Here is a 230,686-nt window from a genome sequence, read left to right as displayed (position 1 = left end):
ATTTCAGCGGCGCACATGAATCAGTTATTACTCACAGCACGCAATCTTCCCGTTGCTGAGACTTTCTATAACAGCCTGCCTCTCGCTGGGGTAGATGGGACGATGAAAAATCGTCTCATGATGCAGTTGCGTAAATTTTTATACCTCAAGAAAAAGCCGGAAGCGCATATTAAAACCGGATCACTTGCTGATGTTAGGGCAATCTCAGGTTATGTCACGAGTAAGTCTGGAAAGATGTACCTTGTTACATCATTCATTAATCATCCTAATGCCTGGAAAGGCATAGAGGCACATGATCAATTACTGACGTGGCTCATGGAAGATGGACCCGAACCAAAACAGGCACGTTGAAGTCGATCACGAACACCATCCCAATCTTGACCAGCAGGTGGCTCAGGAAACAAAATGAGGTCCCATCCCTGGGCATCTAAATCACGTAATGTTCGATAGAGTTTGCTTGCAAAGGCTGCACTATCGCTTGGCACCAAAATTTCTTCAAAATTCACCGAAGGATGACCATCCTCACTTAGCGAAGATTCAGAATCCCAAACAGCTACAGCCACTCTTGATTTGGTGTCGGTAAATTCGCTCAAAGCATCGAGCACCCGCCCCGGGCCATACATGCGTAAGGGTGTACTTGGTGCATAGTGGGCTCGCAAGCTGCCTGATACTCTTGGCAATGCATTATCTTGGACCGTCTCATCTTCTTTAACCAGCTCGCCAGGTTTATAAACCCGAATACCTGTCTTTTCAAAGATAGCTTGTGGAGTAATGACACCTGGTCTGAGCAAAACAGGATGTTCACCCGAAGAAAGATCAATGATGGTGGACTCAATGCCAACATCACAGTCGCCACCATCCAAAATCATCAGATCTACCATGCCCTCGAACTCACTACGAACATCTGCAGCGCTGGTGGGCGATACTTTTCCAAATCGATTGGCTGAGGGAGCAACCACCCCACCCTTAAATTGACGTAATAGCGCTTGCGCTACAGGATGGGCAGGAGCCCTAATCGCCACCGTGTCCTGGCCGCCCGTTAATTCATATAAAACACGTTTATCTTTTTTGAAGACCAGTGTTAATGGTCCGGGCCAATAAGTACTAATTAATTGCAGCGCCTCTTCAGATAAATCGCGTACCCATGGACTCACTAGCGCAGCCCAATCTACTTGCGCCACGTCGAACTTTTCCGGAGCAGCTAAATGAACAATTAAAGGATGGTTAGAAGGTCTTCCTTTGGCGGCAAATATCCTCTTAATCGCTTCTGGATTGTGCGCATCTGCACCTAAGCCGTAAACTGTTTCCGTAGGAAAAGCGACTAGTCCACCATGGCGCAAGGTTTGCACCGCTTCATCAATGACTGCTGCTGTTTGTGGTGCCGTGGGCATTTAATTAGAGCTCAATTCCTAATTCGCCAGCAACTGCGGCACAGCTCTGGCGGGCCTGATTAAGCGACTCACCCAAGCAATTGATGTGGCCCATTTTTCTTCCCATACGTGGCTCGGATTTGCCATAGAGATGCAACTTGGCATCTGGATGGGCAAGGACTTTATTCCACGCCGGTTCAATAGGCCTATCCTCACTACCTTCAAACCAGAGATCGCCCAATAGATTGAGCATCGAAACGGATGACAATAAACGCGTATCACCTAGAGGTAAACGAGCCATTGCTCGAACTTGTTGCTCAAACTGACTAGTGACACAAGCATTCATGGTGTAGTGGCCAGAGTTATGCGGACGCGGGGCAATTTCATTAGCCACGATATCGCCACCTTTTAAAACAAAGAACTCAACGCACAACACGCCGACGTAATCAATCTTGCGAATCAATGCCTTAGCAGCATCAATGATTTTTTTCTCTTGCTGTGGCTTAAGTGAGGGTGCTGGTACTGTTGAAGTATGCAAAATGCCATCGCGATGAATATTCTGAGAAACAGGGTAGGCCACCACTGCATCGTCATAGCCACGCACTACTAAGGCGGATACTTCAAAATCCAATTCCATGCGCTTTTCAAGAACGCAAGGCACTCGACCCAATTCATTCCAAGCCAAGGTTAACTCTTGAGCTGCATGTACTGTGACTTGGCCTTTACCGTCATACCCCATACGGGCAGTCTTCAGAATGGCAGGGAAAAGATCTGCTGGCGCATTGGCAATATCAGCATCATGCTCAATCACAAAATATGGCACTGGGCCAATATTCGTTTCAGCTTTCCAGGTGGCCAAGAATTTCTTTTCAGCGACCCGGTTTTGTGCCAAGGATACGCAGCTGCTGCGCGGTGCTACAAATACACCCAGAGCTTCAAGTTCATCGAGCGCTTGTGCGGGAACATTTTCAAATTCGGTGCTGACGGATTGGCAAATAGATGCCATCTCTTGAAGAGCAGCCTTATCTGTATAGTTTGCTTGAATATATTTTTCAGCAATTGATCCGGCAGGACTATCCGCACCTGGATCTAATACGCAGACTTTGTAGCCCATTGCTTGAGCAGCTTGGGTGAACATCCGACCCAACTGACCGCCACCTAAAATTCCTAAATACGAACCCGGCAAAATGGGTTCCATACGATCTGACATCTATTTAATATCCCGGCAAATTCATGGAGCGTGAAGCATCTGACTGCTTGGCACGGAAATCCTCTAAGCGCTTTGCTAAATCAGCATCATGCAAAGCCAAGTTAGCAACGACATGCAAGGCAGCATTGGCAGCGCCGGCCTCACCAATGGCAAAGGTAGCCACTGGAATGCCTTTGGGCATTTGCACGATGGAGAGTAAGGAGTCTTCACCGCGTAAATACTTACTAGCCACTGGTACTCCGTAAACCGGCACGGTGGTTTTGGCTGCCAACATACCAGGCAAATGAGCTGCACCGCCTGCTCCAGCAATAATGGCTTGTAGGCCATTACTTTGGGCTTGCTCTGCATACTGGAACATATCATCAGGCATGCGGTGTGCAGACACCACTTTGGCCTCATGAGCCACGCCAAACTGCTCTAGCATTTGGGCTGCGTGTTGCATGGTGTCCCAATCTGAATTGGAACCCATGACTATTCCTACTAATGGCTTCTTGCTCATGCGCCTCTCCAAAAACCCTTAATTCCTCAATAAGCCCCTATTATCCCAGCCTTTTGAGTACTCCAGGAATTAGGACTTGGTTAGCCTTGTTAAGGCTTCGCGATACTTCTCTGCCGTCTTTTCGATCACTTCGCTAGGTAATTCTGGGGCGGGGGCTGTTTTAGGCCACAATTTGCCACCTACCATAGCTGTTTCAAGCCAATCGCGCACAAATTGCTTATCGTAAGAAGGTGGGTTTGAACCTACGTAATAGGTCTCCGCAGGCCAAAAACGTGAAGAATCCGCCGTCAGGATCTCATCCATCAAGACCAACTGACCCTGATCATCCAAGCCAAATTCAAACTTCGTATCAGCAATAATGATGCCGCGGGTAGCGGCGTACTCAGAAGCCTCTTTGTATAAACGAATACTCACTTCACGAATTTGATTGGCTAATTTTTCACCAATGAGCTCAATCACTTTCTCAAAAGAGATATTTTCATCATGCTCACCCACATCTGCTTTGGCAGCTGGAGTAAAAATAGGCTCTGGTAATTTTTGTGCATTCTCCAAACCATCGGGCAATGCAATGCCGCAGACCTTGCCAGTCTCTTTGTAATCTTTCCAACCGCTACCAGCCAAGTATCCGCGCACAACCGCCTCAACTAGAATGGGCTTAAGACGTTTCGCAACAACCGCGCGACCCTGCACCTGAGGAACTTCATCAGCAGTAACGACGCTAGCAGGATCAATACCAGTGAGGTGATTCGGAATGACAGAGGCCAATTTATCAAACCAAAAATTGGCCATTTGATTGAGCACTACACCCTTCTCTGGAATAGGCTGGCCCATCACAACATCAAAAGCGGATAGACGATCAGTAGTAATCATCAATAATTTGTCATCACCTAGGGCGTAAACATCACGCACCTTCCCTTTGGATAGCAAAGGCAGTGACTGAATACTCGTAGCATACAAAGCGGGCATTTTTAACTCACTTCACAATCTGAGCTAATTTACCGCTCTTATATAGTTCAGCCATTTTCTCTAAAGAAATTGGTTTAATTTTGGATGCTTGACCAGCAGAACCAAATGCAACAAAGCGGGCGATGCAGACTTGCTTGGCTGCTTCACGAGCTGGCTTCAAATAATCACGTGGATCAAACTTGCTGGGGTTCTCAAAAAGATATCGACGAATTGCGCCAGTCATTGCCAAACGAATATCGGTATCAATATTAATTTTACGAACGCCGTTCTTGATGCCTTCTTGAATTTCTTCAACAGGCACACCGTAGGTCTCTTTCATGTCGCCGCCAAATTCACGAATTTCAGCAAGCAATTCTTGTGGCACGCTCGATGAACCATGCATCACCAAATGGGTATTTGGAATACGTGCGTGGATTTCTTTAATACGATCAATTGCCAAAATATCGCCTGTTGGCTTTTTGGTGAACTTATATGCGCCATGGCTAGTACCAATTGCAATGGCTAAGGCGTCACATTGAGTCGCTTTAACAAAATCTGCAGCTTGCTCAACGTCAGTGAGCAATTGTTCCCGTGTCATCTTGCCGTCGGCACCATGACCATCCTCTTTATCGCCTTGCATTGTTTCCAAAGAGCCCAGCACACCCAACTCTGCCTCAACAGTAACTCCAATAGAGTGGGAAAACTTGACTACCTCTTTGGATACATCGACGTTGTATTCATAACTAGCAACCGATTTCCCATCGGCTTCTAATGAGCCATCCATCATCACACTAGTAAAGCCACTCTTAATAGCAGCCATACAAACAGCTGGGCTTTGACCATGGTCTTGGTGCATGACTACTGGAATATGAGGATAGGCCTCTACCGCAGCAGAAATCAAATGACGTAAAAATGCTTCGCCGGCGTACTTACGTGCACCCGCTGAGGCTTGCATAATCACCGGGGAATCAACCTCATTGGCAGCTTCCATAATTGCAGTAACTTGCTCCAAGTTATTGACGTTAAAAGCGGGTAAGCCGTAACCGTTTTCTGCGGCGTGATCTAAAAGCTGTCTTAGGGAAACTAATGCCATGTTGTTCTCTTAATTCTAGGTTAATAAATAAAAGTTGAAATGGAAATAAAACTTACTTCACATGAATAATTTTGAGTGTATTGGTGCCACCAGGCTCACCCATTGGTTCGCCGCTCGTTAAAACCACTACATCACCCGATTTCACTGCCCCCATAGCCTTCAAACAATATTCCACTTCTTGCAGGGCAGCATCTCGTTCTTTGGTGTAATTCAGGCCAATTGGAAAAACATTGCGGTACGTACTCAGAGCACGCTGGGTAGAGATCTTCGAAGTTAAAGCAAAGATTGGTAAATGAATATTGTGGCGACTCATCCAAATAGGAGTTGAACCAGAATCTGTGAGTGCTGCAATGGCAGTGGCATTTAAGTGATGTGCAGTAAATAAAGCACCCAAAGCAATGGTTTGATCAATACGAGTAAAGGTTTGATCCAAGAAATCAGTATCTAGTTGAACACGATCTGATTGTTCAGCCGCAACACAAATTTCTGCCATCGCTTTAATGGTTTGCACTGGATACATACCTGCAGCAGACTCGGCAGATAGCATCACAGCATCTGTACCATCCAATACTGCATTGGCTACATCGCTCACCTCTGCGCGCGTTGGCACTGGCGCATTGATCATCGACTCCATCATTTGGGTGGCAGTGATCGTAAATTTATCGGCTTCGAGCGCTAAGGCAATCATCCTTTTTTGCAATGCCGGTACAGCCGCATTACCAACCTCAATTGCTAAATCTCCACGAGCCACCATAATGCCATCGCTCTCGGCAATGATGCTCTCTAAAGCTGCAGGCACAATTGCTTCCGCACGCTCCACCTTAGCGATAGTTCGTACCTTACCGACACCATACTTAGAACTCGCCGCATCAGCCAGCTTGCGGGCATAAGCCATATCCGCACCATCTTTTGGAAAACTAATGGCCAAGAAATCAATACCCATCGCAATCGCAGCATCGAGATCAGCAATATCTTTTTCCGTTAATGCAGGCGCAGTTAAACCACCACCAGCACGATTAATACCTTTGTTATTGGAAAGCGGGCCACCTTGTTCAACCCGGGTAAAGATTTCTCCACCCAGCACCTTCTCTACAGTCAAAACCACTAAGCCATCATTTAACAAGAGGCGGTCGCCTGGATGAACATCGCCTGGCAACTCTTTGTAATCAAGTCCCACGCGAGATTGGTCACCAAGCTGACAGTGCACATCCAAGATGAATGATTCACCCTCTTTGAGAACAATTTTGTTATCAGCGAATTTACCTACGCGGATTTTGGGTCCCTGCAGGTCAGCCATAATGCCGACCTCTTTGCCTACTTCAGCCGAAATAGCCCGCACCAAATCATGGCGTGCTTGATGGTCAGCTACCGTACCGTGTGAGAAATTCATACGTACCACATCTACTCCCGCACGAATCATCTCGCGCAGTACTTCAGGCTTTTCAGAAGCAGGCCCTAAGGTAGCAATGATTTTGGTAGCTCTTAGCATGTTTAGTCTTTTGCTCTTTCAGCAAGTACCGCAAAAGCGGGTAAGGTTTTACCTTCCAAAAATTCCAAGAAAGCGCCACCACCAGTGGAGATGTAATCTACTTGATTGGCAATACCATATTTTGCAATGGCTGCCAGGGTATCGCCACCACCAGCGATTGAAAATGCGGGGGAATGGGCAATTGCAGCCGCAAGCATCTTTGTGCCGCCACCAAATTGGTCAATTTCAAATACCCCCAGAGGTCCATTCCACACAATCGTGCCAGCATGGGCCAACATGATGGACAAACGCGCTGCGGTCTTTGGGCCAATATCCAAAATCATGTCATCGTCGGCAACTTGATCTGCAGCAACGCGATTAGCACGGGCCAGTGGGGATAGTTCATTAGCTACTACAACATCTTCCGGAATAGGCACATGCGCACCGCGCTTTTCCATGATGTCCATAATTTCTTTAGCCTCATTCACTAAATCAGGCTCTGCCAATGACTTGCCGATTGGCAAGCCCTTCGCCAACATAAAGGTATTAGCAATACCACCACCCACAATCAACTCATCGACTTTGTCAGCCAAGGCCTTGAGGATAGTTAGCTTAGAAGATACTTTTGATCCCGCCACAATCGCCACCAAGGGACGTTTGGGGCTAGCTAGTGCTCGACTCAAAGCATCCAACTCAGCTGCCATCAAGGGTCCTGCACAAGCGATTGGAGCATATTTAGCGACGCCATTGGTGGTTGCTTCAGCACGGTGAGCGGTTCCAAAAGCGTCATTCACGTAGACATCACATAAGGCGGCTATTTTTTTAGAGAGCTCATCCGAGTTTTTCTTCTCGCCTACATTTAAGCGGCAATTCTCCAGCAGCACTAGGTCACCAGGATTGAGCTCGAAATCACCTTCTACCCAGTCACTAATTAATGGAACCTTACGGTTTAGTAGAGTAGCTATTCGGTCGGCAACTGGCGCCAAACTATCTTCGGGTTTGAATTCACCCTCGGTTGGACGACCCAGATGCGAAGTAACCATAACAGCTGCGCCGGCGTCCAAACACATCTGTACCGCAGGCATGGAGGCCCGAATGCGGGTATCTTCAGTGATATTACCCAAATCATCCTGCGGGACATTCAGATCGGCGCGAATGAAGACCCGTTTTCCCTTTAAAAGGCCTGATTGGGCTAATTCGCTTAAGCGTTTTACTTTATATAAGGATTCCGGCATGAAAATAGATATATGGGGTGGGTTACAGGGAATACTCCATTCTAAATCGTCCCGGGCTAACAAGCTCCAAAGGACTTACCCTGCCTGTTCTACAATAAAGACTGAGACGCATCTGGAGCCTAGGGGCTAAACCCCGCCCCTTAAGCGCGCCCCAATTAACCCGATTTATCAGATACAGAAGGTATAAGAAAATGTCGATGTCTGACCGCGATGGCTTTATTTGGTCCGATGGGAAACTGATTCCCTGGCGTGAGGCCACTATTCATGTGCTAACCCACAGTCTCCACTACGGAATGGGCGTATTTGAGGGCATTCGGGCCTATAAAACCCCCCAAGGAACCGCCATTTTCCGCCTGCCAGAGCATGTCAAGCGCTTATTTAACGGTACAAAGATTTTCCAAATGCAGATGCCCTTCTCCAAAGAAGAGGTGACCAAGGGCATTATTGATGTTGTTAATAGCAATAATCTGGAATCTTGCTATATCCGCCCCATTATCTTTATTGGCTCCCAAAAATTAGGTATTTCCCCCAAAGGCAATAGTATCCATACTTCGATTGCCGCTTGGGAATGGGGCGCTTACCTTGGTGAAGATGGCCTGAATAAAGGTATTCGCGTTAAAACCTCGTCTTTTACTCGTCACTTTGTTAACTCATCACTAGTACGCGCTAAGGCATCTGGCTATTACATTAACTCCATTTTGGCCAACCAAGAAGTGACCGCCAATGGCTACGATGAAGCGTTATTGCTCGATACCGAAGGTTATGTATCCGAAGGTTCTGGTGAAAATATTTTCATGGTGCGTGATGGCATTGTCTATACCCCTGACCTAGCCTCTTGCTTGGATGGCATTACCCGTGACTCGATTATTCAAATCGTGAGAGATCTTGGCTTTGAGCTGCGTGAGAAGCGCCTCACACGCGATGAGATTTATTCCGCTGATGAAGCTTTCTTTACCGGTACCGCTGCCGAGGTAACACCCATTCGTGAGCTCGATGATCGCACTATTGGAGACGGCAAAAAGGGTCCTATTACTGCAAAAATTCAGGAAACTTATTTTTCAGCAGTCTATGGCAAGAATGACAAATATAAGTCATGGCTTACCTACGTCAAGTAATACATAAAACGTTCTTTTAAGTATTAAGGAAGCAGAAAATGAGCGAAGCACAAGTAATAATGATTGATGGCAAGGACTTGCCTTTGCACTGTCCTACCAATAAAACACCGGCCTGGAATTCACATCCAAGGGTGTTTTTAGATATCACTGAAACAGGCGAGGCTAAGTGCCCCTATTGTGGCGCTCATTACAAACTCATCCCTGGCACTGAGCCGCACGGACATTAAACCGTGTTAAGCACCCACGCAGATGTGGGTGCTGCATCGGGATACCTCACATGAACCGTATTCTGATCATCGCCCCTAATTGGATTGGTGATGCAGTCATGTCCCAACCATTGCTGGCCAAGCTCAAAGCGCAATACCCCCACTCTCAAATTGATGTTTTAGCTAGCACTTGGGTTGCCCCCATTTACCGCGCGTGCGCACAAGTGAATCAAGTCATTGAAGCACAGCTGGAGCACAAACAACTGCAATGGTCGATGCGCAAAAAATTGGCTAGAGAACTGCAGGCTCAAAATTATTCGGCTTGTTTTGTATTACCCAACAGCCTTAAATCTGCGCTGATTCCTTGGCTTGCTAATATTCCATTTCGCTTTGGCTATCGAGGCGAGATGCGTTTTGGTCTCATTAACTTCGCCCTAGAAAACCCCAGCAAAGTAAATCGTCCACCCATGGTGGAGCACTATTGCGCCCTGGCATCTTTACTGGAATTAGATCAAGCTCCAGTAACTGCAGCCCCAAATCCTATCCTCACCATCTCTCATGATGCCAAGGGTGCAGTACAAGCTAAATTGACAGCAGCCAATATCAATAACGAGTCTCTCTATGTTTTTTGTCCGGGGGCCGAGTATGGGCCGAGCAAACGCTGGCCAACAGGGCGCTTTGCAAAACTAGCGCAGGCTGTCATTGCTCAAAATTCAAATGCCCAGATAGTCTTATTAGGCAGCAAAGCGGATTACAGCCTTGGGGAGAAAATTATTCAGGGTGCTAATGGACATCCACAGATACATAACTGGTGCGGCAGCACTTCTCTTGATGAAGCGATTGCTTTAATCGGCTTATGCCAGACACTCGTTAGCAATGATTCTGGCCTGATGCATATTGGCGCTGCACTACACATCCCACAAGTAGCCATTTTTGGCTCGAGCGATCCGCAACATACGCCCCCTCTTTCAGATAGGGCAAAAATCATGTGGCTTAATCTACCATGCAGTCCATGCCATAAACGAGAGTGTCCATTAGGGCATCTCAAATGTTTAGACGACATCACCCCCGAAAATGTCCTTCACACTATTTCTTTGCTTCGCTAACCCTTAAATCCAAAGATTACGCCATGTCAAAACTAGCTAGACTCTTTCATAATGCAGATGAAGTTGTAGAAGCTTGGCGGGATGCCCTAAAGCGTCAAGATATTACAGGTGCATTAGCTATCTGGCTTGATGATGACTCGATTACTTGCGTATTACCAGAAGGCCATCGTCTCAGTGGTCATGCTGAGATTAGGGAGGGTCTTGAAAGGCTACTTGCTAAACAAGCGCTTTTTTTAGAACCCATTGCCTGCATCAGTCACTCTGTTTTAGGTGCTGCTGTTTACGATACAACTGAAGCAGTGCACTTGCGTGTTGATCAAATTGAAGCTGCTTTTTTTCTGAACATCACTTTAGTTTTATTGCAAGATAGTCAAGGCTGGCGCATCGCCCATCTACACGCAAGCCGCTCTACCGAAGAAACCTTCAACGCACCCTCCACACCTCACGGCCTGCATTAATCCACAATCATGGATGAACAGGTACTACGTTCTCTTGTTAAGTGGCCTAATGTACCGCAGTGCTTTGGCTGGCTAGCACTAGACCGCCGAGGACAGTGGCGTATGCGCGATGAATATGCGCAGCACCATAGATTGCCAGGATCTCCAATAGTGCATTCAGCTTTAAATGAATTCATTGCCAGGAACTATGCGCGTGATTCTATGGGGCAGTACTTTTTTCAAAATGGTCCTCAACGTGTGTACATCACACTAGATGCCACCCCATGGATAGCTCGCCTCATTCCGCATAAAGATGCCTTTATTCTGCAAACGCAATGTCACAGCAGCATCAAAGCAGAAGGTGCGCTTTGCGATGAATTCGGCAATGTATATATCACTGGCTTAATTAGTCAAAATTGTTGTGATGATTCGAACAGCAATCACTTTACCCATTTAGATCGTTTGAGCGTGGCACTTCTGCATGATCATGATTTAGACTTATTTTCTGGCTTTGCCAAAGTTCATCAAGATGCTTGTAGCTTCAAAGGTTCTTGGGCTTGGAATGGCGCAACACTCCCTTTGGATCCCATTGGCTTTGAAGAGCTCAGTTCACGCTTTGAGTTTATTAAAAATCCCAAAAAGTCTTAAAGCGGTACCGGCTTTTTCTTGCCCAAGTCTTTCATTTCTTCTTGATATCGTCTTTGCATATCACGCAACCTAGCATCAATCGTGGATGCCTGGTAAAAATCAGAGCCGCCGCTGCTTCGTGCAATCTTCAGCTGTTCAATTGCAGAGGGCCATGCGCCCTCAAGGGCATATTTTTCCCCTAAAGCATAGTGACGCATCGGCACATTTTGCGCTTGGTCATAGGCCTTGGATAGCAAGCCCCACCAAAGGATCTCATTAGGCTGTGTCTTAGTGCGCGCTTTTAACCATGCAATAGCATCGTTAGTGCGCCCAAGCTTTAGTTCTGCATTAATCATTGCCACACTAGCAGCATAGGATTGTGGGTAGGCACGCATGGTTGCCTGGGCAATCTGCAAAGCATCTTCATACTTGCCTTTGGCAAGAGCTAGCTCTGATGCCGTTACATCCAAAGAGAGGCTTTGCCTCTGAATAGGCGAACCCGGCGCGCTCGATGCATGTGCTACGTTGCGCGCCTGCTGCAAATAGGATTCTGCTTGATCGATGCGTCCTTGACGCTGCGCTACTAAAGCAAGGCCATAAAAGCCCTCCATTTGCTTTCCGGGCGCAGATTGTTTACTCAAACTCTCAAAGGTATTCTTAAGATCGTACATTCCGCTAGTGGTTCCAGACTGCTCAAAACGAGCACGCGCTTTAATAAAATAGAACTCAATGGCCGTTGGTACTGTTGCTTGTTTAATCATTCGGGCTCGGTCTTGCATATCAGCAATCCGCTCCGTAGTTAAAGGGTGAGTACGAACATAGGCTGGTACCCCGTTATCCATGATCCCCGTCGCTCTTTGTAGACGCTGGAAAAAATCGGGTGCCCCATTGACGTCATAACCACTTGCGGACAATATCTGAAAACCTACTCGATCAGCTTCACGTTCAGCATCTCTTGAATAAGAAAGCTGATTATTAACAGCCAAGGCTTGCCCACCCTGCATAATTCCTACACCTGCATTAGGATTACGTGAAGCAGCTAAAGCTCCTAATGCCATACCTGCCAAGGCAATCATCATATTGGTGGTTTGCTTATCCAACTCGCGCGCTAAATGACGTTGTAAAACGTGTCCGGTTTCATGCCCCATCACCGAAGCCACCTCTGAATCGGTTTCTGCGCTCACTATCAATCCAGTATGAAAACCAATAAAGCCGCCCGGCAAAGCAAACGCATTAATGCTGCTATCTTTAACCACAAAAATTTCAAAGTTATAGGCACCACTACCCTGCTCATTGGCTCCACCTAACTGCAAGCGCTTGGCAGTCTGTATCAGGCGTCGCTCCATCTGATTTAAAAAATCATAGATCGGCAAATCATTAGAATAATCAGGGTCTGGCCTGATTTCTCGCATAATCATTTCACCGTATTTGCGCTCATCCACTCGATTTAAAGCGTCTCCACCAGGATCACCCATATCCGGTAAAACAATGTTGGACTGCGAGTTAATACTTCGCACTGGCAAGTTCGATGACTGGGCATCTGGAGATTGCATAGCCCTGCCAATATTCGCAATTGCAGCTGAATTACCTTCAACTGAAACATCCCCCCAAACATCCGCAGGAGGAGGTGGGGTTCCGCTAGCAGCATATGCTGGGCAAACACCCCCCAAAGCAAGCGCTAGAATCAACTGGCATGCCAGAATTCTCTGGGGCATAGAGTGCGACAATTTATCTTGAGAAGAAGTCTTTATTGATTGCATGCCTATATGGTAAAACTATCCCATGAATAAATTAACGCATTTTGATGATAGTGGCCAAGCTCATATGGTGAACGTGGGTGATAAAGCCAATACCCACCGCATTGCCTTGGCTAGCGGGTTAATTACTATGCTACCCCAAACATTTGACATGGTGATGGCTGGTAATCATAAAAAAGGTGATGTTCTAGGAATTGCCCGAATTGCAGCCATACAAGCATCCAAAAAAACTTCTGAGCTAATCCCTTTATGCCACCCATTGGTACTAACTCACGTTAGCGTGGAGTTTCAACCCAATCAAGAGACTAGTAGCATTAGTTGTCATGTCAGAGCCGAAACTACAGGACCGACTGGCGTTGAAATGGAAGCGCTTACCGCAGTTCAAGTTGCCCTCCTCACAATCTACGATATGTGCAAAGCAGTCGATAGAGGGATGATTATGGGTGACATCAAACTACTTGAGAAGAGTGGTGGCAAGAGTGGAGATTGGAAGGTGGTCGATCAATAAAAAACCACCCGCAGGTGGTTTATCTTGCTTTTTATCTCCCAACCCTACACTCAGATGGCAATAATTGAGAAATAAGATTGGTCTCGGTAGAGCGACATGACCACCCACCTGACCAGGTTGAGCCTTCTGGCTTAGAAAGATCAAGCGGCTTGGGAACATTTGCATCTGGCTCATTCGTTGGAATCAAGTGCAAGGTATTTTTGCCCTCAGGGGCAACGCTAATTTGATAATCAATTGCAATGGCTCCTGATGGCGTGACCTCTATCAACTTCACACTTCTAGTGGGCGTAAAAGTGAACGAGCCATGAGTAGCCTCATCCATAGCTACCGTTCCACGACTTGCAAAAGCTTCCGTTACTGCCATTTTGGCGCTAGAGGATAAATTCATACCCTCAACAATTCGACTGCGCGCAATATAGTCTTGATATTGGGGCACAGCAACAGCCACCAGAATACCGATGATGGCAACTACGACCATCACCTCAATTAATGTAAATCCAGCTTCTGAAGCATTACTTTGCTGATGATCTTGTAGCGTACTTTTTTGCATCACTTTATCTCCTGGTGTTAAACCCTGATGATCCATCTTATAGCTCTAACAACCAACACACATCGCCATCAGAAAGCTCTGATTTAAGAGTCCGTCTTTTTCGAATCCTTTTTCTTCAAGTAAGTGCCGGCAAGAATCACAATAGCCACACCAACTACTTCGAATAAGGTGCGTGCATTTTCCAACCCATCTTGCTGAATTAACCCTTTAATAATTGGGTCTCCAGCCAACATATCCCCAGCCAATAAGCCAAGCAACCCAGCCCCTAAAGTAATAATGATAGGGAAGCGATTCATGGCCTTAAGTAATATGGTGCTGCCGAAAATAATCAAAGGAATAGAAAGACCCAGTCCGATGATTAAGAGCAGTAAGCGAGTCTCTTCCGGCCCCTTTTGGGCCGCAGCGGCAACTGCAATTACGTTATCCAAACTCATCACTAAATCAGCCAACAAAATTGTCCGAATTGCACCCCATACACTGGGGTGGGCTTGAGTCTCAGCCTCCCCATCACCATCTGCTAATAACTGCACCCCAATCCAAATTAAAGCAATTGCACCAATGATTTTTAGGTAGGGCAGATTCAATAATTGAACAGCAGCAATCGTTAAAACGATGCGCAAAATGATGGCAGCAGCGCTACCCCAAAAAATTGCCCTGCCTTGCTGCCCTTTTGGCAAATTACGGGAGGCTAAGGCAATCACTACTGCGTTATCTCCCGACAGCAAAATATTAGCTACAACGATTGAAAGTAGCGCAGTCAAAAAGACTGGATTTAATAATGTCGAAATATCCAAACTGCCCATTCAATATCTTTCAAATAAAACAGCTCCCTAAGGAGCTGTAGTCTCATGATGCATCCGATAAATTGTTTACAGCATAGCCTTTAATAAAGCAGCCATTTCGGATGGGTTGCGTGTTACTTTAAAACCGCACTCCTCCATCACTTCCAATTTGGCGTCTGCAGTATCCGCACCACCAGAAATCAATGCACCAGCATGGCCCATACGTTTTCCAGGAGGCGCAGTTACGCCAGCAATAAATCCTACTACTGGCTTTTTCATATTCTCTTTGCACCAGCGAGCCGCTTCCGCCTCATCTGGACCACCGATTTCACCAATCATGATGACTGCATCAGTTTCAGGATCATCGTTGAACATTCTCATGATATCGATATGCTTGAGACCATTGATTGGATCGCCACCAATACCTACGGCAGTAGATTGACCAAGGCCAATGGCAGTCAATTGCCCAACAGCTTCATAGGTCAAAGTACCGGAACGGCTCACCACACCAATGCGACCCTTCTTATGAATATGGCCCGGCATAATGCCGATTTTGATCTCATCTGGAGTAATGATGCCAGGGCAGTTAGGGCCAAGCAACAAGGTCTTCTTGCCACCAGCAGCTTCCTTTGCCTTCATCTTATTGCGCACTTCCAACATGTCGCGCACAGGTATACCTTCGGTAATACAAATCACAAAATCAAGATCTGCCTCTACTGCTTCCCAAATCGCTGCTGCTGCGCCTGGAGGCGGAACGTAGATCACAGAAGTAGTGGCGCCTGTTTGTTGAGCAGCCTCTTTAACCGTTCCGTAAATTGGAATATTAAAAATAGATTCGCCCGCTTTTTTTGGATTGACGCCTGCTACAAAACAGTTTTTACCGTTTGCATACTCTTGACACTTTTCAGTGTGGAACTGACCGGTCTTACCAGTGATACCTTGTGTAATGACTTTGGTGTTTTTATTAATCAAAATAGACATATTGAAATTCCTTGATTATTTGTTTTTGGCAACAGCAGCAACTACCTTAGTAGCGGCTTCAGCCATTGAATCGGCACTAATAATAGGCAAACCAGAGTCAGCAAGAATTTTCTTGCCCAACTCTTCGTTGGTACCCTTCATGCGCACAACCAAAGGCACAGTCAAGTTGACTGCTTTACAGGCTGTAACCACACCATCAGCAATCACATCACAACGCATAATGCCGCCGAAGATGTTGACCAAAATCGCTTCCACACTCTTATTTTTGAGCATGATCTTGAAAGCTTCGGTTACTTTTTCTGCTGTAGCGCCACCACCTACGTCCAAGAAGTTTGCTGGCTCGCCACCAAATAACTTGATCGTATCCATCGTAGCCATCGCCAATCCGGCGCCATTTACTAAGCAACCAATATTGCCATCTAGAGAGATGTAGGCCAAATCAAATTTGGAGGCCTCAATCTCAGCAGCATCCTCTTCGTCGATATCACGGTAAGCAACGATTTCTGGATGACGGTACAAAGCATTGGGATCAAAGTTGAATTTGGCATCCAGTGCCTTGATCTTGCCATTCCCCTCAAGGATTAATGGATTAATCTCAACCAAAGAGGCATCAGTTTCCCAATAGGTTTTGTAGAGGTTTTTAAATACTTCACTAGCCATTGGAATGGAGGCATCTGGAACACCAATTCCTTTAGCAATCACGGTGCAATCAGCATCTGTCAGACCAATCAATGGATCAACAAATACCTTAATAATTTTTTCGGGATGTGACTCAGCCACTTCCTCAATATCCATACCGCCTTCGCTAGAAGCCATAATCACGTTCTTTTGTGATGCACGGTCAGTCACTACGCTGAAGTAGTACTCTTTTTTTGATATCAGCACCATCTTCAATCAAAAGGCGATTTACCTTTTGACCTTCCGGTCCCGTTTGATGTGTTTTGAGCTGCATGCCTAAGATTTCAGAAGCATATTTCTTTACTTCATCCATACTTCTGGCTAATTTGACACCACCGCCTTTACCACGACCACCCGCATGAATTTGCGCCTTGACAACCCATATTGGGCCGCCTAATTTCTCGGCAGCTGATACAGCCTCATCAACACTAAAAGCAGGAATGCCGTTTGGAACAGGCACATTAAATTGGCGCAGAAGTTCTTTGCCTTGGTACTCGTGAATTTTCATAATTACTCCCGAAACAGTATCTTTTTTAGCAAGCGACGAGGATTAGCAAACCCAATTACTTTTGTTGAAATTCAATAAATGTGAATGGTTTTACCGACTCTATGAGTCTATCATGCTGCAACGCGGCATTTTGACCGGCCTACTCCGTACTTGCCCTAGTCTGAACGGCCGCCAATAATCTTTGCAACGATCGCCGAGCTGAATCCTTTTGAGGCCAGAAAGCGGTATTGACGGGCCCGCTCTTTTGGCTCTTGTGCCATCGAACCAAACTTCCTGAGCCAGAGCTCTTTTGCGCGCTCAAATTCAGAATCTCTCAGGCTCTGAAGTAAATCAAGCGTTTTATTACTATCCACGCCAGCGCGTTGTAGCTCTTCTTGGATTTTGCGAGTTCCGTAGCGCTCACTACGACGGCGAGCCAAGGATTCTGCAAAGCGCTCATCTGAGAGCCAACCGCGCGCCTCAAAATCATCCAGTACCTCTTCAATTTGCAGCGCTATCGGTTTGCCGGAAACCTCAGGTTCCTTGTTATTCAGGGATGCACGCTGCAAGCGTCTAGCCTCAGACTCTTCCAGCTTGCTTGCCAAACCTTTGCGACTGTATTCACGCAAGGATAAAAGGCGCAAAGCCCGAGCTTTTAGACTCGGGCCTTGTTTCACTTTGTCACCTAAGTCTGACATCGATTACTTAGACTTCTTCTTCCTCACTAAGCACATCGCTCACCACGGCAGAACCCGCCTTTACGCCCAGCTTCTGGCGAATTTTGGCTTCAATATCCTTAGCGATGGCAGGATTCTCTTTTAAGAATTCACGCACATTGTCTTTGCCCTGGCCAATACGGTCGCCGTTATAGCTATACCAAGAGCCTGATTTCTCAACGAGATCAGCCTCGACACCCATATCAATAATTTCACCCTCACGTGAAATACCAGCGCCGTACATGATGTCAAAAATAGCTTCACGGAATGGAGGGGATACTTTGTTTTTGACAACCTTCACACGAGTTTCATTACCGACAACCTCATCGCCTTTTTTAATACTACCAATGCGGCGAATATCCAAACGCATCGAGGCATAAAACTTCAAAGCGTTACCGCCAGTAGTCGTTTCAGGTGAGCCAAACATCACACCAATCTTCATACGAATTTGGTTAATAAAGATCACCGTTGTATTCGTGCGCTTAATAGCGCCAGTCAACTTACGCAGGGCTTGGCTCATCAATCGCGCCTGCAGACCGGGTAATGAATCACCCATGTCCCCTTCAATTTCAGCCCTTGGCACTAAAGCGGCCACCGAGTCGATCACGATCAAATCAATCGAGCCAGAACGCACTAGAGCGTCTGCAATTTCTAAAGCTTGCTCACCAGTATCTGGTTGAGAAATCAATAAATTATTTACGTCAACACCAAGACGTGAGGCATATTGCACATCTAACGCATGCTCTGCATCAATAAAGGCGCAGGTTCCACCTAACTTTTGCATTTCCGCAATAGCATGCAAAGTGAGGGTAGTTTTTCCAGAAGATTCTGGACCGTAAATTTCGATGACACGACCGCGTGCTAAGCCGCCAACTCCTAAAGCAATATCCAGCCCAAGTGAACCGCTCGATACCACGGAGATATCTTCGTTAATTTCTGCGTCGCCCAAACGCATGATTGAACCTTTACCAAATTGCTTCTCAATTTGAGCCAGGGCCGCCGTTAGTGCTTTTTGCTTGTCTCCACTCATTCCATCAAATTCTGATGAGGCTGATTTTTTCTTATCATCGAAGGCCATTTTGAATTCCTTTTCGCTATGTATTGGGCTAGTTCCCGAAGTTTTATATGCTGCTGAACAACTTAGAGGCTACTGTATATAAAAACAGTACTCATTGCAAGCACCTTTTTTCAAGTCATTACGTATTTTGAGCCAGAAATTTCCTATTTGCAGACTCTTCCCAGCTCAAAAATAGGGGAATGGCTAAGCCCCAAATCAGGCCCACAGCAACAAATTGCCAAGTTTGATTACCACTACCCCAGGTTCCAGCACCCATCTGAATGCCAGCGCCATAGGAAACTGGGCCGCAAATGGCCCCCAATACCCCGCCTAGAAGGGGCTTGCCCTTGAGCCAGGCCAAAGACCCATTGATAGTGCTACCTACCAGCGCCCAGAGTGTCCACATCCATAATGGCGACAGATAAATACTGGGCCAAGTGTCGTAAAAACGCACTACCCCCAAATGAAGTAGCAGCGTGTCAGCGCCCAGGCCATATAAAAACACCTTGAGCACAAGACTAAGCTGGTTTTTAGGGGATGGGGAGCGCCAAATATGAATACCGAGATAAGCCAAAGTCACAAGCACTGGCCAAAATACCCTTTGATTGGCTGCTCCAATGATGCAGGCAAACCAACCGGCCTGAAAAAGAACAAAGTTCCAAAATTTAGCCATCAGACAAACCCAATTAAGCCTAAGAAAAAGGCCACTGCCGACTGGCAATGGCCTTTTGTATGGTGGCGAATCAGGGATTTGAACCCCGGACCTGCGGATTATGATTCCGTCGCTCTAACCAGCTGAGCTAATTCGCCGAACTGGTTATTATAAATGATAGACAAGCATCTGTCTAAATGCGCCCAAACCACAAGCGATTGGGAGCTTAAACGCGCTTTCCTGCGCAGCTTTAGTTAATCAACTAAATAGCCTGCCTCTGTAGGATCTGCCCTAAGGTATTTTGTGAGGCCATCCCTAAGAGAAAGTGGGGTATCTGGGTCTATCGAGCTTGCACTCACTGCACCGATCAGCATCCCAAGTAAAAGACTTACAAGAATGTAATTTACTTTCATATCCATTCCTTAGCAATAAAAATGATTGCTAAGAGAAAGATAGCAGCCTAAAAATACCAGCACATGACAGAAATCAAGATTCCAGGGTATTAAGTTAGTACTTTGGTTTTAGGCTGAAACTAAAGTACTAACTAAATGCTACTTAATTTGGAAAACACTGATGCCTGGCTCTCGATTATAAAAAACGCTCACTTCCACCCTTTTAGCTAAAAAGAGTTTCTTGAGCACTTCGTCTTTGTTTTCAAAGGTAATGGCAGTTTGCTCGGGATAATGCGAAAAGGGATCGCTCATCACCTCCACTGGCACGCCATCAATCTTAATTTGCGTAATAGTGCGCTTATACAGTCGATCTTTTTGAATAAAAATCAGGCGCTTTTGATATTTATCTAAAACCAATTTTTGGCCCTGATCATTCATCTTAAAGTAATACACCAGCTCTTGGCGACGATCTGTAGTGATATCGCGCTCTTCTTCCCATTTCGCAAAACTGCCCTGACTGAGCAGCCCACACACAAGAACAGTAAGCACTTTGATATAGAAAGACATTGACTTCCCTGGAATGGATTTATGATCTAAATTATGCGCCTGCTATCTATTTCCTCCGGCAAAGTGACTCCACTCTTTGGATCACATCATCCAAATTACAAGGTAGTTGCCTCGGGAATTAATAAAACTTCCATTAGTAATTTAGAAAATCCTGTCCCAGTCGAAATTGGCAGGCTTGGTATTAAAGGAGATGAACAGGCAGATTTGAGTGTTCATGGCGGTATTGAAAAAGCAATTTATGTTTACCCTGCAGAACATTACGCCTTTTGGAATGAACTACTCACCCGCGAAACTAAACAGATAGTTGAATTAAACCCCGGCGCTGTTGGAGAAAATTTCACGATTGAAGGTCTGCTAGAGCATGAAGTATTTGTTGGCGATAGACTCACTATTGGTGAGCTTGAGTTTTCAGTTGTCAAACTGAGAGAGCCTTGTTTTAAATTCAATGCCAAAATGGGCTATAAGGGGGCAGCTAAGGCGATGCTCCAGTCTAGCTTTTGCGGCTGGTACTTGCGCGTCATTCAAACAGGAGCGCTGCAAGCAGGTGAACCCATTGCTATTTTTCCTGGTCCCCGAGATACATCGATCGCCGATCAAAATCGCGCCCTTCTCAATCGCAATCAACAGCGCAACTTGTGGGATTAGGAAGGCGCCGAGGACTAAAGGATTTGCTACAGGGATGTTTTCATCATTGAGCAATTGGCTAAGCAATCTATTAACGCGTTTGCGTAATAAATAGTTTGGGCACCCTCAGATCCCAATGGATTGCGGCCACACGTATGCCAAAAATAATTGCAATACAAATCACTGAAGCTTGTACTGTGTACTGAGGAAAGAATTGCAGCACAAGGCCATACAGACAGCAACCCAAGGTGACTGGTATGGCATAAAGCTCATGCGACATCAGGAGTGTTTTTCTGCCAGCCAATACATCTCGCAATAAACCACCACCAATTGCAGTCACTACACCCAAAATAACAGGGGCGACTGGCAAGCCAAAGTTCAGATTCCAGGCCTTATCAAGCCCAGCAATACCAAACAATGCGGCCCCAAAACCATCGATATAAAGCATTGTCCGGTGAATTTGAGGTTGTGTAAAAAAAGATTCAGCAACAAAAGTGGCAATGCTGGCAGCTAGAGCGAGCCAAACATACATTTGCGTTTCAGACCAAAAACTAGGAACACCCAAAATGATGTCTCTGATCGTGCCCCCACCAATTGCCGTAATGACGCCAAGCACCATCACGCCAAAAATATCAACGCCGCGGTCAGCAATTGCCAACACCCCAGTGACTGCAAAGGCAATCGTTGCAACGACACTGATCCAAAAATTAATTTCATGCATAAGGAAAGTCTAAATCAGTTTGAAGAATTTCCTAAAAAAAAGAAGTAGGTAGTAATTAAAAGCCTTTATTCCACATCAGGATCAATGAAAGCGTCAGTAAAGATCCTAAGGTGGTTAACAACACAACTCGAGAGATATTGCCACTGTTAGCATCGTAATACTGAGCCAACATAAAGGGCCCAGTTCCCGTAGGTAATGCACTCAGTATGACAACCGCATTGAGCCATGGCTCGGATAAATCCAAAATAGGTCCTGCAATCACCCAGGCAAGACATGGCTGAAGAATTAACTTGGCAATGCTAATGAACCATGCTTCAGAGGAATTGAATTCACTTTTTTGCAAAAGAAATAAGCCGATTGAAACCAGTGCACAGGGGCTAGCAGCTGCAGCCAAAAAAGAAATCACTTGCTCAAGCGGCGCATACAAGGCAATACCACTTAAAGACCATCCCAGACCAGCAACCGGGGCTACTAATAAAGGGTTTGTGCAGAGAGACTTGAGGACACTCCATCCAATTTCATGGGGCTTTTTATGGGAGAGCATCCCAATCTCAATAAAGACTGTGGCTAAAGCAAATAGTGCAAAAACAATAAAAGTAGAAATGACTGCCGGCGCCAGACCATCCTGACCCAGCGCCAAGATACACAAGGGAATACCCATGTATCCGGTATTCGAGTAAGAGGCACTTAAGCCAGAAAAACTCGCGAGCGCTAAATCACGCTTGCGCCACCAGGAGATCCCAAAAATCAAGCAGTACACCAAAAGGCCGGCTCCACCAAAGGCCTCTATAAATTCGGGTTGCCAAAGTGATTGCCAGGTACTGTTCGCCGCAAAATGAAATAGTTGAGCTGGCAAGGCTAGCCAGATGACAAAGCGATTGAGTTCGGTTGAGGCGTTTTTTCCTAATTTACCAGTTCGACCTGAAACATAACCAAGCAGTATGAGTGCAAAAACAGGCAGGACTACATTAATAACGTAGAACACGGTTAAAGCCTCTACTTAAGCAATTTTTTTAAGCGTCTGCTGATATCGCTGGGCATTTTTAACGTAACGCTCGGATATGTCGTGAATACCAGCAATTTGCTCGGCTGTTAATGTTTTAACCACCTTTGCCGGTGTTCCCAAAATCATGGAACCATCAGGAAATTCTTTCCCTTCAGTGACCAGCGCGCCCGCGCCAACCAAACAATTCTTACCAATCTTCGCCCCATTCAAAATAACGGCACCAATTCCAATCAAACTCCCATCACCGATCTGACAGCCATGAAGCATCACTTGATGACCTACCGTCACATTTTTTCCAATGATTAATGGAAAAGTGGGATCCGTATGCAAAATGGAAGCATCTTGCACATTGCTTGCTTGGCCAATATGAATCAGATCGTTATCTCCGCGTATAACCACCTTGGGCCACACACTCGCGTCTTTATCTAGCCGCACCTGACCAATTACTTCGGCGCTTTCGGCGACCCAAGCACCATCTGCTAAGAGAGGTGCATTTCCGTCTAGTTCGTATATAGCCATGAGCCCATTATAGGTAAAAATACTAAGCTCACTAACCCTCCAAAATAGGTCGGAACATGATTTACAGAGAAAAATAAGGTTTATGATCTAGCCACATACACCTCAAGGAGAACCCATGAAAAAAGTACTAGTTGTTTTAGCCATTCTTGGCGCATTTTCTGGCCTGGCGCAGGCACAGCAAAAAATTCAGGTGCTGAGCACGCAAGAGCTGGTGAATGAATGTAAATTGCCGGCCAGCCCTGAGTCACGTAGCTTCTGCATTGGTTACACCACTGCAATCTATGACACCTATTTAGCCACTCGTCACCCACAACGTGCCAAGCCATTCATTTGCGTAAAACAACCCGCCCCAAAACGGGATGATGTGATTGCGGATTTCGTGAAGTTTGCTGGCGCCAACCCAGAGCTAGCAGACAAACCAGCTGCAGGAACGGTCCTAGGCTTTTTGGCAATGCGCTTCCCTTGCGGCCGTAAATAATTCAACCAATATAAGGAACCGTTGATATGAAAAAAATAATCGCTATCGCAGCTACTGCAGTTGCTATTGCTGGCTGCTCCAACATGAGTAATACAGAACAACGCACCTTATCGGGTGCTGGTATCGGTGCAGCTGCAGGTGCAGTTGGCACAGCCATCTTCCATGGCAACCCTATTTGGGGCGCAGTAGGCGGAGCGGCTGTTGGCGCTGCATCTGGCTATGTTTATGATGCCTACAAAAAGAATCAGGCCGCTGAATATAACTCTGGCTATAACGCCGGAAAAAATAATGCGCCTAATAATGCCCCCAATTAAATTGGCATGAAGTAAGCGCAGTACCCTTTAGCAGTTAATCAATAAAAACCCAGCTTGTATTAATTTACTAGCTGGGTTTTTATTTGGATCTCTCCAGTTAAGACTTTGTGTATAGGGCATTTGTTAGCGATATCCATTAAACGCTCTTTCTGTTCGGCATCTAAATTACCGACAAGTTCAATATCCCGCGTCATTTTTTCCACATCATCCACCCGCTCAGCATGAACAGTCACTATCGCATTTTGTAGATCCCACCCCTTGCGACCCGAGTACATCTTCAAAGTCATCGTGGTACAAGCAGCCAATGCGACCGCCAAATACTCATGCGGTGAAGGGCCCGTTCCAGAGCCCCCATTAATAACTTCAGCATCAGATAAAAAGTGCAAATCACCCACGGACATTTTTTGTTGGAGTGCGCCCACACCAAATTGCGCCGCTACTTTTCTCATGATGAATTTATCCTTTTGCTTTTTCAGCTTTGGCTGCAGTTGGTAGTTCTGCTTTCTTCCAGGCAGAGAACCCACCCTCAAGATGGCAAATATGAGGTACCCCCATCTCCTGGAGTGTTGCAGTTGCTAGCGCAGATCTCCATGCGGAAGCGCAATACAACACCAAGCGCTTGCCTTCACCAAAAATGGGTTTGTAGTATGGGCTATCTGGATCAACCCAAAATTCGAGCATGCCACGCGGTGCATGCAAAGCGTTTGGAATCATGCCCTCACGTTCAAGCTCTCGCACATCGCGAATATCTACAAAAACCGTGTTTTCATCATTCAAAAGTTCCTGCGCCTGCGAGAGCGGTACCGTTTCAATATTTGCCATTGCACGCGCAATCAAATCTTGATAGCCTACTTTTAATTTCACTTTTGTCTCCATTGCTGATAGCTTCATTAATGTTTGATAAATCATAAGGTTATTTACCTAAACCTTGCTCCTGATACTATGCCTTTATGAACTTTACCCCGACTGAACTTGGCGCCAGTATTATTTTTGCTATTGCCGTCATACACACCTTCTGTACTGGTTATTTTGAAACCCTGGCCAGCAAATCACCCAGACATGCCGGCTTATGGCACTTGCTGGGTGAAGTCGAAATCGTTTTTGGATTCTGGGCAGCTGTTCTTGCCATATACATCTGCTTTGTTGATGATTTATCGACTGCGAAGCACTATTTAAACACCCGCAATTACACAGAACCCCTCTTTGTATTTGCGATCATGATTGTGGCTGGCAGCAAACCCATACTACAAGCAGCTACACAAATCTTATATGGCTTCTCAAGAGTCATTCAATTAGTTTTGCGTACCAAAAAAGCGCCTACGCTCTATTTTCTAACCCTATTTATTACCCCGCTGCTTGGCTCCCTCATTACAGAACCTGCCGCCATGACTTTGGCAGCGTTCCTATTACGTGACCTGGTATATCGCCATCAATGCTCAAAGGCTTTACTGTTTGGCACATTGGGTGTTTTATTTGTAAACATCTCTATTGGCGGCACGCTCACTAATTTTGCCGCGCCTCCTGTACTCATGGTTGCCACAGCCTGGGAATGGAGTTCGGCATTCATGTTTGCTCATTTTGGCCTAGAGTCAATCATTGCTATTTTTATTAATGCATTTGCAATTACCCTCCTGTTTCATAAGCAACTGATTGCACCAGAAACAGGGGATCACACTGCGCAGATACCTCTAACGGTGATTTTGATTCACCTATTATTTTTATTTGGCGTGGTTTACTTTGCCCATGATCCAGTGATTTTTATGTGGCTCCTACTCTTTTTTATCGGCTACACCACTGCCTATCCAAAATTTCAGAGTCGCCTGATTTTGAAAGAGGCTCTCTTGGTTGGATTCTTCCTTGCAGGCCTAGTAGTGTTAGGCGCGCTCCAAAGTTGGTGGCTGCAACCCATCCTAGAAAACATGAGCCCAACTGCTGTGTTTTATGGCAGTATGGCTTTAACGGCCATTACAGATAATGCTGCGCTGACTTATTTAGGCTCTCTGGTTACTGGTACTTCTGCTGAATTTAAGCTTGCCTTAGTCGGAGGGGCAGTTGCAGGCGGCGGACTCACAGTGATCGCCAATGCCCCAAATCCTGCAGGAATTGCCATTTTGCGCAACTACTTTCCTAACGCTGCGGTTTCAGCAAGCCTGCTCTTGCTAGCCGCTTTGCCCCCTACTATCGTGACGATTTTGGTTTACCGCCTCATGTAAGAGTGCTTATCACGTAAAATCTGAGCTTGGCCCCCAGCTATAAACCTGAGAACGGCATATGAAAAAGCTCTATATCAAAACCTTCGGCTGTCAAATGAACGAGTACGACTCGGGAAAAATGGCCGACCTCCTCCATGCTGATTCTGGTATGGAAACAACCGACACCCCCGAGGATGCAGATATTGTTCTACTTAATACCTGCTCAATTCGCGAAAAAGCAGAAGACAAAGTATTTTCAGATCTGGGGCGCTTGCGTGAACTGAAAAAAACAAAGCCTCATTTACTGATTGGCGTTGGTGGCTGCGTAGCCAGTCAAGAGGGTCAGCAAATTATTAGCCGAGCACCCTATGTTGACGTCGTTTTTGGTCCCCAAACATTGCATCGCCTCGCCGATTTAATTGCCGATCGTCAAAAGACCGGCGTACCTCAAATAGATATTTCTTTTCCTGAAATTGAAAAGTTTGATCACCTGCCCGCTTCTCGCCAAACTAAGGGGTCGGCTTATGTATCGATCATGGAAGGTTGCTCTAAATATTGCAGTTACTGCGTGGTTCCATACACTCGTGGGGAAGAAGTCTCACGCCCATTCGATGATGTACTCACTGAAGTAGCAGGACTAGCAGCGCAAGGCGTTAAAGAAATTGTGCTGCTTGGTCAAAACGTCAATGCATATTTGGGTAAGATGGGTGGCACAGAAGAGATCGCTGACTTTGCCTTGCTAATTGAATACATTGCAGAGATTCCTGGGGTAGAGCGCATTCGGTTTACTACCAGCCACCCAAAAGAATTTACGCAACGCTTAATTGATGTGTATGCCAAAGTGCCGAAGTTAGTCAGCCACCTCCACTTACCTGTGCAACATGGGTCGGACACCATTCTTTCAGCAATGAAGCGTGGATATACGGCATTGGAATATAAAAGCATCATCCGCAAAATGCGTGCAGTCCGACCAGACCTTACTCTATCGAGTGATTTCATTGTGGGCTTTCCTGGCGAGACAGAGGCCGATTTCGAAAAATTATTAAAGATGGTGCAAGAGCTTCAGTTCGACAATAGCTTTTGCTTTATCTTTAGCCCGCGCCCTGGCACACCCGCCGCAAACTTAGCTGATGACACTCCTTATGAAGTGAAGCTAAAGCGTCTACAAACTTTGCTGGCTTTAGTCGAATCGCAAGCGACTGCCATCAGCAAAGGGATGCTCGGTAATGCAGAAAAAATCTTAATTGAAGGTCTCGCAAAAGATGGTGTAAATCTGCAAGGTCGCTCAGCCAACAATCGCGTCATTCATATTGCTGCTCCTACAAACAATATCGACTCATGGATTGGCCAAATGATCGACGTTAACATTACCGAGGTTCTCAATTACACCCTGCGCGGTGAGCCAGCTCTTGCCTATGAAAACTGAAGCCAAACTTGCTATTGAAATTCAATATGGTAGCCCCGCACTTGAGAAAAAATTAACCCAAGTTATCTCCACTACGCTGATGAAAAAGTGGGTACAGCAGGCTTGCAAACTTTCTGGATTGATCACCTTGCGCTTTGTCAATGCGGCAGAAGGCAAAAAACTCAATAGTGCATTTCGGAATAAAGATAAAGCAACGAATGTTTTGACCTTTCCATACGAGCTTTCCAAAAAAGAGTTGCTAGCTGACATTGTTCTTTGCCTACCCGTCATTCAGAAAGAAGCTCGAGAGCAACAAAAAACCCTCAAAGCGCATCTCGCCCACTTGGTGATTCATGGCTGTCTCCATGCTCAAGGCCATGACCATGAGCATGATCGCGAAGCTTTGAAGATGGAAAAGCTGGAAATCAAGATTCTGCGAGATTTGGGTTTTACAAACCCCTATTTACCCCTTGCCATCTAAGAAGCCATCGCCTTTCATCAAGTTAACCTATTTCTAAGCTATTCTTCCAAGATGCCTGACCCCGCTAAATCCCTACTAGAACGACTGACTGAGTTTCTAACGCCTCAACCCACCAGCGCAGCAGAGCGTCGCCAAGAGCTCATTCACACTCTCAGAGAGGCCCAAACGGAAGGGCTGATTGATGTTGATGCACTCTCGATGATTGAGGGTGTGTTTCAAGTGGGGCAATTATGTGCTCGTGATATTTTGGTGCCACGCGCCCAAATTGATTGGATCGATATCAATCTACCCCTTAGCGAAATCATTAAAAATGTGATTGCAGCAGCGCACTCGCGCTTTCCAGTATTCGACGGCAGCCGAGACAATGTGATTGGAACCTTACTGGCAAAAGACTTATTGCGCCATTCGAGCGAGGAAGATTTTCAAGTACGCGACTGGTTGCGACCTGCAGTATTTATTCCCGAATCAAAGCGTCTGAGCGTGCTCTTGCGTGACTTTAAAGACAATCGCAATCACCTAGCAATTGTGGTTGATGAATATAGCGGCGTTGCAGGAATTATTACGATTGAAGATGTTCTAGAGCAAATCGTGGGCGACATAGAAGACGAGCATGACATTGATGAAGAGGCCGATAACCTGATTGCCTTAGACAATGGTGATATCCGTGTAAAAGGCATCACGGAGCTTGAGCAATTTAATGAGATGCTGGGAACCAACTTCCAAGATGATGGCATTGAAACTGTGGCTGGCTTAGTCATTCAGCATCTTGGTCGTGTACCAAAGATGGGTGAACTCATTGAGATGGATGGGATTGCATTTGAAGTGCAGCGAGCTGATCCGCGCCAAATTCACATCTTGTTGGCTCGGCAGATTCCTAAAAAAGTTAACCCAGATTGAGCTCGCTAGATGGGCAGTTCATGAAGCACAAACTCACCACAACATTGATCACCCTGTTTATCTCAGGTGCAATCTTGGCGGGGGCTGCCGAGTTGCCTCTTGGTGGCTGGCTACAAATTCCTATTTTGGGTTTTATTTTTTGGCAATTAGCTAAGTTACCAGCAATCTCACTTAAAACTCACCTTACGGCATCGGCCTCCTTTGCGCTCGGGTATTTCGTGTGCGGACTGTGGTGGATCTATATCAGCCTGCATGATGTTGGAGGGATGAACCCCATCCTTTCCGCTGCTGCAGTGTTCTTACTCTCCTCTTACACAACATTATTTTTTGTACTCGCCTGCTTGCCTATTTTCTATTACAGAAAATCACCCATCTTAGGTTTAATTCTTGGGGCTAGCTGGGTACTGGCTGAGTATGTGCGCAACGTTTTATTTACTGGATTTCCCTGGCTCGGACTTGCCGAAACACAGGTACATGGACCCTTTGCATCCATCGCTCCATATTTAGGGGGCTTGGGTTGTACCTTCTTTGTCGTGTTGAGCTCCTGGCAACTATTGCAATTACGAAAAAATGTACGTGGACTCCTGGTTTTTGCTCTCAGCCTTACAGTACTTTCACAGCTCCCAGGTTTGTGGGCTTTTACCAAGCCAACCGGCGAACCCCTCAGCATTGAACTGATTCAAGGAAACTTTGCCCAACACCTTGTCTTTAGTCGTGAAGGTATGTTTAGGCAAATACAGTTTTATGAAAATGCAATGATCCATTCACAGGCCCAGCTGGTTGTCTCGCCAGAGACTTCGCTTCCCTGGCCTGAAATGAGCCTGCCCATAGGCACCTTAGATCGTTTACAAGACTTAGCCAATGAAAACCACAGTACCCTTCTATTTGGGGCGATTGGTTACCATGAAAATCCGCCTGATGGCCGAGAGTTTTCAAATCGCGCACTTGGACTGAGTGATCACAACCCACCTTATCGCTATGACAAATCCCACCTTGTGCCCTTTGGAGAATTCATCCCACCGGGCTTTCGCTGGTTCGTGAATGCATTTAGCGTGCCCTTAAGTGATTTCGCACGCGGCCCCACCAATCAACCCCTATTCCGTATCGCCAGACAGAATGAAGAACCGCTTTATGCAGCCATTACGATTTGCTATGAGGATGTATTTGGCGGTGAGTTGGCAACTCGCCTGCGCAATTCAGATCAAGAAGCCAACCTATTAATTAATATGACCAATTTAGCCTGGTTTGGAGCTTCTCAGGCCCCTACCCAGCAATTACGCCTTTCCCAGTTGCGCTCTCTTGAGACTGGTTTACCGGCACTCAGAGCCACTAATACCGGGGTGACAGCAGTTTTAGGTCCTGATGGTCGGGTTTTAGCGGAACTACCGCAATTTACCCAAGCGACCTTAAGCGCAAAATTACAGGCCTACAGCGGCAAAACGCCTTATGTCCGCTGGGGTAATGCCCCTATTTTGAGTTTGGCTTGCCTTCTGCTTGTTTTAGGCTTTATTCGGCAAAAACGCTTTTAAAGCTTTGCTGTCTTAGCCATGTAAAATCAATGGCTTAGCTAGGTTAATCATGCTCACATTTCAGCAAATCATTCTCAAACTTCAAGACTACTGGGACCAACAAGGTTGCGCCCTTTTGCAACCTATCGATCTCGAGGTCGGTGCCGGTACATCTCATACAGCCACCTTCTTACGCGCTATCGGCCCAGAGCCTTGGAAAGCAGCCTATGTCCAGCCATCGCGTCGACCCAAAGATGGGCGCTATGGCGAGAACCCAAATCGCTTGCAGCACTACTACCAATATCAGGTTGTGCTTAAGCCAGCACCCGAAAATATTCTTGAACTGTACCTAGGTTCATTGGCCGCCTTGGGCTTAGATCTCAAAGAAAACGATGTGCGTTTTGTTGAGGACGACTGGGAGAACCCTACTTTAGGCGCCTGGGGACTGGGCTGGGAAGTTTGGCTGAACGGCATGGAAGTAACCCAATTTACCTACTTCCAGCAAGTAGGTGGTTTAGATTGCAAGCCGGTACTGGGCGAAATTACTTACGGTATTGAGCGCTTGGCCATGTATATCCAAAACTGCTCTAACGTCTACGATCTTGTGTGGGCCGATGGCATTACCTATGGTGATGTGTATCACCAGAACGAAGTAGAGCAGTCTTGCTACAACTTCGAACATTCCAATACTGATTTGTTATTTGCAAACTTCTCAAACTATGAGAGCGAAGCTAAGCGCCTCATGGAAGTACCTTTGGCATTACCAGCTTATGAAATGGTTTTAAAAGCAGCGCATACCTTCAATTTGCTTGATGCACGCGGCGCAATCTCCGTTACCGAACGTGCAGCCTATATTGGCCGTATTCGGAATCTCTCCCGCGCAGTTGCACAAGCTTACTTTGAATCTCGAGAAAAGCTGGGATTCCCAATGTGCCAACCCAAAGCTATCGCTTAAGCACCGCCATCTAAATATGAGTACACCCAATACGCTTTCCCCATCAGCCAATTTGTTGATTGAAGTATTTACTGAGGAACTGCCTCCAAAATCATTGCGCCGCTTAGGTGATGCATTTAGCGAAGGTATTTACAGCCACCTAAAGCATGCTGGTTTAGCAGGTGACGATTCCATCGTGACCAGTTATGCAACACCACGTCGCTTGGCAGTGCATATTAGCCATGTCCTGAGTCAAGCCCCAGATTACCCTGTAAGAGAAAAATTATTGCCCACCAGTATTGCCTTTGATGCTGATGGCAAACCAACTGCCCCTTTACTCAAAAAATTAAGCGCACTTGGCTATGCGGATATTGATATCGCCACCCTAGAAAAATCAGGTGAAGGTAAGAACGAAGCGCTCTACCTCAATATCACCGCCAAAGGTGCCTCCCTGCAAGATTTGGCCCAAACTGCACTGATTCAAACTTTGAATAAGCTACCGATTGCCAAGATGATGCACTACCAAGTGCTCCAAAAAAATGGTGCACTTGCTGATGTTCAATTTGCGCGTCCTGCTCATCGCATCATTGCCTTACATGGCAATCACTCTTTGAATATCAGCGCATTAGGAATTAATGCAAGCAATCAAACTGAAGGTCACCGCTTCTTAGCCCCTGGCGTCATCACCATTGCATCAGCAGATCAATATGAATCTGCTTTGCAAGCGGATGCCAAAATATTGCCTAGCTTTAACAAGCGTCGTCAATTTATTGAAACTGCTCTATTAAAAGCGGCTGGCGATGATTTGGTATTGATGCCTGATAGCCTACTAGATGAAGTAACAGCCCTGGTAGAGTGGCCAGCTATTTACGAGTGCCATTTCGATAATGAATTCTTAGAAGTACCTCAGGAATGCCTGATCCTTACTATGCAAACCAATCAAAAGTATTTTGCATTGACGGATAAACAAGGCAAGCTACGCAATCGTTTTTTAATTGTTTCTAATATTCAAACCGATAAACCTGCAGCGATTATTTCTGGTAATGAGCGCGTTGTGCGCCCCCGCCTTTCAGATGCGCGCTTTTTCTTTCAGCAAGATCAAAAGCGTACGCTCGCAGCGCGGGTAGCGGACCTGGGTAAAGTGGTCTATCACAATCAACTCGGCAATCAATTAGATCGCACCCTGCGCGTGCAAGCCATTGCTAGCGGAATCGCAACACAATTGGGTGTGGATGACAAATTAGCTAATCGTGCAGCGGAAATTGCTAAGACTGATTTGCTGACCGATATGGTGGGTGAGTTCCCAGAATTACAAGGCATCATGGGGCGCTACTACGCCACCCACGATGGCGAGGATACAGAAGTAGCCAGCGCATGCAGTGAGCACTATATGCCCCGCTTTGCAGGAGATGCATTGCCGACAACCCAAACAGGCTCGATCTTGGCCATTGCCGATAAGTTGGAAACATTGGTTGGCATTTGGGGAGTAGGCTTAGCGCCAACCGGTGATAAAGATCCGTACGCCCTACGTCGTCATGCGCTAGGTATTTGCCGCCTCTTGCTAGAAAAAAATCTTGCTCTCCATCTACCTAAACTCATTGAGCTTGCAAAAGCGCAGTTTCCCCAAAAAGACGTACAAGAAAAAGCCAAGGCTGAGGACATCTATGTCTTTATTCTGGATCGCTTGCGTGCTTACCTGAAAGATCAATCTGTTGGGGGCAAGCCATTTACTAGCGCTGAAATTGATGCCGTACTTTCTCAATCTCCTACCCAGTTAAATGACCTCATTGATCGCTTAATTGCCTTGCGTGAATTCAATGCTCTGACTGAAGCAAGCCAATTAGCAGCAGCTAATAAGCGCATCAGCAACATCTTAAAGAAAACAACGACTGCAATACCTGCCATGTGCTCCAAAGCCCTTTTGCACAATCCGGCAGAGATCGCGCTCTATCAGGCCCTAGAAAATATCAGCCCAGCCCTCTCATTAGCCTATGAACAGCGCCAATTTGTAGAGCTCTTAAAAGCACTAGTGGCGCTGAGCCAACCTATTGACCAATTCTTCGCTGATGTCATGGTAATGGACCCCAATCCAGAGCTGCGCGATAACCGCTTAGCACTCCTGCAACAACTGCACCAAAAAATGAATCTGATTGCCGACCTCGGCAAATTAGCATGAGTAGTAACACCAATAAATTAATCATTCTCGATCGCGACGGGGTGATTAATGAGGATCGGGATGACTACGTTAAATCCAGTGATGAGTGGATTCCGCTTCTAGGCAGCTTAGAAGCAATTGCCCTACTCAATCATGCGGGCTATCAAATCGCTATTGCCACCAATCAATCCGGTATAGCAAGGGGTTTCTTTGGTATGAATGATCTGGATGCTATGCATAACAAAATGGAAAAATTACTGCAGCCTTTAGGTGGTCAGATAGATAGTATTTTCTTCTGTCCCCATACCGATGCCCAGCAATGTGATTGCCGAAAGCCCTTACCAGGACTCATGAAACAAATAGCGCTACATTACAAAAAAAATGACAGTGACAGCCCACTCTCAGGCGTACCAATCGTTGGAGATTCATTGCGAGATTTACAGGCAGGGGTAGCATTGGGTGCCTCACCCCATTTAGTGCTCACTGGCAAAGGCCAGAAAACCCTGTCAAAAGGGGGTCTACCAGAGGGCACTGAAATTCATCAAGATCTACTGGCCTTTACGAATACACTCTTAGGAACGAAGTCTTAAAACACAAATGATTTATTTACGCTCCATCCTATTCGCTATTTTTTTGGTGATCTTCACCCCCATTTGGTCGGTGCTGTGTTTTATTGCTTTTCCATTTCTGAACCCAGAAAATCGCTATCGCTTTATCGGCCTCTGGAATAAGGTGGTTATTTGGCTGCTATGGCACCTTTGCCATATTCGTTATGAGATCCGCGGCATGCAGCATATGAACGCAATGCTTGACCAGCCAGTAGTAGTTTTAAGCAAACATCAGTCAGCCTACGAAACCATTGCCTACATTGCCCTGCTACCGAAACAACTTTGTTTTGTTTTTAAGCGTGAATTGCTTTGGATTCCTTTTTTTGGCTGGGCCTTAGCTTTACTAAAGATGATTCACATCAATCGCTCGAGTAAAGAAACTGCAGCCATCTCGGTTGCCAATCAAGGTCGCAAGCGTTTGGCCGAAGGCAAATGGATCATGTTATTTCCTGAAGGCACTAGAACAGCCACAGGTACTCATAAACCTTATAGCAAAGGTGGCGCCAGACTGGCTAGTGCAACCGAAGCCTTTGTCATCCCAATTGCGCATAATGCAGGTAGATGCTGGCCGAAGAATCGTTTTCTAAAAAAACCTGGCACTGTGATTTTCTCAATCGGCCCCGCTATTTCATCGGCTGGTAAAACTGGCGGTCAACTCCATCAAGAAGTTGAAAGCTGGATTGAGAATGAAATGCGGGTGATTGATCCGAGCGCCTACTCAGACAGCTAAGATTTTTGCCCACTCAATATATCGATCTACCGATATATCTTGTGCCCTAGCTTTTAACTCAAGCTCAGTGAGAGCCAGTTTTTCAGAATAAGTTTGCAAGTTAGTGCGCAGCATTTTTCTTCTTTGCGAGAACGCTGCTGCAACCACCTTCTCCAAAGCGCTCCACTGTGTCGCACTTAAATTAAAGTCGGCCCTTGGAATCATTCGTACTACAGCAGAATTGACCTTAGGCTGCGGATCAAAGGCCTCGGGTGGCACTTCTAACACCTGCTCCATGTGATAGCGTGCCTGTAACATGACCGATAGACGACTGAAATCTGAGCTTCCTGCGTCTGCTACCATGCGCTCAACTACCTCTGCCTGCAACATAAAAACTTGCTCATCAATCACATTAGCAGCAGACACTAAATGAAATAACAATGGGGAAGAAATGTTATATGGCAGATTACCCACTACTTTACAGAGCCCACTTCCAGTAGGACGATCTGTCGCCCACCCCAAGAAATCAAATGTGAGGGCATCTCCTTCAATGACCTTCAGTCCACTTAAATTTTGCTGATTCCAGAAGGCTACTAAATCTCGGTCAATCTCCAATAAATCGAGTTGCTCCACATTACTGAGCAAGGGCCTTGTTAACGCACCTAGACCCGGACCAATTTCAATGAGATGCGTATCGGACTGAGGGTTAATTAAAGATACGATTGAATAAATGACGCCTGCATCTTGTAAGAAATTTTGTCCAAAACGTTTGCGAGCCTGATGCATCATTTATGAATTTTTCTTTTGATTAAGGGCCAATTGATAAGCTAAACGTAAAGCCTCCAACATACTTCTGGAATCTGCCATACCTTTGCCTGCAATATCTAAGGCAGTGCCATGATCCACTGAGGTACGAATAATAGGCAGGCCTAAAGTGACATTGACACCACCACCAAATGTCACAAATTTAAATGGCGCCAAGCCTTGATCGTGATACATCGCAATAAAAGCATCCACTGTATTTAATGCAGCAGTATCGAACATGGTGTCCCCCGGATAAGGGCCAGTTACAGCAATACCAGCAGCCTGTGCAGCCTTTATCGCTGGGGTAATGCATTCAATTTCTTCTCGCCCTAAATAGCCAGATTCACCAGCGTGAGGATTTAAACCGGCCACACGGATGACGGGCTGAGCAATCCCAAAACGCTGATGCAAGTCACGTGCAACTACTTGAATGGTCTCCAAAACTAGATCAAGTGTGAGTGCACTAGGCACTGCTTTTAAAGGCAAATGGGTTGTCACTAAAGCAACCCGCAAATCTCTTGGGGTTAGCAAACCTAAAAATCCAATTGGTAGGGGTGCAGATAACATCATTACTACATGCCCCACTCGACTGCGCTCAGCCAGGTACTCGGTATGGCCACTAAATGGCGTTCCCGCAAGATTGATCACACTCTTTTGTAATGGAGCAGTTACCATGCCATCAAAACGTCCCTCAAGGCAGGCATCAATAGCAGTATCGAGCATCTTCAATACATAGGCTGCATTCTTGCTATTGAGCTTGCCTGGAACTACCGCCTCAATGAGTTCAATTGGCTCGATCTGAAGGCGCGCAGCAAGACTTAAGGGAAGCGCTTCTGAGATCTTTAATAGACTTGGATCACCTAATATTGTCAGATTGACATTTGGCCGCTCATCAAGAAAATGTAAAGCAGCAGCCAAAGATACCTCTGGACCAACTCCGGCTGGCTCGCCGGAACTAATCACTAAATTAACGGCTGCTTTTTGCTGCATCGTCTAAGTTAAGGATTTTGACAGTAGCCGTATCGCGCAATTCATTCACCCAATCTTCGTAAGCCTGATCCATTTTTTTCGAACGAATAGCTGCTTTAGCAAATTCACGCTGCTTATCCACAGTCAATTCCGTTTCGCGTCGCTCTAATACCTGAATGAGATGCCAACCAAATTGGGTTTTGACAGGGTTACTCACTTCGCCAATTTGTAAACGATTCATGGTTTGCTCAAACTCCGGAACCAGCTCACCAGGCCCCATCCAACCAAGCTCTCCACCATTTTGAGCGGATCCATCTTCGGAATATTTTTTTGCTAACTCACCAAAGTCAGCTGTTTTAGCACGCACTTGGTCACGATAGCCAGCTAAACGTCTTTCAGCATCCTGATCGCTGAGGCCAGCACGTTGACGCAACAAAATATGACGCGCCAAGGTCTGGGTGATCATAATATTTTTTGGTGTGGTGGTGACTGCTGGTGCAGCAACCGCCTGGGGGGATTGCGCAGCAACTGCCGCACGACGATCCAACACTTTGAGTACATGATAACCAGCGGGGCTTTTTACAACTGCACTAGGCAGTTGGCCACTAGGAACGTTTTTGATGGCGTCATTAAATAATTGAGGGATGTGATCAGGAGTGCGATACCCCATTTCCTGAAATTTAATTTTTGGATTTTCCTTTGCTGCAGTTGCACCCAACTGCAGGAAGTCCGCCTTGCTTCGACCTTCACGCAATAAAGCATCGGCCTGCTTCTTCGCATCAGCCTGAGCCTTTGGGCCATCTGCAGGATCAACTGGCACAAAAATTTGAGCGACATCAATTTCTTCCAACTCACCTTTTGCAGCAGGTCTGGAGGGTTGAGGTGCGGGCTGAGCCATCGCACGATTACGCTCAGCAATAAAGTTATCAATCTCAGCTTCTGAAATCGTAATTTTTGCATCCACCTCATGCTCACGATAGCGAGAAACCAGTATGTTTTCGCGCAGCATTTTCCTGTACTTAGAAAAACTACCGGCAGTTGCGCCTGCCTTCTCTTTAAATTCCGCCAAAGTGAGTTTATTTTTTACGGCCATGTCCGCAATAATCTTATCCAACTCTTTATCTGAAACAGTAACTCCAAGCTCCTCAGCATTTTGGAGTTGAATTTTTTCAATAATGAGGCGATCTAAGATGGCTTTTCTTAAGTTCACTCCCTCAGGCAGTTTTACTCCCTGCTTCTGAAGTTCTGCAATTCGATCGTCAATATCCTTACGCGTGATGAAGCCGGTATTTACGACAGCCGCTACCCCGTTAATATTGCGAGTCTTGTTGTCCGTTGATGGCGCAACGGCTTTCGAAGCATCCTGAGCAAAGCTCGTGTTACCCAACAGAAATAGCCCCATAAATACAGTAAGGGCAAACATCGCTTGAAATCGCATTCTGCAAAACATCATTGATAGTTCTCGTATGTTGATGGTGGTATTGGCTTAGAAGTAGGTAAATATCCAGGTACGTTAAGCTTCATAATATCAACTGGATTGCTGCCGACGCTACCAAAGCCCCTAAATTCGACTTGAAACAGAATTTGCGTCGTCAAAGGAGTGACTAGGGTGGGGTTAGTGATCTGAGAATAGGCAGCCCTGAATGTCCAACAATCCCTAGTCCACTCCATAGCAGCCAATGTATTAAGGGTTTTTGAAGTTAAGGCATCATATCCCCACCGACCCACGACGGAGATCTCACGCGTTATAGGCCACTGCCCAGAAATGTTGTACTGATTCACCGTGGTGGCCGCAGGTGCTGCGAGTACGTTATTTTGCGGGGATGCTACCGTCGGCGGGGTCCAGAGCGTTTGATAGCCAATATTGAGACTTCTGCCTGGGGTTGGTCGCCAACTGGCACCATAGGTTGTTTGCGCAAACTGATTCAATTGCGCGTTATAGTCCGCAAATACGTCCGCACTAAAGTTACCCAGCAAACGCACCGATGCCGCACCTAATGTATCAGAATAGGTGCTCGGATCAACTACAGTGCCATAGAGCCCGACTTTTTGCCCAGTAAACTCTTGGCGCTGAGCCAAAGTAAAGACTGCGCGCTCGGCACCAGAGCTAGCCTCTAACATGCGACTGGTCAGACCCATCGTTAATTTATTATTATCGGCAACTCGGTCGCCGCCAATGAAATTATTTTCAGCAAATATTTGACTCAAACCATAACCACCATCAGCGGTATCAAATAAAGGGGTGTTAGATTGATTTTGATAGGGCGTATAAACATAGAAAGCACGTGGCTCCATCGTCAGCACCATATCACGCCCAAAGAAGCTATGTAATTCAGCTGCATCACGCTCAAATGCTAAGCCAGAATCCACGCTAAACGTTGGCAAAACAAATCCTTGCGCTGGGGCGGCGCCTGGGTTGAGAGCAGTTGCATTGTAATTATTTGCCTGGAAACTAATCTTAGGCGTAATGTAGTAACCAGGGGTGATCTCAGGGTAGGCCATGGCACCACGCAGAATAGTTCTATCTGCTTGACTATATGCGCCTGGCGCAGTTGCCGCTAGATTACCTTGAATGTTGTACTGAAAGCGTGAGAAATCCACTGAAAAGGTATTGGTCGGTCCAGATGGCAGGGCTACATACTTGCTTGTAGGATCGGCTACAGTAGGCGTTAAACGATTGTTATAGGATGCCGTGATATTAGGCAGCAAGTTGTATGGTGCTTGCACAATATTGATCGGATCGGGCTGAAGAGTCTGAAAGGTAGTGGCTTTTGCTGAAACTATCCAATTGCTTAAATCTCCTGTGAGACCTTTCGATGTCCCCAGCTCTTGGCGAAACTGACTGGTAACCACTCCTGCAATACTTTGCGAGAAATCGGTAGGATATGCGCTATCAGAAACGCGGGCTATATTGGCGTAACCTGTCCAGCTACCTGGCATAGGTACGCCTCCAGGCCCCATCGCTCCACTAAACAATTGACGCTGTTGCCAATCGTAGCGCCAGCGATCAGTGCCTGTTTTGATGTCATGCATGTAATCACCTGCCAAAGTGCCAACATACGAAGGATCCAAGAAACGGTACTGACCGCCTAATTGCAATCCTCGGTCAGACATATAGCGAGGCAAAACTAGTAAATCTCGATTGGGGGCAATGTCAACATAATAGGGCTGCGTTATATCAAAACCATTATTGGAGTTATAACCAGCCACTGGAGACAGAATGCCTGAGCGCCGTTGATTGGCAGTGGGCGCTGTTATATAAGGGACATAGGCAACGGGTACATCAAATACATGCAAGACACCGCCAGTGCCTACCATTTCTTTTTGCTCGTTATCAATCTCCATTCGATCAACTGAAAAATACCAGTCTAAATTCTGAGGAGTGCAGGTCGAATAAGTTGCATTATCAAAGACAAAAATATCCGAGCTTTGAATGGTTAATTTATCAGCAGTACCAGTAGCACGGTTATCCCGCAACTCGTAACTTGGTGTTTTCATTTCACCTTCACGAGCATCAACCTTAAATTGTGCAGTCGGACCCTTGAAGGTGACATTCCCTTTTGACATTTCAGCATTGCCAACTAAGTCTGCAATATCCGTATCGGGGTCATAGTGAACTTCATCTGCTTTTAATACCGCACCATTGCGCCGAATCTGTGCGCGCCCCCGCAAGACCATCTCACGATCCACCACACCATCTATCGAATCACTTGAAGTAAAAGTGAGCGCCTTACCATCCTCAATTGGCTTACCCAGACGCAGTTGATCGTCCAGCTTGAGCACTGTCACCTCCCCACGATCCGGGATCAAAATGGTGTTGCCAGCATTTGCCAAAGATTGAGCCGTTGGAGGTAAAGGCGCAGGAGCCTGGGCATTTGCCGGAAGGGCAAAATGCAGCATTACAACCCCCATCATGACGCGCGGGGCTAAAGCTAAAAAAAGAGGGGCGCAAAAACCGGCGCGACGGCGATAATGATTCATAGATGCAGACCGAGCTTATTATACGAATCGACCATGACTAATACTCGTATTGACACCCTTCGTGGCTGGCTAAAGGGCCTTGAACCTAGCTGGCAATTAGATCTAGCCACATTGGCACCCGCCTCAGCTGACGCCAGCTTTAGGCGGTATTTTCGGATTGAGTCAAAAAACCCCACTTATCCGACCCTGATCGTGATGGATGCCCCACCCCAACATGAGCCTTTGGATGCCTTTATTGAGATCGATTTATTGCTATTTGAGGCAGGATTACATGTCCCTCAAATACTAGAACAAAATATTGAGGATGGCTTTCTTTTGTTAAGTGACCTTGGTCATAAAACGTATTTAGAAGCCCTTAATAATGAAAGTGCAAATGCCCTCTACCGAGATGCAAGCCACGCCTTAGTTCAAATGCAGTTAGCCAGCAAACCAAATGTGTTACCCAACTATGATCAAGCCCTACTCCAACGAGAGCTCGATCTTTTCCCAGAGTGGTATTTAAAGCAGCATCTTCAATTGGAGCTTAGTGCAATACAAACGGCACAAATGCGGCAGGCTTTTGCACTGATTATTGAAAATAATCTAGCCCAAGAAAAAGTATTTGTGCATCGGGACTTTCATTCGCGCAATTTAATGGTAACCGCCCAAAATAATCCGGGCATCTTAGATTTTCAAGATGCGGTGTATGGCCCGATTACTTATGATGCCGCCTCGTTATGGCGTGATGCCTATATTGCCTGGCCCGAAGAAATGGTGATTGACTGGGTCATTCAATTTTGGGAAGAGGGGCGCAAGTCTGGATTACCAATGCCAAGTGATTTTGGACAGTTCTATCGTGATTTTGAGTGGATGGGTTTACAGCGCCACCTCAAAGTTCTGGGTATTTTTGCAAGATTATTCCATCGTGACGGTAAGGATGGTTATCTCAAAGATATTCCCTTGGTTCTCGATTACGCCATTGCTACAGCCAATCGCTATATTGAATTAAAGCCCTTAGCGCGCATCTTAGAAGCCACTCGCCTAAACCAGAATGACTAGGCCCACTTCTTTACCTTGCTTATTGCTTGCTGCCGGTCGAGGTGAGCGCATGCGTCCCTTAACGGATGATCTACCTAAGCCTTTATTAAAAATAAAAGGCAAAGCTTTGCTGAGCTGGCACCTAGAAGCACTCTCAAAAGCCGGTATTACAAACGTGGTCATCAATCATGCCTGGCTGGGAGAGAAGATTGAAAATGCGCTGGGAAATGGCTCACAGTTTGGGCTACAAATCACCTACTCTCCTGAAATGATTGCCTTAGAGACTGCTGGTGGTATTTGCCAAGCACTCCCCTTATTAGACCCCCATGACTACTTCTTAGTAATCAATGGAGATGTCTTTTGCCCGAACTTTCCGATGGATCATTTGCTCGATGAGTTCACTCGCCTTGAAAGGCTGGCAGATCCACACAAACCGCTCGCCTACTTGATCTTGGTGCCCAACCCCGTGCAGCATCCAGAAGGCGACTTTTATTTGTATCACTCGCAAGTCTCAGATAGCGCGTTGCCTGATGCCGAAAAACTCACCTTTTCTGGTATTGGCCTTTACCATCGAGACTTATTTAAGGATTTGGTAAGAGGTGAGCCTACAAAATTAGCTCCCTTATTAAGAGCAGCAATGAGGGAAAATAGAGTCACCGCTGAAAAATATACTGGTCCATGGCACGATGTAGGGACTCCACAACGCTTAAACGAACTCAACGCAGCGCATGAATAATCTCAAAATCTATCAAAAACGTCGGGATGAATTAGCCAGGCAAATACATGCGCAAACAGGTAGCGGCATTGCCATCATCAACACTGCCCCCGAACTTGCTCGCAATCGCGATAGTGAATTTCCCTATCGTCATGACAGTGATTTCTTTTATCTCACCGGCTTTGAAGAGCCAGGGGCGACCCTTGTCATCATCGTTCAGAGGAATGGCGCTTCTTATAGCCAAGAGTCTCATCTGTTTTGCCGCCCAAAAGATGCCGAACGAGAAATTTGGGATGGCATCCGCCTAGGGCCTCAGGCTGCTCCTGAGATACTGGGGGTGCAATACGCACACAGCAACCAGACTTTAGATGTAAAGCTGGGAGAGCTATTAGCTGATCAAAATGCTGTCTATATTCGCCTAGCTCAAAGCGCTGAGGATGATCGCAGACTTCGCCATTGGATGAAGCAAGTTCGCCAACAGGGACGTTCCGGAATCAATCCCCCCTCACAGTTTCATGATGTAGATGCCCTGCTCCACGAAATGCGTCTCTTTAAAGATCCTCATGAGCTGGACATCATGCGTAAAGCAGCTGCTATTTCTGCGCGCGCTCACATACGTGCCATGCAAATCTGCAAACCAGGTATGCGTGAATACCACCTCGAAGCCGAATTACTGCACGAGTTCCGTAACAGTGGCGCACAAAGTGTTGCCTACAACAGTATTGTGGCAGGTGGTGCTAACTCGTGCATTCTTCATTACCGCGCAGGCTCTACAGAATTGGTGAGTGGCGACTTATGTTTAATCGATGCAGGTTGCGAGTTAGATGGTTATGCATCTGATATTACACGCACCTTCCCGGTAAATGGCGCGTTTACCGGTCCGCAGCGCGCGCTTTATGAGATTACACTCGCCGCCCAAGAGGCAGCCATTGCGGTTACTTGTCCCGGCAATACTTTTATACAGCCACATGAGGCTGCTCTAAGAGTCTTAACCCAAGGCTTACTAGATGAAAAGTTATTAAAGCGTGCTGAGTTAGGCTCACTAGATAATGCTATTGAGCTTGGGGCCTATCGTCGTTTTTATATGCACCGCACCTCACATTGGTTGGGAATGGATGTCCATGATGTTGGCTCATATCGCGAAGCTAGCACATCAGCATCGGCAAGTGAAAAACCATGGCGCAAACTCCAGGCTGGCATGGTGCTGACTATTGAACCAGGGCTTTATGTCAGACCAGCCGATGATATTGATCCAATGTTTTGGAATATTGGTATCCGTATTGAAGACGATGCCGTTGTCACAAACTCGGCTTGTGAATTAATTTCCCGTGGTGTGCCAGTTGACCCCGATGAAATTCAAGCATTAATGCAGCATTAAACCAGTCAGCGCATGAGCAACGATCATTTCGATATCTTGATTCAAGGCGGCGGTCCTGTTGGTCTAGCTTGCGCAGCATGGTGTCTGCAAAAATTTCCAGAGGCAAAACTCGTGTTGCAAGATCGCAATCCAGCCGATGATGCGGATCTTGTGGCAGCTGATAGTCGCGGTATTGCTCTTTCACACGGCAGTAAGCTGCTACTAGATACGATCAAGGCATGGCCCAAGGAAGCGGCTGATATTCATCGGGTACATGTTTCCCAATCAGGTCGTTTTGGTCGCGCCTTGATGACACGTGAAGAGCTTCATCAGGATGCTCTGGGCCACATCATTCGCTATCGCGATATTCACCTGACCTTACGCAAATCCCTAAGGGCAATTCAGAAAACATCCCCCAATTTTGCTTGGGAGCACATCGCACCCAATCAAGAAAGTCCTACAACAGACGCCAAATGCATTGTGCATGCCGAAGGTGGCTTATTTAAAACACAAGATTGGGTTGAATCTGGCCGTGACTATGGTCAGTCAGCTTTGGTTGGCTTGGTTGAAGTAGAAAGCGCTATCCCCTATCAAGCATGGGAGCGTTTTACTGCAGAAGGTCCCCTAGCGATCCTGCCCAGCCACTATGACGCCAATACCCTTAATGTAGTCTGGTGCAGCTCACCTGCGGTAGCAAAAATGCGCCTAGATCTCAATGATGTCGATTTTCTGACTGAACTTCAAAAAGAGTTTGGCACTCGGCTGGGGAAATTCTTAAAAGTGCGCGATCGGCGACTGTATGAACTGGGCTTGAACTATCGCAAAGAAATTACCCAAGGCAATGAGGTTTGGATTGGTAATGCCGCCCAGACCTTACATCCCGTTGCCGGCCAAGGTCTTAATCTAGGCCTACGTGACGCCTATCTTTTGGCTGAAAAACTCTCAGCGCTGTATTCGGGAACAGAAGAATCATCATCCGAATCTCTGCCTCATACCCTCAAAGACTATGCAACTAGCCGCAAAGCGGACCGAACGGCCACCATTGGTTTAACAGACATCATGGCGCGGGTATTTACGTCCAATCTTCTTCCCGTTGTACTGGCTCGCGGACTGGCTTTATCGAGTCTGCAGTGGCTTCCTCCAGTGAAAATAGCCTTAGCCCGCCAAATGATGTTTGGTCGCCGTTAGGCCTGTTTAACTCAGATCTGCAGGTTTACCATTTTTAGACTGGATTTGCCTATTTTTTAGGCAATTTACCCCCTTCCTGTGCTAAAGTGTCATGCTTTCCAACCCGCCACAGCGACATTTCACAGCCCCGACTTTTTTAATGAAGATTGGTCCTCACCTTCTCGCAAATCGACTCTTTGTTGCCCCCATGGCGGGAGTAACGGACCGTCCATTTAGACAACTGTGTAAAAAGTTGGGTGCAGGTTATGCAGTTTCCGAGATGATTGCTTCAAATGCACTCCTTTGGAAGAGCGAAAAGACCCAGCGTCGCGCCAACCACCAGGGCGAATTCAAGCCGATTGCTGTACAAATTGCAGGTGCTGATCCGGCAATGATGGCAGCCGCGGCCAAACTCAACGTTGATCATGGCGCCCAAATTATTGATATCAATATGGGTTGTCCAGCGAAAAAAGTATGTAATGTTGCCGCGGGCTCGGCCCTCTTGCGTGATGAACCATTGGTAGAAAAAATTCTGGAAGCGGTAGTACAAGCAGTTGGTGTTGGGCCGGACGCCGTTCCAGTGACATTGAAAATTCGAACTGGCTGGGATCGCGAGCATAAGAATGCGATCGCAATTGCTCAGTTGGCAGAAAAAGTTGGTATCTCCATGCTAACTGTCCACGGTCGCACAAAGGCAGATTTGTATCACGGCGAAGCTGAGTACGAAACGATTGCTGCTGTTAAAAATAGTGTTGGTATTCCAGTGGTGGCCAATGGTGATATCAATACCCCCGAAAAGGCTCAGTTTGTTTTACAGACTACGGGTGCAGATGCCATCATGATTGGTCGTGCAGCCCAGGGTCGCCCTTGGATCTTTCGAGAAATTAATCATTTTTTGGAAACGGGTGGGAAATTACCAACCCCACAAATCGAAGAAATTCAAAGCATCATGAATGCCCACTTGCTAGATCACTATGAGTTTTATGGTGAATACATTGGCTTGCGTACGGCCCGAAAACATATTGGCTGGTATTGCAAAGGTTTGCGCGACTCTCATGCCTTTAGGCAGCGCATGAACACTGCTGATGATTGCAAAACCCAGTTGCAAATGGTGAATGATTTTTTTGATGAGATGAAATCCCATTCCGATCAATTACTTTTTTTAGAGGCCGCTTAACAAGCCCGCCCTCTTTTGACGATGACCAATAAACACCCCATCACCGAATGTATTGAAACCCAATTACAACGCTATCTTGATGATCTGAAGGGAACTCCTCCAAACGATATTTATCAAATGGTATTGGGGGTAGTCGAAAAACCCATGCTTGAGTTAGTAATGCAACATGCCAAACAAAATCAATCTTTGGCTGCGCAATTTCTTGGGATCAATCGCAATACGCTGCATAAAAAATTACTAGAGCACAAACTCATCAAGTAAATCAATTTATCTATCAAACTTTAACTACTCTTTATCTCCAATATGATCCGCACAGCTCTTCTTTCCGTCTCCGATAAAAATGGCATTGTGCCTTTTGCTAAAGCATTACATGAGCAGGGCATCAAGCTCATCTCTACAGGCGGTACGGCAAAACTCTTGGCAGAAAATAAACTGCCCGTAGTTGAAGTATCTTCACTCACCAAATTCCCAGAAATGCTCGATGGCCGGGTTAAAACTCTTCATCCTATGGTGCATGGTGGCTTGCTAGCGCGCCGGGACTTCCCTGAGCATATGGCTGCATTAAAAGAACATGGAATTGATACCATTGATATGCTGGTGATCAATCTTTACCCTTTTAATGAAACAGTTTCGCGTGAAAACTGCTCTTTTGAAGATGCAGTAGAGAATATTGATATTGGTGGACCAGCCATGCTGCGCGCTGCTGCTAAGAACCATCAAGATGTCACTGTATTGATTTCACCAGCAGATTACGAGCCTGTATTGGCAGAAATGAAAGCCAATCAAAATGTCGTGTCATACAAAACGAATTTGAGTCTTGCGAAGAAAGTATTTGCGCATACCGCTCAATACGACGGTGCCATTGCAAACTACCTTTCTTCATTAGATGATGCACTAGATCACAAAGCACGCTCTGCCTATCCCGATACACTGCATCTTGCTTTTGAAAAAGTTCAAGAGATGCGTTACGGCGAGAATCCACATCAGTCCGCTGCTTTCTACAAAGATATTCAACCAGTAGCAGGTGCTTTAGCTAATTACAAGCAGCTCCAAGGTAAAGAGCTGTCTTATAACAATATTGCAGATGCAGATTCTGCCTGGGAGTGCGTAAAGAGCTTTGCAAATAACGCCGGTGGCGCTGCTGCTTGCGTCATCATTAAGCATGCCAACCCTTGTGGTGTAGCAGTGGGCGTCAATGCGCTTGAGGCTTACCAAAAGGCATTTAAAACCGATCCAAGCTCCGCCTTTGGTGGAATCATCGCCTTTAATGTGCCATGTGATGGCGCTGCTGCTCAAGAAATCTCTAAGCAATTTGTGGAAGTGTTGATTGCCCCCAGCTTTAGCGATGAAGCTAAAGCAATTTTTGCTGCCAAACAAAATGTTCGCCTATTAGAAATCCCATTGGGTGACGGCTTTAATACATTTGACTTCAAACGCGTTGGTGGCGGTTTGCTAGTGCAATCACCAGATGCTAAAAATGTTCTTGAAAGTGAAATGCGCGTAGTTAGCAAACGTTTGCCAACTCCCAGCGAGATGAATGACATGTTATTTGCTTGGCGTGTTGCCAAATTTGTGAAATCGAATGCGATTGTCTATTGCGCCAATGGGATGACTCTCGGTATTGGCGCCGGCCAAATGAGTCGAGTAGATTCTGCACGGATGGCCAGTATCAAGGCTGAAAATGCTGGCCTAAGCCTGAAAGGATCTGCGGTCGCTAGCGACGCTTTCTTCCCTTTCCGCGATGGCCTTGATGTGGTAGTCAATGGTGGCGCCAGTTGCGCTATTCAGCCAGGGGGCAGTATGCGTGATGATGAAATCATTGCGGCAGCAAATGAGCATGGCATTGCCATGATCTTTACTGGTACTCGTCATTTCCGTCATTAAGAAGCCATGCGCTGGATAGGAATCGACCCAGGACTACGTATTACTGGCTTTGGCGTGATTGATGTCGAAGGCCAAAAGTTGACGTATGTAGCCTCTGGGACGATTGAAAGTGGCGATCCAGCCAAAGGCTTACCTGAACGCCTTGGCGCTTTATATGCTGGGATCAAAGAGGTCATCGATACCTATCAACCCCAGGCGGCTGCCATTGAAGAGGTCTTCTTAAACGTCAATCCACGCTCGACCTTAATGCTAGGCCAAGCCAGGGGTGCCGTGATCGCAGCCTTGGTTGCCGCCAAACTACCCGTAGATGAATTTAGTGCCTTACGTGTCAAGCAATCGATTGTTGGTACGGGTCGAGCCGCTAAGCCCCAAGTGCAAGAGATGGTTAAGCGACTACTGCGTTTAAGCCGTGCGCCTGGTGCAGATGCCTCCGATGCATTAGGAGTAGCCATTTGCGCAGCACACCATGCTCATATTCCAAAAGCAATCAGCAGTGCACTGGCGACCAAGAAGCGCAGCAAGTAAACGCTCAATGAATTAATGGAAACAAGGTAAGATCCTGACATGATTGGTCGTATACAAGGAACCTTAATTTCGGTTCACCCTCCCCGCCTATTGGTTGATTGCCAAGGGGTTGGCTATGAAATTGACGTGCCTATGAGCACGCTGTATCAGCTACCGGAGGTCAATCAAAAGATTACTCTCCTGACCCACTTTCAGGTACGCGAAGATGCGCAGCAACTCTTTGGCTTTGCTACTGAAACTGAGCGTGAGGCTTTTAGGGCTTTAATCAAAATTAGCGGCGTGGGCTCCCGCACCGCATTAGCCGTGCTCTCAGGCATGAGTGTGAATGAACTAGCCCAAGCAATTGCCATGCAAGAAGCAGGTCGCTTAACTCAGGTTCCGGGTATTGGCAAAAAGACGGCCGAACGCCTCTGCTTGGAACTAAAAGGCAAACTAGCTCCTGATCTTGGTATTGGTACAGGCAAGCCTCATATTATCGAGGCGAGTAGTGAGGTACTACAGGCTCTGCTTGCGTTGGGCTACTCAGAAAAAGAAGCGCTTTTGGCGCTCAAACAAATTCCGGTGGACAGCTCCGTATCCGATGGCATCCGTCTGGGTCTGAAGTACCTATCTAAAGGCTAAACCCACTACACTTGAGGTATGGCGATACACACTGACGATCTAAGCACTCTTCCCGACGATTTACCAGAAAACGGTGATCGCATTGTGAGTGGCTCAGCAGGTAATGCAGAAGCTATTTTTGAAAAAGCACTGCGCCCTAAACAACTCGATGAATATGTTGGTCAAACCAAAGCGCGCGCTCAATTAGAGATATTCATTAGCGCCACTAGAGCCCGTCAAGAAGCACTTGATCATGTATTGCTATTTGGCCCTCCAGGTCTTGGTAAAACAACCCTGGCGCATATCATTGCCCGTGAGCTCGGTGTGAATCTTCGCCAAACCAGTGGTCCGGTCTTAGATAGGCCAGGTGATCTAGCAGCCCTGCTAACCAATCTAGAAACAAACGACGTCTTGTTTATTGACGAGATTCATCGCTTGTCTCCTGTAGTTGAGGAGATTCTTTACCCTGCACTCGAGGATTACAGTCTAGACATCATGATTGGCGAAGGGCCCGCTGCTCGGAGCGTCAAAATCGATCTCAAGCCATTTACTCTGATTGGTGCAACCACCCGCGCTGGGATGCTCACCAACCCATTGCGTGATCGTTTTGGGATTGTGGCGCGTCTAGAGTTTTACACCACTGAAGAGCTCACGAAAATTATTGATCGCTCAGCCAGTCTACTCAAAGCGAAGATTGACCCGGAAGGCTCAGTAGAAATTGCCAAGCGCGCTCGTGGCACTCCACGTATTGCAAACCGCCTGCTGCGCCGGGTGCGTGACTATGCTGAAGTCAAAGGTACTGGCACCATTACTAAAGCCATGGCTGACGCGGCTTTGAAGATGCTCGACGTAGATCCTAGCGGCTTTGATGTGATGGATCGCAAATTGCTCGAAGCCATCTTGCATAAATTTGATGGTGGGCCGGTCGGAATAGATAACTTGGCTGCAGCCATTGGCGAAGAGCGCGATACGATTGAAGATGTCCTAGAGCCCTACCTGATTCAGCAGGGCTATTTGCAACGCACCTCACGTGGTCGCATAGCAACCCGGCAAGCCTATGAGCACTTTGGCTTAACGCCTCCGAATAATAATCTGCTCGATTGAAAGAGCAAACTCAAGTCCTATTAAAAACCACCCGAGGGTGGTTTTTTAATTAACTGAGTGCGACCTTAGCAAACCGACGTTTACCTACCTGCACCACATAGGTCCCAGCTTCAACCTTGAGTTGCTTATCGGTGATGGTGGCGCCATCAATCTTCACACCGTTTTGCTCGATATTGCGATTAGCTTCTGAGGTAGATGGAGCAAGCCCTGCAGCCTTGAGAAAATTGGCGACTCCCATTGGAGCACCTGTGAGGGTCACCTCTGGAATGTCATCCGGTATGCCACCTTTAGCGCGGTGATTAAAGTCATCTAGAGCCTTTTCTGCCGCCGCTTGCGTATGAAAACGTGCCACAATTTCTTGAGCGAGCATCACTTTGCAATCACGTGGATTTCTACCGGCCGCTACTTCTTGCTTCATTAAATCAATTTCTGCCATGGGACGGAATGAGAGCAAGGTGAAGTAATCCCACATCAAGTCATCGGAGATACTCATTAGCTTGCCAAACATCTCGCCAGCAGGTTCGCTGATGCCAATGTAATTACCCTTGGACTTACTCATCTTCTCAACACCATCTAGACCAACCAAAAGTGGCATAGTCAAAATGCATTGCGGCTCTTGGCCATACTCACGCTGAAGTTCGCGCCCAACGAGAAGATTGAATTTTTGATCAGTACCACCTAGCTCCAGATCACTCTTAAGCGCTACTGAGTCATAACCTTGCATCAATGGATACAAGAACTCATGCACGGAGATCGGTACACCATTACGATAGCGCTTAGTAAAGTCATCGCGCTCTAGCATTTGTGCAACAGTGTATTTAGCAGCCAACTGAATCATGCCGCGTGCGCCCAATGGATCACACCACTCACTGTTGTAACGCACTTCCGTTTTTGCAGGGTCTAAAACCATGCTCGCCTGGCGATAGTAGGTTTCTGCATTAATCGCAATAGCTTCAGGAGTTAATGGGGGGCGAGTAGCATTACGTCCAGATGGATCGCCGATCATGCTGGTAAAGTCGCCAATCAAAAAGATCACTGTATGACCCAAGTCTTGTAATTGACGCAATTTGTTCAAAACTACCGTATGCCCTAGATGAATATCTGGCGCAGTAGGATCTAAACCCAATTTAATCCTCAGCGGGGTATTCGTGGCTTGACTACGCGCCAACTTCTGCACCCAATCTGCCTCGACCAATAGCTCATCACAGCCACGCTTCGTGACTTCAAGAGCGGCAAAAACTTCAGGGGTTAATGGGTATTTTTGTTCTGGTTTAGCTGTCATGCTGATACAGTGATTTAGTATTTAAGTTGCTAAAGCATAATTGTCGCATTCCTGAGAACGAGATGAATAAACCGCACTCCTACTACATTGGCCTTATGTCTGGCACCAGCCTAGATGGGATTGATGCCGTTCTCGCCCAAATCGATGCAAATGGTAAATCCAGCGTTTTAGAGGCCGTCAGCACTGTTTTTGATGATCCCTTACGCAAAATCCTCTCCGACCTTCAAAGCCCAGGTCATAATGAAATTCATCGGGAAAACCAAGCTGCCAATTTACTGTCTTTAGCTTATGCAACATGCGTTCAGCAATTGCTACAAAAGGCAGAGCTATCTCCTGCCCAAATCAGTGCCATTGGCGCACATGGCCAAACCATTCGTCATCAACCTGGTTTCGGCGACTTAGCCTATACCCATCAAACCCTGAATCCAGCACTTTTGGCCGAGGAAACGGGTATTGATGTCATTGCCGACTTCCGCAGCCGAGATATGGCAGCCGGTGGCCACGGGGCACCTTTGGTGCCAGCCTTTCATGATCAGCAGTTTGGCGCAAGCAATGAAGATCGCGCTGCACTTAATCTTGGCGGCATTGCCAACCTCACCTTATTACCAATGCAGGGCGAAGTAAGGGGCTTTGATTGTGGGCCCGGAAATATGCTGATGGATGCTTGGATTGCAGAGCAACAAGGGCATGCCTATGATGCCAATGGCAACTGGGCCTTACAAGGTAGCGTTCATACAAAATTACTAGAACGTATGTTGGCTGATTCATTCTTTGCCAAGCAGCCACCGAAGAGTACCGGCCGGGATGATTTTCATCTTGAGTGGCTTCGCAACAATATTAGCGATGAAAATATTGAGCCTGAAGATGTACAAGCTACGCTTTTGCACTTGACTGCTATCTCAGCACTACAAGCGCTTGCTAGTTATGCGCCAAAAACTAAACAACTGATTGTCTGTGGGGGTGGCGCGCAAAATACGGCACTCATGCATCTGCTAGAGACTAAATCATTGGAGCTATTCGAGCACCCACTGATTGTTGTAACTAGCAATCAATTTGGCATTGACCCACAACTCGTTGAAGGACTTGCCTTTGCTTGGCTAGCGTGGGCTCACAAAGAAAAACGGCCGGCAAATTTGCCAGCCGTTACTGGAGCGAAGGGCCCTAGAATTTTGGGCGCTTGTTATCCAGCTTAAATTACTTAGTGTTATGTTTATGCAGAGAAAGAGGAACCACAACCACAAGTGGTAGTCGCATTGGGATTCTTAATCACAAATTGCGAACCGTTGATATCTTCTTTGTAATCAATCTCAGCGCCAACTAAATATTGGAAACTCATTGAATCAACCAGCAAAGTCACACCGTTCTTTTCAAACAAAGTGTCATCTTCATTTACGGCATCATCAAAAGTAAATCCGTACTGAAATCCAGAACAACCGCCGCCCTGAACAAAGACGCGTAATTTCAATTCTGGATTACCTTCTTCGGCAATCAAATCAGCAACCTTAGCCGCAGCGCTATCCGTAAACACCAATGGCGTTGGTGGTTCGGCGAGATCGACTGCTGGTGCTACTGATTCTTGGGTGGCTGCTTGTGTCATGATTTACTCCTAATTCGAAAGGCAATGTCCTATTTTAGGCTTTTAATATCCTGCTTGCACGCGGGGTCTTAATAGAGCCAATAATAGGCCTCAAACCCCTAGCATTCAAGGGGATACAGCGATTTGAGTCAAGCCCATGGTCTCTGGCAAGCCAAACATCAAGTTCATACACTGAACCCCCTGGCCAGAAGCACCTTTAACCAAATTGTCCTCGACCACCAAAATCACCAAGGTATCACCGCCACCTGGACGATGAATTGCAATACGTAAGCCATTGCTACCTCTCACGGAACGGGTTTCTGGATGACTGCCCGCTGGCATCACATCCACAAAAGGCTCATTCTTATAAAAGTCTTCATAGAGCTTTTGGTAGTCCACGCTTTCACCCACCTCAGTCAAGCGTACATAAATTGTGGAATGAATGCCCCGAATCATTGGAGTGAGGTGTGGCACAAATGTCAGACCGATTTCTTCATGGCCTGCAATTGCCTTCAAACCTTGGACGATTTCAGGAAGGTGACGATGGCCTTTAACACCATAAGCCTTAAAGTTATCACTCGACTCAGAAAGCAAAGTCCCAATTTCAGCTTTACGGCCGGCACCAGAAGTACCCGACTTCGAGTCGGAAATAATATGTGTACCATCGATCAAGCGCTTACCACCAGTTGATTTTGGTGAGAGTAGCGGCGCCAAACCCAACTGCACCGAAGTCGGATAGCAACCAGCTAATCCCACAACACGCGCCTTCTTAATCGCCTCACGATTAATTTCAGCCAAGCCATACACCGCTTCAGCCAAAATATCTGGGCAGCTATGCTCCATCCCATACCATTTAGCAAATTCTTTTACATCCTTTAAACGAAAGTCTGCGGCCAAGTCCAGAATCTTCACATTGTTAGCAAGTAGTTCTTTTGCCTGCGCCATTGCAACACCATGCGGAGTTGCAAAGAAGACGACATCGCACTCATTTAGCTTTGCTTCATCAGGAGTAGTGAACTGAAGATCAATACGACCACGCAAAGAAGGAAACATCTCCGCTACTGGCATACCAGCTTCCGTTCGAGATGTAATGGCCTGAAGCTTCACTTCAGGATGTTGGGCGAGTAAGCGCAATAACTCAACGCCTGTATAACCAGTTCCACCAACAATGCCAACCTTAATCATGTGTTTCTCCAAAATACTGATTGCGCAACTTATTAATTAAAAAGAATGGATAAAGCTTACTGCACGATTCTTACAATTCTATTGATTGTAGAAACAAAAAGGGCCGCTTGCGCGACCCTTTCTGATAAAACATAAGCGACTGAAAGAATTAGCGCTTGCTGAACTGCTTGCGACGACGCGCGCCGTGCAGACCAACTTTTTTACGCTCAACTTCACGAGCATCGCGAGTCACCAAGCCTGCTTTAGACAGGGCTGGCTTCAATGCGTTGTCGTAGTCGATCAATGCGCGCGTCACACCGTGACGAACTGCACCAGCTTGGCCAGTTTCACCGCCACCACTCACGTTTACCTTGATATCAAAGGTAGTGAGGTGGGCTGTGAGAGCCAAAGGCTGACGAGCGATCATGCGTGATGTTTCGCGAGCAAAGTATGCATCGATAGGTTTACCGTTAACAGTAATCTCACCTTTGCCTGATTTGATGAATACACGTGCAACAGAGCTCTTGCGACGACCTGTGCCGTAATTCCAATTTCCGTAATTAATAGCCATTTGGTTTCCTTAAATCTCTAACGCTTTTGGCTGTTGAGCCGCATGCGGATGATTGGCGTCGCCGTAGACTTTTAATTTCTTGATCATGGCATAGCCTAGTGGGCCTTTTGGCAACATACCCTTCACAGCCTTCTCTAAAGCGCGACCTGGGAAACGGTCTTGCATTTTGTCGAAGTTAGTCGAGCTAATACCACCTGGGTATCCGCTGTGACGGTAATAAATCTTGTTCAAGCCTTTGGTGCCTGTAACACGCAGCTTAGAAGAATTGATGACAACAATAAAGTCGCCAGTATCAACGTGTGGTGTGTATTCGGGTTTGTGCTTGCCGCGTAGACGGTGTGCCACTTCACTGGCGACACGACCGAGGACTTTGTCCGTAGCGTCAATCACGAACCATTCATGCACTACCTCATGGGATTTTGCAGAAAAAGTTTTCATGATTTATCAAATTGTTATAGTCAAAATAAAAATTACTCCAATCAAACTACGTCCACCTTGGCCCTGCTTATGTTTGCAAGCTCGCAGATTCTGTAATTTCACTGGTAAAACAATTACCGCTGACTAGGACGGCAATTCAGTAAAGCCTTGAATTGTAACCCAAAAAAAACCCAGGAACGAGTCCTGGGTTGGAATCCACCTATGTTTAAGTGGAGGAGACACTGGGAGGTACATCAATCTCTTACATAAGACTGACTACCAATATGGTTATTTTACACAAAATTCATTGTGCGGTGCAAAAAAATTGACCGCGGTCAATTATTTAATGCTTTTATTCCAACACTGTTTTATGTATAAATTGGTAAACTATTGATAATATTGATTAATTTACTAAGTTAGGGATCACTAATATGGAATGCAAAGTAGCCTGGTTAGGAACTGATGGCATGGCTTTTTCAGCAGAAACCGGTAGTGGTCACCTCATTAATATGGATGGCGCCCCGGAAGCAGGCGGTAAAAATCTAGCTCCCCGACCGATGGAAATGCTCCTAGCAGGAGCAGGAGGATGCTCTGCATTTGATGTGGTTTTAATCCTACAACGCTCCCGTCAGGCCATTAGTGCCTGCAATGTCACCCTCAAAGCTGAACGGGCCACTGAGGATCCCAAAGTCTTTACCAAGATCAACCTGCATTTTCAGATCAAGGGGAAAGATCTAGATCCTGCCAAAGTGGATCGAGCCGTCAAACTATCGCATGACAAATATTGCTCAGCCACAGCTATGTTGGCCAAAACGGCTGAGCTAAGCTACAGCATTGAGCTTGTTGCTGAATAAGTGCAGAGTCAATCGATAAGCCGGATTCTGTCGCCTAGATTTGCATCTAGGGGCAATCATTCCTCTAGGCCGGCAGTTACCTGACGGCTCAAGCTCCCTACCCGTAGACTCAGCGGGACGCCTCATCGCCTACTTACTTGGGATTGCTCCAGGTGGAGGTTACCGCGTTTCACCGTAACTAAATACGCTCGTCTCTGTGGCCCTATTCCTCACGTCACCGTGGATGGTCGTTAACCATCACCCTACCCTATGGAGTCCGGACTTTCCTCCCCCTCAATAAAGAGGCGGCGATTGCCTAATTGACTCTGCGCCTGCAGTCTAACGCAGTCGGAGAAAAGTGGCTTAATTTAATTGATTTAAATAGCTGCCAAGGACCAGGCAATACTCTCACCAGCACGCAAAGGCACAATGGTTTGCTCACCCAATGGCAACTCTGCTGGAATGGCTTGCGCCTGCTTAATGAGGGTAATCTTTCCAGTATTACGCGGTAATGAATAGAAATCAGGGCCATAGAAACTAGCAAAGCCCTCTAATTTATCGAGCTTGCCAACACTCTCAAATGCCTCAGCATATAAGCCCAAAGCATTAAAAGCACTATAGCAACCAGCACAACCACAGGCAGCCTCTTTGGCACCCTTCGCATGCGGAGCACTATCTGTTCCCAAGAAGAATCGCGGACTACCGCTAGTAGCCACCTCCAACAAAGCAAGGCGATGCTCCTCACGTTTAAGAACTGGCAAGCAGTAATTGTGTGGGCGAATGCCACCAGCAAAAATCGCATTGCGATTCATGAGCAAATGTTGTGGGGTAATGGTTGCAGCAATAGTATTTTGCTCACTCATAGCATCACGCACATAGTGTGCCGCCTGGAGTGTGGTGATGTGTTCAAACACAATCTTGAGTGCCGGAAAGTTTTTACGCAGAGGAATTAATACTTGATCAATGAAAACAGCTTCACGATCAAAGATATCAATGTCAGAGTGAGTAACCTCACCATGCACTAGAAGAGGCATACCCACTTCCTGCATTGCCTCAAGCGCTTTAGTGCAATGCTTCAAATCACTCACACCCGCATCACTATTAGTTGTAGCACCCGCAGGATATAACTTAATCCCTGTAATACCTGACGCTTTTGCTTTACGTACTTCATCGGCTGAAGTGTTATCAGTCAAGTACAAGGTCATTAATGGCGTAAAGCTTGTAATGCCTAACACTTGGAGCTGACTCTCAATCCGAGCCCGATAGGCATCCGCCAAATCTACGGTAGTGACTGGGGGCTTGAGGTTAGGCATGATGATCGCACGTGCAAATTGCCGCGCTGTATCAACCAATACATCTCTCATCACTTCACCATCACGAATATGCAAATGCCAATCATCAGGCTGGGTGATTTGAATTTGAGTTAAGTGATTCGACATAAGAATTGGCTTTAGTTAATCAATCAAAATAATACGGAAGTCATTTACATTGGTCAGCGTTGGGCCAGTTTCAACCAAAGCAGATAAATCAGCAAAGAATCCAAAGCAATCATGGGCTGCTAAAAAATGACTTGGACGAATATCTCTTGCATGAGCAGTACGGCGCGTTTCAGGAGTAAACCAAGCACCCGCATTCTTTTCGCTACCATCAATACCATCGGTATCTGCAGCCAATCCAGCAATATTGGACATATCAGGTGTCGCTGCCAGTAAAGCCAATAAGAATTCACTGCAGCGGCCACCACGACCCACGATACCCGGAGGTAAAGTCACCGTACATTCTCCACCAGAAATCAGTGCCACTGGCGGCTTGGCCCAAGATTGGTAACCGGAGAGTTCTCGGGCAATTGCAGCATGCACTAACGCCACATCTCTTGCTTCACCAGTAATGGTGTCACCCAAGATAATGGGTTGATAGCCAACACTTTTAATATAAGTGGCGGCAGCTTCAAGACTGTTGTGGGCTGTGGCAATCACATGATTGACTACGTGTGCGCTATTTAAATCAGTCTCTTTTAAAGTTTCAGGAATCTGGCCAGCCACACCCTTCTGTAAATGACTGAGAACAGAGGTAGGCACTTGCTCTGTATTGAGATGGTATTTAGCCAAAATATCTAAGGCATCTTGATAGCTAGAGTAATCTGCTGCACAAGGCCCACTAGCAATATCAGCGGGTGAGTCGCCGGTCACATCTGAAATTAATAAAGCCTCGACCCGGGCACCACGATCAATTGCAACTCTAGCTAAGTTGCCCCCCAGAATCGCCGACAAATGCTTGCGCACGATATTCATTTCTTCAATAGGGGCACCACTACGCAGAAGTGCTTGGGTCGTGATGCGCATGTCATCAATGCTGATACCATCCTGTGGGAGTGTGAGTAAGCTAGAGCCTCCACCCGATACCAGAGCAATTAAAACATCGCCTTGCTGTAGTTGATTGGCCAATGCAAAAATTGCTTTTGCACCATCCATACCGGCTTGATCGGGCACGGGGTGACCAGCCTCAATAATCTTAATGTGAGATGTGGGTGAGCCATGGCCATATCGCGTTAGCACCACACCCTCTAATTGGGCTTCAGGCCAATGCACTTTTGCATGGCGCTCAAGGGCGCTGGCCATTGAGGCGCTGGCTTTGCCGGCACCAACTACTACACATCGGCCGCTCAGTCCATTTGGAAAGATTTTTCCCAAATGCTCGGGAACGATCTTTTGGGGGTCAGCAACCGCCAATGCAGCTGCAAAAGCATTTTTAAGAATGGTTTCTTGGGTCATTACTCTATTCTAATCAAGCGCCACTCGCTCTTGCATTTGCCACATTTCTGTATAACGGCCATTGGCCATGAGGAGCTCAGAATGGGTGCCACGCTCAACAATTTGACCTTGATCCATGACAAGAATCTGATCGGCATGAATGATGGTTGAAAGTCGATGGGCAATAATCAGGGTTGTGCGATTTTTAGCTAAATTGAGCAATTCCTCCTGAAAAGCACGCTCTGTTTTCGAGTCCAAAGCTGAGGTTGCCTCGTCAAAAATGAGCATGGCTGGCTTTTTCAACAAAGTACGGGCAATGGCAACCCGCTGCTTTTCACCGCCGGATAACTTGAGGCCGCGCTCCCCAACCTGGGTGTGATAGCCATCGGGAAGGTGCTTAATAAAGCCATCAATTTGTGCCGCTCGCGCAGCCTCGTGTACTGCCTCGGTGGAGGCGCTTGGATCACCGTAGGCAATGTTGTAGCCAATGGTATCGTTAAAAAGTACCGTATCCTGAGGAACAATTCCAATTGCCTTACGTAAACTAGCTTGCGTGACATCTTGAATATTTTGACCATCGATCAAAATAGATCCAGATTGAATGTCATAGAAGCGAAATAACAGGCGTGCTAGGGTGCTTTTACCCGCCCCGCTTTGCCCAACTACAGCAGCAATGGTTCCAGCAGGGATATGAAAGCTGACATCTTTTAGGATTTCACGTTTGGCATCGTAATGAAAAGAAACGTGCTCAAAACGCACATCTGGTCCCAATGAATGCGTTTGAATGTGCAATGGGGATGCGCCTGGAGCATCTGCAATTTCCTTTTCGGTATTGAGCAAAGAAAACATTCGATCCATATCCGTTAACGCTTGCTTAATCTCGCGGTAAATCACGCCCAAGAAATTAAGTGGGACGTACAACTGAATCATCAAGGTATTAACTAATACTAAGTCGCCCAAGGTCATACTGCCATTGACGACACCCAGCGTAGCCCGCCATAAAATCAATACCAAACCTGTTGCAATAATAGTTTGCTGACCTAAATTCAATAGCGCTAAAGACTTTTGCGATTTAATTGCAGCAGCTTGATATCGAATCAAATTATCGTCGTAGCGCTTTGCTTCAAAAGCTTCATTGCCAAAATATTTCACGGTCTCAAAATTCAGCAAAGAATCAATGGCTTTTTGATTTGCCTTTGAATCCATTTCATTCATGGTTCTTCTAAAGTGAGTGCGCCACTCAGTAACCAAGACCGTGAAACCAATATACAAAACCAAGGCAGTTAAGGTGATGCCCGCAAACCAAAAGTCATAGGAGTATGCAAAGTAACCCAGCACCAAACAAAACTCAATTAAGGTCGGTAGGATGCTATAGAGTGAATAGGAAATTAAGGACTGGATGCCACGCGTCCCACGCTCGATATCACGACTAACACCTCCAGTTTGACGCGCTAGGTGAAAACTCAAGGCCAAAGCATGTAAATGCTCAAAAACTTGCAATGCCACTTTGCGTACTGCGTTTTGAGTCACGCGCGCAAAAATCCCTTCACGCAATTCATTAAAGAGGGATGCCGAGATGCGTAATGCGCCATAGGCAATAATGAGAGCAACCGGCACTATCACCAAAGCTTGAGGGGCATCCGCCTTGATGTTGAGAGCATCAATCAAGCGCTTCATCAAAATTGGAATACCTAAATTCGCAAGTTTTGCCGCAATCAAACACGCTAGAGCAAGCGCTACCCTAAATTTATATTCCAATAAGTAAGGCAATAAATCGCGTATCACACGCCAATCATTGTCTTTAGAAGAATTTGCAGAAGGATCTGCGTGGTGTCGACCAGATGAATGTCTCATGACACTATCTTAGTGAGTTATCACTAGCTATGCTGAAAAGAGATGCAAGATCGCTTCGCCATTGCTACGAGAAAAACATTGCTTAGCAGCTTGTTCAAAGGGTAGCCACTGGTAAGCCACATGCTCTCTAGGCGCAAGTGTAACGCTCGTATTGTCTGGAACCTCCAATGAAAACCAATGTTCCGTATTTTGAGTGATGCCAGGAGGATAACGATAACGCCACTGCGGATAAATCTCATACTCAATTTGGTGGTGCATATTTTGCAATGCGCCTTCTGGCAAGGAGGTAATATCAATACCAGTTTCCTCCAGCACCTCTCTTGCAGCTGCTGTTGCTAGATCTTCATCGGGTGCATCAAGACTGCCTGTGACTGACTGCCAAAAGCCGCTCCGATCTGCTCGCTCAATTAATAAAACATCCCCAGTCGATTTGTAAATAACAACTAAAACCGAAATGGGGATTTTCAAGATAAGCGCGCTAGCGTTCTGATATGCAATTACGCAGCAGGGGCTGCTTGACGCAAACGAATATGCAATTCGCGCAATTGACGCTCATCAACCGGACTGGGAGCCTGGGTTAATAAGCACTGAGCACGTTGTGTTTTCGGGAAAGCAATCACATCACGAATCGACTCTGCACCAGTCATCATGGTCACGATACGATCCAAACCAAAGGCGATACCGCCGTGAGGAGGGGCGCCATACTGAAGCGCATCGAGTAAGAACCCAAACTTGGCTTGTGCCTCTTCAGCACCAATCTTCAAGGCACGGAATACCTGGCTCTGTACAGCCTCTTGGTGAATACGAACCGATCCACCACCAATCTCGCTACCATTGAGGACCATATCGTAAGCCTTCGCCAAACACTTGCCCGGATCAGACTCCAGATATTGCATATGCTCATCTTTGGGACTAGTAAACGGATGATGACAAGCAACCCAGCGCGCCTCGCCATCGTCGTAATCGAACATTGGGAAGTCAACCACCCACAATGGTCTCCAACCCTCAGTAAAGAGTCCATGCTCTTTACCCCAAGCAGAATGGCCAATACGTAAACGCAAATTACCCATGGCATCGTTCACTACTTTTTCTTTATCTGCTCCAAAGAAAATAATATCGCCGTCTTTTGCACCAGTACGTTTGAGAATGCCTTCTACCGCTGCATCATGTAAATTTTTCACAATGGGTGATTGCAAGCCATTACGGCCTTCTGCAATTGAGTTCACCTTAATCCAAGCTAGGCCCTTAGCGCCATAGATAGAAACAAACTGAGTGTAGTCATCGATTTCACTTCGACTGATCTCTGCGCCACCAGGTACGCACAAACCAACTACGCGACCACCTGCTTGATTTGCAGCTCCAGAAAACACCTTGAAATCAACATCTTTCATCAAATCAGTTAATTCAGTGAACTCAAAATTCACACGCAAATCTGGCTTATCAGATCCGAAACGCGCCATACCTTCTGAGTAAGGCATGGTTGGGAATGGATTAGGCAATTCAACGTTCATGGTTTTCTTGAAAATATGACGAATCATGTTTTCAAATAAATCACGAATCTCTAACTCACTTAAGAAAGCAGTTTCACAATCGATCTGTGTAAATTCTGGCTGACGATCAGCACGCAAATCCTCATCCCGGAAACACTTCGTGATTTGGTAATAACGATCAAACCCAGCAACCATCAACAATTGTTTAAACAACTGGGGAGATTGCGGCAAAGCAAAGAACTGGCCATCATGCACACGGGAAGGCACTAGATAATCACGCGCACCTTCTGGCGTGCTTTTGGTAAGCATTGGCGTTTCGATATCAATGAATCCGGCTTCATCTAAATAGCGACGGCATTCCATGGCTACGTTGTAACGCAAACGCAAATTCTTTTGCATCTGTGGACGACGTAAATCTAAAACGCGATGGGTTAAGCGGGTTGTTTCGGAGAGATTCTCATCATCCAATTGGAATGGTGGTGTAACCGAAGCATTCAAGATCACCAAGCTGTGGCACAAGATTTCTACTTTGCCGCTAACTAAGTCAGCATTCTCAGTACCAGCTGGGCGGGCACGTACCAAGCCTTTGATCTGAATACAGAATTCATTACGCACCTGCTCGGCAAGCGCAAACATTTCTGGGCGATCCGGATCACAAACAACTTGCACAAAACCTTGGTGGTCGCGCAAGTCAATAAAGATTACACCCCCATGATCACGGCGGCGGTTGACCCATCCAGAGAGGGTGACCTCTTGACCAATCAGTGAATCGGTTACCTGACCGCAGGTATGGCTTCGCATCGACATAACAATTTCCTATAAATCAAAAATGACTTGGTGACTGACTTGAAGTCAGGCCAGTTGAACTCGTGGGTGGCACAGAACCCATTGAAACAATATGCTTCAACGCTTCCTCGACACTCATATCTAGTTGAATTGTTTCTGCGCGAGGAACAATCATAAAAAAACCGGAGGTGGGGTTTGGGGTGGTTGGCAGGAAAACATTGACGTAATCCTCGCCCAACTTACTGCTGACTTCTTTTGCAGGGATTCCAGTTTGAAACGCAATAGCCCAAGAATTCGGATGCGGGTAACGAATTAACAGTGCCTTACTGAATGCTTGGCCACTACCAGAGAATAGGGTGGAAGAAACTTGTTGGACACTTGAATAGATGGAACGCACTACCGGAATACGGTTTACAAACTTATCCCAGACTTTTAACCACCACTGCCCAGCAAAATTAATTGCGATTAAGCCAGTAAACATGACTACAGCGACCACAATCAAAATACCCACTGCAGGTAGCTCACGGAAACGCTGAAGTTCTGCAGCAGACTCACGAGGAAGTACTGCCATAATGGCCTGCACTACTGAGCCAAAAACACCATCAAGCAAGCCCAAGCCCCAGGTAATCACCCAAATAGTGACTGCCATAGGAGCCCAAACGAGAATGCCAGCGATAAAGTATTTTTTCATATTCCTTGCCTAACCCAGCATTTTAGCGGGTTAAAGTGGCAACGGGGCGGGACTAGTAAATACCGGAGCTAATTATCAAAATTCCAGCCAAAAACCCACCAGCAAAGAGTAAGGCCCCTACTAAAAGCCGATGAGTGCGTCTTTCTTGGAGCAAAAGTGCTTTCAAAACCTCTAATTCTGGGTTTTTCTCATTCTTTTGCCGATGACCCTGATCCAAGCTTTGGGCAATCAGGCGCGGCAAAGTAGGGAGAATTTTTGCCCAAGAGGGTGCCTCTTCCTTCAGGCCATCGATCAAACCACGCCATCCTAATTGCTGACTAATCCATTTTTCCAGGATTGGCTTAGCGGTTTTCCAAAGATCCAGATCCGGATCTAGTTGGCGGGCAAGGCCTTCTACGTTTAACAAGGTTTTTTGGAGCAAGGTCAATTGCGGCTGAATTTCTACCTTAAAGCGTCTTGAGGTTTGGAATAGGCGCATTAAGACAAGTCCTAAAGATATCTCTTTGAGCGGGCGATCAAAATAAGGCTCACATACGGAGCGCACCGCCCCCTCTAACTCTTCTACTCTTGTGTTTGCAGGAACCCAACCAGATTCAATATGCAGTTCAGCGACGCGACGGTAATCGCGATTAAAAAATGCCAAGAAATTAAGGGCTAAATAATTTTTGTCGGACTCACTCAGTGCGCCAACGATTCCAAAGTCTAAGGAAATAAATCTTCCGAATGTTTCTGGCTCTAAGCTAATGAGGATATTTCCAGGATGCATATCTGCATGGAAAAAACCATACTCAAACACTTGAGTAAAAAATATTTCAACGCCATCAGCAGCCAACTTTTTAAAATCGACACCCGCCTCTTGCAAGACCTTCGTACGACCGATGGAGACCCCATTCATCCTTTCCATCACAATGACATTGGTATGACAGAAATCCCAATACATTTCAGGGATCATCAATTTTTTGGAGTCCACAAAGTACCGACGCAACTGGCTCGCGTTCGCTGCTTCGCGCATTAAGTCCAATTCGTCATGTAAGTAGGTATCAAATTCAGCCACGTTCTCGCGTGGCTTGAGGCAACGACCGTCTTCGGAGCTACGTTCAACAATTTTTGCTAAATCATATAAAAGTGCAATGTCGCCCTCAATGACTGGCAGAATGCCGGGGCGCAGTACTTTAATGGCAACTGCTCGTCCATGCCACTCGGGATGCTTCTCAGTGCCTCGCAATACCCCAAAGTGCACCTGCGCTACAGAAGCACTCGCTACCGGTGTTGCATCAAACTCTAAAAAGATCTCTTCAATGGATTGACCTAGATCTACTTCAATTAAGCGGCGCGACTCTTCATTTGAAAATGGTGGAACTTGATCTTGTAGTTTGGCCAATTCATTCGCAATATCCTCTGGCAGAAGATCACGACGTGTTGATAAAACTTGACCAAATTTCACAAAGATCGGTCCAAGAGCTTCTAGCGTCAAGCGAATGCGTACGCCTCGCGGCATCTTTGAATTGGGAGAAAGCCAACACAGCATGGTTAAGAAGCCCTTACGAATGCCAGGTCTTAAGAGGTCACGTAATAGAGGCAATAAGCCATAGCGCCATGCTGTAAAAAAGATATAGAAAAGACGAGCTAGTCGACGCACGATTTATAAAGCCTTTTTTTCTAGTAATTGAATGCGTTTTTCGATGCGGTCTACCGCATCTCGTAAATCATTTAATTCTGCCTTGCGGTTAGCAAAATCACGCTTATTTAGTAATACTTTTTTTTCTTCGCTAACGTACTCAACCACGTTATCAAGCAAATCACCAGCAGCCAACTTGCTTGCAGAGAGCCATTTTTTCCCTTGCTTAACTGTAAAGTGTGCAGGCGCATCACCTAGCAAACGAGATAAATCCTCCTCATACTCCCAGCGAACCTGACCAATTAATCGACCTAATAATTGCGCCAAATCTGCATCACCTGCAATCTTCACCGCTTTAAATGCCTGTTCCCGCAAATTGCCTGGGCTGCCAAGGATTTCAGTTAATGCTTTTGCTGAAATGCTCAAGATTAGGGATGGCTGCTCTATTTCGGAAGCCGCCTTAAGCAGGCCTTCTGAACTTAATTCAAAACCAAGATTGCCAAGCGGCATTTCTATCAAGATGGTTTTATAGGCATGTCGACTTAATTCAGTCATCGCCCAGTGCTCAGCAGAGAGCACATGATTAATCCCGCGGCAGGCTGTGGCAGCTGCAATGGTGTGTGTGGTTGAAGAAGTGCTATTCATGAGTGTAAAAAACCCGCAAGTACGCGGGTTTTCCAATGGAAAGTGCCCTAAGCTTAAACCAACTGCCTAATACCCGCCAGTACCCAGCCTCCAGGACCCTCTAAAGGCTTAGTTAGATTCCAGATTTCAGAGAAATGATTAGCAGGTGCATCTATTTGCTCGCGAATTAAGCCTGAAAACTGGACGCTACAGAAATAACTCGCATCCGCAGTCTCAATTCCCAATAATTTGGCATCTATGGTCAAGACATCGGTTTGATTAGCGCTATCACTACGGCCGGATAAATCTTGTGAGATGGTTGCAAACATTTCAGGCGTTGTGTATTCGCGCAATGCCCCCAAGTCACCGCTATCCCAAGCCTTTTGCAAACTAATGAAGTACTGCTTTGCATTGGCTAAAAAAGCATACTCATCAAAACCAGGGGGCAAAGTTGAGTGGAAAGGCTGAGCCTCTAAGCCAACACCAGCAAATGCATTTGCGGCAGGGGTAAATGCCGGCTCTTGTCGTAAGCCAGATTCACTTGTACGCTGCATCCCTTGCCTCAGGTGATTGGATTGCGTCATGACCGAGCTTGCGGGAAGTAATTTGCGAATGACAAACATGATCGCAAATCCAGCTAAAGCAGCAAGAAGCAAACCAGTAATTAAAGAGGAAGCGCCTTCCCCCAAGCCAAAATGAGATAAAAGATAACCAATGCCTAATCCAGCAGCCAAGCCTCCCAACATCCCACCCATTCCACCAAAACGACTTGGCGTAGGTGCTTGAGGAGTAGGTGCAGCAGGAGCTGCTTGGGTCTGCTGCGCTGGCTTTTGGAGCGGCGTAGCTTGCCTTTGAATGGGGGCGCTAGGTGCGCGACCAAAACTTTTGCCACCGCCCAAACGTGCAGCGTTTACTGGTCCAACAAAAGCGAGCAACAAACTCAGGCTAATTAGTAATGCTTTGAAGAAACGCTGATTCATTTGGTATTCCATATAAAACCTCTTTGCTTAATATTTAAAACCAATATGCAAAGCAACAATACCACCTGTCATACGATGAGTCTCTACCTCATCAAATCCAACGCCGAGCATGATTTCTTTTAAGGCATCCGCATCTGGATGCATCCGGATAGATTCAGCCAGATAGCGATAGCTTTCTGAATCCTGAGCAATCTTCTCACCCAACCAAGGTAGCACCTTGAATGAATAAGCGTCATACACAGACTGCAAAAAGGCATCAGGTTTTGAAAACTCCAAGACAAGCACGCGACCACCTGGTTTGATCACGCGACGCATTTCGGCTAAAGCCACGTCTTTATGGGTCATATTGCGCAAACCAAATGCCACAGTCACCACATCAAAATGATTTTCTGGAAATGGAATCTTCTCAGCATCGAATTGAACACATGGCAAAGCTAAGCCCTGATCAAGCAAACGGTCGCGACCAACACCTAGCATCGAAGCATTAATATCACTTAACCATACCTGCGCCTCGGTGTTTTGACCCCAGCCAGCTGCGCGAGCAAAGGCGGCAGCCAAATCTCCAGTACCGCCTGCAATATCCAAGACCTTCTGGCCAGGACGAACTTGCGCACGCGCAATAGTGATTTTTTTCCAAACACGGTGTAATCCAAATGACATCAAATCATTCATCACATCGTATTTCGCAGCCACAGAATGAAATACCTCGGCAACCTTGCCAGCTTTTTCTGCTTCATCTACGCTTTGATAACCGAAGTGCGTTTTACTCATGAATGGCGCTCTCTATCTGAATAATTACTTTTAGTGACTGCCGCAAGAATGACCTTGCTTAGTCATTGGGGCATCTCGATCTAGCCCAGCGGCAGCCAGCTTTTCTAGATGAGTTAACCAGAGTTGTTCTTGATTCTCACATAGCTTATATAAATAATCCCAAGTAAATAAACCAGAGTCATGCCCATCTGAAAATGTAGGCTTAAGGGCGTAATGTCCCACTGGTTCAAGACTGGTAATCAATACATCTCTTTTGCCAGTTTGCAAGGTTTCTTGCCCTGGGCCATGTCCTTGTACTTCAGCAGAGGGTGAGAGTACGCGCAATAATTCAAACGGCAAACAATACGTACTCCCATTCTCATAGGTCAACTCTAATACCTTGGATTGCTGATGCACCACGAGGTTAGTTGGAATCATTAAACCAATACCCTTTCGATACCACCTTGATTGGCCTTAACTACATACTCTTGCATCCAGTTCTTACCTAATAATTTTTGAGCCATTTCAACCACGATATAGTCGGCAGTGGTATCACTATCGGAATCAAAACGGGTTAGGCCTTGCAAGCAAGAAGGGCAACTAGTCAAGACTTTGACATCGCCAGTAAAGTCATCTTTACGCAATTCATTAGCGCCCTTTTCCATTTCAATTTGTTTGCGGAAACGCACTTGAGTAGAAATATCTGGGCGCGTGACAGCCAATGTACCTGACTCACCACAGCAACGGTCATTCTTCTGAATGGCTTTGCCATCTTCAAGCTGAATAAGTTCATTTACCGTTTTTAAAGGATCTTGCAATTTCATTGGGGAGTGACACGGATCGTGATACATGTACTTCACGCCCGTCACATTCTCCAGCTTGACGCCCTTCTCGAGGAGATACTCATGAATATCAATAATGCGACAGCCGGGGAAAATTTGCTCGAACTGATAGCCTGCTAATTGGTCGTAGCAAGTTCCGCAAGAAACTACCACTGTCTTAATGTCCAAATAATTGAGGGTGTTAGCAACCCGATGGAATAGAACCCGATTATCGGTAATCATCTTTTCCGCTTTATCAAAGTCACCATTGCCGCGCTGCGGATAGCCGCAACATAAATAACCTGGTGGCAATACAGTTTGTACACCGACATTCCACAGCATTGCTTGAGTCGCTAAGCCTACTTGTGAGAATAAGCGCTCAGAGCCGCAACCTGGGAAATAAAACACCGCTTCGGTTTCTGAAGAAGTGGTTTTAGGATCTCGAATAATTGGCACGTAATTGGCATCTTCAATATCAAGCAGTGCACGCGCTGTTTTCTTCGGTAAATTGCCCGGCATCTTCTTATTAACAAAGAAGATAACTTGCTCCTTCACACTTGGCTTACCAACCGTCGCTGGTGGATGGGTAGTCTGTTTGCGCGCGAATTTACGCAGCACATCATTGCCTAATCGTTGCAACTTATATCCCCAGCCAATCATAGCCGTACGCGCTAGATTAATTGTTTCTGGGCTGGTTGCATTTAAGAAGAACATGGATGCAGCCGTACCAGGGTTAAAACGTTGCTGGCCCATCTTGCGTAATAAATTACGCATGTTCATAGTCACATCACCGAAGTCAATTTTGACCGGACATGGTGTTAAGCATTTATGACAAACTGTGCAATGCGCAGCAACGTCATCAAACATTTCCCAATGACGAATGGATACACCGCGACGCGTTTGCTCTTCATATAAAAATGCCTCGATCAACAATGAAGTTGCCAAGATTTTGTCGCGTGGACTGTAAAGCAAGTTTGCGCGTGGTACATGCGTAGAGCACACTGGCTTGCACTTACCGCAACGCAAGCAATCTTTCACGCTATCAGCAATTGCGCCAATATCGCTCTGCTGCATGATGATCGATTCATGACCCATCAAACCAAAGCTCGGCGTATAAGCCATGCTGAGATCGGCGTTGGGCATTAACTTACCTTTGTTGAAACGACCTTCAGGATCCACACGATTTTTATAGCTACGGAAGTCCTTTAACTCTGCTTCAGTGAGGTATTCAAGCTTGGTAATACCAATACCATGTTCACCCGAAATCACGCCATCTAAAGAGCGGGCTAATTTCATAATGCGATCAACTGCATGATGCGCATCTTGCAACATCTCATAGTCATCAGAATTGACTGGAATATTGGTATGTACGTTACCGTCACCTGCATGCATATGCAAGGCGACAAACACCCGCTTACGCAATATACGCTTATGCGTTGCTTCGAGCTCAGCCAAAATCGGTTCGAATGCTAAACCGCCAAAAATAATCCTTAGCTCAGCGCGTACCTCCTCCTTCCAGGATGCACGCAAACTGAAATTCTGGAGCTGTGAGAAATAGTTATCCATTCCAACCAACCAGTCAGACCAACGGGTGCGCACCTTCGCAATTAATTCCAAGGCCTGCTGCACCCGATCGCCCAAAATCTCGGCAGTCGGAATTTCATAGTCATCATCGCCCTTACCTAATGGCAAAGCGCTCTTTCTCAAGAAAGACTCGAGACCATCCAATACTTGCAATTTATTTTTCAGGGACAACTCAATGTTGATGCGATCGATCCCATCGGTGTACTCACCCATCCGCGGCAATGGAATCACTACATCTTCATTGATTTTGAAGGCATTGGTGTGCCGCGCAATGGCTGCAGTACGGGCCCGGTCTAACCAGAACTTTTTGCGCGCTTCCGCACTCACAGCAACAAAGCCCTCGCCGACACGCAAATTAGCCATACGCACAACTTCACTGGTTGCCGCTGCCACCGCTGCTTCGTCATCACCTGCGATATCACCAATCAAAACCATTTTTGGCAAGCTATTACGCTTGGATTTAGTGGAATAGCCAACCGCCCTGAGGTATCGATCATCTAAGTGTTCTAAGCCAGCCAATATTGGGCCACCTTGTTTACTCAAGCCATCTAAATAGGCCTTGATTTCGACAATGCTTGGAATGGCTTCTCGTGCTTGACCAAAAAACTCTAAGCAAACAGTACGCATGTATTTAGGCATGCGATGCAAGACCCAAGTGGCACTCGTGATTAAACCGTCGCAACCTTCTTTTTGAACTCCTGGTAGTCCAGATAAAAACTTATCTGTAACATCCTTACCCAAACCTTCTTTACGAAAGCGCTTGCCTTCTACTTGGAGAGTTTCTTTTTTCAGAATACGCTCGCCTGGCTCACTCAAACCATCCGACCAAGTTAACTCAAAGCGCACTTGATCAACTTCATGAATCTTGCCTAAATTATGATCAAGACGCTCGATATCTAACCAGTTACCCTCTGGATCAACCATTCTCCAGCTAGCCAAGTTATCTAGTGCAGTACCCCAAAGAACGGCTTTCTTACCACCAGCATTCATCGCGATATTGCCACCAATGCAACTGGCATCAGCTGAGGTTGGATCGACAGCAAATACAAGCCCAGCATGCTCTGCGGCGTCGGAAACACGTCGCGTTACAACGCCTGCACCAGTAAAGATGGTAGACACTTCATGAGTAACCCCTGGCAAACGTTTGAGTTTGACGCCGCCAATATCTTGCAACTTCTCAGTATTGATCACGGCTGACATTGCATACAAAGGAATTGCACCGCCGGTGTAGCCAGTGCCACCTCCACGTGGAATGATGGTCAGGCCCAATTCAATACAGGCTTTTACGAGCCCAGGAATTTCAGATTCATAATCAGGCTTGAGAACCACCAAGGGAAACTCCACCCGCCAGTCAGTAGCATCAGTCACATGCGCTGCACGCGACACGCCGTCAAAACAAATATTGTCAGTAGCGGTATGACGACCCAATATCTTGAGGGCGCGCTTACGTAACTGCTCTACTTCTTTAAACCCAGTCTCAAAATTGTCGACTGCGCGATGTGCAGCATTCAATAAGATCTGCACCTGATCTGCAGAATCGCCGCTAGAGCGTTTTTTCACTTCACCCAGACGATGCCAGAGGGCATCGATCAAGAGCTTGCGGCGATTGGCGTTATCCAGCAAATCATCTTGCAAGAATGGATTGCGCTGTACGACCCAAATATCACCTAAGACCTCAAACAACATCCGCGCAGAACGGCCAGTACGACGTACACCGCGCAAGTCATTTAAAACGCGCCAAGACTCCTCGCCCAAGAGGCGAATCACGATTTCTCGATCGGAAAAAGAGGTGTAGTTGTAGGGAATTTCGCGTAAACGGGGGGTGCCCGCCTCGGCGTCCAACAACTGATTTAAAGCCAATGGAGCGTTCATAGCGTCATATTTGATAAATAAGCATTTTAATAGAGCGAAGCTGATATTGGCAGGAATCCGACAAAGTTGCTGCTGGCGGGAATAAACCCTTTCAAATCTAAGGGCTTAGGGCCATCCGTGGTACGCTCATCAGATGGCAACGAACTATTTAAAGAAAATTTTATCGGCCCGAGTCTACGATGTAGCCAGGGAAACTGAATTACAGCTCGCTCCTGCACTCAGCAAGCGCTTAGGCAACCAAGTTTTACTCAAAAGAGAAGATAACCAACCGGTTTTTTCCTTCAAATTACGTGGCGCTTACAACAAGATGGCCCATTTACCCCCGGAAGCCTTAAAACGCGGGGTCATCGCAGCCTCGGCAGGCAATCACGCTCAAGGGGTGGCCCTAGCGGCCTCCAAAATGAAATGTAAGGCCGTCATTGTGATGCCAACCACCACTCCCAGCGTCAAAATTGAGGCTGTAAAAGCTCGAGGCGGCTCCTGGGTAGAGGTCATTCTGCATGGCGAGTCCTATAGCGACGCATTTGAATATTCAGAACTTCTTGAGAAAAAACGTGGCTTAACCTTTGTTCACCCCTTTGATGACCCGGATGTCATTGCTGGACAGGGCACGATTGCCATGGAAATTTTCGAGCAACATCAAGCGCCTATCGAAGCCATCTTTGTAGCCATCGGTGGTGGTGGCCTCATCTCTGGAATTGGCGAGTACACCAAAGCCATTAGCCCAAAGACCAAAATTATTGGCGTACAGGCATCCGATTCAGATGCGATGCGTCGTTCTCTCAAAGCCAATAAACGCATCGAGATGAAGGATGTAGGCCTCTTCTCAGATGGCACGGCAGTCAAGCTGGTGGGCAAAGAAACCTTCCGTATTTGCAAAAAGGTAGTTGACGACATCATCACTGTCGATACAGATGAGATCTGTGCGGCAATTAATGATGTCTTTACCGATACTCGAAGCATTCTGGAGCCTGCTGGCGCCTTGGCTATTGCCGGCATGAAGAAGTATGTGGAGACCCATCGCACCAAGAAAAAAACCTTGGTAGCAGTTGCTTGTGGTGCAAATATGAATTTCAGTCGTTTGCGTTTTGTTGCGGAACGCGCGGACGTTGGTGAATTCCGTGAGGCAGTATTTGCCGTCACCATCCCCGAAGAACGCGGCTCATTTAAACGCTTCTGCGAATTACTGGGCAAGCGCAACATCACTGAATTTAATTACCGTATCACCGATCAAAATCAAGCCCATATCTTTGTTGGCATTGGCACGCAAAAAGCGACTGATAGTGCTGCTATTGCGAATCACTTTACCAAGGCTAAATTTGCAACGATTGACTTAACCCATGATGAGTTAGCCAAATCGCATCTGCGTCACATGGTTGGCGGACACTCAGCACTCGCGAACGACGAATTGCTCTATCGCTTTGAATTCCCAGAGCGCCCTGGAGCCTTGATGAAATTCTTGACCAGCATGGCGCCTAACTGGAATATTAGCCTGTTCCATTATCGCAATCATGGCGCTGACTATGGTCGTATCTTGGTGGGTATTCAAGTTCCCAAAAATGAGCAGAAGAAATTCCAAAATTTCTTGGCCTCTCTTGGCTATCCACATTGGGATGAGACCAATAATCCAGCTTATCGACTGTTTCTAAAATAAGACTCTATTTAAAAAATGTCCTACACACTCACTGGAAAACTGGTTGTTGCGATTTCATCGCGCGCCCTGTTTGATTTTGAAGAAGAAAATCGTATCTTCGAATCAACCGATGACAGCGCATATATGAAACTACAGCTTGATCGACTAGGTGAGGCAGCACAAACTGGCGTGGCATTTCCCCTCATTAAAAAACTACTTGCCTTTAATGAGGAGGGTCAGCAAAGAGTCGAGGTTGTCATTCTGTCGCGCAATGATCCAGTCAGCGGCTTGCGTGTATTTCGCTCAGCCAAACATCATGGCTTACATTTAGAACGTGGGGTATTTACCAGAGGGCGCCCTCCTTATAGTTATCTGCGTTCATTGCATGCCAATCTATTTCTTTCGGCTAATGAAGATGACGTGCGCGCAACTATTGAAGCCGGGTTTCCTGCGGCACGCGTTTATCCTGAATCCACAAAAACTGCGGAATCACACCCTAATGAAATTCGCATCGCATTTGACGGAGACGCCGTGTTGTTCTCAGACGAAGCAGAACAAGTTTTTCAAGATAAAGGCCTAGAGGCATTTGTCGCCCATGAGAGCAAGAAAGCTGACATTCCATTGCCCCCGGGTCCCTTTAAACCGCTTCTAGAGGCACTGCATCGCTTGCAACGCACCACCAGCGAAAAAGGCATGCGTATTCGCACGGCCCTAGTCACTGCTCGCTCAGCTCCAGCACATGAGCGCGCAATTCGCACCTTGATGGCTTGGGGCATTGATGTAGATGAAGCGATGTTCTTAGGGGGGCTCTCAAAGAGCGAATTCCTACGCGAATTCGAGCCTGATTTTTTCTTTGATGATCAGACTGGCCATTGCCAATCAGCAGCATCGGTTGCACCAACCGGTCACGTAGTCTCTGGCGTATCGAATAAGCCTAAAACAAATTAAGTAAATCAAGAACTTCATTATGGCAACATTACCGCTCGGCCAAGCATCGCAATATCCCGATCAATACGATCCGAGTTTGCTTTTTCCAATTCCCCGCTCTGAAAATCGCGCAAAGTTAGGCATTGAGGCTAATCAAGTCCTGCCGTTTGTCGGTGTGGATATCTGGAATGCGTATGAATTAAGCTGGCTCAATCAAAGGGGTAAACCACAAATTGCCTTAGCTGAGTTTCAAGTGCCCGCCGATTCTCCCAACATGATTGAATCGAAGTCATTCAAGCTCTATCTCAATAGCCTCAATAGCGCCCGCTTTGAAAATGAAGATGCGGTACGCGAAAGAATCATCACTGATTTATCTGCGGTGGCTGGCAGCAAAGTATCGACTCGCATCTACCCAACTGATGTGGTTGCCAAAAAAGGGATGCAAGAAATGACCGGCGTTCTCATCGATCGACTCGATATTGAGGTTGACCCCAATCTTTCCGCTGATCCAGGATTACTTGGAGTGAACGATTCCTTTGGTCCAATAGAGCAATGCTTGGTCTCGCATCTACTTAAATCCAATTGTCCAGTAACAGGACAGCCTGATTGGGCCAGCGTCCAAATTCGCTATCAAGGACGCCCGATATTAGAAGAAGGGTTATTGCGTTACCTCATTGGCTTTAGACAACTTGGCGAATTTCATGAGCATTGTGTCGAGACCATTTTTTCTGATATCAAGCGCCAGTGCAAGCCAGAAAAATTATCTGTTTATGCGCGCTATACAAGACGGGGCGGGCTGGATATCAATCCATTTCGCACAGATCATAATGCGCCTTGGCCTGATAACACGCGTCACGCAAGGCAATAGCACGCCAGCAAACTCATCGGCTCTCCGCTACTTTGCGGGAGCTGATGAGGGGTCATAAATCTTTTCTAAATAGGAAGCAATGCTGGGTGCCTGACCAAAGCAACTCCTTACTATTTCAGGATTAGAGTACCAGGTCTCGGTAGCTTTTGCTTCATCTATAAATGATTTCATCACAATCGCAATATCGACATTATCTAGACCCGCAACTTTTAACTTATCAAAACCTGAAGAGCAGGCTCGCGCTAAATCAGAGCCATCAGAACGCCCAATTTTTTGCAGCAGACTGGGTGATGAGTTATTCAAAATCTGCATAAAGTTCTGAGTAGACTCCGGCGCCAAGTGATTTAAAACATGCTGCGAGGATAGATTCTCCCGATTGACTAAATCATCGATATCTACCATGGTGGGATAAAACAAGGTTCTTGAGAATTGAAAACTAAGCTTCACGGTAAACAGTAATTGCTTATCCGCCTTTGGATCCTTTTGTAATTTTTCAATCTCTTTATCGGTAATCTTATTAATATCTTGATCGGTTTTATACACAGGGATCTCTACAGATTGAATACCTTGACGTAGCTCAGGCCAACTAAATGAGATTGGAACCTTTGCATCAATCATGCCCTGCAGCAAAGTATTTGCCTTGGTTTGGGTATCAGAAACCACCGAACTGCCCACAGCAGTTGATACACCCCCAATAGCTGCAGCAGAGCCACCAGTAGCCACGATAGCTGCCGCCCCTAATAAGAATTTAGCCGAACCAACATAGTCTTGATTGGAATCATTAGAACTCTTCACATTGAGCACCAAAGAAAGCTTGCCTGGACTCAATATGGAATAAGAAGCCATATTGGTCATCGGCACGACTTGTAATGGGGTTGTACTCAAAGATGCACACTGAGAGCCATTCTCACGCCCGTCAAATGTCGCAATCGGAACTTCTAGTTTGTCTAATTTATTTTTGAAGCCATAGCTCGTAATGGATAAAACCAATTGTGTTTTGTCAGATCCCCAAAAGCGATGGCTAGACATTTGCGTGCAAGCACTCGTTGGGATCACTTCAGATGTAATCGTGACATAACCATCATTTCCTCTACCATCATGCAACCAATCTGGCGGATCGCTCTTACCAAAAGAAGGATTCACATCTGGGAAGAAAAATGGTGCTGCAACAGAAGGGGCTGGCGCAAGTAATATGGCCATAATCCCCAAAAGGCTGAGGACTGAATTCGTGAACCTATTTATTTGCATGTCTTATTTTAAGAGTATTGCTACTTTTTGTTAAAAAGCAATGCAAAAGAATGAAGTCAAGAACAAACCCCTGTAAGCACAAGGCTAAGAGGGGTTTATTTGATTAGTTGTTAACTAATACCTTTAGGTGTCCCTTAGAACGGAATGTCGTCATCCATTGCGCCTAGCGATGCTGCGCTTGAAGATGCGGCTGGAGCGGACTGCTCTACAGAACGTGGGCGACTATAACCTTCACCACCACCTTCACTACCGCCTACTGGCTTACCGCCAAGCATTTGCATTGTTTCTGCAACGATCTCAGTGGAATATTTTTCTTGACCGCTTGCATCAGTCCATTTGCGCGTACGCAAACGACCTTCAACATAAACCTGTGAACCTTTTTTGAGGTATTGCCCAGCAATCTCAGCAAGCTTGCCAAAGAATGCAACGCGGTGCCATTCTGTGGTTTCTTTCATCTCACCTGACTGTTTGTCTTTGTAGCGATCTGAAGTTGCTACTGAGATGTTTGTAACGGCGTCGCCGCTTGGCATATAACGTGTCTCTGGGTCGCGCCCTACGTTACCTACGATGATGACCTTATTTACCGAAGCCATGTTGTCTCCCGAAGAAAATGATGATGTGAATAAATCGATTAAAAAAATATAAAGCAGCTACGGATGGGTCTATGCTTTTGCAGCGCTTGCATCTACCACTTTTGCTGGCAAATCCTGCATAGACCAGGCAATTATAAGCCAGCACAAAAGCAGTACTGCGCCCATGACAAAGACGGATAACTGGCCATGGCTATCCATTAACCAACCCCCAATCACAGCCCCTGAAAAGAGGCCAATCGATTGCGTGGTGTTGTAAACCCCCAAAGCGGTACCCTTAGACTCTTTGGCAAAACGAGATACCAATGAAGGCTGCAAAGCTTCCAGCAAGTTAAATCCGACAAAGTAAATTAACAAGCCAACCGCGATAGCCATTACAGAGCCAGCCTGGGTAAACGCGCATTCTGCAATGAAAAGTAAAATAATCGCAATCAAGAGCACATTGCGCAGTTTTTGTTTCTTCTCACCCATGATCAATACGGGTGCCATCAAGCAGAATGAGAGTAGTACTACTGGCAAATAAATCTCCCAATGGGAACTTAAAGGTAAGCCTGCTTGTACCAATAAACGAGGTACCACTAAAAACATAGCCACTTGGGTGGCATGCAAAACAAAGACGCCGGCATTCAGACGCATTAATTCCGGGCGTAAAAAGACTTCTTTTAAAGATGCTTGCGCCGCTTTGAGCTCGGGTTTGTTATTGGGTAGAACAAAATAGGTCACCCCCATCGCCAAGACTCCAAGAATCGCCAAAATGATGAAAATTCCACCCATCCCAATCATGCGATAGATTGGCGCAGCAATCACCAAGGAAAGAGCAAAGGAGAGGGCAATACTACCGCCCACCAAAGCCATGGCTCGGGTGCGCACTTGCTCACGGGTTAAGTCTGCGACCCAGGCCGATATAGCCGCAGAAATAGCACCTGCACCCATCACACCCCGCCCAATCGCAATCCAGATGAGATCATCACGGGCTGCGCATATCAGGGCACCAGCCACAAAGAGAGAAAGACCCCAGAAAACTACAGGTTTTCGTCCTATGCGGTCAGAAAGCCTCCCCAAGGGGATATACAAACAAGCCTGAACAATATTGAATATGCCCAGAGTGAGCCCCACCCAAAGGGCGTGCTCCCCGCCCGGTAAGCCGCGCGCATAGACGCTAAAGACCGGTAAAAGCAAGAAAAGACCTAGCATGCGAAGGCCAAAGATGCCCGCTAAGGCGAGAGTTGAGCGAAGTTCAGAAGGATTCATAGGAAAGAGCTATATTAACAAGTTACGCTAAAAAATCATGAATAACGAAATTAAAATCCGCGGTGCACGTACGCACAACCTCAAAAATATCAATCTAGATATCCCTAGAGAGAAATTGGTCGTCTTGACCGGCTTATCTGGCTCAGGAAAAAGCTCCCTTGCTTTCGATACTTTGTATGCAGAAGGTCAAAGACGCTATGTTGAGTCCCTCTCTGCTTATGCCCGTCAATTTCTCCAGCTCATGGAAAAACCAGATGTGGATGTGATTGAAGGATTGTCGCCTGCCATTTCGATTGAGCAAAAAGCCACAAGTCACAACCCCCGATCGACTGTGGGTACTGTGACTGAAATTCATGATTACTTGCGCTTATTATTCGCACGTGCTGGCACACCTCATTGCCCCGAACACAATCTGCCTTTAGAGGCGCAAAGCGTCTCACAAATGGTCGACACTGTCTTGGCCATGCCAGAAGAAACGAAGTTGATGATCTTGGCCCCCGTAGTGAGCGAGCGTAAGGGTGAATTCGTTGACCTTTTCCAAGATCTGCAGGCACAAGGCTTTGTTCGTTTCCGTGTTCGCTCTGGTGGCGGCACAACGAATACTGCCAAAGCGGAAATCTTTGAAGTTGACAAACTACCTAGCCTGAAGAAAAACGACAAGCACTCCATTGAAGTAGTGGTTGATCGTATTAAAGTGCGTCCCGATATTCAACAACGTGTTGCGGAATCATTTGAAACTGCCTTACGCCTTGCTGAAGGCAAAGCAATGGTGGTCAATATGGACACTGGTGAAGAGATCATTTTCTCGAGTAAATTTGCTTGCCCAGTTTGCTCTTATTCACTACAAGAATTAGAGCCTCGCCTCTTCTCCTTCAACAACCCTATGGGCGCTTGCCCTTCATGCGATGGCCTAGGTCATCAATCGTTCTTTGATCCAAAGCGGATCGTGGCACATCCTGATTTATCACTCGCATCGGGTGCGATCAAAGGCTGGGATCGCCGTAATCAGTTTTACTTCAAGCTATTGCAGACATTAGCAAAACACGGTGGGTTTGATGTTGAAAAGCCATTTGAGACCCTCAGCAAAAAACAGCAAGATCTGATTTTGCTGGGCTCGGGTGATATCGAGATTCCCTTTGAATACATCAACGAACGCGGCAAAATGAGCGTTCGCCAGCATCCTTTTGAAGGCATTGTTGCGAACTTTGAGCGACGCTATCGCGAGACTGATTCAGTGACCGTACGCGAAGAATTAGCGCGCTATCAAAATATGCAGGTGTGTCGTGATTGTGGCGGCAGTCGCCTGCGCAAAGAGGCGCGCTTTGTGAAGGTGGGTGATGGCAAGCAATCGCGCGCCATTTATGAAATCAGCGCCCTACCACTCAAAGAAGCCAAAGAGTATTTTGAGGCACTGCAGCTCAAAGGCGCCAAGCGTGAAATCGCTGACAAAATCGTTAAAGAAATTGGCGCACGCTTGCGCTTCTTAAATGATGTAGGTCTGGACTATCTCTCACTAGAGCGCAGTGCCGATACCCTCTCAGGCGGTGAAGCGCAGCGTATTCGTTTGGCTTCTCAAATTGGCTCTGGCTTGACCGGGGTAATGTATGTGCTAGATGAACCCTCTATTGGACTACACCAACGCGATAATGATCGCCTCATTGGCACCCTCAAGCACCTGCGTGATTTAGGTAACAGCGTACTGGTAGTAGAACATGATGAAGACATGATTCGTGCTTCAGACTATGTCATCGACATTGGCCCTGGAGCGGGTGTCCATGGTGGCGAAGTAGTGGCGCAAGGAACTCCAGCAGAGGTAGAAGCGAACCCTAAATCTCTGACCGGCGCATATTTATCCGGGCGTGAATGTATTGCGGTTCCTGAAAAACGCATTCCAGTAAATGATCGCTTTCTAGAAATCATTGGCGCTCGCGGCAATAACTTGCAATCCGTCCACGCCAAAATTCCAGTTGGGCTATTAACCTGCGTGACTGGTGTATCAGGCTCAGGAAAATCTACTTTAATTAACGATACTTTGCATCATGCTGTTGCTCAGCATATTTATGGATCGGTTGCCGAACCAGCCGCGCATGATGCCATCAAAGGATTAGAGCATTTCGATAAAGTCATTAGTGTCGATCAATCACCTATCGGCAGAACCCCGCGTTCTAACCCCGCTACCTATACCGGCTTGTTTACGCCCATCCGTGAATTATTTGCCGGCGTTCCTGCATCGCGTGAGCGTGGCTATGAAGCGGGTCGCTTCTCTTTCAACGTCAAGGGCGGTCGTTGTGATGCCTGCGAAGGGGATGGCGTACTCAAAGTAGAAATGCATTTCCTGCCAGACGTTTATGTACCTTGTGATGTCTGTCATGGCAAACGCTATAACCGTGAGACTTTAGACATTCGCTACAAAGGTAAAAATATTCATGAAGTGCTAGCAATGACCATCGAGCAAGCCCATGAGTTTTTTGAAGCAGTGCCAATTGTTAAGCGTAAGCTCAAAACCCTGCTCGATGTTGGCTTGGGTTATGTCAAGCTCGGACAAAGCGCTACCACCCTGTCTGGCGGTGAAGCCCAGCGAGTCAAACTCTCGCTTGAATTATCTAAACGTGATACCGGTAGAACTTTGTACATTTTGGACGAACCGACTACTGGTCTGCACTTTCATGATATTCAATTGCTACTCACTGTTCTGCAGACACTTAAAAAACAAGGCAATACCATTGTGATCATTGAACACAATTTGGATGTGATCAAAACTGCAGATTGGATTATTGATCTAGGGCCTAAAGGGGGTGCTGGTGGTGGGCAAATTATCGCTACCGGGACGCCTGAGGATGTCGCTAAAAATGAAGCCAGCTTTACCGGCCACTATTTAGCCCCGCTACTTACCCGTAGAACAGCAGAAAGTAAGAAAAAGGCTAAGTAAACCGACGTTCTCAGAGCAATTTAGATTGCGCTAATTCAGTCGCTTCTGGATTGCCTGAGAGTACCAAGATATCGTTTGCTTGTAATCGCAAGTGGGGTGTGAGTTCGAGCTTAATGTAATCTCCGCCGCCCACTTTGCGCCTGACTGCTTGGATACTCACGCCATCGTTTTCCAAAGCAAGTTCTTCAAGAGTTTTGCCAATACTAATTGATTCAGGCAAGAGCGTTACCGAATGCAAACGCCAGGATTCATTAGAATCAAAGTCTTCTACTTCCGAGCCGCGGAAGTAGCCGCGCAATAAGCTGTAGCGTGCCTCGCGTGCATTAGAGACAATACGCACCACTTTGCGCATCGGCACGCCCATCATCAATAAGACATGCGAGGCCATCATTAAACTACCTTCAATCAATTCCGGCACAACCTCAGTGGCCCCCGCCGCCTGTAACTTTGCTAAATCGGCATCATCTTTGGTGCGCACCAAAACAGTCATGCCAGGACGTAAGCGTTCGACTTGATGCAAGACCTTAAAACTTGCAGGTGTATCAGCATAGGTAATCACAACCGCTTTTGCGCGTGATAAACCTGCAGCAATCAAATAATTCTCACGACTAGCATCCCCATACACCACGTTATCGCCAGCAGCAGCCGCTGTTTTTACACGATCCGGATCCATATCCAAGGCGATATAGGGTATTTTTTCTTGATCAAGCATGCGAGCCAAACTTTGCCCCGAGCGACCAAAACCGCAAATGACAACATGGTTTTCCGTGCGCACGCTCTTGGCTGCAACACGCGTTAATGCCAGTGATTGCAAGAGCCACTCATTACTAGAAAAGCGCATCGCAATCCGATCGCTATATTGGATTAAGAAAGGTGCGCCAAACATCGATAGCAACATGGCAGCCAATACCGCTTGACTTAAAGCTGGATCAATCAAATCTAAACCGTCGATTTGGTTGAGCAGCACAAATCCAAATTCGCCAGCTTGCGCTAAACAAAGTCCAGTGCGAATAGAGATGCCAGGAGTAGAGCCAAAAGCACGTGAAAGTAATGCAATAAGGCCAAATTTAAACAGCAAAGGTCCGATTAAAAGCAGTAGAACCAATATCCATTGCTGGGCAATCACATGAAAATCGAGCAACATCCCGATCGTAATAAAAAATAGGCCAAGCAGCACATCGCGAAATGGCTTTATATCTTCCTCAACTTGATGGCGATAGGGTGTCTCCGAGATGAGCATGCCCGCTAAAAAAGCACCCAAGGCCAAAGACAAACCAAAATGCTCTGTCAGTCCAGCCATGCCTAAAACGATTAATAACAAATTGAGCATGAATAGCTCTTGGGAGCGCAGCTTGGTCACTAAGCGGAACCAGCGACTCATGAGCGTTTGCCCAAGAACAAAAATCAACACCAGAGCGACCGAGATTTTGATTGCTGCAGCACTTAATGCAATGAATAAATCACCCGGGTTTTTGCCCAATGAAGGCAACAAGATCAATAGGAAAACAACCGCCAGATCTTGAAACAGCAAAATACCAATAATGTTGCGGCCATGGTCGGTTTCCAGCTCAGAACGATCGGCAATCAGTTTGGTCACAATGGCGGTGGAAGACATCGCTAAAGCGCCACCCAAGGCTATCGCAGCCTCCCAAGAAATCGGGTAAATCCAGTTCATGAGCAAGCTAGCTGGAACCGCTAGCAGCATAGTCAAAAGGACCTGACTGCCTCCCAGGCCAAATACGATAGAACGCATCGCTCTTAGCTTGTGCAGGTTAAATTCAAGTCCAATGGAAAACATCAAGAAAACGACCCCAAACTCCCCCAAATACTTCACAGTAGCCGAATCGTTAGCCAAACCCAGGGCGTTGGGGCCAATCAGCACCCCTATAGCCAAATAGCCCAAAATGGGGGGTAAACCAAAATAGCGGAAAATAACGACTCCAGCCACTCCGGAGGCTAACAAGATGAGAGTTAATTGAAGGGCTGACGGCATATACTTACTCGATGATAGCTAAGACTCGTGAACGAACCCTAAAGCTTGCACGCGATACCCTCACTATTGAGGCTAGCGCCCTGCAAACCATGCGCGATCGACTGGAAGGGCCCAATGCGGATGCCCTGGTTCTAGCCGTGGAACTGCTTCACGCCTGTAAAGGTCGCATCGTAGTTTCTGGAATCGGTAAATCTGGACATATTGCCCGTAAGATCGCTGCGACCTTTGCCTCCACTGGATCACCAGCCTTTTTTGTGCACCCGGCTGAAGCCAGCCATGGTGACTTAGGCATGGTCACTCGAGATGATGTATTTGTCGCCCTATCCAATTCCGGTGAGACCGATGAGCTCCTGACCATCGTACCTATCGTCAAACGCACGGGGGCTAAATTCATTGCGCTTACTGGCGCACCAAGATCTTCACTAGCCCAGCTAGCTGATGCCCATCTTGATACTAGCGTTGAAAAAGAGGCATGCCCCTTAAATTTGGCGCCCACCTCTAGCACTACGGCTGCCCTCGCTATGGGTGACGCTTTGGCGGTAGCCCTATTAGATGCTAGGGGCTTTCAAGCAGAAGATTTTCAGCGCTCCCATCCAGGTGGTCGCTTAGGACGCAAACAATTGATGCACGTGCGAAGTGTCATGCGCAGTTTTGAAGAAACGCCTAAGATCAATCTAGATACTACTTTGCAGGCGGCATTGTTGGAGATGACGGCTAAACGCATGGGCATGGTGGTTGCGCTAGATCCAAATAATCATGTTGCAGGTATTTTTACTGATGGTGATTTGCGTCGCCTACTAGAAAAAACGACCAATCTTGAGGGGCTCACCCTAAAAGCAGCCATAGCTTCTGCCCCCCACACCATTCCACCCGAACTCCTTGCAGAAGAAGCCATCGAAATGATGGAAAAACACCGTATCAACCATTTGGTGGTGACAGATGCAGCCGGAACCTTACTCGGCGCCCTCAATCTGCATGATTTATTTGCCGCCAAAGTAATTTAATTCGGCTTTCACATTCGAAATACAAACCATGCCTAGTGCTTTTCATACACACCAAACCAATCCATTGAGCAATTTCCCGCAAGCATGGGAGCGGGCAGGTCAAGTCAAACTCTTGGTGCTCGATGTGGATGGTGTCCTGACTAACGGACAAGTATTTTTAGATGGTGAGGGTAAAGAGGCTTTCAAAGCATTTGATATCCAAGATGGTTTAGGCATCAAACTCTTAGAGCAATGTGGCATTCCTACCGCCATCATTACGGGTCGCCAATCAAAAGCAGTGCTTGCCCGCTGCCAAGAATTAGGTATACAGCATGTTCATGTGGGGGTTGAAAATAAAGCAATTGCTCTAGACAAACTGCTCAGCGATTTATCCCTCAAGCGTTCAGACTGTGCTGTGATGGGAGATGACTGGCCTGACCTCAAAATGATGCAGCGAGCTGGTTTCATTATTTGCCCCGCCCAAGCTCACGAGGCAGTCAAAGCAGTTGCCCATCTAGTGACTACCCGAGCTGGCGGCAATAGTGCCGTTCGCGAAGTATGCGATCTGATACTTAAAGCGCAAAACCGCTACGAGAATTTGCTCAATCAGGCTCGTGCTTAAGGATGTATTGATGCCGACCAAGCAGGAAGCGTTCAAATCGAGCATGTTGCGTGGGCTATTGCGGCTACTGCCGCTGCTCATCATGGGAATCTTGACACTCCTGACTTTCTGGCTGGTTCAAAAAAGCACCCCACCAGAAAAATCGACCATTGAGCAGGTACGCTTACATGAGCCTGACTACACCATTACCAATGGGGCTTTATCTACTCTCAATGAGCTCGGCAATACAAAATACCGCATCTTAGGAAGCAAGGTGATTCACTATGATGATGATGCCACCATTGACATCACAACACCTCGCATGCGTTTATTTCAGGTAGAAAAACCGCCCGTTACTGTCAAAGCAGATAAAGGTCATTTGGATGGTGATCTGACTATTCTGGATCTATATGATCATGCGGAGATTTTGCGACCTCCCCAGGCGGCGACGGCGACACAACCAGCTCTGTTACGCTTGCTTGCGCAGTCCTCTTATTTCAAAGTATTGATTAACGATGACATCATCCAAACGGATAAGCCTATTACCTTAGAACAAGGGATGTCAGTGATCAATTCCACTGATGGCGGTACATTTAATAATGTTGAACAAAGTATGGTTCTCATTGGGCAAGTAAAAGGTCGTATCGAGCGTCTTCCACGAGGCACACCTTAATGAAGCTCAAACTAGCACTTCTACTTGCTATTGGATGGCATATCTGCATGCCTCATTACGCATTTGCTGAAAAAGCGGATCAAGATAAGCCCATTATTTTGGAAGCCGACCAAGTATCAGTCGATGACGTGAAGCAAATTTATGATCTAGATGGACAGATCCTGCTCATCAAAGGCAGCATTGTAGTCACCGGCGAACATGGCAATATTAAAGTAGATCCCGAAGGCTATGAGTTCATTGATGTGAAAGGTACCCCCGAAGCAATTGCCACCTTTAGGCAGCGCAAAGAAGGAATTGCCAATGAATTTATGCAGGGCCATGGTAATCAAGTGATTTATGACGCTAAAACAGAAATGCTCATCATCACTGGCAATGCCACCTTAAAGCGCTTGCTCAATATGCAAATGCTCGATCAATTAAAGGGTTGGAAAATTGAGTACGATGATGTGAAGCAGTACTATCACGTGATACCCCCTGCGGATGCCAAACCGGATGACTTGCCTTTAGCAAGAGCCATTCTTTCACCTAGACGAAAAGCCACATTAGAGAAATGACAGCGGATTTAGCAAGTAACCATCAACCTGCCACCCTGAACGCCCATCATCTTCAAAAGCGTTACGGCTCCAGAACGGTCGTACGCGATGTTTCAGTAGAAGTAAAGTGCGGCGAAGTTGTTGGCTTACTAGGTCCTAACGGTGCCGGTAAAACTACCTCGTTTTATATGATTGTGGGTCTTGTCCCTCTGGATGGTGGCAACATCATTCTTGATGGCGTCGATATCACCCACCTACCCATTCATGAGCGTGCCAGAATGGGTCTTTCATACTTACCTCAAGAAGCTTCCGTCTTTCGTAAGCTCAATGTCGCTGAAAATATTCAAGCAGTATTAGAGCTTCAAGTTCAAGGTGGTAAGCGCCTCACTAAGGCAGAAATGAATCATCGCTTAGATGAGCTTTTGGGTGAACTGCAAATTACGCACTTACGTAACAATCCAGCCCTCTCTCTTTCAGGCGGTGAGCGGCGCCGTGTTGAAATTGCTAGGGCACTCGCATCTCAACCTAAATTTATCCTGCTGGATGAACCCTTTGCTGGTGTCGACCCCATTGCAGTAGGTGAGATTCAGAGAATCGTACGCTTTCTACGTGATCGCCAAATTGGCGTTCTCATTACCGATCACAATGTACGAGAAACCCTCGGTATTTGCGACCATGCCTACATCATTAGCGAGGGTAGCGTTCTAGCTGAGGGCAAGCCCGATGAAATTATTGAAAATGATGCTGTGCGTAGAGTGTATTTAGGCGAAAACTTCAGGATGTAGCCCCAAGGCTCTTTTTCTGCCTTAAAAATAAATCAGCAACCCCTCTTGGATTTCAGTCAAATCGCTGATACGCTGGAGGTTCGTAAGATAAAAGTACAAAAATTGTTCATTTAAATTACAGGGGTATGTTGCGCGCCCCAGTAGTACTTTGCGCACTGATCTATCAAAGGAGCTGCTGATGAATTTAAAAATTAATAGCCGACATGTAGAAGTTACACCCGCTATGCGCACTCATTTGGAGGCTGGATTATCCAAAATTCGTAAGCACTTTGACCATGTTATAGATGCCTCCGCCATTTTGATCGTCGATAACGCCAAAGAAAAAGATTTACGGCAAGGCGCTGAAATTACCCTTCACCTTAAAGGTAAAGAACTTTTCGCCGAAGCCCATCATGCAGACCTCTATCACGCGATGGATGCCGTAGTAGATAAACTCGAGCGTCAAGTTGCAAAACATAAAGAAAAAATCCAAGATCACCATCACGAAAAGCATTTCGAGTAAGTGAAGGGTCAGGACACCTATAATCAATTCACATGAATGCCCTGACAGATCTTTTTACCCTGGACCGCATTGCATTAGATAACCCTGCAAAAAGCAGGGCTGATGCATTCGCGGCAGCCGGGAACCTTTTTGCCAAAGAAGGCAGTATTGATGCTGCTGCTGTAGTTGGCTTTTTAAACGCGCGCGAGGATTTGGGCTCTACTGCCCTTGGTGCTGGTGTTGCAATTCCCCATGGGCGCGTCAAAGGCTTAAAGCATCCCGTTGCCGCCTTTATCAAACTAGCGCAAGCAATTGAATTTGCTGCACCGGATGGCGAGCCAGTTTCAGTGTTGATTTTCCTCTTGGTTCCAGAAAAGGCGACTCAGCAACACCTAGAGATTCTCTCTTCCATTGCGCAATTACTATCAGACCCGGGTGCGCGTAACACGCTGGCTTCCGAAAAAGAACGTACTAAGGTCTATGAACTTCTGCAGCAATGGAGCCCAAGTAAATGACCCAGCTGCTGCTTCTTGAGAGTGTGAATGCGCAACAGATCTTTGACGATAATGTCGCAGAATTAAAACTTTCATGGATTAGTGGTTTAGAAGGTGCAGATCGTACCTTTCCACCGGAGGCAGTTAAAGCAGCCGCAGCCAGCTCAGACTTGGTTGGACATTTAAACCTAATTCACCCCAGCCGTATTCAGATTTTCGGCGAACAAGAGGTTGACTACCATGCGGCACTTGATCCCAAACAAAAACAAGAGCAAATTTCCAGCTTAATTTCCAAGACACCGCCTTGCGTCATCGTGGCCGATGGCAGAGCAGCAGATCCAGATTTGCAGTTATTTTGCCAACGCTCTTCAACACCCTTGTTTATGACGACAGTTTCAGCAGCAACTGTCATTGACCACCTTCGCATCTATCTCACCAAAATTGGCGCACCCCAAACAACCATGCATGGTGTGTTTATGGATATCCTAGGTTTAGGCGTCTTAATTATGGGCGAGTCTGGTTTAGGTAAAAGTGAGTTGGGCCTCGAATTGATTTCCCGTGGTCATGGCTTGGTTGCAGATGATGCAGTCGATTTTGCAAGACTGGGTCCCGATTATCTAGAAGGGCGCTGTCCAGTGATTCTGCGCAATTTATTGGAAGTGCGTGGCTTAGGCTTATTAGACATTCGCACCATCTTTGGTGAAACTGCTGTACGCCGCAAATTGAAGTTACGCCTCATCGTTCAGTTAGTTCGTAGAAACGATGGTGAATTTGAAAGACTGCCATTAGAAGCTCAGCATATCGATATTCTGGGCGTCCCCATTCGTACTGTGAAAATTCAAGTGGCAGCGGGTCGAAACTTAGCGGTACTGGTTGAGGCTGCCGTTAGAAATACCATTTTGCAATTACGCGGCATTGATACGCTTAAAGAATTTATGGAGCGTCAGCGACAGCAGATGAATGCGGATGCCTATTCCAATAAAACCCAAGGTCGCCTGCTCTAATATGCAAATTAATCTGATTACCGGTATCTCGGGCTCAGGTAAATCAGTGGCACTCAGGGCTTTTGAGGATGCTGGCTATGATTGTGTAGACAACCTTCCTGTTCCCTTGCTTGAAAATCTCATTAGCACGCTTGAAAAAGAAAAGTGTGATCGGGTTGCTGTAGCAATTGATGCCAGGCGAGGTGAATCGATCGCAGACCTTCCTCTCATACTGGAACAATTGCGCCGTTCACACGAGATTCGCATTGTCTTCTTAAATGCAGACACCAATACCCTGGTTCAACGCTTTTCAGAAACTCGGCGACGTCACCCACTTTCCGGAACAAGTGAGCAGTCTGGGGCTGCCACCTTAATTGAGGCTATAGATAAAGAACGTAGTTTGTTAGAGCCTTTACGTGCGCAAGCACACAGCATTGATACCAGCAATTTGCCAGCCCATGCACTGCGCTCTTGGATACAAGACCTCTTAAAAGATAAACCGCTTGGACTAACGGTTGTTTTTGAATCCTTCGGATTTAAAAAAGGAGTGCCAAGCGATGCCGACTTGGTGTTTGATGTTCGATGCTTACCGAACCCTCACTATGACAAAGCGCTCCGCCCCTTGACTGGTAATGATGCCCCAGTACAAGCTTTCTTAGAAAAAATACCGGAAGTACAAAGTATGGAAGTGGACATCATTCACTTTGTTGAAAAGTGGTTGCCCCACTATATTGCTGATGGTCGCAGCTACCTCACCGTTGCAATCGGATGCACTGGCGGCCAACATCGCTCAGTTTACTTAGTTGGCCAGCTCAATAAATATTTTAGTGTGCAAAAAAACTTGGCGACCAGTCAGATTAATTTCCTTACACGCCATCGCGAATTAGACTCAATCCCTGCAGTAGCACTTTAATTGGCTGGGGTAAGCCATATTGACCTAACTGACGCAGTGAAACCCACTGCAAATCAGCATCACCCCATTCAATTGGCTTTGCCACCGACAGCTCCCAAATTTGCATCCACAGACGTCTGTGCGTGAAGACATGCTTTATTTGAGGACCGCGTTTTAGAGGTTCCGTTGTTTTCAAAGACTGAGGTGCAAGGGAATCAGGCAAGGTCAGCGCAAATAATTCTTGAGACTGCAGATCATTCGTTCTTGCACCAGCTCTAGCACTCCAACTTGATTCTGGCAGAGACCATAAACCACCCCAAATGGCTTTGCTAGGACGTTTTTGCAATAACACCCAATTGCCAGATCTCATTAAAAGCATGTCGCAATTGAATTCCGGGGATTTTGCTTTGATACGTTTACGGGGCAATATGAGAACTTGATCGCTTAAATTAGCCTGGCAGTCTTTAGAAAAAGGGCATTGATGGTTATTGCTCAAACAAACAGGCCCACGAGAAGTGCACCAAGTTGCGCCAAAATCCATCAAGGCTTGCGTATAGGTTGGCATGTCCTTTGCCTGGCTGGGTAACAATTCACCAGCCAAGTTCCATAAGCGATCATTGACAGCTTTTTCTTCAATCGGGTCTTCGATTGCAAATATTCTTGCTAGAACACGCTTTACATTCGCATCCAAAATAGGGGCGCGCACATGAAATGCAAAAGCGGCAATGGCGCCAGCGGTAGATCTACCAATCCCTTTTAATTGCTCCAGTAGCACTGGGTCATTTGGGAACTTTCCTGCAAACCGCTCGACTACTTGAACAGCACAGGCGTGCAAGTTTCTGGCACGCGAGTAATAACCCAATCCAGCCCACTCCGCCATAACTTCATCCATGCTTGCCGCTGCTAATTGCTTCACCGTTGGAAAGCGCTTCATAAAGCGAGGATAGCGCTCTAGCACTGTAGCTACTTGAGTTTGTTGCAGCATGATTTCTGATACCCATACTGCATAAGGGTCAAGATTATTTTGCCAAGGTAGACCTGCGCGCCCATGAAGGCCATGCCAGGCAATTAACTTCTTGGAGAAACTGGTAATCAACGCTTTTGACATTGCGGGCAAAAATAAGTTGAGCGCTGCCCCTGAACTATTTGCTTGATTGGTGTTTTGCAAATCTTGCATGGTAAATTTTTACGATCATAGACCTTGCTTTGAAGAGTAAAGTGTCCTGGCTCCCCTTCGCTATTGACAAAATCATTGAGGGTACTGCCACCTGCATCAATTGCTTTTTTAAGAATCATCCGTACCGCCTTGGCTAGGCGAGCGCATTCTGGACGTGTTAATTTTCCAGCCGGCTTTGCAGGATGAATCCCTGCTTCAAACAAAGACTCCGAGCAATAAATATTGCCTACTCCAACCACCGCTTGGCCAGCCAGTAAAAATTGCTTGGTGGCTACACTACGACCTCGCGAGCATGCGTATAAAACTGCAACACCATTCTCGCCAGAAAATTCCTCAGAGAATGGCTCAACACCTAATTTTTTTAGCAAGGGATGACTCTCAACCGGACCTTGTTTTTTTGCATGCCACAAGACAGCGCCAAATTTTCGGGGATCGTGTAGACGCAGACTCAGCGCACCAAACTCAAAGGCAACGCGATCATGCGTTTTCAAGGGATCCGATTTCGCCAAGACCCTTAGGGTTCCAGTCATGCCTAAATGCAACAAAAGATGGCCTTGGTCCATTTCTACCAATAAATACTTTCCCCGGCGCGCAATTGCATGCACTGTCTGTCCTGGCAAAATTTTGCCTAAATTACTGGGAATGGGCCAGCGCAAGCGTCCATCCAATATCTTGACGGCAGTCAGCGCCCTACCGATGAGATGGGGTGCAATTCCGAGTTTGGTGACTTCTACTTCTGGAAGTTCTGGCATAGATGGATTGTAGATTCGCGGATTAGAATGTGCTTATGAGCAAACTTTTTCAAAAGTCCCTTTTTAAGGGTTTAATACTTTCTGCCTCCATTGGGATTGCTAGCCTCTACTGCGCGCCTAGCTATGCAAATGCCATTGAAAGTGGCGAAGGGGTCTTTGCAGTTCTGGCCTCAGAAATAGCTTTGCAACGCGGCGAAGCTGGATTGGCGTACAAAACCTATTTAGACCTAGCGCAAGACTTAAAAGACCCTCGTCTTGCACAACGCGCCATGGAAATTGCCGTAGCCGCCGGCTCGCCCAAGTTGGCCCTCCAAGCAGCGCAAGAATGGGAAAGCTTGGCCAAGCCGTCCGATGTCAAACCCAAGGAAGCATTGATTACCCTTTACATTCTGAATCAACGCTGGTCTGATGCGGTACCCCCTGCCATTGCACTTCTCAATCATCAGACGCCAGCCCAGCGTGAGCAGACGCTCTTCCAATTACAAGAGCTGATTACAAAAACAGGTAATGAAGCCCAAGGAATGAGTGCCTATTATGAAATTGTTTCAGCACTCAAGCCAGAGCCACAAAATCCCGAGATTCTTTACGCCTATGCCATGGCTGCTGAGCAATCAGGACATACCGATGTGATGGAAAAAACTTTGCGTCAAATATTGCGCAAGCATCCAAACGATGCCAACAGCTTAAATGCCCTAGGTTACTCACTGGCAGATCGCAATCAAAATTTGCCAGAGGCTTATAAATTAATCAGCAAAGCGCATGAAATTGCTCCGCAAGATGCTTTTATTTTGGATAGTCTCGGATGGGTTAATTTTCGACTTGGTAAGAATGCACTAGCTCTCTCGCAGTTACAAAAAGCTTTTGAGGAAAAACCTGAGGCTGATATTGCTGCTCATCTTGGCGAAGTGTTATGGACCATGAATCGCCCCGCAGAGGCTGAAGATATATGGCGTGAAGGGCAAAAGCTCGATGCCAATAATCCCACACTAAAGGAAACCCTAGCGCGCCTAAAACCAAGCTGGTCAATCTCAGATAAAACTGCGCAAGGATCTTGGGACGGACGATTTGCAGTAAAAATCACCGGTCTTACTGAAGGCCAAAATCAAGGTGGATCGGGTGGATTTACCTTAACTCAGGATGAGCTCAAAGATATTTTAGAAATCCGTAGCCCCGTTGGTAGCTCACTTGCGAAAATTACGATTACTCCAAGTGAAGCATCCCTCGAACGCAATGGGGAAGTGGTCACTGCAATTGATGCAGATACCCTGATTCAAAATGTCTTGGGCTTGCCGCTGCCCGCACGTGGGCTCTCCGATTGGTTGCGAGGACAAGCGCGGCCCGGAAGCAATGCCAGCATTGAGCGCAATGAAAAAGGTCAAGTCAGTCAAATTACTCAAGATGGCTGGATTTTGCGATATACCTGGAGCAAATCGAGCAATTTAGAAAAACTGACCATGAGCCGCAGCTCAAACGTCGGATCGATTGATATTCGTCTGGTATTTGATAACCCGAATGAGTAGTCCGAGTGTGCAGACACTTGAGCTTGCCTGCCCTGCCAAGCTCAATCTATTTCTTCATATTATTGGTCGCCGTCCAGACGGCTACCATCTCTTGCAATCTGTCTTCCAGCTCATTGACTGGTGCGATACGCTAAGTCTTCAATGGATTCCGGAAAAAGAGATTCGGCGCATTAACCCAATCCCTGGGGTCCCCCCAGAGGAAGACTTAGTAGTTCGCGCAGCCCACCTTTTAATGGAGCTTGGTCAGGTTGATGGTGGCGTAGAAATTGCCCTTAAAAAGGAAATTCCGATGGGAGCAGGCTTAGGTGGCGGCTCATCAGACGCAGCCTCCACCTTAATTGGTCTTAATTACCTATGGAAATTGAATCTCGATATTCCCACGTTGAGCGAGTTAGGGCTCAAACTGGGGGCTGATGTACCTTTTTTCATTTTTGGACAAAATGCTTTTGTCGAGGGGATTGGTGAGCAGATTTCGGGTATTTCCTTGGAAACAAAGGACTTTTTAGTGATTTTTCCAAAACAGGGGATTGTTACTGCAGACATTTTTAAAGACAGTGATTTGACCCGAGACCACGCTCCGATTACAATAGATGGCTTTCTTGCAGAGCCAATGTCATTTCAGTCAAATGATTGTCAGGCAGTAGCGATGTGGATGAATCCTGAAGTGAAGCAAGCATTAGATTGGATTGCTGAGGTGATGCCAAATTCAAGGCCTCGTATGTCCGGTTCTGGCAGTAGCGTATTTGCGGTTCTTGAACCTCATGCAGATACTGCCAAACTAGAAAATCTTTTGCAAAATCTTCCAAAAGGATGGGTAGGTCGAATTGTTAGGGGGCTAAATAAAAATCCCGCTTACAATTTGATTTCTTCAGAGTAAGCTGTAGGGGAATCGCCAAGCTGGTTAAGGCACTGGATTTTGATTCCAGCATGCGAAGGTTCGAATCCTTCTTCCCCTGCCAAATACTGTAGAAACAAACATACATCACCCATTCAATATCACCAAAATACCAAATATCCTATGTCCGCCACAATGAATGCTGACCAATTGACTCTATTTACAGGCAATGCAAATCCTGTTTTGGCCCAAGCCGTTGCTAAAGAGCTCGACCTCCCCATGGGGAAAGCATTCGTCGGCCGCTTCTCCGATGGCGAGATTCAGGTAGAAATTCAAGAAAACGTGCGCGGTAAAAATGTGGTGGTAATTCAATCAACCTGTGCGCCAACGAACGACAGTTTGATGGAATTAATGATCATGATTGATGCCCTGAAACGAGCATCTGCAAGCCGCATAACCGCAGTGATTCCTTACTTCGGTTACGCAAGACAAGATCGCCGTCCTCGTTCAGCACGGGTTGCCATCTCAGCACGAATTGTTGCGAACATGCTCCAGTCAGTCGCTGGTGTCGAGCGCGTATTAACAATGGACCTCCATGCGGACCAAATTCAGGGCTTCTTCGACATCCCTGTTGATAACATCTACGCGTCTCCCGTATTGCTGGCTGACCTGCAGGCCCAAAAGACCCAAAAAGATTTAATCATTGTTTCGCCAGATATTGGCGGTGTTGTTCGCGCTCGCGCCATGGCTAAACAATTGGGCACCGATTTGGCCATTATTGATAAACGTCGCCCAAAAGCAAACGTTTCAGAAGTAATGCACTTAATTGGTGAAGTAGAAGGACGCCATTGCGTCATCATGGATGACATTATTGATACTGGCGGTACGCTCTGCAAGGCTGCTGAAGCCCTGAAAGAGCGTGGTGCCAAGGGTGTAACTGCCTACTGTACCCATGCCGTTCTTTCCGGTGGGGCAGTTGCTCGAATTGCTGCCTCGCAATTGGATGAACTGGTTGTTACCGACACCATTCCCCTGACTCCGGAAGCAATCAAAGTAAGTAAGATTCGCCAACTGAGCGTTGCTCCCATCCTCGCTGAAACGCTTTCCCGCATCAGCAAAGGTGACTCCGTGATGTCGATGTTTGCCGAATAAGCCAAAAACAAGTAATTAAGCCCTTTTTTGGTATTTTTCCAGCCTTTTTAGGCAAAAGCATCCAATCCCACGCTATAATCAAAGGCTTTTCTGTTTGGTCGCGAACGGAAATTAACCTTAATTTTGGGAATTCAATATGAAAGTAGTAGCCTTTAATAGAAGCGTACAGGGAACGGGTGCGAGCCGCCGTCTGCGCAACTCTGGAAAAACTCCAGGAATCATTTACGGTAGCAATGACCCAGCACTCGCAATTGAGTTGGATCACAATGCGCTATTCCATGCTCTTCGCAAAGAAGCATTTCACTCATCTATTCTTGATCTTGAGATCGATGGCAAAGCGCAGAAAGTGTTGTTGCGCGATTATCAAATGCATCCATTTAAGCCATTGGTACTGCATATCGACTTCCAGCGTGTTTCCGCATCTGAGAAAGTTCATATGCGTGTTCCATTGCACTTCACCAATGCAGACGCATCTGATGCGGTTAAATTGCAAGGTGCAGCACTAAGCCACATTACGAACGAATTGGAAGTTTCTTGCTTGCCAGCTGATTTGCCAGAATTCATTGAAGTAGATTTGGGCAAAATCGAAGTGGGTCATGCAATCCACGCTAAAGATGTTGTATTACCTAAAGGTGTGACTTTGGTATTGCACGTTGAGCAAGAGAATCCAGTGCTCGTTAACGCACGTATCCCATCTGTTAAAGCTGCTGACGCTGAAGCCGCTCCTGCAGCAGCTGCTGCTGCACCAGCCGCTGAAGCAAAAAAATAAGCCTGATGCTTTAAAGGCAATTGCTTCAATGAGAAGACCCGCTACTCGCGGGTTTTCTTTTTTGTAGAAATGCTTTTATTCTTACACTCAAATTATGACTAAATTAATTGTTGGCTTAGGCAATCCAGGAGATGAACACGAAGAGGACCGCCATAATGCGGGCTTCTGGTTTGTAGACGCCCTCGCAAAACAATTAGGCACCCGCTTTGAGACGGAAAAACGCTTTTCTGGCAAGGCGGCCAAGGCCAAATCGGCAGCTGAAGATATCTTCTTACTCAAACCAAGCACTTATATGAACTTAAGTGGGCAAGCAGTTGGAGCAATGTGCCGCTTCCATAAAATTTTGCCCAAGGATGTTTTAGTCGTTCAAGATGAGCTTGACCTCAAGCCTGGCACAGCTCGCCTGAAGCTGGGGGGAGGTACCGGGGGCCACAATGGCTTAAAAGACATTCAGGCACACCTAGGAACGCCTGATTATTGGCGTTTACGCCTAGGTATTGGTCATCCGCGTGATCTTGCTGGCGATGGCAGGCCTATGGACGTGGCAGATTATGTTCTCAGAAGGCCCCTACAAGAGGAACAAAAGCGCATTGATCAAAGCATCGAAAATGGCTTACAGATTTTGTCCTTATTTCTCAAGGGTGACACCCAAACTGCGATGTTGGAACTACACTCGAAAAATTAAGTACGTGCTTTAGCGCGTGTTGCTGCAATTAATACTTCGTATTTAGCCATTAATTGCTCTTTAGTCTCAACATGATTCGGGCTAAATGGTATGCAATCGACAGGGCAAACCTGGCGGCACTGCGGTACGTCGTAGTGACCAACACACTCAGTACATTTATCTGGATCTATTTCATAAATCTCTAGGCCCATGTAAATGGCGTCATTCGGACATTCTGGCTCGCATACATCGCAGTTGATGCATTCGTCTGTGATCATTAAAGCCATATTGAGATTCTTGTGTCTTTTTAAAGAATTATTTCTTTGAATTGCTATCGGCAACCTTGTTCACCAACCATTTTTCAACAGACGGGAAAACAAACTTACTCACATCTCCACCCATGGAGGCAATCTCACGCACAAAGGTGCCGGAAATAAATTGATACTGATCAGATGGCGTGAGAAACAATGTCTCCACATCCGGCAATAGGTAACGATTCATACCTGCCATTTGGAATTCGTATTCAAAGTCAGATACTGCTCTGAGTCCACGCACGATCACACGTGCATTGTGTTCACGTGCAAAATCTTTCAGTAGGCCGGTAAAACCAACAATCTTCACATTGGAATAGTGACCCAAGACTTCCTTCGCAATTTCAATCCGCTCTTCTAAGGTAAAGAAGGGTTTTTTGCTGCGACTGTCAGCAACACCCACAATCAGCTCGCCAAAAATACTCGATGCACGACGAACTAAGTCCTCATGTCCACGAGTAAAAGGGTCAAACGTTCCTGGATATACAGCGACAGTCATAATTCTCCTAAGGCTTTATCAGCTACAGGCAAGAGTTTAGTCCCTTATTCTGCGAAATAGACAGGCTTTTACCTGCCCTGCCTCTAAGTACTTTCCACAATGCCACCCTGGAAGTAAGGCTTCTATATCGCCTCTAGGGCGATTTGCAGGAAACTCAACATAAATACCGCCCCCCGCAGCATCATCACAAACCCGACCCGCCTCAATGACGGCCCGATCAAGTAACACCCCATCCTGAAATGGGGGATCGATAAAGATCAAATTGCAGCTGGAATCGCCTTGTGTTTTCAAAAACTCAAAACTATCCCGATGCAGTATTTCAACAGTGCCAGGCACGGCTGAGGATTGCAATAAAGCCAGATTCGCCTGCAAATTACTAAAGGCCTTCTTATCCTTCTCCAATAAGACAACGGAAGCTGCTTGCCGAGATCCTGCCTCAAAACCGAGAGCGCCAGTACCCGCAAATAAATCGAGGCAGCGTAAGCCACTTAAGTCCTGCCCCAACCAATTAAATAAGGTCTCTCGAATACGATCTGTACTAGGGCGCAATCCAGGCACGTCTATGACGGATAATAAGCGACTACGCCAAATCCCACCAATAATGCGCACTTTCTTTGGAGGCTGCAAAACACCCTTAGAAGTTCCCTTAGTAGGCTTATTTATTTGGATGCTCCCAGTACAACAATTTTCATGCGATCCATCGCAAGGTATTTCTGGAAAGCAGCATTAACCTGCTCAAGGCTAACGGCATTGACTTGCTGTGTCCATGTCTCCATCGTATCTAAGGGCAGACCATTCCAAACAATCGAGGAAACCGTATCCAATAATTTGCGATTGTTATCAATGCGCAGCGGATAACCATTAATCAAATTTGCTTTGGCTGCGAGCAATTCAGATTGGGTGGGTCCATCCTCAATAAACTTTGCCATGGTTGAACTCATAACATCAAGCGCCAAGGAAGCTTGATCACTCTTTGTTTGCAATCCCGCTTGAAAAATACCCACATCTTTACCGGGTGCAAAATAACTGAAGACACTATAGGCAAGCCCGCGTTTTTCACGGACCTCAGTCATTAAGCGCGAGACGAAACCGCCCCCGCCTAAAACATAATTACCCACCAAGAGCGGGAAGAAATCGGGATTATTGCGAGTAATCGCTGTCATTCCCATGGCAATATGCGCTTGCTGCGAATCAAAGGGAATATCTACCTCACGATCTGCTAATGGCTCTACAGGTGAGCGCGCAAAAGCGGGTAGGGCTGGAATCGCTGGCCCTGATGGTGGAATTCTTTTGAGCAAGGTATGCACTACCTCATTAGCTTCTACAGGGCTCACATCGCCAACAATGCTGACAATCATGCGCTCACCACGATAAAACTGTTTATGAAACCGCACTAAATCATTGGCCTCAATCGCGGCAATCGATTTAACCGAGGGCGAATTTGCTAATGGATAGTCACCATAAATCAATTTGCTAAATTGACGCTCCAGTACAAAATCCGGTTTAGTTTCTGCTTCGAGTAAACCAGTAATAGAACGCTGTTTTTCCCGCGCCAATATTTTTGCATCATAGATCGGGGTACTTAACATATCAGCCGCTAATTGCACTGCCCTATCGCGCAAATCTTTTCTACTTAAGCTGCGAATACGTAAAGTTGCACGCTCACCACTCACTGAGGTAGCAATATTTGCACCTAAATCAGCAATCTCATCAGCAATTTGCGCCTCAGATAATCCGTGCTGTTCGCCACGCACACCATAACTCATCAGCTCCGCAGTCATCGAGGCTAAGCCACTCTTACCCTTTGGATCATAGCGATCGCCTGCATCAATGCTGACCTCAATATCCACCATCGGCAAGGCCTTGGTTTGAACTAAAAAAGCTTTCGCACCATTTACTGCGGGCAATTGCTCTATGGGCAAGATGGCATATGCACTGTGTATCCAAGCAATAAACAGGAATATCCCAAAAACAAATGCTTGTTTAACGGAGAAAGGGGGCTTCATTTTGTAGCTCCCTTACTCGAGACATCCGCAGTATTACGAACTTGAGGATCCAACACTGCAATCGTCAAGCCGCTATCCACTAAATATTTTTTTGCTACCGCTTGAACTTGTTCGGGTGTGATGGTTTGCATTTTTTCCAAAATTGTGTCGATATCACGCCATGAGAATCCAGCCATTTCGATACTGCCAATTTCCATTGCCTGACCAAAGATGGAATCCCGTTTATAAATTTGATCGGAAAGCAGGTGGACCTGAATCCGCTTTAACTCGGAATCCAAAATACCTTTTGCCATTAATTCATTCAAGACCCCGCGAATAGCGGCTTGCGATTGTGCAATCGTTTTTCCTTTTGCCACGCGCGCACTGATCGTAAATAATTCTGGCCCACGAGAAATCATGTCATAACTGACATTGATATCGTTGACCACACGCTCTTGCTTCACCAAGATTCGATCTAAGCGGGCGTTGTCATAACCATCCAGCACTCCGGCAAGTAATTCAAGGGCATAAGGCTCAACATCATCTAACTTGCCAGGCTCTAAACGAGGAACCTTCCAGGCCATTGCAAGCTGCAAACTATCAGCAGGTGCTTTCACTTCTACCTGCTTGATACCCTTTTGAGGTGGCTCAATTTGTGGTTTGCGAACCGGTAATTCACGTGCCTGAGCAGGGCCATAATATTTCTCGACCATACGCAAGGTTTGCTCTGGATCAACATCCCCGCTAATCACAACGACTGCATTATTAGGCGCATACCAACTCTGATACCAGTTACGCGCATCAACTGCTTTCATATTTTGCAAATCATTCATCCAACCAATCACAGGATGACGATAAGGCGAACTCATAAAAGCGGTTGCCATCAAGGATTCATTTAATAGGCTAGCTGGATTATCTTCGGTGCGTAAGCGCCGCTCTTCCATGATCACCTGAATTTCTTTGGCATATTCTGCATCATCAAAATTGAGATTAGACATACGGTCGGCTTCTAGCTTCATCACATCGTTTAATTTTGATTTTTCAACCTGCTGAAAGAAGGCGGTGTAATCACGATTGGTAAAGGCATTCTCGCGCCCTCCCACGGCAGCAACTAAGCGGGAGAATTCACCGGCTTTTACTTGATCGGTACCCTTAAACATCATATGCTCAAGGACATGGGCTACGCCAGTGCGACCATTGGTTTCATCAATTGATCCTGCGCGATACCAAACCATATGTGCCACAGTAGGAGCGCGATGGTCCTCCCTCACAATGAGTTTGAGGCCATTCGAGAGTTGGTACTCATGGGTATCAGCAGTCTGATTTGCTTCAGCGCATGCCAATAAAGGCATACAGAGCAAGAAAAGCAAAGAAAGCCGCGGTAAAACGCTGCGCATCTGTAAGATCACTGTATCTCCAAAAATTAAATTGATAAGATGCATCTTTTAAATTGTATCGATTATGTTCGGCCTACGTAAAACCCTCGGTTCTCTATTTAAATCCAACCAAACTGACGAAGCTTGGTTTGAGACTCTCGAAGAGACACTCATCCAAAGTGATGTGGGACTACCCACCACTGAGCAATTGATGATTAAGCTGCGTAAAGCAGCAAAGTCAGAAAAGGCATCTACCCCTGAAGACTTACAACAACTTCTCATCCAAGAGGTCGCCGCATTACTTGGCGCCATAGAGCCCTCACCCAACCCCTTATATACCCATACCTTAATAGGTAGCCCTGAAGTTTGGCTGGTAATTGGCGTGAATGGGGCAGGCAAGACAACCACCATCGGCAAGTTATGTCGACTCTTTCAGTCGCAGGGTAAATCAGTCCTATTGGCCGCTGGCGATACCTTCCGTGCTGCGGCACGCAATCAATTGCAAGAGTGGGGTGGGCGCAACCAGGTTGATGTCATCACTCAAGAAGGTGGTGACGCAGCGGCAGTGGCGCATGACGCCATCCATTCGGCCATCTCACGCAAAAGCGATATTCTCATTATTGATACGGCCGGACGTCTGGCAACGCAAGACCACCTGATGGAAGAGCTTAAGAAGGTCAAGCGCGTCATCGGCAAAGCCCTACCCGGGGCACCACACCAGACCTTACTCGTTCTAGATGGAAACACTGGACAAAATGGTTTGAGCCAAGTCAAGGCATTTCATGCAGCCCTTGGTCTTACCGGAATCATCGTGACTAAGCTCGATGGCACTGCAAAAGGGGGGGTAATCTGCGCCCTTGCCCATACTCTGAAAGACGGCCCAAAACCAGCCATTCTGGCCCTTGGAAAAGGTGAGGGAATTGACGACCTAGTCCCCTTCACTGCCGAGCAATATTCAGCAGAATTATTCAATTAAATCAGTTGCTTGCAAAAGTAAAAAAGCATTAGCAGTCTCTTAACAGGAGTGCTAAAATGGAACTTATTCACACTTAAAAAATTCAAAAAAATGGTTCAAAAGAAAGCTGATAAACCGCTATTGCAAGCCAGGCAAACATTGCCAGCAGCGCAGACTGCTGGTGGTTCGCTTGCTTTTCCAATGTTGCCATCCCTCGGGATTGGCACACTCGATGCCTACATTAATTATGTTAATCGCGTCCCCATGCTCAGTGCTGCTGAAGAACTCCATCTTGCGCAGGAATTTCGTCGCACTGAAAATGTGGATGCCGCTAAAACCTTGGTGTTATCACACCTACGTTTAGTCGTCTCCGTTGCCCGCCAGTATCTTGGGTATGGTATTCCACACGCCGACCTCATACAAGAAGGTAATGTAGGCTTGATGAAGGCTGTGAAGCGCTATGACCCTACTCAGGGGGCACGCTTAGTATCTTATGCAATTCATTGGATCAAAGCCGAGATTCATGAATATATTCTCAAAAACTGGCGCCTCGTTAAGGTTGCCACTACCAAAGCACAGCGAAAGTTGTTCTTCAATTTACGCAGCAATAAACCGACTCTCAGCGCATTAACTCCCGGTGAAATTGAGGCGCTTGCAAAAGCCCTCGACGTTAAGGGGTCCGATGTCAGGGAAATGGAAATGCGCTTGGCTGGCGGTGATGTTGCACTGGACAGTGATGATAGCGACGAAGATGCTGCCTACGCACCCATTCAGTGGCTCAGTGATAGCACTCAGGAGCCTACTGAAATGATGGCCGCTGCCCAAACGGATGCACTCCAAGGACCTCAGCTAAACAACGCCTTGATGGCATTAGATGAGCGCAGCCGAAATATTGTGCAATCTCGCTGGTTAGCGATGGATGCCGATGGTCATGGCACAAAAACATTACATGATTTAGCTGATGAATACGGCATCTCTGCCGAACGCGTGCGCCAAATCGAGATGTCCGCTCTGAAAAAAATGCGGGCGATGCTACAAGCACCAGCCGCTTAATTTTTTACTGTTTCAACAACTCTTTCAAGTCTTGCGCTAAGGTCTGCGGACCTTGCGCATGCTTGATAAATAATCGCAATTGCCCATTACGGTCAAAAGCATAGCTGCCTGCGGTGTGATCAATGGTATATGAACCCGGGCTCGATCCGGGCACTTTCTTGTAGTAAATCTTAAAGTCTTTGGTAACCTTTTCTAAAGCAGCATCATCCGCTGGTCGTAGACCCAGAAAACGCGGATCAAAAGCCGGTACATACTGTTTTAGTATCGCTGCCGTATCTCGCTGTGGATCGACTGTCACAAAAAGAACTTGTACCTGATTTGATTGGGGCCCTAGCAAGTTCATTGCTTGCTCCATCTCTGTCAAAGTAGTTGGACAGACATCGGGGCACTGGGTATAACCAAAAAACATTACTACCACTTTGCCTTTGAAATCTTCCAATGTTCTGGTCTTATCATCCGGATCTAGCAAGCTAAATTCTTTACCAAATGCGGTACTTCCAGTGATATCCACATTCGTAAAACTGGCTTTTGGGCTGCAGCCCAATAGGGCAAGCCCCAAAATAGAGGCGGCGATTAACGATCCAAGGCGATAGAGTGGATTTCTCATTATTTTCTTAAATGAAATAGTGATCTATCAACAGGGCTGCAAATAAGAGTGATAAATAAGTGATAGAAAAACGGAAGGTCCTCTTTGCCAAGGCATCGCTATAAGAGATAAATAAGGCAATGACATAAGTCAGGAAGATGAAACCCAAAAGCACGGCTGCAATCAGATAGACCAAGCCACTCATCCCATAGATGTATGGAAGTAAGGTGGCTGCAATCAAAATCAGGGTGTAAAGCAAAATATTGAGTAGTGTAAAGCGCTCACCATGCGTGACGGGTAGCATTGGCAATCCGGACTGTGCGTAGTCATCACGACGATACAAAGCTAAGGCCCAAAAATGTGGGGGCGTCCATACAAAAATAATTAACACCAAGAGCCATGCTTCAGCAGACAGGCTATTAGTAACTGCGGCCCAACCTAGGGCTGGTGGCATTGCCCCAGACAATCCACCAATGACAATATTTTGCGGAGTCGCTGGTTTTAATAGCCAGGTATAAATCACCGCATAACCCACAAAAGTTGCAGCAGTCAGCCACATCGTTAAGGGATTGGTGAAGTTCCACAAAATGACCATTCCAAGGGAGCCCAAAATGATCGAGAAAATCACAATATGAATAGGCTTTAGCTCACCTGTAGCAGAAGGCCTCCAAGATGTTCGCTTCATTTTTGCATCAACTGCCTGCTCAATTAGACAATTCATTGCAAAAGCAGCGCCTGCCAATAGCCATATACCAACAATCCCGCCAAGCAAAATTGGGTATGGGACCATGCCAGGGGTGGCAAGAAACATCCCAATCACAGCACAAAAAACGGCTAACTGAGTGACCCGAGGCTTTGTTAAGACCCAATATTGTCGCCAACGAGGCATCGGGACTACGGCGGTGGAATTAGGGCTACTCATGATGGTCTTCTATCTTAATTGAATCGGGGATTTCCAGCTCGCCCAATAACTCATTCGTACTAAACAAAACACTAAAGCGGCTGCGCCGCCGGTATGCATTAAAGCCGCCAACAATGGCCACTGAAAGACCACATTAGAAATTCCTGTAATTACCTGGAGAATTAAAAGCCCCAACAGCAATTTGGATAAGGACTTTAACTGGGGTAACTGACGTGCAACGAAAAACAAAGTGGTCAGCACAAGCAAAACGAGCACCGCAAAAAGACGATGCGCCCAATGAATAGTCTGTAATGCAGTCGGAGAGAGATACTCACCTCCTGCGGTGAGGCCTAAGTGTCGCCACAGCGTAAAACCTTCTTGCCACTGTGTTTCAGGCCAAAATGCTCCTAAGCAAGTCGGAAAATCAGGACAAGCCAGCACGGCATAATTTGTACTGACCCAGGCACCTAAGAAAATTTGCACGCCAAGTACTCCAAAGGCAGCAGCGAGTAACTTAGCTGGCAAGCGCTCTTGATTGGCTGGTTCTGCAGTTTTATGAAAGCATGCTTGATTTGCGTAAGCAGTTAAGCATCCAAGCAAAACAATTGCTAAGAGCAAATGGGTGCTCACAATAATCGGTTGCAATTTCAGCGTGACTGTCCATGCACCAAATGCCCCTTGAATACAGACCAAGAGCAATAAACCCAAACTGCCATACAGTGGTTTAGTGCCAAGCGACTTCACCTTGCTGTACGCCATAAGCAGTTGCACCACAATTAATGTACCAACTGTCATTGCTAGGTAGCGATGAATCATTTCAATCCATGCTTTTGCAAGTGATACAGGCCCCGTCGGAAAAGCGGCATTTGCCTCCTGAATATCTCCCAGAGCGTGCCATGGATTAGAGGTGCCATAGCAACCTGGCCAATCAGGACAACCCAATCCAGAATCACTCAGACGTGTAAAAGCACCGAACACAATCAGATCAAATGTCATGAAGACTAAGAGCCAATTGAGTTTTTCAAAAAAACCATACTCGCGCTTTTGCCACAGATAAGTCAAAGGCAGGCCTGCAAAGACAATTGCAATGACCGCAAGCTCGAGGAATAAAGCAATGCTGCTCATTGCAATTTTTCGCCCTTGTAATTAATGCGCAGGAGCTTCTCTAAATCCTTCTTGATGCTGCCAAACTCCTTAGGAGAATTAGTCACCGGAAAATACATCATCTTTGCACCACTGGGATCGATCAGCTGGATTTGCTGTCCTGCACCTTCGTGATTGAGCCACTGCATAAACTGCGCTTTAAGTTCTGGGTTGGATGGCAGATCTTCAACAGTAAAACCAGCGGTTTCATGATCATAGGCAAGGGCTATTTCTGGGTCCACTTGCTTGCCATCGGTATTCACCCACAGCAGTTGTACGCGATTACTTTCCCTGCCCATTGCTACGCGCAATTGGCGCATCAAAAATAATGCTTCAAGGCATTTAGTATTCTGCACCGTACAATCGCCCGCTGGACGAGCTGCCACTAAAGTCCACTTACCTTGAAGAGGTAAAGCAAACCAAGCGGGATTGGTTTCTTGGACAGGCTGAACCAGCGTGCCGTAATTCGTTTTGCCACCCTCAGGCTTATATACATAGTAAGCAAAATAAGATGCTAGTACTGGGGCAGCGCAGGCCAATAATAAAAACAGCATTTGTATGCGCCCACGCTTAGTGCGTGCATTGATTGCCGAAGGATCCATTTGAGATGCCGGAATTAATACTTCGTTTTCATTCACTCTGATCACCACCTTGTTGCCGATATTGTTTTAAACCAGTCACCAGCCAAAAAATAAAGCCACACAATGCCAAAGCAAACCACTGGAAGGCATAAGCATGATGGCGCTCGACTCCTGTTGTTGGGGGTGCCCAACTCCTCGCCAAACCATCCAAGCCATCTACATTGGTTTCGCGCAATATAAATGGCAGCTGTTGCCACTGGTGCAAATTCGCTTCTTTTGCTAAATCTAAATTCTGCTCAATCCGGGGCCTGACAATAGGTCCATCATTTTTACCCAAGTCATACACCTTGCCTGGATTTGCCAAAGCAATACCCTCAACTACAACAAGGCCATCGGGGGTGCTGACAGGTGGTAATTCTGTACGGTTTTCAGTGTTACGGGGAGCCCAGCCTCGGTTTACCCACAACACAGTATCACTGCCCTGCAATTGAAAGGGCGTCATGACAAAAAAACCAGACTGAGCGGCGCTATTAGCACCACCTGCTGGTATAGGACGAGGGCGGTTATCGAGCCAAATAGTTTGACTGGGCAAGTAATGCCCTTTAGCAACGACACGCCGTTGTAATACTTCTTCTAGAGTCCAAGAGCGGCCATTTAAAGCCAATGGCGGTAATTGGGCATGCTCAGCCATGCTTTGCGACAAGGCCATCTTTTGGTGCGCTCTATCTAGTTGCCAGACCCCTGCAGCGCAACCCACCCCAATTACAAAAAGGGCTGATACAGTAGCGACTAGACGAGAGCCGATGAGGCTAGTGAATATATTCAAGGGGTTCGCAGAATGAAATGGGTTATAGCAATAGCATTATTAATGATTGTTGGCAGTCTTGGTTCCGCCCTATTCTTTATGATGCGCGACAAAGGTGGTAGCTCAAGAATGATTCATTCTTTGATGTTACGCATCGGCTTATCAATCGCATTATTTGCAGGAATCTGGATTGCTCACTACTTTGGGCTCATTGAGTCTACCGGTATTCAGGTGGGAGTCAGGTAAACAGCTTGAGGATGCAAAGGCCATAAAACACATCGGGGCTTTAAGCCCCGATTTTTGTCTCTCATTACATCCAGTAAACAGCGATGTAAAGACCAAGCCAGACTACGTCAACAAAGTGCCAATACCAAGCCGCACCCTCAAATGCGAAATGATGCTCAGCAGTGAAGTCCCCGCGAATTGCGCGACGCAAAACAATTGCCAACATCAAGCCACCCAAGAATACGTGGAATCCATGGAAACCAGTCAACATAAAAAAGGTGGAGCCATAAATACCAGAGGTTAATTTCAAGCCAAGCTCATGGTATGCGTGGTAGTACTCAAAACCCTGGAAGCACAAGAAAATGAAACCCAAGCTGACTGTTGCAGCCAAACCAATAATGGCCTGCTTGATGTGATTTTCACGCAATGCATGATGTGCATAGGTCACAGTCACACCAGAGCTTAAAAGTAACAATGTATTGATTGTTGGGATTGGCCAAGGACCCATCGTCTCAAACTGAGGGATCAAGCCAGCAGGGCCGGCATTCGGCCATACCGCTGTAAAGTTGGGCCAGAGTAATTTGCCTTCAACAGAACCGAGCCAAGGCATTGCAATATTGCGCGAATAGAACAAAGCAGCAAAGAAAGCACCAAAGAACATAATTTCTGAGAAGATGAACCAGGCCATCGACCAGCGATAGGAAACGTCGACGTTTGTACCATTCTTACCAGTATTTGATTCAGCAATCGTGTCACCAAACCAGTGGTAGAGAGAAAACAGCACCCATACGACACCGGCAATCGCCAAAGGACCGCCCCAGCTTGTGTGGTTTACCCAGCCAGTCATGCCAAAACCAAAAGCAATTAAGCCAATAGCCGTCACGACTGGATGTTTAGACAGTCCAGGGACAAAATAGTATGGGGTTGAATTGGATGACATCGTATTTCCTCTATTCAATCAAAAAATAATCAATGGGACACAACTGCTTTAACAATCAGGAGGAGCACACTCATAAAAATCAAAGCGCCCAGCACTCCCGCAATAATAATGTGGATAAAACTCAACGAAGCTACATCGTCTTGTAAACCCGATTTCTTACGGACACCTAAAAAAGCCCACATCACAGCAATCATTGACTGCAAAAAAGAACTTTTCTTTTTCATGAGGCCACCTTCGATTTAGGCGCTTCAGGTACTGCATGTTGACCCTCGCCTACCTCGAAGAATGTGTAAGACAAGGTAATCGTCTTCACATCTTGCGGTAAACCAGCATCAATAATAAAAACCACCGGCATAGTCTTTGTTTCATGCGCAGCTAAAGTTTGCTGCTGAAAACAAAAACATTCCAGCTTAGTGAAATACTCGGTCGCCACCTTAGGAGCGTAACTGGGAATGGCCTGAGCCTGCACAGCACGATCCAAATTATTGGATACCTGATAATCAATTTGCATCATTTCACCAGGATGCACTTCCAAAAAATTCTTTAGTGGGCGAAATGAAAACGGCCCACGACTATTGGAATCAAACTCAACCGTAATCACACGGGAATAATCTACTTGGGTGTTGCCAACCTTATTCGGGCTATAGGCACGCACACCATAGTCATTCTTATTCGTTAAAACATTGATACCAGTTACTTCACATAAAGCTTTGTACATCGGCACTAGGGCATAGCCAAAACCAAACATCATTACTGACACTATTAAAAGCTTCAGCAAAATTTGACGATTAAGCGTTTGCAGGCCTGCCATATCAACTTAATTGGGATTAACCCAAAACACTCCGCTTGAGAACGATGCCAATAAAAAATATGACAGCGACACTCAAAAGGGTAAGCCCCATTCTGCGATTATTCGCAGCTAGGGCTTCCTTAGAGCTGGAATTAAATTCCGGCTTCATGCATTTGTTCTGCACTTGGAGGTGTTTCAAAAGTATGGTGGGGTGCTGGTGAAGGCACTGTCCACTCCAAACCTTTGGCACCATCCCAAGGCTTCATGGGCGCTTTTTGACCTTGACCACGGTACGCAGGCAATACAACAAATACCAGGAAATACACCTGAGCCAGACCAAAGCCGAGCGCACCAATCGAAGCAATCATATTGAAATCAGCAAACTGAGTTGGGTAGTCTGCATAACGACGTGGCATACCTGCTAAGCCCAAGAAATGCATTGGGAAGAAGGTGATGTTGAAGAAAATCATGGAAGCCCAGAAATGGATCTTGCCACGAGTTTCGCTAGCCATATAGCCAGTCCACTTTGGACACCAGTAATAGAAACCAGCAAACATCGCAAACAAGGAACCAGCAACCAATACATAGTGGAAGTGCGCAACCACGTAATAGGTATCTTGTAGGCCAATATCAATCGGAGCCATTGCCAGAATCAACCCAGTAAATCCACCCATGGTGAATACGAAAATAAATCCAACCGACCACAGCATCGGTGTTTCAAAGGTCATTGACCCTCTCCACATGGTTGCAACCCAGTTAAAAATCTTCACACCTGTTGGAACCGCAATCAACATGGTTGCGTACATAAAGAACAGTTGGCCTGTCACTGGCATACCAGTTGCAAACATGTGATGCGCCCAAACAATGAAGGACAAAATCGCAATAGATGCAGTGGCATACACCATGGAGCTATAGCCAAACAAGGTTTTTCTGGAGAATGCAGGAATGATCTCACTGATGATGCCAAACGCAGGCAAAATCATGATGTAAACCTCTGGGTGACCGAAGAACCAGAAAATATGCTGGAACATGATCGGGTCGCCACCACCAACTGCAGAGAAGAAGCTGGTACCGAAATGACGATCAGTCAACACCATGGTGATTGCGCCAGCCAATACAGGCATTACAGCAATTAACAAGTAAGCAGTAATCAACCAAGTCCAGCAGAACATGGGCATCTTCATCAATGTCATGCCGGGAGCGCGCATATTCAAAATGGTCACGATGATATTAATCGAACCCATGATGGAAGAAGCACCCAATAAATGGAGGGCAAAAATCGCCATATCTAAGCCAGGGCCCATTTGATTAGTTAATGGCGCATAGAGAGTCCAACCGCCAGCAGGTGCACCGCCCGGCGCAAAGAAAGAGCCGAACAATAAACAAGCAGCTACTGGAAGAATCCAGAAGCTGAAGTTGTTCATACGTGCAAAGGCCATATCTGAAGCACCAATTTGCAATGGCACCATCCAGTTCGCAAAGCCAACAAAGGCTGGCATGATCGCACCGAACACCATGATCAAACCATGCATGGTGGTGAGCTGATTAAAGAACTCAGGGCGGAAAAATTGCAAGCCTGGCTGGAATAACTCCAAACGAATACCCAAAGCCATGGTTCCGCCAGCCAACAGACTGATAAACGAGAACATCAAATACATCGTGCCAATGTCTTTATGGTTGGTTGCGAACAACCAACGACGCCAGCCGTGTGGCGTGTGATCATCATGCGCGTGATCGTGTGCGTGGTCAATGGTAGTAGAGACTGTGCTCATGGATTACTCCGAGTTAGTTATATCTAAATAAGTTAATTAGTTTGCTGCGCGAGCATTTGCAACATCTTGAGTCTGAATCACTTCACCGGTTTTGTTGCCCCAAGCGTTACGTTCATACGTAATCACAGCGGCAATATCACCATCAGAAATTACGCCACCCCATTTAGGCATCGCATTCTTCCCGTTGAGTACCAGGTGGATCTGATCGGCTTTAGGGCCAAGAACCATTTTGCTGCCATCTAATGCTGGGAAAGCTCCCATTCCCTTACCGTTGGCCTGATGGCAAGCGGCACAATTGGCGGCATACACTTTGGCACCACGCTCTTTTTGCTCATCTAGCGTGTAAATCTTGGAAGGATCATCTGAAGCAGCAGCCATTTCTTTTTTCTTCTGCTCAACCCATTTGGTGTAATCCTCCTGGGAAACTACTTTGACAACAATCGGCATAAAAGCATGCTCAGCTCCGCACAACTCAGAACACTGACCACGGAAAGTACCAATCGTTTCAGCCTTAAACCAGGTGTCACGCACAAATCCAGGAATCGCATCTTGCTTTACGCCGAACGCTGGAATTGTCCATGAGTGAATCACGTCATTAGCCGTCGTGATTAAACGAATCTTTTTACCAACCGGCACGACCATCTCGTTATCTACTTCCATCAAGTAAGTATCTGACTTTGGTGCCAAGTTATTGATCGCTTCACGCGAAGTAGAGAGAGTGGATAAAAAGCTAATGCCTTCGCCCTCGCCCTTAATGTAGTCATATCCCCATTTCCACTGGTATCCAGTCGTTTTAATGGTGATATCAGAATTAGTGGTGTCCTTCATCGCTACAACTGTTTTTGTCGCAGGCAATGCCATACCGATCACGATGAGCAATGGCACGACTGTCCAAAGAATTTCAACAGTGATGCTTTCATGGAATGAGGCAGATTTATGGCCTATGGATTTGCGGTGCCTGAGGATGGAGTAAAACATCACCCCAAAAACACCCACAAAAATGACAGCACAGATAACCAACATCATCCAATGCAACCAATGGATTTGAGCCATGATTTTGGTTGCAGGAGCTGCAAAATTGAGCTGGTTTACAGCGGGGCCGCCAGGCATATTTTCAGTTGCGTGAGCAAATGCAGTTCCAAAGGCTGCTACTACATAGAGCGAAGCCCTAGTGACTTTTCCAAATAAATTCATCTTATTCTCTGTTTATTGTCGTGAATACCTGGGGCAAAACAGCCTCAGATAGTCCAAAAAGCGGTATCAAGCCAATACATCCAGCCAAGATTATAGGGTTAATTAGGTATATCAACAAACCGCATAAACAGTGCCTTAACCAATCTTGACAATGGTCTAAATGATAGTAAGCACTTACACTTAAGCAGAATCACTCCTAGTCTTGCGTCCGATTTGATTTACATCAATATAAGCAAGCTGATTTTGTGCTTTTGCAAGGTGCTTTCCAACCGCCCAAGCATGCCCATAAACTAACTCTAGGGTCAGCTTGTTGGGTAAATCCCCAATAGTTGATGCGCTAGCAGCAGGCTTTTCGATCAATCCAAGGTTGACTGCATCATCAATTAGTAATTTTGGTGATTCGTAGTCCAAATGGAGCAATTCCATATCCATAACAGGATCGGCAAAACGCACACCAAGCAATGCATCCCCCATATCGTGCATATCCCAAGGACTCGCGAGTTTTTTGGGCTGAATCCCGGTAACAGGCAATTCTGCGCCGAGCTCCTTACCAGTATCTGGGCCAAGATAACTAAAAGTAAGTAATCCACCCTCCCGCAATACCCGCCAGCACTCGCCTAAAAAGCGCTTAGGATCAGCCAAGTCTTGGATGAGCAAATCGCTAAAAATTAAATCCACTGAATTATTGGGCAAATCAATCCGCCCCGTCTTGAGGTAGACCTCCAAGGAAAATCGCGTGTCTTTTTTAAATACCGAGCGCCAGAATCTAGAAACCCTCAATCGCAAGGGCTCTTTGCTTGCATCAAGCTCCTGCGCGCTATGAATAGACGCATTGGGGAAGCGTTTCGCTAAAAACTGCAGGTGTGCCCCAGGGAAATCTGGGATCAGCAAAAGGTCTTTTGCCTCCAGCTTCACAATGTCCAGTTTTTGCAGCATTCGATCTGCAATTTCATCCTGTAGCCATCTGATTGATTGGGTCATTGCCTCAGTATACTCAGCGCCCCATGCGCTTATTGAACAATCTTTTCACCTCGGTTTGTGCCCATATTTTGCCAACCTCATGCATTTCCTGTGGATCGTTTCAGCGCGATAGTTTGTGCCTCAAATGCACCACTCAACTGACAGCAAATGGCCTATTCAATTACGTATGTTGCTTGCAGTGCGGCGTCCCACTACAAGCAGATGAGACATCCCAAGTTCATTGCATTCAGTGCATCAGGACACCACCCTATTTTGATCAAACCATTTGCCTTGATCGCTATCTCGGTTGTTTGCAAAACGCATTGCACTTGCTCAAATACCAAAAGCGCTTAGCTTATGCGCATGGGCTGGCACAAGTATGGGATCAATTCATTCCGAGGGACCTAAAAACCCATCATGCTCACTTTCTCTTACCAGTGCCATTAAGCAAAGAAAAACTCGCGATGCGAGGCTTCAATCAAAGTTGGGAAATTGCGCGTCGTATTCAATGCCCAGAGCAGATGCAAAGGCTGCCAAACGTTTTATTGCGCCTCCATCATCCGGTACAGCAAGCATTAGCTAGCAGATCAGCGCGTGAACTTGCGATTCGCGATCAGTTTTATATTAATCCACTCTATCGTGCCCAATTAGAGCAACAAACAGTGGTGGTATTCGACGATGTCATGACTACCGGAGCAACCTTCAATGAAATCGCGCGCATTCTGAAGGACAATGGGGTATCGCGCGTAATTAATTGGGCGGTGCTGCGCACTCTAGAGCCACAACAAACTAAAACTCTCCATGTTTAATATCGTCTTATTCGAACCTGAAATCCCTCCAAATACTGGCAATATCATTCGCCTATGCGCAAATACGGGCGCAAAATTACATCTGATAGAGCCCTTAGGCTTCCCCATGGAAGATGCGAAATTGCGCCGAGCTGGGCTTGATTACCATGAGTTTGCAAAAGTAAAAGTGCATCCCAGTTGGAAAGCATTTCTTGAGAATGAAAAGCTACCAGTCGATAGGATGTTTGCTTTAACAACCAAAGGTTCTGGGAAGTTTCATGAAGGCATCTATTTGCCCAATGACTACTTTGTCTTTGGCTCTGAAACAAAAGGGATTAGCGATGAAGTGAGGGGCTCTATACCCGCTCCAAATCGCATGCGCTTAGCCATGCAAGATGGCAGTCGCAGTCTCAATCTATCCAATACGGTTGCCATTGTGGTATATGAAGCCTGGCGTCAAAGCGCTTTTACAGGCGGTAACTAAGTTTCAATTTTGGGGTCGCGCCCCATCAATTTAGTAACAGCCTCCAATGGAGTGAGTTTGCCTGCAAGCACCTCACCCATGCTAGCTGTAATGGGCATTTCAACGCCTAAGCGCTTAGCTAGATTACCTACTGCAGCGGCACATAAAACACCTTCCGCTACGTGCCCCAAGTTATCTAAAATTTCTTGCAAAGATTTGCCGGCTGCTAGCGCAAGGCCCACCTGGCGGTTACGAGACAGATCGCCAGTAGCTGTCAAAATTAAATCGCCCACACCAGTCAAACCCATGCATGTTTCAGACTTGCCACCAGCAGCCTTCACCAAACGCATCATCTCCGCAAGACCGCGCGTTAACACCGCTGCGCGGGCATTGAGCCCAAGATCGAGACCATCACCAATTCCAGCGGCAATCGCTAGGACATTTTTAATGGCGCCACCCAATTCCACACCAATCAAATCATCACTTGCATAGATGCGCATATTGCCATGATGAAAAGCGGCTTGAACAATCTCACATAAAGTCTTGGACTTACTTGCAACGGTTAAGGCACAAGGCATTCCTTGCGCAACCTCTTTAGCAAAACTGGGACCCGATAAAGCGCCGTAAGAATGCACTAAACCATGATGATGTAAACGGTCTTGGCGCTCAACCACTTGATGTGGCAAGAGCGCCGTATCGGGCTCAAGCCCTTTACATAACCACACAATGTGTAAAGGGTGCTTCGCGAGCTCTAATATCTGAGAAATGGTGTCAGACAAACCCGCCATTGGGGTGGCAATCACCAAAAGATCATCTGACGACAATCTAGCAATAGCCTTCTCAAAATGAGCTTCTAACTCAAGGCCGGTTGGCAAAGTTGCGCCCGGTAAATACGCCTGGTTTTGACCGGTCTTTTTAATCTCCGCAATTTGCGCAGGGCTACGGGACCAAAGGCATACATCTGCACTTGGGAGGTGGCGAGCTGCTTGCGCAGCCATGGCTGTTCCCCAAGCACCAGCTCCAAGCAGCGTCACTTTCATGATTCTGAGAGCTCGTGAATGAAATTAGTTAGGAAGACTTCCCTTGGCTTCTGCAAGCGCCGCCTCTTGTGCCTGACGGATACGGTGCTCATACATGCCGTGGAAATTAATCTCATTGAGATGAATGGGTTGGAAGCCTGCGCGACTAATCACATCAGCAATGTTAGAGCGTAAATATGGATACAAAATCGTCGGGCAAGCAATACCCAACATAGGGTCAATTTGCTCTGGTGGAATATGGTTGAATTCAAAAATTCCAGCCTGTTTTACCTCTACCAAAAACAGCACTTTTCCATCAACCTTAGCAGTAACCGTTGAGATCAAAGCGACCTCGAAAATTTCATCACTGAGACGATTTACCACTACATCCACCTCAACTTCTACTGTTGGTTCTGCAGCCACCAAGAGAATCTGGGGTGCATTGGGCTGCTCAAGCGATAAATCTTTCAAATAAATACGCTGAATACGAAAGCCAGGGTGTTTCGCTTCTTCACTATTTTCTGGTGCAGCGGCAGTATTTTCAGTCATCACAAATTCCTTATTAATTTTTCAAGCATTAAGCTAAGAGCGCATCCAATTTACCTGCGCGATCGAGCGCGGCTAAATCATCGAAACCCCCAACATGGGTATCGCCAATGTAAATTTGAGGGACAGTACGCCTTCCGGTTCGAGTCATCATGACCTCGCGCTGGGCAGGATCGCGATCGATCAGAATCTTTTCAATATTTTGTATACCCTTCTTTTGCAGCAATTTCTCTGCCATCACACAGTAAGGACAGACTTGGGTGCTATACATCGTGACCGGAGGCATAAGTTCTTTCTTATTTCACCAATGGAAGAATGGCTGCCTTCCAGGCTGCAACGCCACCTTGCAGGGTGGCAACCTCAGAAAAGCCTAATTGGCGCACTTGGCCAATTGCCTTAAGTGACTCAGACCCCGTTTCACACACCAGAACTACAGGGTGTTTACGGTTCAATTTCATCTTTTCTAGACTAGCAGCGAGGTCCGCGGAAGAAAGGCGTTTTGCACCGGGTAAATGGCCCAGTTTGAAGGCCTCTTCAGGTCGTAAATCAAATACATAGGCCTTGCGGCGATTAATCCAAATGGTTGCCTCGGTGGGAGACAAGCCTTTTCCGCTAATAAGCGTAGATAATGTAGGGAGGAAAAGCGCGATGCCTGAAACTACCAATAAGGCGATCAGCGCTAAATTATCAATTTGCGTGAGAAAGTTCATCACCGGATTATAGAATGGCTCTATGAAACAACTTGTCCTTATTCGTCATGGCGAATCCGCCTGGAACCTTGAAAACCGCTTTACTGGCTGGGCCGACGTTGACTTAACCCCCAAAGGGACTGAACAAGCCCTTGCTGCAGGTGAAGACCTGCGAAAAGCAGGTTATGAGTTCGATGTTGCCTATACCTCCGTTTTGAGAAGGGCTATCCGTACCCTATGGCACGTTCAAGACGCTATGGACTTGATGTGGATTCCCGTAGTTCATAGCTGGAGACTGAATGAGCGCCATTATGGCGCCCTTACTGGCCTTAATAAGGCTGAAACCGCTGCAGAATATGGCGACGAGCAAGTACATATTTGGCGCCGTTCATATGATGTAAGGCCACCACTCCTGGAGACTCGTGATGAGCGCAACCCTCAACATGATCGCCGCTATTCAAAATTAGCTACGGCAGACATTCCTTTGGGTGAGTGCCTTAAAGACAATGTGGAGCGCGTACTCCCTTTATGGAATGAATCTATTGCACCCGCACTGAAAGCCGGTAAACGTGTTCTATTGGTTGCGCACGGCAATAGTATTCGCTCTTTAATTAAGTACTTAGATCAAGTCTCCGATAGCGATATCATGGAAATTAATGTCCCTAACGGTGTACCACTCGTTTATGAATTGGATGACAACCTCAAGCCAATCAAACATTTTTATTTGAATCAGGGTTAAAAATACATGCGTCAATTTTTGAAAAACTTTGCCCTCATCGCGGTTGGTCTGATTGCGGGGGTTTTTGCAACCATTCAAATCTCAGCTACCGCACAACAGAATGCGCAGCTTCCATTAGATGAATTGCGTACCCTCTCCAATGTATTTGCGCAAATCAAGCATGACTATGTGCAACCAATTGATGACAAGCAGTTACTAACGGATGCCGTCAAAGGAATGGTGAGCAGCTTAGATCCGCATTCCACCTTTTTGGATAAAAAAGATTTTGAAGAGATGCAGGAGCAAACTTCAGGTAAGTTTGCTGGCTTAGGCATCGAAATTACTTCTGAAGATGGCGTAGTAAAAGTTCTCAATCCAATTGAAGACACTCCTGCCTCACGTGCTGGCTTACAAGCAGGCGATCTCATTACTCGCTTAGATGACAAACCGGTGCGCGGCATGTCATTAGACAAAGCAGTGCGCACTATGCGTGGAACTCCTGGCACAAAAATTACATTGACGATATATCGCAAGAGTGAAGAACGTAGCTTTCCAGTAACCATTACGCGCGCTGAAATCAAAGTTCAATCTGTTAAAACTAAAATTCTGGATAACGATATTGCCTGGGTTCGCATCACCAGCTTCCAAGAGCGCACAGTGCCGGATCTAGCTAAAAAGTTAACCGACATTGCGGCGCAAGATCCCAAGCTGAAAGGCATCATCTTGGATCTCCGCAACAATGGTGGCGGCCTCCTGCAAGGCGCTGTTGGTGTTGCCGCAGCATTCTTACCTCCAGACTCAGTCATTGTTTCAACCAAAGGTCAGTCACCTGACTCGCAACAAGTATTTAATGCCACGCCAGCAATGTATCGACTCAATGAACCTGGCGATCCTTTGGCTGGCGTGCCTGAGATGTTTAAGAAATTGCCAATGGTCGTATTGGTTAACGCCTACTCCGCCTCTGCTTCAGAGATTGTTGCGGGCGCCCTGCAAGATTACAAACGCGCGACCATTATTGGTAAAACGAGTTTTGGCAAAGGCTCTGTTCAGACAGTTCGCCCACTCTCAAACGATTCTGCATTAAAAATTACTACCGCTTATTACTACACTCCCAGCGGTAAATCGATTCAGGCGTTTGGCATTAAACCCGATATCGCAGTCGATCAAAATAAAGATGGTGATCCCGATGATGTATTGATCACGCGTGAAGTGGATAGTGAGAAGCACCTTAAAAATACGCAGTCCTCTGAAGACAAGTTAATTGCCGATCGCGAAAAACGTCGCTTGGAAGAGTTGCAGCGCATTGAAGAAAAAAATGCGAAGAAGACGCCTGAGGAAAAAGAAAAAGACAAGAACAAAAAACCAGTCGAATTGGGAAGTGCAGATGACTTCATGCTTTCACAAGCAGTGGCATTTATTAATGGTGAGCCTGTGAAGCGCTCCTCATCCAAGCTCGAATAATTTCATTTTCAGACTACATATCTGTATATGAATGATGAGCAATTGCTGCGTTACTCTAGGCATTTGCTTCTTGAGGAAATCGATGTGCTTGGCCAAGAAAAACTCTTGGCATCACATGTTCTAGTCATTGGATGCGGGGGCTTAGGCAGTGCTGCAGCCCCCTATCTTGTTGCAGCAGGCATTGGCAAGATCACCTTGATTGATCATGATCAAGTTGAGTTAACCAATCTCCAAAGACAAATTATGTATTCCCAAGATTCGGTTGGGAAAAGCAAAGCATTGTCCGCAAAAACCTTTTTAGAAACGCTCAATCCCAATATACAAATCCATGCGATTGCTGCCAAAGCCGAGCAAGCACTCCTCGATGAGTTACTGCCTAGCGTTGATATAGTGCTCGATTGCACCGATAACTTTTCTACTCGGCAATTCATTAATGCTTGTTGTGTGGCACATCAAACGCCTCTAGTGTCAGGCTCAGCATTGGGTTTTGACGGTCAATTAACAGTGTTTGATCCCCGTCAATCTAGCTCACCTTGTTATGCTTGCATCTTCTCACCAGAAGAGCAATTTGAGGAAGTAAGCTGTTCAAGCATGGGTATCTTTTCACCATTAGTAGGAATCATTGGAGCAATGCAGGCCGCTCAATGTCTGCAACTATTGATAGGCTTTGGCGCACCTTTGGTTGGGCGACTATTGCTTTGGAATGCGCGTTCAACTCAGATAGATGAAATCAAGCTATCTCGTAACCCAGACTGCCCCGTTTGCGGCAAAGCCCACTAAGCCAATAAGAATTCAAGCGCCTTCGCTTGGGCTTCAGGCTCAACCGCCTCTAAGAGTTGTGGGATATGGGCCTGTAATTGGCCAACATCGGCCTGCAAAATTTCTTGCTTAACCAAGAGTAACTGACTGAAGTGCATTGAGAAATCGGTTAAACCCAAAGCCAATAGCAATTTAGTGAGAGCAGGGTCTCCCGCCATTTCACCGCAAACAGAAATCGGCACATTCGCACGTTTTGCTTGACTAATAATGTTCGAGAGTAAATACAAAATTGCCGGATGCAATGGGTCATACAAATGTGCCACCGCATGGTCAGCCCGGTCGATAGCCAATGTGTATTGAATTAAATCGTTTGTACCAATAGATAGGAAATCAAAGCGCTTGATAAATAAAGGTAACACCAAGGCGGCCGCAGGAATCTCAATCATTGCCCCTACTTGAATATTGGGGTTAAAAGCCTTGCCGCGTTGATGCAATTGTTGTTTGGCTTTTTCTATTAAGCGCAAAGTTTCATCAATCTCTTTTGCATGTGCCAGCATGGGAATCATGATGCGCGCTTGGCCATGGGCAGATGCCCGCAAAATGGCCCTCAATTGCGTAAGAAAAATTTCTGGCTCAGTCAGTGACCAGCGAATTGCACGTAAACCCAAGGGAGAAGTACCCGTCTGAGATAAATCCGTACCTGCACCCAAAGCCTTATCTGCCCCAACGTCAATCGTGCGAATATTGACCGGCAGGCCATGCATCAGATCGACAACGCGACGATACTCTTGATATTGCTTTTCTTCATCAGGCAGAGCTTGGTTGCGATCCATGAATAAAAATTCGGAACGAAATAGGCCAACACCCACTGCACCCACTTCAACCGCTTGCGTAGCATCTTCAGGTAATTCAATATTGGCAAACAAAGAGATATCAACGCCATCTAAGGTGCGGGTTTTTGCATACTTGAGCTGCTGGAGCTGGCGGGTATCTTCCAAGGCCTGCGCTCTGAGAGAGCGATATTCCGATAAGAGTTGCTCGTCTGGTGCAACGATGACTACACCATGCTCACCGTCAAGAATCAACCAATCGCCATGACGAATCATTTCACTGGCGTGACGCACACCCACCACCGCGGGTATTTCCATGCTGCGGGCCACAATAGCGGTGTGAGAAGTTTTGCCACCTAAATCAGTGACAAAGCCAGTGAGTGCGCGATCCTTGAAACGCAACATATCGTGAGGCGCAATATCGTGCGCAACAATAATGGCATCTACATCTACCTCACCGAATAATGCTAATTCAGGGTCTTCTGTCGATTCCTTTTCGCCCGACTTGAGTGCCTTGAGAACGCGCTCAGCAACCTGCCGTATGTCATTTGCCCGCTCTTTTAAGTAGGTATCTTCAATTTCAGAGAACTGTTCTAGCAAATCATTGAGCTCAGTCGTTAAAGCCCAAGCAGCATTTAAACGCTGGCTACGAATCAGTTTCAAGGGTTTTTCAGCTAGCGCAGGATCAGCCAAAATCATGCCATGCACATCCAAGAATGCCGCCATCTCACCCGGAGCATCTTTGGGCAAGCCATAACGTAGCTGCTCTAACTCAAGACGTACTTGCTCAAATGCATTAATTAATTTTTGCGCCTCTAACTCTTCTTTTCCTGCTTCGATTAAATAGTGGCTAACCTCTAACGCTGCACGTGAAATCAGTACCGCCTTGCCAATGGCAATGCCTTTAGATACTGGAATTCCGTGCAGGGCAAATGTCATGCTTACTCACCCTCACCAAAGCGGTCATTAATTAAATGCGTCAACGCTTGCATTGCTTCATCGGCTTGCTCGCCTACTGTTTCAAGCGTAATGGTGCTACCCATACCAGCAGCCAGCATCATCACACCCATAATGCTTTTTGCATTGATCTGCCTACCATTGCGCGACAGAAGTATTTCACAAGGAAATTGGGCTGCCAGTTGCGATAACTTGGCAGATGCTCTGGCATGCAGCCCTAGCTTATTAATAATTTCAATTTCTGAAACTGGCATGATCGGAACTGATTTCCTTCTGTTGTTATGTCACTTTAGCGCCAAGACGCAAAATCCCATGCTGACCACCCTGCAAGGCTTTTTGAGCTAAACCCTCTAAATCATCACTTCGGTGTGAAATGCAACGCATTAACATAGGAAGATTGAGTCCAGCTAAGACAATCACCGGCGCAGCTAGGCCAGTCACAGCACCAGCAGCCTCTATCTTAGAGGCCACGTTTGCCGGCGTTGCGCCCATGACATCGGTCAAAATGAGCACGCCTTTACCTGAGTTCACGCCCTTGGCGGCCTCAAGCACGCGATCAAAACTGATTTTGGTATCTTCATGTGCAGGAATATCCACCGCCCTCACTCCTTGTGGCATCACTCCAAATGCATGCTCCACAAATCCCAACATAGCACTCGCTACTGGGGTATGGGCCACAATCACAATTCCCGTCATGTCAGGCTCAATCTTTTTTCAAGTGCTTTTAACCAAAAAGCGGCAACATCAAAACCCGTTTGCTCAGTAATTTCTACAAAGCAAGTGGGGCTCGTCACATTAATCTCAGTGACATAGCCTCCAATTAAGTCGAGTCCAACCAAAAATAAACCGCGCTCATTTAAGAGGGGGGCCAACCGCTCAGCAACTCTTTTTTCAGAATCAGTTAAAGGCATTGCTACACCCTTACCACCAGCGGCTAAGTTGCCACGAATTTCACTACCTTGCGGAATGCGCGCCAATGCGAATGGCACAACCTCCCCATCAATTAAAAGTACGCGCTTGTCGCCCTGGGAGATTTCTGGCAAGAAACGTTGAACCATTAAGGTTCTTGCACCATTCTCGCCTAGCGTTTCAACAATGCTCGCCAGATTAAGGCCGTCAGGCCCTACCCGGAAAATACCCATGCCGCCCATTCCATCTAAAGGCTTCACAACAATATCGGCATGCTGTTGATGAAAGGCTTGTACTGCCTCAAGCTCACGCGTCACCAAAGTTGGTGGAATCAGCTCCGGGAACTCAGTAATCGATAATTTTTCAGAGTGATCACGAATTGCTGCAGGATTAATTCATTCCTGGATAGATATCGGACCAGGGGTGCAGTGCATCTGCGCATGGCTGCACCTTAGTTGCCATAGACTTTGCATTCTCAGCAACAATCGTAGCGCCGCTAGTCAGAATGCCTAAGCCAATAGAAATCGCACTATTGACTACACTCTCTTTATTAATTGCTGTCTTTGGCTGCATCAGGGTACCCTGAATTTTAACCAGCCCACCCAAATCAAAACCCGTTGTCAGTCCCGATTTTTCATGGGGAGCAATACTAAGATCTACTTGCTCTGTTTTCAAATTGAGCCCCCCCGATAGAACAACATTGAGGCGATCTGTTTGCACCCCCACACTCTTGGCAATGGATATCCGACCATTGCTAACGGGTAAATAAGCAACGGCGCACTCTAAAGTGGTTTGGGTCGTTTTTTTGCGCAGTGGGTTAACGGCATCCAAGAGAGTCACTACAAAATCACCGCCATCATTCAAAAAATTTGTACCCATAGTGGCCTGCCCTACAGTAAATTGAATTTTGCCACTGGAGCTAGCAAGTAATTGATGAACGCTTGCTCCAGCCCCCTTGAGATTAAATGCCATCTTGATTGGACCGCCTGTAGCCTTGTATTTGGCATCCATGTTTTGCAATAAATTACCAAGGGTAAAGTTTTTTGCATATCCTTGAAGAGCAATGATTGGAACGGGGCCCTTAAATTGAGACAGAGTCCCCTTCACCTCGGCTAAACCAGCTCCCAATTGGAATGTCAATTTCTGTAGATCAATTTCATCACCCTCCATTTGCAGACTGGCATCAACATTTTGCAAAGGAAGTCGATCAGGCAATACCAGTTCCCCAATGTTTACAGTAATTTTTCCATTCACCTTTGGTAGTAAATCAAATGCAATTGGCTTAGCACTGAACAGATAAGGTGATGTGCTACTTGGTGATGGCTTGATACTCGCAAGCCCTTGAGTAGAAGTGGTACGTGCCGCGCCAGCCAAAGGAATCAAGTCAAACGATTTAGAGCGCAAAGAAAAATTCAATGTGGGAATTTGTGCAGGCATTTTTTGGGCAGTGCCAGCAATCACAAGTGACTTACCATTCAAGCTCAGCTCCAGATTGGCATCCATTGTGGTTGGCCTCACATCCCAATCATTTATCAATTTATAAAGTTCACTTACTTTTCCTTTTACTCCGAGAGTCCAGCCGCTTGTCTTGAGCGCAAGATCGATATCTGTTTTATCCCAACTGCGAACCAGGGAAAGCTTGGGGATTTCATAAACCTGCTCAGCTTCACCGGCATTCTGAAAGTGGATGCGGGCATCCGTCACAGTGATTTCTTCAGGAGAATTGAGAGTGCCCACCCCCATATCGCCTTGATCGCTAGGAAGCCCTGAATTTGTATTCGAATGCACTGAAGTTGGCGTCAGTAACCAATTTCCAGTGCCATCTTTTTGGGTTTGAAGGTAAAGGTCTAGACCACTCAATTTGATATGGCCAATCTCGATGTTCCGCTTGAATAACGGTAGTAGCTTGATATCCAAATCGATCCGTTTTAGCTTGACCATCTCAGATTGAGATGCCCAAGAGGGATTACTTATGGAGACTTGCTCGGCCACTACACCCATAACCGGGAAAATAGACAAACTCACTGGGCCACCAATAGCGACATCTCGGCCGCTAGCCTCTTTAACAGAGGATTGAATCAGAGCAGTCAGGGCAACAGGATTAACAAAAGTACTGGCGTACCAAACTCCAGCGCCAATGAACAATATCACCGCGGCTAGCATGCCCAGAAGGATGGAGACCTTTTTATTCATCACTAATTAGATTCTAACTCCCAGCCCCTCCAAAAAGGATGATTGGCCTAGAATAGAATGAATCATTACAGAAAAACCACCCCCTTTTTTATACAAATGAATATCAACACAAATCCCCCTAAATGCCCTGCTTGCCAAGAGGACATGAGCTATCCCGATGGCTCTCACTATGTATGTGCGCAGTGTGGCCATGAGTGGCCCATTGCCACTGAAGCTGAGGAGGTGGAAACTGGTTTGATCGTAAAAGATGCTAATGGCAATTTACTAGCTGACGGAGATACCGTTATCTTAATTAAGGACCTGAAGGTAAAGGGTTCCTCGACCACCCTGAAGGTGGGAACAAAAATCAAAGGTATTCGCCTTGTTTCTGGCGATCATGAGGTGGATTGCAAAACAGAAGCTGGAAATATGCTGCTTAAAGCCTGCTTCCTAAAAAAAGCTTAAGCGCTCGCCTTTTTTAAGATTGCATAAATCCGATCTTTAAGTAGTAACTTCTCTTTTTTAAGGTTCTCGATTTCTTCCGGAGTACTGGGTTCTTTGTGATCCTCCATCTTGATAATTTTTCCATCGAGCGCATTATGCTTATCGAACAAATGCGAAAAATGGCGATCAGATGTTTTTAATTTGGTAATTAATTCGCGATATTCAGGGAACATAAGTCTTTTTCCAGTTTAGGTTATTCACGACTACCTGGGTTCAGTGTAGCAAGTTCGAGATCAAATTCAATAGTCAAGGCAGCGCATAACAGGGAAGTTATGAAGAGCGCTTGATATTTGTAGGAAAACCCCCGCATACTAGTTAGAAAACAGTATAGAAAGTGCAGTAATATGATTGTGTATCAAGCACATTAACGAGCAAAAGAAGGGTAATTAACCATGGCTACGAAAAAGTCACCAGCAAAGAAGAAAGTAGCTACCAAGGTGGTAAAAAAAGCCCCTGTAAAGAAAATTGCCAAAAAAGTTGTCGCCAAGAAAGTGGTAGCAAAAAAGGCGTTGAAGAATGTAGTAAAAAAACCAACTGCTAAAAAAGTTGCCGCCAAAAAGCCTGCAGCTAAGAAGGCAGTTACAAAAAAAGTGGTCACCAAGAAACCAGCAGCTAAAAAAGTGGCTAAGAAGACTGCACCTAAAGCTACTACCAAAGCCCTCAAGGTAGATCAATACGGTCTAGAATCCGATGATGAGTTTTATGGCTTGTACTTTGCAAAGTCCACTAAAAAAGGCTTGGTAGAAGTAAAGCCATGCACCTTCTCGTTGATGTACTGGTGGAAAGGTCTGTTGGGCTATCCCGACATGATTGAGATCTCTAAGGACAGCAATACAGCAATGTTACAGTTTGAGTCCACCTTTGGTGGTGGCGATTCAGGCGAAACTGAATTAACTGAGAAAGACGTTTTTGACGTAGATCACATCATCGAAGTCGATGAAGATGAAATGATGATCTCCCTCTACTCTTACGTTCCGATCCCAGTGCCTGAGAAATTAATTGGTGCATTAGGCTTATCGATTCTCAATATCAACCCTGAAACTCGCTACGGTAGCCTGGAGATCTGCTCTACCGAAAATGAAGAAGGTGAAACAGAGCATTTCTTACGCTACCGCGCAGCAACTTACTTGCGCGGTATCAAATCTGGAAAAGTAGAGGCTATTGAGAGCATGATCACTAATGGCTCTGAATTTTTTGGCCTAGCGATCGATGCAATGTGCGTCAATAAGTCTATTAAGAAATGGCTTTTAAGCTAAGTCTTAGTAAGTGCAGTTATAGATGTAAGTATTTGGAAATCGATCATTCGATGTAGGGTGGGCTGTAACGATCGTTGCAGCCCTTTTTCCTAGTTTTTTACACTCCAATAATGCGGCCTCATGCGCCTCCGTATCAGTTGCGCCTTTGGGAGCATGCACTCCTACAGTGCCATCGGATTGACGATACACAGCAAAATCACTGACTGGCGTACTGCAAGCCAATAGAGTTTGCACTGAAAATCCAATCAATATGAAGTGATAAAAACGCATTAAACCCCCTAAAATAGTCATTATTTTATTCTCGCATCTTACCCTGTGGGCCTCCAATACAATGAAGAGCATATGGAAAATAACACTAAATTAGAGCGGGGTTTAGGCCAGCGCCAAATGGAAATGATTGCCATTGGCGGCTGCATTGGTACCGGCCTGTTTATGGGATCTGGAAAAACAATCTCCCTAGCTGGTCCGGGCATTATTTTTATTTATGCCGCCACAGGCCTCATTTTGTATTTTGTGATGCGCGCTATGGGTGAGCTACTGGTTCACAACCTGAACTACAAATCTTTTGTAGATTTTTCAGAGGATATTCTTGGGCCTTCTGCTGGGTTCTTTGTAGGTTGGTCTTATTGGTTTGCTTGGATTGTTGCCGCCATTGCTGAAATTACAGCAATCTCTGGATATGCCTCATTTTGGTGGCCTGATCTACCCCATTGGATTTCAGCTCTCTCTACCGTCGTTTTGCTTTTTACACTCAACCTCTTAAGTGTCCGTGCATTTGGTGAGCTCGAGTTTTGGTTATCCATCATTAAGGTGATCGCCATCATTGGCTTAATTGCTCTTGGTCTTTGGCTGGCTACCACCGGCTTTATCTCTCCAGAGGGAATTGCAGCCCGAGTCAGCAATCTCTGGTCTTACGGTGGATTCTTTCCACACGGAGTAAGCGGACTTTTGAATGGCTTGCAAACGACTATTTTTGCCTTTGCCGGCATGGAAATCATTGGGACGATGATGGCCGAAGCGGAACATCCAAAGAAGATGATTCCTGAAGCGATTCGAAAAATTCCTTGGCGCATCATGATTTTTTACATCGGTACCGTTACCGTACTGATGATTGTCACCCCGTGGGATGCCATCCCTTCCGATAAGAGTCCTTTTGTTGGTATGTTCTCCTTGGTAGGCATGATTGGGGCAGCCTCCGTAGTCAATTTTGTCGTGATGAGCTCAGCCACCTCCTCCAGTAATAGCGGTATCTTTGCCACCTCCCGCATGCTGTATGGACTGGCACAACAACACCATGCTCCAGCCATTTTTGGCAAGCTTTCTACTTACCAAACTCCTACAGTGGGCATCTACCTTGGTAGCGCCATCATTTTGATTACATCTTTGCTGTTGGCGACCAAAGACTCCATTATGGAAGCTTTTGATCTTGTCGGCACAGTTGCTGCTCTTATCTTTATCTTCATTTGGACCATGATTTTGATTTCCTATTTAGTCTATCGCCGACGCTTCCCTGAGGCGCATGCCAAATCTGAATTCAAGATGCCATTGGGCAGGGTCATGCCATACGTTTCGCTTGCTTTCTTTGGCGTCGTGCTTTATGCCCTCACGCTGAGCGAAGACTCACTGATTGCTCTCTATGTTTTACCAACCTGGTTTATTGGCTTGGGCTTGGTCTACTGGCTTAAAACGCGCCATAGCGATGCTCAAAAGAAATTGTTGTCCGATTACAAAGCCAAGGTAGCTCGCCAAAATAAAGCTGCGCAAGAATACCGCAATAAGCTACGTCAACACTAAACCCAACAACAGAATGCCTACATGATTTTTCAGATCCTTAACTTCCTATTACAAATTACCGTTAGCGTAGTAGCCGGCGCCTGCATACTCCGCTGCTATTTGCAATGGCTAGGTTTTAATCTCGGAATCGGTCAAGGCAAATCGCTCGCTACCTATCTCCTACCAATTACCAATTGGCTGGTTCTGCCCTTGCGGAAAGTCACCCCAAGTGTTGGACGCTTAGATAGTGCCAGCCTATTGGCAGCTTACATCGTTGTCTTACTCAAGGCCATTGCCGTTGCCACTCTCATTAGCATTCCTCTTGAAGTGCTGCCGCTGCTGATATTTTCTTTGCTGGACCTTCTGCAGATGACTCTATCTGGCCTGATTGGGCTCGTTTTTGCTAGCGTTCTACTCTCCTGGGTTGGGCCTGGCTCACAAATGCAGATCATTTTAGGGATCTTAGTTGAGCCTGTACTGGCGCCAATTCGCCGCCGCCTCCCCAATTCGGGGGCCTGGGACCTTTCCCCGGTGGTTTTATTGGTGCTGCTACAAGTGCTGCAGATTGTTTTAAACAACCTCAAATAAAGCCGCCCCGCCCTCAGCGGCCCCTTGGGGTCTGGGCGATAATAAAAGATCATTTTTTACTATTTATACCGGAGCTTTAGACATGCCTGCTTACCGTTCAAAAACCTCAACTGCTGGCCGCAATATGGCGGGTGCCCGCTCTTTGTGGCGCGCCACTGGGATGAAAGATGGCGACTTCTCCAAACCAATCATTGCAGTAGTCAACTCCTTCACGCAATTTGTACCAGGGCATGTTCATCTTAAAGATTTAGGTCAATTAGTTGCTCGTGAAATTGAAGCCGCCGGTGGTGTAGCAAAAGAATTCAACACCATTGCGGTAGATGACGGCATTGCTATGGGCCACGATGGCATGCTCTACTCTCTCCCAAGTCGTGACTTGATTGCAGACTCAGTGGAATATATGGTCAATGCCCACTGCGCTGATGCGATGGTATGCATTTCCAATTGCGACAAGATCACTCCTGGAATGCTCATGGCTGCAATGCGCCTGAACATTCCGGTGATCTTTGTTTCTGGTGGCCCAATGGAAGCAGGAAAGGTGCGCTTAGCTAATCCTCAAACCCATGCAATGGAATTTAAAAAGCTGGACCTCATCGATGCGATGGTGATGGCTGCTGATGACAAAATTAGCGATGCTGATTTAGCGGAGATTGAACGTTCTGCTTGCCCCACTTGCGGCTCTTGCTCAGGTATGTTCACCGCCAATTCGATGAACTGCTTAACGGAGGCGCTTGGCCTGTCTTTACCTGGTAATGGCACGATGTTAGCAACCCATGCCGATCGTGAAAAACTCTTTAAACAAGCCGGTCATGTGATTGTGGATCTTTGCAAGCGCTATTACGAGCAAGAAGATACTTCAGTATTACCGCGCTCGATGGGTGTCAAGGCTTTTGAAAATGCCATGGCACTCGATATCGCTATGGGTGGCTCGACTAATACCATTTTGCATATCTTGGCCATTGCCCAGGAAGCCCAATTAGATTTCACGCTAGCCGACATTGATCGCATTTCTAAAGTTGTGCCGCAGCTGTGTAAGGTAGCTCCAAATACCAACAAATATCATATTGAAGACGTTCACCGTGCCGGCGGAATTATGGGCATCTTAGGTGAGCTTGATCGCGCTGGCCGCATTCATACTGAATTAGGCACCGTGCTTGGCAAGACCATGAAAGAAGTACTCGACGAGTGGGATATTGCCCGCAATCCGAGCGAAGCAGTGCAAACTTTTTATAAAGCAGGTCCTGCTGGTGTTCCAACGCAAACAGCTTTTAGTCAAGATACTCGCTGGCCAAGCTTGGATCTAGATCGTAAAGAGGGCTGTATTCGTTCTTTTGAAAATGCTTTTAGCACCCAAGGCGGTCTAGCAGTTTTGAAAGGCAATATTGCACTCGATGGCTGCGTCGTAAAAACAGCGGGCGTAGATGATAGCCTCCTAGTTTTTGAAGGCCCTGCTCATGTAGTAGAGTCTCAAGATGAAGCGGTTGAACATATTCTGGGTGACCTAGTGAAAGCGGGTGATATTGTGGTGGTGCGCTATGAGGGCCCTAAAGGTGGCCCAGGCATGCAAGAGATGCTCTACCCTACCAGCTACATTAAATCCAAGGGACTTGGTAAAGCTTGTGCCCTATTAACGGATGGTCGCTTCTCTGGCGGTACATCTGGTTTATCCATTGGTCACTGCTCTCCTGAGGCGGCATCGGGTGGCGCTATTGGCCTAGTCAGAAATGGTGATCGTATTCGCATTGATATTCCCAACCGCAGCATCAATGTATTGCTGAGCGATGAGGAGCTAGCCAAGCGCCGAACTGAACAAGATGCTCTAGGCTGGAAGCCAGCCCAGCCACGTCCGCGCCAGGTTTCTGCAGCCCTCAAGGCCTATGCCTTATTGGCAACTTCTGCTGATAAGGGTGCGGTACGTGATTTATCGATGCTTGGTTAATGAATACGGCTGACTGATATGGTCCATAAGATTGCCGCCACCAAACCAAACCCAATTGTAGAAATTGAAGTTTGGCGGCAATCCGATAAGACCTTCACAGTTGAACTAAGCTGGAGCTCAGGCTATGTCTTGGTGAATAAAGAACCCAAACTTCCAGAGTCTTACAACCCCACCCTGGGCATTGATGTAAACCTAGCATTTGATCCATTTGATGGCTCATTACATGATGCCTATGCCAAATACAGCTTTAGTGAAAATATTGCCCAAGGCGAACAAGAGTTAATGCTCAAGATGTATGAAGACTCTATGCATGAGGGCCTCACCTCTTTGGGCTGGAAGCAAGTAGAGGCGCAATGTTGGTTTTATGGTGAGCTGGAGATCACCCCAGGGAACTAGATTTAGCGGTCTTGATATTGCTCTGAAATTGCTTTAAAGCTATCTAGCTCTGACATAAAAGCATCCACCACCTCAGGATCGAAGTGGCTTCCCTTTTTAGATAAGATCTCATTGACAGCAGTTCATGAGCCGTCGCGGTGCAACTCTAGATCTAACTTATTGAGAAAGCCCTCTCTAAGAACTTCTAACTGCTCATCCAAGAGATTGATCAGTTGTACGCGCTCGTTGTATTCCAATTGGAATCCTCGCGCCCCACCCTCACGAACTTTGATGCCGTTGCTAAATAGTCGGTCGTAATCTATATAGAGACCATCAACCGCTCTACGCCATGGGAAGGAAGCCTGCTCAGTCGTATTGCGTTTATTGAACTTGACCGTCTCCTCCCCAAAGGCCCAGCTAAAGTTACTGCCGTGCTCTTTGCGGATGTTCTCGACTACGTTTTGCTTTGCGCCTAACAGGCTCTTACGACCTTCCATGAGTTTTTTAAGGAAAGGTCTCTCTACGGCTATCTGATCTACTGGAAGATTGCGCAAGTACTCATCTAAGGAAACCTTAGCTAACTCTTGCAAGTCTGTATTTGAAATTGGCATATGCCACCCCTATCAATATGTTTATCTATTCGTGAATTAGTTAGCTTCATACCGTAAGATGGAGCGTGAACCCATCCATTGCTACGCTACTAGGCGCGACTCTAGCTTTAACGCGATGGCGTGAAGCAGCAGCTTGAGTGATTAGCTCTCACTACATGAATGAATTATTGGGGTTTTTAGTACGGGGCTTGGATATTTCTGGGGTTTTTGTTGAGTTGCTTTATTAGCACGCAATAGGTCTTTATGCCCAATGTGTCATTACGCCACCTTGGGCATAAAAGAGCGTTTCTTTGGTCGTGGCCGTCAAGGGTGCGCAAGCCACCCCTTTGGGGTGCCCTTGACGGAATTACTCTCTTGTAAATTCATTAATAGGAATGTGGTGATTTATTTTGTTTGACTCTTTGCGGCTTGACCTCTACATTGCTCATTCATCTAAAAGAATAGCGAAGGAGTTCCATGGACAAAGAGCAGTGTTATTTCTCGCTTGATTTAGAACTCAATAATGCCCAAGATAATTCCACAGTAAATCCAAAGATCATTCAAATAGGGTTAGCGGTAGGAAGCTATCATGACTATGTCAATCAATCCCTATCTACGTATAAATGGTTCTTAGATCCTAAAGAGCCTATTTTTGAGTTCATTACCCAATTAACGGGCATTTGTAATCAGGATATTTCTGACTATGCAGTTCCACATGAACAAGTAGCTAAAGAAATTGGTGAAATTATTACTAAGCGCAATTGCTTTGTTAATCCCATTACCTGGGGCGGTGGCGATTCACTTGAACTGAAATCTGAATTTAAAGATCGAGGTATCAGCTTTCCCCATTTTGGTCGTCGCTGGATCGATGTCAAAACTTGGTATAGCCTGCACATGCTTGCCATGGGCAAAAAACCCAGTGGCGGTCTATCCTCAGGTCTGGGTTCTTTTAAGCTTCAATTTGAAGGCAGTCCACATAGAGCAGATGTTGATGCTCTCAATACCTTGAGGCTTTTCTTTGAAATCCTTCACAGACACAATCGGATATATCAACTGGTAAACGATGCCAAGGCTTTGAAATAGCCGTATCTATATACCTAAAAATAGGGTTATTTTGATTCTATACGCACTTTTGTTGACATTAAACTATAATATATGCATAGTTGTTGACATTAATGGATAAATTGAGGCCCTATGAGCACTTCTGTTGACCAGCTACCCCTCTTGCTTTTTAGTTCAAGAGAAGACAAAACCAACGCCCAGAGAATTTCCCGCTTGGCTAGGTCTGGGCGTTTGCGTCAAATTTATCGCGGCATTTACACCGGCGACATCACCAGCCCGCTCGAACAAATCATTCGGCCCAATTGGCGGCAAATTACCGAATATCTTTATCCAGGCTCTGTAATAGCTTACCGTTCTGCTCATCTTTGCAAACCAGATGATAGCGGCAATGTATTTTTAGTATCTGGCAATAGAGCACGTCAAATAGAATTTCCGGGGCTGACTCTCAATATCTTGCCAGGTCCTCCTGCAGTTCAATCGCGCAAGGATTCGCTTAACGATACCCCTTATGGAAAACTCTTTATATCCTCGGAGGCTAGGCGGCTGTTAGAGAATCTCTATAGCCGCAAAGGCTCAGATCTTCGCACTATGGGTCGCCCTTGGGTTGAGTCTTATTTAAGCAAGCTATGCACCATTCGTGGTGAACATAAGCTCAATGCACTGCGTGATGACGCTAAAGCTATTGCCCCCCAATTAGGTCTAGAGGTTCAATTTAAAACACTGAACACGATTGTTTCCGCCTTAATGCAAACTGGTAAGGCTCGCTCTTTAAGAGCAGCTGATGCATTAGCGCGCGCAGCTGGTAAGCCTTATGATCCTGATCGCATTGAGATCTTCGAAACTTTGTTTTCTGCTTTAAGAAAACCTTTTCCCATCATTGAAGATCAGGCAAAAACGGGTAAAAGCGCCTTTAATTTCGCATTCTTTGAATCGTACTTTTCGAACTACATTGAAGGCACTACATTCACCGTCGAAGAGGCCTCCGAGATTATTTTCGATGGGAAAATCATTCCAAAGCGAAATGAAGATTCACATGATGTACTTGGTACCTTTAAAGCAATCATGGAGCAGCCCTTTCGCTCTAAGCCCCCAAAAGATGAAGATGATTTCTTAGCGTGGCTTTTGCAATGTAACCTCCAAATACTCTCTAGTCGTCCAGATAAAAATCCAGGCGAATGGAAAGAGCAAAGTAACCAAGCAGGAAATACCATTTTTGTTCACCCCGAGCTTGTTAAAGGCACTTTGCGGGAAGGATTCAAGCGTATCGCTTTACTGGAAGATCCATTTGCGCGTGCATTGATGGCGATGTTTGTTGTTACTGAAGTGCACCCATTTATGGATGGTAATGGCCGAACTGCGCGCCTAACGATGAATGCTTACTTAACTCAACATTCCGCCTCTCGCATTATTATTCCCACAGCTTATCGTGAGGATTATTTGCTGCCATTAAAAGCGCTGTCTCAAAATAATGATCCCAGTCCTTTTATCCGATCCATGACTCGCGCCTGGCGTTGGACCGCTGGATTTGATTATTCGAACTTCCCAAATCTTTGGGAAAAAATGAAGGCTTGTAACGCATTTACAGACAACCCCTCACAGCATCAATTGCTTGATCCTCACGATATAAGCTAAGTTGTTGACGAAAAATGACTATATCGGCAGTTTTGTAGACAAAATGAGGCGATTTGGGTGTCTAAAGACATTTATGTCTACATGCCACTGATTTTGAGTGGCATGTAATTCAGACCTATCTATATCCCCATATTGCCTAAATGCTGGGCAATCCGATCCATGGGATTGCCTGCGCTAGCCAATGGCGCTCCCAATGTTGAAGTTCGCGCCCGAATAGGCTGAGGGCTATGGGTTGCTATAGGCTTAATGCCTCCAAAACTAGGTTCCGGCCTTCCAATCGCCTCATAGATAGATTCAATCATGGTCTGCCATTGCTCTGGCTGATTGCCCAGTGAGCGCGCGCATGAGTGATGCGGGCGGTCCATTTTTGTTGAAGGGCTTTTGAGTCTTGAGGCACATCCTATTTATAGATTGCGAATCTCGCATCGATGCACTTATCTTGGATTTATCATGGCGGGGTTTCGCACTCACTCACTACAAAATATTTCCATAAAGTGATAGAAATTTTATAAGTCACAAATATATTTTCAGTTATCAATGCCATCTTTATTAAGAGGTCAATATTACTGATTGAGTTGCGATCTTAGAGAAGATAGACTTAGATGGACAAGCATATTGGATGTTTGTTTAATTTTCCAAGGAGAAGTCTTTTCTCCTGTAATTCATGAGATATGTGCTTCCTATGACTAGTGCATTCGCGAATAACTCATCTCAAAGATATTTCTCTTTGCTATGTTTGGTAACATTCCTTGGGTCACTATCTCTATCTACGTTGATATTTTTATCGGCACTCTTAAATGAGGAAGGCTACTCTCAACAGGCTATTGGCTCAGTCTTATCTGCGCCACTCATTCCAACCTTGATTGCATTGTTTAGCGCGGGTGCTATCTTGCAAAGAATTAGCTGCATTCGACTCATGATCATTAGTCAGGCATTGATGATATTGGGCTTTATAGGCCTTGAGTATGCCCTTAGCTCGATCCCTCTTTCGACAATTTTTCGTGGGCTAATTGGTTTTGGGTCTGGCTTTTACTTTTCTGCCTCCATGATCTATATAAGGAGCTTATTGAGTGGTCCAAGAATAATCTATTTCTTTGGGATCTATGCATCAATGTTTCCGCTGCCTAATGCATTTGGTCCTATAGTAGCCCAGTGGTATTTTAAGAATCATGGATCTGATGGATTCTTTTTGTATATGGCATTACCGGGACTACTAGCATTACTGACACTCATCGCCCTATCCATAATCTTTAAAGGATTTGACCGCTCCAGTAAAACACCTGCAATTAGTTTGCACTCTTATTATCAAATTCTGTGCGCAAAGAGATTTCATGCCTTAGGTTTGGGCATTTTTTCTATTGGGGTATTGTGGGGTTTTGTTACTGGGTATATGGCTTTATACCTAAGCCAACACAATTTCTCGGTAGGCTTATTTTTCTTACCAATGAGCCTCGCCCTTTTTGGCTCACGTTTTGGTCTACTGGGCATATTAGGCGGATTCTCGCGCCCTATCTTGGTAGCTTGCTCGTTTGGCTTGATGGCGTGTGCATTTGCTTTGGTATTTAGTCTACATAGCCCTTTACCGATTATTATCTCCGGCATCTGCTTTGGGGTTGGCTACAGCCTTAGTTTCCCTATTCTCAGTGTTTGGGTTTCCGATTCATTTGATATCGATCGGCGCCCAATTGCGCTTTCAGCGTTTAATGCGAGTTTTTATTGTGGGATTTTCGGGGTTCCTAGTCTTATAGGCTATTTAGCCCTTCCACCGAACTCTTCTTACCCACTCTTTTTGCTCATGGCTCTGGCAATTGGCATGGGAGTATTTTTTTTGACAGCTTTCAGGAATCAAATACAACGGAGGCAAGCATAAATTGAATGGCTTATGGGCTGCAATTTACATTGATAGATGCCAGCTCTAGCTTGACTTTGATTTACTTAAAAATGGATAATCTTATTTAATGACGAAGCGGTATAAGTAATCAAACCCCCAAGTAGCTTGCGACAAATTTCGTCACCATCGTAAGCGCGTTTTGAACGCGTCAAGTTTGGGTACCGCACCTCTTCCAAAAGCCCATAATTGAGGACTTTTTCTTTTTAGCCCCATGATAATTATTTAGAAGTCTTTGCCGGTAGGGTTGGAATTACATTCATGCCTTGCACGTTTATGAAAGGTTGCCCAGTGAGTGCGCGTATGAGTGCTGCGAGCAGTCCATTTTTTAAAAATGGCTTTTAGTTTTTGGCTGGGCATATCTTGTGTACAAATTCAGACTCACATCCAAAGGACTAATTTTGGATTTATGTTTCAGAAGACCTAAAATACAAGCTTCTATTAGAGGGTTTTTATCTGCGGTAATTAAATGTATAATTAATCCAACATACCCGCCATGCCTCTCCTGGAAGCACACTTTGGCGGGTTTTTTATTGGGGGATTCTATTGACTACATTCGATAAGCCAGCACTCACACATTTAGAACATATTGAGCGTCTTCGAAATCGAAACCTTCTAATAAATGATGATGAAGCAATAGATTATCTAAGCAACATTAGCTACTTCAGGCTTTCCGCATACACCCGCCCCTTTTACCTTCCAAATATCGCCGAGCATACATTTATTTTTGGCACAGCCTTTTCAGATGTCATAGATTTATATCTATTTGACAAGGAATTACGCCTACTTCTGTTGGATGCAATTGAAAGAATTGAAGTAGCGCTACGCACACAAGTAGCCAATACGCTTGCCAAACATCATGGACCCCATGGTTACCTAGATCAAAGTATTTTTGATAATCGCTATGATCATCCTAAACTATTAGAGCTTATTGCTAGTCAATCTAAAGGTCGTGATTTAGAAACTTTTATTAGCCATTACAAAACAAAATACACCGGAGCGCCAAAGCATCCTCCTATTTGGATGGCTGTTGAGCTACTTACATTTAAAGAGATATCCACTTTATTTAGCAACTTGAAGCTTCCAAGAGATACCCAAGCAATAGAGGCACATTTTGGTTGGAAATTTACCTTACTTAAATCTTGGTTTCGTAGTGTTTCTGATTTGAGGAATTTATGCGCCCATCACTCTAGGGTCTGGAATCGGGAATTCGGAAGTATTCCTGAATGCCCAAAAAGACCTCCAAAAAATTGGCCAGCCATACCCGCATCCGTTTTGGTAAGTTCGAAAAATAGTGTTCAGCAATATTTGAACCCACAACGCAGGCTGTACTTTCAGTTAATTGTGATTCAGTCTTTAATGAATAGAATCTCCCCTTCGAGCAATTGGGCTAAACACTTGCAGGAGTTGCTCGATAAAAATCCTAAGGTCTCACAAGTACACATGGGGTTTCCCAGCAACTGGAGAGAGCAGCAATTTTGGCTTAGCTCTATCAGTCAATAAATTAGGCTGATTTAAGCATTCGCTTCTGATGCTCTTCGAGCCCTCATCACCCCATACCTTGTAGCATCCCAGGCGTGGTCTTCTGCATCGGTATCTACATCTTCTGGGTTTAATGAGTCTGGTGGTAGTTGAGGGATGGTTCTTAACCAGTGCTTACAGGTTGAGAAGATTTTCAGCCTGTCTTCAGCCAATAGCCGGATGATTTCTTGGGCTCCGTTAACCCTGCTTCTAGGTGCGTTGTAGGCTTCGGTCCATATGACGCCTTTATCCCTGAAGATTTGACCAATTGATCTCTCAGCCCCAATCTTGGAGAAGATAGATGGGTCAGCTAGGTTCATGCGGTATTCATATCCAAGGCGTTGGTCGTGAACTTCTATAATGCTTTTGGGAATAGGGATTAAGGGAACGAGAGCCTCAATCTTCAACCTCACCTCATCAATCGTCTCATCGAATTTTGGAGGAGGTGGCAACTCCATTTGAGCCAACTCCTCATCCGTTTTCTCTGGTTCGTCGAAATAACCATACCTACTGCGAGAACCCCCGCCAATATGGACAAATTGAGATTGGAATGGGTACAAAGTTGGCAACTCAGTCTTAACGACTTTCTTGCCATTTGCCAACTTTGCCCAATATCCGAGGCCAGGCGTGGGCACTTTTGCTGCTTTACAGATTTTTCTTAATCCAACATCAGATAACTCAAATTCTGCCGCAAGCTGCGTCATTGGCTTTGACCATACTAGATCATACATTTCCTGCCTGGTTAGCGTTCTGGGTGTCATATTCGCCTTTCAATCTGAAATCAAAACTTGGAATTGATATTCAAATTGTAGGAATATGGTGTTCTTAGAACAACCCTAAAGCTAGATCAATCTTCGTTAAAGCGCTCACGCGTCCAAAGTGCCCTGCCCTCGACCTTACCGGTGCAGATCTTTGTTTTTTGATGTGACTGCTCTGATTGGACTGCCTCTGCAAAGGCTTTTTCTTGGGCCTCTTCCTCGGCCTTCATTTTTGCTAGTTCTGAGGCTGGTATGACCTCTTTACTCTCAATCATCTGCTTGAGGGTTTTCATGCCCTTAATTTTCCCTACAAATTCAAGATCGTCCATAGTGATATCTTATCTAGAGACAACGTTGCCTAGCTAGAAATTTAAAAGTAAGCAATGTTTCACTGGTGGGTAGGCTGGTGGGTAGTAGCAGCCAAGAAATACAGAACCTTATAAATAATGGCTTTCAGGTCGATACTGGCGGAGAGGGAGGGATTCGAACCCTCGGTACCTTTGACAGTACGCCTGATTTCGAGTCAGGTACATTCGACCACTCTGCCACCTCTCCGAACCGAACGGCAATTATAGCTTTGGGACTGGCTTTCTTTGTACTTACTTCACGATAGGGCTAAGTACTTCCAGGCCACCTAAATAGGGTTGCAGTGCTTTTGGGATGAAAATACTGCCATCCGCTTGTTGTTTATTCTCAAGCAGAGCCACTAGCGCCCTACCCACAGCCAAGCCCGAACCATTTAAGGTATGAAGTAATTCTGGCTTACCCTGACCCGCTTTAAATCTCGCCTGCATGCGTCTTGCCTGAAAATCTCCCATGCTTGAGCATGAGCTAATTTCACGATAGGCGTTTTGTGATGGAACCCATACCTCCAGGTCATAGGTCTTGGTACTACCAAAACCCATATCGCCAGTACAGAGCAATACCTTGCGGTATGGCAACTCCAGTAACTCTAAAATCTTTTCTGCGTGTGCAGTGAGCTCTTCCAAAGCCTGCATGGAATTTTCTGGTTTAGTCATCTGCACCAATTCCACCTTATCGAATTGGTGCTGACGAATCATGCCACGCACATCGCGCCCATAACTTCCCGCTTCAGAACGAAAGCAAGGCGTATGCGCAACAAACTTCATGGGCAAACTATCGGCATTAACAATCTCATCTCGCACTAAGTTCGTGACCGGAACCTCAGCAGTTGGAATGAGGTAAAAGTTTTCTGTTTTTGCTTCGCCCTCATTCACTCCTTTAGGATCCTCGCCACCCATTTGACGCGGCACCTTAAAAAGGTCTTCTTCAAACTTAGGTAACTGACCTGTGCCGCGCATCGATGCTGCATTCACGATATAAGGCGTATAGATTTCTTGGTAGTCATGCGCAGTAGTGTGCGTATCGAGCATGAACTGTGCCAAGGCACGGTGCAATCTGGCAATCGGTCCTTTGAGTACTACAAAGCGAGAGCCACTAATCTTGGCGGCAACTTCAAAATCCAAGCCCAACGCACTTCCTAAATCTACGTGATCTTTAATCTCAAAATCAAACAACGGGGCCTGCCCCCAAGTTTTGATCTCTTTGTTTTCGGTCTCATCTTTACCTGTTGGCACCGACTCATCTGGAAGATTGGGGATGCCCATTAAGAAATCCGCAATCTCGATTTGCAAGATACTAAGTCGGGCTGCGCCAGCTTCCATATCCGCATTGACCTGACCCACTTCTGCCATCTCAGCACTAGCATCTTCGCCTTTGCCTTTTTTCATACCAATGGCTTTAGACAATTGATTGCGCTTGGCTTGTAATACTTCAGTGCGGGTTTGCAAAGATTTACGCTCGGTCTCAAGCGTATTAAATTTCTCAACATCGAGCTGGAATTTACGAGTCGCTAAGCGCGCCTGAACAGCGGCGATATCTTTACGGAGTAATTGGGGATCAATCATGATGCTCTATTCTTAATTAACTAAATTGGTTCTTTATTTCATGCGGACAACTTCTGCGCCAGCTGGAGGTGTAAAAGTAAAGCGGTTGGCTGGCAAGGCGATATTCAGTTGGATGTGATCTAAAGTTACCAACACCACACTCCCCAAACCATCAATTAACTCTAAGGCTTTTGGCAAACCATTGGCCATACCAATTGAGATCTTGGTGTAGGGCAGATCATTAGCGCCCTTGGAGCTTGCAGTCTTAGGCTTTAAGTTAACCCACTTCATTCCCAAGTGCTCATCACCTTCGACTAACTCAAAATGTTGATCCAAGGCATCTTCACCAAACAAGATAGCTGCCGGGGTAGTGGCAAGAGCTTGCCCTGCCGGTCTAAAGGTGGCCTGATTTAAATCCTTATCCCACATCACCACTTGTTTACCATCAGCAATTAACTTTTGCTCATATGGTTTTTGGGTATCCCAAATAAAACGTCCCGGCCTCTGAAATACAAAATGACCTTGGGTCTGGCGCACCACTTTGAGCCCTTTATCTTTTGGCTCATCACCTTTTGGCGTGCGCAATTGCTGTTGCACAAAATCACCCTCGGCGGTTTTGGAGTTACGCACAAATTGACGCAACTGATCAGCGCCGCTATCACCCTCTGCGGCCAGAGTCAGATTGATGCTTGCAAACAATGCAATTGTGACGAGGGCAAGTCTTGAGAAAACACTTTTCAAAATTATTGCCTTACTCAGATGCACGATGGAGGATTTCACGGTTACCGCCATTACCCATTTTCGATACAAGGCCGGCTTTTTCCATATCCTCTAATAAGCGGGCAGCGCGGTTATAGCCAATACGCAAATGCCGCTGCACTAAAGAAATCGATGGGCGCTTGTTCTCAAGAACAATCGCGACTGCTTGGTCATAGAGGGGATCTGCTTCGCCACCACTCTCGCCCGTTAAGGCATCGATAGTAGATTCATCAGCACCTTCGAGCACACCCTCAATGTAGTTGGCCTCACCCTTCTCTTTGAGCCACTCAACTACACGATGCACTTCATCATCCGAAACAAATGCGCCATGCACGCGCACTGGCAAGCCAGTACCTGGCGCCATATAGAGCATGTCACCCATACCCAATAGGGCCTCAGCACCTTGCTGATCCAAGATGGTGCGGCTATCAATTTTGCTACTCACCTGGAAAGAAATACGGGTGGGTACATTGGCCTTAATCAAGCCAGTAATGACATCCACACTTGGGCGCTGGGTAGCCAACACCAAATGGATACCGGCAGCACGGGCCTTCTGTGCAATACGCGCAATTAACTCTTCAATCTTTTTGCCGGAGACCATCATTAAGTCGGCCAACTCATCAATTACGATGACAATGACAGGCGCTTTATAGATTGGCTCTGGATCTTCTGGAGTTAAGCTAAAAGGGTTCGTTAACTTCTCACCCTTTTCTTCAGCCTCTAAAATTTTCTTATTAAAGCCAGCGAGGTTGCGCACTCCAAACTTACTCATCAGTTTGTAGCGGCGCTCCATCTCATTCACAGCCCAATTGAGGGCGTTGTAGGCCTGCTTCATATCGGTCACAACTGGGCAGAGCAAATGTGGAATCTTGTCGTACATCGCCATTTCCAGCATCTTTGGATCAATCATGATCAAGCGCACTTCATCGGGCTTGGCCTTAAAGAGGATCGACAAAATCATGGCATTAATACCAACCGATTTACCAGCACCGGTTGTGCCCGCCACCAAGCAATGTGGCATCTTCGCTAAGTCAGCCACCACGGGCTTACCTGAAATATCTTTACCTAAAGATAGTGTCAAGATCGAATGGCTATCGTTATAGACTTGCGAGCTTAAAATCTCTGAGAGGTAAACCGATTGACGTGTTGGGTTTGGCAACTCTAAAGCCATACAAGTCTTGCCTGGGATCGTCTCCACCACACGCATACTCACTACGCCTAGTGAACGGGCTAAGTCGCGTGCAAGATTCACAATTTGACTGCCCTTCACGCCAACAGCGGGGTCAATTTCATAACGCGTTACTACTGGGCCTGGGTAGGCAGCGATGACAGTAACCTGCACGCCAAACTCAGCCAGCTTGCGCTCTATCAAGCGGGAGGTAAATTCCAGAACTTCAGCCGAAATTGTTTCTTTGGCTTCTGGCACCTCATCAAGTAAGGCCAATGGAGGTAGTTCTGAATCTGGAATATCCACAAAGAGCGGCTGTTGTTTCTCACGCTCCACGCGTGCACTTTTTGGAATCTCAATAGGGGCTCGCACAATTTGCACTGGGGGCGCGATATCCACCCGTCCGCGGAACTCTTCTACAAATTCTTCGCGCTCTTCAGCGGCAACCTCACCCAATTTGCGATCTTCCTCGCTTTCGCGACGCTCACGTAGGTAGCGATAAGTCAACTCCAAACTACGCCCTACTTTTTCAGCCACATCCAACCAAGAAAAATGGAGGAATAGAGAAAGTCCAGCACATAGACCAAACAAAAGGACCAAAGTTGACCCTGTAAAACCTAGGGCCATTTGCAATGGGTCGCCAATTAATTCACCCAAGATGCCACCCGGTGGACGAGGCAGCTCCCAGGATAAGGAGTGCATACGAATCGATTCAAGGCCCATGGAGCTGATTAAAGTCAGGCCGAAACCCAACCAACGCATCAATAAGGAGTCTGGCTTGGCGTCTGGATCAGCCGGCAAAGGGATGCTCCAAAGCTCGCGCCAGCCATTCAAAACTCGGCGCCCAAACAAAATGACCCACCAAAAGGCCGAAATTCCGAAGATATAGAGCATCAGATCGGCTAAATAGGCTCCAAAACGACCCCCTAAGTTCTTGGGAGCCTCAAAACTAGCGTGAGACCAGGCTGGATCGGCCTTGGAATAAGTCAATAAAATAGCAAATAAGCCCAGGCAAAGCCCCAGGGATATGAACCAGCGGGCCTCAAGGAGTAGGCGGGGCATCCTTCCCTGAGTGCCATTTTCAGGCGGCTCAGGGTTTAAGGGGGTGCGAGACTTCGGGTAAGCGGTTCTAGCCATGTTCCACCGATTGTAAACAAGCAAATCTATAATTCCTATATGACCTCAAATACACCAAAACACTCCAAAGTTCTCATCCTCGGTTCTGGCCCTGCTGGCTACACAGCAGCGGTTTACGCTGCTCGAGCCAATCTGAAGCCCACCCTGATCACTGGGCTAGCTCAAGGCGGCCAATTAATGACCACTACCGATGTCGAAAACTGGCCTGCTGATGCCAACGGCGTTCAGGGACCGGAACTCATGCAGCGCTTTTTAGACCATGCTGAGCGCTTTAATACCGAAATTATTTTTGACCACATTCACACAGCAGCCCTCAAAGAAAAACCGATTCGCTTGGTAGGCGACTCTGGGACTTACACCTGCGATGCCCTCATTATTTGTACCGGCGCATCTGCTCAGTACATTGGCTTGCCCAGTGAAGAAGAATTCATGGGTCGCGGTGTTTCTGGTTGCGCCACTTGTGATGGCTTTTTCTATCGCAATCAAGATGTCTGTGTTGTCGGCGGCGGTAATACAGCAGTTGAAGAGGCACTCTATCTCACCGGAATTGCCAAGAAAGTGACAGTGATTCACCGTCGTGATACCTTCCGCGCCGAACCCATTTTGAATGACCGTCTCATGGCTAAAGTTGCTGAAGGCAAAGTAGAGTTGAAGTTAAATGCCACCCTTGAGGAAGTGCTTGGCGATGAAAAAGGCGTAGTGGGCGTGCGTATCAAAAAACAAGATGGCAGCACAGAAGATATTCCCGTGACTGGCGCCTTCATTGCAATTGGCCATAAACCCAATACCGAATTATTTGTTGGTCAGCTTGATATGCACAATGGCTACCTCAAAACCCACTCAGGATTAGAGGGCAATGCTACCGCCACTAATATCCCTGGTGTTTTTGCGGCAGGCGATGTGCAAGATCATATTTACCGTCAAGCGATTACCAGTGCTGGTACAGGCTGCATGGCAGCGTTAGATGCGCAGCGCTATCTAGAATCCCTCAACTAAAAGTTACTGCACTGCCCTCTAAATGCCCAGTTCTGCTGGGCATTTTTTTATGGGCCCCAGCCATCAAGGTTTACCCCGAGCTTATTTTTAGTATTTTTTGGGATATTCCCAGCATGAAAGCCTTAAACTATGGGCTGTCTGTTTTATAGGCATTTGCTAGATGAATTATTCAAAATGCCATCATTAATCATTAATTGGAGCAAGCATGAGTTACGACAAGGTCAGCCCAGGTAAAAATATCCCTGAAAAATTCAACGTCATTATTGAGATCCCAATGAATGCGGATCCAGTGAAGTATGAAGTGGATAAAGAAAGTGGCGCCTTGTTTGTTGATCGCTTCATGGGCACTGCAATGCACTACCCATGTAACTATGGTTACATTCCCAAAACAATCGCTGGTGATGGCGATCCGGTTGACGTGCTTGTGCTGACACCCTTCCCACTCTTTCCGGGCGTAGTGGTTAGCTGCCGCGCCCTCGGTGCATTGATGATGGAAGACGAAGGCGGCCAAGATGCCAAGCTGTTGGCTGTACCCGAAGATAAATTATTACCGCTGTATTCCAATGTCAAATCAATCCAAGATTTACATCAATTGCAGCTCGACCAAATTCAACACTTCTTTGAGCACTACAAAGACCTCGAAAAAGGGAAATGGGTCAAAGTCACCGGCTGGAGTGGAATCGAAGCTGCCCATAAAGAAATTCTCGAAGGCATTGAAGGTTACGCCAAGTCACAGAAGTAATCTGTCACCTTAGGCAAACGTTACTTTGACATCGGGAGTGAGTCAGCAAAAAATCGCCTTAGCGCAAATCAACCCTCTTTTGGGTGATTTGCCGGGCAATGCCAAGCTCATTCTCAAGTCAGCGGCTGAGGCCTTTGCCCAAGGCGCTCAGTTAGTTTTAACTCCAGAGCTTTCAATCGCTGGATATCCCCCTGAAGATTTATTGCTGCGCCCCGCCTTCATTGAAGCCGCTCAGAAGCAATTGGAATTACTCACTGAAGAATTAAAGCAATTTACCGATTTAACGGTAATAGTTGGTCATCCCAAAAAGACTGCAGCCGGGCTGCAAAACTATGCCTCAGTATTGCGCAATGGCAAAGTCATTGCAGGCTATGCCAAGCAAGAATTACCCAATCACGAAGTATTTGATGAAGTGCGTTACTTTGTACCCGGTAAACAAGCCTGTGTCTTTGAATGTATGGGTACGCAATTTGGTCTGATTCTCTGTGAAGATGCTTGGCATGTGGGCCCAGCCAAACAAGCACAGGCTGCTGGCGCGCAAATATTACTCACACTGAATGCTTCGCCCTATCACCTCCAAAAAGAATTATTACGCATAGAGGTATTACGCAAACATTTACTTGAGTCTCACATGCCCCTTGTATATGTCAACGCAGTTGGTGGTCAAGATGAGTTGGTATTTGATGGTGGTTCTTTCGCTCTGAACTCCAAAGGTGAGTTAGCAATGTCAATGCCTCAGTTTGAAACAGGTCTTGGCTTAGTGAACCTGACTCAATCCGGTGATCTTGAAATCGGTAGCAAGACCCTCCCACTCACCGTAGAAGCACAAGCCTATCAAGCTCTTGTTTTAGGCGTTCGTGATTATGTGCACAAAAATGGCTTTCCTGGCGTCATTATTGGCCTATCTGGTGGGGTTGATTCAGCTCTAGTATTGGCGATTGCAGTTGATGCCTTAGGTGCCGATAAAGTACGCGCTGTAATGATGGCCTCTCGCTATACCGCCGATATTTCGTGGATTGATGCTAGCGAGCTCGCCAAGAACCTCGGTGTTCAGTATGATGAAATTCCCATTAGCGAACCAGTCGATGCGCTCGAGAAAGCCCTTGCGCCGCAATTCAAAGGCATGAAGCTTGATGCGACTGAGGAAAACATTCAAGCGCGCGTTCGCGGCACCTTGCTCATGGCGTTATCGAATAAAACAGGTCGCTTGGTTTTAACCACTGGCAACAAAAGTGAAATGGCCGTCGGCTACTGCACGCTTTATGGCGATATGGCAGGCGGGTTTGCTGTCATTAAAGATATAGCCAAAACCTTGGTCTACCGACTCTGCGCATATCGCAATAGCATTAGCCCAGTTATTCCAGAGCGCATTCTCACTCGCGCCCCTTCTGCTGAATTGCGACCCGACCAAACTGATCAAGATAGCCTACCTTCTTATGAAGTGCTCGATGGCATTGTTGAGCGCTATATGGAGCAGAACCAATCCATCGAGCAAATCATTGCCGCCGGATTTGATGTCGACAGTGTTGAGAAGGTCACTCGCCTCATTAAGCTCAATGAATACAAGCGTCGACAAGCTCCACCGGGTGTCCGCGTTACCACCAGGGCTTTTGGGCGTGATTGGCGCTACCCAATTACCTCCCAATTTAGAGCGTAATTCACGATATCACCCTGCCCTCACCAGTTCTAGGTATGATGAAGCCATTAAGGAGAACTAAATGAAGCTCATTACATCCATCATCAAGCCATTTAAATTGGACGAAGTTCGTGAAGCATTGGCCGAAGTAGGCGCCACTGGCTTAACAGTGACTGAAGTCAAAGGCTTTGGCCGCCAAAAGGGCCACACCGAACTGTATCGTGGCGCTGAATATGTAGTTGACTTTTTGCCCAAGGTCAAAGTAGAGGTGGTGGTGGCTGATGAGCTCGTTGAAGCCTGCCTGGAAGCTATTACCAAATCAGCTCATACCGGAAAAATTGGTGACGGCAAGATTTTTGTTAGCCCCATTGAGCAAGCGATTCGCATTCGCACAGGCGAGACGAACGATTCAGCCCTGTAAAGCCCTATTTATTTTTCAAAGCATTATCTGAATTGGGAATCAGTTGAGTTACTGGGCTGGGCATGCACCAGCTCAGCCGCCTCCAGCAATACTGTTTTTCCACCTACATTGTCAGGGCGCACTTTTACCCCCTGAAAATAGAGCTCTATCTGATTGAAGCCCGAGGTCAACACTTTGAACGGCGGCTTGCCATAAAACGAGGCGCGTGCGCCCTGCTCCAGCGCCTTGCTCTGTGTTTTACCAGTAGCGTCAACAACACAAACTACTTGAGCAGTCTTCGATTGAACAAACACCATATCCCCTGGTTTAAGAGGGCTTTCTGACTTATAGATGGAAACTGCTGCATCAGCACTAGGACATGCCTCACTAGCCGACTCAGCTGCTTGGGGTACATTCACCTCGGGAGTCGGATTAGCAACTGGCTCTGCTTGATCTTGGCTGGCAAGCTGCACTTCTTCCGTCTTTTCTGAAAAAGCATTTTTGTAAAAATTAATTCCAGCAAAAACCAAGCCGGCACAGATACTCAAGGAAAGTATGAGTCGCTTGCTTGATTTGACACTCTCCACTTTATTGGTAATTTCTTTTTCTATCCTATGCGCCTGCTTTTCTTTTTTAGCGAGCTGGGTGGAGCTTGTCGGCTCAGATTGAACACTTTGTACTGCAGACTCTAATTGATCAGCCTCAACCCCCTCAAAAGCATCTTGATCTGATATTTTTAAAATGGCGGCTACTTTTTTTGCAGCAGTGAATTTATTTTGTGCACCATAGTATGAGCTGGTATGACCATTTTCAATCTGCTCTATTTGCCTTGCTGAAAGACAGGCTTTAGCAGCAAGGTCTGCAATGCTGAAGCCAAGTTGCTCCCTAGCTTGAATAAAAGCACTTTGCTGAATCTCGGGAATCTTGGGATTTTTATTCATCTGACAAATACTCTAAAGAAGATTTGTTTCAAAACGAAGTAAATAATAAAGCTTGTAGCTACATGTAAGTCAGCTAATCCAATAATAACCATGATGACAGGACTAGTAAAGTGCTACCTCAATAACTAAAAAAGCCCCTCGCATTACTGAGGAGCTTTTTCTTATGGCAAAAATGTCATCTAGGCAGTAAATCGATCGTTTGGCTTCATGCGCGAAGTTAATAACACACCGCCAGCCATCAAAATAATGCTCCCAACAAAGGGCAGCTCCCAGCTTCCGTAGCAATCAATCAAAAATCCTGATACAACCGGACTAATAATCGCCGCTAGCGCTGAACCCGTATTCATCATGCCGCTTGCAGTACCAGAAAACTCTGGGGCAATGTCCATCGGAATAGCCCACATTGGACCAATCGTCATCTCCGCAAAGAAAAAGCCAAAACTTAAGGAGAGGACTGAGATCGTAATGTCATGGGTGAACATGATGGGTAACAAGGATAACAAGGTGCAAGTCATACAAATAGCCACCATCCAACTGCGGGCTACATTGAGATTATTGGTCTTGCGCAAAATCTTATCGCTAATAATTCCACCCAAGGTATCGCCCACTACACCGGCAAAAAATACGCTAGATGCAAAGAGTGCCGAGGTGGAAATTTTCAAGTTATAGCTATGCAAGAAATATTGCGGAATCCAGCTTAAGAAAAGCCAAAGCGTCCAGCCATAACAAAAGTACACCACTGTTACAGGGGCCATTCTTTTTGCCAGCCTCTTCCAAGGTGTTTTTTGTATCTTTCTGGGGGCGGGCTTCTTGGCCAATTCCTCTGGCGTAATCAGCGGATGATCTGCTGGGTTCTCAGTAAAAAAGAGTGCCCAAAGAATGACCCAAACTAAACTCAAAAGACCTGAGGCGTAGAAAGACCATCTCCAGCCATATTCAACCAAGATAAATACAATGAGTGCAGGAGCAACTGCATTACCCACCCGCGCAAACGCATGGGTGATACCTTGAGCAAAACCGCGATTTTCTTTTGGAATCCAGCGGGCCATTGCAGAAGTAGCCGCAGGAAAAGTGGCGCCCTCCCCAAGACCTAGCAAAACGCGGGCCGCCACTAGCGATACTAAACCGCCTGCAAAGCCGGTTAGGATGGTCGCCAAAGCCCAAATGAGGCCGCTATAAATTAGCGTGCGCTTGGCCCCAAATCGATCACTCACCCATCCGCCAATAATCTGAAAAATCAAATAGGGATAAGCAAATGCTGAGAAGACAAAGCCTATTTGGGTTTTACTTAAGTTGAACTCGGTACCAAATCCGGCAGCAGCTGAACCAACATTGACGCGATCAATATAGGTCAAAAAATACATGGCACAAAATAGCGCCAACACAACCGTAGTTGGTTTGAGTCTGAGAATATTTTTCATGCAGGTCTCCTGTTATTTTTCATGACCCCGCCAGCACATTTTGGCGGGGGTGAGACTTTTTTTAATCCTGCAATACCTCTTGTGCAGCAACTACGCCGCTGCCTTTTAATTTGATACCAAAGGCCTTCATACCCATCTCGCAACCACTCAAGGCTGCCAATAATGAAAGTTCATTGCAATCGCCTAAATGCCCAATGCGGAACATACGCCCTTTTACCTTCCCCAGGCCAGTGCCGAGAGATAAGTTGTAGCGCTCCAAAATCAACTTTCTCAGTTGATCAGCATCCACACCATCCGGTGTAACCACACCAGTTAAAACTGGTGAATACACCGCAGGGTCTTGGCATTGAATCTCTAGTCCCCAGGCCTCAACTGCAGCACGACATGCTTTTGCCAAGCGCTGATGTCTGGCAAAAACATGATCTAAGCCCTCAGCCAAAATCATTTCCATTGCTTCATGCAAGCCATACATTAAATTCGTTGAAGGCGTAGTTGGCCAGTAACCGGTTTTATTAGACTCTAGGATTTCATCCCAAGCCCAAAATGCTTTTGGTAACTTGGCAGTTTTGCTCGCTTCAATTGCTTTTGTGGAAAGAGCATTAAACCCAATGCCAGGTGGCAGCATCAGACCTTTTTGGGAGCCACTGATGGTGACATCAACACCCCAATCATCATGGCAGTAATCGGCCGAACCAAGACCGGAGATAGTGTCAACCAATAATAAGGCAGGATGCTTAGCAGCATCCATTGCCTGACGTACTGCTTTGATGTTAGAAGTAACACCAGTGGATGTTTCATTATGGACAACGCAAACCGCTTTGATTTCGTGGGCAGTATCTGCCTTAAGACGCTCTTCAATCTTGGCAGCATCAACGCCATATCTCCAGCCCTCTGCTCCTGGCTTGCCAATAAATTCCGTTTTCAATCCGAGGCGGTCAGCTAATTTCTTCCACAGGGTTGCAAATTGACCTGTCTCGTACATCAATACCAAGTCGCCCGGTGAAAGTGTATTAACTAAGGCACCTTCCCACGCACCAGTTCCAGAAGATGGATAAATAATGACGGGGCTCTTCGTTTTAAATATTTTTTTAATGTTCTCTAGGATGGCTAAACCAAGCTGTCCAAACTCCGGACCACGATGATCAATCGTTTGATAGCTGATAGCGCGCAGCACTCGGGCGGGCACTGGACTAGGACCAGGAATATGTAAGAAATGTCGACCAGCCGAATGGGAATCAAGTTTAAGCATAGGAACCTCGAATGAGAGTGTGAAAAGACAGGTGTGAATTCATTTTTCTTATTTTTGCATACAAAAATATAATGTCAATACGTGATAATTACTAGGTTTTTAGGGCATATTTTTGTAATATACGAGAATGTATACAAAATTTAGCTTAAAACCATGATTTTGAGTGAAATAAGCACACCCCCTAACCTGCATGAACAAACCTTCTTGCAGCTCAAGGCCATGATTGTGGAGGGTGAGATTGCACCTGGAAGCAAATTAAACGAAAGAGCACTGGCAGAAACCCTGTCGGTTTCACGCACCCCAATTCGAGAGGCCATTCGGCGCTTGGCTGCTGATGGCCTGGTTGAACTCATCAACAATCGCGGCGCTATTGCACTGCAACTGAAAAAAGAAGATGTACTGCATTCTTTTGAGTTGATGGCTGAGCTTGAGGGATTTTCAGGTGAATTGGCTGCCAAAAGAATTAGCAAAGAAGCCTTAAGTGAAATCGAGGCACTTCATTATGAAATGCTAGCTTGCCACAGTCGCAAGGATTTGTCGGGCTACTACAAACTCAACTCTCAAATCCATCAACACATTAATTTGGCGGCCGGTAATCCAGTACTGGCCAATACCTATGCTCAAGTCAATGCCCGCCTACAAGCTCTGCGTTTTAGATCAAACCAAGATCAAGCGAAGTGGGATGAAGCTGTTTTAGAGCATGAAGAAATGGTTGCTGCACTCAAGGCGGCTGATGGCCAAAGAATGCGTAAGGTCCTGATGCAGCATCTTGAGAACAAAAAAAATGCCATTTTGAATTTATTAGAACCTCAATCATTAAATAAATAATTCTATGAATAAGCCAAGTGAAATCCACTTCTTAGCCGAACGTCTTAAAAAGCAAACCAGCGGTGAGGTCATGATTGACCGTGCCGATTTAGGACGTTACGCCACCGATGCATCGATTTATCAAACGATGCCCTTGGCTGTCTTTGTCCCCAAAACCGCTGCAGATATTGCCGCCGCGATTGAAATTGCTAGAGAGATGGGTGTGCCGATTTTGCCGAGAGGTGGAGGCACCAGCCAATGCGGTCAAACGACTGGTGCAGCTCTAGTAATAGATAACTCTAAATACTTTAGAAATAGTCAAAATCTAGATTTAGAAAAGTTAAGCATTGAAGTGGAACCAGGCATGGTGCTCGATACCCTGAATGCCCAATTGAAAAAACATCAAATTTGGTTTCCGGTAGATGTTTCTACTGCAGGGCAGGCAACGATTGGTGGCATGGCAGGCAATAACTCTTGCGGCAGCCGCTCGATTGCTTACGGCAACATGGTGCATAACGTCTTAGGAATCGATGCGTGGCTGGCAGATGGGCAATTAACCCAATTTGGCTTAATGCAAGATGCCAAAGGAAAGGCATTGGAGCTGGGCCAATTTGTTCAGTCTTTAGCAGTACAGCATCAAGCTGAAATTGAAGCAATGTGGCCAAAAGTCATGCGCAGGGTTGCTGGATATAACCTCGATATCTTTAATAATCAAAGTGAGCGCCCCTATACCAATGATGGCAAGGTCAATCTCTCCCATTTGCTAGTTGGTAGCGAGGGTACGCTCGCCTACTTCAATAAGCTCAAACTTCAGCTAGCCCCACTACCAAAACATAAAACACTGGGTGTAGTGAACTTTACGAGTTTTTATAAAGCCATGGACTCGGCCCAGCATATCGTCAAGCTGGGACCAAGTGCAGTTGAGTTAGTGGATCGCACTATGCTCGATCTCTCCCGCAGTAATCCTGCATTTAAATCAACGATTGAAACCGCGCTCATCGATCAGGGCGGAAAATCACCAGAAGCCATCTTGCTGGTAGAGTTCTCAGGTGATGAATTAGCTCCTCTGGAGAAAAAAGTAAAAGAATTAGGTGAGCTCATGGCTGATTTGGGCTTACCTGGCTCAGTAGTAGAAATGCTAGACCCCAGCGCCCAGAAGAATCTATGGGAGGTGCGCAAGGCTGGCCTGAATATCATGATGAGCCTCAAAGGTGATGGCAAACCAGTCAGCTTTATTGAAGATTGCGCCGTTCCCTTAGAGCACCTAGCGCAATACACCCAGTCGCTTACAGAAGTCTTTGCCAAACACCAAACACGCGGCACCTGGTACGCCCATGCTTCAGTTGGCACCCTGCATGTCCGCCCTATTCTAGATATGCGTCGCGATGGCGCTAGCAAGATGCGTGAAATCGCTCAGGAAGCCTCAGAGTTGGTTCGCAAATATAAAGGTGCATTCAGTGGCGAGCATGGCGATGGTATCTGCCGCGGCGAATGGATTCAGTGGCAATTTGGGCCCAAGATCAATGAAGCCTTGAAAGAAATCAAACATGCCTTTGATCCAGGTAATCTATTTAATCCTGGAAAGATCGTCAACACACCAAAGATGGATGACAGCACCCTCTTTCGCTTTCCACCCAATTACAAAGTGACACCGCTCAAGACTAATCTCAATTGGTCTGCATGGAATGTTCAAAATAATGCGGTTACCGAAGAGACCTCGGCACCTGGAACCGGAAAAGATGCAGCGGAGGGTTTTGCTAAAGCCGCGGAGATGTGCAACAACAATGGTCATTGCCGCAAATTTGATGCGGGTACGATGTGCCCAAGTTACCGTGTAACACGCGATGAAAAACATGTCACGCGGGGTCGCGCCAATACATTGCGCCTAGCCCTGAGCAATCAACTCGGTCCTGATGCATTTACAGGAGATGCCGTCAAAGAGGTAATGGATTTATGCGTTAGTTGTAAGGGCTGCAAACGCGAGTGCCCCACTGGCGTTGATATGGCAAAAATGAAAATTGAGTTTTTAAGCCATTACAAAAGCAAACATGGTTTTACTCTGCGCGACAAGCTCATTGGGTATTTACCCAGCTATTTGCATGTGATTTCTAAATCATCTGTTTTGACTGGTTTATTTAATTTGCGCAATCACTCACAGGCACTTGCTCAGGTATTAGAAAAGTTCACCGGCATTAGCGCCAAACGTAGTCTCCCAGCCTGGAGAACGGACACTGTTTGGCAATCCAATCTTGGTCATGTGGACCTGCATAGCTTTAACAATGCCAATAAGCCAGTCGTACTTTGGGCCGATACCTTTAATGGTGCCTTTGAATCAGAAAATATTTACTCGGCAGTACGCGTATTAGAAGCAGCGGGCTACACCGTATACATCCCTAGAAAAGAACAAGGCCATTTTTGTTGTGGCAGAACCTATTTAGCAACTGGCATGATAGATCGCGCTAAAGAATCTGCACGCGAGCTTGTAAATGCGCTTTACCCCTTCGCCGATAAACAAATTCCGATTATTGGGCTAGAACCTTCTTGCATCTTGAGTTTGCGTGATGAATTTTTGGTGATGGATCTAGGTGATAAGGCATCCCTATTAGCCAAGAATAGCTTTACCTTTGAAGAGTTCCTGGCTCAAGAAAATAAAGCGGGTCGCTTTAATCCAAACCTCAAACCTGCAAACAAACCCATTCTGATCCATGGCCACTGCCATCAAAAGTCATTTGATGTTGTCAAACCCATGATGGATTTACTCAAACTGATTCCGAATGCCAAGCCCGAACTCATAGAAACATCTTGCTGTGGAATGGCAGGAAGTTTTGGTTATGAGAGTGAACACATGGATGTGTCGATGCAAATGGCGGGACTGCAATTACTGCCCGCCATTGAAAAGGCGCCGGACGCCTTACTAGTTGCAGATGGCTCGAGCTGTAGACATCAAATTAAAGATGGCGCCTCAAGACAAGCTTTACATCTTGCGCAAATCTTGGAGATGCATTTAGCCTAAGTAGCAAAAGAAAGCCCCTCATTGGAGGGGCTTTGAATTTCAAGCATTCTTCATTTGAGAATCAATGCATATGCATGCTACCGCCCATGGCATTGACGGGCATTTTCAATTCCACTTCACCCGCTTTAGCAAACTTGAGTTTGACTGGAACTGTTTCACCTGCAGAAAGTGGGGCTTTAATGTTCATAAACATTAAATGCAAACCACCTGGCTTTAGCTCAACCGAACCATTGGCAGGCACTGCAATATCTTTAACCTGACGCATTTTCATCACTGTGCCATCCATCGCCATTTCATGCAGTTGAACCTCACCAGCAACTGGTGAGCTTACTGAAAGTAATTGATCAGCTGCGCCGGCATTTTCAATCTTCATAAATCCACCCGCTACCTGCTGACCGGGAACGGTTGCGCGTGTATAAGCATTGGTAATTTGAATATTGCCCGCTTTAGCATCCTGAGCATGGGCTCCTCCGCTCAGGCTTACTCCAGCTGCTACGCACAAAATGAGGCGACTCATAGTGCCCATCCAATTTTTCTTTATCATTACCATTCCCTTGTGTTTGAAATTAATGAAATACTACTTGTAATGCCTAAATACCGCGCCATTCTTTTTCTCTTGCTCTTAGCCTGCTGCTGTAGCAAGGCATTTGCAGAACTGCAAGTTGGGCAAGCTGCACCCAATATAGAAGGTACGCTCATGAATGGCAAGCCCTTCTCGCTTGAAGCCAATAAAGGTAAAGTGGTTTTGGTGCACTTTTGGGCAAGTTGGTGTGAGCCCTGCCAAGAAGAAATGCCACTCATGGAAGCTTACCTTGAAAAAAATAAATCCAAAGGATTAGAGGTGCTTGCAATTAGCATGGACAAACCCTCTGAATTAGAGCAAGCCAAGCATATGATGCATGGCTACAACTTCCTCTTTGCGGAGAAAAAACAAATGAATTACTCGGGCTACGGCAGAATCTGGCGCATCCCGAGCACCTTCGTGATCGATAAACAAGGCTTTCTCAGAAAGAATGGTTTAACTGGTGACCCCACTTTAGACAACAAAGTCCTTGATGAAGTCGTTACACCATTACTCTCCAAGTAAGCCCTAGAAATGCACCCTCATACCTACTGACGCAACAAAGCTAGGTACCAACTGAAAACCATTTACATTTTGATAAATAGGTAGTTGCACGTTCACATATAACTGCGTTGTATCTGTCACGTTATACAGAGCACCTGGAGTGATGTAAGCCAATACGCCCCCCGTAGACAAGGTATCGGCTGCTGTTCCACTATCTACTTTCTTATTAAGCATATTCAACTGCAGGGTTGGTACCAACTTTTCAAAACCTTGGTAGTTCACACCCAGATTTAAGTTGGCAGCATTACCCGGGCGATAAGAGGAGCCCACACCATTCTGCGCATTGAGTGTGGCAATTGTGACGGGAACATCTGTCGGCTTGACGGTAGCTTGATATTGAATATTGGCGAAGTACCCCCAATCTTCTGTCGCGGGTATGAAGCCAAATTTATAAGCGCCAATAATCACATCGGTTGATCCAGTACCCAATTGCAGCCCTGGATCAACACCTTGCAGTGATCCGCCGTTATTGACTACCGTTTGCGAGTTATTACCGGTTGGTAACTTCACACCAAACTGGAAACCCCAATCTTTCTCTTCGGCAAATCCAAAATAACGGCCAATAATTTTCATATCGCCAATACCTGAGGCTTGAGACAAGTAAGCATTAGATGAGGGATTACTAGCGTTAGTAGGGCCTGAAATACCATCATCAGATCCAAAAGTGCTGTGGGTTCTCATGATGTAGGGCAATATCGTTGTTACGCCCCACTTTTCACCATCGTTGTAATCTAAGGATGCTGTGAGGTAATTATTTTGGGTAAAGTTTTCCACCTCAGCACTCGGACTAGCAGCGTTAACACCATTCTGAGAAATGCTTTTGGTGCCAGCCCACAGTTTATTTTGATTTAAGGTGTCATAACGCACATCTAAAGTCCATCCACCCGACATACCCATACCTTGTGTTCCGATATCGGTATTCAAACTACACCCACAACTGGCACAAGCCAAGACTGAAGATGCTGGCAGCGCCAAAGCTGCGGCTAAGGCTAATTTATTCAATTTCATTTGTAGATCCAACAAAACAGCGGCAATTACTTGCCAAATACATAGCGAGGCTATGCCCTAATAGCGATTGATTAGGTGCTTGCTGGTGGCGCTGCCGAAGGCGGCGTGAACCAAGTAAAGAGTGGTTGAGGAGATTGATAGTAAAGCAGGGGAAGCAAGGCAAATGAATGCGGTGCTGCAAATTTCAGATTGGTATTAAATGCCGGTGGAATGCTCGCATGTGTAATGCAGTAGGGGCAAGTCTGGCTATGTTGATCCATTTGCGGGGAGCCATCCTGCTGCAACTGAATCATCTTTGTGCCATCAACAGAACAAATCTCCATAGAGATGCCCTGCCCAGCGGAAATTGCTTGAGAAACCACTGGCGCGAGCGCACTCATTACGATCGAAGCTGCTGCGATCCAGTGAATGAGTTTGCGATTCCTTAATTTCATATTGGGGCTATTTTACCTGAATTGCCTTGTCACTTTGCAATAGAAAAAGGGGTCCAAGGACCCCTTTTGCTTGCTTATGCGCCTTGCTTAAGCAACGTTTCGGTTAGCGCTTTCAATAAAACGCTTACGATACGGTGCCAAGATAAATTTAGCGCTAAATGCCGCGGTCACGGTCACAATGGCGCCAGCAACCAGCACAAAGCTCCAGTTACCACCAGCCGACAGTACCGAGGCTAGCGGCACTAACAATGATGCTGTACCCTTGGCGGTATACAAGGTGCCCGCATTACTTGCGGCATTTTTGACCCCAAATGTATCAGCGCAGATTGCTGGGAAGATCGAGAAAATCTCACCCCAGAACAAGAAAATGAGTGCCGCAAAAGTCATGAAGGCAATTGGGTCACGGCCAAAGTGCATTAATCCCAACATGGCTAGACCTTCGCCGGCAAATACAAAGAACATGGTGTTTTCACGACCGAAGCGATCAGAAATAAAGCCGCACAATGGACGAGTAAAGCCATTACATAGGTTATCAATAGACAGAGTCATTGTTAGGAGGGGCAAAGTTGCGCCAAAGAAAGACATTGGCAGAGTAGCTAAGCCGTAGTCTTTAGCAATTGGGCCAATTTGCGCAGTCACCATCAAGCCGCCAGCAGCTACCACTACAAAAATCACGTAGATCAACCAGAACAAAGGTTTGCGAATCATCTGACCCGATGTGTAATCCACCTTAGTTGTAACAATCCGCGGAGCAGCCTGCACCCCTACTGGAGGGGTTGGTTTGACCATCAATAAAGCCAACAAGAAAATTAAACCGCCTTGTGCAAGCCCAAAGAATAAGAAAGCCTGCTCGTAGCCAGCACTCAAAATCATATTGCCAATTGGAATCACGGTAATGGCAGCGCCTGCACCAAAGCCTGCAGCCGTGAGGCCGGCAGCCAAGCCACGCTTATCTGGGAACCACTTCAAGGCATTACCAACGCAAGTGCCGTAAACGCAGCCTGCGCCAATACCAGCAATCACTGCGGCCACATAGAGCATTTCAATAGAAGTGGCATAGCTATCAATAACCCAACCCGCTGCTGCAAATACAGCACCAATCAAAATCACGAAGCGTGGGCCAAACTTATCAACCATCCAACCTTCAACGGGCACCAACCAAGTTTCCACCACAATAAAAATGGAGAAAGAAAGTTGAATGGCCGATAAAGCCCAGCCAGTTTTCACTTGAATCGGGTTTACAAACAATGTCCACGCATATTGCAAGTTAGCAACCAAGCCCATACAAATGATTCCGAAAATCAATTGCATCCAACGGTTATGCCAAGGTTTAGTCACGATTTGGTGTCTCCTCAATTTCTTCTTTTATATTCATTGATCGCCATAAAAATGGCATGCGTGATTTTTGAATATTCTGGCGATTAACATCTTGATAGACATCAAGAATTGATTAATTGCATTACTAGTGATAACCCTTGAGTGCAGATGCTATCAAGCACTAATAAAGATCGATAGTAATAGCTTTGAGCCTGGATATTTCACCCTACCAACTCGTGCTTACCCTAAATGCCCCCCTAAAAGTGGGCAAAGAAAAACCGCCCGAAGGCGGTTCTTTTTTTAAAGCCGTGTTACGGATTACATGCCGCGATATGCGCCATCAAAATCATAATGACGCGCTTGTTTCGCCTTGGCTACTTTGCTGTCAGAAAAAATCTGGTTAAACATATTCAATAACTGAGTCATTTGAATCTCCTTAAGGGTTAGTACCTAGAGTATAACCCTAATAAGATTCGATATCAGGGGTTTAATAGCCCTTTTCTCGTAAATACCCGGTGAATTCTGTATTTAAATGAGAATGATTACTATTTAGTACGTATAATAGTAATCATTCTCATTTAGATTAAGGCTTTGTCAGAGTGATGTTGGCGCGTCGAATCCTAGGCAACATAAGACTGCAGTCGATCGGCATGACTTTGTCTTTACTTGCACCCACCTTGGTTCACTCGCAATCCAATCAGGTCAATCCACTAACGCTCTTGGCTGAAGCACCAGTTCGCTCCAGCCCAACTGTATTAGCCCAATTCAATCCAGTCGATGATCCACCTGAGCAATGGAGCATTCATGCGCAGTCAACCTACATCATTGGGCAGAAAAATAACTTCAACTCACCCTACTATGGCCAAAATAGCCTCTTAAATAAGACCGAAGGTAGTGGCAATGACAGCTTCACATGGAGTGCAACTGCTTTTTTAGGCGGAAGACTCTGGGAAGGCGGCGAGTTTTATTACAACCCCGAAATGTTTGAAGGCACCCCTTTTGGTGGATCACTAGTTGGATTGGGTGCTTTTCAGAATGGTGAATTACAAAAGGGTTCGTATATTCCACCCACCTATTACAGTGCACGAGCATTTATTCGACAAACAATTGGTCTAGGTGGCGAACGAGAGCATATTGAAGATGGGCCAAACCAATTGGCTGGCCCAGTAGATTCAAATCGTCTTGTGGTTTCTTATGGAAAATTTGCTTCATTGGATTTCTTTGACCAAAATAAATACAGTCACGATCCAAGAACGCAATTTCAGAATTTTGCTTTATTTTCGATGGCCGCCTATGGATATGCAGCTGATGCCAAAGGCTTTACATATGGTGTCGTTGGAGAATGGTACCAGGGAGATTGGACCCTAAGGGCAGCCCGCCTTGCAGTCCCAACCACTCCTAATACCATGGAACTCAATTACTCCCTTACTCAAGACTACACCAATCAGGTTGAACTAACACATCAACATGAACTCTGGGGTCAACCTGGCGCAGTAAGAGGCCTGTTCCTTCAACAACGCGCATTCATGGCAAGCTATCAAAACGCGATTAACCAGGGTTATCAGCTAGGCCTCACTCCCAATATTCTCACGGCTCGATTTAGTGAGCAAAACATGTGGGGTTATGGCTTAAATATCGAACAAGCCGTCAACGAAGATTTGGGATTGTTTGCCAGATGGAGTTGGAATAATGGTCAAACAGAAACACAAACTCTTGATGTCAGCAGCTCCCTATCTTTTGGTACAACTCTGAAGGGTAGCAACTGGAGCAGGCCAAATGACACTATTGGGCTTGGATATGCAATCAATGGAATCTCAGCTTCAGAAATTAGCTATCTTCAGCAAGGTGGCTATACGATGTTTATCGGTGATAGCGCATTAAGCTATAAAAGAGAACAAGTTATTGAAACTTACTACAGCGCGCAGGTTTATAAAAACCTTTATATTTCAGCCGACTACCAACACATTACCAATCCAGCCTATAACTCTGCGCGTGGGCCAGTCAATTTTTATGGCTTACGCGCACATATCGAAATCTAAAAAACAAGTAGCGTTGGTGCCGCTTGCCGGAATCGAACTGGCGACCTTTTCATTACGAATAACTTACTCGATAGCTACTAGCCTTATTTTATATAGCTTTCTAAATTTGTAGCATACCTTTGTAGCATACCAAGTTGCACTTTTTTTTGGGTAAAAAATCGCCCTACAAACCACGTTCTATAAGGCTTTGTTAAGGATAGAAAAGTGTAGAAAGACTTGGGTTAAAGTGCGTTGCACTACTACTTAAGTATTACTCGTTCGCTTGTTAAGTAATCTAACTCAGCGTCAACCATTGCCTTAAGCCTAGTCATTACCCTCAACCTAACAGCGTCATCCGTGGTTATGTAGTTCATATCAAGCTTAAACACCAGCTTATCTTCGCTATCGTCAAAGCCTACAGTTAGCATTTCTTGTGTCATAACTGTATTTTAAGTTCGTAAGCTACAAATTCCTACCTAATAAACCTATAAAACCTGCTTAACTAAGCTCATTATGTATTCCAAATCTTTATCACTGTCTACTTGTATTTGGTAATCGCCAGTACCAAAGTGTCCAACTTGCGAAACATCCCTAGCCAAACCCTTGCTATCTTCAATAGCACCCCACTTAGCACCTATAAAAACTTTAATCTGCTTCTTTTGTAATTCGTAGCAAACAATGTTTCTATCCTTCTTAAATGCTATGTAATCGTTTTGCGGCTTAATTTCAATGCCATCAGCTAAGTTAAGTGTTGCATTCTTAAACTTGTCATATAACTCAGCCATTTCCTCACCTGCATAGCTTGTATGCTGATCTTCTGTATAAACAACAATCTCATCCGTTACACGTTTTAACTCTTTATTCTGCTGTGTAATTGGCTTAATGCTTTCTGCACTTCTTGTTTTCTTAACCTCGTTAATAACAATTGTGTTGTTCTCGTAACGCTTAACTTCCCACAACTCAATAGCAATATCTTTAAAGTTTGTAGCTAATATTTGATTTTCGGTAAAACTTGGAGAAACAAAAGCTACTCTTGTCTGCGTCCAATCTATATCTGTACGCTGTAAGTTTTGCTTAAGCTGTTCGTTGTACTCAACAATAAAGTCAGCCTTGTTCTCCAACATTAAGCTCAAATAAGTAAAGCCTTGATCTACAACACTAACATTCTTGTCACGCTTATATTCGATAATAATGAATGCCTTAGCCTGTTTATCGTATGCTAACGTATCAATACGCTTATTTTTAATCGTAAACTCACTACGTACAAGCGTTAACCCCATTACAGTTTCTAAGTTATCTTCAAATACTTGCTGTATCTCACGTTCTAACTTAAATTGCTTTTCATCCACTTCATCTAACTTAGTATTGTGTAGTGTATAAATTTTCATAACTTAACCTTAAATTAGCAATTCACCATCATCATTTTTCTTTACACGCTTCTTCTTAACTGCAGTAGCAGGTAACAAGCTAGTTAACTCTTCATAACGCTTAAACAAGAACGCAACTCTGCTTGCATCATCATCACCACCTTTATAGCCGTATGCTTCATCTACTGCTTTGTCTAAGTCTTTGTGTGCTTTTATTAGAGAAATTGGCATTGCTATCACCTTGTAAGCATCACCTACAGTTGTGTCCTTTAAATTAGCCCTAATGTCCAACACTTGCTGTGAACATTTCTCTATATTTGCTCGTAATACCTCATCTAAATTACTAACCCAAACGAAATTGTTATAAACAATACCACCAGAATATCTATAGTCACTCTTCAATCTACCGCAAACAGTCCTCATCCAAGCATTGTGCAAGGAACTACTTAATATACCGAAATGATAGAGAGAAGCATTCGGTAAAGCATATGCACTATCAGCACAAATTACTTCCTTACTAACGTAAGCAATTGGAATAAATTTTCTGTTTTCGGATGAATGCCGCGGAATAAGCAAATAATCCGCACTAGGTTGCCGAATATCGCCAAATAAAGCAGGAATGTCCTTTTTAGAATGCACAGAACTTGTCTTACTCTTTTCACGAAAATCCCTTACAGCTTCAACTCTATTTTTTATTACTTTATTGCTAACAATTTCTGTTGGTGTTGCATCCTTAAGCCAAAAGCAATATCGCCATTCATTGCTTAACATTTCCTTAGCTCCACCATATTTCTTAATGTATTTTTCTAAGCTACTATCAGCACTTAATATTGCGTTCTTTTCATCTTCAGATAACAATAAGTTCCCATCATCGTAAGGGATGCTACCTCTAATTAAGTCCGGCAGGTTTGGACAAAGGACATTAGATCTATTTTCAATCAATACATTAGCGGCATCAACAAGATATGGGTTAATTTGATTTGCTATTACAAGAACAGGATCTGCCTTTAAATTTTCATATGTAAATAATTTCTTAGCTCCACCACTATGTTTACTAAAGCCGATAATTACGCAATGAACAGCTGCAACTCCTCTACCTTCGTTGCTCCACCTAAATGTTCTATGTGCAAAATTAATTGAAATGCCGTGTTTAAATAATACTTTCCACAAAATAGCAGGTTGCTCGCCTTGTGCAATGCTATTTGTAGATACAAATGCACACTTAATATCACTGTTTATATCAGTGTAATAAGTAGCCTTAACATACCAAGCACAAACATAATCTAATTTACCAGCACCATCAATATTATAAAAAACACTATCCATCTCACTTTGTTGTTCTGTATTTTTTAATGCTGCACCGATAAACGGGGGATTACCGAACACGTAACTACAATCCTCAGCCTTTACTACGCTATTCCAATCCATACGTAATGCGTTACCACAATGTATATGCGGAGTTGCTATTAACGGAACGGTTGCACGAGTCTCACCAAACCTATTACCGCTTTCTAAGTTAAGTTGATGATCTGTTATGTACATTGCTACACGTGCAATATGTACAGCCGCTTCATCAATCTCAATTCCATAAAACTGTTCAATGCTTACTTTGCAATACTCTTTAACGTCTAATAAGCCCCCTTGATCACCTTTAAAGTACAGCTTAGCAATAACGTCATTCTCAATACGTCTTAATTCTCTGTAAGCAATAACTAAGAAGTTACCGCAACCGCAAGCTGGATCAAAGAACTTAAGTGTATGCAACTTATCGTAAAGTGCCTGTAATTTAGGCTTAGTAATTGCTTGCTCGAATTCCTTATGCAACTCATCTAAAAATAATGGCTGTATTACTTTAAGTATGTTGCGTTCGCTTGTATAGTGTGCGCCTAACTCTCGTCTACTCTCTTTGCGATGTGCTGTGTCAGTAGCACCAGCTTCTAATACGCTTTGAAACATTGCACCAAAAATAGCTGGCGAAATTCCACTCCAATCTAATTCCGAACACTTAACTAATATCGTTCTTAAATCAAAGTCAAAGCTAGGGATAGATATTTGCTCTGCAAATAATCCACCATTTACATATTCAAAAGCCTTAAGTGCTTCATCTAAGTTTGTTTGCCGTTTGTCGTGTGCTGTATTAAGCACTTGAAACAGCATAGCAATAGCCATTCCTAAGTCGCTACCATCTTCCTTAGTCTTAGCTACCAACTTCTTAAACTGCCCATCCTCACCAAATATCCCTGTATCGTCTGCAAACAAGCAAAACAGCAATCTAGTTAAAAAGCTCTCTAAATCCCTACCTGTGTAGTTAGCTTTAAGTAAAGCATCGTGTAACTTGGCAATCTGCTCTACAGCTTTACGGTTAATTGGTAATTCCTCGCTGTAAGCAATAACTCGCTTATCAACCAAAAACATAAACCAATCAGCTCGTTTGCTAATCTCACTTAAGCTACATACGAGAGGTTCTTTATCTAAGCTGTGTAGGTTATATAGGTGAAATGTTTGAAAATCGCTAATTAATATGTACTGCGGCTTTTCAAACTCGTTAGTAATTGCCATTGCATAGTCAGTTGCCTGCTCATATGCTTTATACAAATCCTCGCCAGTTGTCTTTTGTTCAACCAATAACACGCCAGGTATAAAGCTATCTATATAACCCCGTGCATTGCCAAACTTAATAACCTTCTTTTCGAACATTGACGCAGAACTCTTGCTTAATCCAAAGCAAGCGTAGAAATCACGCATAAATTGCTGTGCGTACTGTTTCTCTTCCCTGTCGCTCTCGTGCTCTTTCGCAAATAGCTGTAAGCGTCTGCGGACTTCGTTAATTGTTATATCTGCCATAAATTACATATTAACCGTATTGGACTAAGGATAAACACTAATGACTTTAAGCAGAATATAGGCATATAAAGTTAATGACAATAGGTTTTACTACTATTCTGTTAAACATAACTACTTGGAGAATTGACTATGGCTACAGGGACACGTACACGCAAGGTAATGACGGCAGATGACTATAAGGCAAAGTTAGAAAAGGCAAAAGAGGCATACAAGGCATTAGAGCAAAAGGCTTATGCAACAGAGTTGGAGGCACTTATTAAAGGACAGAATATTGTTTCTGCTATTAATGCGATTAAAACAAGTACTAAAGATATTAGCGACATTGCAATATTGACAGCTATTGGTAAGGCAGCAGGGATTAAGAATTTTGCAATTACGCAGACTGAAGTTAAAAAACGCAAGCCAAAAGCAAAGTAAGCTATGCCACGTAAGCCAAGCAAAACAATTGAAGAGCAGAAGTTTGAATTACAGATGCAAATTGCTGAATTGAAAGAGCAATATGAAACGCAACTTTACTTTGAAACAATGCCAAAAGTTGATCCAATGTATAGCTACAGTTATCAACACTCAAATATGTCAATTGCTGGTGAGCATCAAAGCGTGGACGCTTGGCTACGTGCTGTAATTAAACATATGGGGTTAAGGTTGCCAGGACACGGTGGACAAAAGACTAATGCTTTAGTAGTAACTATGTTTAAAGATTTAAGACAAACAAGTGAAGATATGTGGATTGACTACGTAACACGCAAGTTACGCAAACTTGCTAAGAGCAGGGTTAAGAAAGTGAAATAGAAATGGCAAATAAGTTTGATGAAATTGATAAGAAATTAACAGAGCAACTTACACATACTTGGAACTTAAATAGAGAAGATTTATTTAACTTAGGCGTTGAATTAGGTAGAGAATTAGCAACACATAATATTGCCACCTATCGCTCACCAATTTGGGAAAAACGTGAAAAGGAAAATAATCAAGATTTAGAGATTAGAAATGCTGTAGATAGGATTGAAGACTTTATCGCTACGTTAGTTAAGCTATCGGTTACGGAAAAGATTGAAGAAACTGGCAGTTGGTCAATTGCTAAAGGTGGTGGTTATGGTTTAGAGCAATTTAGCGATGAAACTGTAGAAAAATACAATGTGCAAGTATTGCGTTGCGATATGGAAAGTTATGGCGGTGAATTTACAGTTACATTTAGCGTTGAAGGTGAGCTAGCAAAACTATTCAAAAAGCATAATGTATATGATCAATTTACTGTACGTATCTATAATAACAACGGCGAAGAAGATCAAGCAATCTACAATGTTAAAGAAGTTGATAGTTACATTGATAGCGTTACAGCACACGTTAGAAATAGTAACAATTGGGAAGTAGAGCAATACGTAGATTTTTTACACGAAATCAGCAAGCCCTACTTATTTCTAATCACTAAAAACATTTAACTACCCAATGCCAGTTAAAGTCTATTCCTACAAACTATTTGACATCGATAATAGCCAAAGCAAAGTATCGGAATACTTTGCTACGGAAGAAGTAATTAGCTTATTTGAAGCTGAGATTACTGACAGAAGTAATTTTTACTTTGTAAGTATGGATGACTTAGATGGTGACGGCAGAATACATAAAGATAAGTTGCAGGAAATACTTAACAAGTAACTACGCTAAGTTAACGGCTTTTCTCAACATATCATCATTAGCATCCACGTAAATTGAAGTAGTTTGTATGTTTTTATGCCCTAGTAACTTCTGCAATACACGTATGCTTACGCCTTTATTAGCAATCTCTGTAGCAAATGTACGTCTGCCTGAGTGACTTGAGCAATTTTGCAAACCAGCACCTTTGTAGATATTGAAGTACAACTGGCAGAGAGTATTAGGCGAAAATCCTTCACTATTTTCTTTTTGTGAATAGATGAACTTAACATTAACGTCTTTAGGTTTGTAGACTTTAGCGTATTGCTGTAATTCCTTCTGCAATTTCTCACTAACAAATACTGTACGTGCTTCTTTAGTTTTAGTATCTTCTGCACGTAATCTAATTTCGTTACGCACCTTACCTTCTGCATCAATTACGTCCGAATACAGTAAATTACTAATTTCTCCGCAACGCATACCTGAATACATACTGATGGTTATAAGCGCCCTATTTCGTAATGCGTGCTTTCTTGTTGCTACGTAATCTAAAACTCTACGCAACTCTTGTTGATTTAATGTTTTTGCTTGCTTAGCCATTGTTTTCACACCTAAATATAATTTTGCAATAGCTATATATTGTTTTCTTTTGTTATTTTTTCCTACCTCTTTTTGATTTCTTTGCATTAAGTATTTTCTTTCCAATAATCAAGTAGTTACGTCATCTTCTAAATAAATGTTTATTTTTATGTAAAACTAAGCATTGTTGTATTTAGTAATCGTGTTGTCTAATTCCCACATTAATTAACTGACTTGTTTAAAGCGTCACAGTAGCGTTTTTTATGTAATCAGCTACGTTTGCATTCAGCTTGCTAAGTTCTTTGCTTACAGCGTTAATTTGAGGTGTTGTGTTTTGTTGTTTGCAAATTTTAGGTAAAGCTTCGCATTAAGCATTAAATAACAGTAATGCTTGCTTGTTACCAAATTGTCCAAATCCGCTTAATTACAAGCTGTTTTCTACGCCAATGTCACTTAAGTAGATTTGGGGTTGTTTAATGCTTTGTATTCGCAAAGCCTCTACGTTGCCAACGTTTGCTTCTTTTGTAATGTAGTCAAGCCAGCCATAACTGTTGCTTAGTGGTTTGATGACGATGCTGTGATGTGCAAAGTCACAAGCCCACCAAGCTCGTTCTATTGTGTTTCGAATATCAATGTTTTCGGGTAAGTTACCGATTGCTAAGTGTGCGTGTATGCGTTTGTCGCTAATTAAGCCTTCTATGCTTGTTAGCATTGTGGGCTGTGAATATGCCTTTGTTGATGTGCGTTTTGTATCCTTTCCGTAAGCCATAAATGCCAACTTAGCGTAAAAATAATCTAAAGTGCTTTCTGCCACTTCTTCGTTTAACCATTTCCAATCACCCAAAACCTTCTTATCCGTCCATTTATAGCGTTCTGGTTGGTACTTTTGGGCAGTGACGAATACGTTATTGGGGTTTTGGGTGCATTTGGCATAGCTTTTTGGTAGCACGTAAGCACGTGTTTTAAACGTCACCGTTACAGCGTGTGTAAAGCGTGGGCTTAATTGGTTAATTGTTGCTACGTATGCTTGCTTTAGAGCTTGGTGATTAGACATATAGTTATTTATCTATATGCGTATCAACCTATTTAAAAACCATAAATCACAACATTTAAAGTGAGATTTGATGGCAGATTTCGGTAGGAATAGCTAAAAATCAGCCATATATTAACTATGCCCATTAACTTATAGGAGAACTTACAAATGAGCATAGTTACAAACTTAAAGCTAATCACAACCGTTAAATCTAGTGCTGTTTCACCAATATTGCTACGTCGCAATAAGCTACTTGCTAAGGTACAGGAACAGTTAGATATGTGTGAAGCTAAGCGTAATCAGCAACCTTATGCACCAAAACGCCTTAAAACAGTAGTTAATAAAGAAACAGGTGAACGTACTACTGTTGAGACTATTAAGCGTGTTAAGGAGTGGTTTTGGATTACGGAAGACGGCAAGATCAACTTGGCTGTTAAGTATGGTGCGAAAACACTGACTTTGGACAAGAAAAAAGGCTGTAACGCAATTGAGTTAATGAATGGTACTGCTTTGATTGGTACTTTACACAAACTTAAAGAAGCTGTAATTGCTGGTGAATTTGATGATGCAATTAGTGAAGTTAGTGATGCTACACGCAAGGCATTTAAAAAATAGTGTTAGTTACGTGCCCCATTGTTTTAAGGATTTGGGGCACGTAAATATAAGAAAACAATAAATACTTTATGAGACGATATAAAGCTATTGTGAATGCTAGTGGTATGTGGGTTGAGACTATTTTGTATGCACAAAATCAAGCACAAGCATATAAGTTATTCCAAGCAATATTCGGAAGCAGTAACGTGCCACATCAACCTACACAACTTTAGTACTATGAAGATACTTGAAATTACAGCAATTAAGCCACTCACACCACAGCAAGCACGGATTGATGGACTTAAGAGACAAAAAGATGCTAGTACGAAAGCACTACAAGCTGAACGTGATAGACAGAAGATTGCTAAGGCACAGCAACAGATTAAGGATGTACGGCTTGGTAATTAATGGTGCCGCTTACAAGAATCAAACTTGTGACTGAGCATTACGAGTGCACTGTTATATCACTTAACTAAAGCGGCTTTTATCCACAACCAAATATTACTTTATTACAAATCCTTCACCATCTGCACTAAACGTTATTCCTCGTTTACTTCCTGTCTTATCAATTATCTTCGCTACCTTATCAGTCAATTGCAATAGTGATGGATGCACAGGTTTTGAAACTGCAATCTTACTTTCCTTCTTGTTGTCACGTTTCCGTACAACCTTCTTAGCGTGTAAGTCTTTCGTGTATTCACTACTTTCCAACTGTGCCAAGTAAAACCGCTCTAACATTTCTACACTTGTACGTGCATTGTTAGCTAACTTAAGTGGATTGATTTCTGCACCATACTTTAAGCGATACATAAGGCTTGTATGACGCATTGAATACAAGGTACGCACATCATCGTCAATACTAACTTTTAATCCAGCCTGCGCCAACAATACATCAAACTGTCTTGCTATCTTTGCATATGCATAATTTCTGTTTGCATACTGTGGCATAAACAAATAGTCATCGCTTATATCAATCTTTGCATCTTTATCTGCACTTGCTTGCTTTAATTCCTTAATCCGTACATCACGTAATCTTTTATAAAACACCGTTGCACGTGGCATTGATGTAATTGGCTTGCTATGCTTTTTGCTTGGCGGAATGGGCATAAACAAATACTCGCCTTCATCACCGCCTCTAATGTCAATGTGCTTATGCTTAATATTCTTAATATCTGTTGGGCGTATGAAGGTGTACAACATAAACGGAATTAATTGCTTAATTTCTTCCGTAATCACAATATTGCGTAACTTCTTATTAATAGCGTCGTCACCTTCGCCAACTTTCTGCATCACTTCACTTATTGTTCCCACTAAGTTAGCCGTAGTACGTCTTAAATGCTTGTATTCATCTAAAGTGAAGTAACCACGTGCGTTATCTACAGTCTTAACTTTTGGCAACAATGGGCTTGCGCTAATGATGTTGTTACGCTGTGCGTAGTCAAATATCTTCTTTAAGCAAACAAAGTTAATCTTAATAGTGCCTGCGGATAGCTGTTTTTCGTACAAATACGTCTTAAATTTGTCTAGCAATGCGTAGTCAATATCGCTAATTTCGTAATTCTTAAAGAACGTCATTATGTGTTTGCTAATGATGTTTATTTGTGAATTTACGTAAGTTTCAGCCAATTCCTTACGCTTAACCTTGTTCTTATCTGCCTCAATTACTTGCTCAGCACAGACAACAAACGATGTTTTCTTAGCATTAACGCTAATTCCCAGCTTTTTATTAACTAACAAACTCTCGTAAAACTCTTTAGCAAACTTAATAGCTTGTGCTTTGTCTGCTGTTTTGGTGCTACGTTTAATTGGCTTGCTGTCGTAGTAACGCACCCAAAAGTAAGGTGATGCAGGGATTTTGAAGATAACAAGTTTGTTGGGAAAACCTTTAATAGCTTCTATAGTGCTTTTAATAGGCACTACGCTACGACTTTTAGCGTTTGCTAATGCTTGGGTAGCAACTTTAGGAATTAAACGCTTACGCATTGTTTTAACGTGTGTTAGGTAACGTATAAAATGTAGCATACTTTTCGGTATGCTACAAATATATGCTTAAGTCTATGTTCTATATAAGTATTTTTGTTGTTTTTTTGACGAACAAAGTTGTTACGAATGAACTGCTCTACCAACTGAGCTAAAGCGGCGCTCATTTATTTTAGCGGAAGCGATCGAGTAATTTTTTGCTGTTTTTATCTAGCGCTGTTGAATCTTTAATGAGGAACTGCAGGCCATTGGAGTCAGCAATTAAGAGTGTGTTGCCCGCAATACGACGAATATCTTCTTCACCTTTTAAGCGAATCCGAGTTGGTCCTTTATCAGTCTCAATATCCCAAATACTTGGAGTAGCAAAAGTAGAGACTTGGATAATTTTTTCAATGACTGGCATAAATTCACGCGCTGTCATTTCTTCTTCAATCAGAGCGAGCTCAGACTCTGGAATAGCGGCAATGGATGCATACCACCATAACTCTTTACCCGATTGATCCATGATCGACAAACCTGCCGCAGGGGCTGTAATAGGAAATGCTCTCACTGGATAAACACCAGTATGCATCTTGCCATTGGGATCCTTAAATACTAGGCGTCCCAAGGTATCGCGTTCTAGTCGCTGACTCACACCCCACCCCCAGTCTCTTTGGCAATCACCTCTAAAGCTTCTTCACCATGCTCTTCCAGACTTTCACCAATAGCGCCACCCTCAACCAATTCTGCAGCATGCCTGAGCTGGGCTTGATAGAGTGCGTAATAAGCGCCCTTGGCTTCCATTAACTCATCATGCGAGCCTATCTCGACAATCTCACCTTTATCTAAAACCACTAGGCGATCGGCTTTGCGCAAAGTAGATAAACGATGGGCAATCGCAATAGTTGTTCGGCCTTTAACCAAATTATCTAAAGCTCGCTGAATTTCTTTCTCAGTAGTTGTATCCACCGAGGAAGTTGCTTCATCCAAAATCAAAATACTTGGATTGATCAGCAGAGCCCTGGCAATGGAGATGCGCTGACGCTCACCACCAGAGAGTGATTGGCCACGCTCACCTACTAATGAGTCGTAACCCAAAGGCAGGCGCAAAATAAATTCATGGGCATGGGCAGCACGAGCAGCCTCGATGATTTCTTCGCGAGTCGCGCTGGGTTTGCCATAGGCAATATTCTCAGCAATCGTTCCAAAGAATAAAAAGGGTTCTTGCAATACAAGGCCAATTCGTTTGCGGTAATCAGCAATTCCGATACTACGAATATCTCGATCATCCAAACAAATAGCGCCAGAACTCACATCATAAAAGCGACAGATTAAATTAACTAAAGTGCTCTTGCCCGATCCACTATGCCCAACCAAACCAATCATTTCACCAGGGGCAATATCTAAATCAATCCCTTTTGAAACCGCGCGATTACCGTATCGGAAACCCACACCGCGCAATGAGATACGCCCTTTAACCTCACCTAAGGGCGCTGGGTTGATAGGCTCGGGCACACTCGATACGTGATCCAAAATATCAAAAATACGTTTCGCCCCTGCTGCCGCTTTTTGCGTATGCGAAACAATCCGACTCATTGAGTCAAGGCGAATATAAAAGCGGCCGATATAAGCTAAGAAAGCAATTAATACGCCCACCGTAATGTGACGGTGAGCAACCTGCCAAATACCAAAGCCCCACACCACCAATAAACCAGTTTCAGTCAGTAGCGTGACAGTTGGCGAGAACAATCCCCACACGCGGTTCACGCGGTCATTGATTTGTAGATTGTGCTTATTGGAATCGACAAAACGCTTCAGCTCTCGATCTTCCTGAGCAAAGGCCTTCACCACCCGAATTCCGGGAATAGTATCAGCCAAGATATTGGTGACCTCTGACCAAATACGATCGATCTTCTCAAAACCGAAGCGCAGCTTGTCACGGACGATGTGGATCATCCAGACAATAAAAGGCAATGGAGCCAAGGTAACCAAAGCAAGCAAGGGATCAATAGACACCAGAATGGCTGCCGTCATGGTGATCATCAACACATCTGTGGCGAAGTCCAAAGCGTAGAGCGAGAGAAACACACATATACGATCGGTTTCTGCGCCGATCCGTGCAATCAAGTCCCCCGTCCTCTTGCCCCCGAAGTACTCCAAAGATAGCTTGAGTAAATGCTCAAAGGTGGTGTTACGCAAATCTGCACCAATCCGCTCGCTCACCAAAGCCAAAAGGTAAGTCTTCCACCAACCTAAGCCCCATGCAACAAGAGATGCGCCAAATAAGGCCAACAAATAGAGGCTAGCCAAATGGAAATCAATGGGGTTGCCACGCTCATAAGGAATCAAGACATGATCCATTAAAGGCATCGTGAGGTAAGGCGGTATCAGAGTCGCCCCAGTGGAGAGCAGTGTAAGAATAAAACCCAAGAGCAACTGCTTTTTGTATGGACGTGCAAAACGCCATAACTTAAACAAGGTCCAAGTGGATGGTGGTTTGTCATCCTCGGGCTCACAGGTCGAGCATGCATCCGAGTTGGCTGGCTTTGCATTCAGGCAAACCGGGCAGACCTGCTTATCGTACTCATTCGCCTCCGGGGCACCCTGATTGGGCTGGCTCCCGGCTGCTAATTGCCTATAGGCCGATTGCAAACGCAGAATTTGAGGATTGACCGCCAGCGTGAAATACCAAATACGTAATAATTTATTAGTCAACTCCAGCTTCAAATGCCCTACGCCAGCATGATCCCCATGGGAAAGGTGAGCTTCCACTTGAATCGGCCAAGTTTCATGAAGCGTGCCGTTTGTCCAAATAAGACTTTGCTTGGTCAGCAAAAGGAGGCTTTTCTTAAAGCGCAAGTCATCATCTAAATCCAACTCAACCCAGGCAATCAAAGCCCCAGGGTCAAGCGCTATGGATGGTATCGAGCTTAAAAGATCTAGCCAATCAGCAGGCAGTGGCGAAGTGATGGGAGTAATTTCTGGCTTCATTAATACTAAAAGTATAGTTGAGGCTAGTTTTTTCGATTTATTAACAATGTCAACTTTTTGAGCCAGAAAGCCGTTAAATTACGAAAGTAAGGCTTTTTATGTATTTTTGCTAAATTTGTGGATTTTCAATAACAACTAGAGACAGAGAGATAGTCCGAGAGCCCCTCTTTAAGTGGCCCTCACCGCATCGCCGTTTATGCCCCAATTACTAGATAAAACCATTAAGATCTTGAGCGTCAAGCATCTCCGCGGCCCGAATATGTGGACCTACCACCCCATTATTGAGGTTTGGCTCGATATTGGGGATTTGGAAGATTACCCATCCAACCTCATTCCCGGCTTTTATGAGCGTCTCATTAAGGCCCTACCAAGCCTACAGGAGCATCGCTGCAGCTATGGTGAGGCCGGCGGATTTCTAAAGCGCGTTGAAGAAGGCACGTGGCCTGCCCATATTTTGGAGCACCTCACCCTTGAGCTACAAAATCTCGCAGGGATTCCAGGTGGATTTGGCAAAGCGCGAGATGGTGATCGCCGCGGAGTCTACAAAGTCATGGTGAGCGCGATTAATGAAGAGGTCACCCTCACTGCCCTGAAATATGCAAGAGATCTTTATCTTGCGCTAGCCCAAGACACCAAAGATCCAGTCGCAGAAGTTCAAACTATTATTGAAAATCTACGTGAACTGGGTGATGACTTGTTACTAGGCCCTAGCACCGCTTGTATTGTCAACGCAGCCGAAGAACGAGGTATCCCATCTATTCGCCTGTCTGAAGGTAATCTTGTACAACTAGGTTATGGTGCAAAGCAGCGTCGCATTTGGACCGCCGAGACCGACCAAACAAGCGCTATTGCCGAAACCATCTCCCGGGATAAAGACTTAACCAAAAGTCTTTTATCGAGTGCTGGTGTCCCTACTCCAGAAGGCAGAACAGTAACGAGCCCTGATGACGCCTGGGAAGCCGCGCAAGAAATTGGCTTGCCGGTGGTGGTCAAGCCAATCGACGGTAACCATGGTCGTGGCGTATTTATCAATCTGTATACCCAACAAGAAATTCAAGCGGCGTATGCCGTTGCCATCGATGAAGGCAGTGAAGTATTGGTGGAGCGCCATATTCTGGGCGACGAGCACCGCCTACTCGTTGTAGGCAATAAAGTAGTAGCAGCCGCTAAAGGTGAAACGGTTTGGGTCACCGGCGATGGCCAACATACTGTTCGTGAACTGATTCAATCCCAAATCAATTCAGATCCTAGGCGTGGCACTGCCGAAGAACATCCGCTCAATCCAGTCCGAATTGACTCGGCAGTTGAACTGGAATTAGCGCGCCAACAATTAACCGGCGATAGCATCCCCAGCCTTGACCAAAAAGTCTTGATTCAGAGCAATGGCAATGTTGCCTTTGATGTCACAGACGCGATACATCCAGAAGTTGCACGACAAGTTGCTTTAGCAGCCCGCGTGGTTGGCTTAGAAATTGCTGGCGTGGATTTAGTAGCGCAAGATATTGGCAGGCCGCTCGAAGAACAAAATGCGGCGATTGTTGAAGTGAATGCAGGCCCAGGATTACTGATGCATCTAAAGCCTGCTAGCGGCAAACCCCAGCCTGTTGGTAAAGAAATTGCCGATCACCTCTTCCCGCCTGGAAGTGATTGTCGCATTCCAGTAATTGGTATCTGTGGTGAGCGCGGCAAAACTTCTGTTGCAGAAATGATTGCACACTTTTTACGCCTGACTAATCTATATGTTGGTCTTGCATGCAGTAAAGGTCTTTTCTTTGGGCAGCGCGCTATTCAAAAAAGTGATGCCGCCAATTGGGAAAATGCGCGTCGCACCTTGTTAAATCGTTCTGTTGAAGCCGCTGTGATTGAAAATAATCACCTCTCCATGCTGATTGAAGGTTTGGCTTACGATCGTTGTCAGGTTGGCGTGGTTTTGAATGTGGATCCCAAGGCCAATTTTCCTGAATATGCCATCTATGATGAAGACCAGGTGTTTAGCGTTGTGCGTACCCAGGTCGATGTCGTCCTACCAACAGGGGTGGCAGTGCTCAATGCCGACGATCCAATGGTGGCAAAAATGGCTGAACTATCCGATGGTGAAGTGATTTATTTCACCCAAGATCCCGAGTCTGAAATTGTAAAAGTACATCTTCAAAATGGTGGGCGAGCCGTGATTGCCGGCAAACAGCAAATTGCCTTGAACTTAGGTAAGCACACCCAAAAAGCAATTCCTGTGCCAAAACACCTAGTACCCAATGCAAGTACACCTTGGAATGCCATCAATTTAGCTGCTGCAATGGCAGCAGCTTGGGCGCTAGATATCCCATTCAACGTTATAGAGGCTGGTGCAGAAACGTTTGTTTCGCATCCCAGCATTCAGTAGGGGCTTAATTGGAAATCACCCGTATCCGCATGTTGCGCGGTCCAAACTTATGGAGTCGCCACACTTCCTTAGAGGCAATTGTTGCTTGCGATGCTAACGAGCGCTCCATTGACCTCATTCCCCAATTTGAAACCAAGATTCGCGAACGCTTTCCGCAGCTTGGAAGCATGCGTCGCGGAGGTCATGGTGAGGTGCTTTCTTTGGCACACGCTCTTGAGCACGCTGCTTTAGGATTGCAGGCACAAGCAGGCTGTCCAGTGACCTTTAGTAGAACAGTGCAAACTGTAGAAACAGGCGTCTATCAAGTTGTTGTCGAATATATCGAGGAACTTGTTGGGCGCATGGCATTTGATTTTGCCTTTGCATTAATTCAGGCAACCTTAAATAATGCCCCATTTGATTTAGCCGCTGCACTCTCAGAACTTGAAGCCTTGTATGAAGATGTTCGTCTCGGCCCTAGCACCGGCTCTATTGTGGATGCTGCAGTTCAGCGCAACATCCCCTTCCGCCGTATGACTGAAGGCAGCATGGTGCAGTTTGGCTGGGGTAGCAAACAAAAACGTATACAGGCTGCGGAGACCAGCAATACCAGTGCGATTGCAGAAGCCATTGCACAAGATAAAGAGTTAACTAAAAATTTACTGGCAGCCGCAGGGGTATCTGTGCCGATTGGTGAAGTGGTTACTAATGCCGACGATGCTTGGAGAGCAGCCCAAAAAATTGGCGGGCCAATTGTGCTCAAACCAAAAGATGGCAATCAGGGTAAAGGGGTGGTAGCCAACATTCAAACCGAAGAAGAGGTACGCGCTGGCTTTATTGTTACGCAAGCATTTGGACAGGAAACGATTGTTGAACGCTACCTGCCAGGCGCCGACTACCGTCTACTGGTTGTTGGTAATCGCTTGGCTGCAGCAGCCCGACGCGAGCCTGCTCAAGTAGTTGGCGATGGCACCCACACCATTGCGCAATTAGTTGAAATTGAAAACAAAAATCCATTGCGTGGCGATGGTCATGCAACTGCGCTAACCAAGATTCGTTTTGATGACATTGCACTTGCTCATCTTGCTGGCCTAAATCTCACCCCTGACTACGTTCCCAAAACAGGTGAACGCGTCTTGTTACGCAACAACGCGAACCTCAGCACTGGCGGGACCGCGACAGATGTAACCGATGATGTGCATCCCGATGTAGCAGCAAGCGCAATTGCTGCAGCACAAATGATTGGTTTAGATATTGCTGGAGTGGATATTCTTTGTGAGGCCATTTATAAACCCCTGGAATCCCAAGGCGGCGGGATTGTTGAAGTCAATGCTGCCCCTGGCCTAAGAATGCATCTTAAACCCTCATACGGCAAAAGCCGTGCTGTCGGTGAAGATATTATTAATATGATGTTCCCTCTGGGTGATGATGGTCGCATTCCAGTGGTGGCTGTGACAGGCACTAACGGTAAAACCACTACCGTGCGCTTAATTGCCCATTTATTAAATGAAACTGGCTTACGTGTTGGCATGACCACCACCGACGGCGTCTACATCAATAATCACTTAATTGATTCTGGCGACTGCAGTGGACCACGCAGCGCCAGAAATGTATTGATGCATCCCGATACCGATGCAGCTGTTCTTGAAACAGCGCGTGGCGGAATGCTGCGTGAAGGCCTGGGATTTGATCGCTGCGAAGTAGCAGTGGTTACCAATATTGGTGAAGGTGATCACCTTGGCTTGAACTACATCACCAGTGTCGAAGATCTGGCGATTCTCAAACGCGTCATTGTGCAAAACGTTGCGCCCACTGGGGCAGCGGTTCTAAATGCAACCGACCCGATGGTTGTCAAAATGGGTGACGTTTGCACTGGTCGCGTCATCTTCTTTGCCCAAGACCAACACCACCCCGTCATTGCCGCACATCGGGCTAAGAACAAAAAAGTGATCTACTTTGATGGCACTTACATCGTGGCATCAAAAGGATCACGGGTTCTTTTCCGCTTCCCTGTCAGCGAAATACCTTTAACGCAAAATGGTGTACTGGGCTTCCAGATTGAAAATACCATGGCATCTATTGGCGCTGCTTGGGCACTAGGTTTGGATGCGGAAAAAATTGCCAGAGGCTTGAATACATTTGAAAGTACTGCCAATGCAGTACCTGGTCGCTTTAACCAGTTTAAGCATAAGGGCGCAACAGTCATCGCCGACTATGGACACAACCCCGATGCCATGCGTGCTCTAGCAAGCGCTGTACAAGCTCTTAAACCCAAAAAGAGTCATGTCGTGATCAGCGGTGCAGGCGATCGTCGTGATGAAGATATTCGCGATCTCACGCGCATCTTGGGCAATGCCTTTGACAACGTGATTTTGTATCAAGATCAATGCCAACGCGGACGTGAAGATGGTGAAGTATTAAAACTGCTTCAAGAAGGCTTAGTTGGTGCCAGCAAGGCAAAACAAGTCAAGGAGATTTATGGCGAATTCTTGGCAATTGACACTGCCCTGAATGACTTAGAGGAAGGTGATATTTGCTTAATCTTGATTGACCAAGTTGAAGAGTCTTTAGCCTATCTGAAGGAAAAAGTACAAGCCTAGTTTGTCTTGTGCATAAGAAAAAGCCCAATCATTGATTGGGCTTTCTAATTTCCAACATTTTGCGTCTGAAAATGATCCCTAGACTTTAGCGTGATAGCGCTGTAAACGCTCAATCTCATCCTTGGAGCCAAGCATGACAGATACGCGCTCATGCAAATCGCTTGGCTGCAAGTCCATAATCAAATGCTCACCATTAGTAGAGGCACCACCGGCCTGCTCCACTAGAAAACTCATTGGATTAGCTTCGTACATTAAACGCAGCTTACCTGGCTTGTGCGGTTCACGTTGATCCCAAGGGTACATAAAAATACCGCCACGAGAAAGTACTCGATGAACATCTGCCACCATTGAAGCAATCCAACGCATATTGAAGTCTTTATCACGCTCACCACTTACTCCAGCAAGGCATTCTTCTACATAACGACGCACTGGCTCGGCCCAATGACGCATGTTCGACATATTGATAGCGAACTCTTTAGTTGCCGGAGAAATTTGTACTGCATGCTTGATTAATACAAACTGGCCAGTATCCTTATTCAAGGTAAACATCACAACACCATCGCCCAATGTCAGTGCCATGGTCGTCTGAGGGCCATAAACAACATAACCAGCCGCCACCTGATGGCGCCCAGATAATAAGAAATCAGCTGTTTGCAAAGGCGCGGTTGGATCTTGTTTTTTCAGGATTGAAAAAATAGTCCCAATAGAAACATTGACATCAATATTGGAAGAGCCATCAAGTGGATCAAATAAGAGCAAATAATCACCAGTACCCTGCACTGCCACAGGCAACTCCATTTCTTCAGATGCTAAACCTGCCAATGATTTGCAAGCTTGCACACCTTCAATCAGGAGGTCGTTTGCAATGATGTCAAGCTTTTGCTGAACCTCACCCTGCACATTACCAGTACCAGCAGAACCCAACAATCCAATCAGCGCACCTTGAGCAACTTCATGACTTAAGGTGGTGCAGGTGTCAGCCACAGCGAGTAGCAACTGCTGCAAACCTGCCGGAATAGCTAAGCCCTTCACCTTGGAAGTCTCAAGGTAATGTTTAAATTGGATATTTGAGTTGGTTGATGCGTTCAAAAAAGTTCTCCGTTCGGATTGCTATAGCTTGCAATGGACTCTATTTTGCCCTGTTATTAAAAAGTAAAGAGGCTTAACTAGCCAAGGCCTTGGAAATGACCTCTCGTACATCCGCTGATAAGGTTTTGCTAGCAGCCACTTTTTCTAAAGCGGCATGCATTTTGCTTTGATAAGGCTCTGCAAACAAGCGCCAGCGGTCTAAACCGCGGGCTAACCTGGCTGCCACCTGCGGATTAATGGGGTCAAGAGTCAAAACCGCATCGGCCCAAAATGCATAACCACTACCATCGGCTTGATGAAAACTAGCAGGGTTACCCATGCAGAATGCATGAATTACGCTACGAACTCGATTGGGATTATTTAATTTGAAAGCCTCATGCTCCCGTAATCGCATGACATCCACTAAAGCAGGCTCTACGCCTGCAATAGGCGGACGACTTGCTTGTAGCGCAAACCATTTATCGATCACTAATGCATCGTCGGTAAAGCGAGTATAAAAATCTCGCAAACAGATGCCAGCTTGCTTGGATCCATTCACCACCAATCCAGACAATGCGGCATAACGATCTGTCATATTGTTGGCATTTTGATATTGATTTACTGCCATTGCTGACCAGATTGCCACATCGGCATCGAGCAACATGCTTAATGCCAAGTTTTTCAGGGAACGTTTACCAGCGCTTACGCCATCCGGACTAAAGTCACCAGGCGTTTGCATTTGTTGATATAAAGCAGCCCACTCCATGCGCAACTCAGTTGCGATGGCATGACGGAAAGCGCGGCGTGCACTGTAAATATTTTGTGGGTCAACGCTTGCACATTGCTCATATAAATATGCCTCAGCTGGCAAGGTCATAGCAAGCTCTTTAAACGCTGGATCTAAATCAGGATCCAATAGAAGCGTGCGATATGCCGCAATTAGCTGGGCACCAGGCAAGCGATTATCTAAGATAAATTGCATGGCAAGTTTCTGCCCCGCTTCCCAGCGATTAAATGCATCGTCATCGCTAGAAAATAAAGTCAACAAATCTGCCTCATCCTGAACAAAGTTCAGAATAATCGGCGCTGAGAATCCCCGATTAATCGAGAGCACAGGCTCCTCCGAGATATTTTCAAAAGTCCAGCTTTGCTTCTCTTGGGTCAGCTCAAGCAATTGCTCCTTTTGATCATCGCTTGAAGTGAGCAAACGCATTTTGAGTGGAATGTGAAAAGGCTGTTGATTTACCTTGGCCGAGCTTTGGGTGAGCGTCAGCACATACTGCTTGCTGGCCTCGTTGTAATGTTCCTCCACCTTCACTCTGGGCGTTCCTGCTTGGCTGTACCAGTTTTTAAATTGAGTGAGATCGCGTCCATTTGCATCAGCCATTGCCGCCAGGAAATCCTCGCAGGTAACCGCCTGGCCATCATGGCGCTTGAAATACAGATCCATACCTTTTCTAAAGCCATCAACGCCAAGCAAGGTTTGGTACATGCGCACCACTTCTGCGCCCTTCTCATATACCGTGACGGTATAGAAATTATTGATCTCTTGATACTCATCTGGGCGAATCGGATGGGCCATGGGACCTGCGTCCTCAGGGAACTGCAATTGACGCAAGGTACGCACGTCCTCAATGCGCTTCACCGCCCTGCCCGACTCACTACCCATTTGATCGGCTGAAAATTCTTGATCGCGGAAAACCGTTAAACCCTCTTTTAGAGAAAGCTGAAACCAATCTTGACAGGTAACCCGATTACCAGTCCAGTTATGAAAATATTCATGACCAACAACGCTTTCAATATTGGCAAAATCAGCATCGGTAGCGGTTTCAGGCTGCGCCAATACATATTTGGTATTGAAAATATTGAGGCCTTTGTTCTCCATCGCGCCCATATTGAAATCACCTACAGCCACAATCATGAAACGCTCTAGATCAAGCTCAAGACCATAGCGCTTTTCATCCCAGTGGATTGAGGCGATTAGAGAATCCATTGCATGACGGGTTTTATTCAGATCATGTGGCTCCACCCAGATTTGCAGTAACTTTTTAGCTCCACTGCCAGTGGTGATGGTTTCCTCAATGCATTCCAACTTACCAGCAACCAATGCAAATAAATACGATGGCTTAGGAAATGGATCCTCCCAAACAGCACTGTGCCAACCATTAGGCAACTTCTCCTTATGGATTAAATTGCCATTCGATAACAATACTGGGCATTCAGTTTCACGTGCTCTTAATGTGACGGTATAACGGGCCATCACATCAGGGCGATCTAAGAAGTAAGTAATCTTCCGAAATCCTTCAGCCTCACACTGAGTAAAGAAATTGCCATTCGAGACATACAAACCCATCAGTGATGTATTTTTCTCAGGCACACAGATGGAAATAATTTCTACCATGAAAGCCTCCCTTCCTTCATTGGGAAGAGAGTGAATCGTTATTGATTCGGGATTTAATTCGAAATGGCGATGCGCTGCCCCGTTAATGCGCAGACTCACAAATTCTAATTCTTGACCTTGTAGCACCAGCGGCTCCCCTGGTTTGAATTCGGGGCCTGGCAATACCTCCAAGCTACTCTTGACGATCGTGCGAGCAGGGTCTAAGGCAATATCGAGTGCAACTTTTCCAAAAGTGAAATTAGGGGGACGGTATTCGAGCCGACGAAAGCTCTGGGGAAGATCAGTTTTCATAAGGCAATTTTAATCGCCCTAAGTGCTTATCCCCAAATCAATGCAGTCAGGCCAATGCCAATGAAGGTAATGGCAGCAATGGCATGAACCCATTTAATGGGCATCTTTTGGGTAAATTTCTGGCCAATCCATACTGCCGGCACATTGGCTAGCATCATCCCCAAAGTAGTGCCAATCGTGACTGAAAATACATCGTTAAAGCGTGCACCCAGGGCAATGGTGGCAATTTGGGTTTTATCCCCCATTTCAGCTAGGAAAAAAAGGCCTATGGTCAGCATAAAAACCTGCAACGGGCTATTGGCCACCTTGGAGCCTTCTGTCTCATCAATCTCATCAGGCACCAAAAGCCATAAGCCAATACCGATAAAGCTAGCGCTTAATATCCAGCGTAAAACCTCGGTACTGACAAAAGAAGTAAGCCAATGACCTAGATAGGCAGCGCAGGCATGATTTGCAATGGTGGCAAAGAAAATGGCAGCAATAATCGCAAGGCCCTGCTTGGGGTAGCGTGCCGCGAGCATCAGAGAGAGTAATTGGGTTTTATCACCCATTTCCGCAAGAGCAACCACTCCTGCAGAAAGGGTTAGAGCTGAAAAGTCCATAGGTCAATTGGCTAAATGAGTTAGAAATCCATTATCAATGAATTTCTAATTCGCCAATAGCGAAGGATTGCATCACCGTCTTTAAGCAGCCAAGAGCACCTCAGCCGGCACAAAACTCAAGGATTGAGCCTGCGCTACCGGCTCAGACGTGAGAACACCTCGATGCACACTTAAACCATCCCTCAAGTGATAGTTTGTAGAGAGTGCACGCATCATTCCCTGATTAGCTAGCGCCTCAACAAAGGGGTAAGTAGCATTAGTCAATGCAAAGGTGGAGGTTCTAGCAACTGCGCCTGGCATATTGGCAACGCAATAATGCACAACGCCATCAACTAAAAATGTAGGGTCAGCATGCGTTGTTGGCTTGGATGTTTCAAAACATCCACCCTGATCGATCGCCACATCTACTACGACAGCTCCCGTTTTCATTTTTCGAATCAGTTCTGCACTTACCAATTTGGGCGCTGCAGCACCTGGTAATAAAACGGCTCCAATCACTACATCAGCGGCCATGAGCTCTTGTTCGATCAATAAGGAATCTGAGTAATAGGTTCTTACCCGATTGCCATAGAGAAAATCAATTTGTCGCAGGCGTTCAATATCACGATCAAAAATACAAACATCAGCCCCCATTCCAGTAGCCATTTGCAATGCGTTACGACCCACTACACCCGCACCTAGAATGACCACCTTAGCGGCCGATACTCCAGGCACTCCTGCCATCAAAATACCCAAACCTCCATTGGTTTTTTCTAAATGAGCGGCCGCGGCTTGTATAGCCATGCGACCTGCCACTTCACTCATGGGCGCTAAGAGTGGTAACCCACCACCTTGTCCGGTCACAGTTTCATAAGCAATGCAGCTCGCGCCAGAACTGATTAATGCTTTCGTTTGCATTGGGTCTGGAGCTAAGTGCAAATAAGTAAAAAGAATTTGATCTTCGCGCAACATGGCGCACTCCTGCGCTTGCGGCTCTTTTACCTTCACCACCATCTCTGCTTTGCTGTAAACCTCGGCAGCGCTATTAATCAATGTTGCTCCTGCAATACGGTAAGACTCATCGCTTAAACCAATTTGTGCGCCTGCGCCACGTTGCACTAAAACAGCATGCCCTTGCCTACACAAACCGCTCACATTGCCTGGTGTGAGACCAACGCGAAACTCGTTATTTTTTACTTCTTGAGGTACGCCAATAATCATTCCCATCTCCTTTATTTGAATTACCGATTCAATTTCGTTTTGCGATGTAAGCCAACGATATAAAACATAGCTAGATACACCCCTAATAAACATGGACCCAAAATCAAAGCGATCCGTGCATCCTCATGAAATCCCATCATTACTACGACCAGGAAAATGAATGCCAATGCAAACCACGAGGAATAAGGCCACCATGGCGCGCGATAACCCAATTGGGCAACCTGCTCGCCAGTTAATGAATGACGGAACTTCATTTGTGTAAATAAGATGGCAATCCATACCATCAAGCCCACAAAGGTTACGGCGGCCATCATGTATTGAAAGGCTTTATCAGGAACAAAGTAGTTCAGCACTACCCCAGTCATGCAAATTGCCACAGTGGTCATGACAGCACGATGAGGCACACCATACTTTGAGAGCTTTGCAAAAGGTGCCGGGGCATAACCATTGACGGATAAAGCATATAAGAGACGACCGCCGCTAAAAATGCCGGCATTACATGAAGACAGTGCCGCAGTGATGACCACAAAATTAATGACCCCCGCAGCCTCACGTAATCCGATACGCTCAAACATCACCACAAATGGGCTACCGTGTTGACCCACTTCATTCCAGGGAAAAATCGCGAGAATGACTAAGATTGCACCCATGTAAAAGATCAAGATTCGCCAAGCGAGTGAATCAATTGCCATTGGAATCGTTTTTTGCGGATTTTCGGCCTCACCAGCTGATAACCCAATCATCTCTATACCAACATAGGCAAATAGAACCATTTGCAAGGACAAGAGCATTCCAGTAAAGCCGTTTGGAAAAAATCCCCCATGCAGCCACAAATTATCAAATCCCAGGGGCTGCCAATCATTGGTAAAGCCAAAGAAAATGACCGCACCACCTAAGGCAATCATGGCAACAATTGCTACGACTTTGATCAAGGCAAACCAAAACTCAAACTCACCAAACACCTTGACCGCAATTAAATTAATGAAGCCCATCATGACAATCGATGAGAGTGCCCATATCCATTGCGGGATTTCGGGGAACCAGATCGTCATATAAATCCCTACCGCTGTTACCTCGGCAATTCCCACCACAATCCAATAGGTCCAATAGCCCCAGCCCACCATATAGCCAGCAAGTGGTCCCACATAGGTATTTGCATATGCTGCAAAAGAGCCCGCAACCGGCTCATGCACTGCCATCTCGCCCAGAGTTCGCAAGACGATAAAGGCAACAATTCCCGCTAGTAGATAAGCAAGGAGGATGGATGGTCCAGCAATTTGAATCGCGCTTGCGGACCCTAAAAACAATCCCACACCGATAGTCGATCCCAAAGCCATCAAGCGAATATGGCGTACTTTGAGATGGCGTTTTAAGCCAGTATGTTCTGTCTGCAAAAAGACCTCCTTTGTTTAATCGCGGCTAATGTGCCGACGGAGCAAAGTCTAGGGAGGAGTTGGCAGAATCACCAGCGCATAAAAGTGCCTAAAGTAATGAAAAGAATAAAAAGTGATCTACTAAAAATCAAAGCGCAGATGAACAGAGGCTTTGATGAAGATTCTCAAGTTGAGGATGACCACAGAATAAGTAAGTTCCTACAGGGAATCCCCTTAATAAATTATTGCTTCTTCAGGTTATTTCAGCTGATGCACCGATTAAGTTCAGTATTTCTGCAGCCGCCGCAAGTCCACAGGCTGCAGTAACCATTACGGTTGAACCATAGCCAGAACATGCTAAACCACCCGCAGCCGCTCCTGCACGTGGCTCATGTGTATAAATAGCGCGCACACCCATTTTCTTTTTTAGGTCTCGGGAGAAGCCATGCTTTTGGCGGAGTTCTTGACGCACCTTAGCCAATAAGGCATCTTGCTCAGTTCTGGAAAGATCACTACAGCGCACGGAGGTGGGATCTGTTTTTCCCCCAGCTGCGCCGCACATGACTAAAGCACGATTATTTTTTACCGCCCAAGCCACCAAGGCAATTTTAGTTTGCACTGAATCCATGGCATCTAAGATGAACGCATCGCCCGGAATCAGTCGATCTAGGTTTTCGGGATCCAAAAACTCATCGTGCTCCGTGATCCTCATATCTGGATTGATGAGACGCATACGTTCGCTCATTGCCTGGACTTTTGCTTTGCCATACTGCCCTTCTAAGGCATGCAACTGACGATTGGTATTGCTCTGAGCGATATGATCAAAGTCGATCAATACCAGATGACCAATACCAGTTCGGGCAAGTGCTTCAGCCGCCCAGGATCCAACGCCACCTAAGCCGGCAACTACTACCGTGGCATTAAGAAAGCGCTCTCGTAACACTGGGCCATAGAGGCGACCTACACCTCCAAAACGACGGTCTTCGATATTGTCTTCTGCCATAGCTTCTCTTTATACTGAAAAAATGAACTCCATTGCCCAGCTCCGCAAAAACTATACCCTTGGTCAGCTCTCAGAAACTGAAGTATCAGCCGATCCGCTGCTCCTTTTTCAACTCTGGTTTGACCAAGCAATCAAGGCACAATGCCCAGAGCCCAACTCAATGACGCTTGCAACTGCGGATGCAATGGGGAATCCCTCAGCCCGTATTGTCTTACTAAAAGGGGCTGATCAGAATGGATTTACCTTTTTCACCAATTACGAAAGCCAAAAAGGTAAAGAATTGGCAGTCCGTCCCCAGGCAGCCCTCCTGTTTCATTGGCATGAATTAGAGCGTCAGGTTCGTATTAAGGGCAAGGTCGAGCGTGTGACCAGTGCTGAGAGTGATGACTACTACCACTCCCGCCCACCTGCCTCCAGAATAGGTGCGTGGGCATCTCCTCAAAGTGCCGAAATTCCGAATCGAGAGTTTCTAGAGGAAGCTGAAAAACGTTTAAAGGAAAAATTTGGTGATGCTCCACCCCGCCCAGAGCATTGGGGAGGCTATCGCTTGCACCCCACTGATATTGAATTTTGGCAAGGTCGCCCCTCCCGCCTGCATGACAGAATCCACTACCGACTCGATGGGGGTGAGTGGAAGATTACGCGTTTAGCGCCCTGAGATTTGAATTGCTTCGTGCTGATGTGCGCTTATTGAAACTCTGGCACTATTAAGGCTTTAAATTTCGCTCTAAATTTTGCCAACTTTGGCGCTACAACTGCCATGCAGTAACCCTGACCTGGGTTTTGACGGAAATAATCCTGATGGTAGTCCTCAGCAGGATAAATAGTGGGTGCCGCATCTATTTGAGTAACGACTGGAGTTGCATAGATTCCGGAAGCATCTAATTCTTTGACCACTTCATGTGCAATTTGATATTGCGCTTCACTGTGCGTAAAGATCACAGAACGATACTGTGTACCCCGATCATGGCCTTGGTAATTGAGCGTGGTTGGATCATGAATCACAAAAAAGATCTCTAGTAAATCCCGAAACGAAATCACCCCTGGATCAAAGTAGATGTCCACAATTTCAGCGTGACCAGTTACGCCAGTACAAACCGATTCATAACTGGGATTCGGCCTGGCACCACCTGCGTAGCCTGAAATCACAGCTTTTACCCCAGTAATTTGCTGATAAACAGCTTCCAGGCACCAAAAACAGCCCCCACCTAGGGTGGCACGCTCTAAGACAGCATCGTTTTTATTCATAGTCTCGTTCATAGCTTTATCCTAATGCCTTATTCAATCGTTTGCTTAACACCGAAATAACCCCATGAATCGCCTGACGCTCCAACTTGATGAAATTAAAGCCGCTTTTAATGCAGAGCCCAATCCTACTTTAGAGGTTCGATTGGAGCGGATTGCTCGCATCCAAAAAATGATTGAGGCCAATGAGGAAAAAATCTGCAAAGCAGTGAGCGCTGATTTTGGGGTTCGGCATCAGGTTGAAACCAGCTTGGCAGAATTTCAGATGATTTACCAAGCGTGCAAATACACGCGCCAACACCTGAAAGAGTGGATGAAGCCAGAACTGAAGTCTGCGCCCTTCACTATGGGTTCCTCATATGCATGGATCATGAAACAATCTATTGGAGTAGTAGGCATCATCAGCCCCTGGAACTACCCCATTCAATTGGCTTTGATTCCAGCGATTGCCGCCTTTGCTGCTGGCAATCGCGTTTGGCTCAAACCATCCGAGCGCTGTTCGCGCACCTCCGGCTTTTTGGCTAACCTCATTAACGAATACTTTCACCCCAGTGAATTTAGCGTCACCACTGGTGATGCCGAAGTTGCAGAAGCATTTGCGCAATTACCTTTTGATCACCTCTTCTTTACTGGCTCAGAGAATATTGGGAAAAAAGTGATGCGTGCCGCAGCTGAGAGCTTGACACCAGTTACTCTGGAGCTGGGTGGTAAGTCTCCAGCAGTCGTGGATCCCTCAGCCAATTTGAAGGATGCAGCCCGAAGCATTATCTATGGCAAGCTTTTTAATGGTGGACAAACCTGCATTGCTCCAGACTATATTTTGATTGGACAAAATCAGCTTGAAGTTTTTATTATAGAGTTACGAGCTGCAGCAAAAGCGCTCTTCTCCAATCCAGAAGAATTAACAGGTCCAATTGATGATTCGCAATTGCAGCGCTGGGAATTCCTAGTCAATGATGCTGTTCAACGAGGGGCGCAAGTGATTACCCTGCTCGATGCTGATCCTAGCGGCCTTAGACGATTTACACCCGTCGCTCTACTCAACACCCCACAAGATGCAGCAGCCCTTCAGGAAGAATTGTTTGGACCCATTCTTCCCATTGTGATTGCTCAAGATGCCAACGCTGCAATCAACTACATCCATTCCAAACCCAATCCTCTTGCCTTATATTGGTTCGGAAGAGATCAGAAAGCCATGGAGCGCATCCTCAATGAAACCCGCTCTGGCGGTGTCACTGTCAATGACACTCTGTTGCATGTAGCAGTTGAAGAATTGCCTTTTGGAGGCATTGGAGCGAGCGGTATGGGTGCTTATCATGGCAAAGCGGGCTTCGATACTTTTAGTCACAGCAAATCGATTTTGGAGGCAAGAGGACTGTTTGGCCTGAATTTCTTGCGCGCCACTAAATTAGTTCGCCCACCTTATGGCAAGGGCACAGAGCGATTGCTGCGCTGGCTGAAGTAATCTTGATCTATTTGGGACTTTCTTTCAATTAATACAGATTAATCGAGGATAACCCTTGTAATCCAAGCTTCAAAATGCCATAATGAGGGGCTTTTTTAAAGCAATTTGATTCATCGCCCCCCAGCTATATTTCAGCGTACCGTTTAGAAGCCATAAACACCGAAGTTCAAAAAACGCGCTGCCGCCTGTCTGATGGTCGATGCCTTTGACCATCGCACCCTATAAAAAACAATGGGTGCAACATACGGAGACATCCCTCAAAGGGGATGTGTAATAGCATGACTTTTTCTAAAGAAACCAATCACGAGTCCACGGACTCAAAAAACACAGACACGGCCTTTCAGTCTTTCAAGCTGGCAGCGCCACTTCTTAAAAACGTTGCTGAGCTGGGTTATACCCAAGCTACTGCCGTGCAAGCTCAGGTTATTCCTGCCGCGCTTGCTGGTGGTGACTTATTGGTCAGCAGTCAAACCGGTAGCGGTAAAACCGCAGCCTTTTTATTGCCTTTAATTAATCAACTAATCGAAGACAACCCAAACAACTCACCTGTTCCAGGTCGCGCTCAACCCAAGGTGTTGGTACTCTGCCCTACCCGTGAATTGGCACAACAGGTTACAGCCGATGCGGTGAACTTAGTTCGCGGCTTTAAAGGCATTCGCATTGCAACTGTGATGGGTGGCATGCCTTACGGCAAGCAAATTCAGGCCATCAAAGGTGCATCCCTCGTTGTTGCAACCCCAGGTCGTTTGCTCGACTTGTGCGACAGTAAAGCAATTCGCTTAGATGATGTAAAACAACTCGTAATTGATGAAGCCGATCGTATGCTCGATATGGGATTTGCTGATGATCTCGAGGCAATTGATAAACGCTGTGCTGGCCGCACGCAAACTTTGATGTTCTCTGCCACTTTTGCACCAAAGATTATGTCTTTGGCAAATGAGTTAACTTCAAACGCCAAACGGATTGAACTAGCTCACGCAGGTGAGAAACATGCGAACATCGAGCAAAAATTGCATTGGGCTGATAGCGTCTCACACAAGCATAAATTGCTAGAGCACATTTTGGCAGATGCCACTTTGGATCAAGCGGTGATCTTTGCTAGCACTCAAGTTGAGAGCGAAAAAATTGCTGATACATTGCGTGCCAATGGTTACGAAGCAACCGCACTGCATGGCGCAATGCCTCAAGCTGTGCGTATGCGTCGCCTTGAGTCACTGCGTAAAGGCCACACCAAAATTTTAGTTGCGACTGATGTAGCTGCTCGTGGTATTGATGTACCTCGTATTACTCACGTGATTAACTTTGGTTTACCAATGAAGCCTGAAGACTATACGCACCGCATTGGTAGAACGGGACGTGCTGGTCGTAGCGGAGTAGCAGTGACCCTCGTTGAGCATCGTGATCGCGCTAAGATCAGGAACATTGAACGCTTTACACAGCAAGATATTGTTGCTTCAGTCATTGCCGGCCTTGAGCCACAAGCCAAGCCTAGTTTTGGTGGTGGCGGTGGTCGTCCTGGTGGCGGTCGTCCAGGCGGTGGCAATCGCTCTGGTGGTGGCGGTCGTTACGGTTCAGGCGCACGTTCAGAGTCTCGCTCTGGTGGTGGTCGCTCAGACGGCAATCATTTTGCAGCGCGCTCATCTGAGCCACGCCCTGCTGGTGACTCACGTCCAGGCAATCGCTTCGGTGATTCACGCCCTGCGCGTTCTGCTGACTCACGTCCAGCACGCTCCGGGGATTCGCGTCCATCCGCTGGTCCGCGTTTTGCGAAACCAAAAACAGGTGGTCAACGTAGAAACTTTAGCGGTAGCTAACATTGACTCACCGTCGTCGCCTCCGTTCTTTTTGGAATCGAGTCGATTCCGGTGGGATTCATCAAGCGCCACGCGAGTGGCAGTCTTGGCTAAGTGATACCGGATCATTAACTCAACAAATTGAGCGAGCCATTTACCAAAAAACTAGAAGTTTTGGTTTTAAACGATGGTCGACAAGATCTAAATAGCGACGAAAGTCGCTATTTTCATTTCAAGATCAAGCGCTGTCGGATACGCGAGGTTTTACTCTGTGCTAATGGAGAAGCCCTTGTAATGGCGCGCAGCATCATCCCCACCCCAAGCTTGAGCGGCAGCAATCAATCTGTCTTACGTTTAGGCACTAAACCTTTGGGCGCCGTACTGTTTGCAAAGTCGCGAACAAGTACCAAGAAAAAAGCGCTTCGTAAAATTGCTTTTCTAGAAAAAAAGAGATTGTTTTTGGAGGATCTGCCAAAAAAAGTATCCCTCCCTAGCCACACCGGTCTGGTCAAGGCGGACCCTTTACAAGCTAAAGGGGCATCCACTACTGGTGAGTGAAGTATTTTTACCGGCGCTGCTTAATTATTAAGCCATTTTTTGCTGGCGGCAATCAAAGCTTCATCACCCGGATCGCATCCTAGCACCCGACCAAAACCGACGTCTTTAGCTGCTTGCGCAATATTAATGTGAGGACACAGGGCTGTTGCAGCACCTAAATCCTGATGCAGGTGCGATTTGATTGCTGCACCCAAATAACGCACCGCCTCTGAGGAAGTTAAAAGCCAGAGTGACTGCGCCATATCTAAATCACCAATAGCAGCCCAAGCGGGGCTTTCAATATCCAAAGGGGTGCGGGTGTAGACAGAGATTGCTTGAACGCTTGCTCCAGCATCCTTTAGTGTATCGGCCAGCCAATCCCTCCCGCCATCACCCTTAAAAATCACCACCTTACGTCCCACCCAATGAGGGTAGAGTAATTGCAGTTCTGCCCATAAACCTTCAGAGTCCCATTGCTTATTTTGTCGAGGAAAAATAATTGGGGTAGGCGCAGCTTCATGGCCAATACCATGATCAACGAGTGCAGCGTGACTACTGCCACCCATTACTCCAATAGGAACGATGGCTTTTGATATCGCTTGCCAACCACCCCCGATTAAACGCATGACACAATCAATTGCATTTGGACTCACAAAAATAGCTAAATCAGCATCCTGCAAGGCCTCTAGAATTTGATCGCCTAAGTCTTTACTTGCTTTGGGCGCAATCGTTAATAAAGGCAGGGATAGGATCTGAGTAGTAGCCCCTTGAAACTGCCCTCGCATCGCTTCTATTAATTGAGTAGCCTGCCCTACTGGCCTGGTCACTACAATGGTTTTAGTACCCATGTGAGACGCCTAATTTAGCCGGGTAAGCCATGGGGCAATAATTTGGCCGCACCCTGTCCGATCAAATCTTGCGCCACTGCTAAACCCAATGCCTCAGCATCCGCAACGGTCTTGACCATAGCGCTTGAGCGTGCCATGCAGGCAGCCTTGCCATCAATGCTAGCCACAAAAGAACGAATCTCCATTTGATTTTGATTCCAGGTGGCATGGGCCGCTAGAGGCACTTCGCATGACCCGCCCAATTGACGGGAAACCATGCGTTCAGCAGAAACTGCTAACAAGGTAGGTAAATCATTGAGGGGAGCAAGCCAATGCTTGATCTGGGGGTGTGCGCTCAACATCTCAATTCCTAGGGCGCCCTGGCCCGCTGCTGGGGTATAGGGGTCATAAGGTAAATAAGCTCTAATGCGACTCTCTAGGCCCAAACGCTTTAAACCAGCGGCCGCCAAAATGATGGCTTGATACTCGCCACGATCTAATTTACCCATACGGGTATCTAAATTGCCCCTCAAGGGTTCAATCTTTAAGTGAGGGAAACGTGAGCGCAGAACGGACTCACGCCTCAGGCTGGAGGTACCCACCACCGCTCCCGCAGGTAAATCTTCCAAGCTGGCATAGTCATTTGATACAAATGCATCCCTGGCATCCTCACGCGCCATCACGCAGGCAAGTTCAAAGCCCTCAGGCATGATCATTGGGACATCTTTGAGGGAATGTACCGCCAAATCGGCGCGACCATCCTCTAAGGCGGCTTCTAGCTCTTTCACAAACAAGCCTTTGCCACCCACTTTTGAGAGCGCTTTGTCCAAAATTTGGTCGCCACGGGTGGTCATCCCCAAAATTTGCACGTCACATGCAGGATAGAGACTTTTTAGACAATCTCGGACGTGTTCGGCCTGCCACATGGCTAGACGACTCTCACGAGAGGCAATGACGAGACGACTTGGGGGAGAAACGGGGGTTTGCGACATAGCATTTAAAATGATCATTGAATTACACCAATATACTGTGTTTATGAGCTCATCTAAAAATTCCTTAGCCAACAAAGCCCAAGCCTGGTCGGCTCGCTTTGCTGAACCCGTCACTGAATTAGTCCAGCGTTATACCGCCTCCATTGGCTTTGATCAACGCTTTGCCTTGGTTGACATTGCAGGGTCTTTAGCCCACGCACAAATGCTAGCGAATCAGAAAATTATTAGCAACCAGGATCTGGCTGATATCCAAGGTGGTATGGCTCAAATTTTGGCTGAAATTGAAGCTGGTCAATTCAATTGGCAACTCGCCCTAGAAGATGTTCATCTCAATATTGAGGCGCGCTTAACAGAATTAGTGGGTGATGCTGGCAAACGCCTGCACACTGGCCGATCACGCAATGACCAAGTGGCGACTGATTTACGCCTGTGGTTGCGTGCTAGCGTAGACGAAATTGCAACTAGTCTAAAAACTTTGCGCACCGCCCTCCTCGATCTTGCTGAAAAACATGCGGGCACGATCATGCCAGGACATACGCACCTGCAAGTAGCGCAACCTATCACCTTTGGCCATCACCTCATGGCCTATTTTGAAATGTTTAGTCGTGATGCAAGCCGCTTAAGTGATTTGCGCGCTCGCTTTAATCGCCTTCCACTCGGTGCAGCGGCATTAGCAGGCACCAGCTATCCGATTGACCGCGAGCAAGTAGCGCAGGCCTTGGGATTTGATGGCATTTGCAATAACTCACTCGATGCCGTATCGGATCGAGATTTTGCAATTGAGTTTTGTGCCTTTGCTTCGATATTGATGATGCACGTATCACGTCTATCTGAAGAATTGGTTCTGTGGCTGAGCCCGCGTTTTGGCTTCATTGATTTACCAGATCGCTTCTGTACTGGTAGCTCCATCATGCCGCAAAAGAAAAATCCAGATGTACCAGAGCTCGCACGCGGTAAAACAGGTCGCGTCTATGGAGATCTCATCTCTTTATTAACGCTGATGAAGAGTCAGCCCCTTGCCTACAACAAAGACAACCAGGAAGACAAAGAACCTTTGTTTGATGCGGTTGATACCGTGCAAGACACCTTACGTATTTTTGCCGACATGGTGCCCCATATTGAGGTGAAAGCCGCAGTCATGAAAGCTGCGGCTGAAGAAGGATTTGCTACCGCTACCGACCTAGCTGATTATCTCGTTAAGAAGGGACTAGCCTTTCGCGATGCACACGAAGCCGTTGCTCACGCTGTTAAGGCCTGTGTTGGCAGAAACTGCATGTTGACAGACCTGAGTCTTGCTGAACTTCGGTTTGCATGTGGTCTAGATAATCGCCCAGAGCTATTGGGTGATGATGTATTTGCACTACTCACAGTTGATGGCTCAGTGCAATCCCGTGCCCATGCTGGCGGAACTGCGCCCAGTCAAGTACTAGCAGCCGTTAAGCAGGGGCGCATTAGCTTGTAAGGCGCTCGAACCACTTAGAAAAAAGCCCAAGACGTGATTGCCTTGGGCTTTTTTAATGGGATTACAGCTACGAAGAGAATGCAATGACTCTAAGCACGCACACAATCGACGTAATACTCGGCGTGACCATCCACTTCAGCTTTTACCAAGCCATGAATGTCAGTTTCAAATCCAGGAAACTGGGTATTAAAATCACGCGCAAAGTAGAGGTAGTCAATAATGCGTTTGTTAAAACGCTCACCAGGAATGAGCAACGGAATACCTGGAGGATATGGCGTCACTAGCATAGCGGTAACACGCCCCTCCAATTGATCCAAAGGTACGCGGTCAACCTCTTTATGAGCCATCTTTGCCCATGCCTCAGCAGGCATCATGGCTGGAACCATATCTGAGGTATACATCTCAGTGGTCATGCGGGCTACATCACGGCCTTTATAGAACTCATGAATCTGCTGACAAATATCCTTCAAACCAACGCGCTCATAGCGCGGATGCTTCGCCACAAACTCTGGAAGCACTTTCCATAGAGGGGCATTCTTATCAAAGTGATCTTTAAATTGCTGTAACTCAGTTACCAAGGTATTCCAACGTCCCTTGGTAATACCAATCGTGAACATAATGAAGAAAGAATACAAACCGCATTTTTCAACGATCACACCATGCTCAGCCAAGTATTTAGTCACAATGCTTGCTGGAATACCCATCGAGCCAAAGTTACCCTCAATATCTAAGCCAGGTGTAACAACCGTTGCTTTAATGGGGTCAAGCATATTAAAGCCTTGGGCCACGCCGCCAAAGTCATGCCAGTTAGCATTCGGTTCCAGCACCCAATCAGAACGCTCACCAATACCCTCTTCAGCAAGGTGATCCGGACCCCACACCTTGAACCACCAATCTGCTCCAAACTTATCATCCACCTCACGCATCGCGCGGCGGAAGTCCATTGCCTCAGCAATCGACTCCTCAACCAAGGTAGTGCCTCCAGGAGATTCCATCATGGCAGCCGATACGTCACATGAAGCAATAATGGCGTACTGCGGGCTGGTAGAGGTGTGCATCAAATACGCTTCATTGAAGCAATCTCGATCGAGCTTAGTATCTTCAGCATCTTGTACTAAGACTTGCGAAGCTTGTGAGAGCCCTGCCAGCAACTTATGAGTTGACTGAGTGGCAAACATTAAACTTTTCTTGGTACGTTTGCGATCAGAGCCAATCGCGTGCATATCCTTATAGAATGGATGAAAAGCAGCGTGCGGCAACCATGCCTCATCAAAATGCAAAGAATCCACTTTGCCATCAAGCATCTCTTTAATCATTTCGACGTTGTACACGATACCGTCATAGGTGCTTTGTGTCAGCGTCATCACACGCGGCACTACATTTTTATCCTTGATAAATGGATTAGCATCTATTTTCTTCTTGATGTTCTGCCATTCGAATTCTTCTTTTGGAATGGGGCCAATGATGCCGAGGTGATTGCGGGTCGGCATCAAGAAGATTGGAATCGCGCCCATCATCGTGATCGAATGAATGACTGACTTATGACAATTACGATCAACTAACACAACATCGCCAGGAGCAACGGTTGAGTGCCAAACAATCTTGTTTGAAGTAGAGGTTCCGTTTGTTACAAAGAATAAATGGTCGGCATTAAAGATGCGCGCAGCATTACGTTCACTTTGCAAAACTGGGCCAGTGTGATCTAGAAGTTGTCCTAATTCTTCGACGGCATTACAAACGTCAGCGCGGAGCATGTTCTCACCAAAGAATTGATGAAACATCCGCCCCACAGGGCTCTTTAAGAAAGCAACGCCGCCGGAGTGGCCAGGGCAGTGCCAAGAGTAAGAGCCTTCTGAAGCGTAATTTGTGAGTGCTCGAAAAAATGGTGGCGCCAAAGAGTCGAGATATACCTTGGCTTCACGAATAATATGGCGCGCCACGAATTCAGGGGTGTCTTCATTCATATGAATGAACCCATGCAACTCGCGCAAAATATCGTTTGGCATATGGCGTGATGTTCGGGTCTCACCATATAAGAAGATTGGAATATCTTCATTGCGTTTACGCACTTCAGTAATGAATGCGCGTAAATTATTGAGTGCCGGTAAATCATGGTCTTCTGAGTCAGAAACAAACTCTTCATCATCAATCGACACAATGAATGATGAGGCGCGAGAAGCCTGTTGGGCAAAAGAGGTCAGGTCACCATAACTGGTCAGACCAATGACTTCCATACCTTCGTGCTCAATGGCTTCTGCCAAGTCACGAATACCAGATCCGGAAATATTCTCGGAACGAAAATCCTCATCAATAATAATGATTGGGAAACGAAATTTCATAAAAACTCCCCTACTAATTTATCCGAAGAATTCGGAACCCACTTCTCAAAATTGGCCATATCAATTACCCGCTTACCCTGAGGCGAAACCGTGACTATATCGACAAACCTTGCATTTTGCTGCACATCCTTAGGCAAGTAAACATGGCGAGCATAGACTTGATTGGCAAGGCTCTCATGGTAACCAGTAAATGTGACCAATAAATGCCATTGATGATTAGCGCTTCCTGACATAAAGCACTCCAATAAGGGGCTAGCGCTATCGAGACTATGCATCGCTGTCCACATAATCGAAAAGACAGGGTTTTCAGCTCTACGCAGGGGTAATTCAATGGAGCGGTGGTAACGCTCACCCTCCGCAGTCATACTCTCGGAAACCAACCAAAGGCGTAACTGCGCCTCGACAATATGGGAGCGGCGCACGTTTGCAAGACGAAATTTAAAACTCTTCATGCCGTTATGCAAACCGACCACAGCAACCTTAGAAAAGTGCACCCCAGCAGTGGGCCGTGTAAAGCGTGCAAAAGCCAAACCCGTAGTTAAAGCGGAATAGACAATCCCAAAAAAAGCCTCGAAAGTAACAATAGAATTTGGCCAGTGACCGACCGGAGTCATCTGCCCATAGCCGATAGTCGACATCGTCTGCGCACTGAAGTAAAAAAGATCAATCAGAGAACCGGGCTCAGTATTGGTGATCGCGCCGACACCACAGGCAAGGTAAGCCAATGCAAATAAAACATTAGTACATAAATAAACGAGGACGACCAGTATTAGAAAGCGCGTCCAGGTAGTTCCAAGAAGCCAGTGATAGAAATTATTTTCAGGACGCGCGGTGGTTGATCGCGTTAATGTAGCTTGATATTCCTCAAGGTTAATCCGCTGATTGCGGTTACCAAAGTGAAATTCGTCCACTGCCGTGGAGACTTAAGTCTTCGGCAGGGTAACGCCCCGCTGACCCTGATACTTGCCACCACGGTCTTTGTAAGAGGTGCCGCAAACTTCATCACTCTCAAAGAACAATACTTGCGCACATCCCTCGCCAGCATAGATTTTTGCAGGTAGTGGTGTGGTGTTGGAAAACTCCAAAGTAACGTAACCCTCCCACTCTGGCTCGAAGGGTGTGACATTGACAATAATGCCGCAGCGGGCATAGGTGCTCTTCCCAACACAAACAGTTAGGACACTACGTGGAATCTTGAAATACTCAACTGTTCTAGCTAATGCAAATGAATTCGGGGGAATAATACAAACCGGTCCCTTGAAGTCGACAAAGGATTGTTCGTCAAAATTCTTTGGGTCAACAATTGTGCTGTTGATGTTGGTAAAGATTTTGAACTCGTCAGCACAGCGAATATCGTAGCCATAGCTAGAGGTGCCATAACTCACGATTTTTTGCCCAGAAGCATCCTGGCGGACTTGGCCAGGTTCAAAGGGGCTGATCATGCCTTGTTCGCCCATGCGGCGAATCCAGTGGTCGGATTTAATAGTCATACCCAAATTGTAAAACCTTCGCAGGTATTAGCTCAATAATTTGCACACTGAGGACATCTCTTTAAGAGGCAGAGCTAAAAACCACCCTCTGTGGCCCGTGATAGATTTCAAAATGCTTGCCAGAGCAACGCGAAAGAATCGTTAAATTGGTCTTGCGAGCCAATTCCAGACCCATTAAAGTCACTCCTGAACGGGTCATCAGAAATGGGACCCCCATTTGAGCGCCCTTAATAACCATTTCTGAAGTTAGACGCCCAGTGGTGAAGAAGATCAAATCTCTACCTGCTTTATTAGCAAGCCACATCAAGCCAGAAATAGAGTCAACGGCATTATGGCGACCAACATCCTCAATAAAATACAAAAGGCGAACTTGACCTTCACCAGCCCGCTCAAATACGGCACAGGCATGAACTGACCCTGATTTTTTATAAATGGTGTCATGAGTGCGAATAGCATCGATCAGACTCACAATCGCCTCTTGGCTTAACTGGGGGCCATCCGGCAGGGAAATATCTGAAATCTCATCAATGAGCCCCCCAAACATAGTGCCCTGCCCGCAACCGGTAGTAACCACCCTTTTACTAGTAAGCGCATCGATATCAACAGTACTGCGACGCGTCTTCACTGCAGCAGATTCCGTTTCCCAATCCACTTGAATGCTCTCTATATCATCCGGAGACTCAACTAGGCGCTGATTACGCAAATATCCCAAAACCAGAGCCTCAGGGGCGCTCCCTAAGGTCATCAGGGTCACCACCTCACGCTTATCCAGATAAATAGTTAAAGGACGCTCCCCTGGAATAAAGGTCGTTTTATGGCGCCCGAGCTCATCAATCACCTCGACTTCGTGCACAAGCGGGATGGAGGCATGAGACAGGGTGATATTTGGTGCTACAGCCATGATGCGCTTTCTTTTAGAGGGCTCAGTTTAATTTAAACAAGGTATTGTCGAGGGTTTACTTTAACCGCAGTCTAAAATGGCTGCTCAGAGCCAGTCTTAGGCTCATAATCCTGTATTCACCTTTATTTTGAGTCAAACCGTTGTTATGAGTAGCCCCCAACGCCGCATTCTTGTTACCTCCGCTCTTCCTTACGCCAATGGTCAAATCCATATTGGGCATTTGGTTGAGTACATACAAACTGATATTTGGGTTCGCTACCAAAGAATGCGTGGACACGAAGTCCATTATGTTGGCGCCGACGATACTCACGGCACGCCGATTATGCTGCGCGCTGAAAAAGAAGGTCTCACACCAAAAGAACTTATCGCCAATGTTTGGAAAGAACACAAGCGTGATTTCGATGACTTCTTAATTTCGTTTGATAACTACTACACGACTGATAGCCCCGAAAATGAAACACTTTCTCGGAGCATCTATCTCAAATTACGTGATGCTGGACTAATTGAGAAAAGGGCTATTGAGCAAGCCTACGATCCCGTCAAGGAAATGTTCTTGCCTGATCGCTTTATTAAAGGCGAGTGCCCTAAATGCGGTGCCAAAGATCAATACGGTGACAATTGCGAGAAATGCGGAGCAACTTACTCGCCCACGGATCTTAAAAATCCGTTTTCAGTAGTCAGTGGTGCCACTCCAATTAAAAAAGTTTCAGACCATTATTTCTTTAAACTTTCCGATCCCCGTTGCGAGGCATTCTTACGCGAGTGGACGCAAGTGAAAACCCCCCTTCAGCCCGAAGCCCGCAATAAGATGAAAGAGTGGGTTGGCAATTTTGGTGAAAGCAAGCTTGGCGACTGGGATATCTCCCGCGATGCCCCTTACTTCGGCTTTGAAATTCCAGATGCCCCCGGCAAGTATTTCTATGTATGGCTCGACGCTCCGATTGGTTACTATGCCAGCTTTCTCAATTACTGCCAAAGCAAAGGCCTAGACTTTAACGAGTGGGTTAAACCAGAGACCACTACCGAGCAATATCATTTCATCGGCAAAGATATTCTTTATTTCCACACCTTATTTTGGCCAGCCACTTTGCAGTTCGCCGGCTATCGCACTCCCACCAATGTGTTTGCCCATGGCTTCCTTACCGTCGATGGTGAGAAGATGAGTAAGTCTCGCGGTACATTAATCTCAGCGCACAGCGTAATTGAGTCTGGTTTTAATCCAGAATGGTTCCGCTACTACTTCGCTACTAAACTTAATGACAGCATGGAAGATTTGGATCTTAATCTTCAGGATTTTGTTGCTAGAGTCAATAGCGATCTATTGGGCAAGTACATCAATATAGCGAGTCGTAGCGCAGGCTTCTTAGTCAAGCGCTTTAGTGGCGTCGTTTCTGATGCAGCTATGAACCACCCTCTGCTCATAGAGATTAAAGGTGCTAGCGAAAAAATTGCCCAGCTTTACGAGGGTCGTGAGTATGCCAAGGCATTGCGCAGCATTATGGAATTAGCCGACAAGGTCAATAGCTTTGTTGATGAGAACAAACCTTGGGAGATTGCCAAAAGCCCAGACCGTGAAGCTGAACTTCAACCGGTTTGCAGTGTGACCTTAGAGGCTTTCCGCTTGCTGACGCTTTATCTCAAACCGGTCATCCCTCAAGTAGCCACTGGTGTAGAAGAATTCCTTTCCATCCCATCACTGAGCTGGAAAGACGTGAATACACCTCTTTCAAGCAAAAATCCCATTCATGCCTACAAGCACCTAATGACTCGTGTAGAGGCGCCTCAAATCGATGCATTACTGCTGGCAAACCAGTAGAAATCGGGCAAAAACGGCTTTTTTTGGGTCAATTAAGGCCAAGTCGCTTCCGCCGCTATAAAAATCGTTAATAATGATGGAGGCTGCCCCTGCTTGGGGTCATAGTAATTTTATAAGTTATTGAATTAATTGAGTATTTTAGGAAACATGATGGCACGTTATCAGTCCGAATTCACTACGTTCTTAAATGAGCTGAAATCCGAGAAGCCCCAGCTGGAAGCCGAGCAGCAAGCAGGCCGCGCCCTCCTCTGGGATCAAGAGCCTCAAACTGCAGAGGATTTGCGCCGCGCAAAAGTCGCCAAATTAAAGCAACGCTCTTACGTTTACTCGAATGACTGAGCCAAGCGCCCAGCCGATATCTGATTTACTGGATAGCACTCCATCAGTTACTGATGGGATGTCATCGGCCTTTGCAAAACTCTATGGTGAGCCATTATTCAAGCTCCCTACCGATCTCTATATCCCACCGGATGCTTTGGAGGTTTTTCTTGAGGCATTTGAGGGTCCTCTTGATCTTTTGCTCTATTTAATTCGTAAGCAAAACTTCAATGTGCTTGACATCCCGATGGCGCAGGTGACCCAACAATACCTAAGTTATATCGATCAAATTCGTCACCACAATTTAGAGCTTGCCGCAGAGTACTTATTGATGGCAGCCATGCTAATCGAAATTAAATCGCGCATGCTTCTGCCAATGAAGAAGGCAGATAGCGATGAAGAGGTAGAAGATCCTCGCGCAGAATTAGTACGCCGCTTGCTTGAATACGAGCGCATGAAATTGGCTGCTCAAGAACTTGATCAAATACCTCAACAAGGCCGCGATTTTCAAATTGCACATGGTCATGTTGACACCACTGTTGCCATCACATGGCCTGAGGTCAACTTAGACGATCTACAAATGGCTTGGCGAGATGTTTTGCATCGCGCCAAACTCAACCAACACCACACCATTACACGCGAAGAACTCTCAGTGCGGGACTTTATGACGCGTATCTTGCGCCGCCTGCAGAGCACCCGCTTTGTAGAGTTTGGTGAACTTTTTGAAGAAGCCATCAAATCTGGCAAAGGCGTACCCGTGGTGATTGTGAACTTCATCGCGATGTTAGAGCTCTCGCGCGAAGCGCTCGTAGAAATTACCCAAGCAGAACCCTATGCACCAATCTACGTGCGACTTGCTTACACACCTAGCGCATGAAAATAATTAGCGATATTCAGGAGCTGCGCGATCACTTGCGCGGACAAAATCGAGCCTCATTTGTACCGACTATGGGTAATCTACATGAGGGCCACCTCTCTTTAATGCGCCTTGCGAGGCAACATGGAGACCCGGTGGTTGCTAGCATCTTTGTAAATCGCCTGCAATTCGGTCCAAATGAAGATTTCGACAGCTATCCGCGCACTATGCAAGCCGATATCGATAAGCTAGAAAAAGAAGGGGTCTATATCTTATTTGCCCCAACAGAGCGCGATCTCTATCCCCAGCCGCAAGAATATCGCGTAGAACCTCCCGAGCAACTAGGAAAAATTCTTGAGGGCGAGTTCCGTCCAGGATTTTTTCAAGGGGTTTGCACCGTTGTTTTAAAACTATTTTCTTGCGTACAACCTAAAGTGGCAGTATTTGGCAAAAAGGATTACCAACAGCTGATGATCATTCGTCAGATGGCCAAGCAATTTGCATTGCCAGTCGATATTATTCCTGGCGAAACGATTCGTGCTGACGATGGTCTCGCCCTCTCCTCACGCAATTCTTACCTAACGCCTGAGCAACGTGTAGAAGCCCCGCACTTACAACGCATTCTCAATGAGGTGCGCCATCAAGTATTGGATTTAAAAGATCGCAATAGCGCCTCTCTGAGTCAAATTGAAAAGCAGGCCGTTGAGCAGTTAGTGAAACGTGGCTGGCAACCTGATTACATCGCCATCCGTCAGCAAATTGATTTATCTATCTCTTCAGATGAAAGCCTGCAAAATGGTGAATCACTCGTCATTTTGACCGCTGCCAAAATTGGCAATACCAGGCTCATCGACAACTTAGAAATCTAAAGCTTTATCTAAAAGTTTTTGACTTGAGCTAGCCTGCAGAAATTAGGATGTCAACAACACACCCACCCTCTTTCGCGGCGCTTCGCATTCCAGCATATCGCTTCTTAATTAGCGCGTTCTTGCTAACCATGATGGCTGACAACATAGAGCATGTCATTAGCTATTGGATGATGTTTCAACAGTTTCATTCTCCAGAGTTAGGTGGCTTTGCAGTCATTTCTCACTGGTTGCCCTATCTGGTCTTTTCAGTCCCAGCTGGCGCCCTTGCAGACCGCTTTGATCCGCGCCGCTTAATTCAAATTGGCATGTTGATGTTCATGTTTTGCTCACTTGCTTGGGGTTATTTCTTCCTCACAGACTCTCTGCAACTATGGGAGGCAATGGCTCTTTTAGTGTTGCATGGTTGCTCCGGCGTACTGTGGATGACCTCCACTCAAATTATTCTGTATGACGTAGTTGGTAAGTCGAATTTGCCTAGCGGAATTCGCCTCTTAGCAACGGCTCGCTATCTTGGCCTATTAGTTGGTCCAGCGGTTGGCGCCCTCATGATGCTTGGCCTGGGGCCAAAAGTGGGCATTATCCTCAACGCTTGCTTCTATCTACCCAATCTGATTTGGCTGATGAACGCCCCCTGCGGACCCAAATTTAGAGATTCCCCCATTGCACCGCCGAGGGCTTTTAAAGGCTTTAAAGATATCTTCATCACCGCTCAAGAAATTGCCCATGAGCACAAAATCACTTCAATGATTTTGCTCGCGGGTGCTTCATCATTTTTCATTGGCAATAGCTATCAAGCGCAAATGCCAGGCTTTGCTCAAGATTTAGGGCATGGCGATCCGGGCATTCTGTATAGCACCTTACTGGCGGCTGATGCTGCCGGCGCATTACTGGCAGGTTTGCTGCTTGAAAGTCGTGGGGGCATTCTGAAAACAAGCCCCATTACTGCGATTGGACTGGCTGTCTTATGGTGCGCTTCCCTACTGTGTTTTGCCCTATCTGAGCAATATCTTTTGGCAATCCTCTGTCTATTTATTGGCGGCTTTTTTGAGCTTTCATTTAACTCAATGGCTCAAACCATTGTGCAACTCAATGCGCCACTTGAGATTCGTGGCAGAGTGATTGGCTTATTTAATATGTCAGCACTGGGTATGCGTGCAGGGGCTGGTATTACTGTTGGCCTATTAGGCGGCATGATTGGAATTCATTGGTCACTGGCGATTTCAGCAACATGCCTGATCGCCGTGTCCAGCACGCTCTATTGGCGCTTTAAGCACAAATTTTAGAGCTCGAAAAACTGCCCTACTTCGAGTTTTAACTCTTTTGCAAGCTCAGCACCATTCACCTTGGCTGCAGCCCCCTTCGCCTTCAGAACCTCTATCTGACCACCATGACAGCCCACAAAGAAAGAGTCCAAAGTAATTTGAGTAACCTCCCCAGGCTTGCCTTTCACAGCCCCGTAGGTGGCCGCAACATGCTTATGGCAGTCATAAATCTGCACCTTTTGCTCGCCAAACTTGGTCCAGGCACCAGGCGCTGGATTGCAGGCCCTAATTAAGTTGTAGATCTGACCAATGTGAGTTGCCCAATGAATTTTGGCAGCGTTAGCATCAAACCAACCCTCATAATTTGCCAGTGATTCATCTTGCACGAGCTCTTGGTGTTTGCCAGCAACCACTAAATCAGCAGCCTCAAGCAAGGCTTGAACGCCTAAGGGGAATAGATGATCAAAATAGACTTTTCCAAGAGTGTCATCTGGGCCAATGGAGACCTCTTTCTGCAAGATCACCTCACCCTCATCCAAGCCATCGGAAGGACGGAAGATCGTTAAGCCAGTCTTCTCTTCGCCCAAGGCAATCGCCCAGTTAATGGCACTGGGACCACGATATTTTGGCAGCAAAGAGGGGTGATACTGAATCGTGCCATGAGGCGGCAGCTTTGCCAATTCCTGAGGCACAAATTGCAACACATAAGCCATGACGCAAATATCCGCTTTGCTATCAATCATTGCTTGAGCAGCATCCGCTCCTTTTAGAGAAGCAAACTGCAAAGGGGTAATACCCCTAGCTATGGCAGCCGCTTTAAGCGCCTCAGGCTTGGATGATTTGGGGTTATCAGGTGGGCAGAAAACAGCTACCACTTCATCGCCGCGATCCAAAAAAGCTTCGAGAGTTGCCTTACCAAAATCCGCACTACCAATCAATGCAACCCGCATATTAGATGACCTTATCGTGACGCAGAGAAATCAATTCATCCGTTGTAAATCCAAGCTCACTGAGAATTTCATCAGTGTGCTCACCCAGCAGTGGTGAGCGTGTTACTTCAGTTTCGCTATCCGACATCTTAATTGGATTGCCAACCGTTAAATACTTGCCACGAATCGGATGATCTACTTCAACAATAGTCCCTGTATCACGCAATGACTGCTCTTCTGCAATCTCTTTCATCGATAAAATGGGGCCGCATGGAACGTCATATTTATTCAGAATATCCATTACCTCGAACTTGGAGAGCGTCATCGTCCACTTTTCAATCTCAGCAAAAATCTCCATCAAGTGCGGCAAACGCGCCATTGGTGATGCAAAACGTACATCAGTAATCCAGTCTTCACGACCTATTACTTTGCAAATTGCCTCCCACACTGGGGCCTGCACCACCACATAAATATATGAGTTTGGATCAGTTTCCCAGTCCTTGCACTTCAAAATCCAGCCGGGCTGACCACCACCTGAGGCATTGCCAGCACGAGGTACTGACTCACCAAAGGTGCCATTCGGATACTGTGGATATTCTTTCATCGTACCGTTGCGCTCAAGGCGCTGTTGATCACGCAACTTCACGCGACACAAGTTCAATACAGAATCTTGCATAGCTGCCAACACTTTTTGGCCGCGGCCAGAATGGGTGCGCTGGTAAAGTGCAGTAACGATACCCAATGCCAAATGCAAGCCGGTACCACTATCGCCAATTTGTGCGCCGGTGACCATGGGTGGGCCATCATCAAAACCAGTTGTAGATGCAGAACCGCCCGCACATTGCGCGACGTTTTCATAAACCTTGCAATCCTCGTATGGACCAGGGCCAAAACCCTTAACCGAAGCCATGATCATTTTTGGATTGAGCTCTTGAATGCGCTCCCAAGAAAAACCCATACGATCTAATGCACCAGGTGCAAAGTTCTCAACCAGTACATCACATTCTTTAATCAAACGCTCCAAGATTTCTTTACCGCGTTGAGTTTTAGTATTAACGGTAATGGAACGCTTATTGTGATTGAGCATCGTGAAATACAAACTATCGGCATCCGGAATGTCACGTAATTGACTACGGGTAGCATCGCCCTCCCCTGATTTCTCCACCTTGATTACATCAGCGCCAAACCAAGCCAACAATTGCGTACAGGTTGGTCCCGATTGAACGTGCGTAAAGTCGAGGATTTTGACCCCCTCTAGTGCTTTTGCCATGGTTTAAGTCCTAATAAGATTGAAATTTTTGAATTAAGCCAATTTTACCAGCGGCAAATCTCAAAATATCATGGATGCCCTGTTTTTGGGCATAACCTAGGGAGAATCCTATGTAGGGTTTACAAGGCAAGAAAGACGGGTTTTCATGAATTTCTTGCTGGTTTGAGGGCTGGAAATGCCTGCAAAATAGAAAAAGGCGCTCACTAGGAGCGCCTTTTGTGCAGCACTAAGAAATCGTGCTTACTAAAGACGGTAATTAAACCGCTTTAGCTTCGTGCAACTTGGCAATTTCTTCTTTGCCATAGCCAAGGTCAGCCAATACTTCATCAGTATGCTCACCCAAGACTGGTGAAGGGCCAACTTCAATTTCCAAATCGGAGAACTTGATTGGGCTACCAATGGTCAAATATTTGCCACGTACTTTGTGGTCAACTTCAACAATCGAACCACTCTTACGCAAGTCTGGTGAATTAGCCAACTCTTTCATTGACAATACAGGGGCGCAAGGAATATCAAACTTACGCAAGATATCTACCGCTTCATATTTAGTCTTGTCTTTGAGCCAATCTTCAATAGTTGCAAAGATGTCAAAAATCTTATCCTGACGAGCTTCTGCAGTCATGTAAGCGGGATCTGTAGCCCACTCTGGCTTACCAATCGCTCTAGTGATTGGCTCCCAAGCATGGCCTTGAATTGTGAAGTAAATGTAGGCGTTTGGATCAGTTTCCCAACCTTTACATTTGAGAACCCAACCTGGTTGACCGCCGCCGCCAGCATTACCACCACGTGGTACTACATCAGAGAATGAGCCGTGTGGGTATTGTGGGTACTCTTCGAGGTAGCCAATTTTGTCCAAACGCTGTTGATCGCGCAACTTCACGCGGCACAAATTCAAAACAGCATCTTGCATTGAGCAAGATACTTTTTGACCTTTGCCAGTTTTTTGACGCTGCATCAATGCAGTCAAAATACCAATCGCCAAATGCATACCTGTATTACTATCACCTAATGCAGCAGCAGAAACAGTGGGAGGACCATCCCAGAAACCAGTTGTGGAAGCAGCACCACCAGCACATTGCGCTACGTTTTCATATACCTTTAAATCTTCATATGAATGACCATCGCTAAAGCCCTTTACTGAGGCCATGATCATTTTTGGGTTCAATTCTTGAATACGCTTCCAAGAAAATCCCATGCGATCCAAGGCGCCTGGGCCAAAGTTCTCAACCATGACGTCGGAAGTCTTGATCATTTTTTCCAATACTTCTTTACCTTCGGCAGTCTTTGTATCCAAAGTTAAAGAGCGCTTATTACCGTTCAACATGGTGAAGTACAAAGCATCAGCACCAGGAATATCACGCAACTGGCTACGTGTTACGTCACCAGAACCAGGGCGCTCCACTTTGATCACGTCAGCACCATACCAAGCCAACAATTGAGTACATGCAGGACCTGCTTGCACGTGTGTGAAATCGATAATACGAATACCTTCTAATGGTTTAGTCATTGTTGTTTCTCCTTGAATTTGTGTAACAAATATAGTTAAGCTTTAGCTGCAGCAGTAGATGGATTTAAGTTGGTTAAACGCCCACTTTCTGTGCCGGCTGTTTCATCAATCACTGCGTTAATCAAAGCAGGCTTGCCAGCTGCAATCGCTTCAGTTAATGCTGCTTCCAATTCTGCGGGTGTTGTTACATAGTAGCCAACACCACCAAATGCCTCAATCATCTTGTCGTAACGAGCATCTTTCACGAATACAGTTGGCGCAACATCAGCTCCGCCGGTTGGGTTCACGTCAGTACCGCGATATACGCCGTTGTTGTTAAAGACAATAGTAGTAATTGGCAAGTTGTAGCGACAAACTGTTTCTAATTCCATACCGCTAAAACCAAAAGCACTGTCACCCTCAACTGCAATGGTTGGCAAGCCACTAGTTACAGCAGCACCAATAGCGTAGCCCATACCAATACCCATGATGCCCCATGTACCAGAGTCAAAACGTTTACGTGGCTTGTACATATCTACAATTGCGCGGCAGAAGTCGAGTGTATTTGCACCTTCGTTTACCAAATTAATATCTGGGTTCTTTTTAACAACATCACGAATCACGCGCAAAGCGCCATGGAAGTTCATTGGTGACACTTCCTTAGCCAGCGTCTCAGCCATCTTCGCTAAGTTCTTATCTTTCTTCTCAGCAATCGCCTTTAACCATTCCGCGCTTGGCTTTGGAACAGCCGCTATGCCTTTTAATAACTCGCCAACACAGGAACCAATATCACCAATTAATGGCGCATCGATTTGTACGTTACTGTCGACTTCGTTTGCTTGGATATCAATCTGAATAAATTTCTTCGGCTCTTTACCCCAAGTCTTACCCTTGCCATGCGCCAATAACCAGTTCAAGCGAGCACCAACGAGCAATACGGCATCCGCTTCAGCCAATACATAAGAGCGTGCTGCTGAAGCAGATTGTGGGTGGTTGTCAGGCAACAAACCCTTAGCCATCGACATTGGTAAATATGGAATGCCTGATTTTTCAATCAAATCACGTACTTGTTGATCCGCTTGAGCATAAGCAGCGCCTTTACCCAAGAGAATCAATGGACGCTTAGCGCCCTTTAAAACATTGAGCGCACGCTCAACTGCATCAGGAGCAGGAATTTGACGTGGTACTGGATCGATTACTTTGAAGATAGACTTTTTGGCCTCTTCGACAGGCATGGTTTGACTGAGCAATTGTGCTGGCAAGTCCAAGTAAACGCCTCCTGGACGACCAGAAACTGCCGCACGAATTGCGCGCGCAAAACCGATACCGATATCTTCGATGTGATTAATACGATAAGCAGCCTTAGCGTAAGGCTTGGCAGCATTGAGCTGATCCATCTCCTCGTAGTCACCTTGTTGCAAGTCAACGATTTCACGCTCACTGGAGCCGCTGATCAAAATCATTGGGAAGCAATTGACTGTTGCATTTGCTAATGCTGTTAAGCCATTCAAAAAACCAGGCGCAGAAACAGTCATGCAAATACCAGGCTTTTGCGTCATGTAGCCAGCAATCGCAGCGGCATTACCGGCGTGCTGCTCATGACGGAAGCCGATAAAGCGCAAACCTTCAGCTTGAGCTAAACGGCACAAATCGGTAATTGGAATGCCAACTAAGCCAAAAATATTTTCAATGTCATTTGCTTTGAGGGCTTCGATTACTAAGTGAAAGCCATCGGTTAACTGTGGGGATTGATTATCTGTTGTCATAGGAATTCATTAGGTTGTTAGTATTTCCAGGGGAATTTAAATGCTCCCGCCCAGACTGTGATGAATCTTAGGCCTGAGGTAAAGCTTCATCATTGACTTTGGTCAACTTCCCCCGAAATGAGGGGGCGGCAGGGAAAAAACTTATATGAAAAGTTCGGCGTGCTTGGTTTTGAGTCTGCTCAAAGTCTCAGGTGACAGATTTAAGTAAGCGGCCAACTCTTTTTTCGGCAACAAGTCGAAGAGTGGCTCATACTTTCTCAAGAAACGCTCTACCCGACCCGGGGCATCAAGCATATGAAGAGTGATGGTATGCGCCATGATTTCGCTCATGAGGCGCATTACTTCAAATTCAAAGCTTTCTTTTAAAACCGGGTGTTGCTCAAGAAATTCAGCCCATTTTTTAAGCGGCATACGAGCTACGCGCGCTTTAGTAACCGAAGCAATGCTGTATGGGGCGGCCGTCTTGAGACGCCAAGCAGCATAGCTAGTCTCAATGTCCTTTTCGATCGCAAATCGCAAAATCATTTCTTTTGCATCTGGACTGGAAACAATGCGCTTGAGGATGCCATCTAGAACAAAGTATTGCTCCATTTGATGATCACCTTGATGGAGCAGGATTTCAGATTTCTTTAAATCCGAAATCTCTAAACAGCGTTCTAAATCGGCCATGGATTGGGCATCCAAGCTTTTTAAAACCGAGTTTTGGCTCAGCTGCAAGCGAATCAGGTTTTTTTCGGGGTGCTTATCTAATACTGTCATGAATCCTCAATCCTAGAGGCTCCATTGTAGGCTTTTTCAGGGTAAAACCTGTGAAAGAGTTATAAAAACCCGCTGTCCATTAAGCTATAATAGCTGGGTCGTGGTGCTTTATTGCAGTGCAATAAAGTTAAACGGGAAACACTAAACGTGTGCTGCCCCCGCAACGGTAAGTAAATGCGCCCTTAAGCTGCAATTTTGGGTGTCAGGAGTCTGAATGAGCCACTGTGCGCGTCAATTGCATGGGAAGGCCAGATTCTGAGATTTACTAGCCCGGATACCGGCCAAGACAGGTGGAATTTTTGCGGACGGGGAACTTTCGCACGCCGATGAAGCGCCCCTGCGCCCAATTGACGTCTATACCCCTGCCTGTGAAATTCTGTTCGGCCCAGCTTACGGGGAAGTTAGCTTGGCGATTCGAAGGCAGAAGGTTCAATATGAAGCAGCAGTTCAGCATCAAAATATGCGCACTACTTTGTGGCGCGGTAATTTGCATCCCATCCATCAATTCCTTTGCTCAAAGTTCCGCAAACGTCACAGTAGCAACAGCTCCCAACCCTATGGATCCTGTGCTCGTCACCGCCAATCGAGCGCCAACTTTGGCAACTAATGTATTGGCGGACTACGACTACATAGGCCGTGAGGAAATTGAACAAGCTGGGCAAACCAGTCTAGTAGATTTACTTCAAAGACAAAGAGGAGTCCAAATAACCAATGGGTCGGGTGGCTCCGGAAACTCAGGAGCATCCGTGTTTCTTCGCGGAACCTCTAATTCACAAAGCATTGTATTAATAGATGGTGTTCGATCAGACTCCGCCTTTAATGGTGGGCCTACATGGGAATCCATACCCCTGCCCTTAATTGATCATATCGAGATCGTCTTTGGCCCACAAAGTAGTCTGTATGGTGCTGATGCCATTGGCGGTGTAGTGCAGATCTTTACCAAGGATGGCAATGGGCCCGCCAAGGTAAGCGCATCTACTGGATATGGCACCTATGGAACCAGCGTTAGTAGCGCTAGCATTTATGGCTCGACTGATAGCGATCAAAAAATTCGTTATTCATTGGGGGTTAGTGAGTCACTATCAACAGGCTTTAATAGCGTTGCTAGCAATAATCCGTTTGCACTAACGGCCATGAAAACAGGTTATGTACAAAATGGTGTTACCGGAAAGCTTTCACAAGAATGGGCTCAGGGGCAAACATTTGGATTTCAGATGATGCAAAGTCGTATGAACTCACAGGTACCCCAATTTAATACCCTCGACTACTACAATAATTCCAGTTGGTCTACAGGCATGGTCTCTGGAGCCCCAGGTCCGCAACAAGCCCAAAATACGATTTCACAAATTGGGATTTACACACTGTTTTCAAAAAATCAAATCACTGATATCTGGAAAAGCTCATTACAAGCATCGATTTCAAATAACAATGGACAATCCATTCAAGACGCAACGCCATATAGCCCAGCCTATAGCCCATACATTAATACCAATCAAAACTTATACACATGGCAAAACGACATTAGCTTAGGCAGCGATCTTTTGCAGATTTTGGGTGAAAGAAGAACTCAAAGCGTGAAATCACTGCAATATAACTCTGTTGCTGATTACAACTTTAATAATGGAATAAGCTCGACAACAGGGCCATCTACAGGCTTTAGTCAGACGAGGGACACCAATTCAATAGCAGCATCATATCAACTCAAACGAGGCGATAATCTAGCAAATATCTCTATTCGTAATGACAGTATTTCAGCCTACGGCCCTCAAACAACAGGGGCAATTTCTTATGGTTATTTTTTCACCAAAGAATGGCGAGTAAACATTAATTACGGCACTGGCTTCAGAGCGCCAAGCTTCAATGACCTGTATTACCCAGGATACGGAAATCCCAACCTTCTTCCAGAGAAAAGTAAAAATACTGAAATAGGGATTCACTATGACACAAGCAACTATGAGGCTCATTTAGTTGCCTACGACAACAGCATCAGCAATATGATTCAATCAGGCCTGGTTGGGTGCACGGCACAAGCCATTCAATTTCTTGGCGGCTGCGCTAATAATGTCGGATACGCCCATATCACTGGCATATCCTTTGGTGGGATGGCAAAAGTTAGTAACTTCACATTAAAAGGATCGATTGATCAAGAAAACCCTGAAAATGTTACTGCTGATACCACTCTGTATAAAAGAGCACGCACCTTTGGGAATGCCTCAGCAGAATATGCATATCAGAGATTGATTGCTGGGTTTGGCGGCACTTTCTCGGGGCAAAGACAAGACATGCCTGGATTTGATGCCACAACTTTTGCGCCTTATAGCGGACAAATGGGGGGCTACTCTATATTTAACTTATATACAAGTTATGAATTTGAAAAAGATTGGACTGTATTTGCCCGCTGGAACAATATTTTCGATAAGCAATATCAATTGACCTATGGTTACAACACTATGGGCTCCAATGTCTTCGTGGGAATTCGCTACGCAATGAAGTAAACCTCTAAGGACCCCTATTTAGGGGCCCTTCCCTAAAGAAAAACATAGTCCAATGTTGCCAGGGGGGTCGGCCTCCTGCCAAGAGCTTTTCCTAAGGCTACAATGCCAATATGATCGAGCAAACCCCTCATTCCCCAAACGAGGTAACTATGGATAACTTAAGTGCTGTCATTGCGCGCGTGGCTGAAAAAATTGCCCTGGCCACTGAAGCGGTTAAAAAACTCAATCTAGATCGTACTCAACTCGAGAACAAAATTGAAGATGCGCAAAAACGCATACAACATATTTTGAGTCGCCTGCCAGAACAAAGCGATGGCCGCCAGCTGAACTTACTTGGCGAAGCGGTTGCCCCAACCAATCCAGAGGATGACAATGAGCCAACAACGCATTGAGGTAACTCTCGCCGGTCAAAAAATTACCTTGGCCACTAGCGCCGAGCATGAACCGCTGTTGCGCGCTGCCTGCACTTTAGTGGATGAACAAATCAAACTTGCTATCAATGGCGGCAATCGCAGTATTGAACGCGCCAGCATGATGGCCGCTCTTAAAATTGCAGGCGATCTCATTACCTTGCAAGCAAGCGCACAACCTTCGCAAGACCAAAGCACTACCAATCTCAACTCTGAAGAAATCTCTCGTCTTCATGATGAGATTCGATCGCTAGAAGATCAGGTAGATACTTTGATGCAAACCCTTTCCCTGCCTGGCTCGCCAAGGCCAATAGTTCCTTGAACCGATGCGCAAGCATCAGGAACGATCTTTACCTTGTGGGCGTGAGCGTTTTGATGTCTTACAGTGGCAGCCTCGAGCTGTTCACTCCCTGAGACCCTTAATGCACCCGAAGCAGAGTAGCCGTTCCACCTTGAACCCTAGGGTTCAGGATGACGGCCTAGCGGCCAAGGCGGGGAATTCATGTACCTAAGTGATATCACTTTACTTCTACTGTGCGGTAGCATCTCTGGCTTTCTAGCTGGCCTATTAGGCATTGGTGGTGGGATGATCTTGGTTCCCTTCATGATTTTGGTCTTCAATCACTTGGGGTTTCAGCAAGAACTGATTGTTCATATGGCCATTGCCACCGGTATGGCAACCATCCTCTTTACAACCTCTTCCGCCATTTGGGCGCACCATAAACACAGCTCGATTGACTGGAAGCTGGTTGCCGCATTAAGCCCTGGCATGGTGGTTGGCGGCCTGGTTGGAGGTAGCAAAATTTTTGAGGCCATCAACACTTCTTGGCTATCCCTATTTTTCGCTATTTTTATCGTTTACTCTGCAGTGCAGATGATTTTGAATAAAAAACCTACTGCCGGGCGTAATTTGCCTGGTCCAATTGGCTTGTTTTTATTTGGACTGTGTGTAGGTATGCTCGCCAGCTTGGTGGGCGCAGGTGGCGCATTCATTACCGTACCGTTTATGCTCTGGTGCAATGTGAAGCCCCATACGGCAATGGCAAGCTCATCTGGGTTGGGCTTTCCGATAGCAGCTGCAGCGACTATTGGGTACATGTATGGAAGCTGGGGTCTTCCAAATTTACCGGCAGGTTCTCTAGGGTATGTTTACGCGCCAGCAGTTGCGTGCATTGTTATTGTCAGCATCTTTACGGCGCCCATCGGTGCAAAGATGGCTAGAAAATTAGATGTAGTGCAACTGAAACGGATTTTTGGCGTAATGCTATTTTGCCTTGCCGCCTTCATGTTTAATGAAAGCCGCAAGGCCTTTGGCTTTTAGTTAGTGTACTGCTGACGCAAGATATTTTTCTGTACCTTACCCATTGCGTTGCGCGGCAAATCTGCCACGATTTCTAAACGCTTTGGAATTTTGAAATTAGCAATTTGTGTTTTCAAGGTAGCAATCATCGCTTGGGCATCCAATTTTGCCCCTGCCTTAGGAACTACAACAGCCATCACCGCTTCGCCAAAATCAGGATGCGGAATACCAATCACGGCGCTTTCATCCACCCCATCCATATCATCAATAAAGCTCTCGATTTCTTTTGGATAGACGTTATAGCCACCTGAAATAATCAAATCCTTACTACGGCCAACAATGCACAGGTAATCTTTGGGTGCTTTGCCGCCATTGGCATCACCACCCCAGCGACCAACGTCGCCGGTTTTAAACCAACCATCCTTAGTAAATTCTTCGGCAGTTTTTTCGGGCATGCGCCAGTAACCTGCAAATACATTCGGGCCTTTGACTTGAACGTTACCAATCTCATCGACTCCACATGGCTTATTGTTTTCATTGACCACACGTACTTTGACGCCTGGTAATGGCAAGCCAACTGAGCCGCCCACACGCTTACCCTTATAGGGGTTGGAGACTAACATCACGGTCTCACTCATGCCGTAGCGCTCCAGAATGGACTGTCCAGTGCGCTCAATAAATGAGTTAAATGTTTCAGTCAATAAAGGTGCCGAACCAGAAACAAAGAGACGCATATTGCGAGTCACTTCTTTAGTAAAGCCCTTATCAGCCAATAAACGTACGTAGAAAGTGGGCACGCCCATCATCACAGTGGATTTAGGCATGTAATGAATTAACTGTGCTGTATCTAGGCGTGGCAACCAAATCATCTTGCTACCATTGATCAGGGCGCCATGAGCAGCCACAAACAATCCGTGCACATGAAAAATAGGTAGGGCATGTAGCAACACATCGCCTTTTTTCCAACCCCAGAACTTCTGCAAAACCTTGGCATTGCTGCTCAGGTTCTTATGGGTCAACATCGCACCCTTACTACGCCCGGTTGTGCCGGAGGTGTAGAGGATGGCGGCCAAATCATCTTCTTTTACTGTTGCCGTCTTGAATCTGTCGCTTTGAGCACCAGCACGCTCCAATAATGTACCGGTACGGTTCTCATCTAAGGTGAAGACATGCTGAGTACCTGCCTTGAACGCTGTTTTCGAAACCCATGAGAAGTTCTTGCTACTACAGACCACTACAGCCGGCTCAGCATTCTCAAGGAAGTACCCAATCTCAGCAGCCTGGTAAGCCGTATTCAATGGAAGATATACATACCCTGCGCGAATCGTAGCAAGATAAAGAAAAAGGGCCTCTGGCGATTTTTCAACTTGTACCGCTACACGCGAACCCTTGGGCAATTTAAGGCTTTTGAGCAAATTAGCCATCTTTGCAGTGGCACGCTCCAAATCACTCCAAGAGTAATAAAGGCCATCATGCGTTTCGAGGGCGCATGACTGTTTATCTTTTGGAAAACCTTTTTCCAAGATTGAATACAAATTCATAAATACATTCCTTAAATACTGATTTTTTATACCAATGGAGGCCCCATTACCCAGTCAGATAGACCTGTAGCAATTTCGGGGAAGATGCATAGAAGAATTACAGAGAAAATCATGATGGCCACAAATGGCATCACACCGTAAATAATTTCTTTCAAAGTAATGTCGGGGGCAATATTTTTAATCACAAAAATATTCAGTCCTACCGGAGGATGTATCAGGCCAGTCTCCATGATGATAGTCATCACCACTCCAAACCAAACCAAATCAAATCCTGCAGCACGTAGCGGAGGCAAGAAAATCGGGGACGTCATCAAAATGATGGAGACTGGAGGCAAGAAAAAGCCCAAGAAGATCACCATCAGCAGCACTGCAGTCAGCAAAAGCCAGCGAGAAGTGTGTAAATCAACAATCGCTTGGGCGGCTGATTGGCTCAAGTGCAGATAACTCATGACGTTGGCAAACAACAAAGACATGCCAATAATGAACATCAACATCGCCGACTCACGAATACTGACATCTAACAATGGGTACAGGTCTTTGAAACGCCACATGCGATAAATAACGGCAATAAGCAAGAATGCAAAAACGGCGCCCAGTCCGGCTGTCTCTGCAGGGGTAGCATAACCACCATACAGAGCCACCATGACACCAATCAACAAAATCAAGAACGGCAAAACGCGTGGCAATGCGCTAATTTTTTGTTGCATGGTGTATGTCTGACGCTCCAAGATGGGGGCAGATGGAGCACCAACGTTGTAAGCCTCATAAGCACGGGCATATTCTTTTTTATAACGATAGATAGTGTATGCAGCAAAGAAGATTACCAACATGACGCCTGGACCAATCGCCGCCAGGAATAACCTACCCAATGATTGCTCTGATGCAACTGAATACAAAATCATGGTGATAGATGGTGGCAATAAAATACCCAAGGTGCCTCCTGCAGCAATGATCCCCGCTGCAAAACCTGGGGAGTAACCCCGCTTACGCATCTCCGGGATGCCAGCACTACCAATTGCTGAGCAAGTAGCAGGACTTGATCCGGCCATTGCCGCAAACAAAGCACATGCAAACACGTTTGCCACACCCAAACCACCAGGTATCTTACCCATCCACACATGGAGAGCATCGTACAAATCTTTACCAGCCCTGGAGCGTCCAATAGCCGCACCCTTCAAGATAAAGAGCGGAATAGACATTAAGGTGATACTAGACATCTCCTCATATACATTCAACGCCACCGTATCCAAAGAGGATGCGGGCATAAAGAAGTACATAAAAATAATTGCAACAATACCCAAGGCAAATGCGATGGATATTCCTGAAAACATAATCAGGAGTGTTACAAGGCCAAACAAAATACCAATAGTTAATACAGACATGCTCAGTGACCTCCACCAACTAGGTCAGAGACAACTGGTTTTCTGACAAATATTTGTAAAAAAATTTGGAAGGTCAATAAACACATCCCCGCAAACATCATTGAGTATGGAATCCAAAGGGAAGGCGCCCAAGTGGAATTCGTCACCTGCCCATCAACCCAAGCTTCAACTAGCAAATTCCAAGTCTTGATGGAAAAGAATCCAAAGAAAAGGCAGGAGATCACATCAATGATGACTCCCCTGACCTGATTGACTGGATGAGGCAATAAACCTTCTATTGCTGAAATACCAATATGCCCCCGCTTTTCTTGCACATAAGAGCTGCAAAGAAAAGTGACGCCTACCAAACAAAATAAAGCTGCTTCATCCTGCCAATCATTTGCTGCATGAAAGAGCCCGCGGGATAAGACGCTGTAGCTCAAAATCAGGGCCGATACCATCAGGGCCACTGATCCCAAAAGCATTAAAAACTTATTTAACACCGACATCCATCGGTCAAGCAGGATAAAGAGCTTCATATTATGAGATTGCTTCGGCAGAACGCATCATTGCTGCGCAGGTTTCATTACGATCAGAAAATTCCTTCCATGCAGATACTTTTGCGATAGCCTTCCATTTATCGACAGCAGCGGAATCAATGTCATAGACCTTGTTACCCGCTTTTGCAAACGCAACAGCGCAATCAATATCATCCAACTTAGCCTGCTGTGTACCGTACTTCTCCATATCTGCACCGACAGACATGATGATGTCGCGCTGGTTCTGAGGCAATGAATCAAAGACCATCTTAGACATTAGTAACGGCTCCAACATATACCAGTAGGATTTGTTCTTTGCGCTGGTGTAATTTTTTGTAAGCTCGGCCAATTTGAATGACATCAGACTGGCAGATGAGGTGTAAGCAGCCTCCAAAGAACCGGCTTGAACAGCCTGGTAGACCTCGCTTGAAGGAATGGATGTCATGACTGAACCGCCGGCAGCTTTGAGCATGGCATCAAACTCACGGCTGCCGCCACGTACTTTCACGCCCTTGATGTCGTCTGGAACAATAATCGGGCCGGTCTTGGTAGCTACGCCACCAGCTTGCCACACCCAACTCACAATCACAATCCCCTTTGACTCAAGCACCTTAGTGAGGATTTTGCCTACCTCAGCATTTTTCCAGCGCGCACCCTGCTCATAGCTGGTAACTAAGGCAGGCATCAAACCAATATTGGCTTCGACCACTTCGCCACCTGCATAAGGCATAGGATAAAAAGAGAAATCCAGCGCACCCTTACGTAGCGCGCTAAATTGCGCATTTGTCTTCATCAGGGAGGACTGTGGATAGACCTCGAACTTTAATGCGCCAGCGGTCTTTTTTTGCACTTCTTCTGCAAATTTTTTGCATAGGCGGTCACGGAAATCAGTTCCACTTGGAAACTGATGCGAAATTTTCAAACTGCGTGCATTTGCCTGCGCCCAAGTGGGCAGGTTATACATAGACAAAGAGGCGCCAGCGGCACCAAGCAGGATTTGACGACGAAATTCACTTATTTCTTTGGTATCTGACATTGCGATCTCCTAAAACTTTTTTTATTAAATTCAATCTTATGTGGATAAAGATTGTTTATTTGCTACTTCTGGCATTTTAAACACTTATGACCAGCACCTCTTTGGGTGCTATTTGGCCATTAAACGCGCTACTGCTTTTGAGTAAACGATTTCCCCATTGGAAAAACGCTCATGATTCTCCTCTACTGCACTTAAGTCATACAAATAATTCACCATCAAACCAGCCGACTGGCGCAAGCCTTTGCGAGATAAGTCACCCGCCCAATTAATGAGATGCAACCTTGCACCATTACCCAGATGAAATTTAGCTACTGGATTACCTGAGCGCCCAGTTGAAGCCAACCCTAAATAGATGCTGGCTAGACATAACAAAGCCTCTTTTTCTTTTTCAGATGCCTGATCTGGATGCCATCCCGCGCTTAAGCGCTCGCTCCAAGACTGTGTCTCTAGCTTGAGAACCGCTAGCGCCTGGTCTCTAGCAGTTTTTAAGGCCGGCTTTAAGCGCTCTGCCGGAACGCCCTCACCTAAATTGGCACCGCCAGCCACCCAATCCATAAATCCAGGAATAGGAGAAAGCGTGACAAAAGTTTTGAGTGTTGGAAACTCCGCTTGCAATGTCTCTGCAACACGCTTGATGAGGAAGTTGCCCATTGAAACCCCGCGTAAGCCGGGCTCACAGTTGCTGATCGAATAGAAAACAGCAACCTTAAATTGCGATGGTTGATCGAGCGTCTCCGCTTTTTTATCAACCAATGGCGTAATGACGGTAGGAATCTCAGGCAAAAGCGCCACTTCCACAAAGATCAAAGGCTCGCTAGGAAGTTGCGGATGAAAGAATGCAAAGCAACGACGATCAGGCTGTAAGCGGCGACGTAAATCATCCCAGCCATCAATCGCATGAACCGCCTCGTGTTGAATCAACTTCTCCAATACTTCTGCGGGGGACTTCCAATCCACCTGATGCATTTTTAGAAATCCAGGATTGAACCAAGATGAGAGTAAGTGACGCATATCAAAATCAACTGCGGCAAGCTCAGGTTTTTTATCCAAGATCTGCAATAGGTCGCGACGCATTTGCACTACCGCAGCCGTACCTTGGCTAGCGCGATTTAAGCGGCGAAATAATTCTTGGCGAGGGGACTCGGAAACTTTTTGTAGGCGAATGTAATTACGCGCACTGGCTTCAGCAACAAAATTTTGCGCAGCCTCCATCACCGATGCGGCATCTGGGTTTAACTTCTCGAAAAGATAAGTAAAAAATGCTACGTACTGATCTCTGGTTAGCTTGCGATAGTTATTCACAACATCATCGGCCATACTCACAGCATTAGATTCACCGCGCTCAGAAATAAGGCGTTTGATCGCATTATTTGCCTTGGCCAAATTACGAGCTTTTGCTAACTTTTCAAGCATTTATTGTGTTCTCTCAAAAAAGAGTGCCAAACGAATTTACTTCATTAAATCTAATGTAAGGATCATTGCAGGCGAAATCAATTAACTTTTATTGCCATTCATTAACTTAAAGTTAATTATTTGAGATTCCAGTTTATTGCATTACATTATTATTGCGATGCAACATGCGGGCTTCGGCTGCTAAAGCCAAAATATTTGGATTCGATTCGTTAACCGTGAGGTACATCAGAGCAATACGCTGCACCACCTCATACCTGCCGAGCAAGGGGGTAAATTCAATGGAATCCCCCATTAGAGCCTTAACGCGCCCGGGGAGAATGGATCGCCCCATGCCACTAGCAACCATATTCATTAAAGAAAAAATATCCCCCACCTTCATCACCAGATTGGGCTTAAAGCCAGCTAGTTCAAATACCTCATAAAAACCAGAGGTAGTGGCGAAGCCATCATGCAGGGTGAGAAACTTTTCCTCCCTGTAGTGCGCCATATCTGCCTGTGGATTTGCAGGCTGCCGCCCTTTTGAGGAGGCTAAGAACAGGCGATCTTCAAATAGTGGGACTACTTGGACATCCTCTGCTAAGCCCGCTGAGGGGGTGGCTATGATGATTGCCTCAATACTTCCCTCGTAAAGTTTTTTCATCAAATCTTCGTTAGACCCGAGAAACAAATCAATATCAAGATCAGGACGTCGAATCTTTGTGCCCATGATCAACTTGGGAATAATGTTGGCCGTTAAGGAGTACATTGAACCAAGGCGAATTTGCCCAGACTCAATGCCAGCTTTTAAGCGCGTTCTCTTGATGATGCGTTCTACATCACTCAATAGATCTGAGGCGCTTTCCGCCAAATATAGCGCCGTAGGCAAAGGCTTTAATAAACGGCCCTCTCGGATAAATAAGGGGCAGCCAATACTCTCTTCGAGTGAATGCAGCGCCTTGTGAATGCTTACTGAGCTAAGCAGTAATTCATCGGCTGTTTTGCTTAAGCTACCAGTCCTGACAAAGGAGCACAGTATTTCTAGCTTGCGTAGCGTGACCTCTTCATGCGCCATGAATTACCGAGCTCTTTCTATTTATGCCAATTTTCGCTTAGAGACCAGAAACAAAACGATTCCACAGAAGATCATTGGGAGTGATAGCCACTGCCCCATAGAAAGTCCGAGCCCCAAAAGACCTAGAAATGAATCTGGCTCACGCGCAAATTCAGCTGCGAAGCGACAGATCCCATACCCCAACAGGAATAAGCCCGAAACTTTTCCAACGGCACGTGGCTTGCTTGCGTATACCCACAAAACAATACCAAGCAAGATACCTTCACCAAGCAATTGATAAATTTGCGAAGGGTGTCTTGGAATTGCATCTACCACTGGGAAGACCATGCCCCATGGAAGGTCGGTAGGTCGCCCCCACAGCTCACCATTGATGAAGTTACCCAAGCGTCCAAACGCTAAGCCAAACGGCACTAAGGGTGCAACTAAATCACTCACAACAAAAAAAGTAGTTTTCTTTTTATAAGCAAACCACTGTAGAGCAATCAATACACCTAACAGGCCGCCATGAAAAGACATGCCCCCTTCCCAAATTTTTAGGATACTGAGAGGATGTGAGAGATAAAAACTGGGCATATAAAACAGGGTGTAACCAATGCGACCACCCAAGACTACCCCCAGAACGCCTGCGAATAAAAGATCCTCTAAATCTTTATAAGTCCAACCCAAAGTTTGATATTGCGGCATCCGAATACGCAGTCGTCCCAACGCTAAAAATTGTGCAAACGCCAAGAGGTACATTAATCCATACCAGTGAATGGCAAAAGATCCAATGCGAATGGCTGCTGGGTCAAACTGGGGATGTATCAACATAAAAAGGAGTCTTAACTTTTGGATTGATCGAAATTATGCAACTCATGGCCCAAGTCACGATAAGCCTTATAGCGATCACGTCCAGCGAGGCGCTCAGCCTCATTTACTGTGACCACCTCCACTATCCGCGGGAAACGCGCAACTAAAGCGGGTACATCGTCTGGCATGCGCATACCCAAGTGAATCAGTATGTCGGCGTGGGGAATGGCACTTAAAGTCGAAGGTGAGCAATCCATACTCAAAACAATTGGTGTTTCGATAGCTGCTTCATCTTCTATAAAACAATGGGGTAAAAATTCAGTACTGCTGAATATCCAAAGGAGCTCGTCTAATTTTTGGAGATCCGCTTTCTCACCGACCATCACAATATTTCGAACGGGCTCGCCTATCGGAGTGGCACTCCAAATCTTGCGCGTCAAACGACACGCGTACTCAAGCTTATCGCTCACATTGCTATGAAAATCAATCCGGGCCATATTGAACTAATTACCTTGCTTCAAGCAAGTAGTTCAACAGCAAAGGCACAGGGCGACCTGTTGCACCTTTTGCCGCCCCGCTTTTCCATGCTGTTCCAGCAATATCCAGATGCGCCCATTTGTACTTCTCAGTAAAGCGGGAGAGAAAACAAGCCGCAGTAATGCTGCCTGCTGGGCGGCCACCAATATTGGCTACATCTGCAAAATTTGATTTAAGCTGCTCATGATAAGCAGCATCAAGCGGCAAACGCCACACCGTATCCAATGAAGTCTGACCAGCCTTACTTAAGGCATCCACCAACTCTTGGTCGTCCGAGAACAGGCCACTATGAACATGACCCAATGCAATCACACAGGCACCCGTTAATGTCGCAACGTCAATCACTGCCTTTGGCTTAAAGCGTTCCACATAGGTTAAAGCGTCGCATAAAATCAAACGACCTTCAGCATCGGTATTGAGAATTTCAATCGTTTGACCAGACATACTCTTCACAATATCCCCGGGACGACTTGCGCCACCTGATGGCATATTTTCACAAGTAGGAACCACACCAATCACGTTCTTCTTGAGCTTCATGAGGGCTACGGCATACATGGTACCAATCACTGAAGCAGCTCCACACATGTCGTACTTCATCTCATCCATGGCCTCGCCTGGCTTGAGAGAAATCCCCCCAGTATCAAAAGTAATCCCCTTGCCAACCAACACGATCGGCGCCTCTCCGGCTTTACCGCCCTGATGACGCATCACAATAAATTGCGGCGGTGTATCTGAACCCTTGGCAACCGCTAAAAAAGATCCCATACCCAAAGCTTCAATCTGCTTTAGACCCAAGACTTCTACTTTTAAATCCGTCTTTTTACTTAAGCCCTGAGCAGTCTTGCCAAGGTATGTAGGTGTACAGATATTAGGTGGTAAATTGCCAAGATCTTTTGCCAAATTCATACCCTCAACTAGGGCGCCGCCTTCTGCAATTGCAGATTTAATGGCTTTAGCGCAGGCTTCATTACCAGCAAAGGTGAGTTGCGCAAATGAGTCGGCTGCATCCTTCGCTTTAAATTTAAGTGCTGGCTGACGAACCCCAAAGCGATAGGCCTGATCACCCGCATATTGGATAGTCAGGCGCACCTCCTGCTCAACATTATCTTGACTTACGTCTAACGCAAAGCTAGGGACATACCAAAGTGCATTTTTAATTGAGCCGCCACTCAATGCCTTTAAACCAGCACGTGCAATCTTGGCGTAAATATCCAAACCCCTGGATTTCACAAACTCACCTAAACCAATTAATAAAACGCGTTTCGCTTTGACGCCATGAGTGGCCCAGGTTTTTTCAGCTCTGATCATGCATGCATTAGCCTGCTTGCCATCCAAATCTCCAAGTGCTTGAGCACTGGCTACTGAACCACCCAAAAGACGATCTAATTCGACCAATAAACCAGTTTTCGACTTTGGATTAGCTAGCGCATCTACATCGGACTTGGAATACGCCAATACCAAGCAATCGGATGATTGCGACAAAAGCATGAGGAGGCTGGCTTTTTGTTCTTTGGAATGTTGCAGGTCAGCCAGAGGAAAAATCTTGTTGCTAAATTGAATTGTCATAATAAATGGCGATTTTTGGGGTGGATAAGTCGATTCAAAGGAGGAAAATTCATTTTTATCCATTATCCTCCGACATGCGGCTTTCGCCTTTCATTATCCAAAAACCGCTTTTTGGGCTAGAAATCTAAAATAAACTACAAAACAGTCAAAATCTCAATAATCGCCCGATTTAAATACCATTCATGATCTTTAACCAATCCCTTCGCCGCGAGCTCAGCTTTACAACGGGCGGGGTATTTTTGGTTTTAATCACCATCATGATTACTACCCTGGTGATTCGTATTCTGGGATTTGCTGCCAACGGCACGGTGAACCCCCAAGATGCCTTTGTCTTGATTGCCTTAGCTACCCTGGGCTACACAGCGGTTCTATTAACCGTCTCTTTATTTGTCGCAGTATTAATCGTATTGGTGCGATGGTACAAAGATTCGGAAATGATTGTCTGGTTTGCTAGCGGGCTGAGCGTAACTAATTTAATTCGCCCAATTTTGCAATTTGCTACACCTTTAATTGTTGTGATCGCATTACTGGCCCTTTTTGTTTGGCCTTGGTCTAATCGTGAATCCACCTTAATTAGTCAACGCTTTCAACAGCGCGATGACGTTTCGATGGTAACGGCAGGTCAATTTAAGGAATCGGCAAAGTCTCCAAGAGTCTTTTTTATCGAAGAGCTTGATATTGAAAAAAGCGAAGTAAAAAATATCTTCGTGGCCGATTCAAAGAATGGGCGTATGAATATTGCAGTTGCAGCGAACGGCTATATTCAGAATTCAGAAGGCGGAGAAAAATCAATCATCTTGCACAACGGTCGCCGCTATGAGGGCCAACCAACACAGCCTGATTTTAGGATTCTAGAATTTGACGATTACTCAACCAAGATTCGTAGCAAAGAATCTTTAGACCCCCCTCCTCGGGACCGAGAGAAGTCGGTTATGGATTTATTAAATGATCCTAATCCGCAGGCAAAAAACCCCAATCAAGCAGAACTGCTTTGGCGTATTGGCCTCCCGCTGATGGCACTTGGCCTGGTGTTGATTGCTATTCCATTGGCTTATGTCAACCCAAGGTTAGGTAACTACACCGCCATGTTTTATGCGGTATTGCTTTACTTAATCTATAGCAACCTGCTTAACCTCACTCAAAATTTTGTGTCACAAGGAAAGATCAGCGTATTGGTTGGCATTTGGCCCATCCATGCCTTGGCACTATGCATGGCCTTTGTCTTGATACGCAATCGAATTAATCCGTCCCTAAAGTGGTGGCAACGACAATTGCCAACAATCAAAGGGCGTAAATGAAATTATTGTTTCCTTACATATATGAGCGTTATTTAGCAAAGCAAATTTATGTTGCCTTTGCATTCATCTTATTTGCACTGGTAGCGCTCTTTTTATTTTTTGACATCCTCAGTGAGTTAGGCTCAGTAAAAGGTGGATACACTCTGCCACTTGCACTGTTACATGTGCTACTAAAGGCGCCAAGCCGAGTATCTGAAATTATTCCTGTTGCGGGCTTAATTGGCAGTATTTATGTTTTTGCAATGCTAGCAAGTCAGTCTGAATTTACGATTTTAAGAATCGCTGGTTTAGATGCAAAACGAGGCATCATGACTTTAGCCAAGATCGCAACTCCATTAATTTTACTAACCCTATTAATGAGTGAGCTGGTAGGCCCCTATTCTGAATCTTTGTCAGAACAAATTCGGGTGAAAGCGCTAGGCTCAGCTTATGAATCAGAGTTCAAAACTGGAGTCTGGGTCAAGGATCGCTTGCGCAATGATGATGGTAATGGACCCGTTCGACCAGGGGTTCGCTATGTCAATGTCGGAAAAATAGGGGGTGATAACGAGATCCTTAATATTCGCATGTATGAATTTGATGCGCGCTATCATCTACTCTCGATTCGCTCGGCAGCCTCAGGGCGTTTTGATCATTCGGGCACCTGGATCTTAGATGATGTCACCGAGACCCGCTTTACAGAGACGAAGCAAGCAGATCCCTTAAATCCAGTCTATTCTGCACAAACCTTGACGCATCCGATAGTCACCCTCCAATCTGAAGTGACACCCCAAATTCTGAGCGTCCTACTGGTCAGCCCCGAGAAAATGTCGATTGTTAGCCTAGGGCGCTTCATCTCTCATTTAAAAGAGAATAATCAAGATGCCCATCGTCAGTTAATTGCGTTCTGGAAAAAAGTAATTTATCCATTCACCATCTTTGTCATGCTGACTTTGGCACTCCCTTTTGCTTACATGAAAGTGCGAGCTGGTGGTGTAGGCATCAAAGTATTTGGCGGCATCATGCTGGGTATGAGTTTTCAGCTTTTCAACTCCTTGTTCTCTAATATCGGCATCCTTGGTGCCTGGCCTGCAGTGGTGACGGCAGCTATGCCTCCCCTCTTATATTTCTGTTTAGCGATTGTTTCCTTAAATCGAGTTTCTCGGGTTTAATGCCCTAAAATAATATAGAATTTGATTTCTATATCTATGTAGATATATAGATCGGAATCAATATGAACCTGCATCAATTTCGTTTTGTACGGGAAGCGGTACGACAAAACTTTAATCTGACGACAGCTGCCAAAGCCCTCTTCACTTCTCAGCCGGGAGTTTCCAAGGCCATTATTGAATTGGAGGATGAGCTCGGCGTTGAAATCTTTCGACGCCACGGCAAGCGCATACGCTCTCTTACAGAGCCTGGCAAGCGCATCTTGGTTTCGATTGAGCGCATTTTGGATGAAGTCGAAACACTCAAGCGCGTCGGTAAAGACTTTGCCAGCCAAGATCAAGGCAGCTTTGTCATTGCCACTACCCACACTCAAGCGCGCTATGCTCTGCCGAAAGTGCTGACAGAATTTACCAAGCGCTTTCCAAAGGTCCGGGTCAGCATTCAGCAAGGTAACCCCGGTCAAATTGCAGAGCTCTTAATTCATGATCGTGCAGACATCGCTATTGCTACAGAAGGCATTGCCAATACACCCGGTGTACTAGCGCTCCCAGGCTACCAATGGCAGCACGTCATCATGGTGCCATTAAGCCACCCGCTTCTTAATCAAGCTAGCATTACCCTGGAAGAAATTGCCAAGTATCCGATCATTACTTATGACAAAGCTTTTGCTGGACGCAGCAAAATTGATGCGGCATTCGCCCAGCGCAATTTAAGTCCCGATATTGTTCTGGAGGCAATTGATGCCGACGTGATTAAAACCTATGTAGAAACGGGTATGGGTGTCGGGATTGTATCGGGGCTGGCGCATGATGCCGAACGTGATCGCAATCTTAAGGTGATTCCAGTGGGGCACTTGTTTGGCAACAACGTCACTCATCTCGGTGTAAAACAAGGCGCCTATCTGCGCTCTTTTGTCTTCACTTTTATTGAACTCTTCTCACCCACCCTCACAAAGAAAATAGTTGAGCAAGCAATGTCGAGCGAGTCGGAAACTTACGAGATCTAAAATTTTTGAGGGAATCAAGAGGGCAATGGCCATCTGAATTGGTGCCCCGGGGCGGACTCGAACCGCCACGCCTTGCGGCACCGGATTTTGAGTCCGGCACGTCTACCAATTCCATCACCGGGGCAGGTGTTTGCAGTGGAAATTCTGCTTAATTAACTACTTTGTTGCTGCTAAGACATAAGAGTGTAACAAAAAATGCTTGGCTCCCCCTACCTTTGCTTGGTAAGCCCTTAAAATAGAGTCCTATAGCCAAATTATTAAGAGGACTTACTGTATGGCCGGCCATTCAAAATGGGCCAATATTCAACACCGCAAAGGTCGTCAAGATGAGAAACGCGGGAAGATTTGGACCAAACTGATTAAAGAAATCACTGTTGCAGCTAAATTAGGCGGGGGAGATATCCCTACCAACCCGCGCTTGCGTCTTGCAATTGATAAAGCAAAAGATGCCAACATGCCCAACGACAACGTACAAAGAGCGATTGCCCGTGGTACAGGCTCCCTTGAGGGCGTGAACTACGAGGAAATTCGTTATGAGGGTTACGGAATTAATGGTGCTGCAATCATCGTCGATTGCATGACCGATAATCGCACTCGCACGGTTGCCGAAGTACGTCATGCATTTAATAAATATGGTGGCAATATGGGTACAGAAGGTTCAGTTGCTTTCCTATTTAAACATTGCGGTCAGATGCTCTTTGCACCCGGCACCAATGAAGATCAACTCATGGAAATAGCCCTGGATGCTGGTGCCGAGGATGTTATCAGTCATGACGATGGCTCTTTCGAGGTTTTAACACCAGTGCCTGAATTTACACAGGTGCAGGAAGTACTTGAGAGGGCTGGCCTGAAACCCGAATTAGCCACTGTCACCATGCGCCCTGAGACTGAAATCGCCTTGGATGCAGAACAGGCTGAAAGCATGCAGAAACTGTTAGATGCATTAGAGAACCTAGATGATGTTCAAGAAGTCTTCTCGAATGCCGCCATCTAAACGGTGCCACTACAAACTATTCATTAATTTATTAAGCAAATTGCTATGAAAATTCTACTTATTGGATCTGGCGGACGCGAACATGCCCTTGCATGGAAATTGGCCCAATCATCTCAGGTGCAAACGGTTTATGTCGCACCTGGAAATGGTGGTACCGCCACAGCAAAACAAACCGCTGCAGGCATTGTGAATTTACCTATCAGCGACCTGCAAGGCCTAGCTGATTTTGCCAAACGTGAAAAAATTCATTTAACTGTTGTTGGCCCTGAAGCGCCTTTGGCTGCTGGTATTGTGGATGTATTCCGCAATAATGGTTTGCGTATTTTTGGACCAACACAATTAGCCGCCCAATTGGAGTCCTCTAAAGATTTTTCTAAAGCTTTTATGAAACGTCATGGCATTCCTACGGCAGACTATCAAACTTTCTCCAGTGCACTAGAGGCGCACGCCTATATTGATGCAAAAGGTGCGCCGATTGTGATTAAGGCTGATGGCTTAGCAGCCGGTAAAGGTGTTGTGGTTGCAATGACTGTAGATGAAGCGCATGCAGCAGTAGATATGATGTTGGCCAACAACAAGCTTGGTAACGCAGGCGCCCGTGTCGTGATTGAAGAATTTCTGACTGGTGAAGAAGCTAGCTTTATTGTTTTGGTTGACGGTAAAAATGTGCTCGCCTTGGCAACTAGCCAAGATCACAAGCGCTTGCTTGATGCCGATCAAGGCCCTAATACCGGGGGAATGGGCGCCTACTCCCCTGCCCCAGTGGTCACACCAGAGATTCATGCGCGCGCACTGCGCGAGGTAATCATGCCAACGGTGAAGGGTATGGAAGCAGATGGCATTCCCTATACCGGCTTCTTGTATGCTGGCCTCATGATTTCTCCGGATGGAAAAATTAAAACCCTAGAATTTAATTGTCGTATGGGCGATCCTGAAACGCAACCAATCATGGCGCGCTTGCGCAGTGATTTGGTAAACGCTTTAGATCACGCCGTCGATGGCAAACTCAATGAAGTTGAACTCGAATGGGATCGCCGCACAGCCTTAGGGGTAGTGCTGGCTGCGCATAACTATCCGGATACCCCACGCAATGGCGATGTGATTACTGGCATTCCGGCGGATACAGAAGATCAATTAAGCTTTCATGCTGGCACCAAACTTCAGGATGACAAGTTGGTCACTTCTGGTGGCCGTGTGATGTGCGTGGTTGGTTTAGCCGATACCGTACGTGGCGCTCAACAAAAAGCGTATGACGCGATTGCAAAAATTCAATTTGATGGCATGCAATACCGCACAGATATTGGCTATCGCGCCGTTAAATAAAGAACATCTTGTCTTCAAGCACACAAACTCAAATCGACATTGCCGCCCTAAAAAATTACTTTTTGGGTTTGCAGGATCGCATTACTAGCGCAATGAGTGCGCTCGATGGCAAAGCCTTCGTTGCCGATGAGTGGCACAAACCCGAAAATAGCAAGCTGAAAGGGTATGGGCGCACCTGTATTTTGGACGGTGGCTCGATCCTAGAAAAAGGTGGCGTAGGTTTTTCACATGTCCGTGGCGAACAGATGCCACCCTCAGCATCTCATCACCGCCCAGAAATAGCTGGTCGTAGTTTTGAGGCAATGGGGGTATCACTTGTTTTTCATCCCAACAATCCACATGTACCTACCACTCATATGAATGTGCGCTGCTTTATTGCGCAAGCGCCAGATCAAGAGCCGGTATGGTGGTTTGGGGGAGGTTTTGATTTAACCCCTTACTACGGGGTTGAGGAGGACTGCAGACACTTTCATCAAACCGCCAAGAATGCACTTGAACCTTTTGGTGAAGATCTCCACCCCCGCTTTAAAAAATGGTGTGATGAGTACTTCTATTTAAAACAT

At 46.0% G+C, this 230,686-nt stretch carries 225 protein-coding genes, 5 tRNA genes, 2 other RNA genes, 4 pseudogenes and 1 riboswitch (2 of these 237 only partly in view); of the genes and pseudogenes, 106 read left to right on the top strand and 130 right to left on the bottom strand.

The features are described 5' to 3' along the window. A protein-coding gene (gene dacB / locus BOQ04_RS05425) for a D-alanyl-D-alanine carboxypeptidase/D-alanyl-D-alanine endopeptidase (protein WP_198929285.1) crosses the window boundary here: on the top strand, nt 1-351 show its 3' end. Its footprint begins 1,191 nt before the window's first position; 351 of the gene's 1,542 nt are visible here — the last part of the coding sequence; its start codon lies beyond the left edge, outside the window; the stop codon is at nt 349-351. Here the strand turns inward: dacB and BOQ04_RS05420 are convergent. The 7 genes from BOQ04_RS05420 to BOQ04_RS05390 all read right to left on the bottom strand — a co-directional run bounded on the left by BOQ04_RS05420 (nt 297) and on the right by BOQ04_RS05390 (nt 7,820). Beyond that, nucleotides 297-1,391 (bottom strand): L-threonylcarbamoyladenylate synthase, encoded by a 1,095-nt coding sequence (locus BOQ04_RS05420; protein ID WP_076023738.1) that lies wholly within the window; start codon nt 1,389-1,391, stop codon nt 297-299. The two genes, dacB and BOQ04_RS05420, sit on opposite strands and share 55 nt — an antisense overlap. A gap of 4 nt (nt 1,392-1,395) precedes the next feature. Continuing rightward, nucleotides 1,396-2,580: a 5-(carboxyamino)imidazole ribonucleotide synthase gene (locus BOQ04_RS05415; protein WP_076023737.1), complete on the bottom strand. Its 1,185-nt coding sequence runs from the start codon at nt 2,578-2,580 to the stop codon at nt 1,396-1,398. A 4-nt stretch (nt 2,581-2,584) separates the two neighbouring features. After that, entirely contained in the window at nt 2,585-3,079 is a 495-nt protein-coding gene (gene purE / locus BOQ04_RS05410; RefSeq protein ID WP_076023736.1) for a 5-(carboxyamino)imidazole ribonucleotide mutase, read from the bottom strand. Nucleotides 3,080-3,148: 69 nt separating this feature from the next. Next, nucleotides 3,149-4,045 (bottom strand): phosphoribosylaminoimidazolesuccinocarboxamide synthase, encoded by an 897-nt coding sequence (locus BOQ04_RS05405; RefSeq protein ID WP_076023735.1) that lies wholly within the window; start codon nt 4,043-4,045, stop codon nt 3,149-3,151. 7 nt (nt 4,046-4,052) lie between these two features. Further along, nucleotides 4,053-5,117, bottom strand: coding sequence for a class II fructose-bisphosphate aldolase (gene fba, locus BOQ04_RS05400; RefSeq protein WP_076023734.1), 1,065 nt, complete (start codon nt 5,115-5,117; stop codon nt 4,053-4,055). 52 nt (nt 5,118-5,169) lie between these two features. Next, the gene (gene pyk / locus BOQ04_RS05395; RefSeq protein WP_076023733.1) at nt 5,170-6,606 is read right to left on the bottom strand and encodes a pyruvate kinase; all 1,437 of its coding nucleotides are present in this window, start codon (nt 6,604-6,606) and stop codon (nt 5,170-5,172) included. Between the two features lie 2 nt (nt 6,607-6,608). Then, nucleotides 6,609-7,820 carry a phosphoglycerate kinase gene (locus tag BOQ04_RS05390; protein ID WP_076023732.1) on the bottom strand — a complete coding sequence of 404 codons (1,212 nt, stop codon included), beginning with the start codon at nt 7,818-7,820 and terminating at the stop codon, nt 6,609-6,611. Between the two features lie 191 nt (nt 7,821-8,011). Here BOQ04_RS05390 and BOQ04_RS05385 point away from each other — a divergent pair, with 191 nt between their 5' ends. Genes BOQ04_RS05385 through BOQ04_RS05365 form a run of 5 tightly spaced genes read left to right on the top strand, consistent with a single transcriptional unit; the run spans nt 8,012 to nt 11,332 of the window. Further along, nucleotides 8,012-8,935: a branched-chain amino acid transaminase gene (locus BOQ04_RS05385; RefSeq protein ID WP_076023731.1), complete on the top strand. Its 924-nt coding sequence runs from the start codon at nt 8,012-8,014 to the stop codon at nt 8,933-8,935. A gap of 38 nt (nt 8,936-8,973) precedes the next feature. After that, complete coding sequence (locus tag BOQ04_RS05380) at nt 8,974-9,162, top strand: zinc-finger domain-containing protein (protein WP_076023730.1); 189 nt, start codon at nt 8,974-8,976, stop codon at nt 9,160-9,162. Between the two features lie 50 nt (nt 9,163-9,212). Continuing rightward, nucleotides 9,213-10,247 (top strand): lipopolysaccharide heptosyltransferase II, encoded by a 1,035-nt coding sequence (gene waaF, locus BOQ04_RS05375; RefSeq protein ID WP_076023729.1) that lies wholly within the window; start codon nt 9,213-9,215, stop codon nt 10,245-10,247. A 23-nt stretch (nt 10,248-10,270) separates the two neighbouring features. Continuing rightward, nucleotides 10,271-10,705, top strand: coding sequence for a YybH family protein (locus tag BOQ04_RS05370; protein WP_076023728.1), 435 nt, complete (start codon nt 10,271-10,273; stop codon nt 10,703-10,705). Nucleotides 10,706-10,714: 9 nt separating this feature from the next. Next, on the top strand, nt 10,715-11,332 hold the full coding sequence (locus BOQ04_RS05365) for a DUF2946 family protein (RefSeq protein ID WP_076023727.1): 618 nt from the start codon (nt 10,715-10,717) through the stop codon (nt 11,330-11,332). Here the strand turns inward: BOQ04_RS05365 and BOQ04_RS05360 are convergent. Beyond that, entirely contained in the window at nt 11,329-13,026 is a 1,698-nt protein-coding gene (locus BOQ04_RS05360; RefSeq protein ID WP_143742153.1) for a M48 family metalloprotease, read from the bottom strand. The two genes, BOQ04_RS05365 and BOQ04_RS05360, sit on opposite strands and share 4 nt — an antisense overlap. A gap of 67 nt (nt 13,027-13,093) precedes the next feature. Between BOQ04_RS05360 and moaC the strand changes: the two genes are divergently transcribed. Continuing rightward, nucleotides 13,094-13,576, top strand: coding sequence for a cyclic pyranopterin monophosphate synthase MoaC (moaC, locus tag BOQ04_RS05355; RefSeq protein ID WP_076023725.1), 483 nt, complete (start codon nt 13,094-13,096; stop codon nt 13,574-13,576). Between the two features lie 31 nt (nt 13,577-13,607). On the opposite strand, the gene BOQ04_RS10995 is transcribed toward moaC, so the two are convergent. From BOQ04_RS10995 to BOQ04_RS05310, 10 genes and pseudogenes are all read right to left on the bottom strand, one after another. After that, nucleotides 13,608-14,126, bottom strand: coding sequence for a pilin (locus BOQ04_RS10995; protein ID WP_076023851.1), 519 nt, complete (start codon nt 14,124-14,126; stop codon nt 13,608-13,610). Between the two features lie 83 nt (nt 14,127-14,209). Then, nucleotides 14,210-14,929: a TerC family protein gene (locus tag BOQ04_RS05345; RefSeq protein WP_076023724.1), complete on the bottom strand. Its 720-nt coding sequence runs from the start codon at nt 14,927-14,929 to the stop codon at nt 14,210-14,212. Nucleotides 14,930-14,995: 66 nt separating this feature from the next. Then, nucleotides 14,996-15,889, bottom strand: a complete 894-nt coding sequence (gene sucD, locus BOQ04_RS05340) for a succinate--CoA ligase subunit alpha (protein WP_076023723.1) — start codon at nt 15,887-15,889, stop codon at nt 14,996-14,998. Nucleotides 15,890-15,904: 15 nt separating this feature from the next. Further along, nucleotides 15,905-17,075 (bottom strand): annotated as a pseudogene (gene sucC, locus BOQ04_RS05335) (ADP-forming succinate--CoA ligase subunit beta). A 155-nt stretch (nt 17,076-17,230) separates the two neighbouring features. Continuing rightward, nucleotides 17,231-17,752, bottom strand: a complete 522-nt coding sequence (gene recX, locus BOQ04_RS05330) for a recombination regulator RecX (RefSeq protein WP_076023722.1) — start codon at nt 17,750-17,752, stop codon at nt 17,231-17,233. Between the two features lie 7 nt (nt 17,753-17,759). Next, the gene (gene recA / locus BOQ04_RS05325) at nt 17,760-18,848 is read right to left on the bottom strand and encodes a recombinase RecA (protein ID WP_076023721.1); all 1,089 of its coding nucleotides are present in this window, start codon (nt 18,846-18,848) and stop codon (nt 17,760-17,762) included. Nucleotides 18,849-18,966: 118 nt separating this feature from the next. Continuing rightward, nucleotides 18,967-19,500, bottom strand: coding sequence for a DUF2878 domain-containing protein (locus BOQ04_RS05320; RefSeq protein ID WP_076023720.1), 534 nt, complete (start codon nt 19,498-19,500; stop codon nt 18,967-18,969). Nucleotides 19,501-19,560: 60 nt separating this feature from the next. Further along, nucleotides 19,561-19,637, bottom strand: a tRNA-Met gene (locus BOQ04_RS05315). A gap of 96 nt (nt 19,638-19,733) precedes the next feature. Further along, nucleotides 19,734-19,892 carry a hypothetical protein gene (locus BOQ04_RS10710; RefSeq protein WP_158025478.1) on the bottom strand — a complete coding sequence of 53 codons (159 nt, stop codon included), beginning with the start codon at nt 19,890-19,892 and terminating at the stop codon, nt 19,734-19,736. A gap of 138 nt (nt 19,893-20,030) precedes the next feature. Further along, nucleotides 20,031-20,438 (bottom strand): hypothetical protein, encoded by a 408-nt coding sequence (locus BOQ04_RS05310; protein WP_076023719.1) that lies wholly within the window; start codon nt 20,436-20,438, stop codon nt 20,031-20,033. A gap of 33 nt (nt 20,439-20,471) precedes the next feature. Between BOQ04_RS05310 and BOQ04_RS05305 the strand changes: the two genes are divergently transcribed. After that, nucleotides 20,472-21,083 carry an MOSC domain-containing protein gene (locus tag BOQ04_RS05305; protein ID WP_076023718.1) on the top strand — a complete coding sequence of 204 codons (612 nt, stop codon included), beginning with the start codon at nt 20,472-20,474 and terminating at the stop codon, nt 21,081-21,083. Nucleotides 21,084-21,153: 70 nt separating this feature from the next. Here BOQ04_RS05305 and BOQ04_RS05300 read toward each other — a convergent pair whose 3' ends face one another. The 3 genes from BOQ04_RS05300 to BOQ04_RS05290 are packed head-to-tail and all read right to left on the bottom strand — an operon-like array spanning nt 21,154 to nt 23,308. Next, complete coding sequence (locus BOQ04_RS05300) at nt 21,154-21,783, bottom strand: trimeric intracellular cation channel family protein (RefSeq protein WP_076023717.1); 630 nt, start codon at nt 21,781-21,783, stop codon at nt 21,154-21,156. Nucleotides 21,784-21,838: 55 nt separating this feature from the next. Further along, entirely contained in the window at nt 21,839-22,768 is a 930-nt protein-coding gene (locus BOQ04_RS05295) for an AEC family transporter (RefSeq protein WP_076023716.1), read from the bottom strand. Nucleotides 22,769-22,783: 15 nt separating this feature from the next. Continuing rightward, entirely contained in the window at nt 22,784-23,308 is a 525-nt protein-coding gene (locus BOQ04_RS05290) for a gamma carbonic anhydrase family protein (RefSeq protein WP_076023715.1), read from the bottom strand. Between the two features lie 115 nt (nt 23,309-23,423). On the opposite strand from BOQ04_RS05290, the gene BOQ04_RS05285 reads away from it, so the two are divergent. After that, nucleotides 23,424-23,786: a Rap1a/Tai family immunity protein gene (locus BOQ04_RS05285; protein ID WP_076023714.1), complete on the top strand. Its 363-nt coding sequence runs from the start codon at nt 23,424-23,426 to the stop codon at nt 23,784-23,786. Nucleotides 23,787-23,812: 26 nt separating this feature from the next. Continuing rightward, nucleotides 23,813-24,100: a glycine zipper domain-containing protein gene (locus BOQ04_RS05280; protein WP_076023713.1), complete on the top strand. Its 288-nt coding sequence runs from the start codon at nt 23,813-23,815 to the stop codon at nt 24,098-24,100. A gap of 59 nt (nt 24,101-24,159) precedes the next feature. On the opposite strand, the gene BOQ04_RS05275 is transcribed toward BOQ04_RS05280, so the two are convergent. Together BOQ04_RS05275 and BOQ04_RS05270 are read right to left on the bottom strand one after the other, a co-directional pair. Continuing rightward, nucleotides 24,160-24,549: an OsmC family protein gene (locus BOQ04_RS05275; protein ID WP_076023712.1), complete on the bottom strand. Its 390-nt coding sequence runs from the start codon at nt 24,547-24,549 to the stop codon at nt 24,160-24,162. Between the two features lie 7 nt (nt 24,550-24,556). After that, nucleotides 24,557-24,964 carry a rhodanese-like domain-containing protein gene (locus BOQ04_RS05270; RefSeq protein ID WP_076023850.1) on the bottom strand — a complete coding sequence of 136 codons (408 nt, stop codon included), beginning with the start codon at nt 24,962-24,964 and terminating at the stop codon, nt 24,557-24,559. A gap of 86 nt (nt 24,965-25,050) precedes the next feature. On the opposite strand from BOQ04_RS05270, the gene BOQ04_RS05265 reads away from it, so the two are divergent. From BOQ04_RS05265 to BOQ04_RS05225, 9 genes are read left to right on the top strand one after another with little or no spacing between them, the layout of a single operon-like run. Continuing rightward, nucleotides 25,051-26,313, top strand: coding sequence for a putative Na+/H+ antiporter (locus tag BOQ04_RS05265; protein ID WP_076023711.1), 1,263 nt, complete (start codon nt 25,051-25,053; stop codon nt 26,311-26,313). Between the two features lie 58 nt (nt 26,314-26,371). Then, nucleotides 26,372-27,718 (top strand): tRNA (N6-isopentenyl adenosine(37)-C2)-methylthiotransferase MiaB, encoded by a 1,347-nt coding sequence (miaB, locus tag BOQ04_RS05260; protein WP_076023710.1) that lies wholly within the window; start codon nt 26,372-26,374, stop codon nt 27,716-27,718. Further along, complete coding sequence (gene ybeY / locus BOQ04_RS05255) at nt 27,708-28,178, top strand: rRNA maturation RNase YbeY (protein ID WP_076023709.1); 471 nt, start codon at nt 27,708-27,710, stop codon at nt 28,176-28,178. The genes miaB and ybeY overlap by 11 nt, the downstream gene beginning before the upstream one ends. Nucleotides 28,179-28,229: 51 nt before the next feature. Next, on the top strand, nt 28,230-29,075 hold the full coding sequence (locus tag BOQ04_RS05250; protein ID WP_076023708.1) for a CorC family transporter: 846 nt from the start codon (nt 28,230-28,232) through the stop codon (nt 29,073-29,075). A gap of 20 nt (nt 29,076-29,095) precedes the next feature. Continuing rightward, nucleotides 29,096-30,604 carry an apolipoprotein N-acyltransferase gene (gene lnt, locus BOQ04_RS05245; protein ID WP_076023707.1) on the top strand — a complete coding sequence of 503 codons (1,509 nt, stop codon included), beginning with the start codon at nt 29,096-29,098 and terminating at the stop codon, nt 30,602-30,604. Nucleotides 30,605-30,653: 49 nt separating this feature from the next. After that, complete coding sequence (glyQ, locus tag BOQ04_RS05240; RefSeq protein ID WP_076023706.1) at nt 30,654-31,538, top strand: glycine--tRNA ligase subunit alpha; 885 nt, start codon at nt 30,654-30,656, stop codon at nt 31,536-31,538. 16 nt (nt 31,539-31,554) lie between these two features. Further along, complete coding sequence (gene glyS, locus BOQ04_RS05235; RefSeq protein ID WP_076023705.1) at nt 31,555-33,693, top strand: glycine--tRNA ligase subunit beta; 2,139 nt, start codon at nt 31,555-31,557, stop codon at nt 33,691-33,693. Beyond that, nucleotides 33,690-34,262 (top strand): D-glycero-beta-D-manno-heptose 1,7-bisphosphate 7-phosphatase, encoded by a 573-nt coding sequence (gene gmhB / locus BOQ04_RS05230; protein WP_076023704.1) that lies wholly within the window; start codon nt 33,690-33,692, stop codon nt 34,260-34,262. The genes glyS and gmhB overlap by 4 nt, the downstream gene beginning before the upstream one ends. A 7-nt stretch (nt 34,263-34,269) precedes the next feature. Beyond that, the gene (locus tag BOQ04_RS05225; protein WP_076023703.1) at nt 34,270-35,010 is read left to right on the top strand and encodes a lysophospholipid acyltransferase family protein; all 741 of its coding nucleotides are present in this window, start codon (nt 34,270-34,272) and stop codon (nt 35,008-35,010) included. On the opposite strand, the gene rsmA is transcribed toward BOQ04_RS05225, so the two are convergent. From rsmA to BOQ04_RS05205, 4 genes are read right to left on the bottom strand one after another with little or no spacing between them, the layout of a single operon-like run. Then, nucleotides 34,999-35,775 (bottom strand): 16S rRNA (adenine(1518)-N(6)/adenine(1519)-N(6))-dimethyltransferase RsmA, encoded by a 777-nt coding sequence (rsmA, locus tag BOQ04_RS05220; RefSeq protein ID WP_076023849.1) that lies wholly within the window; start codon nt 35,773-35,775, stop codon nt 34,999-35,001. The two genes, BOQ04_RS05225 and rsmA, sit on opposite strands and share 12 nt — an antisense overlap. A gap of 3 nt (nt 35,776-35,778) precedes the next feature. Next, nucleotides 35,779-36,783 carry a 4-hydroxythreonine-4-phosphate dehydrogenase PdxA gene (gene pdxA / locus BOQ04_RS05215; protein WP_076023702.1) on the bottom strand — a complete coding sequence of 335 codons (1,005 nt, stop codon included), beginning with the start codon at nt 36,781-36,783 and terminating at the stop codon, nt 35,779-35,781. After that, complete coding sequence (locus tag BOQ04_RS05210; RefSeq protein ID WP_233126652.1) at nt 36,761-38,200, bottom strand: peptidylprolyl isomerase; 1,440 nt, start codon at nt 38,198-38,200, stop codon at nt 36,761-36,763. The genes pdxA and BOQ04_RS05210 overlap by 23 nt, the downstream gene beginning before the upstream one ends. Before the next feature lie 11 nt (nt 38,201-38,211). Further along, complete coding sequence (locus BOQ04_RS05205; protein ID WP_076023700.1) at nt 38,212-40,743, bottom strand: LPS-assembly protein LptD; 2,532 nt, start codon at nt 40,741-40,743, stop codon at nt 38,212-38,214. Nucleotides 40,744-40,776: 33 nt separating this feature from the next. On the opposite strand from BOQ04_RS05205, the gene BOQ04_RS05200 reads away from it, so the two are divergent. The 10 genes from BOQ04_RS05200 to ruvB all read left to right on the top strand — a co-directional run bounded on the left by BOQ04_RS05200 (nt 40,777) and on the right by ruvB (nt 50,289). Beyond that, complete coding sequence (locus BOQ04_RS05200) at nt 40,777-41,781, top strand: aminoglycoside phosphotransferase family protein (protein ID WP_083657518.1); 1,005 nt, start codon at nt 40,777-40,779, stop codon at nt 41,779-41,781. Further along, on the top strand, nt 41,774-42,496 hold the full coding sequence (gene murU, locus BOQ04_RS05195) for an N-acetylmuramate alpha-1-phosphate uridylyltransferase MurU (RefSeq protein WP_076023698.1): 723 nt from the start codon (nt 41,774-41,776) through the stop codon (nt 42,494-42,496). The genes BOQ04_RS05200 and murU overlap by 8 nt, the downstream gene beginning before the upstream one ends. Then, the gene (locus tag BOQ04_RS05190) at nt 42,489-43,853 is read left to right on the top strand and encodes an aminopeptidase P N-terminal domain-containing protein (protein WP_076023697.1); all 1,365 of its coding nucleotides are present in this window, start codon (nt 42,489-42,491) and stop codon (nt 43,851-43,853) included. The genes murU and BOQ04_RS05190 overlap by 8 nt, the downstream gene beginning before the upstream one ends. A gap of 12 nt (nt 43,854-43,865) precedes the next feature. Then, nucleotides 43,866-45,020, top strand: a complete 1,155-nt coding sequence (locus BOQ04_RS05185; RefSeq protein ID WP_076023696.1) for an FAD-dependent monooxygenase — start codon at nt 43,866-43,868, stop codon at nt 45,018-45,020. 139 nt (nt 45,021-45,159) lie between these two features. Next, complete coding sequence (gene dusB / locus BOQ04_RS05180; protein WP_076023695.1) at nt 45,160-46,176, top strand: tRNA dihydrouridine synthase DusB; 1,017 nt, start codon at nt 45,160-45,162, stop codon at nt 46,174-46,176. Nucleotides 46,177-46,197: 21 nt separating this feature from the next. Further along, complete coding sequence (locus BOQ04_RS05175; protein WP_076023694.1) at nt 46,198-46,437, top strand: helix-turn-helix domain-containing protein; 240 nt, start codon at nt 46,198-46,200, stop codon at nt 46,435-46,437. A gap of 42 nt (nt 46,438-46,479) precedes the next feature. Continuing rightward, the gene (gene purH, locus BOQ04_RS05170) at nt 46,480-48,060 is read left to right on the top strand and encodes a bifunctional phosphoribosylaminoimidazolecarboxamide formyltransferase/IMP cyclohydrolase (RefSeq protein WP_076023693.1); all 1,581 of its coding nucleotides are present in this window, start codon (nt 46,480-46,482) and stop codon (nt 48,058-48,060) included. Nucleotides 48,061-48,066: 6 nt separating this feature from the next. Beyond that, entirely contained in the window at nt 48,067-48,585 is a 519-nt protein-coding gene (gene ruvC, locus BOQ04_RS05165) for a crossover junction endodeoxyribonuclease RuvC (protein ID WP_076023692.1), read from the top strand. Nucleotides 48,586-48,624: 39 nt separating this feature from the next. Then, nucleotides 48,625-49,206 carry a Holliday junction branch migration protein RuvA gene (gene ruvA, locus BOQ04_RS05160; protein WP_076023691.1) on the top strand — a complete coding sequence of 194 codons (582 nt, stop codon included), beginning with the start codon at nt 48,625-48,627 and terminating at the stop codon, nt 49,204-49,206. Nucleotides 49,207-49,224: 18 nt separating this feature from the next. After that, entirely contained in the window at nt 49,225-50,289 is a 1,065-nt protein-coding gene (ruvB, locus tag BOQ04_RS05155) for a Holliday junction branch migration DNA helicase RuvB (protein WP_076023690.1), read from the top strand. A gap of 49 nt (nt 50,290-50,338) precedes the next feature. Here the strand turns inward: ruvB and tyrS are convergent, their stop codons facing one another. After that, nucleotides 50,339-51,571: a tyrosine--tRNA ligase gene (gene tyrS / locus BOQ04_RS05150; RefSeq protein WP_076023689.1), complete on the bottom strand. Its 1,233-nt coding sequence runs from the start codon at nt 51,569-51,571 to the stop codon at nt 50,339-50,341. A 62-nt stretch (nt 51,572-51,633) separates the two neighbouring features. Between tyrS and BOQ04_RS05145 the strand changes: the two genes are divergently transcribed. Next, nucleotides 51,634-52,764 (top strand): anhydro-N-acetylmuramic acid kinase, encoded by a 1,131-nt coding sequence (locus BOQ04_RS05145; protein WP_076023688.1) that lies wholly within the window; start codon nt 51,634-51,636, stop codon nt 52,762-52,764. 17 nt (nt 52,765-52,781) lie between these two features. Here the strand turns inward: BOQ04_RS05145 and erpA are convergent, their stop codons facing one another. From erpA to rplM, 4 genes are all read right to left on the bottom strand, one after another. After that, the gene (gene erpA, locus BOQ04_RS05140) at nt 52,782-53,168 is read right to left on the bottom strand and encodes an iron-sulfur cluster insertion protein ErpA (RefSeq protein WP_076023687.1); all 387 of its coding nucleotides are present in this window, start codon (nt 53,166-53,168) and stop codon (nt 52,782-52,784) included. Between the two features lie 105 nt (nt 53,169-53,273). Further along, the gene (gene argC, locus BOQ04_RS05135; protein ID WP_076023686.1) at nt 53,274-54,332 is read right to left on the bottom strand and encodes an N-acetyl-gamma-glutamyl-phosphate reductase; all 1,059 of its coding nucleotides are present in this window, start codon (nt 54,330-54,332) and stop codon (nt 53,274-53,276) included. Nucleotides 54,333-54,480: 148 nt separating this feature from the next. After that, entirely contained in the window at nt 54,481-54,882 is a 402-nt protein-coding gene (gene rpsI / locus BOQ04_RS05130) for a 30S ribosomal protein S9 (protein ID WP_076023685.1), read from the bottom strand. 9 nt (nt 54,883-54,891) lie between these two features. After that, nucleotides 54,892-55,320: a 50S ribosomal protein L13 gene (gene rplM / locus BOQ04_RS05125; RefSeq protein ID WP_071466176.1), complete on the bottom strand. Its 429-nt coding sequence runs from the start codon at nt 55,318-55,320 to the stop codon at nt 54,892-54,894. Between the two features lie 410 nt (nt 55,321-55,730). Here rplM and BOQ04_RS05120 point away from each other — a divergent pair, with 410 nt between their 5' ends. Continuing rightward, on the top strand, nt 55,731-56,153 hold the full coding sequence (locus tag BOQ04_RS05120) for an OsmC family protein (protein ID WP_076023684.1): 423 nt from the start codon (nt 55,731-55,733) through the stop codon (nt 56,151-56,153). Here BOQ04_RS05120 and rnpB read toward each other — a convergent pair. The 13 genes from rnpB to BOQ04_RS05055 all read right to left on the bottom strand — a co-directional run bounded on the left by rnpB (nt 56,154) and on the right by BOQ04_RS05055 (nt 71,952). After that, nucleotides 56,154-56,460: RNase P RNA component class A (rnpB, locus tag BOQ04_RS05115), an RNA gene on the bottom strand. A gap of 49 nt (nt 56,461-56,509) precedes the next feature. Beyond that, nucleotides 56,510-57,571: a dihydroorotase gene (gene pyrC / locus BOQ04_RS05110; RefSeq protein WP_076023683.1), complete on the bottom strand. Its 1,062-nt coding sequence runs from the start codon at nt 57,569-57,571 to the stop codon at nt 56,510-56,512. Nucleotides 57,572-57,586: 15 nt separating this feature from the next. After that, entirely contained in the window at nt 57,587-58,903 is a 1,317-nt protein-coding gene (locus BOQ04_RS05105) for a glycerate kinase type-2 family protein (protein ID WP_076023682.1), read from the bottom strand. 9 nt (nt 58,904-58,912) lie between these two features. Further along, entirely contained in the window at nt 58,913-60,736 is a 1,824-nt protein-coding gene (locus tag BOQ04_RS05100) for an ABCB family ABC transporter ATP-binding protein/permease (RefSeq protein WP_076023681.1), read from the bottom strand. 27 nt (nt 60,737-60,763) lie between these two features. Next, complete coding sequence (gene nudB, locus BOQ04_RS05095; protein ID WP_076023680.1) at nt 60,764-61,204, bottom strand: dihydroneopterin triphosphate diphosphatase; 441 nt, start codon at nt 61,202-61,204, stop codon at nt 60,764-60,766. Between the two features lie 29 nt (nt 61,205-61,233). Then, complete coding sequence (gene aspS / locus BOQ04_RS05090; RefSeq protein ID WP_076023679.1) at nt 61,234-63,033, bottom strand: aspartate--tRNA ligase; 1,800 nt, start codon at nt 63,031-63,033, stop codon at nt 61,234-61,236. Nucleotides 63,034-63,049: 16 nt separating this feature from the next. Further along, nucleotides 63,050-63,703 carry a DUF502 domain-containing protein gene (locus tag BOQ04_RS05085; RefSeq protein WP_076023678.1) on the bottom strand — a complete coding sequence of 218 codons (654 nt, stop codon included), beginning with the start codon at nt 63,701-63,703 and terminating at the stop codon, nt 63,050-63,052. 52 nt (nt 63,704-63,755) lie between these two features. Continuing rightward, entirely contained in the window at nt 63,756-65,342 is a 1,587-nt protein-coding gene (ubiB, locus tag BOQ04_RS05080) for a ubiquinone biosynthesis regulatory protein kinase UbiB (protein WP_076023677.1), read from the bottom strand. Nucleotides 65,343-65,345: 3 nt separating this feature from the next. Further along, nucleotides 65,346-65,966 carry a ubiquinone biosynthesis accessory factor UbiJ gene (locus BOQ04_RS05075; RefSeq protein ID WP_076023676.1) on the bottom strand — a complete coding sequence of 207 codons (621 nt, stop codon included), beginning with the start codon at nt 65,964-65,966 and terminating at the stop codon, nt 65,346-65,348. A gap of 53 nt (nt 65,967-66,019) precedes the next feature. Then, nucleotides 66,020-66,925, bottom strand: a complete 906-nt coding sequence (locus BOQ04_RS05070; RefSeq protein ID WP_076023848.1) for a Tim44 domain-containing protein — start codon at nt 66,923-66,925, stop codon at nt 66,020-66,022. Nucleotides 66,926-66,952: 27 nt separating this feature from the next. After that, on the bottom strand, nt 66,953-67,696 hold the full coding sequence (gene ubiE / locus BOQ04_RS05065) for a bifunctional demethylmenaquinone methyltransferase/2-methoxy-6-polyprenyl-1,4-benzoquinol methylase UbiE (protein WP_076023675.1): 744 nt from the start codon (nt 67,694-67,696) through the stop codon (nt 66,953-66,955). A 30-nt stretch (nt 67,697-67,726) separates the two neighbouring features. Next, the gene (locus tag BOQ04_RS05060) at nt 67,727-68,113 is read right to left on the bottom strand and encodes a gamma-butyrobetaine hydroxylase family protein (protein ID WP_076023674.1); all 387 of its coding nucleotides are present in this window, start codon (nt 68,111-68,113) and stop codon (nt 67,727-67,729) included. Continuing rightward, a complete protein-coding gene (locus BOQ04_RS05055; protein WP_076023673.1) occupies nt 68,113-71,952 on the bottom strand; it encodes a DUF3683 domain-containing protein in 3,840 nt (1,279 codons plus the stop codon). The genes BOQ04_RS05060 and BOQ04_RS05055 overlap by 1 nt, the downstream gene beginning before the upstream one ends. A 133-nt stretch (nt 71,953-72,085) precedes the next feature. Here BOQ04_RS05055 and ilvA point away from each other — a divergent pair, with 133 nt between their 5' ends. The 3 genes from ilvA to queF are packed head-to-tail and all read left to right on the top strand — an operon-like array spanning nt 72,086 to nt 75,380. Beyond that, nucleotides 72,086-73,606 (top strand): threonine ammonia-lyase, biosynthetic, encoded by a 1,521-nt coding sequence (gene ilvA, locus BOQ04_RS05050; protein ID WP_076023672.1) that lies wholly within the window; start codon nt 72,086-72,088, stop codon nt 73,604-73,606. Nucleotides 73,607-73,621: 15 nt separating this feature from the next. Next, nucleotides 73,622-74,533, top strand: coding sequence for a 5'-nucleotidase (locus BOQ04_RS05045; protein WP_076023671.1), 912 nt, complete (start codon nt 73,622-73,624; stop codon nt 74,531-74,533). A 19-nt stretch (nt 74,534-74,552) separates the two neighbouring features. Next, nucleotides 74,553-75,380: an NADPH-dependent 7-cyano-7-deazaguanine reductase QueF gene (queF, locus tag BOQ04_RS05040; protein WP_076023670.1), complete on the top strand. Its 828-nt coding sequence runs from the start codon at nt 74,553-74,555 to the stop codon at nt 75,378-75,380. Nucleotides 75,381-75,407: 27 nt separating this feature from the next. Here queF and BOQ04_RS05035 read toward each other — a convergent pair whose 3' ends face one another. The 3 genes from BOQ04_RS05035 to BOQ04_RS05025 all read right to left on the bottom strand — a co-directional run bounded on the left by BOQ04_RS05035 (nt 75,408) and on the right by BOQ04_RS05025 (nt 78,469). After that, complete coding sequence (locus tag BOQ04_RS05035) at nt 75,408-76,580, bottom strand: hypothetical protein (protein WP_076023669.1); 1,173 nt, start codon at nt 76,578-76,580, stop codon at nt 75,408-75,410. 182 nt (nt 76,581-76,762) lie between these two features. Further along, nucleotides 76,763-77,221, bottom strand: a complete 459-nt coding sequence (gene ssb / locus BOQ04_RS05030) for a single-stranded DNA-binding protein (protein ID WP_076023668.1) — start codon at nt 77,219-77,221, stop codon at nt 76,763-76,765. Nucleotides 77,222-77,290: 69 nt separating this feature from the next. Next, nucleotides 77,291-78,469, bottom strand: coding sequence for an MFS transporter (locus BOQ04_RS05025; protein ID WP_076023667.1), 1,179 nt, complete (start codon nt 78,467-78,469; stop codon nt 77,291-77,293). 37 nt (nt 78,470-78,506) lie between these two features. Between BOQ04_RS05025 and uvrA the strand changes: the two genes are divergently transcribed. Then, nucleotides 78,507-81,398: an excinuclease ABC subunit UvrA gene (uvrA, locus tag BOQ04_RS05020; protein ID WP_076023666.1), complete on the top strand. Its 2,892-nt coding sequence runs from the start codon at nt 78,507-78,509 to the stop codon at nt 81,396-81,398. Between the two features lie 10 nt (nt 81,399-81,408). Here uvrA and BOQ04_RS05015 read toward each other — a convergent pair whose 3' ends face one another. Next, the gene (locus BOQ04_RS05015) at nt 81,409-83,391 is read right to left on the bottom strand and encodes a monovalent cation:proton antiporter family protein (protein WP_076023665.1); all 1,983 of its coding nucleotides are present in this window, start codon (nt 83,389-83,391) and stop codon (nt 81,409-81,411) included. Between the two features lie 11 nt (nt 83,392-83,402). On the opposite strand from BOQ04_RS05015, the gene BOQ04_RS05010 reads away from it, so the two are divergent. From BOQ04_RS05010 to rapZ, 9 genes are all read left to right on the top strand, one after another. After that, a complete protein-coding gene (locus BOQ04_RS05010; protein WP_076023664.1) occupies nt 83,403-84,395 on the top strand; it encodes a KpsF/GutQ family sugar-phosphate isomerase in 993 nt (330 codons plus the stop codon). A gap of 28 nt (nt 84,396-84,423) precedes the next feature. Next, the gene (locus BOQ04_RS05005) at nt 84,424-84,996 is read left to right on the top strand and encodes a KdsC family phosphatase (RefSeq protein WP_076023663.1); all 573 of its coding nucleotides are present in this window, start codon (nt 84,424-84,426) and stop codon (nt 84,994-84,996) included. A 10-nt stretch (nt 84,997-85,006) separates the two neighbouring features. Then, a complete protein-coding gene (lptC, locus tag BOQ04_RS05000; RefSeq protein WP_076023662.1) occupies nt 85,007-85,648 on the top strand; it encodes an LPS export ABC transporter periplasmic protein LptC in 642 nt (213 codons plus the stop codon). Further along, nucleotides 85,648-86,202 (top strand): LptA/OstA family protein, encoded by a 555-nt coding sequence (locus tag BOQ04_RS04995; RefSeq protein ID WP_076023661.1) that lies wholly within the window; start codon nt 85,648-85,650, stop codon nt 86,200-86,202. Before lptC ends, BOQ04_RS04995 begins: the two co-directional genes overlap by 1 nt. Continuing rightward, a complete protein-coding gene (gene lptB, locus BOQ04_RS04990) occupies nt 86,199-86,966 on the top strand; it encodes an LPS export ABC transporter ATP-binding protein (protein ID WP_076023660.1) in 768 nt (255 codons plus the stop codon). The genes BOQ04_RS04995 and lptB overlap by 4 nt, the downstream gene beginning before the upstream one ends. 178 nt (nt 86,967-87,144) lie before the next feature. Next, nucleotides 87,145-87,468 (top strand): ribosome hibernation-promoting factor, HPF/YfiA family, encoded by a 324-nt coding sequence (gene hpf, locus BOQ04_RS04985; protein WP_076023659.1) that lies wholly within the window; start codon nt 87,145-87,147, stop codon nt 87,466-87,468. A gap of 32 nt (nt 87,469-87,500) precedes the next feature. Beyond that, a complete protein-coding gene (locus tag BOQ04_RS04980) occupies nt 87,501-87,962 on the top strand; it encodes a PTS sugar transporter subunit IIA (RefSeq protein ID WP_076023658.1) in 462 nt (153 codons plus the stop codon). A gap of 8 nt (nt 87,963-87,970) precedes the next feature. Continuing rightward, entirely contained in the window at nt 87,971-88,945 is a 975-nt protein-coding gene (gene hprK / locus BOQ04_RS04975; RefSeq protein WP_198929292.1) for an HPr(Ser) kinase/phosphatase, read from the top strand. 1 nt (nt 88,946) lies between these two features. Next, on the top strand, nt 88,947-89,837 hold the full coding sequence (rapZ, locus tag BOQ04_RS04970) for an RNase adapter RapZ (RefSeq protein WP_076023656.1): 891 nt from the start codon (nt 88,947-88,949) through the stop codon (nt 89,835-89,837). Here rapZ and mutY read toward each other — a convergent pair. Together mutY and mutM are read right to left on the bottom strand one after the other, a co-directional pair. Then, nucleotides 89,791-90,924 (bottom strand): A/G-specific adenine glycosylase, encoded by a 1,134-nt coding sequence (gene mutY / locus BOQ04_RS04965; RefSeq protein ID WP_076023655.1) that lies wholly within the window; start codon nt 90,922-90,924, stop codon nt 89,791-89,793. The two genes, rapZ and mutY, sit on opposite strands and share 47 nt — an antisense overlap. Continuing rightward, on the bottom strand, nt 90,909-91,745 hold the full coding sequence (gene mutM, locus BOQ04_RS04960) for a bifunctional DNA-formamidopyrimidine glycosylase/DNA-(apurinic or apyrimidinic site) lyase (RefSeq protein ID WP_076023654.1): 837 nt from the start codon (nt 91,743-91,745) through the stop codon (nt 90,909-90,911). Before mutM ends, mutY begins: the two co-directional genes overlap by 16 nt. Before the next feature lie 35 nt (nt 91,746-91,780). Between mutM and BOQ04_RS04955 the strand changes: the two genes are divergently transcribed. The 6 genes from BOQ04_RS04955 (at nt 91,781) to pth (ending at nt 96,706) form a co-directional block, all read left to right on the top strand. Beyond that, entirely contained in the window at nt 91,781-93,265 is a 1,485-nt protein-coding gene (locus BOQ04_RS04955) for a lipoprotein insertase outer membrane protein LolB (RefSeq protein WP_076023653.1), read from the top strand. Beyond that, nucleotides 93,258-94,142: a 4-(cytidine 5'-diphospho)-2-C-methyl-D-erythritol kinase gene (ispE, locus tag BOQ04_RS04950; protein WP_076023652.1), complete on the top strand. Its 885-nt coding sequence runs from the start codon at nt 93,258-93,260 to the stop codon at nt 94,140-94,142. Before BOQ04_RS04955 ends, ispE begins: the two co-directional genes overlap by 8 nt. 5 nt (nt 94,143-94,147) lie before the next feature. Beyond that, nucleotides 94,148-94,224, top strand: a tRNA-Gln gene (locus tag BOQ04_RS04945). A gap of 71 nt (nt 94,225-94,295) precedes the next feature. Continuing rightward, nucleotides 94,296-95,252: a ribose-phosphate pyrophosphokinase gene (locus BOQ04_RS04940; protein ID WP_076023847.1), complete on the top strand. Its 957-nt coding sequence runs from the start codon at nt 94,296-94,298 to the stop codon at nt 95,250-95,252. Nucleotides 95,253-95,388: 136 nt separating this feature from the next. Next, nucleotides 95,389-96,021 (top strand): 50S ribosomal protein L25/general stress protein Ctc, encoded by a 633-nt coding sequence (locus tag BOQ04_RS04935; protein WP_076023651.1) that lies wholly within the window; start codon nt 95,389-95,391, stop codon nt 96,019-96,021. 94 nt (nt 96,022-96,115) lie between these two features. Next, the gene (gene pth, locus BOQ04_RS04930; protein ID WP_076023650.1) at nt 96,116-96,706 is read left to right on the top strand and encodes an aminoacyl-tRNA hydrolase; all 591 of its coding nucleotides are present in this window, start codon (nt 96,116-96,118) and stop codon (nt 96,704-96,706) included. Here the strand turns inward: pth and BOQ04_RS04925 are convergent. The 5 genes from BOQ04_RS04925 to BOQ04_RS04905 are packed head-to-tail and all read right to left on the bottom strand — an operon-like array spanning nt 96,703 to nt 100,889. Continuing rightward, a complete protein-coding gene (locus BOQ04_RS04925; protein WP_076023649.1) occupies nt 96,703-96,972 on the bottom strand; it encodes a YfhL family 4Fe-4S dicluster ferredoxin in 270 nt (89 codons plus the stop codon). The two genes, pth and BOQ04_RS04925, sit on opposite strands and share 4 nt — an antisense overlap. Nucleotides 96,973-97,000: 28 nt before the next feature. Beyond that, complete coding sequence (gene coaD / locus BOQ04_RS04920) at nt 97,001-97,495, bottom strand: pantetheine-phosphate adenylyltransferase (protein WP_076023648.1); 495 nt, start codon at nt 97,493-97,495, stop codon at nt 97,001-97,003. Nucleotides 97,496-97,531: 36 nt separating this feature from the next. Next, nucleotides 97,532-98,122, bottom strand: a complete 591-nt coding sequence (gene rsmD / locus BOQ04_RS04915; protein ID WP_083657516.1) for a 16S rRNA (guanine(966)-N(2))-methyltransferase RsmD — start codon at nt 98,120-98,122, stop codon at nt 97,532-97,534. Between the two features lie 32 nt (nt 98,123-98,154). Continuing rightward, on the bottom strand, nt 98,155-99,501 hold the full coding sequence (locus BOQ04_RS04910; protein WP_076023646.1) for a M16 family metallopeptidase: 1,347 nt from the start codon (nt 99,499-99,501) through the stop codon (nt 98,155-98,157). Continuing rightward, the gene (locus BOQ04_RS04905) at nt 99,498-100,889 is read right to left on the bottom strand and encodes a M16 family metallopeptidase (RefSeq protein WP_233126649.1); all 1,392 of its coding nucleotides are present in this window, start codon (nt 100,887-100,889) and stop codon (nt 99,498-99,500) included. Before BOQ04_RS04905 ends, BOQ04_RS04910 begins: the two co-directional genes overlap by 4 nt. Before the next feature lie 52 nt (nt 100,890-100,941). On the opposite strand from BOQ04_RS04905, the gene ftsY reads away from it, so the two are divergent. Continuing rightward, nucleotides 100,942-101,832, top strand: a complete 891-nt coding sequence (ftsY, locus tag BOQ04_RS04900) for a signal recognition particle-docking protein FtsY (protein WP_076023645.1) — start codon at nt 100,942-100,944, stop codon at nt 101,830-101,832. Between the two features lie 90 nt (nt 101,833-101,922). Next, nucleotides 101,923-102,864 (top strand): RNA polymerase sigma factor RpoH, encoded by a 942-nt coding sequence (rpoH, locus tag BOQ04_RS04895; protein ID WP_076023644.1) that lies wholly within the window; start codon nt 101,923-101,925, stop codon nt 102,862-102,864. Between the two features lie 4 nt (nt 102,865-102,868). Here rpoH and BOQ04_RS04890 read toward each other — a convergent pair whose 3' ends face one another. From BOQ04_RS04890 to BOQ04_RS04870, 5 genes are read right to left on the bottom strand one after another with little or no spacing between them, the layout of a single operon-like run. Continuing rightward, nucleotides 102,869-103,471, bottom strand: a complete 603-nt coding sequence (locus BOQ04_RS04890) for an SCO family protein (RefSeq protein ID WP_076023643.1) — start codon at nt 103,469-103,471, stop codon at nt 102,869-102,871. Between the two features lie 7 nt (nt 103,472-103,478). Beyond that, on the bottom strand, nt 103,479-104,372 hold the full coding sequence (cyoE, locus tag BOQ04_RS04885; protein WP_076023642.1) for a heme o synthase: 894 nt from the start codon (nt 104,370-104,372) through the stop codon (nt 103,479-103,481). A gap of 9 nt (nt 104,373-104,381) precedes the next feature. After that, the gene (locus tag BOQ04_RS04880) at nt 104,382-105,476 is read right to left on the bottom strand and encodes a COX15/CtaA family protein (RefSeq protein WP_076023641.1); all 1,095 of its coding nucleotides are present in this window, start codon (nt 105,474-105,476) and stop codon (nt 104,382-104,384) included. After that, complete coding sequence (locus BOQ04_RS04875) at nt 105,473-106,132, bottom strand: hypothetical protein (protein ID WP_076023640.1); 660 nt, start codon at nt 106,130-106,132, stop codon at nt 105,473-105,475. The genes BOQ04_RS04880 and BOQ04_RS04875 overlap by 4 nt, the downstream gene beginning before the upstream one ends. Next, nucleotides 106,125-106,901, bottom strand: a complete 777-nt coding sequence (locus BOQ04_RS04870) for an SURF1 family protein (RefSeq protein ID WP_076023639.1) — start codon at nt 106,899-106,901, stop codon at nt 106,125-106,127. Before BOQ04_RS04870 ends, BOQ04_RS04875 begins: the two co-directional genes overlap by 8 nt. 12 nt (nt 106,902-106,913) lie before the next feature. Here BOQ04_RS04870 and BOQ04_RS04865 point away from each other — a divergent pair, with 12 nt between their 5' ends. Further along, entirely contained in the window at nt 106,914-107,126 is a 213-nt protein-coding gene (locus BOQ04_RS04865; RefSeq protein WP_076023638.1) for a twin transmembrane helix small protein, read from the top strand. Between the two features lie 64 nt (nt 107,127-107,190). Here BOQ04_RS04865 and BOQ04_RS04860 read toward each other — a convergent pair whose 3' ends face one another. From BOQ04_RS04860 to BOQ04_RS04835, 7 genes are all read right to left on the bottom strand, one after another. Continuing rightward, nucleotides 107,191-108,045, bottom strand: a complete 855-nt coding sequence (locus BOQ04_RS04860) for a cytochrome c oxidase subunit 3 (RefSeq protein ID WP_076023637.1) — start codon at nt 108,043-108,045, stop codon at nt 107,191-107,193. A 29-nt stretch (nt 108,046-108,074) separates the two neighbouring features. Next, on the bottom strand, nt 108,075-108,269 hold the full coding sequence (locus BOQ04_RS04855; protein WP_076023636.1) for a DUF2970 domain-containing protein: 195 nt from the start codon (nt 108,267-108,269) through the stop codon (nt 108,075-108,077). Further along, nucleotides 108,266-108,856, bottom strand: a complete 591-nt coding sequence (locus BOQ04_RS04850) for a cytochrome c oxidase assembly protein (RefSeq protein ID WP_076023635.1) — start codon at nt 108,854-108,856, stop codon at nt 108,266-108,268. The genes BOQ04_RS04855 and BOQ04_RS04850 overlap by 4 nt, the downstream gene beginning before the upstream one ends. A gap of 16 nt (nt 108,857-108,872) precedes the next feature. Next, nucleotides 108,873-109,004 (bottom strand): cytochrome oxidase small assembly protein, encoded by a 132-nt coding sequence (locus tag BOQ04_RS10990; RefSeq protein WP_269844384.1) that lies wholly within the window; start codon nt 109,002-109,004, stop codon nt 108,873-108,875. After that, the gene (gene ctaD, locus BOQ04_RS04845; protein ID WP_076023634.1) at nt 108,988-110,607 is read right to left on the bottom strand and encodes a cytochrome c oxidase subunit I; all 1,620 of its coding nucleotides are present in this window, start codon (nt 110,605-110,607) and stop codon (nt 108,988-108,990) included. Before ctaD ends, BOQ04_RS10990 begins: the two co-directional genes overlap by 17 nt. A 36-nt stretch (nt 110,608-110,643) precedes the next feature. Beyond that, nucleotides 110,644-111,801, bottom strand: a complete 1,158-nt coding sequence (gene coxB, locus BOQ04_RS04840) for a cytochrome c oxidase subunit II (protein ID WP_076023633.1) — start codon at nt 111,799-111,801, stop codon at nt 110,644-110,646. A 180-nt stretch (nt 111,802-111,981) separates the two neighbouring features. Beyond that, complete coding sequence (locus BOQ04_RS04835) at nt 111,982-112,782, bottom strand: class I SAM-dependent methyltransferase (RefSeq protein ID WP_076023632.1); 801 nt, start codon at nt 112,780-112,782, stop codon at nt 111,982-111,984. A gap of 23 nt (nt 112,783-112,805) precedes the next feature. On the opposite strand from BOQ04_RS04835, the gene BOQ04_RS04830 reads away from it, so the two are divergent. Both BOQ04_RS04830 and BOQ04_RS04825 read left to right on the top strand, forming a co-directional pair. Next, nucleotides 112,806-113,570 (top strand): ComF family protein, encoded by a 765-nt coding sequence (locus BOQ04_RS04830; RefSeq protein ID WP_076023845.1) that lies wholly within the window; start codon nt 112,806-112,808, stop codon nt 113,568-113,570. Continuing rightward, the gene (locus BOQ04_RS04825; protein WP_076023631.1) at nt 113,563-114,033 is read left to right on the top strand and encodes a tRNA (cytidine(34)-2'-O)-methyltransferase; all 471 of its coding nucleotides are present in this window, start codon (nt 113,563-113,565) and stop codon (nt 114,031-114,033) included. The genes BOQ04_RS04830 and BOQ04_RS04825 overlap by 8 nt, the downstream gene beginning before the upstream one ends. On the opposite strand, the gene BOQ04_RS04820 is transcribed toward BOQ04_RS04825, so the two are convergent. Genes BOQ04_RS04820 through BOQ04_RS04805 form a run of 4 tightly spaced genes read right to left on the bottom strand, consistent with a single transcriptional unit; the run spans nt 114,030 to nt 116,287 of the window. Beyond that, nucleotides 114,030-115,052: an NAD(P)H-dependent glycerol-3-phosphate dehydrogenase gene (locus BOQ04_RS04820; protein WP_076023630.1), complete on the bottom strand. Its 1,023-nt coding sequence runs from the start codon at nt 115,050-115,052 to the stop codon at nt 114,030-114,032. The genes BOQ04_RS04825 and BOQ04_RS04820 overlap by 4 nt on opposite strands. Nucleotides 115,053-115,076: 24 nt before the next feature. Beyond that, nucleotides 115,077-115,580: a protein-export chaperone SecB gene (secB, locus tag BOQ04_RS04815; protein ID WP_076023629.1), complete on the bottom strand. Its 504-nt coding sequence runs from the start codon at nt 115,578-115,580 to the stop codon at nt 115,077-115,079. Between the two features lie 28 nt (nt 115,581-115,608). Beyond that, nucleotides 115,609-115,863, bottom strand: coding sequence for a glutaredoxin 3 (grxC, locus tag BOQ04_RS04810; protein WP_076023628.1), 255 nt, complete (start codon nt 115,861-115,863; stop codon nt 115,609-115,611). Between the two features lie 10 nt (nt 115,864-115,873). Beyond that, nucleotides 115,874-116,287, bottom strand: a complete 414-nt coding sequence (locus BOQ04_RS04805) for a rhodanese-like domain-containing protein (RefSeq protein WP_076023627.1) — start codon at nt 116,285-116,287, stop codon at nt 115,874-115,876. Nucleotides 116,288-116,309: 22 nt separating this feature from the next. On the opposite strand from BOQ04_RS04805, the gene gpmA reads away from it, so the two are divergent. From gpmA to BOQ04_RS04790, 3 genes are read left to right on the top strand one after another with little or no spacing between them, the layout of a single operon-like run. Further along, the gene (gene gpmA / locus BOQ04_RS04800) at nt 116,310-117,005 is read left to right on the top strand and encodes a 2,3-diphosphoglycerate-dependent phosphoglycerate mutase (protein WP_076023626.1); all 696 of its coding nucleotides are present in this window, start codon (nt 116,310-116,312) and stop codon (nt 117,003-117,005) included. A gap of 6 nt (nt 117,006-117,011) precedes the next feature. Then, the gene (locus BOQ04_RS04795; RefSeq protein WP_076023625.1) at nt 117,012-118,445 is read left to right on the top strand and encodes a S41 family peptidase; all 1,434 of its coding nucleotides are present in this window, start codon (nt 117,012-117,014) and stop codon (nt 118,443-118,445) included. Between the two features lie 27 nt (nt 118,446-118,472). Then, complete coding sequence (locus BOQ04_RS04790) at nt 118,473-119,225, top strand: HesA/MoeB/ThiF family protein (protein WP_076023624.1); 753 nt, start codon at nt 118,473-118,475, stop codon at nt 119,223-119,225. On the opposite strand, the gene ptsP is transcribed toward BOQ04_RS04790, so the two are convergent. The 5 genes and pseudogenes from ptsP to BOQ04_RS04765 all read right to left on the bottom strand — a co-directional run bounded on the left by ptsP (nt 119,222) and on the right by BOQ04_RS04765 (nt 124,093). Further along, nucleotides 119,222-120,973, bottom strand: coding sequence for a phosphoenolpyruvate--protein phosphotransferase (gene ptsP / locus BOQ04_RS04785; protein ID WP_076023623.1), 1,752 nt, complete (start codon nt 120,971-120,973; stop codon nt 119,222-119,224). The two genes, BOQ04_RS04790 and ptsP, sit on opposite strands and share 4 nt — an antisense overlap. Nucleotides 120,974-120,975: 2 nt before the next feature. Further along, nucleotides 120,976-121,245, bottom strand: coding sequence for an HPr family phosphocarrier protein (locus BOQ04_RS04780; RefSeq protein WP_076023622.1), 270 nt, complete (start codon nt 121,243-121,245; stop codon nt 120,976-120,978). Between the two features lie 25 nt (nt 121,246-121,270). Further along, a complete protein-coding gene (locus tag BOQ04_RS04775) occupies nt 121,271-121,687 on the bottom strand; it encodes a PTS sugar transporter subunit IIA (RefSeq protein ID WP_076023621.1) in 417 nt (138 codons plus the stop codon). Further along, nucleotides 121,684-122,289, bottom strand: a pseudogene (gshB, locus tag BOQ04_RS04770) (glutathione synthase); the annotation flags it as partial. The gene BOQ04_RS04775 and the pseudogene gshB, both read right to left, overlap by 4 nt. 1 nt (nt 122,290) lies before the next feature. Then, nucleotides 122,291-124,093, bottom strand: a complete 1,803-nt coding sequence (locus tag BOQ04_RS04765; RefSeq protein WP_076023620.1) for an AsmA family protein — start codon at nt 124,091-124,093, stop codon at nt 122,291-122,293. A gap of 96 nt (nt 124,094-124,189) precedes the next feature. Between BOQ04_RS04765 and BOQ04_RS04760 the strand changes: the two genes are divergently transcribed. Next, the gene (locus BOQ04_RS04760; RefSeq protein WP_076023844.1) at nt 124,190-124,537 is read left to right on the top strand and encodes a zinc ribbon domain-containing protein YjdM; all 348 of its coding nucleotides are present in this window, start codon (nt 124,190-124,192) and stop codon (nt 124,535-124,537) included. Here the strand turns inward: BOQ04_RS04760 and BOQ04_RS04755 are convergent. After that, on the bottom strand, nt 124,534-124,749 hold the full coding sequence (locus BOQ04_RS04755; protein ID WP_076023619.1) for an HP1242/YdcH family protein: 216 nt from the start codon (nt 124,747-124,749) through the stop codon (nt 124,534-124,536). The genes BOQ04_RS04760 and BOQ04_RS04755 overlap by 4 nt on opposite strands. Nucleotides 124,750-124,968: 219 nt before the next feature. Here BOQ04_RS04755 and BOQ04_RS04750 point away from each other — a divergent pair, with 219 nt between their 5' ends. Beyond that, a complete protein-coding gene (locus BOQ04_RS04750; RefSeq protein ID WP_076023618.1) occupies nt 124,969-125,832 on the top strand; it encodes a hypothetical protein in 864 nt (287 codons plus the stop codon). A 3-nt stretch (nt 125,833-125,835) separates the two neighbouring features. Here the strand turns inward: BOQ04_RS04750 and BOQ04_RS04745 are convergent, their stop codons facing one another. Continuing rightward, nucleotides 125,836-126,123, bottom strand: coding sequence for a hypothetical protein (locus BOQ04_RS04745; RefSeq protein WP_233126639.1), 288 nt, complete (start codon nt 126,121-126,123; stop codon nt 125,836-125,838). Nucleotides 126,124-126,174: 51 nt separating this feature from the next. On the opposite strand from BOQ04_RS04745, the gene BOQ04_RS04740 reads away from it, so the two are divergent. The 4 genes from BOQ04_RS04740 (at nt 126,175) to BOQ04_RS04725 (ending at nt 130,528) form a co-directional block, all read left to right on the top strand. Beyond that, nucleotides 126,175-127,626 (top strand): amino acid permease, encoded by a 1,452-nt coding sequence (locus BOQ04_RS04740; protein ID WP_076023617.1) that lies wholly within the window; start codon nt 126,175-126,177, stop codon nt 127,624-127,626. 21 nt (nt 127,627-127,647) lie between these two features. Further along, entirely contained in the window at nt 127,648-128,193 is a 546-nt protein-coding gene (locus tag BOQ04_RS04735) for a YggT family protein (protein WP_076023616.1), read from the top strand. 82 nt (nt 128,194-128,275) lie between these two features. After that, nucleotides 128,276-130,132 carry a dihydroxy-acid dehydratase gene (gene ilvD, locus BOQ04_RS04730; protein ID WP_076023615.1) on the top strand — a complete coding sequence of 619 codons (1,857 nt, stop codon included), beginning with the start codon at nt 128,276-128,278 and terminating at the stop codon, nt 130,130-130,132. Nucleotides 130,133-130,150: 18 nt separating this feature from the next. Continuing rightward, nucleotides 130,151-130,528: a hypothetical protein gene (locus BOQ04_RS04725; protein WP_076023614.1), complete on the top strand. Its 378-nt coding sequence runs from the start codon at nt 130,151-130,153 to the stop codon at nt 130,526-130,528. Between the two features lie 122 nt (nt 130,529-130,650). On the opposite strand, the gene BOQ04_RS04720 is transcribed toward BOQ04_RS04725, so the two are convergent. Then, on the bottom strand, nt 130,651-131,118 hold the full coding sequence (locus tag BOQ04_RS04720; RefSeq protein WP_143742152.1) for a phage major capsid protein: 468 nt from the start codon (nt 131,116-131,118) through the stop codon (nt 130,651-130,653). A gap of 456 nt (nt 131,119-131,574) precedes the next feature. On the opposite strand from BOQ04_RS04720, the gene BOQ04_RS04715 reads away from it, so the two are divergent. Then, entirely contained in the window at nt 131,575-132,180 is a 606-nt protein-coding gene (locus tag BOQ04_RS04715) for a 3'-5' exonuclease (RefSeq protein WP_076023613.1), read from the top strand. A 111-nt stretch (nt 132,181-132,291) separates the two neighbouring features. Further along, nucleotides 132,292-133,791: a Fic family protein gene (locus BOQ04_RS04710; RefSeq protein ID WP_076023612.1), complete on the top strand. Its 1,500-nt coding sequence runs from the start codon at nt 132,292-132,294 to the stop codon at nt 133,789-133,791. A 119-nt stretch (nt 133,792-133,910) separates the two neighbouring features. On the opposite strand, the gene BOQ04_RS04705 is transcribed toward BOQ04_RS04710, so the two are convergent. Next, nucleotides 133,911-134,156, bottom strand: a complete 246-nt coding sequence (locus BOQ04_RS04705; protein ID WP_076023611.1) for a hypothetical protein — start codon at nt 134,154-134,156, stop codon at nt 133,911-133,913. A gap of 317 nt (nt 134,157-134,473) precedes the next feature. On the opposite strand from BOQ04_RS04705, the gene BOQ04_RS04700 reads away from it, so the two are divergent. Continuing rightward, nucleotides 134,474-135,661, top strand: coding sequence for an MFS transporter (locus BOQ04_RS04700; RefSeq protein WP_158025477.1), 1,188 nt, complete (start codon nt 134,474-134,476; stop codon nt 135,659-135,661). A gap of 564 nt (nt 135,662-136,225) precedes the next feature. Beyond that, entirely contained in the window at nt 136,226-137,182 is a 957-nt protein-coding gene (locus BOQ04_RS04695; protein ID WP_076023609.1) for an Abi family protein, read from the top strand. Nucleotides 137,183-137,193: 11 nt separating this feature from the next. On the opposite strand, the gene BOQ04_RS10900 is transcribed toward BOQ04_RS04695, so the two are convergent. The 6 genes from BOQ04_RS10900 to BOQ04_RS04665 all read right to left on the bottom strand — a co-directional run bounded on the left by BOQ04_RS10900 (nt 137,194) and on the right by BOQ04_RS04665 (nt 142,929). Next, nucleotides 137,194-137,961 carry a hypothetical protein gene (locus BOQ04_RS10900; protein WP_233126638.1) on the bottom strand — a complete coding sequence of 256 codons (768 nt, stop codon included), beginning with the start codon at nt 137,959-137,961 and terminating at the stop codon, nt 137,194-137,196. Between the two features lie 86 nt (nt 137,962-138,047). Continuing rightward, a complete protein-coding gene (locus BOQ04_RS04685) occupies nt 138,048-138,287 on the bottom strand; it encodes a hypothetical protein (RefSeq protein ID WP_076023608.1) in 240 nt (79 codons plus the stop codon). 136 nt (nt 138,288-138,423) lie between these two features. Further along, a tRNA-Ser gene (locus tag BOQ04_RS04680) sits at nt 138,424-138,513 on the bottom strand. A 44-nt stretch (nt 138,514-138,557) separates the two neighbouring features. Next, entirely contained in the window at nt 138,558-139,886 is a 1,329-nt protein-coding gene (gene serS, locus BOQ04_RS04675) for a serine--tRNA ligase (protein ID WP_076023607.1), read from the bottom strand. A 33-nt stretch (nt 139,887-139,919) separates the two neighbouring features. Then, nucleotides 139,920-140,606: an outer membrane lipoprotein periplasmic chaperone LolA gene (lolA, locus tag BOQ04_RS04670; RefSeq protein ID WP_076023606.1), complete on the bottom strand. Its 687-nt coding sequence runs from the start codon at nt 140,604-140,606 to the stop codon at nt 139,920-139,922. 10 nt (nt 140,607-140,616) lie between these two features. Beyond that, a complete protein-coding gene (locus BOQ04_RS04665) occupies nt 140,617-142,929 on the bottom strand; it encodes a DNA translocase FtsK (protein ID WP_076023605.1) in 2,313 nt (770 codons plus the stop codon). Nucleotides 142,930-142,968: 39 nt separating this feature from the next. Here BOQ04_RS04665 and trxB point away from each other — a divergent pair, with 39 nt between their 5' ends. The 4 genes from trxB to BOQ04_RS04645 all read left to right on the top strand — a co-directional run bounded on the left by trxB (nt 142,969) and on the right by BOQ04_RS04645 (nt 146,724). Beyond that, a complete protein-coding gene (gene trxB / locus BOQ04_RS04660; protein WP_076023604.1) occupies nt 142,969-143,925 on the top strand; it encodes a thioredoxin-disulfide reductase in 957 nt (318 codons plus the stop codon). Nucleotides 143,926-144,130: 205 nt separating this feature from the next. Then, a complete protein-coding gene (gene ppa, locus BOQ04_RS04655; RefSeq protein ID WP_076023603.1) occupies nt 144,131-144,667 on the top strand; it encodes an inorganic diphosphatase in 537 nt (178 codons plus the stop codon). 37 nt (nt 144,668-144,704) lie between these two features. Then, complete coding sequence (locus tag BOQ04_RS04650) at nt 144,705-146,324, top strand: NAD+ synthase (protein WP_076023602.1); 1,620 nt, start codon at nt 144,705-144,707, stop codon at nt 146,322-146,324. 61 nt (nt 146,325-146,385) lie between these two features. Next, entirely contained in the window at nt 146,386-146,724 is a 339-nt protein-coding gene (locus tag BOQ04_RS04645) for a P-II family nitrogen regulator (RefSeq protein WP_076023601.1), read from the top strand. Between the two features lie 23 nt (nt 146,725-146,747). Here the strand turns inward: BOQ04_RS04645 and BOQ04_RS04640 are convergent, their stop codons facing one another. The 3 genes from BOQ04_RS04640 to BOQ04_RS04630 all read right to left on the bottom strand — a co-directional run bounded on the left by BOQ04_RS04640 (nt 146,748) and on the right by BOQ04_RS04630 (nt 150,314). Then, nucleotides 146,748-147,644, bottom strand: a complete 897-nt coding sequence (locus tag BOQ04_RS04640) for a helix-turn-helix domain-containing protein (protein WP_076023600.1) — start codon at nt 147,642-147,644, stop codon at nt 146,748-146,750. A gap of 179 nt (nt 147,645-147,823) precedes the next feature. Beyond that, nucleotides 147,824-149,065, bottom strand: coding sequence for an MFS transporter (locus tag BOQ04_RS04635; RefSeq protein WP_076023599.1), 1,242 nt, complete (start codon nt 149,063-149,065; stop codon nt 147,824-147,826). A 61-nt stretch (nt 149,066-149,126) separates the two neighbouring features. Then, nucleotides 149,127-150,314 (bottom strand): pyridoxal-phosphate-dependent aminotransferase family protein, encoded by a 1,188-nt coding sequence (locus tag BOQ04_RS04630; protein WP_076023598.1) that lies wholly within the window; start codon nt 150,312-150,314, stop codon nt 149,127-149,129. Between the two features lie 153 nt (nt 150,315-150,467). Between BOQ04_RS04630 and BOQ04_RS04625 the strand changes: the two genes are divergently transcribed. Next, nucleotides 150,468-151,142 carry a GntR family transcriptional regulator gene (locus BOQ04_RS04625; protein ID WP_076023597.1) on the top strand — a complete coding sequence of 225 codons (675 nt, stop codon included), beginning with the start codon at nt 150,468-150,470 and terminating at the stop codon, nt 151,140-151,142. Nucleotides 151,143-151,146: 4 nt separating this feature from the next. Then, complete coding sequence (locus tag BOQ04_RS04620; RefSeq protein WP_076023596.1) at nt 151,147-154,134, top strand: FAD-binding and (Fe-S)-binding domain-containing protein; 2,988 nt, start codon at nt 151,147-151,149, stop codon at nt 154,132-154,134. Nucleotides 154,135-154,195: 61 nt separating this feature from the next. Here BOQ04_RS04620 and BOQ04_RS04615 read toward each other — a convergent pair whose 3' ends face one another. Beyond that, nucleotides 154,196-154,678: a copper chaperone PCu(A)C gene (locus tag BOQ04_RS04615; protein ID WP_233126637.1), complete on the bottom strand. Its 483-nt coding sequence runs from the start codon at nt 154,676-154,678 to the stop codon at nt 154,196-154,198. A gap of 42 nt (nt 154,679-154,720) precedes the next feature. Here BOQ04_RS04615 and BOQ04_RS04610 point away from each other — a divergent pair, with 42 nt between their 5' ends. Beyond that, complete coding sequence (locus BOQ04_RS04610) at nt 154,721-155,221, top strand: peroxiredoxin family protein (RefSeq protein ID WP_076023595.1); 501 nt, start codon at nt 154,721-154,723, stop codon at nt 155,219-155,221. 3 nt (nt 155,222-155,224) lie between these two features. Here the strand turns inward: BOQ04_RS04610 and BOQ04_RS04605 are convergent, their stop codons facing one another. The 3 genes from BOQ04_RS04605 to oxlT form a co-directional block, all read right to left on the bottom strand. After that, nucleotides 155,225-156,268, bottom strand: coding sequence for a hypothetical protein (locus BOQ04_RS04605; protein ID WP_083657515.1), 1,044 nt, complete (start codon nt 156,266-156,268; stop codon nt 155,225-155,227). Nucleotides 156,269-156,339: 71 nt separating this feature from the next. Next, entirely contained in the window at nt 156,340-156,702 is a 363-nt protein-coding gene (locus tag BOQ04_RS04600) for a DUF2946 domain-containing protein (RefSeq protein ID WP_076023594.1), read from the bottom strand. Between the two features lie 87 nt (nt 156,703-156,789). Continuing rightward, nucleotides 156,790-158,013: an oxalate/formate MFS antiporter gene (gene oxlT, locus BOQ04_RS04595; RefSeq protein WP_076023593.1), complete on the bottom strand. Its 1,224-nt coding sequence runs from the start codon at nt 158,011-158,013 to the stop codon at nt 156,790-156,792. Between the two features lie 656 nt (nt 158,014-158,669). On the opposite strand from oxlT, the gene BOQ04_RS04590 reads away from it, so the two are divergent. After that, nucleotides 158,670-160,058 carry a carbohydrate porin gene (locus BOQ04_RS04590; RefSeq protein ID WP_158025476.1) on the top strand — a complete coding sequence of 463 codons (1,389 nt, stop codon included), beginning with the start codon at nt 158,670-158,672 and terminating at the stop codon, nt 160,056-160,058. Nucleotides 160,059-160,522: 464 nt separating this feature from the next. On the opposite strand, the gene BOQ04_RS04580 is transcribed toward BOQ04_RS04590, so the two are convergent. Continuing rightward, nucleotides 160,523-161,425: a DUF5655 domain-containing protein gene (locus BOQ04_RS04580; RefSeq protein WP_076023591.1), complete on the bottom strand. Its 903-nt coding sequence runs from the start codon at nt 161,423-161,425 to the stop codon at nt 160,523-160,525. A gap of 9 nt (nt 161,426-161,434) precedes the next feature. Next, complete coding sequence (locus BOQ04_RS04575) at nt 161,435-164,248, bottom strand: DNA methyltransferase (protein WP_076023590.1); 2,814 nt, start codon at nt 164,246-164,248, stop codon at nt 161,435-161,437. Between the two features lie 129 nt (nt 164,249-164,377). Between BOQ04_RS04575 and BOQ04_RS04570 the strand changes: the two genes are divergently transcribed. Genes BOQ04_RS04570 through BOQ04_RS04555 form a run of 4 tightly spaced genes read left to right on the top strand, consistent with a single transcriptional unit; the run spans nt 164,378 to nt 165,904 of the window. Then, nucleotides 164,378-164,665 carry a hypothetical protein gene (locus tag BOQ04_RS04570; protein ID WP_071467644.1) on the top strand — a complete coding sequence of 96 codons (288 nt, stop codon included), beginning with the start codon at nt 164,378-164,380 and terminating at the stop codon, nt 164,663-164,665. Nucleotides 164,666-164,668: 3 nt separating this feature from the next. Beyond that, complete coding sequence (locus tag BOQ04_RS04565) at nt 164,669-165,040, top strand: hypothetical protein (protein WP_071467645.1); 372 nt, start codon at nt 164,669-164,671, stop codon at nt 165,038-165,040. A 2-nt stretch (nt 165,041-165,042) separates the two neighbouring features. Further along, the gene (locus BOQ04_RS04560; protein ID WP_076023589.1) at nt 165,043-165,690 is read left to right on the top strand and encodes a hypothetical protein; all 648 of its coding nucleotides are present in this window, start codon (nt 165,043-165,045) and stop codon (nt 165,688-165,690) included. Between the two features lie 7 nt (nt 165,691-165,697). Then, nucleotides 165,698-165,904 carry a hypothetical protein gene (locus BOQ04_RS04555; protein WP_076023588.1) on the top strand — a complete coding sequence of 69 codons (207 nt, stop codon included), beginning with the start codon at nt 165,698-165,700 and terminating at the stop codon, nt 165,902-165,904. Here the strand turns inward: BOQ04_RS04555 and BOQ04_RS04550 are convergent, their stop codons facing one another. Together BOQ04_RS04550 and BOQ04_RS04545 are read right to left on the bottom strand one after the other, a co-directional pair. After that, the gene (locus BOQ04_RS04550; protein ID WP_233126636.1) at nt 165,905-166,567 is read right to left on the bottom strand and encodes a tyrosine-type recombinase/integrase; all 663 of its coding nucleotides are present in this window, start codon (nt 166,565-166,567) and stop codon (nt 165,905-165,907) included. A 316-nt stretch (nt 166,568-166,883) separates the two neighbouring features. Beyond that, nucleotides 166,884-167,513, bottom strand: coding sequence for a hypothetical protein (locus BOQ04_RS04545; RefSeq protein WP_076023587.1), 630 nt, complete (start codon nt 167,511-167,513; stop codon nt 166,884-166,886). A 147-nt stretch (nt 167,514-167,660) separates the two neighbouring features. Between BOQ04_RS04545 and BOQ04_RS04540 the strand changes: the two genes are divergently transcribed. The 3 genes from BOQ04_RS04540 (at nt 167,661) to BOQ04_RS10800 (ending at nt 168,494) form a co-directional block, all read left to right on the top strand. Next, nucleotides 167,661-168,107, top strand: a complete 447-nt coding sequence (locus BOQ04_RS04540) for a DUF6641 family protein (protein WP_076023586.1) — start codon at nt 167,661-167,663, stop codon at nt 168,105-168,107. 68 nt (nt 168,108-168,175) lie between these two features. Further along, nucleotides 168,176-168,319 carry a hypothetical protein gene (locus BOQ04_RS10805; RefSeq protein WP_015421393.1) on the top strand — a complete coding sequence of 48 codons (144 nt, stop codon included), beginning with the start codon at nt 168,176-168,178 and terminating at the stop codon, nt 168,317-168,319. A 4-nt stretch (nt 168,320-168,323) separates the two neighbouring features. Further along, entirely contained in the window at nt 168,324-168,494 is a 171-nt protein-coding gene (locus BOQ04_RS10800; RefSeq protein WP_198929283.1) for a hypothetical protein, read from the top strand. On the opposite strand, the gene BOQ04_RS04535 is transcribed toward BOQ04_RS10800, so the two are convergent. The 4 genes from BOQ04_RS04535 to BOQ04_RS04520 all read right to left on the bottom strand — a co-directional run bounded on the left by BOQ04_RS04535 (nt 168,495) and on the right by BOQ04_RS04520 (nt 173,036). Then, nucleotides 168,495-168,568 (bottom strand) — tRNA-Thr (locus tag BOQ04_RS04535). It abuts the gene before it with no gap. 19 nt (nt 168,569-168,587) lie between these two features. Continuing rightward, on the bottom strand, nt 168,588-170,069 hold the full coding sequence (locus BOQ04_RS04530) for a phage integrase SAM-like domain-containing protein (RefSeq protein WP_071461808.1): 1,482 nt from the start codon (nt 170,067-170,069) through the stop codon (nt 168,588-168,590). Nucleotides 170,070-170,238: 169 nt separating this feature from the next. Then, nucleotides 170,239-170,700, bottom strand: a complete 462-nt coding sequence (locus BOQ04_RS04525) for a cyanophycin metabolism-associated DUF1854 family protein (protein WP_076023585.1) — start codon at nt 170,698-170,700, stop codon at nt 170,239-170,241. Next, on the bottom strand, nt 170,697-173,036 hold the full coding sequence (locus BOQ04_RS04520; RefSeq protein ID WP_076023584.1) for a cyanophycin metabolism-associated ABC transporter: 2,340 nt from the start codon (nt 173,034-173,036) through the stop codon (nt 170,697-170,699). Before BOQ04_RS04520 ends, BOQ04_RS04525 begins: the two co-directional genes overlap by 4 nt. A 196-nt stretch (nt 173,037-173,232) precedes the next feature. Between BOQ04_RS04520 and BOQ04_RS04515 the strand changes: the two are divergent. Both BOQ04_RS04515 and cphA read left to right on the top strand, forming a co-directional pair. After that, nucleotides 173,233-175,392: pseudogene (locus BOQ04_RS04515) on the top strand (cyanophycin synthetase); the annotation flags it as partial. Nucleotides 175,393-175,424: 32 nt separating this feature from the next. After that, nucleotides 175,425-177,995, top strand: a complete 2,571-nt coding sequence (gene cphA / locus BOQ04_RS04510; protein ID WP_076023583.1) for a cyanophycin synthetase — start codon at nt 175,425-175,427, stop codon at nt 177,993-177,995. Nucleotides 177,996-178,073: 78 nt separating this feature from the next. Here the strand turns inward: cphA and BOQ04_RS04505 are convergent, their stop codons facing one another. The 6 genes from BOQ04_RS04505 to BOQ04_RS04480 form a co-directional block, all read right to left on the bottom strand. Continuing rightward, nucleotides 178,074-179,084, bottom strand: coding sequence for a class 1 fructose-bisphosphatase (locus BOQ04_RS04505; RefSeq protein WP_083657512.1), 1,011 nt, complete (start codon nt 179,082-179,084; stop codon nt 178,074-178,076). Nucleotides 179,085-179,157: 73 nt separating this feature from the next. Continuing rightward, nucleotides 179,158-181,755, bottom strand: a complete 2,598-nt coding sequence (gene pepN / locus BOQ04_RS04500) for an aminopeptidase N (protein WP_076023582.1) — start codon at nt 181,753-181,755, stop codon at nt 179,158-179,160. 26 nt (nt 181,756-181,781) lie between these two features. Beyond that, the gene (locus BOQ04_RS04495) at nt 181,782-182,357 is read right to left on the bottom strand and encodes a TMEM165/GDT1 family protein (protein WP_076023581.1); all 576 of its coding nucleotides are present in this window, start codon (nt 182,355-182,357) and stop codon (nt 181,782-181,784) included. A gap of 81 nt (nt 182,358-182,438) precedes the next feature. After that, nucleotides 182,439-183,557 (bottom strand): alanine dehydrogenase, encoded by a 1,119-nt coding sequence (gene ald, locus BOQ04_RS04490; RefSeq protein ID WP_076023580.1) that lies wholly within the window; start codon nt 183,555-183,557, stop codon nt 182,439-182,441. Between the two features lie 20 nt (nt 183,558-183,577). After that, entirely contained in the window at nt 183,578-184,951 is a 1,374-nt protein-coding gene (locus BOQ04_RS04485; RefSeq protein WP_076023579.1) for an amino acid permease, read from the bottom strand. A 232-nt stretch (nt 184,952-185,183) separates the two neighbouring features. Continuing rightward, nucleotides 185,184-185,933, bottom strand: coding sequence for a tRNA threonylcarbamoyladenosine dehydratase (locus BOQ04_RS04480; RefSeq protein WP_076023578.1), 750 nt, complete (start codon nt 185,931-185,933; stop codon nt 185,184-185,186). Nucleotides 185,934-185,955: 22 nt separating this feature from the next. Between BOQ04_RS04480 and pdxH the strand changes: the two genes are divergently transcribed. Further along, nucleotides 185,956-186,591: a pyridoxamine 5'-phosphate oxidase gene (gene pdxH / locus BOQ04_RS04475; RefSeq protein ID WP_076023577.1), complete on the top strand. Its 636-nt coding sequence runs from the start codon at nt 185,956-185,958 to the stop codon at nt 186,589-186,591. A gap of 29 nt (nt 186,592-186,620) precedes the next feature. Here the strand turns inward: pdxH and msrA are convergent, their stop codons facing one another. Beyond that, nucleotides 186,621-187,193: a peptide-methionine (S)-S-oxide reductase MsrA gene (gene msrA / locus BOQ04_RS04470; RefSeq protein WP_076023576.1), complete on the bottom strand. Its 573-nt coding sequence runs from the start codon at nt 187,191-187,193 to the stop codon at nt 186,621-186,623. A 52-nt stretch (nt 187,194-187,245) separates the two neighbouring features. Between msrA and BOQ04_RS04465 the strand changes: the two genes are divergently transcribed. The 3 genes from BOQ04_RS04465 to BOQ04_RS04455 all read left to right on the top strand — a co-directional run bounded on the left by BOQ04_RS04465 (nt 187,246) and on the right by BOQ04_RS04455 (nt 190,994). Continuing rightward, nucleotides 187,246-188,643 (top strand): coniferyl aldehyde dehydrogenase, encoded by a 1,398-nt coding sequence (locus tag BOQ04_RS04465; protein ID WP_076023575.1) that lies wholly within the window; start codon nt 187,246-187,248, stop codon nt 188,641-188,643. A gap of 278 nt (nt 188,644-188,921) precedes the next feature. Continuing rightward, nucleotides 188,922-190,457 carry a DEAD/DEAH box helicase gene (locus BOQ04_RS04460; RefSeq protein ID WP_076023574.1) on the top strand — a complete coding sequence of 512 codons (1,536 nt, stop codon included), beginning with the start codon at nt 188,922-188,924 and terminating at the stop codon, nt 190,455-190,457. 120 nt (nt 190,458-190,577) lie between these two features. After that, complete coding sequence (locus BOQ04_RS04455; protein ID WP_198929282.1) at nt 190,578-190,994, top strand: chorismate--pyruvate lyase family protein; 417 nt, start codon at nt 190,578-190,580, stop codon at nt 190,992-190,994. Between the two features lie 20 nt (nt 190,995-191,014). Here the strand turns inward: BOQ04_RS04455 and BOQ04_RS04450 are convergent, their stop codons facing one another. Together BOQ04_RS04450 and hemC are read right to left on the bottom strand one after the other, a co-directional pair. Then, a complete protein-coding gene (locus BOQ04_RS04450) occupies nt 191,015-191,821 on the bottom strand; it encodes a uroporphyrinogen-III synthase (RefSeq protein ID WP_076023573.1) in 807 nt (268 codons plus the stop codon). A gap of 14 nt (nt 191,822-191,835) precedes the next feature. After that, entirely contained in the window at nt 191,836-192,792 is a 957-nt protein-coding gene (gene hemC / locus BOQ04_RS04445) for a hydroxymethylbilane synthase (RefSeq protein WP_076023837.1), read from the bottom strand. A 43-nt stretch (nt 192,793-192,835) separates the two neighbouring features. Between hemC and argH the strand changes: the two genes are divergently transcribed. Next, the gene (gene argH / locus BOQ04_RS04440) at nt 192,836-194,254 is read left to right on the top strand and encodes an argininosuccinate lyase (protein WP_076023836.1); all 1,419 of its coding nucleotides are present in this window, start codon (nt 192,836-192,838) and stop codon (nt 194,252-194,254) included. Between the two features lie 89 nt (nt 194,255-194,343). Here the strand turns inward: argH and BOQ04_RS04435 are convergent, their stop codons facing one another. From BOQ04_RS04435 to BOQ04_RS04420, 4 genes are all read right to left on the bottom strand, one after another. After that, entirely contained in the window at nt 194,344-196,593 is a 2,250-nt protein-coding gene (locus BOQ04_RS04435; RefSeq protein ID WP_076023572.1) for an arginine/lysine/ornithine decarboxylase, read from the bottom strand. Next, entirely contained in the window at nt 196,590-197,504 is a 915-nt protein-coding gene (locus BOQ04_RS04430) for an ion channel (protein ID WP_076023571.1), read from the bottom strand. The genes BOQ04_RS04435 and BOQ04_RS04430 overlap by 4 nt, the downstream gene beginning before the upstream one ends. A 12-nt stretch (nt 197,505-197,516) precedes the next feature. Beyond that, nucleotides 197,517-198,083: a dCTP deaminase gene (gene dcd, locus BOQ04_RS04425; protein ID WP_076023570.1), complete on the bottom strand. Its 567-nt coding sequence runs from the start codon at nt 198,081-198,083 to the stop codon at nt 197,517-197,519. A gap of 61 nt (nt 198,084-198,144) precedes the next feature. Next, nucleotides 198,145-198,984, bottom strand: a complete 840-nt coding sequence (locus tag BOQ04_RS04420; RefSeq protein ID WP_076023569.1) for a formate dehydrogenase accessory sulfurtransferase FdhD — start codon at nt 198,982-198,984, stop codon at nt 198,145-198,147. Nucleotides 198,985-199,129: 145 nt separating this feature from the next. Between BOQ04_RS04420 and metG the strand changes: the two genes are divergently transcribed. From metG to BOQ04_RS04395, 5 genes are all read left to right on the top strand, one after another. Further along, complete coding sequence (gene metG / locus BOQ04_RS04415; protein ID WP_076023568.1) at nt 199,130-200,800, top strand: methionine--tRNA ligase; 1,671 nt, start codon at nt 199,130-199,132, stop codon at nt 200,798-200,800. 150 nt (nt 200,801-200,950) lie between these two features. Continuing rightward, nucleotides 200,951-201,139, top strand: coding sequence for a DUF3460 family protein (locus BOQ04_RS04410; RefSeq protein ID WP_076023567.1), 189 nt, complete (start codon nt 200,951-200,953; stop codon nt 201,137-201,139). Beyond that, on the top strand, nt 201,132-201,995 hold the full coding sequence (locus BOQ04_RS04405) for a segregation and condensation protein A (RefSeq protein WP_076023566.1): 864 nt from the start codon (nt 201,132-201,134) through the stop codon (nt 201,993-201,995). Before BOQ04_RS04410 ends, BOQ04_RS04405 begins: the two co-directional genes overlap by 8 nt. After that, the gene (gene panC / locus BOQ04_RS04400) at nt 201,992-202,843 is read left to right on the top strand and encodes a pantoate--beta-alanine ligase (protein ID WP_076023565.1); all 852 of its coding nucleotides are present in this window, start codon (nt 201,992-201,994) and stop codon (nt 202,841-202,843) included. Before BOQ04_RS04405 ends, panC begins: the two co-directional genes overlap by 4 nt. A 47-nt stretch (nt 202,844-202,890) precedes the next feature. Continuing rightward, nucleotides 202,891-204,126, top strand: coding sequence for an MFS transporter (locus BOQ04_RS04395; RefSeq protein ID WP_076023564.1), 1,236 nt, complete (start codon nt 202,891-202,893; stop codon nt 204,124-204,126). On the opposite strand, the gene BOQ04_RS04390 is transcribed toward BOQ04_RS04395, so the two are convergent. From BOQ04_RS04390 to BOQ04_RS04370, 5 genes are all read right to left on the bottom strand, one after another. Beyond that, nucleotides 204,123-205,055 (bottom strand): methionyl-tRNA formyltransferase, encoded by a 933-nt coding sequence (locus tag BOQ04_RS04390; RefSeq protein ID WP_076023563.1) that lies wholly within the window; start codon nt 205,053-205,055, stop codon nt 204,123-204,125. The genes BOQ04_RS04395 and BOQ04_RS04390 overlap by 4 nt on opposite strands. A 1-nt stretch (nt 205,056) precedes the next feature. Next, nucleotides 205,057-206,304 (bottom strand): formyl-CoA transferase, encoded by a 1,248-nt coding sequence (gene frc / locus BOQ04_RS04385; protein ID WP_076023562.1) that lies wholly within the window; start codon nt 206,302-206,304, stop codon nt 205,057-205,059. A gap of 256 nt (nt 206,305-206,560) precedes the next feature. Beyond that, the gene (frc, locus tag BOQ04_RS04380; RefSeq protein ID WP_076023561.1) at nt 206,561-207,811 is read right to left on the bottom strand and encodes a formyl-CoA transferase; all 1,251 of its coding nucleotides are present in this window, start codon (nt 207,809-207,811) and stop codon (nt 206,561-206,563) included. Between the two features lie 35 nt (nt 207,812-207,846). Beyond that, nucleotides 207,847-209,556 (bottom strand): oxalyl-CoA decarboxylase, encoded by a 1,710-nt coding sequence (gene oxc / locus BOQ04_RS04375; RefSeq protein ID WP_076023560.1) that lies wholly within the window; start codon nt 209,554-209,556, stop codon nt 207,847-207,849. 141 nt (nt 209,557-209,697) lie between these two features. After that, a complete protein-coding gene (locus tag BOQ04_RS04370) occupies nt 209,698-210,315 on the bottom strand; it encodes a Crp/Fnr family transcriptional regulator (protein WP_076023559.1) in 618 nt (205 codons plus the stop codon). A gap of 84 nt (nt 210,316-210,399) precedes the next feature. Further along, nucleotides 210,400-210,615: riboswitch (cobalamin riboswitch) on the top strand. Nucleotides 210,616-210,749: 134 nt separating this feature from the next. Between BOQ04_RS04370 and BOQ04_RS04365 the strand changes: the two genes are divergently transcribed. The 5 genes and pseudogenes from BOQ04_RS04365 (at nt 210,750) to BOQ04_RS04345 (ending at nt 214,541) form a co-directional block, all read left to right on the top strand. Continuing rightward, nucleotides 210,750-212,810, top strand: coding sequence for a TonB-dependent receptor domain-containing protein (locus BOQ04_RS04365; protein ID WP_076023558.1), 2,061 nt, complete (start codon nt 210,750-210,752; stop codon nt 212,808-212,810). A gap of 110 nt (nt 212,811-212,920) precedes the next feature. Then, nucleotides 212,921-213,202: a hypothetical protein gene (locus BOQ04_RS04360; protein ID WP_076023557.1), complete on the top strand. Its 282-nt coding sequence runs from the start codon at nt 212,921-212,923 to the stop codon at nt 213,200-213,202. Continuing rightward, a pseudogene (locus BOQ04_RS11055) lies at nt 213,177-213,404 on the top strand (cell division protein ZapA); the annotation flags it as partial. The gene BOQ04_RS04360 and the pseudogene BOQ04_RS11055, both read left to right, overlap by 26 nt. A 99-nt stretch (nt 213,405-213,503) precedes the next feature. Then, nucleotides 213,504-213,722, top strand: a non-coding RNA gene (ssrS, locus tag BOQ04_RS04350) — 6S RNA. After that, entirely contained in the window at nt 213,723-214,541 is an 819-nt protein-coding gene (locus BOQ04_RS04345) for a sulfite exporter TauE/SafE family protein (RefSeq protein ID WP_076023556.1), read from the top strand. Here the strand turns inward: BOQ04_RS04345 and BOQ04_RS04340 are convergent. The 9 genes from BOQ04_RS04340 to BOQ04_RS04300 all read right to left on the bottom strand — a co-directional run bounded on the left by BOQ04_RS04340 (nt 214,538) and on the right by BOQ04_RS04300 (nt 224,347). Then, nucleotides 214,538-216,061: a malonate--CoA ligase gene (locus BOQ04_RS04340; RefSeq protein WP_076023555.1), complete on the bottom strand. Its 1,524-nt coding sequence runs from the start codon at nt 216,059-216,061 to the stop codon at nt 214,538-214,540. The two genes, BOQ04_RS04345 and BOQ04_RS04340, sit on opposite strands and share 4 nt — an antisense overlap. Nucleotides 216,062-216,087: 26 nt before the next feature. After that, on the bottom strand, nt 216,088-217,443 hold the full coding sequence (locus tag BOQ04_RS04335; protein WP_076023554.1) for a TRAP transporter large permease: 1,356 nt from the start codon (nt 217,441-217,443) through the stop codon (nt 216,088-216,090). A 2-nt stretch (nt 217,444-217,445) separates the two neighbouring features. Further along, a complete protein-coding gene (locus tag BOQ04_RS04330; RefSeq protein ID WP_233126634.1) occupies nt 217,446-217,961 on the bottom strand; it encodes a TRAP transporter small permease in 516 nt (171 codons plus the stop codon). A gap of 1 nt (nt 217,962) precedes the next feature. Then, entirely contained in the window at nt 217,963-218,997 is a 1,035-nt protein-coding gene (gene dctP, locus BOQ04_RS04325; protein WP_076023553.1) for a TRAP transporter substrate-binding protein DctP, read from the bottom strand. A 108-nt stretch (nt 218,998-219,105) separates the two neighbouring features. Continuing rightward, nucleotides 219,106-220,410 carry a malonyl-CoA decarboxylase gene (locus BOQ04_RS04320; RefSeq protein WP_076023552.1) on the bottom strand — a complete coding sequence of 435 codons (1,305 nt, stop codon included), beginning with the start codon at nt 220,408-220,410 and terminating at the stop codon, nt 219,106-219,108. Nucleotides 220,411-220,543: 133 nt separating this feature from the next. Beyond that, nucleotides 220,544-221,461: a LysR family transcriptional regulator gene (locus BOQ04_RS04315; RefSeq protein ID WP_076023551.1), complete on the bottom strand. Its 918-nt coding sequence runs from the start codon at nt 221,459-221,461 to the stop codon at nt 220,544-220,546. A gap of 21 nt (nt 221,462-221,482) precedes the next feature. Further along, nucleotides 221,483-222,271 (bottom strand): prolipoprotein diacylglyceryl transferase, encoded by a 789-nt coding sequence (gene lgt, locus BOQ04_RS04310; protein ID WP_076023550.1) that lies wholly within the window; start codon nt 222,269-222,271, stop codon nt 221,483-221,485. 11 nt (nt 222,272-222,282) lie between these two features. Continuing rightward, complete coding sequence (locus tag BOQ04_RS04305; RefSeq protein WP_076023549.1) at nt 222,283-222,747, bottom strand: DNA polymerase III subunit chi; 465 nt, start codon at nt 222,745-222,747, stop codon at nt 222,283-222,285. 10 nt (nt 222,748-222,757) lie between these two features. Beyond that, nucleotides 222,758-224,347: a leucyl aminopeptidase gene (locus BOQ04_RS04300; protein ID WP_420875836.1), complete on the bottom strand. Its 1,590-nt coding sequence runs from the start codon at nt 224,345-224,347 to the stop codon at nt 222,758-222,760. Between the two features lie 188 nt (nt 224,348-224,535). Between BOQ04_RS04300 and lptF the strand changes: the two genes are divergently transcribed. From lptF to BOQ04_RS04285, 3 genes are all read left to right on the top strand, one after another. Then, the gene (gene lptF / locus BOQ04_RS04295; protein ID WP_076023548.1) at nt 224,536-225,651 is read left to right on the top strand and encodes an LPS export ABC transporter permease LptF; all 1,116 of its coding nucleotides are present in this window, start codon (nt 224,536-224,538) and stop codon (nt 225,649-225,651) included. Beyond that, nucleotides 225,648-226,802 carry an LPS export ABC transporter permease LptG gene (gene lptG, locus BOQ04_RS04290; RefSeq protein ID WP_076023547.1) on the top strand — a complete coding sequence of 385 codons (1,155 nt, stop codon included), beginning with the start codon at nt 225,648-225,650 and terminating at the stop codon, nt 226,800-226,802. Before lptF ends, lptG begins: the two co-directional genes overlap by 4 nt. Nucleotides 226,803-226,864: 62 nt before the next feature. Then, nucleotides 226,865-227,806 carry a CysB family HTH-type transcriptional regulator gene (locus BOQ04_RS04285; RefSeq protein ID WP_076023546.1) on the top strand — a complete coding sequence of 314 codons (942 nt, stop codon included), beginning with the start codon at nt 226,865-226,867 and terminating at the stop codon, nt 227,804-227,806. Between the two features lie 39 nt (nt 227,807-227,845). On the opposite strand, the gene BOQ04_RS04280 is transcribed toward BOQ04_RS04285, so the two are convergent. Continuing rightward, nucleotides 227,846-227,930: transfer RNA gene (locus BOQ04_RS04280), tRNA-Leu, on the bottom strand. Between the two features lie 150 nt (nt 227,931-228,080). On the opposite strand from BOQ04_RS04280, the gene BOQ04_RS04275 reads away from it, so the two are divergent. The 3 genes in view from BOQ04_RS04275 to hemF are tightly spaced (at most 45 nt apart) and all read left to right on the top strand, a layout consistent with a single transcriptional unit that may run on beyond the window. Beyond that, nucleotides 228,081-228,800 (top strand): YebC/PmpR family DNA-binding transcriptional regulator, encoded by a 720-nt coding sequence (locus BOQ04_RS04275; protein WP_076023545.1) that lies wholly within the window; start codon nt 228,081-228,083, stop codon nt 228,798-228,800. A 45-nt stretch (nt 228,801-228,845) separates the two neighbouring features. Continuing rightward, entirely contained in the window at nt 228,846-230,123 is a 1,278-nt protein-coding gene (gene purD / locus BOQ04_RS04270; RefSeq protein ID WP_076023544.1) for a phosphoribosylamine--glycine ligase, read from the top strand. 32 nt (nt 230,124-230,155) lie between these two features. Next, nucleotides 230,156-230,686, top strand: partial view of an oxygen-dependent coproporphyrinogen oxidase gene (hemF, locus tag BOQ04_RS04265; protein ID WP_076023833.1) — the 5' portion only. The gene runs 381 nt beyond the window's last position; 531 of the gene's 912 nt are visible here — the first part of the coding sequence; the start codon lies at nt 230,156-230,158; the stop codon falls past the right edge of the window.

Origin of the sequence: Polynucleobacter sphagniphilus, from assembly GCF_001953355.1 — a bacterium.
Lineage (GTDB): Bacteria > Pseudomonadota > Gammaproteobacteria > Burkholderiales > Burkholderiaceae > Polynucleobacter > Polynucleobacter sphagniphilus.
Note: the sequence above shows the minus strand (reverse complement) of the source record. Positions and strands in the feature narration are given on the sequence as shown.

Coding starts and splice junctions, on each gene's coding strand:
- BOQ04_RS04335 (WP_076023554.1), bottom strand. CDS start 217,443: ATGTCTGTATTAACTATTGGTATTTTGTTTGGCCTTGTAACACTCCTG.
- BOQ04_RS04750 (WP_076023618.1), top strand. CDS start 124,969: ATGGCTACGAAAAAGTCACCAGCAAAGAAGAAAGTAGCTACCAAGGTG.
- BOQ04_RS04910 (WP_076023646.1), bottom strand. CDS start 99,501: ATGAAGCCCCCTTTCTCCGTTAAACAAGCATTTGTTTTTGGGATATTC.
- pth (WP_076023650.1), top strand. CDS start 96,116: ATGACTAAATTAATTGTTGGCTTAGGCAATCCAGGAGATGAACACGAA.
- ilvA (WP_076023672.1), top strand. CDS start 72,086: ATGGCAACGAACTATTTAAAGAAAATTTTATCGGCCCGAGTCTACGAT.
- mutM (WP_076023654.1), bottom strand. CDS start 91,745: ATGCCAGAACTTCCAGAAGTAGAAGTCACCAAACTCGGAATTGCACCC.
- BOQ04_RS04710 (WP_076023612.1), top strand. CDS start 132,292: ATGAGCACTTCTGTTGACCAGCTACCCCTCTTGCTTTTTAGTTCAAGA.
- BOQ04_RS05290 (WP_076023715.1), bottom strand. CDS start 23,308: ATGGCTATATACGAACTAGACGGAAATGCACCTCTCTTAGCAGATGGT.
- BOQ04_RS04850 (WP_076023635.1), bottom strand. CDS start 108,856: ATGGCAGGCCTGCAAACGCTTAATCGTCAAATTTTGCTGAAGCTTTTA.
- BOQ04_RS04995 (WP_076023661.1), top strand. CDS start 85,648: ATGAAGCTCAAACTAGCACTTCTACTTGCTATTGGATGGCATATCTGC.
- panC (WP_076023565.1), top strand. CDS start 201,992: ATGAAAATAATTAGCGATATTCAGGAGCTGCGCGATCACTTGCGCGGA.
- BOQ04_RS04830 (WP_076023845.1), top strand. CDS start 112,806: ATGCGCTTATTGAACAATCTTTTCACCTCGGTTTGTGCCCATATTTTG.
- BOQ04_RS04555 (WP_076023588.1), top strand. CDS start 165,698: ATGCCAGTTAAAGTCTATTCCTACAAACTATTTGACATCGATAATAGC.
- grxC (WP_076023628.1), bottom strand. CDS start 115,863: ATGCCTCCGGTCACGATGTATAGCACCCAAGTCTGTCCTTACTGTGTG.
- BOQ04_RS04340 (WP_076023555.1), bottom strand. CDS start 216,061: ATGAATTTGTATTCAATCTTGGAAAAAGGTTTTCCAAAAGATAAACAG.
- BOQ04_RS04565 (WP_071467645.1), top strand. CDS start 164,669: ATGCCACGTAAGCCAAGCAAAACAATTGAAGAGCAGAAGTTTGAATTA.
- rapZ (WP_076023656.1), top strand. CDS start 88,947: ATGCAAATTAATCTGATTACCGGTATCTCGGGCTCAGGTAAATCAGTG.
- BOQ04_RS04605 (WP_083657515.1), bottom strand. CDS start 156,268: ATGAAATTGAATAAATTAGCCTTAGCCGCAGCTTTGGCGCTGCCAGCA.
- BOQ04_RS05070 (WP_076023848.1), bottom strand. CDS start 66,925: ATGAATCAGCGTTTCTTCAAAGCATTACTAATTAGCCTGAGTTTGTTG.
- BOQ04_RS04805 (WP_076023627.1), bottom strand. CDS start 116,287: ATGAACTTTCTCACGCAAATTGATAATTTAGCGCTGATCGCCTTATTG.
- BOQ04_RS04640 (WP_076023600.1), bottom strand. CDS start 147,644: ATGAATAAAAATCCCAAGATTCCCGAGATTCAGCAAAGTGCTTTTATT.
- BOQ04_RS04365 (WP_076023558.1), top strand. CDS start 210,750: ATGAAGCAGCAGTTCAGCATCAAAATATGCGCACTACTTTGTGGCGCG.
- BOQ04_RS04360 (WP_076023557.1), top strand. CDS start 212,921: ATGATCGAGCAAACCCCTCATTCCCCAAACGAGGTAACTATGGATAAC.
- gpmA (WP_076023626.1), top strand. CDS start 116,310: ATGAAACAACTTGTCCTTATTCGTCATGGCGAATCCGCCTGGAACCTT.
- BOQ04_RS04635 (WP_076023599.1), bottom strand. CDS start 149,065: ATGAAAAATATTCTCAGACTCAAACCAACTACGGTTGTGTTGGCGCTA.
- BOQ04_RS04530 (WP_071461808.1), bottom strand. CDS start 170,069: ATGCGTAAGCGTTTAATTCCTAAAGTTGCTACCCAAGCATTAGCAAAC.
- BOQ04_RS04755 (WP_076023619.1), bottom strand. CDS start 124,749: ATGTTCCCTGAATATCGCGAATTAATTACCAAATTAAAAACATCTGAT.
- dusB (WP_076023695.1), top strand. CDS start 45,160: ATGAAGATTGGTCCTCACCTTCTCGCAAATCGACTCTTTGTTGCCCCC.
- ppa (WP_076023603.1), top strand. CDS start 144,131: ATGAGTTACGACAAGGTCAGCCCAGGTAAAAATATCCCTGAAAAATTC.
- BOQ04_RS04725 (WP_076023614.1), top strand. CDS start 130,151: ATGGTCCATAAGATTGCCGCCACCAAACCAAACCCAATTGTAGAAATT.
- BOQ04_RS04925 (WP_076023649.1), bottom strand. CDS start 96,972: ATGGCTTTAATGATCACAGACGAATGCATCAACTGCGATGTATGCGAG.
- BOQ04_RS05390 (WP_076023732.1), bottom strand. CDS start 7,820: ATGCCGGAATCCTTATATAAAGTAAAACGCTTAAGCGAATTAGCCCAA.
- trxB (WP_076023604.1), top strand. CDS start 142,969: ATGACCTCAAATACACCAAAACACTCCAAAGTTCTCATCCTCGGTTCT.
- glyQ (WP_076023706.1), top strand. CDS start 30,654: ATGCTCACATTTCAGCAAATCATTCTCAAACTTCAAGACTACTGGGAC.
- BOQ04_RS04465 (WP_076023575.1), top strand. CDS start 187,246: ATGAATCGCCTGACGCTCCAACTTGATGAAATTAAAGCCGCTTTTAAT.
- BOQ04_RS05275 (WP_076023712.1), bottom strand. CDS start 24,549: ATGAGAAAAGTAGCGGCGCAATTTGGTGTGGGCGCACTCCAACAAAAA.
- BOQ04_RS04955 (WP_076023653.1), top strand. CDS start 91,781: ATGAGCAAACTTTTTCAAAAGTCCCTTTTTAAGGGTTTAATACTTTCT.
- BOQ04_RS05190 (WP_076023697.1), top strand. CDS start 42,489: ATGAATAATCTCAAAATCTATCAAAAACGTCGGGATGAATTAGCCAGG.
- pdxH (WP_076023577.1), top strand. CDS start 185,956: ATGAACTCCATTGCCCAGCTCCGCAAAAACTATACCCTTGGTCAGCTC.
- BOQ04_RS04550 (WP_233126636.1), bottom strand. CDS start 166,567: ATGCAAAGAAATCAAAAAGAGGTAGGAAAAAATAACAAAAGAAAACAA.
- BOQ04_RS05415 (WP_076023737.1), bottom strand. CDS start 2,580: ATGTCAGATCGTATGGAACCCATTTTGCCGGGTTCGTATTTAGGAATT.
- BOQ04_RS04580 (WP_076023591.1), bottom strand. CDS start 161,425: ATGAAAATTTATACACTACACAATACTAAGTTAGATGAAGTGGATGAA.
- miaB (WP_076023710.1), top strand. CDS start 26,372: ATGAAAAAGCTCTATATCAAAACCTTCGGCTGTCAAATGAACGAGTAC.
- BOQ04_RS04795 (WP_076023625.1), top strand. CDS start 117,012: ATGCGTCAATTTTTGAAAAACTTTGCCCTCATCGCGGTTGGTCTGATT.
- dcd (WP_076023570.1), bottom strand. CDS start 198,083: ATGACTATTAAATCCGACCACTGGATTCGCCGCATGGGCGAACAAGGC.
- ruvA (WP_076023691.1), top strand. CDS start 48,625: ATGATTGGTCGTATACAAGGAACCTTAATTTCGGTTCACCCTCCCCGC.
- BOQ04_RS05370 (WP_076023728.1), top strand. CDS start 10,271: ATGTCAAAACTAGCTAGACTCTTTCATAATGCAGATGAAGTTGTAGAA.
- BOQ04_RS05120 (WP_076023684.1), top strand. CDS start 55,731: ATGGAATGCAAAGTAGCCTGGTTAGGAACTGATGGCATGGCTTTTTCA.
- ruvB (WP_076023690.1), top strand. CDS start 49,225: ATGGCGATACACACTGACGATCTAAGCACTCTTCCCGACGATTTACCA.
- BOQ04_RS05085 (WP_076023678.1), bottom strand. CDS start 63,703: ATGAAAAAATACTTTATCGCTGGCATTCTCGTTTGGGCTCCTATGGCA.
- cyoE (WP_076023642.1), bottom strand. CDS start 104,372: ATGAGTAGCCCTAATTCCACCGCCGTAGTCCCGATGCCTCGTTGGCGA.
- BOQ04_RS04410 (WP_076023567.1), top strand. CDS start 200,951: ATGGCACGTTATCAGTCCGAATTCACTACGTTCTTAAATGAGCTGAAA.
- BOQ04_RS04820 (WP_076023630.1), bottom strand. CDS start 115,052: ATGAAAGTGACGCTGCTTGGAGCTGGTGCTTGGGGAACAGCCATGGCT.
- BOQ04_RS05280 (WP_076023713.1), top strand. CDS start 23,813: ATGAAAAAAATAATCGCTATCGCAGCTACTGCAGTTGCTATTGCTGGC.
- BOQ04_RS05025 (WP_076023667.1), bottom strand. CDS start 78,469: ATGAATCCTTCTGAACTTCGCTCAACTCTCGCCTTAGCGGGCATCTTT.
- ssb (WP_076023668.1), bottom strand. CDS start 77,221: ATGGCTTCGGTAAATAAGGTCATCATCGTAGGTAACGTAGGGCGCGAC.
- BOQ04_RS04275 (WP_076023545.1), top strand. CDS start 228,081: ATGGCCGGCCATTCAAAATGGGCCAATATTCAACACCGCAAAGGTCGT.
- BOQ04_RS05185 (WP_076023696.1), top strand. CDS start 43,866: ATGAGCAACGATCATTTCGATATCTTGATTCAAGGCGGCGGTCCTGTT.
- queF (WP_076023670.1), top strand. CDS start 74,553: ATGGCAACATTACCGCTCGGCCAAGCATCGCAATATCCCGATCAATAC.
- ispE (WP_076023652.1), top strand. CDS start 93,258: ATGAGTAGTCCGAGTGTGCAGACACTTGAGCTTGCCTGCCCTGCCAAG.
- BOQ04_RS10800 (WP_198929283.1), top strand. CDS start 168,324: ATGAAGATACTTGAAATTACAGCAATTAAGCCACTCACACCACAGCAA.
- BOQ04_RS05225 (WP_076023703.1), top strand. CDS start 34,270: ATGATTTATTTACGCTCCATCCTATTCGCTATTTTTTTGGTGATCTTC.
- erpA (WP_076023687.1), bottom strand. CDS start 53,168: ATGACACAAGCAGCCACCCAAGAATCAGTAGCACCAGCAGTCGATCTC.
- sucD (WP_076023723.1), bottom strand. CDS start 15,889: ATGTCTATTTTGATTAATAAAAACACCAAAGTCATTACACAAGGTATC.
- BOQ04_RS10995 (WP_076023851.1), bottom strand. CDS start 14,126: ATGCAAAAAAGTACGCTACAAGATCATCAGCAAAGTAATGCTTCAGAA.
- BOQ04_RS05345 (WP_076023724.1), bottom strand. CDS start 14,929: ATGGGCAGTTTGGATATTTCGACATTATTAAATCCAGTCTTTTTGACT.
- BOQ04_RS05075 (WP_076023676.1), bottom strand. CDS start 65,966: ATGAATAGCACTTCTTCAACCACACACACCATTGCAGCTGCCACAGCC.
- BOQ04_RS04625 (WP_076023597.1), top strand. CDS start 150,468: ATGATTTTGAGTGAAATAAGCACACCCCCTAACCTGCATGAACAAACC.
- rpoH (WP_076023644.1), top strand. CDS start 101,923: ATGGTTCAAAAGAAAGCTGATAAACCGCTATTGCAAGCCAGGCAAACA.
- BOQ04_RS05100 (WP_076023681.1), bottom strand. CDS start 60,736: ATGAGACATTCATCTGGTCGACACCACGCAGATCCTTCTGCAAATTCT.
- moaC (WP_076023725.1), top strand. CDS start 13,094: ATGAATAAATTAACGCATTTTGATGATAGTGGCCAAGCTCATATGGTG.
- BOQ04_RS05250 (WP_076023708.1), top strand. CDS start 28,230: ATGCCTGACCCCGCTAAATCCCTACTAGAACGACTGACTGAGTTTCTA.
- BOQ04_RS04720 (WP_143742152.1), bottom strand. CDS start 131,118: ATGCCAATTTCAAATACAGACTTGCAAGAGTTAGCTAAGGTTTCCTTA.
- BOQ04_RS05175 (WP_076023694.1), top strand. CDS start 46,198: ATGACCAATAAACACCCCATCACCGAATGTATTGAAACCCAATTACAA.
- ald (WP_076023580.1), bottom strand. CDS start 183,557: ATGATTATTGGCGTACCTCAAGAAGTAAAAAATAACGAGTTTCGCGTT.
- oxlT (WP_076023593.1), bottom strand. CDS start 158,013: ATGCAATTGATTTTCGGAATCATTTGTATGGGCTTGGTTGCTAACTTG.
- BOQ04_RS05385 (WP_076023731.1), top strand. CDS start 8,012: ATGTCGATGTCTGACCGCGATGGCTTTATTTGGTCCGATGGGAAACTG.
- BOQ04_RS04665 (WP_076023605.1), bottom strand. CDS start 142,929: ATGGCTAGAACCGCTTACCCGAAGTCTCGCACCCCCTTAAACCCTGAG.
- ctaD (WP_076023634.1), bottom strand. CDS start 110,607: ATGAGCACAGTCTCTACTACCATTGACCACGCACACGATCACGCGCAT.
- BOQ04_RS05380 (WP_076023730.1), top strand. CDS start 8,974: ATGAGCGAAGCACAAGTAATAATGATTGATGGCAAGGACTTGCCTTTG.
- BOQ04_RS05420 (WP_076023738.1), bottom strand. CDS start 1,391: ATGCCCACGGCACCACAAACAGCAGCAGTCATTGATGAAGCGGTGCAA.
- BOQ04_RS05300 (WP_076023717.1), bottom strand. CDS start 21,783: ATGCATGAAATTAATTTTTGGATCAGTGTCGTTGCAACGATTGCCTTT.
- BOQ04_RS05060 (WP_076023674.1), bottom strand. CDS start 68,113: ATGATTCCAACTAACCTCGTGGTGCATCAGCAATCCAAGGTATTAGAG.
- BOQ04_RS04620 (WP_076023596.1), top strand. CDS start 151,147: ATGAATAAGCCAAGTGAAATCCACTTCTTAGCCGAACGTCTTAAAAAG.
- coxB (WP_076023633.1), bottom strand. CDS start 111,801: ATGAATTTATTTGGAAAAGTCACTAGGGCTTCGCTCTATGTAGTAGCA.
- BOQ04_RS05145 (WP_076023688.1), top strand. CDS start 51,634: ATGAATAAACCGCACTCCTACTACATTGGCCTTATGTCTGGCACCAGC.
- gmhB (WP_076023704.1), top strand. CDS start 33,690: ATGAGTAGTAACACCAATAAATTAATCATTCTCGATCGCGACGGGGTG.
- hpf (WP_076023659.1), top strand. CDS start 87,145: ATGAATTTAAAAATTAATAGCCGACATGTAGAAGTTACACCCGCTATG.
- tyrS (WP_076023689.1), bottom strand. CDS start 51,571: ATGACAGCTAAACCAGAACAAAAATACCCATTAACCCCTGAAGTTTTT.
- BOQ04_RS04700 (WP_158025477.1), top strand. CDS start 134,474: ATGACTAGTGCATTCGCGAATAACTCATCTCAAAGATATTTCTCTTTG.
- BOQ04_RS05320 (WP_076023720.1), bottom strand. CDS start 19,500: ATGGCTAAATTTTGGAACTTTGTTCTTTTTCAGGCCGGTTGGTTTGCC.
- BOQ04_RS04315 (WP_076023551.1), bottom strand. CDS start 221,461: ATGGCGCATGAAGAGGTCACGCTACGCAAGCTAGAAATACTGTGCTCC.
- BOQ04_RS04645 (WP_076023601.1), top strand. CDS start 146,386: ATGAAGCTCATTACATCCATCATCAAGCCATTTAAATTGGACGAAGTT.
- oxc (WP_076023560.1), bottom strand. CDS start 209,556: ATGACAACAGATAATCAATCCCCACAGTTAACCGATGGCTTTCACTTA.
- BOQ04_RS04760 (WP_076023844.1), top strand. CDS start 124,190: ATGAATATCAACACAAATCCCCCTAAATGCCCTGCTTGCCAAGAGGAC.
- ptsP (WP_076023623.1), bottom strand. CDS start 120,973: ATGACATTTGCCCTGCACGGAATTCCAGTATCTAAAGGCATTGCCATT.
- BOQ04_RS04865 (WP_076023638.1), top strand. CDS start 106,914: ATGAAATGGGTTATAGCAATAGCATTATTAATGATTGTTGGCAGTCTT.
- ubiE (WP_076023675.1), bottom strand. CDS start 67,696: ATGAGTAAAACGCACTTCGGTTATCAAAGCGTAGATGAAGCAGAAAAA.
- BOQ04_RS05005 (WP_076023663.1), top strand. CDS start 84,424: ATGCCTAGTGCTTTTCATACACACCAAACCAATCCATTGAGCAATTTC.
- dctP (WP_076023553.1), bottom strand. CDS start 218,997: ATGTCAGATACCAAAGAAATAAGTGAATTTCGTCGTCAAATCCTGCTT.
- waaF (WP_076023729.1), top strand. CDS start 9,213: ATGAACCGTATTCTGATCATCGCCCCTAATTGGATTGGTGATGCAGTC.
- rsmA (WP_076023849.1), bottom strand. CDS start 35,775: ATGCATCAGGCTCGCAAACGTTTTGGACAAAATTTCTTACAAGATGCA.
- BOQ04_RS04705 (WP_076023611.1), bottom strand. CDS start 134,156: ATGGACCGCCCGCATCACTCATGCGCGCGCTCACTGGGCAATCAGCCA.
- BOQ04_RS05010 (WP_076023664.1), top strand. CDS start 83,403: ATGATAGCTAAGACTCGTGAACGAACCCTAAAGCTTGCACGCGATACC.
- BOQ04_RS05015 (WP_076023665.1), bottom strand. CDS start 83,391: ATGCCGTCAGCCCTTCAATTAACTCTCATCTTGTTAGCCTCCGGAGTG.
- lptC (WP_076023662.1), top strand. CDS start 85,007: ATGCCGACCAAGCAGGAAGCGTTCAAATCGAGCATGTTGCGTGGGCTA.
- BOQ04_RS04480 (WP_076023578.1), bottom strand. CDS start 185,933: ATGGCAGAAGACAATATCGAAGACCGTCGTTTTGGAGGTGTAGGTCGC.
- BOQ04_RS04855 (WP_076023636.1), bottom strand. CDS start 108,269: ATGAAAAAGAAAAGTTCTTTTTTGCAGTCAATGATTGCTGTGATGTGG.
- BOQ04_RS04545 (WP_076023587.1), bottom strand. CDS start 167,513: ATGTCTAATCACCAAGCTCTAAAGCAAGCATACGTAGCAACAATTAAC.
- BOQ04_RS04520 (WP_076023584.1), bottom strand. CDS start 173,036: ATGAAGCCAGAAATTACTCCCATCACTTCGCCACTGCCTGCTGATTGG.
- BOQ04_RS05205 (WP_076023700.1), bottom strand. CDS start 40,743: ATGAATCATTATCGCCGTCGCGCCGGTTTTTGCGCCCCTCTTTTTTTA.
- secB (WP_076023629.1), bottom strand. CDS start 115,580: ATGACTGAAAATACTGCCGCTGCACCAGAAAATAGTGAAGAAGCGAAA.
- BOQ04_RS05310 (WP_076023719.1), bottom strand. CDS start 20,438: ATGTCTTTCTATATCAAAGTGCTTACTGTTCTTGTGTGTGGGCTGCTC.
- BOQ04_RS04285 (WP_076023546.1), top strand. CDS start 226,865: ATGAACCTGCATCAATTTCGTTTTGTACGGGAAGCGGTACGACAAAAC.
- murU (WP_076023698.1), top strand. CDS start 41,774: ATGACTAGGCCCACTTCTTTACCTTGCTTATTGCTTGCTGCCGGTCGA.
- BOQ04_RS05285 (WP_076023714.1), top strand. CDS start 23,424: ATGAAAAAAGTACTAGTTGTTTTAGCCATTCTTGGCGCATTTTCTGGC.
- ybeY (WP_076023709.1), top strand. CDS start 27,708: ATGAAAACTGAAGCCAAACTTGCTATTGAAATTCAATATGGTAGCCCC.
- BOQ04_RS10805 (WP_015421393.1), top strand. CDS start 168,176: ATGAGACGATATAAAGCTATTGTGAATGCTAGTGGTATGTGGGTTGAG.
- fba (WP_076023734.1), bottom strand. CDS start 5,117: ATGGCATTAGTTTCCCTAAGACAGCTTTTAGATCACGCCGCAGAAAAC.
- BOQ04_RS04370 (WP_076023559.1), bottom strand. CDS start 210,315: ATGACAGTATTAGATAAGCACCCCGAAAAAAACCTGATTCGCTTGCAG.
- hemC (WP_076023837.1), bottom strand. CDS start 192,792: ATGTCGCAAACCCCCGTTTCTCCCCCAAGTCGTCTCGTCATTGCCTCT.
- lptG (WP_076023547.1), top strand. CDS start 225,648: ATGAAATTATTGTTTCCTTACATATATGAGCGTTATTTAGCAAAGCAA.
- BOQ04_RS04435 (WP_076023572.1), bottom strand. CDS start 196,593: ATGAAATTTCGTTTCCCAATCATTATTATTGATGAGGATTTTCGTTCC.
- BOQ04_RS04615 (WP_233126637.1), bottom strand. CDS start 154,678: ATGATAAAGAAAAATTGGATGGGCACTATGAGTCGCCTCATTTTGTGC.
- BOQ04_RS04735 (WP_076023616.1), top strand. CDS start 127,648: ATGATTTTTCAGATCCTTAACTTCCTATTACAAATTACCGTTAGCGTA.
- BOQ04_RS04330 (WP_233126634.1), bottom strand. CDS start 217,961: ATGAAGCTCTTTATCCTGCTTGACCGATGGATGTCGGTGTTAAATAAG.
- msrA (WP_076023576.1), bottom strand. CDS start 187,193: ATGAACGAGACTATGAATAAAAACGATGCTGTCTTAGAGCGTGCCACC.
- lptB (WP_076023660.1), top strand. CDS start 86,199: ATGACAGCGGATTTAGCAAGTAACCATCAACCTGCCACCCTGAACGCC.
- BOQ04_RS10710 (WP_158025478.1), bottom strand. CDS start 19,892: ATGAAAGTAAATTACATTCTTGTAAGTCTTTTACTTGGGATGCTGATC.
- ilvD (WP_076023615.1), top strand. CDS start 128,276: ATGCCTGCTTACCGTTCAAAAACCTCAACTGCTGGCCGCAATATGGCG.
- ftsY (WP_076023645.1), top strand. CDS start 100,942: ATGTTCGGCCTACGTAAAACCCTCGGTTCTCTATTTAAATCCAACCAA.
- BOQ04_RS04880 (WP_076023641.1), bottom strand. CDS start 105,476: ATGAGCAGCATTGCTTTATTCCTCGAGCTTGCGGTCATTGCAATTGTC.
- pyrC (WP_076023683.1), bottom strand. CDS start 57,571: ATGTCGAATCACTTAACTCAAATTCAAATCACCCAGCCTGATGATTGG.
- BOQ04_RS04390 (WP_076023563.1), bottom strand. CDS start 205,055: ATGCGGGTTGCATTGATTGGTAGTGCGGATTTTGGTAAGGCAACTCTC.
- rpsI (WP_076023685.1), bottom strand. CDS start 54,882: ATGGCTATTAATTACGGAAATTGGAATTACGGCACAGGTCGTCGCAAG.
- BOQ04_RS05200 (WP_083657518.1), top strand. CDS start 40,777: ATGACTAATACTCGTATTGACACCCTTCGTGGCTGGCTAAAGGGCCTT.
- frc (WP_076023562.1), bottom strand. CDS start 206,304: ATGGCAAAAGCACTAGAGGGGGTCAAAATCCTCGACTTTACGCACGTT.
- purH (WP_076023693.1), top strand. CDS start 46,480: ATGATCCGCACAGCTCTTCTTTCCGTCTCCGATAAAAATGGCATTGTG.
- BOQ04_RS04860 (WP_076023637.1), bottom strand. CDS start 108,045: ATGTCATCCAATTCAACCCCATACTATTTTGTCCCTGGACTGTCTAAA.
- BOQ04_RS04395 (WP_076023564.1), top strand. CDS start 202,891: ATGTCAACAACACACCCACCCTCTTTCGCGGCGCTTCGCATTCCAGCA.
- BOQ04_RS04765 (WP_076023620.1), bottom strand. CDS start 124,093: ATGAATAAAAAGGTCTCCATCCTTCTGGGCATGCTAGCCGCGGTGATA.
- BOQ04_RS04405 (WP_076023566.1), top strand. CDS start 201,132: ATGACTGAGCCAAGCGCCCAGCCGATATCTGATTTACTGGATAGCACT.
- BOQ04_RS04835 (WP_076023632.1), bottom strand. CDS start 112,782: ATGACCCAATCAATCAGATGGCTACAGGATGAAATTGCAGATCGAATG.
- BOQ04_RS05365 (WP_076023727.1), top strand. CDS start 10,715: ATGGATGAACAGGTACTACGTTCTCTTGTTAAGTGGCCTAATGTACCG.
- BOQ04_RS04630 (WP_076023598.1), bottom strand. CDS start 150,314: ATGCTTAAACTTGATTCCCATTCGGCTGGTCGACATTTCTTACATATT.
- aspS (WP_076023679.1), bottom strand. CDS start 63,033: ATGTCGATGCGAAGCCATACCTGCGGTCAGGTAACCGATTCACTGATT.
- BOQ04_RS04715 (WP_076023613.1), top strand. CDS start 131,575: ATGGACAAAGAGCAGTGTTATTTCTCGCTTGATTTAGAACTCAATAAT.
- recA (WP_076023721.1), bottom strand. CDS start 18,848: ATGGCCTTCGATGATAAGAAAAAATCAGCCTCATCAGAATTTGATGGA.
- BOQ04_RS10990 (WP_269844384.1), bottom strand. CDS start 109,004: ATGAAGCCGGAATTTAATTCCAGCTCTAAGGAAGCCCTAGCTGCGAAT.
- purE (WP_076023736.1), bottom strand. CDS start 3,079: ATGAGCAAGAAGCCATTAGTAGGAATAGTCATGGGTTCCAATTCAGAT.
- BOQ04_RS04560 (WP_076023589.1), top strand. CDS start 165,043: ATGGCAAATAAGTTTGATGAAATTGATAAGAAATTAACAGAGCAACTT.
- BOQ04_RS04685 (WP_076023608.1), bottom strand. CDS start 138,287: ATGGACGATCTTGAATTTGTAGGGAAAATTAAGGGCATGAAAACCCTC.
- purD (WP_076023544.1), top strand. CDS start 228,846: ATGAAAATTCTACTTATTGGATCTGGCGGACGCGAACATGCCCTTGCA.
- lnt (WP_076023707.1), top strand. CDS start 29,096: ATGAAGCACAAACTCACCACAACATTGATCACCCTGTTTATCTCAGGT.
- BOQ04_RS04590 (WP_158025476.1), top strand. CDS start 158,670: ATGACTTTGTCTTTACTTGCACCCACCTTGGTTCACTCGCAATCCAAT.
- lgt (WP_076023550.1), bottom strand. CDS start 222,271: ATGTTGATACATCCCCAGTTTGACCCAGCAGCCATTCGCATTGGATCT.
- BOQ04_RS04345 (WP_076023556.1), top strand. CDS start 213,723: ATGTACCTAAGTGATATCACTTTACTTCTACTGTGCGGTAGCATCTCT.
- pyk (WP_076023733.1), bottom strand. CDS start 6,606: ATGCTAAGAGCTACCAAAATCATTGCTACCTTAGGGCCTGCTTCTGAA.
- BOQ04_RS04540 (WP_076023586.1), top strand. CDS start 167,661: ATGAGCATAGTTACAAACTTAAAGCTAATCACAACCGTTAAATCTAGT.
- BOQ04_RS04780 (WP_076023622.1), bottom strand. CDS start 121,245: ATGCCAGTTTCAGAAATTGAAATTATTAATAAGCTAGGGCTGCATGCC.
- BOQ04_RS04940 (WP_076023847.1), top strand. CDS start 94,296: ATGAATGCTGACCAATTGACTCTATTTACAGGCAATGCAAATCCTGTT.
- pdxA (WP_076023702.1), bottom strand. CDS start 36,783: ATGCAGCAAAAAGCAGCCGTTAATTTAGTGATTAGTTCCGGCGAGCCA.
- BOQ04_RS04775 (WP_076023621.1), bottom strand. CDS start 121,687: ATGACGGGAATTGTGATTGTGGCCCATACCCCAGTAGCGAGTGCTATG.
- coaD (WP_076023648.1), bottom strand. CDS start 97,495: ATGACTGTCGCTGTATATCCAGGAACGTTTGACCCTTTTACTCGTGGA.
- BOQ04_RS10900 (WP_233126638.1), bottom strand. CDS start 137,961: ATGACACCCAGAACGCTAACCAGGCAGGAAATGTATGATCTAGTATGG.
- BOQ04_RS04575 (WP_076023590.1), bottom strand. CDS start 164,248: ATGGCAGATATAACAATTAACGAAGTCCGCAGACGCTTACAGCTATTT.
- BOQ04_RS04825 (WP_076023631.1), top strand. CDS start 113,563: ATGTTTAATATCGTCTTATTCGAACCTGAAATCCCTCCAAATACTGGC.
- rplM (WP_071466176.1), bottom strand. CDS start 55,320: ATGAAAACTTTTTCTGCAAAATCCCATGAGGTAGTGCATGAATGGTTC.
- BOQ04_RS04450 (WP_076023573.1), bottom strand. CDS start 191,821: ATGGGTACTAAAACCATTGTAGTGACCAGGCCAGTAGGGCAGGCTACT.
- uvrA (WP_076023666.1), top strand. CDS start 78,507: ATGAATAACGAAATTAAAATCCGCGGTGCACGTACGCACAACCTCAAA.
- BOQ04_RS05405 (WP_076023735.1), bottom strand. CDS start 4,045: ATGCCCGCTTTGTATGCTACGAGTATTCAGTCACTGCCTTTGCTATCC.
- argH (WP_076023836.1), top strand. CDS start 192,836: ATGAGCTCATCTAAAAATTCCTTAGCCAACAAAGCCCAAGCCTGGTCG.
- BOQ04_RS04495 (WP_076023581.1), bottom strand. CDS start 182,357: ATGGACTTTTCAGCTCTAACCCTTTCTGCAGGAGTGGTTGCTCTTGCG.
- BOQ04_RS04420 (WP_076023569.1), bottom strand. CDS start 198,984: ATGGCTGTAGCACCAAATATCACCCTGTCTCATGCCTCCATCCCGCTT.
- BOQ04_RS05055 (WP_076023673.1), bottom strand. CDS start 71,952: ATGAACGCTCCATTGGCTTTAAATCAGTTGTTGGACGCCGAGGCGGGC.
- BOQ04_RS04935 (WP_076023651.1), top strand. CDS start 95,389: ATGAAAGTAGTAGCCTTTAATAGAAGCGTACAGGGAACGGGTGCGAGC.
- serS (WP_076023607.1), bottom strand. CDS start 139,886: ATGATTGATCCCCAATTACTCCGTAAAGATATCGCCGCTGTTCAGGCG.
- BOQ04_RS05265 (WP_076023711.1), top strand. CDS start 25,051: ATGAACTTTACCCCGACTGAACTTGGCGCCAGTATTATTTTTGCTATT.
- BOQ04_RS04570 (WP_071467644.1), top strand. CDS start 164,378: ATGGCTACAGGGACACGTACACGCAAGGTAATGACGGCAGATGACTAT.
- lptF (WP_076023548.1), top strand. CDS start 224,536: ATGATCTTTAACCAATCCCTTCGCCGCGAGCTCAGCTTTACAACGGGC.
- BOQ04_RS04740 (WP_076023617.1), top strand. CDS start 126,175: ATGGAAAATAACACTAAATTAGAGCGGGGTTTAGGCCAGCGCCAAATG.
- frc (WP_076023561.1), bottom strand. CDS start 207,811: ATGACTAAACCATTAGAAGGTATTCGTATTATCGATTTCACACACGTG.
- BOQ04_RS05210 (WP_233126652.1), bottom strand. CDS start 38,200: ATGCGATTTCAAGCGATGTTTGCCCTTACTGTATTTATGGGGCTATTT.
- glyS (WP_076023705.1), top strand. CDS start 31,555: ATGAGTACACCCAATACGCTTTCCCCATCAGCCAATTTGTTGATTGAA.
- BOQ04_RS05305 (WP_076023718.1), top strand. CDS start 20,472: ATGCGCCTGCTATCTATTTCCTCCGGCAAAGTGACTCCACTCTTTGGA.
- pepN (WP_076023582.1), bottom strand. CDS start 181,755: ATGAAAACTGATCTTCCCCAGAGCTTTCGTCGGCTCGAATACCGTCCC.
- BOQ04_RS04600 (WP_076023594.1), bottom strand. CDS start 156,702: ATGAAATTAAGGAATCGCAAACTCATTCACTGGATCGCAGCAGCTTCG.
- BOQ04_RS04790 (WP_076023624.1), top strand. CDS start 118,473: ATGAATGATGAGCAATTGCTGCGTTACTCTAGGCATTTGCTTCTTGAG.
- mutY (WP_076023655.1), bottom strand. CDS start 90,924: ATGTCAAAAGCGTTGATTACCAGTTTCTCCAAGAAGTTAATTGCCTGG.
- BOQ04_RS05035 (WP_076023669.1), bottom strand. CDS start 76,580: ATGGCCATATTACTTGCGCCAGCCCCTTCTGTTGCAGCACCATTTTTC.
- BOQ04_RS04305 (WP_076023549.1), bottom strand. CDS start 222,747: ATGGCCCGGATTGATTTTCATAGCAATGTGAGCGATAAGCTTGAGTAC.
- BOQ04_RS04460 (WP_076023574.1), top strand. CDS start 188,922: ATGACTTTTTCTAAAGAAACCAATCACGAGTCCACGGACTCAAAAAAC.
- BOQ04_RS05045 (WP_076023671.1), top strand. CDS start 73,622: ATGTCCTACACACTCACTGGAAAACTGGTTGTTGCGATTTCATCGCGC.
- BOQ04_RS05360 (WP_143742153.1), bottom strand. CDS start 13,026: ATGCCCCAGAGAATTCTGGCATGCCAGTTGATTCTAGCGCTTGCTTTG.
- BOQ04_RS04610 (WP_076023595.1), top strand. CDS start 154,721: ATGCCTAAATACCGCGCCATTCTTTTTCTCTTGCTCTTAGCCTGCTGC.
- BOQ04_RS04745 (WP_233126639.1), bottom strand. CDS start 126,123: ATGACTATTTTAGGGGGTTTAATGCGTTTTTATCACTTCATATTGATT.
- BOQ04_RS04890 (WP_076023643.1), bottom strand. CDS start 103,471: ATGAGAAATCCACTCTATCGCCTTGGATCGTTAATCGCCGCCTCTATT.
- BOQ04_RS05105 (WP_076023682.1), bottom strand. CDS start 58,903: ATGACCCAAGAAACCATTCTTAAAAATGCTTTTGCAGCTGCATTGGCG.
- metG (WP_076023568.1), top strand. CDS start 199,130: ATGAGTAGCCCCCAACGCCGCATTCTTGTTACCTCCGCTCTTCCTTAC.
- ruvC (WP_076023692.1), top strand. CDS start 48,067: ATGCGCTGGATAGGAATCGACCCAGGACTACGTATTACTGGCTTTGGC.
- BOQ04_RS04980 (WP_076023658.1), top strand. CDS start 87,501: ATGAATGCCCTGACAGATCTTTTTACCCTGGACCGCATTGCATTAGAT.
- recX (WP_076023722.1), bottom strand. CDS start 17,752: ATGTCAGACTTAGGTGACAAAGTGAAACAAGGCCCGAGTCTAAAAGCT.
- argC (WP_076023686.1), bottom strand. CDS start 54,332: ATGATTAAGGTTGGCATTGTTGGTGGAACTGGTTATACAGGCGTTGAG.
- BOQ04_RS04320 (WP_076023552.1), bottom strand. CDS start 220,410: ATGCTTGAAAAGTTAGCAAAAGCTCGTAATTTGGCCAAGGCAAATAAT.